Below are 230,686 nucleotides of genomic sequence, written 5' to 3'. Positions count from 1 at the left end.
AATTTACATTGTTCACTTGCCCGGAGAAATTCCGGAAAACAACGGGTTAGATCCTCGGCTTCGATATTGGTAAATTCCAATGAACTAAACCCGGGCGTGTCGGCCACAAGGCCGTTACCTACTTTTATTAATTCAACATGCCTAGTCGTATGCCGGCCCCTTCCCAAATGAGCGGAAATATCATTCGTTTTCAACTCTAAATCGGGCCGCAAAACATTTAACAAAGAGGACTTTCCTACCCCCGATTGACCAGCAAAGACAGAAATTTTATTTTCAAGATGCGGATTCAAACGATCTATCCCCGCTTCTGTTTCGGATGAGGTTAGAATCACTTCATATCCGGCGCCGTTATAATGCTCGGCATATGTTGAAATCTTTTGCTGCTCGTCATCATTAGTAAGATCCATTTTTGTAATACAAATCAGCGGTTTGATATGGTTAAATTCAACCAACACAAGAAAGCGATCCAGCAATCCCGGACTGAAGTCCGGTTCTACCGCTGAAAAAACCAAAATAGCTTGGTCTACATTGGCAATCGGCGGCCGCTGCAATTCATTCTTTCGCTCTTTCACTTCCAAAATGTAGCCTTCCTGGTTATTCTCAGCTTGAAAAACAACTTCATCGCCAACAAGAGGGGTGATTTTATTTTTTCGAAAAACCCCTCTGCCACGGCATTGAATGACATGATCCTGATGGAGTACATAGTAAAAGCCACTTAATGCTTTAATAATTTTTCCTTCAGGCATAGCACCCCTCCATGTGTACCATTATTTTTCCTAATAATTCCATCACTAATTTCCAGTTTAATCTATATCCGAATAGTTAATAACTTCTTCCATAAAGACCGTGTTGTCCTTCATGACCCTATAGCCGGCTTTTTTACCATACGGAATAGTTAACTCGATTTGAACCTTTTTGGTTGCATTGATGTTAAATGTTTCCGCTGGTTCTGTCATGTTTCGATTCATATCATCAATATAAATCTGTACCACTTGTTCCTTATCAGGATTTTCCGGATCAGGTTCAAAGGGAATAGTGATCTCTTTGACGACCTTTTTTGGAGGTTTCTCTCCTTTGGAGATGACAACCGTAACCTTATCGCCTTTTTTTAGCTCAGTTCCTTCTTTAGGTGATTGGGAGATGACCATTCCTGCTGGTACTTTCTCATCATATTGTTCCTGTGATGCATCCAGAGTTAGCCCAACTAATGAACAGTAGTCCTGGGCACCTTTTAAACTATACTGGGTTAAATCTTTTAAGACAATAATTTCCGGACCTAAGCTAACTTCAAATTCTAAGACGGTATCTTCCGGAACCACTTGTTCCCCTTCCGGCGGATTTTGGCTGAGTATCGTCCCCGGGGCACTATCATCGTGCTTTTCAATTTTCTTTATATCTTTAAATTTATCATCTAATAAACGAACGACATCATCATAGTTTCTGCCAACATAGTTGGATAATTCCAGTTTTTTCTTCCCGGAACTAATATAAAGCGTGACTTTTGCTTTTTCCTTAACCGTTTCTCCTGCTTCGGGGTCCGTTTTGATAACGAGACCTTCTTCTACTTCTTCACTTGTGATCTTGATTTTTTTATCAATACCTAATCCACTTTGCTTTAATTTGGAAACGGCATCGTCCAGTTCCATTCCGCTAACATTAGGAACTTTAACCTCCTTAGCAGAAAGTATTCCTGGCAAAAATAAAGCAGATAATAATCCTATGACACATAAAAAAAGAAAAATAGAAACGAGAACTAGCGGCCATTTTTTTCTTTTTTTATTTTTTTTCTCTTTCTTTTTCTCTTTCTTAGTTTTTTCGGTCGGTTTTTCAGCTGTGTTTTCAGTGCTATGAACCAAGGTTTCTTCCAGATTTTTTAATGGTTTGTCATTGGTTATTACCGGAATGGCTTTCGTGGCTTCATCATCGACAGGAATAGCAAACTTGGCTTCATTCATCCGTTCGGGATCTAGAGCAGTCTGCAAGTCCTCCTCCATTTCGTCAACGCTGTTATAGCGATGAAATGGGTCTTTCGCAGTTGCCTTTAAGACGATATTTTCGACACTTTGCGGAATACTTGGATTCCAGCGCCGCACCGACGGAGTCTCTGATTGCAGATGCTTTAAGGCGATGGATACAGCTGATTCACCCGAAAACGGCAGTCTGCCAGTTAATAATTCAAACATCACGATCCCAAGTGAATAAATATCCGACTTTCGATTCGCCATGCCGCCTCTTGCCTGCTCAGGTGATAAATAATGAACCGAGCCTAAGACTGAATTTGTTTGCGTTATCGCTGTTGCGCTCAGAGCGGTAGCAATCCCAAAATCAGTCACTTTCACATTTCCTTCATGGTCTATTAAAATATTATGTGGTTTAATATCACGATGAATAATATGATTATGGTGAGCATGTGAAATGGCAGATGTCAGCTGTTTCATGATCTCGATTGCTTTTTCCACTCTTAATGGAGAATTTTGCTGTATGTATTGTTTAAGAGTCTGCCCATCAACGTATTCCATCACAATATAATAAAGATCATTTTCTTCGCCTACATCATAAATATTAACAATATTCGGATGCGCAAGACTTGTAGCTGCTTGTGCTTCCCGGCGAAATCTCCTGATAAATTCTTCATCATTTGCAAAATCAAGCCTGAGCATTTTAACGGCTACATCACGATCAAGAATCATATCATGGGCCAGGTAGACATTTGCCATGCCTCCGCCGCCAATAATATTTAAAATTTTATAGCGCCCGCTTAATCTTTTTCCAATCATCATCCGGCATCACCCCTCACTGCCCTCAGAAAACTCCACAATTCCCAAGGTAATATTATCCTCTCCGCCGTTTTCATTGGCGAGTAAGATAAGTGTTTGGGCTTTCTCTTCAAGCGGTTCTTCATTTAAAAGGATTTTCACCATTTCATTTTCACTTACTTTGTTAGAGAGTCCGTCGGAACACAGCAGCAGGATATCTCCTTCTTCAAAAATAATCGTCTTAATATCCATTTCAACTTTTTTTTCAGTACCTAATGCCCTTAATAGGACATTTTTCCTTGGGTGATGTTCGGCATCCTCCTTGGAAATTTGCCCTGAACGGACAAGTTCATTGACAAGAGAATGATCCTCTGTAATTTGTTTAAATCCGGATTCATTTAAAATATAGCAGCGGCTATCTCCGATATTTGCTATGGTTGCAAACCGATCAGTGGTTATGGCGGCAACGATTGTTGTCCCCATACCATCACACTCTGAATTATTGGCAGCATGTTCTAAAAGAATATTGTTGACAGCGGTAATTTCCTCCTGCAACCACTTTTCAGCTGTATCTGCAGTCAAAATTTTCTCTGTTGTTTCCCATTCCTTTTTCAAATGGGAAACGCTCATTTCACTTGCGACATCGCCTGCCCGGTGACCGCCCATCCCATCGGCAACAATAGCAAGGAGACTGCCATCCTTATTGACAAAGATTCCACCGGCATCCTCGTTGTGCAGCCGTACCTTCCCTTTATCTGTTTTAAATACTGCTTTCATACCTTCACCTCGTCTCCTCTTTTCGCTCCTTTGCACGAAGCTGACCGCATGCTGCGTCAATGTCATGACCATGCTCCCGGCGAATCGTTACATTAATACCGCGATTTTTCAGTGTTTTTTCAAACGCAAAAATCTTTTCTCGCGGTGTTCGCACATAATCTCTTTCCGGCACATAGTTAACTGGTATCAGATTCACATGGCATTTTAAATCCTTTAATAAATCAGCCAATTCCTCGGCATGGTCGGTTGAATCGTTAACACCGCCGAAAAGACCGTATTCAAAGCTGACCCGGCGCCCCGTCTTATCGATATAATACCGTACTGCTTTCATTAAGTCATCAAGTTTATAAGCTTTATTAATCGGCATTAATCTCGTTCTTAATTCTGTATTTGGAGCATGTAAAGAAATAGCAAAGTTAATCTGCATGTTTTCATCAGCAAATTGATAGACTTTGGGAACGATGCCGCTCGTTGAGACAGTAATATGACGTGCACCAATATTAAGCCCTTTCTCATGATTGATGATTTTTAAAAAGGAAATCAAATTCTGATAATTATCAAACGGCTCACCAATTCCCATAACGACAACTGAACTTACCCGTTCCTCGGTTTCATCCAATGCTTTTTGCACCTTGACCACCTGGGCAACAATTTCCCCAGCCTCCAGATGCCGCTTTAAGCCGCCGAGAGTGGAAGCGCAAAAGGTACAGCCAATCCGGCAGCCAACCTGTGTCGTAACGCAGACGGAATTACCATAGTCATGCCGCATCAGAACTGTTTCAATTGAATAGCCGTCATGGAGTTCAAATAGAAATTTAATCGTTCCATCCGAAGAAGTTTGCTGCACGACAGTATTTAAGGTGGTAATTTGGAACTCACTTGCAAGCTTCTCTCTTAAGGCTTTTGATAAGTTGCTCATATCCTCGAAAGAAGTTACTCTTTTTTTATAAAGCCAATCAAACAGCTGCTCAGCCCGAAACGGTTTTTCACCGTTCTCCTGTAGCCATTTTTTCATATCATCGAGGTTTAATGAATAAATCGATCGCTTCTTGTCGTCACTAGTATTTGTCTCAGTTGTCTTAAGTTGTTCCAACTGTTACACCTCTTTTCTATCCTGTACGGTTGTTTTTTCCTTTGTTAAGGCAGCAATATAAAAACCATCAGAACCAAAATTCTGCGGAAATATTTGCAAGCCGGAGTCTTTCACCAATGGTTGGATTGCTTCGGGCATTCTCTGTTTCAACGAAGGGTCCAAGCGAAATTCCGGATGATTCCGTAAAAAAGTTTCGATTGTCCCGTTATTTTCCTGTTGGTCCACAGTACAGGTACTATACACAAGAATTCCGCCTATTTTAACTAATGGAGCTACTGAATCTAACAAATCCTGTTGAATGCGGCTTAACCGTTCAACATCTTGCTCCCGCTTCGTATACTTGATATCCGGCTTTCTTCTCATTACGCCCAGCCCGGAACAAGGAGCATCAAGCAGCACACGGTCAAACGATTCCTCGTCAAAATGTCTGCCCGCCATTCGCGAGTCTAATACACGGGGGTGAATATTTGTCAAACCTAAACGGTCGGCATTATCGTGAATTAATTTCACCTTATGTTCATGAAGATCAAGCGAAAACACTTGTCCCGTTTGCTTTAATTTTTCCGCGATATGGGTACTTTTTCCTCCAGGGGCAGCACAGGCATCTAAAACCTGTTCGTTTTCTTTGATGTCAAGCGCATAGGCAGTTAGCATCGAGCTCTCGTCTTGAATCGTAAACAGGCCGCTTTTAAATGCTTGAGATGCGGCCAAATTTCCTTTTATAGAGCGTATTGCCTCGGGAATAATCGGGCTTTTTTCAATTTGAAAACCTTCTTCTTCAAGGAGTCGGACGCATTCATCCCGGGAAATTCTCAGCAAGTTGACCCGCGCTGTTTGCAGCGGAGCTGTCAAGTTGGTCTCGCACATTTGTTTCGTTATTTCATAGCCAAATTGACCAACCCATCTTCTTACAAGCCATAATGGGTGACTCGTTTCGATTGCCAGCCGCTCCAATGAATCAGGTATCTTCTCCAAAGCTGGCAGGCCTTCCCGTTGTATCGTTCTTAAGACGCCGTTAACCAATCCGGCAATCCCTTTATGCCCCCGTTTCTTGGCAATTTCAACTGCTTCATGGATCGCGGCACGGTCGGGAATTTTATCAAGAAAAACCATTTGATAAAGCGTCAGCCGTAGAAGCTGCAACACCCAATTCTCGAGTCTCTTCGCCTGTTTTAAAAATGGCGCTAAAAAGAAATCTAAGGTCATTTTTCTTTGCAATGTCCCATAAATTAATTCTGTCAAGAGCCCTACATCTTTCTGGGGAAGCTGATGCTTGTTTATTTCATTGTTGAGGAGCAAATTGCTGTATGACTGATTCTTCTCAATCGCCATAAGGAGATCGAGTGCTGTTTCTCGGACATTCTTTTTTGCTTTTGCTGTCATATTATTCTCCTAATTTACTGCCTATAGTAATTTTATCCCCCGCTCCTCGTAAAAATTGTTCACATTTCATTTTTGTTTTTCCAGCGGGTTGCAATTCGGTAATTTTAATCGCTGTTTCGTTTCCACTGCTAACGATCATTCCATCTTTTTCGATTTTCACAATGACACCCGGCTGACTTCCTGTTACCCCGTTCACTTTTTGCGCCTTCCAAATTTTATATACTTGACCATTGAAAGTGGTAAAGGCAACTGGCCATGGGTTTAAACCGCGAATGTGATTGTAGATCTCCTCTCCTGTCTTGTTCCAGTCAATTTTTTCCTGTTCTCTCTTAATATTGGGAGCAAAGGTTGCATCCGCATCTTTTTGCGGAATGGCTGTAAGAAGTCCTGCCAATAGTTTGGGCAATGTCTCTGATAAAAGTTTAGCACCAGCAGCGCTTAATTTATCATGAAGTGTTCCAACATTATCCTCCTCGTCAATCGGAACTTCCACAGTCGTGAGGATATCCCCGGCATCCAATTTTTCAGCCATATACATAATCGTAATCCCGGTTTTTTGCTTTCCTTGCAATATGGCATAATGAATCGGAGCCCCGCCGCGCAGCTCAGGGAGCAGTGAGGCATGGACATTAATGCAGCCATATTTAGGGGCTTCCAATAATTCCTTTGGTAAGATTTGGCCAAAGGCAGCAGTCACAATTAAATCTGGCTTAAGTTCCAGGATCTTCTGCAGTTCATCCGGCTGCCGGATCTTTTCAGGCTGAAATATCGGAATTCCATGCTTCAACGCTTCTGCTTTTACCGGTGGCGGTGTTAAAACCCTTTTTCTTCCCACCGGCCGGTCTGGCTGGGTCACCACTCCAATCACATCATAGCCATCTTCAATGATTTGCTTTAATACCGGGACAGAGAAGTCAGGAGTACCCATAAAAACAATTCTCGTCATTCACATTCCGCTCCTTCCAGCTCATCTTCTTCTAAATATCGGGAAACTTTTGTGGTAAATAAGATCCCATCCAGGTGATCAATTTCATGTTGAATCGCCCTGGCAAGAAAATCTTCTGCCTCAAGGGTATATGGTCTGCCTTTACGATCAAACGCTTCGATTTTTACATAATTTGGTCTCGTTACTTCGCCATATAATCCGGGAAAGCTTAAGCAGCCTTCAGGTCCTGTTTGTTCCCCTTCTTGCTTAACGATGCGGGGATTAATCATTTCAATTGTTCCCGAATCATCATCAATATCAACGATAGCAATTCGCGCATCTAAACCAATTTGCGGGGCAGCAAGACCAACACCATCAAATTCAATCATCGTATCATACATATCATCCAGCACTTTTCCTAGTTTTTTGTCAAACTTGACAACTTCTTTACATTTCAGTTCCAGGATCGCTGCTGGGTAGTTTACAATTTTACGTACCGTCAAAATAGTTCCTCCGTCTAGATTGATCTCTATATATAAAATTAATTACTTATCATTCTCACCCAGATTACATTAAGATAAACGGGTTGACGTCTATCGATACCTGTAGTCCATTTCTGGCTTCTTTCTGGTATTGATCAAGAATTTTCTTTAGAACATTTGTTAGATTCGGTTCCCGTTTGTATTTTATCAGACATTGATAGCGATATCTATTATTAATCCTGGGTATCGGTGATGCCGCCGGCCCAAGAATGACGGCTTGATTGGAAACTTGCGATCTTAGATAATTAACAATTTTCTCCGTTTCTGCAACTGCCTTCATTAATTGTTCATGGGTAACGGTGACCAACACTAAATAATAGAATGGCGGATAATGATGGATTTTTCGCATCATCATTTCCCGTTGATAAAAATAATCATAATTCTGCATCCCTGCTAATTCGATGCTATAATGCTCCGGAGTATAGGTTTGAATTACGACTTCTCCAGGCAATTGATGTCTTCCTGCCCGCCCGCTGACCTGTGTCAATAATTGAAATGTTTTTTCAGAAGAACGAAAATCCGGTAAATGCAGCATTGTATCAGCGGACAAAACACCGACTAAGGTAATGTTAGGAAAATCGAGTCCTTTAGCAATCATTTGCGTGCCTAATAAAATATCGGCCTTGCCATCGCGAAAATCCTTTAATAATTTTTCGTGGGAGCCTTTTCTTCCGGTTGTATCAACGTCCATCCGGATGACCCTTGCTTCGGGAAGAATTTTTCCCAATTCCTCTTCAACCTTTTGCGTACCAGTGCCAAAATAGCGAATATATTCACTTGAACATTCCGGACACACATTCGGTATATTGCTTTCATAACCGCAATAATGGCATTTCATCCGGTTTCCGGCCCGATGATAGGTCAGCGAGATATCGCAATTTGGACAATTCACAACGTAACCGCAATCCCGGCACATGACAAATGACGAGTGCCCCCGCTTGTTTAATAATAGGACAGACTGTTGTTTTTTTTCCAGCCGGTCCTTAAGCTTTGAAAACAGCTTGCGCGAAAACATCGATCGGTTTTCGGCACGAAGTTCTTCACGCATATCAATAATTTCCACCGGGGGCAGCGGTTTATTGTTCATCCTATTTGACAGCGTTAACAGATGGTATACCTTTTTTTGCGCCCTGGCAAATGATTCCAATGAAGGAGTGGCACTTCCTAAGACTACGGGACAGCTATAGACTTTTGCCCTTTCTATCGCAACATCTCGGGCATGATAACGCGGCATATCTTCCTGTTTATAGCTCGTTTCATGCTCTTCATCGATAATGATGATGCCAATGTTTTCAAACGGGGCGAAAATGGCCGACCTGGCTCCAACAACAACCTTGACCTCTTTCCGCTGTATTTTGCGCCATTCATCATACTTTTCCCCAGCAGATAGTCCACTGTGCATGACCGCCACTAAATCTCCAAATCTTCCTTTGAAACGGTTCACCATTTGCGGTGTTAAGGAAATTTCCGGTACGAGGACGATAGCCTCTTTCCCTTTATCGATGACATCCTGAATCGCTTGTAAATATATTTCTGTTTTTCCGCTCCCGGTTACCCCGTAAAGTAAAAATACTTCATGCCGTTTGGCCTCAATTGCCTTTAAAATAGGAGAGATTGCAGCAGTTTGAGCCTTTGTTAATGGCAATGGAGCAGTATGCTCAAAAACTCGATTTTCAAATGGGTCGCGATATACTTCCATTTCATCCTCGGAAAGCAGCCCCTTCTCAACCAACGCCTTTACAGTAGAAGGAGAAGTTTGAACGATCGTCAGCAGCTGTTTTTGTTCGACTGGATCTTGGTGCTCGATAAAGTAATCTAACACCTGCCTTTGTTTTTCCGCATTGGCCGGCAGCCTCTCCATTTCTGCCTTAATTTCAGCAGGGGGAAACAACGGTCGAATAACCTTCACCTGCTTTTTCTTAACTCTTTCTTTTACCTCATAAACAACTTCAAGATGACCTTTGGCAGCCTCACGCTGTAAAAGGGGGACTAAGCCGCTTTTTAACACCTCTTCCCACTCAAGCTTTTTATTGTCAGCAAAAATCGCTTGCAGTGAACTTGGTAAAACAGCCACTTCCTTTCCAGGGGCCAGTCGTACCTTTTTTTCATATTTTGCTTTCAGGGCAGCAGGGAGCATTGCCTGGTAGGCAAAAATTTTAAAGCATAGTGAGGTTTCGGTTAACCATTCGCCCAGATGCAATAATTCCTTATTCAAAACCGGTTCCAGATCCATTGGTGCAATAATTTCCTTTAACTGCTTAAACTCCGATTTGTCCTTTATTTCCGTCACAAAGCCTTGAATTTTTCGCGGCCCAAAAGGAACTATCACTCTCATGCCTGGTTGCATCGTTTCCGTCCAATCTTCGGGAATCAGATAATCGAATGGCTTATCTGTTTGTTTTGCCGGAACATCAACGATGACACTAGCAATTTTCATGTTTATTCAGATCCTTCAACAAAACAGTTATTTCTTCGATAATTTTTTGGGCAACGGCCGTTTTTGACATAATGGGTAATTCGCTAACAGTGCCATCCCGTTTAAACAAGGTGACAATGTTTGTGTCGGTGCCGAAACCTGCCCCCTCTGCTTTTACATTGTTGGCAACAATCATGTCGGCATTTTTTTTCTTCAGTTTTGCTTGGGCATATTCAGCTAGGTTATTGGTTTCAGCAGCAAAGCCGACCAGGATTTGCTTTGTTTTCCTTTTTCCTAATTCAAGCAAGATATCCTTTGTTCTTTCAAGCTCGATCATGACATTACCCGTTTGCTTTTTCACTTTATGGTCATAGGAAACCCTGGGACGATAGTCAGCCACAGCAGCTGTTTTAATCACAATATCCGCCTCATCAAAGACGTTCAGAACGGCTTGATACATGTCTTCAGCACTTTCGACACTGACGACGTCAATCCCCGATGGTTTTGGCAGCTGGACCGGTCCGGACACTAAAATGACGTGAGCACCTTGTTTCTTGGCTTCTTCAGCGAGGGCATACCCCATTTTGCCGCTGGAATGATTGGAAATAAACCGGACCGGATCTATTTTTTCGCGTGTCGGTCCTGCTGTAATGAGCACCGTTTTTCCCTTTAAGGGCTCGGTATTGCTGCTGACAAAATATTGCTCCATTAATGCCACTATTTTCTCTGGTTCTTCCAGCCGGCCTTTTCCGACATATCCGCAAGCCAAATAGCCTTCCCCAGGTTCAATGAATTGGTAACCATACTCATCCAATCTGGCAAGATTCCTTTTTACCGCAGGATGTTCATACATATGAACATTCATTGCCGGGGCGATCCACACAGGTGCGGTAGAAGCGAGCACTGTCGTCGTAATCATATTATCAGCAATCCCGCCCGCCAATTTTGCGATCGTATTTGCTGTTGCCGGAGCGACCAGAATCAAATCGGCCCAGTCTGCCAAGTCTATATGAGCAATCACTTGCGGATTTTTTTCATCAAAGGTATCAGTATACACTTCATTACGGGATAATGCCTGAAAAGTCAGCGGAGTCACAAATTGTGCCGCAGCTTCACTTAAAATGACTTTTACACTTGCCCCGGCTTGGACAAGTTTGCTTGTTAACGCCGCTGCTTTGTAAACCGCTATCCCTCCAGTTACGCATAATAATATCTTTTTATTCATAACCATCTTTGGATTCCCCCAGATATCAACTTTATTATCTATTATGCTGGAATAGAAAAATTTTTTCACTATTTTCCTTCTTTAATCGACAAAAATCTCAATAATACAGAAAGCTATTTTAAACCTTTTTGTAAACAAAAAAGGCTGACATTTAAGGATTCCCCTTATCGTCAGGCCTTTGTTTCGGTCCTTTATTAGTTTCATTGCAATTATTGTTCGGCAGGTGTTTCCGCTTTTTTAGCAATCCGGTAAGTCAATATGCCGCTGTTTATTTCCTCCAGTGCCTTGCCCACATGTTTATAAGAAACATACTTGGGTAATCTTTCATTCTTTTCAAGCTGCATTTGGCGGGCACGCTTGGCAGCTACTGAAACCAGTGAATATTTTGAATCAATTTTCTCTAATAAAGAATCTATCGATGGATATAACATCTTAATCAACCTCCAGCAATTTTTTGTAGATATGTTCAACTCGTTCCCTGCGGCAATGCTCTGCTACAACAATCGATTTGATCCGTTCACAAGCAAGTGTAACCTCATCGTTGACAACAACATAATCGTACAATTCCATCATTTCGATTTCTTCTCGTGCCGTCAGCATCCGATTGTGAATGATATCTTCTGTCTCAGTCCCTCTTGTCACAATTCGCTTCTTTAATTCGGAAAGACTTGGGGGCATTAAAAAAATGAACAAGCCTTCGGGGAATTTTTCACGGACTTGGCGGGCACCCTTAACCTCAATTTCTAAGAAGACATCTTTTCCTTGATTCAATGTTTGCTGAACGTAATCAACAGGAGTCCCGTAGTAGTTCCCGACAAATTCGGCATATTCCAATAGTTTATCATTTTTAATTAAATTCTCAAATTCTTCTCTAGTTTTGAAAAAATAATCAACCCCATCCACTTCACCCTCACGAGGTTTGCGGGTAGTAACAGAAATTGAGTATTCAAAAGCGGTATCAGGCTGCGAAAAGATTTCCTTCCGCACCGTCCCTTTTCCCACACCAGATGGTCCAGAAAGTACTATGAGTAATCCTTTTTCCTGCATTTCATAAATCCTACCCTTCCTCGATAGTCTCATCACGGTCCAATAAGCGGTGGGCAACCGTTTCCGGCTGGACTGCGGATAAAATAACATGATCGCTGTCCATCACAATGACCGCACGAGTACGTCTGCCATATGTAGCATCAATCAATGTCCCACGGTCCCGAGCGTCCTGGACAATTCTTTTTATTGGCGCAGATTCAGGACCGACTATTGATATGATCCGATTGGCAGAAACGATATTCCCAAATCCAATATTAACTAATTTAATCCCCATGATTACCATCCAATCATCATTAATAATATTTTGGCCGCGTCAAACTTTTTGTAAACTACTACTATTCAATATTTTGAACTTGTTCCTTTAGTTTTTCGAGTAAACTCTTCATTTCGACTACCTTTTTAGCTATATTGGCATCATTAGCCTTCGACCCAATTGTGTTAGCCTCCCGATTCATTTCCTGCACAAGGAAATCGAGCTTCCGGCCAATGGGTTCATGAACATTCAGGGTTTGCTTAAATTGCCCGATATGACTTTTTAATCTGATGATTTCTTCATTAATATCGGCTTTTTCAGCAAAAATGGCTACCTCAGTTAAAATCCTTGACTCATCTATTTGTCCGCTAACATATTCCTGCACTCTTTTTAAAATCCGCTCTTTATAAGATTGGACAACGATCGGGGCATCCTGTTGCAGATCAGTCACAATTGTTTCTAATTGAACAATGATTGCCTCAAGATCCATTTTTAGTGTTTCTCCTTCAGCCACTCGCATTTGCTTCAGTTGGGCAATTGCCTCCCCGGCAGCACGAATCACTAATTCCGACAATTCATCGTTATCAACTTCATTTTCTTCTATATGTATTAGGTCCGAACGGTTTAATAAATCATGCAGAGTGATGGACCCCTCCATCCCATATTTGGTCTGGGCTTGTTTAATAAATTGGATATATTCATCAATCAACTTCCAGTCAACCTGAATTTTTCGGGAAATAATGCCTTCCCCTTCCAAGCCGATAAACACTTCAACCCTTCCACGATGAATATGCCGATTTACGATTTTTTTAATTTTGTCTTCAATTTTTAACAGTTGCCTTGGCATCCGAATATTCATTTCACAAAAACGGTGGTTCACTGATTTAATCTCCACATTTACGGAAAAGGAATCAGATGCTGCCTTCCCTCTTCCAAAACCCGTCATACTGTTTACCATATTCACGCACATCCATTCATTGAAAAGGATATTCAGAAGAAAAATCCAAAAGGTAATAGAATGGATTCTATTACCTTTTGGATTATAACATACTTTATTTTGTTTTTCTTAATAAAAATGAACCCGCTAATAAAAAAGTTGGAATCGAGGATAAGCCAAGAATTAACAACCAATCGTCTGCCTCAATCGGCAGTGTATGAAATACCGGCTGCAACGGTGGATAATAAATGACCACCAACATTAAAACCAGAGAGGAGATGACGGCCCAAACCAGATATTGATTGCCAAATGGATTCCGTGACAAAATGGAAATTTCGCTGCGGCAATCAAAAACATGGATCAGTTGGGCCATAACAAGTGTGGCGAAAGCAACCGTTTGAGCGTATTCCAATTGCTCCGGATCATCGTGGTAAACAACCATAAATGCTATTAAAGTGACGATTCCAATCAAAAATCCCCGCGAAACCACTTTCCAGCCGAGTCCACGTGAAAAGACACCTTCATTAGGGCTTCTGGGAGCCCGCTTCATCACGTTCTCTTCCGGTTTATCGAGTCCAAGTGCCATCGCCGGCAGCCCATCTGTAACAAGATTGACCCAAAGAATTTGAATCGGCACCAATGGCAGCGGCAAGGCTAAGATCATCGCAAATAACATCACCATTATTTCACCAACATTGGAAGCAAGCAAATATCGGACAAACTTACGGATATTTTCGTAAATGTTTCTGCCTTCTTTAATCGCCGCTTTAATGGTGGCAAAATTATCATCCATTAATACGAGTGAGGAAGCCTCTTTGGCCACATCCGTGCCGGTGATCCCCATAGCAACACCAATATCAGCTGCTTTAATTGCCGGAGCATCATTCACCCCGTCCCCCGTCATCGCCACGATATGACCGCGATTTTGCAGAGCCTTAACAATTTTTAATTTATGCTCGGGTGATACCCGCGCAAACACAGATACATCTTCAACAACTGCTTCCAATTCTTCAACGGTCATTTGAGATAAGCCGTTTCCATCTAGCACTTTGCTTTTTTCTGTTAATATTCCCAGTTGAGCGGCAATTGCTTTAGCGGTAATGACATGGTCACCGGTAATCATAACCGTTTTAATGCCTGCCTCTTTACATTCTCTTACAGCATCTTTTACTTCTGGGCGAGGCGGGTCGATCATTCCTTGGATTCCGATTAAAGTGAGCGCCTTTTCCGCTTCTTGTTCACTTAAAATAATCGTATTAGCGGGAATGGATTTAAACGCTATGGCAATCGTTCTAAGAGCATTAGATGCGAGATGATTAATTGCATCCTGAACTTTGCCTTGCTTCTCCTGATTTAAAAATTGCGATCTCCCCTCCCAAAGAATCGATTCACAATTTCCCAAGATGACATCCGGAGCACCCTTTGTAATAATGAAGTTACGTCCTTGCCTGTCCTTTACATGAACGCTCATCATCTTTCGGGAAGAATCGAACGGGAACTCCTTGATAATGGTGAACTCCTCCAATAGTTTTGGTCGGGTAAAACCAGCTTTCATCGCACTGACCAGTAATGCTCCTTCAGTCGGGTCACCATCAAGATGAAATTGTTCCTCCTCTTGGTAGATATCAGAATGATTACACAGCATTCCAAAAATTAGCATTTGTTGTAATGCTTTTTCCTCTTTAGGATTGACTTTTTGTTTATTACGATAAAAATTTCCGATCGGCTGATACCCAATCCCATCAACCGTCCAAGTATTTCCACCACTCCATAAATGGGTAACGGTCATTTTATTTTGGGTCATCGTTCCTGTCTTATCAGAACAAATGACCGATGCACAACCTAATGTTTCAACCGCCGGTAGTTTACGAACGATCGCTTTTTGTCGGATCATTTTTTGGACGCCAAGCGAAAGTGCTACCGTGACAATCGCTGGCAGTCCTTCAGGTATAGCTGCCACTGCCAACGATACACCAGCTAAAAACATCGTATAAATATCGTGGCCGCGCAGCACTCCGATGACAACAACAAGAATAGTGAGAAATAAGGCGACCGCTATTAAAATCTTGCCTAATTGTTCCAACCGGCGTTGCAGCGGGGTCTCCTGTGACTCTGCCTCTTGCAGAAGACCGGCAATTTGTCCCATCGCCGATTTCATTCCCGTTGCCATGACAACACCGATACCGCTTCCTCTTGTCACCATCGTACCCATGAAGGCGATATTTTCCATATCACCAATACCGAGATTCGGATTCGCTAAACAATCGGTATGTTTTGCTACCGGCACGGATTCACCTGTCAATGCTGATTCTTCAATTTCCAAACTATTCGCTTCAATGATGCGGACATCGGCACCAATCCGATCCCCACTGGCAAATTTCAAGATGTCACCAATGACAATTTCTTTCGAAGGCACTTTAATCCAATGCCCATCCCTGAGCACAGATACCTGTGGTGCCGATAATTCTTTCAACGCCTGAAGCGATTTTTCCGCCCGCCTTTCCTGATAAAAGCCGAGAATGCCGTTTAAAATCACGATCGCAATAATGGCAATCGCATCGATATATTCCCCCAGCAGGCCGGAAATTAAAGTTGCCGCAAGCAAAACCAAGACCATAAAATCTTTAAATTGGCTGAAGAATAGCAGTAAAGCAGATTGTTTTTCCCCTTCCGCCAACTCATTAAATCCGTAACGTTCAATCCTCATCTTGACTTCTTCTTCTGTTAATCCTGTTGAAAAGTCGGTTTCTAAGACTTTTTCTACTTGTTTGATCTCCATCTCATGGAACTTCATCCGACCATCTCACTTCCCCCTTGTATCGACTCTAGGATAATCCCTTGCTTGCCATCCTTATCCCTATAGACTGACCTCTAAAGACAGCTTATTCAGGGTCGTCCAAAAAAATGCTATATCTTAAGCATGGCGGAGTAAAATAAGACAGATTTTAAAAAAGTAGGATATAATGATGTCATGAAAGCTAATAGAAAAGGATGTTTTTGATGTCATTCGATGGTTTATTTACAAAAGCAATGGTTGAGGAGCTTTCCCGGCTGCTTAAGGGCGGCCGAATAAGCAAGATTCATCAGCCCTATAAAAATGAAGTAATCATTACAATCCGTGCCGGCGGAGTGAACCATAAATTATTGCTCTCGGCCCATCCCAGCTATGCAAGAGCACAGTTAACGACAGAAGTCTATGCAAATCCCAGTGAACCGCCGATGTTCTGCATGCTATTAAGAAAGCATATTGAAGGTCATATTTTAGAAAATTTGTATCAGATTGATAATGATCGAATTATCATTTTTGAAATAAAAGGCCGTAACGAAATTGGGGATATCACTTGCAAGCAGCTCATTATCGAAATAATGGGAAGACACTCCAATATTGTATTAGTAGATAAGGTGCGAAATCTCATTTTAGACAGTATTAAACATATCTCTTTTGCAGTAAACAGCCATCGGGCGATTTTACCAGGTCAGCCCTATATCTGCCCGCCGGCACAGGATAAACAAAATCCCTTTTTCGCAAGTGAGGAAGATGTCGTCAGAAAGCTAGATTTTAATGCTGGGAAACTGGATAAGCAGTTAGTCGAACACTTCGCTGGCATTTCTCCACTGTTTGCCAAAGAGGTACTAGTTTCAGCCGGACTGGCAAATCATACGACGGTACCGGCCGCTTTTACTCGGTTAATTGCTAGGATAGAAGAAGATAAACTTTCCCCGGCAATCATGACCACTTCTGACAAAGAAATCTTTTATTTGTTTCCGCTTGAACATGTAAAAGGAGAAGTAAAACTATTTTCTTCATTAAGTGAAATGCTTGACCGCTTCTATTTTGGTAAAGCCGAACGAGACCGGGTCAAGCAGCAAGGCCATGATATTGAAAGACTCATGATGAATGAGAAGGAAAAAAACGAAAAGAAAATTGAAAAGCTTGAGGCCACATTAAAAGAAGCCGAGGAAGCTGAGCAATTTCAACGTTATGGAGAGCTTTTGACGGCCAATCTGTATGCCGTCAAAAAAGGCATGAAAGAAATCGAGGTTCTCGATTATTATGATGAATCAGGCCGTACTGTTATCATTCCGCTTGACCCTCGAAAAACGCCGGCTGAAAATGCCCAAAAATATTTTTCAAAATACCAGAAGGCAAAAAATGCTATTTCTATCGTTAGTGAACAAATTGCACATGCCAAAGAAGAAGTGCTGTATTTTGACAGTTTACTGCAACAGGTCTCATCGGCTTCGCCTAAGGATTTACAAGAGATTCGCGAGGAGTTGATTGAAGGTGGTTATCTCCGCGAACGGCATAAACGCAACAATAGAAATAAGCAACCTACCAAGCCAGTACTTGATCAATTTCAATCATCTGATCATACCGATATCCTTGTTGGGAAAAATAATAAACAAAATGATTATTTAACGCACAAGCTGGCAGCAAGAGATGAAATCTGGCTGCATACGAAGGATATTCCTGGTTCACATGTGGTGATTCGCAGCAAACAGCCTTCTGATCAAACTATAAAAGAAGCAGCGATGCTGGCTGCTTATTTTAGCAAGGCGAGAAATTCCAGCTCCGTTCCAGTCGATTATACAAAGGTCAGACATGTGAAGAAACCGAATGGGGCGAAACCGGGGTTTGTTATTTATGAGCAGCAGCAGACCGTTTATGTCACCCCGGATGAAGAATTAGTTCTGAAATTAAAGAAAAGCCCCTAATTTTTTTGGGGCTTTTTCCTTATTCATAGTGTTTACTCCACTCTTCCGGATCCTTGCTCCAGGACATAAGGCTTTCTTGATCATTGTCACTAATATAGCCTTTTTCTATGGCAACTTGAACCAAGGTAGAGAAATCAGTTAGCGATTGGCTGGCTATGTTTTCTTGGGCAAAGGCTTGTTTTCCTTTTTCCAGTTCATAGGTGAAAATTGAAACCGCTCCAAGGACTTCACAGCCTGCTTCCCTTAAAGCTTGAACAGCGGTAATGACACTGCCGCCGGTGGAAATTAAATCTTCGACAACGACAACTTTCTGACCAGGTACGACCTTTCCTTCAATTTGATTACCTTTCCCATGACCTTTGGCTTTTGAACGAACATAGCACATCGGCAGATTCATCAGTTCACTTACCCATGCGGCATGAGGAATCCCTGCCGTAGCAGTGCCAGCAATCATTTCTACGTCTGAATACCGTTCCTCGATTAGTGTTTTTAAACCTTTAGCAATCTCTCTTCTCACTTCAGGATATGATAATGTTAGGCGGTTATCACAGTAAATTGGCGAGCGGAGCCCTGATGTCCAGGTAAATGGTTCATTTGGTTTTAACGTTACAGCTTGAATATTTAATAAACTGTCAGCAATTTTCTGTTTCATTGTTTAACACCCTTCCATACTTCCATCCACTGTTTAAAGCTAGCAAGCGGATCTGCCGCTCTCGTAATTGAACGACCGACGACAATCGCACTAACCCCGGATTCCCTGGCAAACTCTGGTGTCGCTATTCGCTTTTGATCCTGAACTTGATCTGTTTGCATGCGGATTCCTGGGCAAACGGTTAAAAAGGAGGGTCCCAAATTTTGGCGAATTAGTCCTGCCTCCAAAGCGGAACAAACAACGCCATCCAAACCGGCTGCTTTTGTCAGTGAAGCATAATGTAAAACGGATTCAGTTAAAGAAACAGGGATCAGCTGTTCCTGATTCATCTGCTGTTGTGATGTACTAGTTAACTGGGTTACCGCAATGCATCGCGGTCGCTTTTCTCCTGCTGCTGTCCCCGCCTCCAAGCCTTCGAGCGCGGCCTCCATCATTTCCTTCCCCCCTGAAGCATGAACATTAACTACATCACATTGCAGGCGGGCCAGTCCTTTCATGGCACTTTTTACCGTATTCGGAATATCATGCAGCTTAAGATCAAGAAAAATCCGATGGCCTGCTTCTTTTAACAGTCTCACAATCGCTGGGCCTTCCTGGTAAAATAACTCCATTCCTACTTTGACAAACAGCTCTTGTCCCTTAAATGGCTGTAAAAACTGCTCTACTTCCTTTCCATCTGGAAAATCAAGCGCGATGATTAGCGAATTGTCCATCCCTTTGCCAGCTCCTTCCGATACATTCTTTGATGTGTTCATAGCCTAATCGCTCTAAGACATCCGGTAAATCATCAATAATCGCTGGGCAGACCAATGGGTCAACAAGATTGGCGGTACCAACCGCTACGGCACTGGCACCAGCATATAAGAATTCAATTACATCTTCTGCCGATTGAACACCTCCCATACCGATGATCGGAAGCGAGACCGCTTGACTGACTTCATAAATCATGCGGATGGCAATCGGCTTAATCGCCGGACCGGATAGTCCACCGGTAAGATTGGCTAAAATCGGCTTACCTGTCTTTATATCCAGCCGCATCCCAACAAGTGTATTAATCATCGTAATCCCGTCAGCACCACCAGCTTCAACCGCCTGCGCCATTTCCACGATATTGCTGACGTTAGGGGAAAGCTTTACATATACCGGAACAGCGGATACCTCTTTCACTTTACGGGTCAATTGTTTGGCCACCTCAGGAATTGTTCCAAAGGCGATTCCGCCGGTTTTGACATTCGGACAGGAGATATTTAATTCAAGCGCCTTAACATTGGCGGCTTGGGAAATTTTCCTAGCCACCGCAACATAATCCTCTTCCACGGAACCAGCAACATTGGCGATAATTGGGACATCGAATTGTGACAGCCACGGCAATTCCTCTGCTATTACTTTTTCTAACCCCGGATTTTGTAATCCGATAGCATTAAGCATTCCTGCCGCTGTTTCGGCAACTCTTGGTGTTGGATTTCCAAACCGCGGTTCCAAGGTGGTGGCCTTGATCATGATCGCCCCAAGCTTACTTAAATCGTAAAACTGACTAAACTCGCGGCCAAACCCAAAGCAGCCTGATGCCGGCATGATTGGATTTTTCAACCGCAGCCCTGGCAACTCAACATTCAAGCGATTCATAATACGACCTCCCCGGCGCGAAATACGGGTCCATCACTACAAACCTTTTTATAGGAGGTATCCGCCGCGTCTCCGCTTTGGCAGACACAAGCAAAACAAGCACCGACACCACAGGCCATTCGTTCCTCCAATGACAAAAAGACTCTTTTGTCGGGAAAACCTTGTTCAATTGCCCTTAACATTGGCGTTGGCCCGCATGTGTACAAACAGTCAAAGCTCACCTCTTTAATAACATCGGTCACGAAGCCTTTTCTTCCGTACGTACCGTCGGCCGTGGTAATGAACGTCAAACCATTTTTCGAGAACTCTTTTTCATAAAATACCGCTGACTTTGTTTGAAAGCCAAGAATGTGGATCACATTCACCCCTTTGGCAACCAATTGCTTAGAAAGTTCGTACAAAGGCGGAACACCGATGCCGCCGCCAACGAGCAGCGCCGTTTCACCAACACTTACTTCTTCAATTGGAAAACCATTTCCCAATGGACCAAGGATATCAAGTTCCATTCCCGGTTCCAATTGTACCATTAAGGAGGTGCCACGTCCCTCCTTGCGGTAAATCAATGTCATTTGCTCCGTTTGCTGATTGTAAGCTGATATGCTGATTGGTCTGCGCAACAGCGGGTCAATTCCATTGGTAACGCGAACATGGACAAATTGTCCCGGTGCCCTTATGTCATCAACTAATGTTGCTTTCACCCTTAACTCATAAATATTGGCGGCGATTTCCTTCTGGCTAAGAATTTTGCATAACTCTTTTCTAATCAAGAAAAAACTGCCTCCTTTTTGTCTGCTTTCAGCGCTTCCGTTAGAAAATTCATCGATTCAATCACCTTCAGGATCGCCTCGGCGGTATCTAACGAGGTTAAGCATGGGACACCATTTTCCACGGCTTCCCGGCGGATTCTAAACCCGTCCCGTTCCGGCTGCTTTCCTTTTGTTAATGTATTGATGATAAAATGAGCTTCTCCATTATGAATAACATCTATCAAGGTCTTTCCCTCAGAACCAATTTTTTCAACACTCTTTACCGGAAGACCTGCTGCTTGCAAAAATGCTGCTGTGCCTTTTGTCGCCATTAGACGATAACCGTTGGCGGAGAATCTGGCAGCCAGCTTTAAAGCTTCTTCCTTATCCTTATCGGCAATCGTAAACAAAACCGTCCCGTGCTTTTGGATATTCATGCCGGAGGCGACTAAGCCCTTATAAAGGGCCTTCTCAAGTATCAAATCTTTGCCCATTACTTCACCAGTTGACTTCATTTCCGGTCCCAGAGTAATATCGACACTTTTCAGCTTGGCAAACGAGAACACTGGAACCTTCACATAAACTCCTGGTTTTTCGTCAACAAGTCCTTTTTTGTAGCCTTGCTTTTCAATTGGTACGCCAAGAATGGCTTTGGTGGCAATTTTCGCCATCGGCACATTCGTTATTTTACTTAAAAAAGGTACCGTTCGGCTTGAACGAGGATTGACCTCCAATACAAAAATTCGTCCCTCTGATAAAACGTATTGAATATTTAACAGTCCCACAATGTTTAACCCTTTTGCCAGTTTTTCAGTGTAGTCAACCAGCGTTTGTTTCGTCTTATCAGACAGAGTTTGCGGCGGGTAAACAGCGATGGAATCACCCGAATGGACTCCTGCCCGCTCGATATGCTCCATAATTCCCGGGATCAAGACATTTGTTCCGTCACAAATGGCATCCACTTCAATTTCCTTACCAATTAAATAATGGTCAATTAACACTGGATGCTCGGGGTTAATTTTTACGGCATTTTCCATATATTGTAGCAGTTCTTCTTCATGGTAAACAATTTCCATCGCCCGGCCGCCGAGTACATATGAAGGCCGAACAAGGACCGGATAGCCAATCTCTTGAGCGATTACCAGTGCTTCTTCCACCGATAAGGCCGTTCTCCCATTTGGCTGGGGAATGTTTAATTCCTCCAGTGCCTGTTCAAATTTATCCCGATTCTCGGCCCGGTCTAAATCTTCCAGACTTGTTCCGAGAATTTTCACGCCATGCTCCGCCAATTTCGCAGCAAGATTAATTGCCGTTTGGCCGCCGAATTGAACGACGACACCTAGCGGTTGTTCTAAATCGATAATGTGCATCACATCTTCGATTGTTAGCGGTTCGAAATAAAGCTTGTCAGAAATACTGAAGTCTGTCGAAACGGTTTCCGGGTTATTATTAATAATGATCGCTTCATAGCCCGCTTCTTTAATGGCTTTAACGGAATGAACCGTGGCATAGTCAAACTCGATGCCCTGGCCAATACGGATTGGTCCTGAGCCAAGGACAATGACACTTTCCTTGCTGGTCACAATCGATTCATTTTCTTCTTCATAAGTTCCGTAGTAATAAGGCGTTTCCGACTCAAATTCAGCAGCGCATGTATCAACCATTTTGTAAACGGGGACAATTCCAGTTTGCTTCCGAAATTGGTAGATTTCTGATTCTGAACTTGCCCATAGTTGTGCAATTTTTTTATCGGTAAACCCTTTTCGCTTGGCAGCGGTCAGGATTTCAGGATCGAATGGATTTTTCGCAAGCTGTTTTTCTAGCGCAATAATCCCCTGCATCTTATTTAAATAAAATTTATCAATTTTACTCCATTGATGAATCGTTTCAATTGTGATTCCCCGTTTTAAGGCCTCGGCAAGATAAAAGAGGCGTTCATCACCTGCTTTTCTGATCCGCTTCTCAAGCAGCTCGTCATCAATCGCCTCGGCTTCATTTAATTCGAAATGATAGACACCCGCTTCAAGCGAACGGATCGCTTTTAACAGCGACTCTTCAAACGTCCGGCCGATTGCCATCACTTCGCCGGTTGCCTTCATTTGCGTCCCAAGCGAGCGGTTCCCCGATTCGAATTTGTCAAACGGCCACCTTGGAATCTTCGTTACGACATAGTCGAGAGCCGGTTCAAAACTGGCATATGTCTTTCCGGTAACAGGATTAAGCATCTCATCAAGAGTCAGACCGATAGCGATTTTCGCAGCCAGCTTGGCAATCGGATATCCTGTAGCCTTTGAAGCCAAGGCAGAAGAACGGCTTACCCGGGGATTCACTTCAATAATGTAGTAGTTGAAGCTGTATGGATCCAGTGCCAATTGGACATTACAACCGCCTTCGATACCTAATGCGTGGATGATTTTAAGGGAAACATTCCTTAATAACTGGTACTCCCGATCGCTTAATGTTTGACTGGGAGCAACAACAATGGAGTCGCCGGTATGTACACCGACCGGGTCAATATTTTCCATATTACAAACAACAATGGCATTATCATTGGAGTCGCGCATTACTTCATATTCAATTTCCTTATATCCGGCGATACTTTTTTCAAGCAAGCATTGATGGACAGGACTGCTTTTCAACCCGCTTGTGACAATTTCTTCAAGCTCCTTATCATTGGCGCAAATCCCTCCTCCCGTGCCGCCAAGTGTATAGGCTGGACGAACGATAACCGGGTAGCCAATGGCTGCAACGAATGCTTTTGCTTCTGTTAAATCATGAACGATGGCGCTGTCGGGAACCGGTTCCTGTAAATCATTCATTAGGCTGCGAAACAGTTCACGATCCTCGGCTTGTTGAATTGCCGTCAGTTTCGTTCCGAGGATTTCCACACCGCATTCTTCAAGGATCCCGGAATTTGCCAAGTCAACCGTTAAATTAAGGCCAGTTTGTCCCCCAAGTGTTCCTAAAATGGCATCCGGTCTTTCTTTGCGAATGATGCTGCTGACAAACTCAAGCGTTAACGGCTCAATATAGACGGCATCGGCAATCTCGGTATCGGTCATGATAGTCGCTGGATTAGAGTTTACGAGAATCACCCGATAGCCTTCTTCTTTAAGGGCTAAGCAGGCTTGGGTGCCGGCATAGTCAAATTCCGCCGCCTGACCTATAACAATCGGCCCCGAACCGATTACCAGGATGGAGTTTAGATCTGTGCGTTTAGGCATGGCTTACAACCTCCCGTTTATTTACGTCCATCAGTTCAAGAAACTGGTCGAATAAATTGTTCGCATCTTCCGGCCCAGGGGATGCCTCGGGATGATACTGAACGGTAAAAGCCGGATAGTCCAGATGCCTTAACCCCTCAACCGTACCGTCATTCAAGGCAATATGGGTGACAACTAATCTAGTATTGTGAATGGATTCCAAATCTACGGTGTAGCCATGGTTTTGTGAGGTAATCGTTATTTTGCCTGTATTCAAATCCTTTACAGGATGATTGGAACCGCGATGGCCAAATTTCATTTTAACCGTTTCGGCCCCGCAAGCGAGGGCAAATAACTGATGGCCCAGACAAATTCCGAAAAGCGGCACCCTTCCTAATACACCTTTCAGCATATCTACTGCTTCTGGAACATCTTTCGGATTACCTGGTCCATTAGACAGCATCAGTCCATCTGGACGTAACTGGAGAATTTCATCAGCCGATGTATAATAAGGAACGACTACAATGTCACAGCCGCGTTTATTTAATTCCCTCAAGATGCCATGCTTCATACCAAAATCAACGAGGACCACTCTTTTCCCGCGGCCCGGACTTGGATAGGCATTCTTCGTCGACACTTGTCTTACTTGGTCAATTGGCAGGTTTATCGTGCGCAATGTTTCGATCACTTCCTGAGGATCTTTTTCGATACTGCAGATAGCCCCCTTTAAGGTTCCATATTGACGAATAATTCTGGTTAGTTTGCGTGTGTCAATTCCGGCAATCCCGGGGATTTTTTTCATTTCAAAATATTCACCGACAGTAAATTCACTTCGCCAGTTTGACGGGAAATCAGCTGCTTCTTTGACAATAAAACCCTTTACGGCTGGATGAATCGTTTCAAAATCATCACGGTTAATCCCGTAGTTTCCGATTAACGGATAAGTAAGCGTGACTATTTGGCCGCAATAAGAAGGATCCGAGAGTATTTCCTGGTAGCCAGTCATTCCGGTGTTAAAGACGACTTCGCCAATGGTTTCATTGCTACTGCCAAATCCCTCACCAATAAAAATCGTCCCATCTTCTAAAATTAATTGTCTTTTCATACGGTTACACAACCTTTTTTCCAAACTATTTGGCCTGCTGCAATCGTCATTACTGGCCAGCCGCTGCATTTCCAACCGGCAAATGGAGTGTTTTTCCCCTTGGACAAAAACTCTGCCGGATTAATGACCTGTTCCTCGTTTAAATCAATTAAGACCAAATCTGCCGCTTCCCCGACCTCGATTTTTCCATAGGGGAGCCCAAAGCTTTGGGCTGGTTTAGCTGTTAACAGGGCAATTAATTGTTCAAGCGTTAAAATATTTTTCTTGACTAAATGGCTATACAACAGCGGGAATGCCGTCTCTAAGCCGACAATGCCAAATGGAGCCAGTTCCATGCCGGTATTTTTTTCTTCAACCGTATGCGGCGCATGGTCGGTCGCAATGAAATCGATCGTGCCATCCAATAACCCTTCGATTAAGGCTGCGCGGTCAGCTGCTGAACGCAAAGGCGGATTCATTTTGTAGTTTGGATCAAGACCCGGGATATCGTCTTCCGCTAATAATAAATGGTGCGGTGTCACTTCTGCTGTCACACGAATCCCCGCCCGTCTCGCATCTCTGACAACACGAACCGATTCCTTTGTGCTGATATGACAAACATGATAATGACAACCCGCGGCCTCCGCCAGTAAAACATCCCTGGCAATTTGCACTGATTCACAAACGGAAGGAATACCGTTAAGTCCATGCTTTTTTGAAAAATTGCCTTCATGGACACAGCCGTTATGAATCAGTGTATTTTCTTCGCAATGGGCCACAATTGCCATATTTTCCTTGGCTGCCAGCTGCATCGCTTGCAGCATCATGTCTGCCGACTGAACGCCTACGCCATCATCCGTAAAAGCGAAAGCACCGGCCTGCTTTAAGGCATGAAAATCAGTTAATTCTTTTCCAAGCTGCCTTGTTGTAATTGCGGCATATGGCAGGACACGAACTTTGCCGACTTCTTTTACCCTTTCTACAAGCCAGGCCATTTGTTCTTTAGTGTCGGGTACTGGGCGAGTATTCGGCATCGCCGCTACGGTTGTAAAACCGCCTCGGGCTGCCGCCAGTGTTCCAGTCGCTATCGTTTCCTTCTTCTCCCCGCCGGGTTCGCGCAAATGAACATGAAGGTCAATGAATCCAGGGGCCACAATGAGACCTACCGCATCGACTTTACGATCAACGGCCACCTGTAAATTCGCTTCTATTTTGGAAATTGTTCCATCTTCTATTAAAATATCAGACTCTTTCCATTCACCGTCAGACGCTGCGTAACAAGCGTTTTTGATAAGCAGTTTCATTATGGAACCCTCCTTTAAGACTTTCAAGTGACCTTTTGATAACGGCCATTCTGACATATACACCATTTTGCATTTGCTTAAATATTCTCGACCTGCTACATTCGACTAGGCTATCAGCAATTTCTACATTTCGATTGACCGGTGCTGGATGCATAATAATACTGCCTGACTTCATCCGTTTCTCCCGTTCAATCGTCAGTCCATAATGTTGGTGATAGTCGCTTGCACTAAAATTACCCTTTAGCGAGTGCCGTTCATGCTGAACCCGAAGAAGCATCACGACATCGGAATCCTCAATCACTTCATCGATTGGTTGATATTGTGCTAAATTAAAACTTGCATCATACCATTCCCGCGGGCCGGAGAAACATACTTCAGCCCCAAGTCTAGTCAGCACATCAGCATTCGAGCGGGCCACCCTGCTATGACGGATATCTCCGACAATGGCAATCTTCAATCCGGCAAATCGGCCAAATTCCTGATAAATCGTCATCAAGTCAAGCAGTGATTGGGTTGGATGGTGGCCGCAGCCATCTCCCCCATTGATGATCGGAATATCGACTTTTCCAACTAATTCATCAAAATAGCGGTCTTGCCCATGGCGGATAACAACTGCATGAACACCGATTGCTTCCAACGTTTTAACGGTATCATACAATGTTTCCCCTTTTTGAACACTGGAGGTTGCCACTTCAAATGGAATAACCTCTAATCCTAATTTTCGTTCCGCGACTTCAAAGCTGCTTTTGGTCCGTGTACTTGCTTCAAAGAAAAGATTTGCAGCAAAGGTTGCTTGTTCCGGTCTCCACTCCATCCCCTCGGCAAATCTTTTGGCATCTGCTAGAATTTGATAAATTTCCTCTACCTTTAACTCATTAGTGGTTAATAAATGATTTAGCATCTGACATCCCCCCGGTTTTTTGTTTTTTCTAAAAAAAACCCTGATCGATTGATCAGGGTGTAAAACCTTTTTTGAAAAAATCCGGATAAAGAACTCTCTTTATCGGAATTACACCCTTAAAAGCCTCACTGGACTTTATTTAAAAGGTTCATGATTATGCAGTTTGTTTATTATTTTCAGCTGTACGTTCTTCAAACAAATCATCATTGACCACCGGTCGGCCCGGAAGAATGAGGTTTAAAATGACTCCAAAAATCGCGGCCAACGCCATTCCTTGAATTTGAATATCTTTAAACGGCAGCTTTAAGATAGCTCCGCCCACACCGATAATAAGTATGACTGAGGCAATCACCAGGTTTCGTTTGTCTTCAAAATCAATTTTATTATCGACCAGCATTCTTAAACCTGAGGACGCAATGATTCCAAACAGAAGGATTGATACACCGCCCATTACCGGTGTTGGAATACTATGAATGAGCGCAGTAATTTTTCCGATAAAGCCAAACAGAATCGCAAAAATCGCAGCGCCTGCCAGTACGTAAACACTATAAACACGGGTAATCACCAGAACGCCAATATTTTCACCATAGGTTGTTTTTGGTGGTCCGCCAATCAAAGCCGAGATAATTGAGCCTGTTCCGTCACCAAGAATCGAGCGATGCAGCCCCGGTTCTTTTATGTAGTTACGGCCGACAATATCACTTAGAATAAGCTGGTGACCAATATGTTCCGAAATTGTGACAATCGCTACTGGAACCATGAGCCAAAAGATGTCCCAGGTGAAATTTACTTTGTAGCTGACAAACGGAATAATAAACTGCGGCATTTCAAACCAGTGTGCTTTTAGAACCGGTGCAAAATCGACTACACCGACAATTAAGGCGTACACATAGCCAACGACAATCCCCGCCAGGATCGGGATAATGCTCAGCATTTTTTTGGCAAAAATCGAAAAGATTATCGTTGCAGCCAAGGTTACCAAGGCAACCGAGAAGTGAAGCATGCTATAATGTTGCGCAGCATTTTGGGTAGCCATATTGACAGCTGTTCCCGATACCGACAAACCAATAACGATAATAATCGGTCCGACAACAATTGGCGGCAGTAAATTCATAATCCAACGGTATCCGGCTTTCTTGATAATCAAAGCTACGGTACCATAGACAAGGCCAACAAGGAAGGTCCCAATCATTGCTGCCCCCGGACCCATCGTATCATTCATTAATTTAATCGGGACAATATAGGCAAAGGAAGAACCTAGATAGGCCGGAACTTGAAATTTAGTAATCAGCAGGAAGGCTAAAGTTCCAAGACCGCTGGATATAAGCGCGATTGCCGGATCTAGTCCGACCAAATAGGGAACAAGAATGGTTGCTCCAAACATGGCGAACAAATGCTGAATACTTAGTGTAAACCATTGACCTGCTTTTGGTTTATCTTTTACGTCTAAAATTGGCTTGTTACTCATTTTGATCTCCCCTGTTATGATAAGGTATATTTATTTTCTTCACTTTTATAGTAAAAAACCCTCTTCGTCCAAAAAGGTCTAAAGAGGGTATGGAGCACCAATCGAATGTATTAGCGCTTCTCCCTTTGTCAGACTCACAGGACTGCATTTAAAAGGGTCATTATTTATTTATCATGGATACTTACTTGATCAACATTGTCGACTTCATTCAGTTCAACAACAATCTTCTCACTGCTGGATGTCGGAATATTTTTACCAACATAATCAGCCCTGATTGGAAGCTCACGATGACCACGATCTACCAAAACAGCCAGTTGGATTGCCGACGGCCTGCCGATATCGATCAGCGCATCCATCCCTGCCCTGACCGTTCTTCCCGTGTACAAAACATCATCTACGAGAATCACTTTTTTATTACTGATTTCAAACGGGATATCGGACCCTTTGACAAGCGGTTCATGATTATCCGTTTTGATAGTTAAATCATCGCGGTAAAGGGTTATATCCAGTTCTCCGACAGGAATTGGATTTCCTTCAATTTCTTCAATTTTGGCAGCAAGCCGCTTGGCCAAATAAATTCCTCTTGTTCTTACTCCGACCAATACACAATCGGTGATTCCCTTATTTTTCTCAATAATCTGATGGGCGATCCGGGTCATGGCCCTACCTATTGCCTGTTCATCAAGCACAATTGCTTTTTCGCTCAAACTGTATCACCTTCTTCTTTTAACATCACAAAAATACCTCCCACCGTTACAGGTGAGAGGTAAACATGCAGAGGTTGCAAAAACAGAACAGATGTCCGATAACCGTTTCCTTCTCAGCCTCACGGGACTGATTTTAAAGGCTTATTAAACTATAGAAATCTTACTTTAAATTAGACAGAATGTCAATTATTTTTTTCTAAGCAAACGAAGAAGATGTTCCATATCTTCTGGAAGCGGTGCTTCAAATTCAAGATATTCTTTTGTTCTCGGATGAATAAAACCAAGTACATCGGCATGAAGTGCCTGTCCATTAATAGCTAACGTTTTCTTTGGACCATATTTGGGATCTCCGGCAAGCGGGTAACCAATATATTTCATGTGAACTCGAATTTGGTGCGTTCTTCCTGTTTCCAGCACGCACTCAACAAAAGTATATTGGCTAAACCGCTCGAGTACCTGAAAGTGGGTAACCGCATGTTTTCCTTGGTCGACTACGGCCATGCTTTGCCTGTCCTTGCTATCTCTTCCCAAAGGGGCATCAATCGTGCCATAATCATGAGGAATGATCCCATGCACAATCGCTTTATATTTTCGGGTAACCGTTTTTTCGACTAACTGGTTAACAAGGCTTTCATGGGCCATATCGTTCTTTGCAACCATTAATAATCCCGATGTATCCTTATCGATGCGATGAACGATACCCGGTCTTAAGACTCCATTGATCCCGGACAAATCGTTACAATGAGCCATTAGACCGTTGACCAAAGTTCCTGTCATATGTCCCGGAGCAGGATGGACGACCATCCCTCTTGGTTTGTTGACCACCAAGACATCCTTATCTTCAAAATAAATGTCCAAATCCATTTGTTCGGGGATAACATCAAGTTCCTCCGGATCAGGAATAGAAATTTCAATTTGATCATCCAAACTGCATTTATAGTTTGTCTTCACGGGTCTTTCGTTCACGAGCACATGTCCATCTTTAATCCATTGCTGTACCTGTGTTCTTGACCAATCAGCATCTAAACCCGCGATGACCTTATCAATTCGCTCCCCATGCTGTTCGTCAAGGACGATGTGTTCCATTTTCTCCATATGTTTTCTCCTTTGAGTCTCTTTCGTCAAGCAGCATTTGGATCATTAGTAAGCCAACACCAATGACTAATGCAGAATCAGCAATATTAAATACAGGAAAATTATAGCCAAAAATATAGGTATGAATGAAATCAACAACTTCCTTACGAATGATCCGGTCGATAAAGTTTCCGATCGCCCCGCCTAACATTAAAGCAAGCGCTGTTCCCAACAATCGTCTTCCCTTTGCAGCTTTATGCAGATAATACATAATAGCGATGATGACCACAACGGTTATCACATAAAACAGCCACATCTGCCCTTGTAGAATGCCCCATGCAGCCCCACGATTGCGATGAGAGGTAATGTATAAAAAGTTATGAATGATTGGAATACTTTCTCCTAAATACATATTGTGCTCGACTAGCCATTTCGTTAATTGATCTAAAAGGATCACAAAAATTGCAATTAAATAATAATACACGAAGAAATACCCCCACATCCCAAAAGCTAAAGCACCTCTTATGAAGACGCTTGTGCTTTCCTAGTTTCTTCTGCATTTTAGCATATTTAACGGCAAATCGACAATGTAACGTTACAAGTCTAAGGTTGAGATCGTTTTTTTATAATAGCGATTAACTATTTCGGAGTCATTCACTGATTTAACAGTAGGAATAATTTGCAATAAATTTTCTGGGAGCCATTCGCCCGTCCTTTCGCATTTACCATATTGGCCTTGTTCAAATTTACAAATGGCAGCGTTAACATCTCTCAGTTCTGATTCTAAAAGATTTGTCAACCAGTCCCTATTCTGTCTGCTCATTAATGACTGTTCAAGTTCAATTTTCGTTTGACGGAGTTCCAAAAACAATTTTTCCTGTATCGCATTCATATGTGTTTTACCTCCGTTTCATCATTTGTTTTATTTTCTCCGGGAAACTACCGCAGAAACTGCAAAACAATTGACATCACGGACAACATTTAACGGACAAGGAAAAAATTTAAAGAGGCTGCTTCCGATTGTTTTGGAGCAGCCTCTCTCAGTCTGTTTAAACGAGATGTGAATAATTTTCTTTTACGACTTTTGCACAACGCGGGCATAAGGTTGGCAGGTCATGATCATGACCAATTTCAGGGGTAACGACCCAGCAGCGTTCGCAAGTTTCCCCCTCAGCCTTTGTGACAACAATCGCTGCTGTTTCCAATTTTAGCGCATGCTCAGGCGCTGCCTCGTAGAAACCAGCAACTTCAAAACCTGATACAATGAATAATTGATTTAGACTTTCATCAATCGATTCTAACAGATCCTTGGTTTTCTCATTGACGTATAACGTAACTTTAGCCGTTAATGATTTTCCAATCACCTTCTGATTACGCGCCTCTTCCAATGCTTTTAAGACATCATCACGGAGCTTCATAAAGGCGGTCCACTTTTCCTCCAAAGCCTGAGCACCAGGAAGCTCCTGATATTCCGGCATGTCAGTTAATTGAACACTTTCTTCATCAACTCCAGGAATATATTGCCACACCTCGTCGGCCGTATGAGACAGGATTGGTGAAACCAATTTTGTTAGTGCCAATAATGATTCATATAATACCGTCTGAATCGCCCGACGTGCATGGTTATCTTGTGCTTCGATATATAATACATCTTTGGCAAAGTCTAAATAGAAGGCACTTAAATCAAGGGTACAGAAATTATTTACCGCATGATAAATACCGGAATAATCGTAATTCTCATAAGCATTACGAACCAATTTAATCAACTTATTTAATTTAACCAGAATAAATTGGTCTACCTCGCGAAGTTTTTCGTAAGGAAGTTTATCCTTTGCCGGATCAAAATCAGCCAGGTTTCCTAATAAGAAACGGAAGGTATTGCGGATTTTGCGGTAAACCTCCGCTACCTGTTTTAGAATCGCGTCAGACACGCGGACATCAGCTTGGTAATCAACAGATGCCACCCACAGACGTAAAATATCTGCTCCTAGTTGATTCATAACCTTGGCAGGAACGACAACATTTCCTAATGATTTACTCATTTTTCGTCCTTCACCGTCCAAGGCAAAACCATGGCTTAATACCCCTTTATATGGTGCCTTTCCGGTAACCGCAACGGCAGTTGATAACGATGAATTAAACCAGCCGCGGTATTGGTCAGAGCCTTCCAGGTAAAGGTCGGCAGGACGGACTAAATCATCTCTTTCAAGCAAAACGGCTTGGTGTGATGAGCCAGAGTCAAACCAAACATCCATGATATCTGTTTCTTTCGTGAATTTTCCATTTGGGCTTCCCGGATGAGTGAAGCCTTCCGGCAGCAGGTCCTTTGCTTCCCGTTCAAACCAGACATTCGACCCGTATTGACGGAAAAGATTAGAAATATGATTAATCGTTTCATCGGTAATAATTTCTTGCCCATTTTCAGCATAAAACACTGGAATAGGCACTCCCCAGACACGCTGTCTGGAAATACACCAGTCTCCGCGATCACGGACCATATTGAAAAGGCGTGTTTCTCCCCAAGCTGGAACCCATTTTGTCTCTTTCACAGCCTCAAGTAATTGTTCGCGGAAATCTTTAATCGAAGCAAACCATTGAGCCGTTGCCCGGAAAATAACCGGTTTTTTCGTCCGCCAGTCATGCGGATAGGAATGGGTGATAAAACTCAGTTTTAGTAATGCTCCTTTTTCCTCCAGCTTTTGACCAATCGCTTTATTGGCATCTTCGATAAACAACCCTTCAAAACCCGGCGCTTCCCTCGTCATACAGCCTTTATCATCAACAGGACAGAGGACATCCAGACCGTATTTTTGACCTATAATAAAGTCGTCCTCCCCGTGTCCCGGTGCTGTATGGACACAGCCGGTACCAGCGTCTGTTGTAACATGTTCGCCTAACATCACTAAGGAATCACGATCATATAATGGGTGGCTGGCCACAATGTACTCTAAATCAGTTCCTTTAAGCTTCTGGACGATTTGCGGTGCTTCCCAACCGATTTCCTTTGCCGCTGATTCAAGCAGGCTTTCAGCCACTAAATATTTATGACCATTAACGGCGGCGACTACATAAGTTAAATCTGGATGGACGGAAATCCCCAAGTTTGCCGGGATAGTCCATGGTGTGGTTGTCCAGATAACGATTTCCGTATCGTGATCAAGAACGCCTTTGCCATCTTTCACCTTAAAGGCAACGTAAATCGATGGTGACCGTTTATCTTTATATTCAATTTCTGCTTCAGCAAGAGCTGACTCACTGGATGGGGACCAATATACAGGCTTTAGACCTTTATAAATATAGCCCTTTTTCGCCATTTCCCCGAAAACCTTTATTTGCTGGGCTTCATATTCCGGTTTTAAGGTGATGTATGGGTTTTCCCAATCTCCTCTGACCCCCAGACGCTTAAACTGTGTCCGTTGGTTATTAATTTGTTCATAAGCATATTCCATACAAAGTTTACGGAAATCAGCAACAGACATTTCTTTTCTTTTCACGCCTTTATTCGTTAATGCCTGTTCGATTGGCAATCCGTGCGTATCCCAGCCTGGTACATATGGCGCATGGTAACCGGTCATTGATTTATGGCGGACAATAATATCCTTTAAAATTTTATTCAAGGCATGCCCCATATGGATATCCCCATTTGCATATGGTGGTCCATCATGAAGCACAAACATGGGCCGGCCTTTTGTCCGTTCCTGTACCTTTTGATAAATGTTCATTTCTTCCCATTTCGCCTGGATTTCCGGTTCACGTTTGGGGAGATTGCCGCGCATCGGAAACTCCGTTTTCGGCATTAACAACGTATCTTTGTAGTCCATCTTTCTTCCTCCAATACTTGCTATTAAAATAGAATGGTCACTTTTTCAGAAAAGTATAAGTAATTACAACGATAAAAAAAACCCTCTCATCCCTATAGAGGGACGAGAAGGTTATTTCCCGCGGTACCACCCTGATAGACAGAACAGCTATTGTTCCACCCGCTTTTCTTATTTGTAACGTAAATAACACGCCAGTGTCTACTAGCCTTTTTTAAAGATGTTCAACACGGAACTCAAGGGTGATTTTCCAATATTCTGCTCTACCAGGCTTCCACCATCCCTGGTTCGCTAATAAAAGCATCCTGAAAATTGTACTGTCCCTATCATCGTCAGCCATTCTATTCGTAATAATCTGTTAAGAAATTATATGCTACAATTACATCATTCGTCAAGCCAGTGAATCTTCTTCTTCCTGAAGATTCAACTCTGATGCATCTACTTCATATTCCAATAAATGATCCCAATCATCGGTATTCAGCATGTCTAGCTGTGCTTCAATCAGCATTTTAAAACGGGTTCGAAATACTTTTGATTGTTTCTTCAAATCTTCAATTTCAAGCGCAATTTTTCTCGCCTTTGAAAGCGATTCATTGATAATGCGGTCGGCATTTTTTTCGGCTTCCTTCACAATAAGTTTTGCTTCCTTTTGAGCATTCCGCCTTACTTCTTCACCGGCCTCTTGGGCAATTACGATCGATTTATTTAGGGTTTCTTCAATATTTAAAAAATGGCTCAAGCGCTCATTCATGTCGGCTAAGCGTTCTTCCAGTTCCTTCTTTTCCCTGAGAACCATTTCATAATCTTTAATCACCTGGTCCAAAAATTCATTTACTTCGTCCTCGTCGTATCCTCTGAATCCTTTATTAAATTCTTTATTATGAATATCTAACGGCGTTAACGGCATGCTGCCACCTCCAACAAATCTCTGTATGTATTAGGAATTATTCGACAAGGTTTTTAAAAATCCTTCAACAAATAAATTATTTTTGCTTTCCTATAAGCATTCGCCATTTTTCTTTTTTTGTTTTTCCATCAATACGAAGAATTTTCGACCTTCCATAACCGCGAACGGAAATCAAGTCGCCTTCCCCACATGAAAATGAAGGATTTTCAATCATTGTCCAATTTACTTTGGCCACCCCATGTTGAATGAAAAGCTGCGATTTTTGTCTTGATAGATGAAAAACACTAGAAATAACAGTATCCAGGCGCAGGGAAGATACTGTTATTTCGCTTTCATCCCATATTTCCTTTAAATCGAGTGCTTGATCTAACGGTTTTTCAACAAGTTTTACACCTGCACGGCCAATGGTTTCAACATGGTTTATAATAAAACTGGCTGCTTCCGTTGCAGCTAAAAATTGAACCCGTTCATCTGCAATCAGAATATCACCAAACTTTCCGCGTTTCAGACCTAGGGACATTAGCGTTCCTAAAACCTGACGGTGTTCAATTGTCACAAATTTTTTTGGATATTCAATTTCAAATAGGCTGATTTGAAAATCTTCTTCATTGGGTGTGAGATAATCTGGATACAGTAATGCCCGTTTTCTTTCCCCATTATCGATACCGCCAAAGAAGGAATACTTCACATCACCTGATTCACCAATAATTGATTTTAAAATATGCTGCTCCCGCGGATCGAGAAAATCGGTCAGTTTGGACGCATATTGCTGCTCGACATTCTCCTTCCAATCGGTTACCTGATCAATAAATTCCCTTTCTTCTGGACGAAAATGTTGATAAATGCTCATAAGTGTATACACAACCCGGACGAAAATTAGTTATCCAATCATTTGATAGACGCTGACTAAGCCTCTTTGGGCAAAGTTTAACACAAGAAACGCCACAATTGGAGATATATCAATCATCCCAATTGGCGGAATTATTTTTCTAAACGGTTCCAGATACGGCTCACAAATCCTCGCTAAAAACCTGCCGACAGATGTATCGCGCGCATTAGGAAACCATGACATTAAGATATAAATAATTAATGCCCATGAATAGATCTGAATTAGCTGCTGCAATAGACTTATCACAAAATACATTCCCATTACCACCTCATTTTATGAATATCTTGTTCTGGAAAAAGATCAGTGATATTTCCCGACACCTCAACATTATCCGGCGTGCATAAGAAAATATTTGTCCCAATCTTCTGCATATCTCCTCCAAGGGTATAAACAACACCACTTAGAAAATCAATAATTTGCCGTCCTTGTTCGCGGTCAATCCGCTGTAAATTAACGACTACAGCGCGGTGATTCTTTAAATGGTCGGCAATTTCTGTTGCTTCAGCATATGTTCCAGGCTCCGCCAGAATAACTTTAGAAGCCTTTTGCCCATTTGATTGCTTTGGGATACTTTGAAGACTAACTACATTTTGCGTTTTTCCACCAGGCTTTGAGGTTTTTTTTGGTTCTGTTCGTTCTTCAAAACTTTCGCTGTCCTCATATTCATCATCTAAAAAGAAAAATGTTTTTAATTTAGATTTTATCGTCATCTTTTTCTCCCCTAATCATCTTCACCAACAAGTGCCGTGCCGATCCTGACCATCGTGGCTCCTTCTTCAATGGCGATTGAATAATCATTAGACATTCCCATGGAAAGTTCTGTACAGGGGGCAAAATCCAAATGTAATGCTTGAACCTGTTTGCGAAGCTTGCTTAACTTACGAAAACAATCCCGTATGATCTGTTCATCATTCGTCAATGGTGCCATCGTCATTAAGCCTTCAACACGAATATTCTCAAATGGACGAAGTGATTCAATAAAGGAAATCACCTCTTCAAGAGGCAGACCGTGTTTTGATTCCTCCCCGGAGACATTGACTTGGACAAGGCATTTTATCTTTCGTTGTGCCCGTTTATTAATCTCCTTTGCCAATGACAGGCGATCCAACGAATGAATATATTCGACTTTATCGATAATGTTTTTTACCTTTCGCGATTGTAACGTACCAATATAGTGCCAAACAGGCTTGTCCCCTAGAACCTCCCACTTACTTATGAGACCTTCATCACGATTTTCACCGAAATCAGTAAGCCCGGCATCTAATGCCTCTTTTGCTCTTTCAACCGTTACATATTTTGTAACGGCAATGATCCGAATCTCTTCAGGTTTACGATTTACTCTTTGACAGGCCTGATCAATTTGCTGCTTAATACGTTCAAGTTTTTCTGTTACTTTCATGAATGAAATCAGATCTCCTTCCAACCAATGAAACTTAACATTCTGCCTGTTTTCCCTTGATCACGGCGATGCGAAAAAAACAACTCCGAATCACAGCTGGTACATAGATTGGTCACCATAATTTGCTGGGCAGGAATCCCAGCCTTCAGCAGGATTTGCCGATTTAATGCACGCAAATCTAAAGAATATTGTCCATCATTAATTAAATTATATGGTTTTCCATCGACATCTTCTAGTATATTTTCTACTAAATTAACGACACGATTATCGACAATGTAACATTTTTCGCAAATGGAGGGACCAATTGTCACATGAATATCGCCGGGCTTAATGCCATCTTTATTCCATGCTTCAACCATTTGTCTGGCTATTTGGGCAACGGTGCCTTTCCAGCCGGCATGAAGAACCCCAATCATCCCAAAGTCAGGGGCAATAAAGTAAATCGGAACACAGTCAGCATAGCACAGCGTCAACAAGATTCCCGTTTCATTTGTATAAAAACCATCCGTTCCTTTAATCGAGTGGTCATAGAAGTCCGCGCCTTTTCCACAATCCGCTTTTGTAACTTTTTTGACCACAATATCATGGATTTGTTCGGCCCCGACCCAACGGTTTAACGGGAAGTCCAGTTCTTTTGCAACGATTAAGCGATTAGCACAAACATCAGTTACTTGATCGCCAACATGAAAACCCAGGTTTAGCGAAGCGAACTCTCCATGACTGACACCGCCGGTTTTGGTTGTAAAACCGGCAACGAGTCCGGGAAACTGCTGCATCCAAGGTTCAATTGTTAAATAGGATTGATTATCTCTAACAAAAGGTTCCATTTAAAGTACCCTCTTATGTTTTTCTATAGTTTACCATGAAAAGAAGATTCGTGCACACTATCCCTCATCGGTTGATTTTTCTTCAGCACCTTTAAATCTGACTAAAATGACATCCTGGCCAATTTTAATGATATTGTTCCAAGGAATCACGACTTCATCCTCTTTTCCGAAAAAGCCGAGCATCCTGCCATTCCCGGAAATGACAACTGCTTCAATTTTTCCTGTTGAAAGATTAATCTCAATATCGCCTATATTGCCAAGCCTCTTTCCATCCGATACATTGACAACATCCTTTATTTGAAATTCTGAAATTTTAACCATCTACATCACTCCCCAATCCGATACTTTCAATAAAATATATGATTGGCTTCAGGAATATAGCATAGAAAAAAAGCTGCCCAAATGGCAGCTTTAGCTTTGAATGTTTTTATTCATTTGTCTGATGGCTGCTTTTTCCAAGCGGGAAACTTGTGCTTGCGAAATCCCGATTTCATCAGCCACTTCCATTTGTGTTTTCCCTTGAAAGAATCGTTTTCGCAATATTAATTTTTCACGTTCATTTAATCTTCGCATGCCTTCTTTTAAAGCAATCTCTTCAATCCAATGAATGTCTTTGTTGCGCTCATCACTTAATTGATCCATTACATAAATAGGGTCGCCGCCATCATTATAAATTGGCTCGAAAAGAGAAACCGGATCTTGAATCGCATCTAAGGCAAAGACGATTTCTTCATGCGGCACTTCTAAAACTTTAGCAATCTCCTCTGCGGTTGGTTCTCTTGATGTTTCACTCATTAATCGTTCCCTTACTTGGAGGGCCTTATAGGCGATATCCCGTAAACTGCGAGAAACGCGAATGGGGTTATTATCTCGTAAGTAGCGCCGTATTTCCCCAATTATCATCGGCACAGCATAAGTAGAAAACTTTACATTTTGGCCTAAATCGAAATTATCAATCGATTTCATCAGTCCAATACAGCCAACCTGAAATAGATCATCAACAAATTCTCCTCGGTTATTAAACCTTTGAATTACGCTTAAGACAAGGCGCAGATTACCGTTGACAAGCTTTTCACGGGCAGATAAATCACCCTCTTGCATTTGCTTGAAGAGTATTCTCATTTCTTCGTTTTTTAACACTGGAAGTTTTGATGTGTCTACACCGCAAATTTCAACTTTATTTCGAGTCAATTCTGTTCCCTCCTCACAGGAGCTGCTGTACAAAAACAGTATCTCCGCAGGGAAAAAAAATATGCACCTGTCCAACCAGGTGAACAGGTGCATGATCGACCAAAATTAGTGTTAAATCATGAAATCATAAGGTATTTTTTGTGGGAAAAATTTTCTTTTCTTTGTCTAGCCTCACACCATTTTATTAAATTCCTTGCGCAGCCTTTTTATAATTCTTTTTTCAAGCCGGGAAATATACGATTGGGAAATCCCGAGCATATCGGCTACATCTTTCTGCGTTTTTTCTTCACCATTTGTCAGCCCGAAGCGAAGCTCCATAATTTGCTTTTCCCTATCGGTAAGTTGATGCAAAGCCTTCGATAGCAGCTTACGGTCTACATTTGCTTCAAGGTCCTTAGTAATAATGTCATCATCCGTGCCCAAGACATCGGATAATAATAACTCATTTCCATCCCAATCAATGTTTAATGGTTCATCAAAGGAAACTTCCGAGCGTATTTTGTTGTTCCTTCGCAAATACATCAGAATCTCATTTTCAATGCATCGCGAAGCATATGTAGCCAGTTTGATTTTCTTCTCGGGATTAAACGTATTCACTGCCTTTATCAAACCAATGGTTCCAATGCTGATTAGATCCTCTATATTAATGCCAGTATTTTCAAATTTGCGGGCAATATAGACCACCAGTCGCAGATTGCGTTCAATCAGAATCGATCTGGCTGCTTTATCACCATCAGGAAGTTTTTTTAACAACAATTCCTCTTCATCTTTACTTAAAGGAGGAGGCAATGCTTCACTTCCACCGATGTAAAAGACTTCATCTGTTTTCAGACCCAATTTCATTAAAATTTTATACCAATAGTAGGATAGGCGAAATTTCCACTTTATCATTTCTACTCCCCCTTCTAAAATTTGTTTTTCCGAGTATAGTATATTAACCCACTTTCTCACTTTCCCTACGCTGCTTGAGTCCCGTCAGCATTTTGGGATGAACGATACATTGGAACGTGTCATCGCCAGAAAGCTGCTGCAGCGTAAATGTTACCAGCCCTTTGGCAGATACCATCTCACCATTATGTTCAATCAAGATGTTATCAGGTCTAATTGCCGCAACCAGCTGATGCTCTTGTCCAACCACACTGTAAGGCACAATTCGCAAACGGTCCTGCCATTCATCAGGTAATGGATCACTGCCCATCAAGATAGAGTCTGGTTCAACTGCCAATTTTCGGATCGGTCCCGGTAATGTTTCCAATTGATGTTTAATCGAGACAAACATCACGGGTAGTCTTGACAATGGGTCATAGAGCTGATTCCCACTATCAACAAGCCCATTAAAAGTAAACGTTTCATTTTCAATCTTTAGGTGGACAACAACGATTTGTTCATAGTGAATTTTCGTCATTTCCATGCTTTCAATATTTTTTCTTGAAAAATGCCAGGCTACCGGAAAGCCAATAAGCACAAACAGCCAGCTAATTGGATCGCCGAATCCCTTCACACTGGAGAGCAGTACCTGCTCCGTAAGTTCGGCATCATATTGCAGAAAATAATGCACGCCGATTAATGATCCGCCAATTAAAAACGTTGAAACATACAATGTCATTAACGCTTTGATAAAGAAAGAAAAACGTTTATAACCAAAAGTGAGGAGCACCATGATCAACGAACATAACAATTTAGCAATCGGATGACTTGAATAGACATTTAATGGGGTAAATGATAATAAAATGATTAATGACCCTGTAAAACCCCCCAGTGCAACTCTCCATAATCTGATTTTTCTCTTCAAAAAAATAGCAGTTAAAAAAAGAAGAAGACTATCAAAGAAAAAATTTAGCAGCCAGATAATATCTAAATAAACGACCAAGCAGCTTCCTCCCTAAACTCACTCTATAACCGACTATTATCTGTTACGCAAAAGTATAACCTACTTTCAGGCTGGAAGTGTGTCACTTTCTGTAAACAAAAAAACAGAAATTTTCACTATTCAAAACGTATTTTGTCAAACGAAAAGCGGAAGTACTGTTAAACGGACTCCAGAAATATGTCCCGCACACGTCAAAAAGGCATGATCCGTTTTTGGACCATGCCTTTTAATTTCTATTCTTATCCTTATCTTCTACGATTTCGATTGCGTAAGAAGGTTGGAATATCCAATGTATCTTCCTGAAAAGTGCTATTATTAGCATTATTGCGGACTGGCTCTTGCGGTGCTTCTTCCCGCTTCTGTTCACGCTTAACATTACCGGCTGCTGCCTTATTCGTTTGTACAAAAGTTGGCCGTGTTGCTTTAGGCTGGATGACTTCTTCATTAAATCCGGTCGCAATCACTGTTACGATGATTTCATCCTTTAGGTCTTCATTGATGACCGAACCAAAAATCATATTTACTTCTTGGTCTGAGGCGGAAGCAACAATATCAGCAGCTTCCTGAACTTCGTACAGGCTTAAATTAGCGCCTCCTGAAATATTCATCAATACTCCTTGCGCTCCATCAATGGAGGTTTCAAGTAATGGTGAACTAATCGCTTTCTTAGCTGCCTCGGTTGCCCGGTTTTCGCCTGATGCCATCCCAATACCCATCAAGGCCGAGCCTTTATTTGACATAATTGTTTTAACATCAGCAAAGTCTAGGTTGATTAAACCAGGAACCGCGATTAGATCCGAAATACCTTGTACCCCTTGGCGCAGAACGTTATCAGCTTCACGGAAGGCTTCAAGCATCGGCGTGCTCTTATCAACAATCTCCAAAAGGCGGTCATTAGGAATAACGATTAAAGTATCAACCGCTTGTTTCATTGCACCAATACCACCAGAAGCTTGGTTCGCCCTTTTCTTGCCTTCAAATGTGAATGGACGAGTCACAACGCCAACTGTTAAGGCACCAAGTTCACGCGCAATTTGCGCAATAACCGGGGCCGCACCTGTCCCCGTGCCGCCGCCCATACCTGCGGTTACAAAAACCATATCGGCTCCACGTAAAGCCTCTTCAATTTGTTCCTTGCTTTCCTCGGCAGCTTTCTTGCCAACCTCAGGATTGGCCCCGGCACCAAGACCACGTGTGATTTTCGCCCCAATTTGCATCCTGACTTCCGCTTTCGACAAATTTAATGCCTGGGCATCGGTATTCACGGCAATAAATTCAACACCCTGAACACCATGTTCAATCATTCGATTTACCGCATTATTGCCGCCGCCGCCCACTCCAATTACTTTTATTGTTGCAAGAGAATCTAAATTCGTATCAAATTCCAACATGAAAAATCCTCCTAATTCGTCGATATTCCTTTTCCGCCCATCTTATTCGAAAAAGTAACCAAGGAATTTTTTTACTTTTGATGACATTTTTTCTTCTGGATGTTTTTCTGCTTTTACTTTAGGTTGTTGTTTTGGCAATTTTTTTTCGGTTGATTCAGAAACGCTAGCTTGGGAACTGACTGTTCCTCCTGGCAATCTAGCATTCTTGTAGGCATATTTAATCAAACCAACCGCGGTTGTATACTGAGGTTCTCTTACACCAATATAATCCGGTCTGGCAATGCGGACAGGATTTTTAAACATATCCTGAGCAAGCTCCAATACCCCTTGCATGTTGGCTGTTCCGCCTGTTAAAACGAAGCCGCCCGGTAAATCATTTACCCCTAAACGTTTTAACTCTTTGGCAACCAACTCAAAAATCTCTTCCATTCTTGCTTCTATTATTTCTGAAACATAAAGCTGATTGAATTGTTGATGCTGATCGCTTCCAATAATCGGGACACTAAAAAACTCATCCTCCGAAGCATAATCATAGAAGGCATGTCCATATTTTACCTTTATATTTTCTGCATCCTCGGTAGAAGTATGTAAAACCTTTGAAAGATCATTCGTAATCAAGTCTCCCCCTACTGGGATCACACTTGTCGCTTTTAAAAATCCTTCTTCAAAAACGGCAATCGTTGTTGACCCACCACCGATATCGATCAGGGCGACACCAAGATTTTTTTCATCCCTCGACAACGCATAATCTCCGGCAGCAAGCGGCTGAAGAATAATGTCCGAAAAATTTAATCCAGCGCGTTCAACACAGCGAATGATGTTGGCAAGAATAGAATGGGAGCCGGTAACGAGTGTGCCATCCATTTCCAAACGAACACCAATCATTCCGCGTGGATCATGAATTTCATCTTTTCCATCCAAGATGAACTGTCTTTGGATAACCCCCATATTGACTCTTTCTGGTGGTATGGAACCCGCATAAGCGGCTTCGATTACACGCGTAACATCTTCATTGGTGATTTCCCGGTTTTGCCCGGAAACAGCCACAATTCCATGACAAGGCTGCAAGCTTATACTATGACCGGGAATTCCGACGACCACTTCGTTAATCTCTAAGCCTACCATTCTTTCCGCCTGCTCAATCGCCCGCTTAATCGAATGAACGGTATCGTCCATATCGACAATCGAACCTTTACGCAAGCCCTCTGATTCAACATTTCCAACACCAATAATATTTAAAGAGCCTTTTCCCGAGTCATTGACCATTTCACCAATGATTACTTTTACACTGGATGTACCGATGTCAAGACTAACGTATATTTCATTGCTGTTCATTCTTTGGCACCTCCTTAAGATCTCCTTTCAGTCGAACAACAATAGCTTTTAATTAAATGATAAGTTCATAAGTATATCTTATAAAATTATTCGTCACAACTGAATGATTCCCTTTAAAAATTTTCAACTTTTTTCTAACTTTTCTTTGGTCGTTGACCATTTTGTCAATAATATTCGCCTAATTACGGCAATATTTTGAAACAGTCTGACACCAAATGCAAATACTGCCGCTAAATACAAGTCTACACCAAGATGAACACCGAGAAAAGCTAAACTTGCAGCTAGTATTATATTAAAAAAGAAACCCGAGACAAATACTTTTTCATCATAAATATTTTGTAAATAGGCTCTGATTCCGCCAAATAATGTGTCAAATGCCGCTAAGACAGCTATCGACAAATAATTGGAATATTCTACAGGAATGCGTATTTCTGTTAGCAAACCTAGAATTATGCCGACAATTAATCCAACAAATGGAAGCCACATTAGGAAACGCCCCCTTCTTTCACCGGTTCCAAATAGTGGACCCGAATCGGCTGTTCAAAAGCCGGAACAATAATATTGGAAGTGGGTTTACTGATCAAAAGCCGTAAGTTTTCGATAAAAAATTCATCCCCGGCTTTTGAAACTTTCATCCGATTGTAAAGCGTCTCAGCTTTATTCTGATCATCAACAACTGCCTTAACTTCAAGCGGCAGCTTTTTAATTGCGTGTCCATCGATTTTCGTTTCTCCATTAATGTCTCTTATCACTGTCGTATTAACAACTCTTTGCCCATCAATGGAGATATACTTGGCCTCATACATATTTAATTCATTTAATAATCTCTGTAATAGTTCAGGGGAAACAACATTTGAAATCGGTTCCCCCACCTTAATACCTTCCAATACGGGCTCAATAGTGATGATAATTCCCGGTCCGGTCATCTCTTTTAAGCCTGCTTCACTTTTTAATTCTTCCAATGTATCCCGTAAAGCCTGTTCTTTGCTTTGCTTTCGTTTGGATTCATAAGCTGCCAGTTTTTCTTCGTTTAAACGCATTTCCGTCAACAAATTACTTTGGAGTTCTTTTTCTGTTAATAACGCTTCTCGAAGCTGCCAAATATCTCGTGTATCACGTTCAACCGGTTTTTTTACAGTTTGGAATTGGACGGCAATCATAAAACCAATAACAGTGGCAATGAATGTAAAACTAATCTTCCCCTTTTTCTTGTCCACATTTGTCACCTAACCTTCATTGAATAAGAAACAGAGCGCACTAACAGATACCCGTTTGATCGTCTAATATGTGGACAAAGGATTAACTGCCAATGATCGGTCCAAATGTAATGTTATTAGCCTTCTCCAGTTTAAAAACAATATTATCATTTACCAGTTGGTCCTTCACGCCGCCCGTTAAGTTTAAGGAAGAGGACAAAATATCCGGATCGCCGATAGCCGTAATCACAAATGGGGCAGGATGCGGAACACCATCAACTGTAATAACCGGCCCATTACAGACGATATAAGAATGACTTGTCAGCCTCTGTCCATTAATTCCCACCGCCGCTGCTCCCGATATGTATAGTTCATTGATCACTTTAAATACATGATGTTCATGCACCAAATAGTTGTTAACATTCCCTTCCTTTGGATCATAGGCTCCATCAGCCAGAGTAACTTTTATCCCATTTCCTTTTACCTTTACTTTTCCAATGTATAACCGGTATTTTTCAGCATCCTCAGCCAAGTTTGCAAAAACTTTCGCCTCTTTGGCAAACTCCTTTTCATATTTTTGAACTTTCGCTTGCTTTTGGTTTAACTCTTTTTGCAGCTTGCGATTTGTCTTTTCTTGTTCAATTAATTGATTTCGAAGTGCCAAAGTTTGCTTATATTGCCGGTCAGTCATTTTTGGTTTTGTATTTTGCAATTGGGTCAGATGGTAGGAAAAAGCAATGATAAACCCAAGAACCAGGCTTACAAGGGACAAAATAACATGATTGCCCTTTACCTTTATCCTATTCACCTTTTTTTTCCTCCATTTCGGTATCAAACGACTTGAAGTATGAACCTACTTCCAAGTCAATAATTCCTTTTTTATTCATATCCAATTGACTGATAATGGAAGGGTAATGAGCCATTTTTTGTGAAAAGCTTCTTAACGTGGCGCTTACCTCGAAACCATCATTCATGTATAAGGAAATATGGTAAGGGTCTGTTTTTGTAGGAGTATAATGGATTTCGGAAATAGAATTGACAATTTCCTTAGGAAGAGTTTCCAAACTTTTTATCATTTCATTTAGGGCAGCACCTTCATTAAAATCGAAAAGAATCGGAGAATTGGTCGGAATAATTTCCGTTTTTTTGTCTTTAAGGACCTTACCGTTTTCCATGACAGGAAAATAATATTGTTCTTGTTTCAAGTAAGCAGTTCTCTTATATTCCTCTACCGTAATAATAATGGTGTTTGGCCAATGAATCGTAATTTCTGTTTTTTTAATTTCGGACAACTTCGCCAGTTTTTCAGCAATAACCTGCTGTTTAACATTCCAAATATTCGTTCTATTTGATAAGCTGCTGTTTTGAATGATCTCCTTATCGGAATATACTTCATTCCCTTTGACAAGAATTGATTTAACGCGGCTCAAAGGTGATTGTGTGTAGGCGATGATCACAATCATGACAAAAAACAATAGTAATAGGATCACGAGCCGTCTATTCGCCTTACGCCGCCTTTGTTCCTTTAGTTTGGGTATTCGGTCTTCAAGTGCAACGATTTTACCTTTGTCCATTTATATTCCTCCACCCTAAAAGTGGTTGCACATTTTCTTGTAAAAAAGCTTGTCCAAAATGATAAATAAAGCTGTTCTAAAAAGAGAAAACAACGGCACGATAGATCATGCCGCCAGCTATTTTTTCAGAATACGACCATTAATAATATCAGTTATTATAACACAAAATTGGTAATCCGCGGGACTATTTCTTTTACTTTCTCCCTATTATTTCGACCTCAGTTTCCATTTTTATTTGATATCTACTGTATATCGTATCTTTAACATATTGAATCAGCGCTAGAACATCATCCGCGGTAGCATTACCGGCATTAACGATAAAATTACCGTGCATCTCAGAAATTTCTGCTCCGCCGATTCTGTACCCTTTTAACCCAGCCTCCTCAATTAACTTTCCTGCATAATTTGGCAGCGGATTACGAAAAATACTTCCGGCACATGGATAGTTCCATGGCTGGGTAACTTTCCGATAATCTTTATTTTTTTGCATAATGGAAACAATTTCCTTTCGCTCGCCAGCTGAAAGTTGAAACACAGCTTCAACCACAATACCAGGACGTTTCTTCTGCAGGATAGACGTTCTGTAGGAGAACTCCATTTCTTCATTGCTAAGCCATTCCATTGAGCCATCATTGAATAAAATGTGAGCTTTTGTTAGGACTTTACTAATATCCGATCCATGCGCACCTGCATTCATATAAACAGCCCCGCCTACCGATCCAGGAATACCGCTGGCAAATTCTAATCCCGACAGTCCCTTCCGACTAATTAACGTGGATAAACTGACAAGCGAGTGACCCCCGCCAACCGTAATTTCAGTGTCGTTTATCTCTAAATGGTCCAAACCGTGACCAAGTTTAATGACCACCCCTTCTATCCCTTTATCGGAAACTAAAAGATTAGAGCCCCGGCCAATGGCGCGCCATTTTAGATGATATTTTTTAATAACATTCATTACTTTTTTTAGTTCATCAATCGAAGCTGGTTCAATAAACAAGTCTGCCGGGCCACCAATTTTTATCGTGGTATGGCTGGCTAGTAGTTCATTTTCTTTTACTTTTCCAATATTTAAAGCCTGTAACTCAGCGATAATTTCGTTCATATATATCACCCTAACTTTCCATCCATTCGTATAATTTAATTTATGCAAGAAATGAAATTGGGCTACTTTTTATTTTCTTTTATCAGTTGTTCCATCACTTTATATAACCTTGAGGCAGCATCAGGAACACCCATTTTTTTAGACTTTTGCTTCATTTCCTCAATTGTTTGTTGATTTAGTAATATCTTCTCAATATGTCCAACCAGTGTATTACTGGTTAACTCTTTTTCCAGCAATAATTGCGCTGCTCCATGATCACTGAGGGAGCGGGCATTTTTCTCCTGATGGTTATTCGTTACATATGGACTGGGAATTAAGATGCTGGGAATTCCAAGTGAAGTTATTTCGGCAAGTGTTGTGGCCCCGGCCCGGGAGACAACTAAATCCATGCCCGCGAGCACCTCAGGCATATTATGAATAAATGGCTTAATTACGACATTATTCGGATTGCCCACAAGCTCAGCTTCCTTTTTAACATCCTCATAGTGGACGTCACCGGTTACATAAAGTACCTGGTACGCTTTATTCGCAAATTCTGGCAGCGCCTTGACAACTGCCTCATTAATCGGCCTGGCACCGCGGCTGCCGCCAAAAATTAACACTGCTGGTTTTGTTATACTTAATCCGGCAGATAACCGTCCTTTCATTCCATCTTTTCCTGTAACTTCAGAAGCACGGGGATTTCCGGTGAAAACCGTTTTTTCGCTTGGAAAAAACTCCTTTGCCTCCTCAAAGCAAATCGCAATCTTATTTACATAACGGCTTAAGAACTTATTTGTAAGACCGGGAACACTGTTTTGCTCATGGATAACCGTCGGAATTCGCCGCTTGGCTGCAGCATATACTACAGGTCCGCAAACATAACCGCCGGTTCCGATCACAATGTCCGGATTAAAATCCTTCAGCATTTTTTTACTGTCTTGAACTCCTTTTAAAAATCGAAAGACTGTCTTAACATTCTCAAAGGAGAGCTTTCGTTTGAAACCGGTAATATGAATTGACTTAAACGGAATATTCTCACGTGGTACAAGCTTACTTTCCAGTCCATTCTGCGTACCTATATATAGAAACTCTACATTTTTATTTACCTTTTGAATTTCCCTGATTAATGCGAGTGCAGGATAAATATGTCCACCAGTTCCCCCACCGCTGACAACGATCTTCATTTCCTCACCTCAAAAACTATATGGCGCATTACACCACTATTCTAAACACATTCTACTATAAAAAGAATTGAAAAAAAGCCTATGAAAAAATAATGTTACTCATTTTTAATGAAAAACATCTAAATGTCCCTTTTTTCATAAAGAAAACTCGCCGATTGGCGAGCCTTAAAGGGCGAAGACAGAGGCGTAGTTGCACTTATGCCTAATAGGAAAGTTTTTATACTTTCCTATCGGCTAAAAAGAACCCTGCCAATAACAGGGTATTCTTCAATATCTGGAATAACGGCTAATATTCAAGAGAACGCCGATGGCCATTAACATTAATGTCAACGATGACCCTCCATAGCTTAAAAATGGCAGGGTAATCCCGGTAACCGGCATCAGGCCGGTAACAACACCAATGTTTATCATCACTTGAATGGCAACCATGGCAATAATCCCCACCGCAAGAAAGCTGCCATATAAATCAGGAGCACCTAAGGCGATGCGAATCCCCCGCCATAAAAGCAGGGCAAATAACAGGATGATAAACGATCCCCCGATGAAGCCTAATTCTTCAGAAAGAATCGCAAAGATAAAATCCGTTTGTGGTTCCGGCAAATAAAAAAACTTTTGCCTGCTCTCGCCGAGACCTAGACCAAACAAACCACCCGGACCAATCGCATAAAGTGATTGAATAATTTGAAAGCCGCTGTCCTGCGGGTCTGACCACGGATCGAGAAACGAGGTAATTCGTTTGATCCGATAAGGAGCCGACACAATGAGAGCAACAAAACCGGCCACTCCCAATAATCCCAAAAATGCGAAGTGGCTAATCCTGGCACCAGCAATAAAAATCATCACTACACATGTTCCGATCATGACCGTGCCGGTACCCAAATCCGGTTGCAGCATAATCATGGCGAATGCAAGAAAAGCAATTCCCAGAGAAGGTACGAGGCCGTTCTTAAACGAGGTAATCTGCTTTTGCCGTTCAGACAGAAATTTGGCAAGAAAAGCAATCATCGCCAGCTTCATGAATTCTGAAGGCTGAATCGAAAAAGCACCGACCCCAATCCAACTTCGCGAGCCATTTCGCACATTGCCAATTCCGGGAATAAGCACCAAAATCAACAACACGAAACAAACAATTAAAATCGCCTTTGCCCATGTTCGCCATGTCCAGTAGTTAATATTCATGATAAAAAACATCGCCAGTACACCAATAACAGCAAAAAGGGTCTGCCTTTTGGCAAAGAAAAAGGAGTCATGAAACTTATATTCGGCCCAAATTGCGCTTGCGCTGTACACCATAATAAGACCTATGGCCAGCAGTGTAAAGGTTACAAGTATTAAAATAAAGTCGGGAGCTGTTCTCTTTGTCGGCACACTATACACCTCTACTAACAAGTTTATCAGGCTAGCGCACCACCATTGTGAACAGAAAGTGGGCCAAGCCCTTACTTAAGCTTATGCACCGCTTCAATAAAAATGTCTCCCCGGACTTCAAAAGTTTTATATTGATCCCAGCTGGCGCAGGCAGGAGATAACAAAATGACATCACCTGGCTCCGAGTAGGCGAACGCCACAGGTACTGCCTTATCAACATTATCGACACGCTCTATTTTTTTTATTCCGGCCAATTTCCCAACCCGTTCCAGCTTAGGGGCAGTCTGCCCAAAGGTTATCAGTACTTTAACATCTTGCAAATAAGGGATCAGGTCATCAAATTCATTACCGCGGTCAAGACCCCCTGCAAGCAGGATCACCGGAGTGTCAAAAGCGGTAAGAGCATTGATGGTAGCAATCATATTCGTTGCCTTTGAGTCATTATAAAATTTTCTACCTGCTCGTTCGGCGACAAATTGCAGGCGGTGTTTCACCCCTGTAAATGACTTAAGCACTTGTGAAATGGCACTATTCTCTACACCTGAAAGTTTTGCAGCAGCGACAGCACATAAAATATTTTCAATATTTGTTGCTACCTTTTCAACCGCGACCACTTTTTCTCCGCGAAACCAGACCCATCCTTCACGTATATAGGCACCATTGTCGACAATCTTCTTTGTCGAAAAAGGAATAATTTGTGCTTTTGATTGACGGGCAATTTCGATCGTTTCATTTTGGTCCGCATTGACAATTAAATATTCATCTTCTGTCTGATTTTTAGTAATATTTGCTTTTGCCTTTATATAAGCTTCTTTGCTTCCGTGATAATCAAGGTGGGCATCATAAATATTTGTGATCACGGCGATTTTCGGATTAAAGGCAGCAACCCCCATCAATTGGAAGGATGATAATTCAATGACAATGGTATTTTCCCTTGTTGCTTCTTCGGCAACACCAGAAGCAACTGTGCCGATATTACCGGCAATTAATGGCTTTTTATTTCCGGCTTTCAACATCTCAAAAATTAACGTTGTCGTTGTTGTTTTTCCATTTGTGCCGGTTATTCCGATAAACGGCGCTTCGGATATTTGAAAGCTGAGCTCCACTTCCGTAATCACCGGAATCCCCTTATCCAAAGCGGTTTGGATCATTGGGTTTTCATAGGGAATTCCAGGATTTTTAACAATCAGCTCAAACCCTTCGTCGAGCAGCTCGACTGGGTGTTCTCCGCAAATCACCTTAATGCCTTGCTCCAGCAGCCCTTGAGCCTCGGGATTTTCCGAAAAAGGCTTTTTATCATTTACCGTAACAAAAGCGCCAAGCCTATGTAATAAAGCGGCAGCTGTTACGCCGCTTTTTGCTAAACCTAATACGAGAATTTTTTTATGATGATACGTCTTAATCTGCTTCAATTACAACCACACCTCGATATAGATTCCTAAAATAGCAAGGATTAATCCAACTGACCAAAAAGTAACCACAACTCTCCATTCCGACCAGCCGACAAGTTCATAATGATGATGCAACGGGCTCATTCGGAAAATACGCTTGCCAGTCATTTTAAACGAGGCAACTTGGAGAATAACGGACAGTGTTTCAATGACAAACACACCGCCAATAATAATGAGTAACAGTTCGAGCTTCGTTAAAATGGCAATCCCTGCAATTGCCCCTCCGAGCGCAAGCGATCCGGTATCGCCCATAAACACCTTTGCCGGATGTGCATTGAAAACCAAAAAACCAAGGACAGCACCAACAACAGCAACAGAAAAAATCGCAATATCCATTTGGAGCTGACTCCAGGCGAGGACGGCAAATGCCCCAAAAGCAATCGCCGCGGTGCCTGACACCAAACCATCAAGTCCATCGGTTAAATTAACAGCGTTGGAAAAGCCAACTAACCAAAAAACGATGAAAAAGACGAAAAACCAGCCTAAATCAATACTTGAATCAGTAAAAGGAATGCTGATTTCCGTTGAAAACCCTTTTTGGATATAAACTAGATAAAAGATGACCGAAATAATAATTTGTCCTAAAAGTTTTTGCTTTGAGGTCAACCCTAAGTTACGCTTCATCACGACCTTGATAAAATCATCCAAAAATCCTAATAATCCAAATCCGAGCGTTACGAATAGCAGCAAATATGTTTTTACGGTTGGTTCCGAAAACTTTCCAGTCATCACAATCGTTGTGATCACAATCGAAAATAAGATCATGATTCCACCCATTGTAGGCGTACCTGATTTTTTTTGATGCGATTTTGGTCCTTCTTCACGAATGCTTTGTCCAAATTTTAATCTTCGAAGGAAGGGAATAAAAATCGGAGAAAGCAATACCGTAATGAGAAAAGCCATGATGATCGTGAAAATAATAACTTGCTCCAGCATTTTATCCCCTCCTTTCCGAATTTTGGGCTTGAACTTTGGCAATTTTATTTAACATTACAGCAATATCATATGTCTTATTATTTTTATTAAGAAGTTTTTTGTTGATAAATTTAAAGTTTGTTCGTTCCATTTTATTATCTATTTCCCCGTTTAAATTCTCTATATAGCGTAAAAGTATTTTTCTGGTTGCTTCAGCCAAATCCGTGGTAAAAAATACTGGGAATTGATTTGGCGTATAGCGGGGCAAGCTCTTCCCCTGCTCCCAGAGGGCGGCAACAGCCCCATTTTCAATTGCCAATGACAATTCATTTGGCTGATTATTAAGCGGTATCGGTATAAATAAACCCTTTGGCTGGAGAATATTTGCCTGATCACTAACCGTCTGAAACAAAATATTCGTTTCAACCCCATGTTTCTCAGGAAATAAATCCATTAAATCGAGAAGTGCCAAATACATTTTCTTATCTCTCCTCTATTGCTCCCCTGGCAACAAGCCGATCATCAAAGTCATGAACCTCATTGCCAATAATCTGATATGTTTCATGTCCTTTCCCGGCTATTAACACGACATCTCCCGTTTCAGCCTGCTTCACTGCATAGTTGATGGCTTCCTTTCGATCAGGGATGACTAAATAATCCTCGCCTTGTACCCCTGCTTCCATTTCCTTTAAAATGGCCATCGGGTCTTCACTTCTGGGATTATCAGAAGTGAAGATTGGATTGGTTGCATACCTGCAAGCTATTTGCGCCATTAATGGACGTTTCGTTCGGTCCCTGTCGCCGCCGCAGCCAACAACAACAAATACTTTTTTCTTGGCAAAATGCTCTATTGTTTTTAACACATTCTCAAGGCTGTCAGGTGTGTGGGCATAATCGACGATCACGGTAAAATCCTGGCCGGCCTTCACAAGTTCGAATCGTCCTGCAACACCATTGACTTTTTCAATCGAAGCAATCGCCTCAAGGACAGGTATTCCGGAAACAAGTGCAGCGGAGATAGCTGCCAAAACATTGTAGACACTAAATTTCCCCAGCAGCTGCAGATGTACAGGGTATTTATCCTTTCCGACGAGTAAATCAAAGCCTGTTCCTGTTGTCGTCATTTCGATATTAACAGCCTGAATATCGGCCGGATGATCAATTCCATATGTATATACATGGGCAGCGGTGGATTTTTTAAACAGCTCTGAAGCCGGGTCATCGGCATTTAAAATGGCAAATTTGGGCTTTTTTAAGTTAAACGAATTTCCTAGCTGGGAAAATAACAAGCTTTTGGCCCGTTTGTATTCTTCCATCGTTTTATGATAATCAAGGTGGTCTTGGGTTAAATTGGTAAAAACAGCAACATCATAATCACAGCGATGTACCCTCCCCAAATCCAAGGCATGGGAAGACACCTCCATAACTGCCATCTCGACACCTTCTTCGACCATTTGCCGGAAGGTTTTTTGCAGCGTCAGACTCTCAGGAGTAGTATTTTTTGTCTCAATTGTTTTATCTGCTATTTTTGTATACATCGTACCAATAAGCCCTGTTTTTTGCCCATGATCGGCAAATATTTTTTCAATTAAATGGCTTGTGGTCGTTTTTCCATTCGTTCCAGTAATTCCGATTAAATGCAGCTGTTGCGTCGGCTGACCGTAAAAGACATCTGCCAGAACCGCGATGGCGCGGAGAGTATCTTTTACAGTAATTACCGGTACAGCAAGCTCAAGCGGCCTTTCCGCAAGTACAGCGACTGCACCGCTTTTTACAGCTGATTCGGCAAAATGATGCCCATCAACGGTATAACCTTTAATACAAACAAATAAGCTTCCCTTTTGTACCTTTCGATGATCGTTTTCAATCGATGTTATTTCCGGATTCTCTTCTGTGAAGGGAACTAAAGGATGTAAATGGGTAAGCAGCTGTTGCAATTTCATTTTTCCTCAAATCCTCTCATGACCTACATTTTGTCAAAAGATTTCAATTTATAACTTCTGACGAAAGTTTCACCTTATTTTACATGAAAAAATCTTTTTTTGCTATTTTGTTTATTGGTGAGTATATAAAAAAAGGAGGGCCTAAATTGTGCCGCCTCCCCCCTTCACCATTTCATTCCTCCGCTTTGCCAAAGTAGAGGCGAATTTTTGCTCCTTGCTTTACTTTTGTCCCCGGCTCTGGAGACTGCCTAACCACAATATCACCCTCGCCACTTGCATCTATTCTTAAATTAACGAGCTGCTGCTGAAGTTCATTCTTCTTTAGTCCAACAAAGTCAGGCAGTTCTATCAAAGGAGTGTTCGGATACTTTATTTCTTTATTAATTTGGCCTTTCCTTGGCTTCACACCCATTGCGTTCAAACTATCCTTCATGATATTACCGACAATTGGTGCACTAATTGTGCCCCCGAACGCTCTTACCCCTTTAGGATTATCAACGGCCACATAGACAACGATTTGTGGATCATCAGCCGGGGCAAAGCCAATAAATGAGACAATAAAGTTATTTTCCAGATATCTTCCGCCTTGTGCCTTTTGCGCTGTACCAGTTTTTCCACCGACCCGATAGGATTCTACAAAGGCGTTACCGCCCGTTCCTTGAGCAACTACACTTTCGAGGGCATGGCGGATTTCCTTGGAAGTTTTTTCAGAGATAACCTTCCTTTTTGCAACCGGAGTATTTCGCATAACGATTTCCCCAGTCACAGGATCAATTAACTCCTTTGCAATAAACGGCTTATATAATGTGCCGCCATTGACGGCTGCGGCAACCGCCGCCACCTGCTGAATCGGCGTTACCGAAACACCCTGTCCAAATGCAGTCGTCGCCAGTTCTACCGGTCCAACCCGATCCATATTAAATAGTATTCCTGTTCCTTCTCCTTGTAAATCAATTCCTGTTTTTTGACCAAAGCCAAAATCTTTAATATATTTAAACAATTTTTCCTTGCCTAATCTTTCTCCTAACTCAACAAACCCCGGGTTACAGGAATTTTCGACAACCTCTAAAAAGCTTTGATCTCCATGGCCGCCTCTTTTCCAGCATTTTAACCTCGCTCCTGCTACTTGAACGGAACCGGAATCATGAAAATGTTCTTTTTCCAGGTTAACTTTGCCCTCCTCCAATGCGGCGGCAAGGGTAATTATTTTAAATGTGGAACCAGGTTCGTAGGTCATCCACACCGGAAGATTGCGGTTATAGACTTCCTGCGGAACACTCTGAAATTTCGCAGGATCAAAAGTTGGCCGGCTTGACATCGCTAATATTTCACCATTATTGGGGTTCATGGCAATGGCAATAATGCCATCTGGATTATAGGTCGCTTCCGCAATATCCAGCTCTCTTTCAATAATTTTTTGAATTTTAGAATCGATGGTCAGCTTTAGATCAAGCCCGTTTGTCGGACGGTCATAATCATCGGCCATATCATTCATTCGTTCCCCTTTTGCATTGGCATAAAATTTAACCGAGCCACGTTTGCCGCTTAACTCTTTATCATAATATTTCTCCAAACCCATTAATCCCTGGTTGTCCACTCCGGCGAACCCAAGAACATGGGAAAGATAGCTGCCATTGGGATAATGGCGCTTTGAGTCTTCGCCGATATAAACACCGTCAAGACTAAGGGCCCTAATCTGTTTAGCCTTTTGATGGGAAATTTTTCTCCCTTCCTTAATCCGAACAATTCTTTCCTGTTGGGTAATCTCTCGGTAAGCCTTCTCTTTGGACATGTTTAGCACCTCGGCTAGCTTTTCAGCTGTGGAAGCCGGATCTTTGATCTGCCTAGGGACAACCCAGACGGTTGGGGCACTAATATTGGTTGCCAATGGGACCCCGTTGCGGTCAATGATTCGTCCACGCTCAGGTTCAAAAGGAATATTTCGGCTCCACGAGTCTTTTGCCCGGTCAGTCAGCATATTGCCAAGATAAAATTGTACATAACCTAAGCGAACATCGATAACTAAAAAAATAAGAACCCCAACAATCAATGCAATTAACAGACGTTTACGGACAGTTACATTGGAAACACGCATATTTTGAACGATCCTCCTTTACAGTATCGTTCATTTATATGCTTGTACTTTTTCCTATAGACCGGAATCAAGAATGACAGCAAAAAAATCCCGCATGTTTCAGCGGGATTTCCATCAATCCTGAATAACTCCATCTTTATTTTCATCTGAGGAATTTGCTTTATTTTTGACAGACTTATTGTCTGCTTGCCACTCTTCTTCAGGAGTCTTTAGGGTAACAATTAAGAAATCCCCTTGATGAACAAGTGCTTTTGGTTTAATATTTTGGGCGGTTACATACCCCTTACCCTTTGTGCTTAGTTTTAAGCCCGTTAATTGGGCTACCTTCATTACATCTCTTAATGACCAATTCGTCATATCCGGGACAGTCAAAGCACCATTTGTTCGAAGGATAACCTTCTCCCCTTCTAAAACAGTGGTTCCCGGCTTTGGAAGCTGACCGGTTACATCCTCACCCTTTCCAAGTACTTCCACTTGATAACCTTCTTCTTTTAAGGTTTTTACCGTTTCTGCTACCGATTTCCCATCAAAATCGGACAGCTTTTTAAAGACTGGCTTTTCAATATTGGATGGCTGAATGTTAAAATATTGCAGGCTATTTTGCATCACCGGATTAAAAATAGCGGAAACCGGAATCGCCCCTTGACCTGCTTCTATGCCCGTTAACCTTGGTTGTTGAACAGCCACATAAACAATTAATTTGGGATCTTCTTTTGGTGCCATTCCTAAAAATGAAAAAATATAATTGTTAGCACCGGATAAATAGCGGCCATTAGGGCCCGGAATATTGGCTGTTCCCGTTTTCCCGGCTACGCTGTAACCGTCGAGTTTATAACGTCCCCCTGTTCCTTTCGGAGAAGTGACAACCGTTTCCAGATAATCCCGAACTGTTTTGGCAGTTTCCGCAGAGATCGGAGTTGAAACAACTTCCGGGGTGGTTTCTTCAACTGTTTTTCGCGTTCTAGGGTCAACAATTTTTTTGACAATATGTGGCTTTACCATTTTTCCATCATTGGCAATCGCGGTTGCTGCCTGTATTTGCTGAATCGCGGTAATCGCCGTCCCTTGCCCATAGGCAGTCGTAATTTTCTCAATTGGATAGGTAAATTGAATTTTCCCAGATGTTTCATCAGGAAGTTCAATACCAGTAGGTTTATCAAAACCAAATTTTGATAGATACTCCCGAAGCCGGTCAAAGCCTAGTTTTTCTTTGGCAATTTTGGCAAATGCGACATTGGAAGACCGCTGGACACCTTCCAAAAAGGTAATGGGTCCCCAGCCTATATAGTTGTGATCATGGATAGGTCGATCCTTACTGGTAACCCGATAGGAACCGGACTGATAGGTTTCATTTGGATTAAATACTTTTTCCTGAACAGCTGCAGCAAGCGTAAAAATTTTCATCGTTGAGCCTGGTTCATAAGATGTTTCAATCGCCTCATTATGCCAGCTTTGATTAATGCCATCCTTTGTTTTTGGATCGAATGTTGGCCGCTGTCCCATCGCTAATATGTCTCCGGTTTTCGGATCGGCCACAATCGCGATAATTTTTTGCGGTTGATATTTGTTAACAACCTTATCCATAGCATCTTCTAAAAATGTCTGTATTTTTTTATCAATCGTTAGATAAATATCTTTTCCGTTTTGTGGCGGAGTTATGGTTTCTTTTTTATCCGGCAGCAGGTACCCCCAGACGTCGCTTTCATAATTCATTTTGCCGTTCTTCCCGGCCAATACCTTATCATATGATTTCTCAATTCCCATTTGGCCAATGGTTTTATAAGTTTTATCTTTTTGTTGAACCTGATCAACATAACCAACCACATGGGAAGCAAACACCCCATTGGGATAGTAGCGTTGCGAATCGCGTTGAAAAATGATTCCTGGCAAATGCAGTTTCTCAATCTTTGTCTTTGTTTCAAAGCTGATATCTTTTCCCGCTTTACCAAATTCAACCTGGAATTGGTTTCTCTTAATCCCATTTGTTAAGATGCGATAAATCTTTGTTTCATTCATCTTGATAACCTTCGCCAATTCTTTGGCTGTTTTTTCCGGATCTTTGACATGTCTTGGCTTTTTCGAATCTGTCGTCATCTTTTTACTTAAGATCGCTACTAATTTATAGGATGAGGTATCTTCAGCCACAATTTCTCCATTGCGGTCAAGGATTTCTCCTCTTGACGCCTGCAAGATTTCACTGTGGCTGTATTTTTGTTGTGCTTTTGCCGCAAGAGGCTGTCCTGCTGCTTCCCCGGTGATTTGAATAGAAAAATATCTGCAAAGTACTACAAAAAAGAGCAGACCGAATATTACAAACAATATCGCTGCTCCAACATTAATATATGGTTGCTTTTTGTTCATTTTTCCGGCACTACCTTGACGTTGTTATTGTTTATTTCAAGACCCATCTTTTTAGCCTCTTTATAAATTCGTTCATATTTACTTAAATTTTTTACTTGAACCTGCAAATCGCCATTAAGTTTTTCCTGTTCATTAATCTTTGCTTCAACTTTTTGGATATCTTGGTTAATCTGATAAATTTGTGTTTGATTGGAGATAATGTGCACAGCCCCAAAACAAACTAATCCGGCAAAGGCGACACCAATAATTTTTTCCCCTGGTGTCAGCCAAGACTTTCTAATTTTTATTTGTCTTTGTTCTTGAACTGTTTGTTCCACCCGTTGCTGTTGAATTTCCCTGGCAAGATTACTCACATATTTCCCCTCCAGATTATTCTTTATAATTTTTCGGCAATCCGCAGCTTTGCCGATCTCGCTCGATTATTTCGTTCCAGCTCTTCCTCGGACGGGAGGATTGGTTTTCTTGTGATTAATTTCAAAATAGGCTTGTATTCATCAGGAATAACAGGAAGGCCTGGAGGCAAATCCGGAGTAGTGCTTGCATGTTTAAAAGCCGCTTTACAAATTTTATCCTCTAGAGAATGAAAAGTAATCACACAAATTCTTCCATTTGGTTTTAAAAGTTCAATGGCTTGATGAAGAGATTGTTCAAATACGGCCAATTCATCATTCACTGCTATTCTCACCGCTTGAAAAATCCGTTTTGCCGGGTGACCGCCTTTCCTTCTGGCAGGCGCAGGAATGGCTTCTTTAATCAATTCGACCAGTTCTCCGGTCGATTCAATCGGTTTTTTCTCTCTAGCTGCTTCAATCCTTCTGGCAATTTGTTTAGAGAATTTTTCCTCACCATAGCGAAAAAAAATGCGAACCAAGTCTTCATATGCCCAATCATTAATAACATCATAAGCTGAAAAGTGTGCGTCTTTGTCCATCCTCATATCTAAGGGCGCATCATGATGGTAACTAAAGCCTCTTTCCGGTGTATCTAATTGCGGTGACGAAACACCGAGGTCATAAAGAATACCATCTACTTTTAAAACTCCTCGGCTTTCGAGTTCTTCCTGCAAATGAATAAAATTGCTCTTAATAATTTCAAATGGATTCCCAACATTCATCAGTTTTTTTCTGGCATGTTCAATTGCGGTTTCATCTTGATCAAAAGCATACAGCTTTCCACCCGCCGTAAGCTTTGAAAGAATCGAGGAGCTATGTCCGGCTCCACCTAATGTACAGTCGACATAAATCCCGTCTGCTTTAATATTAAGTCCATTTACAGCTTCTTCAAGTAACACAGTTGTATGATCGAACATCTTTTGTACCACCTTTTCCAATCAAATCTGTCAGAAAATATATTTCCATAACCTACCCATTAAATATCAAAGCCAATCATATTTTCTGCAATTTCCGCAAAAGACTCTTCAGACTGTGAAAAATAGTCTTCCCAAATCTGTTTGCTCCAAATTTCGATTCGATTGGAAACACCTAAAATCACACATTCCTTGTCCAATTTCGCATATTGCAAAAGTGGTGCAGGGATATTAATTCTTCCCTGTTTATCAAGTTCGCTCTCAGTTGCCCCTGAGAAGAAAAAACGAGTAAAGGCGCGGGCATCTTTTTTCGTAAGAGGTAAAGCTTTTAGCTTTTCTTCAATCAGCTTCCACTCTGATATCGGGTAACCAAACAAACATTGGTCCAAACCTCTCGTGATAATAAACATTTCACCAAGATCATCACGGAATTTGGAGGGCACTATCAGTCTGCCTTTATTATCAATGTTATGATGGTATTCACCCATAAACATACCCACTACCCCCACTTTCTAATAAAAATGTACCACATTCCCCCACTTTCCACCACCCATTTTTTTAACTATTCGCCTTGTATATAAAAAAATCCTCTTTAAAATAATATTTTTTTGAATCTTTGACGGGGACGAGTGTCTTTAAAAAAATAAAAAACCCCACATCAATTGTGGAGTTTTGGCTATAATTTAATGACCTTGTGACTGCCGTCAAAGGTATAGGTTAAGTTCATTAAATCTCTAATAAAAGTTAATCCATATTGATTTAAGTAGGCAAAGATATTCCATACTCTTTCCTGCGGATGTCCGTTCGGTCGCAAGGCTAAGTCAACACGGGAGAATTTTTTCAATATGACATCATGTTTTAATTTAACCGCTTCCTCAAGTTTTGTTTGCATGAAGGTCATTTCCTTAAGTAAAAAAGCTTCATTCTTCTTTAATAGCGGCAGCAGTCCCCGGTTTACTTCAACTGTTTTCGCCTCAATTTCCTTGTACTGCTTTACTAATTGATCCCTTGCAGCCGAAAATAACCCATCAATCTCTTTATCAACAATGGATTCGAGAAATTTGTTTCTGGCATCATCTGTGCCCGACTGAAGCACTGCAGATAGGCTTAAATTTAATTCCGCTAAATCTGTTTCCACCGATCGATCCAAGAAAGTGATATTTAATCTAGGTACAATGGGCGGCATCTTGATTTGAAAATGTTCAAAAACCTGTTTTAATTCTGCCCAATATGATATTTCTCCAGGTCCCCCAATGAAGGCAATGGTTGGAAATAACCACTCCTGCATTAACGGTCTCGTTACCACATTATTACTTAAAACGGAAGGATTACTGCTTGCCAGTTCCACTAAATCCTGTTTTGAAAAAGAAATCGCACCATTTTTCCCCACGAAACGATCGTTATCATGATTATATTCGAGCAATATCCGTTCCTGATGTTTAGTGTCATAATAAAATAGGTTTGCGGCGTGTTCACTGGAATCGATCGTAATCGGAAACCCTTGTTTTTCAATTTCCTGTTGCTGTTTTAATAATGAAGAGGTAATCGCTTCACGATGTTCAATTTGCCTGACGAGAAATTCTTTTTGCAGTTGACGAAAATCCGGATTTCCGGAATCAACGATTAAGAGTCCATCATCCTTAAACAATTCCATGATAATATTGGCAAAGAAGTCAACAAACGTAGTCGATCTATTAAGCTGCTCGATGGCAAATTCTAATAACATATTGGTATAATCTGTTTCCCCGAACATTTCGATCACTTTTTCTACCCAGGAGAGACAAACTTCCTTATCCAACTGAATATCGGACACCATTTTCTTTTGCCAAACTTTTTCCGGATAGGTCCATTTATCGATTTTCTCATTGACCGGTATATAAACGTGATTTACTTCTTGAAAATCATGATCCTCACCAGCAATCCAAAAAACGGGAATAACAGGAACACCCAGTTCTTTTTCCTTTTGTTCTGCCAATTTGATAATGGAAATAATTTTATGTATCGAATAAAGTGGCCCTGTCAAAATTCCCGCCTGTTGTCCGCCTATCACAACGACGCTATTTTGTTGTTTAAGCTTGTCAAGAGAGTTGGTAACAGCCTTTGAAGATGGGTAAGGCTTCATAAACTGTTCAATATGTTGAGCCACCTCGTTCCGCGGAAACGGGCGGTCACTTAATTCAGATAATCTGTTTAGACTTTCATTTGCATCATTATACGAATAATGAAAAAACGGCATAACGCTCGTTGATTGTTGCAAATAATTCGAAGCAAACCGGTTGGTTGCAGGTAAAGAGAGATTCAGGATCTCCATTCATGTACTTCCTTTCTGGTCAACAAATTCATTCTCCATAGAAGTATACCATTTAGCCGCGATTTTAAAAAAAACTTTGCTTCGTTTTTTAGGACGAAAAAGTAAAGAAGAGCGCACGTTCCATTAATCCATAAAGTGTTAATCCAACATACAAAATAAAGAAAAAGAGAAAAGTAAACCTCCAGAACCCCTTCATTACCTTGGTGAAATCAATTTCACCTTTCACCTTCCAGTGGACTACCACAAAAGCCATAGCAGTCACAATCATGACCAAGATGATAAGGACAAAAAATGAATGACCCCAAATCGTTTTAAGTAAAAAATGAACCGAGATGATAAAGAATATGGTTGTTAAATCAAGCGCTTTATGTACAGAATGGCGGGTATTCTTAGAGAATAATTTATAAATGATAAAAATGACAATAAACCCTAAAATCGGGATGAAAAATAGTAATGTAAGAATGGTTGAGAGGATACCAGTCAAGCTACTATCCCTCCCTTATTCGTTTCCTTACCTTTAATGAGTAAATATAGGCTTTGGCACAGTGGAGCTTCTTTTTTCTGTTTTTTGGCTTCCGCTAAAATATAACCTAAAATCGCGTCGATTTCCGTCACTCTATTAGCCTCAATATCTTTTAACATGGAGGACCGGTTGTCAGCCGTTTTCCGACAAATATCCAGTACTTGTTGGAAATATTCCGATTCGTTTTTCAGCGCTAAAATCAACGTTATTTCCTTGAATAGTTTTTCTGCCACCTGATAATAATAGAAATTATCAATAAGTGCGCCGTTATTTACCTCCAGAATGGCGGTTAAGGGGTTTATCACGGCATTAACAATTAGTTTCTTTACTAGCATCTGATTATACTGCTCCTGATATACAAAGGGAAAGTCTTTGGGAGCGGCAGCAATAAACTGCCTTAACGGCTGCAAATCACCTCTAAAAACAGCAACATTGGTAACCCCCATTCCATTATGGCTCACCGTATTGAAATTTTCTCTGGTCGCCCCATGTTCAACGGAACCGACAAATAGATTACCGTTCAAGATTGTCTCGATCTGTTGTAAATGGGCCATTCCATTTTGCAAAAATAAAAGATTTTTTGGTAAAGCTGACCATTGATTTATTTTTGCTAAAATCCCGGCAAGCTGATACTGCTTGACAGTGATAATCGATAAATCCTCTCTGGCTTGCCACTCTCCAAAAGGTAATGCGTTAACAAGATATTCCTTCCTGCCAGCCCCTTTTTTCACTAAAATACCATGTGTATTTATTTCTTTCGCCTGCGCTTTTGTTCTCGTATAAACAGTGACATCAAATTTTCTACTTAAATAGGCAGCAAATAATAAACCAATAGATCCTGCTCCAACCACGCCAACCTTCATTTGGATCCCTCTTTTAATAGCTTGTTATAAACGTATTTTACCAAAATATATCAGTATGTTGAATGGTTCAGGAAAAAATCCCTTGCCAAATTCACTTGACAAGGGATTTCTATTTTCTTTTCGTCTACTTGCGATCCTTCAAAGCCAAGCGCTTGCTTAGCTCCTACACCAATACGATTAAAGTATCTCCTTCATTGACAAAATCACCAATATTCACCTTTAACTCTTTCACTACTCCCTCCGTGCTGCTTTCAATTGGAATTTCCATTTTCATTGATTCCAACATTAACACCTCTTGGCCCGGAAGGACATCATCGCCTGTCTTGACAAAAACCTTCAATACTGTGCCAGCCATTGACGCTGTGATTTCTTTCATTATCTTCCACTCCCCTAGTTCACGAATTTTTTCGTTAAATGAAAACTCGCCGACTGACAAGTCCATATGGACGAAGACAGAGGCGGAGTTGAATTTATGCGACATAGGAGTATAAAATTTGGAAAAATTTTATACTCTCCTATTAGCTAAAAAACTTGTAGTATACTGCCCATTAAGAAAGTCATTATTTGAAAGTACCGCTAGGAATAACGGGGCATTTGTTTTAATCCCTTCTATTTTCAACTTGTGAAAAAAGCCTTCCGCTGCTGCTAATGCTTGTTTTCTTGTCTCACCATAAAAAATACATTTTGCAATCATTGGATCATAAAATGGCGTAACCGTTCCACCTTCCTGGTAACCGAAATCAATCCGGATGCCAGGTCCCTCTTCCCACTTAAAAGTAGTCATTTTACCGGGCGAAGGGAAGAAACGAACCGGATCTTCTGCATAGAGTCGAAATTCTATCGCATGGCCCGCTGAAAAAATCTCCGGCTGTAATAATGGTAAACATTCTCCTCTTGCAGCGAGAATTTGCCATTTAACCAAATCCAGCCCAGTAATCATTTCTGTGACAGGATGCTCTACTTGCAATCTCGTATTCATTTCAAGAAAATAGAAGTTTTCTTGTTCATCTACAATAAATTCAATCGTACCAGCATTTGAGTACTTTACAGCTTGTGCTGCTTTTACTGCTGTATCATACATTCTCCGGCGGACAGAGTCAGAAAGAAATGGGGACGGCGACTCCTCAATGACCTTTTGATGTCTTCTTTGAATAGAACAGTCTCTTTCAAACAGGTGAACAATATTTCCCTGCTGATCACCAAATATCTGAACTTCTATGTGTCTGGCATTAGCGATATATTTTTCGATAAATACCTCATCCGAGCCGAAATAAGTCAGGGCTCTAGATTTCGTTGACGCATATGAATTCTTAAGTGCCTGCTCATTTTCACAAAGAACCATACCGATGCCGCCGCCTCCCCCGCTTGCCTTTAGCATAATCGGATAACCAATGGTTTCGGCTAAGTTTATTGCCTCCTCCATTGATTTTAATCCCTCACCGCTGCCAGGCACTACTGGAACTCCGGCCTGTTCCATCGTTTTTCTGGAAATAATTTTATCACCCATTAATTCAATTGTTGCAGGACTTGGGCCAATAAAAATAAGTCCTGCCTCAATCACTTGTCTTGCAAATGCTGCGTTTTCCGATAAAAAGCCGTAACCCGGATGAATGGCGTCCGCTCCTTCAGCGATGGCAGCTTGCAATATTTTATCAGCTTGTAGATAGGATTTGTTAACTGGCGGTTCACCAATACATACTGCCTTAGTGGCTGCCTTTACGAAGGGCATATCTTTATCGGCTTCAGAGTATACAGCAACCGTTTCTATTCCCATCGCTTGACAAGTCTTGATAATTCGAAGGGCAATTTCTCCCCGATTGGCTATTAGAATTTTCTGCATTCTTTTTCCCCTTTCTTTTCCCCGTTGCTCTTCAGATAATAAATTTCTACACACTCACAATAATTTCCTGCATTTTTTTGAAAACGTTTCCGATGTTCCTAGAGGAAATTTCTGTGCTATTGTTATATAATTAAATTACTCCATTTTGAATAATGTGAACATGATTCACTTCATGGTATTCAACAGAAAGTAAAGATATTCAAACAATACGCGAGGTTACAGGAGGGGTAATATGGGGACAAATGTGGAAAAATTAAAAATTAACTTTAAAACACTGGAAGAATTTAAAAAATTTAAAGAATATGGAATTCAGGAACTTTCAATGCTGGAAGATCTTGAAGCAAATATGATTGACAACGATAATGAATCCCCCTTTTACGGAATCTACTTTGGTGACAAGCTTGTCGCCCGCATGAGTTTATATCAAATCGATGCAAAATTTGATCGTTATTTTTATCCACCACAAAATTATCTGGAATTATGGAAACTTGAGGTCTTACCTGATTATCAGGGAAAAGGTTTCGGCAAACAGCTGGTTGAGTTTGCTAAAAGCTTTGGAATGCCAATCAAGACAAATCCACGAATGCAATCACGAGGTTTCTGGGAAAAGATGGGGTTTGCCAGTGTTGATTATGAAATGGAGCGGGACCGTGGGGAAAATCCGCTTGTCTGGTACCCTGAGGGTGTGGAGGCGCAACATCATTAGAAAAGCGCAAGCGTCTTCGGAACAAGCACAGCTTGTTCCTGCGAAGCTTATTCTCTCAGTAGCTTTCCTTAGTGATCAGCCCCGACAAGCAAATGTTCTTCTACCCTAAAAGTTCGTATTTTGACTTTTTGGGTAGAAGGTTATTTGACCTCGAGGGGCTAGACGCTCCTCGAAAAGCTAACGCTTTCCTTCGTGCGATGTCTATTCTGCCGTAGCATTCCTTGTGGAGCTGGACATAACTAAAAGCGGACTTTTCGTCCGCTTTTGACTATTTTTCGATTCTTTCAAGATTACCGTTTTTGTCCATTTGGAATTTTACCTTCTGTTGCCTGTCATCTTCCTGAAGAACAACCATTTTTCTCGCTCTTTCCATAATTTCTATTAAGGAACGGTAATCCTCTTCAATCGCCTTGAGATTTTTTGTTAGTCTTTCATTTTCAGCAGCCAAATAGTAAGTTTTCTCTTCCAAGTCTTTTATTTTCGCAACAAAATCTTCTCGTTCTCCTGCAACGATCGCTTGTGATTCTGCTTTCCGATGTAATTCTTCTAGGAAATCCATTACCTCCTGAAAGGTTATTGCCGCCTTATTTTGTTCTTCGATTACTGTTGTTAATTCTGGCTTTACCTTTTCATTTTCTGGGCCGGCTTCAGTTTCATTTGCAAAAACTGGCTGTTTCAATCGTTTTCGTTGTTTTTTAGCAAGATCAATAGCTGATTTATATTGCTTTCTCACATAAGAATTCCAGCGAAAGCCACAAGCCGCCGCAGTTCGGGTTAGCTGCTTTCCTACTTCTTCAAAAGCCTGCAGCTGGGTGCCGCCTTCACGGATATGCCTTAAGACAACTTCTGCGAGTAACAAATCCTCGTCTTGGGACCACGCATCTTGTCGGGTTTGAGACATAAGGAATATCCCTCCTAGTAGTGTTTTTATCATACATATGCTCCTACTAGAAAAGATAGACTTAAGGAAAAGTCATGTTTTCAATCTTTATGTACTTTTTTTTCCATAAATGTTTTAACATATTGGTGATGAGCTTCGCTCTCCCACAATACGGCACATCGATTGATCTCTTGCATCATTCTTTCATGCAGTTTAGATTCTTGCCACTTTTCAATCCAGATTTTCTTATACGCTTCTAATACAGCTTGCTCTTTCGCTAACATTTTTTCTAAATAAAATTCACAAGCTTCAACTGAATCCCCATCGTATAGATAATGGATAAATCCCGCTTCATATAAATACTCTGCCGTATTTAGTTCTGCATCTATTAACAGTTTCATAGCAATTGCGGCCGGTAATTTTTCGGCTAAGATGGAACCTCCACCCCAGCCGGTCGTTATCGCTTGTTTCCCTTGGACAAACCCTGCCTTGATTCCTTTCTTTGCCAAGCGAAAGTCACAGGCGGCTGCCAGTTCACAGCCTCCACCAATGGCTGTTCCATTTATTAAAGCAATTGTTGGCTTAGGTAAAGTCAACAATGAATAGAGAATATTACCCATTTTTAAAAGCATTGGCAGCGCTTCCTCTTTAGTATGAAGTGAATGAAAAATGGATAAATCTCCTCCAGAACAAAAGGCCTGTTCCCCGGCACCCGTAATCACTAGCGCCTTAATGTCAGGCCGCACTGCTTCGCTAATTGCTTGAGCCAGCCCGTCCATGACGTCATAATTAATCGCATTACGTTTTTCACTTCTGGTGATTGTAAATAATAAATATCCCTTGTCCTTTTTTTCAATTGTGTAAGCCAATTCTCCTCATCCATCCCTTCCAGAATCGTAGATTTTTTATGGAAAAAGTTGTTTTTCTTACAACAAAAGCACAAGGACAAAAGTTCCTTGTGCTTTGCAAACGAAGTTGTTATTAATCATTAACTACTTCTTTTCCTTTGTATGTTCCACAAGCTTTGCAAACGCGGTGAGCAAGTTTCATTTCACCGCAGTTTGGGCATTCTACCATACCAGGAACATTCAATTTAAAATGAGTGCGACGTTTTCTTTTTGCCGTTTTAGAAGTTCTTCTAAAAGGTACAGCCATTTCCAACACCTCCTTAAAGAGTATAAAGAAAGCATAAAGAAACAGGGTTATGTTTCTTTACTTTTTTCCTTGATTGTTATTATCAAAAAACTTAGCAAGTCCAGCTAGTCTTGGGTCAATTTTAGTTGATTCCGCGTCCTCTGAAATAACCTCCCAATCCTTTCCGGATTGTGGTGCGGCTTCCTCAGTCTCCACGTCGTCACAAAAGACTTGCATCGGTATTTCAAGTAAAAGAATTTCTCTGATGATTGGTTTTAAATCAATCACTTCTCCTTTTACTTGATGAACTTCCTCTTCAGTTCGATCAAACGAGTCTTGAAAAAGGAAGGTTTCAGTTGTTTCGACATTGATCGGGAACTTAACATCCACTAATGTACGAGAACAAGGAAGGATTAAATATCCGTCAATTTTAAAATGAAAGGTAACTTTCGTCGAATCCATATCACCATGTCCACTGATATGGATTGGCGATACTTCACGAATCGTTGGATCATCCTGCTTAAGATCATCAAACTGAATCGTTTCATCGAACAAAAATTCCTTATTACGATATTTCTGTAATTGACTGACTGTCCATTTCACTTGAATCACCCCAAGGCAACAAAGGTAATTATAGCCTTCGATAAAATTTTTGTCAATATTATTTCTTTACAGAACAAAAAGCGCAGACGCCTTAATAAGATAACTATAGTCTATCCATCTTGCTTGTTTACAAACGCTTCCAGTCGTTCTCCGTTCCCATTAAAAATTTGTTATAATGATTATTATTTTATAAAGGAGCGAAACTATTTGAAATCTGTTGGTTTGATTGTTGAATATAATCCTTTTCATAATGGTCACGCCTTTCATTTGCAGGCATCCAAGGAAGCGGCAAATGCAGATGTTGTCATCGCGGTAATGAGCGGAAATTTCCTCCAGCGTGGTGAACCCGCTCTTGTTTCTAAGTGGTATCGAACCCGGATGGCGTTACTTAACGGAGTCGATCTTGTTTTTGAATTGCCATACAGTTTCGCCGTTCAAAAGGCTGAAACATTTGCAAATGGCGCCATTTCAATCTTGGAGGCGGCTGGCTGTGAATCTTTATGTTTCGGCAGTGAAAATGGTGATATCGCTGCCTTTTTGCGAACAGTTACTTTTCTAGATGAAAAACAGCAGCCTTTTAATGAAAAAATCAAACATTTTATCAAAACAGGTGTCAGCTACCCAAAGGCTACGGCCCTTTCCTACCAGGAGCTGGCTGACTCAGAAAACTTTTTGGATTTGGCGAAACCAAATAATATTCTCGGTTTCCAGTATATACAGGCAATCAACCGGCAAAAAAGCAAGCTACGGCCATTGACAATTTCCAGAAAAAATGCAGATTATCACGATGAGCATTTTGCCTCCGAAACGATTGCTAGCGCAACCAGTATCCGAAAGGCTATATTCGCGGAGGAATCAAAATCGGCGAATATCAAGCAATATGTACCGGAACCAACTTACCAAATATTGCAGGAGTATAAACATCATTACGGAGGCTTTCATCGCTGGGAAAATTATTGGGAGCTTCTCCAATATCAGCTTATCACATCCTCACCCGGAGAACTTAAAGAAATATACGAAATGGAAGAAGGGTTGGAAAACAGATTGACGAAAGCGGCAATTGAATCCAGCAGCTTTCAAGAATACATGGAAGCAGTCAAAACAAAACGGTATACGTGGACAAGACTGCAAAGATTAGCTGTTCATATTTTAACAAATGCAAAAAAAGAAGAATTGAAACGCAACTCTGAAAAAGCGGCTTATGTAAGACTGTTAGGAATGACTGCTGCAGGAAAGGAATATTTAAACAAAATGAAAAAACAATTTTCCTTACCACTGGTTACGAAACTATCAACCTATAATGGAACGGAGATTCAGCAAGATATTAAAGCGGCACGTGTCTATGCGATGGTTTATCCAAGTAGGCAAAGAAATAAAATGCTGCAGCAGGAATTTAAGCAGCCACCGATTTTCATCCAAAAATAAGATGGTGAGGAGACACCATCTTATTTTTTGGGAGAGAGTTTCTCTAAGTAATCAACTGCCTGATCAAAAGTATCAATTGGGATAATTTTCATTTTGGTTTTAATATCGCGGGCCGTTTTCACAGCTATCCGATAGTTGGAGTCCTTTGAACCTTTTTCATTGGGAGCAAAAAAGAGCTCCGCTCCGGCTTTATCGGCAGCAACAATTTTTTGCTCAATCCCGCCAATCGGACCGACAGTTCCATCGATATCAATGGTACCAGTTCCAGCTATATTGTACCCTTTTGTTAAGTCTTCTTTGGTCAACTGATTGTATATTTCCAATGAAAACATCAGGCCTGCAGATGGCCCGCCAATATCATCTGTCTTCACTTTCACTTTTGGCTCAACAATGATTTGTTTGTCATCGACTAATGCAATCCCAATTCCCGCCCTTTTCGGATCCTCTTTAAAAGTCTTTAGGGTTAAGGAAACGGTCTTCACGGTTTTTTTCCGTGAATAGGTGATTTTCACCTGATCGCCGGCATGCTTCGCTTCAAGATACTTAATAAACTGAGCCGACGAAGAAAAGCGCTGCCCGTCTATTTTAAAGATGCGGTCACCTGTTTTGAGAACTCCGTCAGCAGGCATTCCCGGATATACTTGAATAACATAAATTCCTTTATATTTGTAATGAACCGGCAAACCGGCTTTGCGATAGGCAACATCAATGGCATTCAGCTTTGAAGCGGCCATTAGTTGAAGCTGCCGGACATTATATTCTTCCTCTGTTTCTTGTTTGTCCAGTATCGTGTCAATCGGGTAAATTTCTTCGTATTTTCTCAGTTTCGCTTCCAGATACGAGTATATATTTGCCCTGCCCATTCGAACAGTGGTCAGCATAAAGTTTCCCTGTTCCTTATAGCCATTTTCAACTGTAATAATAGGAGCCAGCTCCTTTGCCATGCCCGGTTTTGAAACGTAATAAGGTAAAGAAAAATACATACCGCCAATTAAAACTAGGACAAGGACCAAAAAAGAAGTAATCGATATTTTTTTTCGCAAACTAAGTTCTTCCCTTCCACTGTTCGATGATCGCTTTGATTTGAGTAAGCAGTTTTTTCGTTTCTTCCTCCCCAAGTTTAATAATTTCTTCGATATTCGTAAACGCCCTTGAACTAAATTCCTCAACAGGCGGCCGGATCATGATATTAGCAGTACTTTCCTGGTTATTGATAATTTCGGTTTGCATAATGTCAATACTTTGCATGATTACATCATATATAGAAGTAATTTCTGCATTTTGCTTTACTCTCGAAACATCAACGGCAATCACAATGTCGGCTCCCATTTCTTTGGCAACGGATATCGGAACACGATCGGTCACCCCGCCGTCAACCAGAAGTCTGCCCTGATATTTTTCCGGAACAAAAATCCCCGGAATCGAGATGCTGGCTCTTACCGCTTCTGCAGCAGGGCCCTCGGTAAACACAACTTTTTCCCCTGTGATTAAATCAGTGGCAACAACCGCAATCGGGATTGAAAGTTCCTCAATATTTTTTCCATGGGTAAAAAACCTAATCAGTTCTTTGACCTTCTTGCCTGTAATAAAACCCATTTTGGGAACAGTGAAATCTAAGAAATACTTTCTCTTAAAGGCAGTGGAAAATTTATATAACCGATCAAGGTCGATTCCTGCCCCGTAAAAACAAGCGACAAGGGCCCCCATACTGCTTCCAGCAATTAAATGTATCGGTATTCCTGCATCACTTAATACCTTTATAACGCCTAAATGAGCAAATCCACGAGCACCGCCGGAACCAAGCGCTAAACCTATTTTCGGCTCCACATGAGCAACCTCCTAACGCATCCTTATCCAATATACTGCTATATTTAGGAAATCTTGTTCAATCTTATGGTCTAAAATAATCTTCTATGAGTATATTTCTTTTATATGGGGGACAGGCATTTTTGTCTGAAATATCCTCTATTTTACCATTCCGTTGATTTAAAATTCTAGTTACACACCTCATTATAATGGGGGAGGGATTAGCTTGCTTCGTTCAAAAATGAAAACCGCAATTTTAGCGATATCGGTTACGATTCTGGCAGCATCGCTGATTTTTTACCCGCAGGAGTCGCTGGAAGCCTCTAAACGAGGACTCAATATGTGGTGGAAAATTGTCTTTCCTTCCCTTCTGCCGTTTTTTATTGTTTCAGAATTACTCATTGGTTTTGGCGTCGTCAAATTTATCGGTGTCTTACTAGAGCCATTAATGAGGCCTTTTTTTCGCGTCCCCGGTGTAGGAGGATTCGTTTGGGCGATGGGCCTCGCTTCCGGTTTTCCCGCCGGAGCAAAATTCACGGCGAGATTACGTGATGAAGGCGTAATTTCACAAATAGAGGCAGAGAGGCTTGTTTCGTTTACCAATTCTTCTAATCCACTGTTTATTTTCGGAGCAGTTGCTGTCGGTTTTTTTAAAAATCCGCAATTGGGATTCATTCTTGCTGTGGCCCATTATTTAGGAAATATATGTGTCGGATTGTTGATGCGGTTTCATGGAAAGGAAACATCAAGCAAGCAAAAAAGGCAGGGAGAGAAAACCAGCATTAAAGCCGCTCTTACGGCTCTCCATCAAACAAGAATGAAAGATAATCGACCAATCGGCAAACTACTTGGTGATGCCGTTAACACCTCAATTCAGACATTGCTAATGGTTGGGGGCTTTATTATCTTGTTTTCGGTTATTAATAAAATTCTATACCTTCTGCACATTACTGAAATGTTAGGAAATGTAGTGTCTATCATTTTTGCCAATTTCTCTTTTCCTGAAAAGATAAGCATTCCCTTTATTTCAGGCCTATTTGAAATTACATTAGGCAGTCAATTAATTAGCGATGTTAAAGGCGCAACACTTTTGCAGCAAGCCATGATTACAAGTTTAATCCTTGGTTTTAGTGGTTTAAGCATCCATGCCCAAGTCGCAAGCATCCTTGCACAGACAGATATCCGCTTTAAACCATTCTTTATTGCAAGAATTTTGCAGGGAATCTTCGCCAGCTTGTTTACCCTTTTGTTATGGAAACCAATTTATATTCGCCTGAGCAAAAATGAACAACCGGTAAATGCCGCCCCCGCAGATATTTTTTTAGACGGGTCCTGGGTACATCAAGCATTTCAAAAAATGACCGAAATCGGACCTTTGGTCACAATCTTTACGCTTACTCTTTATGTATGGATTTTATTCATTCGCTTAAAAAAACAAACCAATTAAAGAAAAGAGCCCGTGGACAACTGCCCATGAGCTCTTTTCACACGGTTCCGGCAAATTTTTTTCTCATTTCTTGTTCAACAATAGGCGGGACTAATGCTGAAATGTCTCCATTGTATTGGGCTACTTCTTTGACAATACTGGAACTTAGGAACGAATATTGATTGTTGGTCATCATAAAAAAAGTCTCAACATGGTCATTCAAATATCGATTCATTGATGTTATTTGCATTTCATATTCAAAATCGGAAACGGCCCGTAAGCCTCTCAAAATCGCCGTTGCCTTTACACTTTTGGCGTAATCGACCAAGAGTCCGGAAAATTGATCTACCGATACATTAGGAATCTCCTTAGTTACTTCTTTAATAAGGTTTATTCTTTCCTCTACGGTAAACAATGGATGTTTGGATGAGTTATTTAACACCACAACATATACTTTTTCGAATACCTTTGCGCCCCTGCGAATAATATCTAAATGACCGTATGTAATTGGGTCAAAACTACCAGGACAAACAGCAATGCTCGCCAAATGATTTCCTCCTTACTCCCCGCTTATTTTGAATAAATCGTCACAGCAATTATCCCATATTGCTCATGTTTTATTTGTGCCAATGAACCGACTGTATGAGGTAATTTTATATCAAAGCTATGCTCACATATGACTATTCCATTATCATTGATAATATTGTGTTTGTCCATATTTTCCATTAAAGAAACAAGCTGTTGTTTTTTATAAGGCGGATCTAAAAAAATATAATCAAACTTCATGTTTCTTTTTATCAATGCCTTTAGAGCACGGTCGGCATCCGTTCGATAAACCTCTGTGGCGTTTTCAAATCCACATGTTTTGATATTGTCATAGATGATATGGATGGCTTTTGCATCCCTGTCAATAAAAATGACTTTCTCCAGCCCTCTGCTAAGCGCCTCAATCCCTAACCCGCCGCTGCCGGCAAAAAGATCCAGGCCGCTGCCGCCTTCAAAATAAGGGCCAATCATATTAAAAATCGCTTCTTTGACCTTATCAGTTGTTGGTCTTGTTGAATTCCCCGGAACTGCCTTAAGAGGTCTGCCTTTACAAAGACCGGAAACTACTCTCATGAATACCACCACGTTTTTTTACAATATTGCCTTTCTTTAACATCCTACCATAAATCAATAAATGGAACCAAACTGATAAAAATGAGGTCTTATTTTTTGCAGAGAAAATATCGAAAAGACGTATAAGCTTTTAGGTTATGGAGATACTGATAGTAACAACATCAATTCGAGGATGTTGTTGCCAACCGCGGAGAAGACTTACGTTTCCCCATAAGTTCTTCCTCCGGTTTCTCCTCTCCCTTTGCCTTCTATCCGAAAAAGGATATAGAAGGACCCTGTAGATGTCTACAGGGTTTTTTTAATTTATAAAAAGATGAGGATTCACCTCACCTTTAAATTCCCATTTTATAATCATATTCTTTTGCTTTATCAGGGATGGCATTCTCATATTCCACTTTTAAAAAAGGTTTATAAGACGGCTCAACCTTTTTGACAAAAGAGAATGAGTTCAGCTTTTCCATTATTTCAGCAATATCGTCCTGATTACAATATAATACAACATATTTAAGCTTCTTTGAGACATAATGGACATTGCCAAAACGTCTAAGCATTTTAGCATGCTTTAAAGAATAAAGCCAAACCACCAATCCTTGTCTTTGTATAAACATACCAGTTTCCCCTTCAAATCACCATCATTTTTCATTAGTCTAGCACATTGGAATATTCTATTTCAATTAACATTTTATCTAAACAAAAGAAATCGGCTTAGCGCCGACTCTTCTCTACTGATTAACTTAGCTGCAGCTGCATCCGCCGCTGCCACAGCCGCTGCCTTGACCAGTATCAAAAAATGGGTTGCCAGTTGGGACCATAATTTGCTGAGAAACGGCCCCGCCTATTGCTTTGCTGATTTCGTCCAGCAAAGCTTGGAGATCATTTTCTGCCAATTTAAACTCGGCAACATTTGGGTCTAAGTCCATTTCCCGTTTATATTGACGAATTTCGCGCATTACCCTTTTATAATCTGGATGGTATTGGCCAAATCGTTGTACTTCTTCATAAAGCTCCTTTAGGCTGACAAAGCGCTGAATCTTCTTCTGGGTTTCTTGATCATTTTGCATTTTAGCTAAACAGATTTTGTATTGTTCGACAAGATCAGACTCGAGAACCATTTGGGCTAGGTTTTCAGCAAATTCTAATAATTGCACTCTTTCTAACGTTGCAAGCACTATTGTCCACCTCCAACCTCATTTTAACATGAAAAATGGGAGAATGCGAGTGCCCGATTATTAACGGATCGTGACCACAAACTCTTTTTCCAGACCATATGAAATATTGTTTAAATTGACAACTCCAAGTTTTACTCGATGACTTCCCTGTTTTAACCCTCTAATGATAAAGATGGGAGAATCGACCTCGGAATGCCGTTTTCCATCTATCCAAACAACGATTTTCCCAACTTTTTGGTGACGATCTTCCGACTGCCGAAAAGTAATACCAGTCACAATACACTCAACGAAAACATTATTCCCGTTAATTTTGTGCTGCGCAAATATGGTTGGAAAGGAATTTTCCCGCATCTTTAGATGATAGCCTTCGACCATTTCTATGTCCCGATTCATTATTGGTTTCATGCTTATAACTTTTACGGATCCTTTGACGTTTTCTGTTTCATGTTGAAAAGCTGCAATAAATCCAATTAACATAATAAGTAATCTTATCTTCAAGTTTATCACCCCTTATGGATGTATTGTTCGCCTCCCTTTCCAATTTTAGTCTATGGGCAAATAAAAAAGGCCACATTACCGAAAATGCGCCCTTTCTCTAATTTTGATTTTTCATTGCTTGAAACATCGAATACATCATCGAAGCCATTTGTACCCCGTTAGTAAACTTCTCCACCTGATGCGGAATGGTTTTTTTATAATAATGTAATGAGGAAATTTCCAGAGCTTGCAGATCGTAAGGATTTCTCGATAGTTTACGGTACCATTGCGGTTGTTCTCGAACAAATTGTTTTAAATCATTTTGTTGGTTGATATACTCGTAAATCTCTCTTCTCATATGTTTACGTACCTTCCTGTTCCTTTCTACTTCATTAAACTAATCCTGCCGGAATGAAAATGGATTCTTTGGTGCTTCAGGCGGTTTTACTGGTGTCCCTCCGCCAGCGGTTCCTTGAAATTGAGCAAGCAATCCTTGGACTGCTCCGACAGCCTGGCTCAGGTTGTTTAGATGGGACTGCATTTGATTGGCATCCATTTTCTTAATAGCCTCGAGAATATTGGTCATAAAGTCGCCTTTAGACTCAGAATTTTTTTTCGACTCATTTTCTGTCTCCGCTCCTAGCGTTTCCCAGCGGCCATCATCTTCCCCTAATAGATACCAATCTTCATATAATTCCTGCCACGTTGCTTTACCTTTCCTTACCTCTTGAATAATATGGGGATTATTTTTGACAAACTCTTTAAATTTAAGGACGGATGGGTGTAATTTTTTTTGCGTCATTATTCTCACCTCTGCCGTATTCGTACCTACGATACAATATGAAAAAAAGTCAGAAAGGTGAAAATCTTATATATACAAATATTTATTATTTTTCTGCTAAGTGGTAAGATGTGAAAAGAAAAAGTAATGAAAGAGGTAAATGTATGAAAGACGAATTGCGTCAGCTGCTTGAATCATGTATCGAAAGTGGCAGTGAAACCGAGCTTAATACGATTAAATTCTTGTTGGAGGCTGTTAAACAAAAGATTGAACAGCCAAATAGCAATTATCTAAGGAATTTACTTCAGATGGATATTAAAATTGATAACCAATCATGCGAAGTTACCATTCCTCTCCGTCCAGTATATAATAACAGTTTACAAATACTTCATGGGGGTGTGACAGCCACCCTGCTTGATAGTGCCATGGGTATATTAGCTAATTCTTTATTGCCTGACGGGTTCGAAGCGGTTACTAATCAATTAAATATCCACTATATTGCTCCGGGCTTCGGCGATCACCTTCGCTGCCGGGCTGAAGTCATTCACCAGGGAAAACAAACTTTAGTCATCGCCGGCGAAGCATATCGGAGTGACGGAAAACAAATTGCCTATGCAACCGGCACCTTTTTTATGATTCCACCAAAGAAAAACAGGTAACATCTTAAGAGACCTCCTAACAAAGGAAGTCTCTTATTACTGCTCTTGTTTTTGGATAAAGTTTTGCGTATAGTATTGCTGAAAAACTCCTACTCCTAGATGGGTATAATCTTCATTTAATAGGGATTCCCGATGACTTTTACTGTTTAGCCATCCTTCCACTGCAGCAGGGCCGTCCGTATAGTTTGCCGCGATGTTTTCCCCGGCAGACCGATACACAACCTTTGCATTTTTAAGCCGATCACTAAGACTGCCAAGCTTTTTAGAATTATGGGAGAAATCGTTGTTCTCGGCCATATCCTTACTATGTTCATAAGCAGCCGCTGCGGCGTTTTCATCCCAAATTAACGGTGTTAATTGATATCTAATCCTTAAAATATTCGTGATATCAAAAATTTCCTGTTCCGTTCCTCGTTCAATTAAGCTCCACTTATTTAAACTTGGAGGTTCAGCTTCAATCAATTGACCGCTGTAAACCAACTCATAAGGCCGCTGTTTAATCATTGTTTCAGCATCCAGATAGCGAATACTTGAAAGTACCCCGGTAAATTTATCAATGTATAATTGGACATAAATGTTTCCGAGCTGAACCATCGGACGAAGATTCAAGTCTGTATCATTTAGTTCAAAACGATAAGTGCTCCCTTTCATTGTGATATTAATATTCGTATCAATATATTGCGTGTTAAAGATTTCTTCAACTGGCTGGCCGATTTCAAATGGTGACACATCCAAGTCTTCCCCGAGCACGAATAAGGTTACAACACGATTATTTTCTATGCCTACCTGTAGATAACGTTGATTCTCACGATTGTAAATATACCATTGATAGCCATACATCGTTTCATCTATTCGCTGCGGCATACCTAATTCTTTTTTTACATATGAAACATTTTTGCCCATTAATAAGGACAGGCCTTCTTTTGGTCTCTCATTGGCCGCTTTTTTATTTTGTTTATAATCAGGTTTTTGTGGCAAAGATGAAGGCATTTCCAACGTATGGTCTTCTTTAATTAATACTTTATCTTCCGTTTTTTCATTACTGCTAATGTAAAAACCAACAATCAAGAATACTGTCGAAAGAATTAAAATTCTAAATAAGGCTTTCAGAGGCGATCATCCCCTCTATACTTCTTAATCTATTATATTGTATAGATAAGATAATTATATCATTTCTAGTACTGATAGCTATAGCGATATCCTTGAAATTAGAAAACAGGTACAGAGCTGTACCTGTTGCCCATAGACCAATTTTACATTTGTGGCGGAGACGCCTGCGAGTTTTGCTCGGAAATCTGTGTAAGCGCTGCTTTTGCCTGATCATCGGTTAACTCACGAATGGCAAAATCTCCTAGTGAAACGATTCCAATTAATTTTCCATTCTCGACAACAGGAAGCCGGCGTATTTGATGATCAGCCATTAATCGGGCTGCCTCTCTTGTTGATGCCTCCGGTGAAATCGTAATCAATTGATCACTCATAACCTTCTCAACTTTTGATGATGGTGGGTTCTTTTCGGCGACACCTCTTATGACAATATCACGATCAGTAATCATTCCGACTAATTTTTCGTTATCAACAATTGGAATGGCACCAACATTTAATTCTTTCATTTTCACTGCCACTTCGTATACATTATCTAATAGAGTGCAGCACTCCACCTCATCTGTCATGATATCACGGATTTTCTCCAACTAAATCATCCCTTTTTAATAATATTTTCACGCTTTTAGCATTTCCAAACAAGATTGAATTATTCGTAAAAGGATTTCATTGCAAGTTAAGGTATTTTCATCTATTATTAAATTGATATAATTTTGCTACATAACCAAAACTTAGGGTATTAGCATTGTTAATGGGAGGGATTTTTTTATGAAATTTGAAAATACCGGTATTGAAAAATTCAAAGCTGATTTAAACCGTTTAGATGAAGTAATGCAAGAACACGGTTTAGTTCGTGCCGGTCAATGGGATTACGAGCGGGTTACATACGATCGAAAATTTGAAATGAGGGAAGGAACTTACTATCTTCGTATTCAAGGCTATGCACTTGATGGCGATGTCGACACGTTCAAAGCCACCATCCAACTCATGACTCCAATATTGGGGAAACATTATTATCCACACGGGGTTGAATATGGTGACGATGAAAACTACCCTGCTTCTCTTGTAAGCCAGTGTAAAAAAATTATTGAAGAAGTTAAAGCTGAAGTAGAAAAATTTACACTTTAAAGACAAAGACGCATGGTTTTCCATGCGTCTTTTAGCATTCAAATTTAAAACCCTAGTATCGCTTTTATAACAGAAGTCGTTTCTCCGCCATGATAAAAGACGTATAACAAAAGATAAACGGCAACTCCGGTTATAGCTGTAAAGAACCAAACAATGCTGGTAACTGGGCCGAGCTTACGGTGAAAAGACAGTTTATTTTTGTAGCCAGTATATAATGAAATAATTCCTAATACTGCGCCGATCGTTGCTAAACTAATATGAAAAATCAAAAAGATCGTGTAGTAAATTTTTATCTCATCCGGTCCGCCAAACGAAGTATTCCCAATAAAAATAGTCCGTGATGCATAAATAAGAAAGAAAATAAGGGCAAAAACAGCGGCCAAAAACATAGTTTTTCTATGCGATTCTAGTTTTCTCTGTTTTATTTGCCACCATCCCAAGGCAACTGTAAGACCGCTTAAAACAATAAATAACGTACTAATCGTTGGTAAAATCGGCAAAGAATTCATATTTTGTCCTCTCTTTTCATATTTTCTAAAATTATTGTAATGTAGTTCCCGAACTTTTTCAAATGATTCAAAGAAAAGCGCAAGCGCCTTGGTCATCGCTGTACAAACTCCTCGAAAAAGCTAACGCTTTTCCTTCGTGCGATGTTGATTCTGACGAAGCGTCCCTTGTGGAGGGGCTTCGACTGAGATAAAGGAAACACGATGCTCCTGCGCCAAGGGAGATTCGAGGAAGCAATGTTCAGCTCGTCGCAAAGCTACATGATGTTTTTTCATAGAAGCTGCTTTGTTGACTTATCGTAGGGAGAAGACCGGAAGTTTGCTAGGCGATAGGCGCTGGAGCTGGACAATTCTAAAAGTCGAATGATATAAATTCTGAATGCTGCGTAAAAAAACTCCCTGAATGTCGGGAGTTTATCTGACAGGAGTTGGATCCAATATTTGCTTGACTTCCTTTTCCGATTCTTCCTGATCTTTTCGATACCATTCGAAAAATACTTGAGCCAAAACGACAGCATAAATAATCTCCTGAATCATCTTCATCACAACGCCGCCTAGACGCTGATCGTCAAGAACGTTCATTGAACTGAACAATTCCGGACCGCTTAGATTCAAATTTGCAAACGCATCCGATCCGACACAAAGACTCATTACCTTCGCCCAAATCTCCGGATCCGAATAAGTAGCATAAAGCGGTGTATTGGCAAAAATAATCATTGCGCAAGCCGGCGTCATTAACATACCGTTAGCAAATAAAAACGCCACCTTTTTGATGCCGCTTAATGGACGGTAATCGGATATTGGACTTAATAAAGACCACCACATACACACCGCAGCGACAAATAATAGAATGGAGTAACTTCCATGATAAAAACGATTCTGCATCACGAGATCAAAGACGGCGGGAATGTGATAAAAGGAAAACAAACCGTTAAATACAATGATCGCAATTACCGGTTTTGTTAAAACGGTAAAAACGGCCTTTACCACTCTCATTTTCAAAAGACTTTCCCATAGCCAAGGCGGGATCGCTTTTATAAATAATGGTGGGAGCAGTAGTACAAAGATGACCATCGTAATCCCATGAACATAAAACATTAAATGTCCCATTAGGTCTAATGGAGATCCCTTGATTGCGTATAGAATGATAATCGTTAATGAAAACAGCACAGCCTGTTTTATAGTGAGTGGTTCACTTTTTTCAAACTTTCCACGAAACTTGGTCGTTGTTAGAAAAAATAAAGCCGTCAGTATAACCAATATAACTAAAAAATATGGACTCCACAGGGCTTTAAATCCAAAAATATTTAGCGGCACTCTCATTTCACCTCGATTCATTGTAAGTTAAAAAGAAAATCGGCAAATAGCCGATTCTCTCATTATCTCTCAATACCGTAACGCCCACTATATTTAGAAGGTCGATTTACCACCATATAATAGTCATAAACGCCAATACTATGATTAATCCCATAAACAGACCAGTAAACAAAAACATACTCGGTGCTTCATGCCCTTTATGGCTCATATGCATGAAGTAATAAAGCTGAAAGACAACCTGAACAGCAGCCAAAAGAACAATAAACGGGATCGTAAACCATGAAGTAAATCCTTTAATAGCCACTGCAGCAAAGGCAAGTAATGTTAAGAAAATCATCAGAGTAAAGGAAACAATTTGATAACGCATTTCCTCCGCGTTTGTCTTGCGGCGATATTCAAGGTCAACTCTTGAACGATTTGAGCTTAATGGCTGATTTGTCATGTTATCCCACCATCCCCATTAAATATACTACCGTAAAGATAAATACCCAAACAACGTCGATAAAGTGCCAATAAAGACTGGCAACATAAAATTTCGGCGCGTTGTAGAGGTTTAAACCACGCTTGTAGTTCCGGATCATTAAAGCGAGAATCCAGCCGAGACCAAAGGTGACGTGCGCACCGTGAAAACCAACAAGTGAATAAAAAGCTGAACCGAAAGCACTGCTTGTAAATTTATGGCCTTCATGCACATACATGTTAAACTCATAAACCTCTAAGCCTAAGAACCCTAGCCCCAATAACACCGTTACACCAAGCCAAAGCATCATTTTCTTAAAGGCAAAATTTTTCATATGATACATTGCATATACACTTGTTAAAGAGCTTGTTAATAGCAGCATCGTGGCGACAAGCGTTAACGGTAATTCAAATAAATCCTTTGCTAAAGGTTGACTCGTATCCGGCACCTTATCTTTTAATGCAAGATAGGTAGCGAATAAAGAGGAGAATAGAACTGTCTCTCCCCCCAGAAATAACCAAAAACCTAAAAATTTGTTTTTCGCCTCAAGGGTGGCCCTTTCAGGCGCAGCAGGCCATGTTTCATACGTTAATTTTTCTTCAGCTTGCATTATGCCTTAGCCCCCTTTTCATCTTGAGTTAATTCCTCTTTATGAATATGGTACCCATGATCGTCCTTGAATGAACGCACTAACATCGATCCAAAAGTTACAGCTAAACCGAAAATTAACAGCGGGATTGCCCAAGGCTTATCATTGACATGGTACATTGCACCGAATGCGGCAATAAATAGCCCTAAGGTAATCATAAATGGGATGAATGAAGAATTTGGCATATGAATGTCACCAATTGGTTCAGCCGGTGTCATGCCTTTTTTCCCTTCCATTTTTTCTAACCAATAAGCATCCAAGCCGCGTACAAGTGGGAGCTGTTTAAAGTTGTAATATGGCGGCGGTGAAGCAATAGCCCATTCAAGAGTTCTTCCATCTCCCCAGGGATCGTTGCCTACCTTAACATTCTTCACTTGGGTCACGACAATATTGATTAAAAGGATCATCACTCCAGCTGACATAAAGGCTGCCCCGACAGAACTGATCAGGTTCCCAGCGTCTAATCCTTGACCAGGCAAGAAAGTGAAGACACGGCGCGGCATTCCCCATAAACCCAAGAAATGCTGGATAAAGAATGTTAAATGGAAACCAATGAAGAACAGCCAGAACGTAATTTTTCCTAATGTTTCATTTAACATCGTACCGAACATTTTTGGCCACCAGTAATGAGTGCCGGCAAGAAGGGCCAAGACAACCCCACCAACGATTACATAGTGGAAGTGAGCCACAACAAAATAGGTATCATGATATTGATAATCGGCAGCAGCTGTTGCAACCATGACCCCGGTTACCCCTCCCATGACAAAGGAAGGAATAAAGGCAAACGCATAATACATTGGAGTTGTAAACTTCACGCTTCCGCCCCACATTGTAAACAGCCAGTTAAAAATTTTAATACCTGTAGGAACTCCTATTGCCATCGTGGCAACAGCGAAAATTGCGTTTGCGACAGGCCCTAAACCAGTTGTAAACATGTGATGTGCCCATACCATGAAGCCTAAGAAGCCAATTAGCACTGTTGCAAAGACCATGGATGAATATCCAAACAGCCGTTTTCTTGAAAAAGTCGAAAAGATTTCGGAGAAAATACCAAAAGCTGGAAGTATTAAAATATATACTTCAGGGTGTCCGAACACCCAGAATAAATGCTCCCAAATAATCGTATTCCCACCCATGGTGACATCAAAGAAATTAGCGCCAAACAAACGGTCAAACATCATTAATGTCAGTCCAACCGTTAACGGAGGGAAAGCAAAGAGAATCATTGCGGAAGCTACAAACGTTGTCCAAGTAAATAACGGCATCCGCATATATGTCATTCCAGGTGCCCGCATGTTGATGATCGTGACAAGGAAGTTGATTCCCCCAATTAATGTTCCAAGACCAGCGATCTGCAGCCCTAAAACATAAAAGTCAATTCCGTGTCCTTTTGAGTGAAGAGACAATGATGCATATGAAGTCCACCCAGCATCAGGTGCACCGCCTAAAAACCAAGACAGGTTTAAGAACAGACCTCCGAAAAAGAATAACCAAAAACCTAATGCATTTACAAATGGAAATGCAACATCGCGTGCCCCAATTTGCAATGGCATTACCGCGTTCATAAAAGCAAATAACAGCGGCATCGCAGCCAAGAAAATCATCGTCGTTCCGTGCATGGTGATAATTTCATTAAAGGCTCCGGCACTGACAAAATCATTATTTGGAACCGCCAGCTGGATACGGATTAATACTGCTTCAATCCCACCCATTATGAAAAATAATCCACCTGCGATGAGATAAAGATGGGCAATCTTTTTATGGTCTACCGTTGTTAAGTAATCCCATAAAACTGCCCCAAACCCCTTTTTTTGAGCAATGGTACTCACAATTTAACCTCCCTTTCTATCCAATTCCCCTTTAATCCTGAACCTTAAGCCCCATTAAATATTCTGCTAACGCATCGAGTTGTTCATCCGTCATAGCCGGATACTTATTGGTCATTTCGTTACCTGGTTTATAGGTTTCAGGATTTTTAATCCAATTCTTTAATTCTTCTTTATTATGGTCTAAAATACCTGCAATCCTGGATCTCTCACCAAAATTTGTTAAATTTGGTGCAAGTCGCGCAGCTTCAGGTTTATCTTCAGGTGTAACAGCATGACAGCCAATACAGCTCTTATTGAAAATTTCTTGCCCTTGGGCAGCCAAATCTGTTTGTGCTTTTTCAGGTTGTTTCACAGCCTGCATATCCTTGACCCAAGTATCAAAGTCGGCACGGCTCATCGCTTTTACTTTGAAATCCATTAAAGCATGTGATGGTCCGCAAAGCTCGGCGCATTTGCCGTAGAACAAATTCCCTGCTTCATTCGCCCGCTTGTCGTCAAACACTAACCAGAACCTATTGATATTATCAGTGTTTGTGTCCAGTTTGCCGCCTACAGCAGGAATCCAAAAAGAGTGTTTAACATCCAACGACTTCAAATTAAAATACACTTTCTCATTTGTTGGAACCACAAGGTCTTGACTGGTAACAATTTTTTCATTCGGATATTCAAAATCCCACCAGTATAGATGCGAACGAACATTAATAACAAGTGCCTTTGAATTTTTCTTATCCATTTCTTTCACATCAGCGAGCTTAAAGGTAGCCGCAACTGTTGGAACAGCTAAAATTAATAGTAAAAGAATTGGAATAACTGTCCAAATAATTTCTAATGTATGACTTCCTTCCACTTGTTTAGGAATTCTGTCATCTTTTCTTCTAAAACGAAAAAAGACAATTGTAAAAATGATCAATACAACGATAATTACCCCAACCATGATCCATGTACTTAACTTCATTAGATCATATTGGATGTCTGCTACTTCACCGGCAGGCCGCAACGAAGAAAGATATGGTCGACCACATCCGGAAAGTACGAGCGCTAAAATCGCGAATAATGAAATTAGACGCCATTTTGCAAACCTTTTCATAACCCATCAAACCCCTCTTTCGCTCATAAATTCTTTATAAATGCTTGATCAAAGAAGTATGCTGCCTCTCTTTCCCTATTAATACCCCTTGCAGTTTCTTAGATTTTTCTAAAAAACTGCTTAATATAATATGAAGAATGTACCTTCTCCATATTCACGAAAGGCGCTTAAGCAAAACTAAATTAATGTAACAAGAACCATCGCTACAAAAATAATAGTTAAATATTGCAATGAGTAAACAAACATTAGTTTTGCCCACTTTATGTCATCTTTGATCTTATATCCAAAAATCCCTAAAACGAGCCAGCCTAAATTTAACAAGGTGGCCAGAATTAGAAATGGGATTCCCAACTTAACGAAAAAAAATGGAAGCGGCAATAATAGCGCCACCCAAAATAAAATGTGTAATTTCGTTGTTTTAAACCCTTTCACAACCGGGAGCATCGGTATTCCGGCAGCTCGGTACTCTTCTACCCGTCTCATCGCAAGCGCATAAAAATGCGGCGGCTGCCAAGCAAACATTAAGATAAATAAGGCCCACGCCATAATATCAAGATTGGGATCGACAGCTGCCCAACCAATCAGCGGCGGGACTGCTCCTGAAATGCTTCCGATGATTGTATTAGAAACTAATTGCCGTTTCGACCACAGGGTATAAAGGAAAACATAGCTAAAAACCCCAAGCAGTCCAATTACTGTTGCAGTTACGGAAGTAAATAATAATGACAGCGTTCCCAGTCCGATAAATAAAATACCAAGTCCCAATACTTTAACTGCGGCCACTTTACCCGTTACAGTTGGTCTTGATTTTGTTCTTTCCATTAAATGATCAATATCGCGATCCACATAATTATTAATAACACAGGAGCCTGCAATGATGAGTGAGGAGCCCGCTACGGTAAAAAGAACAAGATCCAAGTTTTCTAAAAAGCTTTGCCCGGTAAAATGAAGCGCCAGCCATAGACCTGTAAAGGTGGTAATAAGGTTAGAATTCACAATTCCAATTTTTATCAATGCCATAAAATCTTTCCAGGCAGATGTTTTATATGTGTCTGCAGAAATACTTGCTGCTCCATTCGGGGTGGCAGCCTTTGAGTTAGACATCCATTTCTCCTCCTCATGTTAATAACAATATTCTCATTTCACTGGCAACCAATACCTTTAATCATCCTACTGTCTGTGTATGTATTTTTAAAAAATAAGGTCATAATTTTAACACTTTCTCTGTATATTAAATCACATTTTTTGATATTTTTGTGAACTTTTTTTGAATAATTTTTGTCTAATTTGTGAACGAAATGATTTCTGTTATAAAAATAGTGAATTTTTACTCTTTTAAACCTAATTTACACTAAATGTAAACTTAGAAGAAGAATATGGCAATTTATGAGCAGCTTCTTTTGAGCTTTAAAAAATAATTATTCTAATTAAGCATCCTACTTATATTTCTAACAAACTCCTAGCAAAGTTGCAACTATTTTCACTATAATAATAGTTAAAATAGAAAATTATTTATTTATTATCCTTTTTTTTAAAAATTATAAAAAAGGGCGATTGAAATTCTGTTCTTTTCCCGAGGAATTCGTTATGATGAATAGGAGTTTTCTGATGCTTTCTGAATTATTATACTTTCAACATTAACTAAATACAAATTTTTGAATTATTGGTAAGAAGGTGAATTTTTTGCAGCGATCTTTAAAATGGTTGGCGGTTACTACCACAATAGTGATGATCTTTATTTTAATTGGTGGAGCATTAGTTACAAAAACTGGTTCCGGAATGGGCTGCGGCCGTTCTTGGCCTTTATGCAATGGTAGGTTTATACCCACTGATATCAACTCTGAATTAGTGATTGAACTGGCTCACCGCCTCGTATCCGGGGCAGGCGGGTTCATGGTTTTAATTCTATCGATATGGTCTTGGAAAGCCATCGGACATATAAGAGAAACGAAGTTTTTATCGTTTCTTTCAGTTTTTTTCTTAGTGTTGCAAGGATTAATTGGCGCTGCCGCTGTTGTTTGGGGGCAATCCGACTTTGTCCTTGCGCTCCACTTCGGCATATCGCTTATCTCTTTTGCTGCCGTGTTTTTGTTAACACTGCTCATTTTTGAGATTGATAAAAAGTTTGATGCCGAAAATGTGATGATTGACAAGAGAATGAAGTTTCATATTATTGCCATTTCCATTTACAGTTATCTAGTCATTTATACTGGGGCACTTGTCCGTCATACAAAATCTAGCTTAGTTTGCCGCGACTGGCCGTTATGCCTAAATGATAGCCCCGGCCTTCCTGACAATATGTATCAATGGGTGCAGATGGGACATCGGACAGCTGCAGCAATACTTTTTCTCTGGATTGCCTATGTTACTTATCTAGCAATCCGCTATTATAAAGACCAAAAGGTTATATATTGGGGCTGGATTATTGCATTTACCCTTGTCTCACTGCAAGTTATTGCAGGGGCATTGATTATTTTCTCAAGGCTGAATTTGTATATAGCTTTATTACATGCCCTATTTATTACTTTTCTTTTTGGTATTCTCAGTTATTTTCTTCTCCTCTTTTCAAGAGCAAAAAGATACTAAAAAAGGCTGCCGAGTTATCCCCGGCAGCCTTCTTTCTATTCCCTTACCAGTTCAATCATTAAATCTCCGGTTTGAATCGCATCACCGCTAGATACATAAATATCTTTTACCACACCGGAAAATGGTGCTTGCACCGTCGTTTCCATTTTCATTGCCTCTGTGATCATTAAGTGGTCACCACGCTCAACCTTTTCACCTTTTTCCACAACCACCTTAATGACGGTACCAGGCATAGAAGCAGAAATATGAGTTTCATTTTTCGGATCACCTTTTAGGCGGGAGACAACCGTAGCTTTAATACTTTCGTCTTTGATGATAACCTCACGCGGCTGGCCGTTCAATTCAAAATAAACGACCCTGGTTCCGTCTGCCTGTGGTTGCCCAATGGAAACAAGTTTCACAATTAATGTTTTCCCGGTTTCAATTTCCACTTCAATTTCCTCACCCAATCTCATCCCATAAAGGAATGTTGGGGTATCCAGAACAGACACATTTCCAAACTGTTCGACCGTTTTTATATATTCCAGGAAAACCTTTGGATACAGAGCATAGGAGATTACTTCAAAGTCGGTTACCTGCCGGTTCAATTCATGATATAGTTCTTCCTTTAGTTTTTCAAAATCCACCGGTTCAAGCAATTCTCCAGGCCGAACTTCCAGCGGCTTCTTCCCTTTAAGAATAACCTTTTGCAGTTCTTCAGGAAATCCACCATATGGCTGACCAAGGTATCCTTCAAATAATTCTACAACGGAATCAGGAAAATCTAGTGAAGTACCTTTTTCCAGCACATCCTGCTCTGATAACTGATTCTGAACCATAAATAGTGCCATATCACCAACCACCTTCGAGGAAGGTGTTACCTTGACAATATCGCCAAACATTTGGTTTACGCGGGAATACATTTCTTTCACGTCATCCCACTGCTCCCCTAAACCAACCGCCTTAGCCTGTTGCTGCAGATTGCTGTACTGTCCTCCCGGCATCTCATGCTGATATACTTCCGAATGAGGCGCCACCATACCGCTTTCAAAATCGGAGTAATATTTCCTAATATCCTCCCAATAATATGACAGTTTTTCAAGCGCATCGATGTTTACAACAGGTTTTCGCTCACTGCCTTCCAGGGCATAATATAAAGAATTGGCACTCGGCTGGGATGTTAGTCCTGCCATCGTACTTAAAGCTGTATCAACAATATCCACGCCACCGTCAATGGCACGGGCATAAGTGAAGATTCCGTTACCACTCGTATCATGTGTATGAAGGTGAATGGGAATGTCGACAGTAGCTTTTAATTCAGATATCAGCCGATAAGCTGCTTCTGGCTTCAATAAGCCAGCCATATCTTTGATTCCCAAAATATGTGCACCTTGATTTTCAAGCTCTTTCGCAAGATTTTTATAGTATTCCAAGTTATATTTCGGCCTTGATGGATCTAAAATATCGCCTGTATAACAAATCGCAGCCTCGGCAATCTTGCCAGTCTGCCTGACAGCATCAATCGCTGTTTCCATTCCTTTTACCCAGTTTAAGCTGTCGAAGATTCGAAAAACGTCAATGCCCGCTGAGGCAGAGTGATTAACAAATTCTCTGATGACATTATCCGGATAGTTTTTATAACCAACCGCATTCGCACCACGGAACAACATTTGAAACAAAACATTAGGGATTTTTTCCCTTAATGTTAATAATCTTTCCCATGGATCTTCTTTCAAAAAGCGATAGGCAACATCAAATGTAGCCCCGCCCCACATTTCAAAAGAAAATAAATCCGGTAACAATTTCGCGGTAGGTTCGGCAATATGGGTGATATCCGTCGTTCTCATTCTTGTTGCCAGCAATGATTGGTGTGCATCGCGGAAAGTAGTATCTGTTAACAACACCTGTTTTTGCTGTTTCACCCAGTCAACGAGTCCTGTGGCACCATGCTTATCGAGAATTTGTTTGGTTCCTTCTTTTGTTGGATAATCATATGGTAATTTCGGCATTCTTGGTTTTTCGAAAACCGGCCGCTTCTTTTTTTCGATTCCTGGAAAGCCATTAATGGTTACGTTTCCGATATAATTCAGCATTTTTGTTCCGCGGTCTTTGCGGACAGGAAATTTAAATAATTCCGGAGTCGAATCAATAAATGAAGTATCATACTCCCCTTTTAAGAACTTTTCATGCTTAACAACGTTCTCTAAAAATGGAATATTCGTTTTTATTCCCCTGATTCGAAACTCTTGCAAATTACGGACCATTTTGGCTGCTGCATGCTCAAACGTTAACGCCCAGGTTGACAGCTTTACCAATAACGAGTCGTAATAGGGCGTAATTACGGCTCCTTGGAACCCATTTCCAGCATCAAGACGGACACCAAACCCGCCCCCGGAACGATAGGCCATGATTTTCCCGGTATCAGGCATAAATTGGTTTAGTGGATCTTCTGTAGTCACCCTCGATTGGATTGCATAGCCATTTAACTGAATTTTTTCCTGGGCTGGAATGCCAATAATTGCTCCGTGTAAATCATGGCCCTCAGCAACGAAAATTTGGGTTTGCACGATATCAATGCCGGTTACCATTTCAGTAACAGTATGCTCTACCTGGATACGGGGATTAACTTCGATAAAATAGAAATCATTTCCAGATACAAGAAATTCAACTGTCCCAGCATTCACATATCCCACGTTCTTCATCAGCTTAACCGCAGCATCACAAATTTGCTTTCTTAGTCCATCTGAAAGAGAAACACTTGGGGCAACTTCAACGACCTTTTGATGCCGTCGCTGTACTGAACAGTCCCGTTCATAAAGATGAACAATGTTCCCTTGTCTATCACCGATGATTTGAACTTCTATATGTTTTGGCTTCTCAATTAATTTTTCCACATAAACTTCATCATTGCCAAATGCTGCTTTGGCTTCCGATTTTGCCCGTGCAAATGCTTCTTCCACTTCATCGCGGTTTCTGACGATGCGCATGCCTCTTCCGCCGCCGCCAAGTGCTGCTTTAATAATGATGGGAAAGCCATATGAATCTGTAAATTCCAACACGTCTTGAAGGGTTTGGACCGGACCGTCACTTCCGGGAATGACCGGAATGCCGGCTTGTACTGCCTGATGTCTTGCTTTTACCTTATCACCAAACATATCCAAGTGCTTCGTTTCAGGTCCAATGAATATGATCCCTTCCTCAACGCAGCGCTTGGCAAAATGAATGTTTTCAGATAAAAAACCATAACCCGGATGAATCGCATCAGCTCCACATTTTTTGGCGATGGCGATGATCCCGTCAATATCTAAATAGGCATCAATTGGTTTTTTTCCTTCGCCGACGATATATGCTTCATCCGCCTTATAGCGATGATATGAACCGGAATCTTCTTTGGAATATATCGCAACAGTTCGAATATTCAGTTCAGTACAGGCGCGAAAAACCCTGATTGCTATTTCACCCCTGTTAGCAACTAATACTTTATTAATTTTTCTAGTCACCTTTAAAACACCTCTTTTTATATGTAATACCGCACAGGACCTTTACAAAGGTCCTGGTGGTTAATCAAATATAATAAACTTTCCCATCTCGCTGCTGTAAGCCTTTATTAGCTTGTCCCTGTTGGTTTTTGTATTTTTTTTCAAACTTTACAAACATAGAAACATTCACAAGTATTCCTGAAGCTGCTGCTAGCATAAACAATGAAGAACCTCCATAACTTACAAAAGGAAGTGTTACACCAGTGAGCGGGATTAGTCCTGATACACCGGCAAGATTGATAAACGATTGAATGCCAATCATACTGGAGATTCCGATCGCCAGCAGGCTGCCAAACGGATCCTTACATTGGAGCCCGATATAAATTCCTCTTAAGACGATGTATGAAAGTAATAGAATCACAAAGCCGACTCCCCAGATTCCCAGCTCCTCAGCAATGACAGCCATAATAAAGTCTGTGTGCGACTCTGGCAGATAGCCGAGCTTTTGAATACTTTTTCCCAGCCCTAGTCCATTAATGCCACCGGAACCAATGGCAATATAAGAGTTTGCCAGGTGGAACCCGGCACCTTGGACATATTCTTCGGCGAATGGGTTGCTCAACACAGCAAAACGACTGGCACGCTTCTCAGAAAAAATATGGTCCCTTAAAACATAGGCAAGCGGTAAAATGACAATCAGCATCATGATGACGAGCTTTGTGATATTTTTGAAATTCATCCCTGAGCAAAGAATGATCGTAGCGGCAATTGCAGCAATAATACTGGCGGTTCCATAGTCAGGCTGCAGAATAATCAAGAAGCAGATAATCAATAAATAGGCGAGCGGTGGAAGGACACCTGTATTAAATTGATTGATGTATGTCTGCTTTTTGGCATAGACAGCCGACAAATAGATAATCATACCCAACTTAACAAACTCAGACGGTTGAATTTTAAATGAACCGAATTTATACCAGCTTACGGCACCACCGGCTTCATAGCCAAACACAAACAAACCTAACAAAGTCACAATGGAGGCTGCCACAATAACAACTAAAACGTTTGTGAATTTCATAATCTTATATGGAATAGCAGCAGTCACAATAAAGATAAGGAAAAACCCCATCAGCCACAGTTTTTGTTTTTGATAGAAATAGTCGGGCGGATAGTCATATCTTTGAACCGCCCAAGCCATACTGGAGCTGTAGATCATGACTAAACCAAACGCACATAATAAAAAAATGGCGATGATTAAAGAATAATCATATGATTTCAATATTTTTTTACCCATATAAGACGTCCTCATTTTCAATATTGATTTACCATTCTATTATAATAGAAAAAGAACGCTGTGGCTTGGTTAATAATTGATTTGTTACAACATTTTAATATAGACTATCCTGTAGAGTAAAGTAAAAAATAAAAAAACTCAAACAACTCCTCGACAATTGTTTGAGTTTTCCTATTTATTTTTTTAAAAATGCATCGTGCAGCGCAGATAATTCCTTTTCTAATGTATCGATAATCGCTTTACCATCCTTACTTTCTATTAAGCCTAATCGAACAGCAAAGTCTATTTCTCGAGACAAGCCAAACATTTGTGTATCCAATACCTCTTCATAAAGAGGGCATTGAGGCATCGTGAGATTGTCCATTTGCACTTTGATAAGCTTTAAAATTTTCTCAGCGTCAGCCTGCAGCAAGGCATAGGCTTTTTCTTGGTGATTCACGATCATTTCAGACGCCAACATTGATCCCCCCATTTCAGAGCGATTATTCAACTTATCTATAAATTTTACCGTCTACAAGCGAAAATTGCAAGAAATTATGAGGCTACCCGAGCGAAAACAGTTCAGGATTTTGAATTTGTTTGAAAAAAAGCTATACTTATAATGGTTATCTAATAGGGGGGATACATATGGCAGATATTTTGATGATTTCCGGAAAGGTAAAATATACCATTACGCTTGATCCAAGCACCTGGATTTTTGACGATCGCCGGATTGATTTAACTACTTATTTCACAAAGGGAGAAGAAGAAAAGGATACGTTAGCAGAATATACAAAAGCGGTTTCGAAACATTGGGATCGTGAAATTATGGAAGGTGCCGTCTTTCCGCCGACATTAAAGACAGAAAAGAAATTTGAAAAGGAAAAGGTCCTAACCGGAACCTTTGGCATGCTTTTCAAACCATTTCTGGAAAATGCCGAACCCGAAGAAACTGCCACTGCATTAGTGATCATGACAGACGATGGGGAAACGGAACTTCCAATAGAAGAAGCATATGAAGTTATTTTGAAATTTTCCGATAACGGTAAACCATTGACTTCCACTGGACCTGTACATGTTTATTACGGGGACGGTTCCAATCAAAAGAACCCGATAAAAAATGTTCGCGGTTTTCTTGTGAAATAAGGTTGCCTAATAATTGACCGAAAATGCTAAATACTCGAAACGGGTGCGTTTAGCGCCCGTTTCTTTTTTTGAATCAAAGTAAATCTGCTGCTAATCTGGCTAAACCTGACCGTTCGCCTTTGATTAACTTTACATGCCCCGCAATCAACTGGTCCTTGAATTTTTCAACTACATAGGTTAAGCCATTGTTGTAGGCATCAAGATATGGGTGATCAATCTGTTCGGGGTCGCCCATTAAGACAATCTTACTCCCCTCGCCAACCCTGGTGATAATTGTTTTTACCTCATGCTTTGTCAGATTTTGCGCTTCATCAATAATGATAAATTGCTTAGGCAGGCTTCTGCCGCGGATATACGTTAACGCTTCGACTTCAATTGATCCCATCCCCGCCAAAATCGCATCAAGCTCGCCTGGCTTTTTCGTATTAAAAAGATATTCCAAGTTATCATAGATGGGCTGCATCCAAGGTCTCAGCTTCTCCTGTTTCTCACCGGGTAAAAATCCTAAATCCTTACCAACCGGGACGATCGGTCTCGCCACTAATAATTTTTTATACTCGTGAAAATCCTCTGTTTGCATTAACCCGGCAGCAAGGGCAAGTAAGGTCTTCCCTGTTCCTGCCTTGCCAATTAAAGTAACAAGCGGGATCTCTTTACGCAGTAACAATTCGATTGCCATTGTTTGCTGGGCATTTCGCGGGTGAATTCCCCATATATGTTCTTGATTAAGCGCTAGTTTTCTTACCTTTTTGTTCCTATGGTCAACGATACCGATGGCTGATGCTGAACTGCCCATCACATCCTTCATGATTAAAAATTGATGAGGGTAAAAGGAATGACTGGCAATTTCCGATAATGGCATTTCCCCTGTTTCGTAAAATTTTTTTAATTTTTCGAGGGAAATAAATATGATCAGATATCCAGTGTAGATTTGCTCAAAATCAACAACCCGGTCATTTAAAAAATCTTCCGCTGTAAGTCCCAGTGCATCCGCTTTAACCCTTACAAGCGCATCCTTGCTCACCAGGATGACAGGCTTTCCATTTGGCTTTTTTTGCTCCTCCAAAGATAAATTTCTCGCAACCGCGAGAATCCGGTTATCATTTGTTTTTTCCACAAAAATATCTTGTAGATCATGAAACGAACGGTGATTAAGTTCAATTCTAACGGTGCCGCCATTTTCAAGCGGAATTTTTTCATGAAGCTTACCAGCGGTCCTAAGACCATCAATTAGTCTTGATACATGCCTGGCATTCCTCCCTATTTCATCCATGTATCTTTTCTTTGAGTCCACTTCCTCCAGGACTACTGCTGGGATGACAACCTCATTATCTTCAAAGGAAAAAATGGAATACGGATCTTGTAATAATACATTTGTATCTAAGACGTATATTTTACTCAAAGCGCCGCCTCCTGCTTTACATGGTGTAGGCTTGTTACCAGCTACAAATCGATCCTTGATTAATAGGACATTGATAAAAATATATGTTTATCGGAATAAAGATAGAAGGTATTCCGCACATTAAATGTGAGCGGGGAATAATTAAATGAACTTGATCGATTGATTACAGATGTTGGAGGTTGGTGCTAAGGTGAAAAAATGGATAATAGCTATGATTGGCTGTTTTTTCCTTTCAGGATGTAATAACGATCGACATCAACAGATTGCGGAAACTGAGCACCCATCATTAGTGAATGTTAAAAACAGTTATATAGAAAGTGTTGACCGTAAATCTGGCCAGGAAATTTCCAAAAGGTTAGTGGAACTGGCGACAAGTATTCCTAATGTAAATGATGCAACAGCCGTCGTCCTGGGAAGGTATGCAATTGTAGGTATTGATGTAAATGCAAAAATTGACCGTTCACAAGTAGGTTCGATAAAATACTCTGTCGCTGAAAGCTTAAGGAAAGATCCCTACGGTGCCAACGCCATCGTTGTTGCTGATGCCGATACTACCGAGCGATTGAAAGAAATCCAAACGGATATAAAAAACGGGCGTCCAATCCGCGGTATAATGGAAGAGCTTGCGGATGTTGCCGGTCGCCTGATGCCGGAAATACCCGGTGACTTAATTACGCCAAATCCAAAAAAAGCAACGGACAAACCTGACAAAAAACTTCCTGCCAATGAAGAAAATAAGTTGGAAAAAGAACAAGAAAGACAATCAAATTACTATAAGTAATTAGAAAAGCAGAAGCGCCTCGGTCAGCCCCGACAAGCAAATGTTCTTCTACCCTAAAAGTCCGCTTTTTGACTTTTTGGGGAGAAGGTTATTTGACCTCGAGGGGCTAGACAATAAAAAGCTTAGTTTGTGTACTAAGCTTTTTTCATTGCTTCCATGACTTGCCGATCTAACCGTTCTGCGGCTTTTTTATCATACGTTTTATCATATTGGACTTCCGAAATAATTTTGGAGCCATAAAACATGACATCTCTTACTTCGTTTATGGAAACTTCCACTAGGGCAAGTTTTAACGGAACATCCGGCAGCCTGTCAACTTTAATGGCTGCAACTCCTTGAATCGAATATACTGATTCATTTGCGATCAAATTAATAACGACTTGATTGTTTCTGGATATATTTTCTAAAATTTTCGAACGATTATCTACCGCAAAATAAATAATGCAGTCATTTTTTGCTAATACCCAGGATATGGCACGAACATTAGGTCCCCCTGTTTCGTGATCAATCGTTGCTAATGTTACGAATTTTTCTTTTTGTAATTCATCAAACAAAGGCTTGATCAGCCTTGGCTCTACTTGGTTAACCATTTGAAATTACTCCCTTTTCCTGTTCTTCTTTCTGTTTAAAACAGTTATACTCATATTACTACTATGGCGTTTTTTCAGCAACTTAAACAAATGAAGTTACCATTGCCCGTGTTCCCATGATATATTATAGATATTCCTTTAAGCAAATTTTTCAAAGAGGTGCCGCTAATGCGAGTAAAATGCGTAATTTGTGATAAAATCGAAACAATTGATGACGAATCGCTGATGGCGAAACGGCTTCGTAACCGACCCATACATACATATATGTGTAAAGATTGTCATGACCGGATCAGCGAGAAAACGAATGCCAGACTGGAAACAGGAAATTTCCGTTTTTACCGTTCCCGGCCTGATAAAGATGAATGGTGAATAGAAATGCGGAAGCGCGCTGGAGCTAGACAATTCTCAAAGTTGGACAAGATAAATTCTTATTATGCAAAAACCCCAAGCTCCCACTGCAGGAGCTTGAGGTTTTTTATTCCTCAATTGGGTAGTTCGCATATTTCTCGGGCTCATGATTAATTTGGTTCAGCATAATTTCAATTAACTCCCGGGGAAACCGCGTTTTTTTACTTTCGTTTTCCAGTTCGTATGTGATAAAGTACATCACATCATCTTTCGTTACTTCAATATGGCTGACTTTATATTCCGATGCTAATATCTCATCAAAGTGACTCTTTGTTTCCTGGGCAGCAGTATCGTCCGGACGAGCATCACAAACCACTTTAATGGTTAGCCAATTATACAAAACATCCTGTACTGATCTCATTTCCCATTTCCTCCGTTACTTTGCCTCAGTCTGTTGTTTTTCCGATTGGTGACGGCGAATCCGGTAAATAATTAATATCACCGCTGCCACTAACAAACCTTCCGCAATTGGCAAGGCATAGGAGAAAAATAACAACACCAAACAGCCAACGACCAGGCAAGTGTAGATAATGATATTTTTTAAGATCGGTAATTTTTTGGCAAACCCTAAGCGATAGACGATAACCGATAAAATGACAATAAAGAAGTATTGTAACAATACCCCCGTTTCAATATCACTTTTTGTTACAGGTGAATTACCGGCAACAAGCTCGATGAAAAATCTCAGGCTTGGAGAGAAGGACTTTAATTCATCCACAGCGTGCAACCCCTTAATTAATTAGCTCATTTCAGCATATTTTTTCTTTCTGGCCAATTTTTCACGTTCACTTTTGTCCAAAATTTTCTTTCTTAAACGAATGGATTTTGGTGTTACTTCACAATACTCATCATCATTTAAATACTCCAATGATTCCTCAAGTGTCATAATCCTTGGCTTTTTAATGACAGCCGTTTGATCTTTGGTGGCAGAGCGGACGTTAGTGGCATGCTTCACCTTGGTAATATTAACACTAATATCGTTTTCCCTCGTGTTCTCACCTACAATCATCCCTTCATAGATTTCCGTTCCTGGTTCAACAAAAATGGTACCACGGTCTTCAACCTGCATTATACCATAAGTGGAGGCTTTTCCGGTTTCCATTGAAACAAGCACGCCATTGCGTCTGCCGCCGACTTGGCCGGATAACATCGGCTGATAGCTGTCAAAGGTATGATTAATAATTCCGTAGCCGCGGGTGAGTGTTAAAAATTCAGTCGTGTATCCAATTAAACCTCTTGCCGGGACATTAAAGATTAACCTAACTTGGCCATTACCGTTATTCACCATGTCCAATAGTTCCCCTTTCCGGGCACCAATCGATTCCATGACAGCTCCGGTATGCTCCTCCGGAACGTCAATTTGGACTCTTTCGACAGGCTCACAGCGGACACCATCAATTTCCTTAACAATTACCTCTGGTTTTGAGACTTGCAATTCAAAGCCTTCACGACGCATATTTTCAATTAAAATAGATAGATGCAGTTCCCCACGTCCAGAAACAATCCAGGCATCAGGTGAATCCGTATTTTCAACGCGCAAACTTACATCTGTGTGTAACTGTTCTTGCAGTCGCTCTTCAATTTTTCTCGCCGTCACAAATTTTCCTTCACGGCCGGCAAAGGGACTATTATTTACGGCAAAAGTCATTTGCAATGTTGGTTCATCAATTCTCAAAATTGGCAATGCTTCTTGATGTTCAAACGGGCAGACGGTTTCGCCGACATTAATATCCTCCATCCCAGAAACAGCCACCAAATCTCCAGCTTTTGCTTCCTGTACTTCTTGGCGCTTTAACCCAAAGAATCCAAGTATCTTTGTCACTCTGAATGGTTTAACGGATCCATCCAATTTCATTAAAGCTACCTGCTGGCCAACATGCATGGTTCCGCGGAAAACCCGGCCAATGCCGATTCTGCCGACATACTCATTATAATCAAGTAGAGCCACTTGGAATTGCAACGGTTCATCGCTATTATCCACCGGTGCCGGGATATGCTCAATGATAGCCTCATACAATACCTGCATGTTTTCATCTTGTTTATCCGGATTAAGGCTGGCCGTTCCATTAATGGCAGATGCGTAGATAACCGGGAACTCCAATTGTTCTTCTGTCGCATCAAGTTCAATAAATAAATCGATAACCTCATCGATTACTTCAGCAGGACGGGCAAATTCACGGTCGATTTTATTTACGACGACAATTGGAGTTAGATTTTGCTCCAATGCCTTTTTAAGAACAAACCGGGTCTGTGGCATACAGCCTTCATAGGCATCCACCACCAATAAAACACCATCGACCATTTTCATAATCCTCTCAACCTCGCCGCCAAAATCGGCGTGTCCAGGTGTGTCAAGGATATTAATCCGTGTATTTTTATATTGAATTGCGGTATTTTTTGCTAGAATGGTAATCCCGCGTTCTCTTTCCAAATCATTCGAATCCATTGCACGTTCTTCTACATGTTCATTCGATCGAAATATCCCTGATTGTCTTAACAATTGATCGACTAAAGTTGTTTTTCCATGGTCAACGTGAGCAATAATCGCTATATTCCGAATATCTTCTCTAATTTTCAACGATGTTCCACTCCTATTTATAAAAAACTTGTCAGTTAGCTTAGTTTCATGCACAACTGAAACATTATACCACATAATAGTGGAAAATAAAAAAATTTTTATGTAAAATAAAAAGCAAAAAGCAAAATAAGGAGTAAACATAAAATGAAGCGTGTAAAATGGCCATTACTATTTTATGCAATTCTTGCAGCGGCCAGCATTATCGGGATTGGGATTGCGATTGCAGAAAAAAGTCTTATCGGAGTCATCAGCTGTATTGTAGCAGTTATTTTTATTATGGGAATGGGCTTTAAAACCAAAAAAAGGATGCGGGAAAATGGGGAATTGGAAAAAGAAGCCTAAAATTCAAGGCTTCTTTTTACCAATTCCCTTTTTTTAAATATTTTTCTAAAATCACTTGATGCAATCCCGGTTTAGCTGCAAAAAGAGAATTCCTTGAAATAAAATCCAATTTTTCTCCCTTTAAATTTGTGACCACTCCTCCGAGTTCTTCTACCAGTACTGCTCCCGCTGCAACATCCCAAGGCGATAACCGCATCGAGAGATAGGCATCCACTCTACCAGTCGCAACATAAACCAACTCAAGGGCTGCTGAACCATAAGACCTTGTTCCCCGTGCATCCCTTACGAGCGGAATTAATAGCTGATGATTAATCCGATGATTCTCCATCACCCACGTGGCATTTAGAGCAATAATCGATTCCTTCACCGCTCGTTCCTTTAAAGGCTGAAGAGGCTGATCATTTAAATAGGCACCATTTCCGCGAACCGCATGATATAATTCATCGTGGACAACATCGTAGATGATTCCTACCTTCCCAATACCGTGTTCATATATTCCAATTGAGATGGCAAAGTTCCGTTGCTGATGGATAAAATTCATTGTCCCATCGATCGGATCAATTAGCCAAACAATTCCATCCAATTGTTCGATCCTGTCAGCAAATCCTTCTTCGCCCATTATTTTATGTTCAGGATATCTCTCTCTTATTTTGCTGATGAAAAATTGCTCTATTTGTTGGTCGATATCTGTTACCAAATCATTAGGATTTGATTTTGTCCGAATCGTTAAAGTCCGTTTAAAAGAGGCACGAATGATCTCGCCAGCTTCGATTACCCATTGCTTTGCGCTAGTATAAACTTCTTCCCAATTCATAAATGATCCTCCAATGAAAATTTTCCTGACTTTTTCCATCTATGTAATTTGAGGCCCTGCAAATAATACATACTTATAGCTTAATCAAAAATAAAGCTGACAGCAAATTTTTTCTCGTTTTTTTTCACACGAAACAGGCGGCCCAAGCGTCAATAATAAACGAACTCCCCCTCATTTAATGGAGTTCGTTTATATCATCAAAATGATCTCCCGCTTCATTCTATTTTGCTGCTCCTTAGCTGAATAATACTTTTAAATAATAACTCAAAAAGCTTTTAAGCGAACTAATTCCAGCCTGATTTTTTCGAGCTTTTGTTTACACAATTTAATTTTCTTTTCATCCTTTTCCTCGATTGCTTCAAATAATGTAGCTAATTCATAATCCATTTCTAATCTTAACACCGCAGTTCGTTCTCTTTCACTAACTTTTTTCAAAGAAGTGTTCATCAGTTGCTTCACATTTCTCCTCCCCTTCCCAACTTTACTGGCCTTTTATATGATTATTTACTGTATAATATGAGCCATTTTGAATTGTGGGAACAAATATGTGCATTAACCTAGAAAAGCAATTCATTTCGTCTATATTTTTTCGTATGCTACAATTATTGACATATACCTGAACGGGAGGTTGACGAAATGGAATTTTCAGGATTTACGAGAGAGGATTTTGATGTTTTTTTAGTAGAAGGCCTTGAGCCGCGGATGGACGCTTTAAAAGAGCGAATTCGTCCAAAGTTAGAATCTTTAGGTCAATATTTTGCACCAACCATCTCAGTGCTAACAGGGGAAGAAATGTTTGTGCATGTTGCTAAGCACACCAGACGAACGATTAATCCCCCAAAAGATACTTGGGTAGCGTTTGCCAATAATCGCCGCGGCTATAAAATGCTCCCACATTTCCAAATCGGACTTTGGAAAACACATTTATTTATTTGGTTCGCCGTCATTTATGAAGCACCGCAAAAAAGTGAGATTGCCGAAAAACTGCTTAAAAGGGCTGAGCAAATTTATCGCGAAATTCCCAAAGATTTTGTCTGGTCAGTCGATCATACAAAACCCGAAGTGATCAAGCATCAGCAATTATCAAATGATGACTTAATTAAGATGTTGGGGAGGCTGCAATCAGTAAAGAAGGCAGAACTGCTATCCGGCTATACAATTGACCGAGAGGAAACGATTAAGCTTGGCTCGCAACCATTAATTCAACAAATTGATGAGGTTTTTCAAAAAATTGCCCCACTATACAAAATGGCGATCAGCTAATAGACGGAAAAAGGCTGTCTAAAAAGCTTTCGTGTCAGGTACCACAGCAATAATTTATGCAATACCAGCGGTGACTGACAGCATTTAGACAGCCATTTCTATTTCTTATGAATGCATCGCAATTGTATCTCCTGATTGAGCTTCTTTTGCCTTTTTGATCGTCCGATACGACGAATAGCCGCTGATTTCCTCAAATTCCCCGCAAATTTTCTTTTCCTCTGCTTTACTGGGAACTATTTCTTTAAAACGGCGATAGGCCTTCATGATTGTGTCGCGTTCAATCCCCGATTCGTAGGCCTTTTCAATTGCTTCAAAAAATTTAATAACATCGACAATTTCCGCTGTTGACCAGCTGTAATCAATTGGATATTGATATTCCATATATGCCACCTGCTAATTTTGGTTTACTATGACGGTTATTTTCCCCATTTTGTACGAATTTGTTCCGCCTCGGAAATGATTCTGTTAAATAATTCGGCTACCGTTGGGACATCTTTAATCAATCCCATTACCTGCCCTGCCCAAGCAAAGCCTTCATTCACCTTTCCGTTATATATGTACTGTTTATTCGCTTCTCCGCTGATCAACTCTTTTAGTTCTTCATAACCGCCATTGTTTTTTTCAATTTCTAATATTTTTTCAGTCCAACTGTTGGCAATCGCTCTTGCCGGAGCACCGAGAGTTCGTTTGATCACAACCGTATCGGATTCCCCTCCTTCAATTAATGCCTGTTTATATACCTCATTTGCGTGCACACATTCCTTTGTTGCAATAAATCTTGTCCCCATTTCAATTCCTTCAGCACCTAAACTAAGTGCTGCCATAAGTCCGCGGCCATCACCAATTCCTCCTGATGCAATAACAGGAATTGAAACAGCATCTACCACTTGAGGAATTAAGACAATAGTTCCTATATCATCGCGCCCTAAGTGTCCGCCTCCTTCCTGACCAACTACCATAACGGCATCAGCACCAAGTTCTTCAGCTTTTATTGCCTGTCTTCTGGCTGCCACCAAGACCAGTTTTTTTATAGCTGTTCCTTCTAATTGGTCAAAAATAGGAGCCGGATTTCCTCCGGTCATCGAAACTACCGGGACCTCCTCCTCAATGACAACTTGTAAAAACTCTCTAAACGGTCTGCCATGCTGTCCAATCGCAAAATTTACACCAAACGGGTTCCTTGTCAGTTTTCTGACCTTCTTGATTTCCTCTCTCAGCAATTCTGGGCTTCCCAACGACATCGCTGTAATCTGTCCCAACCCGCCAGCATTCGAAACAGCTGCAGCTAAATCCGAATAAGCTAAATAGGCCAATCCCCCTTGTATAATAGGATACCGAATACCTAAAATTTCTGTAACCCTAGTGTTCCAGTTCATGTCAATCCCCCTTAATTTCAATAACTATTATTTCGGGATGAATGGTTATTTTTCCTGTTAGTAAGGAAAACTAATTTGAGACTTTCCAAGTTTGAGCATCATTTTATAGTGGAATTTTCTCTTAAAATGATCTATGCATTATCAAAGAATAATGCTATAATTTCACTTGTTTTTTACCAAAAAAATAATGTAAAAATTAAGAGGTGTGGTGTAAAATTGTCTCAAAATCAAACACCGTTATTTAGCGGTTTGCTGGAGCATGCAAAAAAGAATCCAGTTCAATTTCATATCCCCGGACACAAAAAAGGTGCTGGAATGGATCCGGAGTTTCGCTCGTTTATCGGTGACAATGCGCTATCGATCGACTTGATAAATATTGGGCCGCTCGACGACTTGCATCATCCGAAGGGCATGATCATGCGTGCCCAGGATTTAGCAGCCCAAGCCTTTGGAGCGGACCATACCTTTTTTTCCGTACAAGGTACGAGCGGTGCGATTATGACCATGGTGATGTCTGTATGCGGCCCAGGTGAGAAAATAATCGTCCCAAGAAATGTTCATAAATCAGTCATGTCGGCGGTCGTTTTTTCCGGGGCCATTCCCGTTTTCATTCACCCGGAAATTGACAAAAATTTAGGAATTTCCCATGGGATTACGACCGAATCGGTTGAAAAAGCGTTGGAACAACACCCTGATGCCAAGGCTGTATTAGTAATCAATCCTACATATTTTGGGATTTCAGCCGATTTGAAAAAAATTGTGGATATTGCCCATTCCTACCATGTTCCAGTTCTTGTTGATGAAGCACATGGTATCCATATACATTTTCATGAAGATCTTCCATTATCAGCGATGCAGGCAGGGGCCGATATGGCCGCAACAAGTGTCCATAAGCTCGGTGGTTCGATGACCCAAAGTTCTGTTTTAAATGTTAAAGAAGGACTAGTGTCAGTTAAACATGTGCAATCCGTCCTCAGTATGCTGACAACAACATCGACATCTTATTTATTGCTGGCTTCGCTTGATGTAGCCCGAAAACAATTAGCGACAAAAGGAAAAGAACTGATTGATCGAACCATCGACTTGGCAAACTCGATCCGCAAAAGAATTAACGAAATTGATCACCTTTATTGTGTGGGTGAAGAAATATTAGGTTCAAAAGCTGCCTATGATTATGACCCGACGAAGCTGATTATTTCGGTGAAAGACCTGGGATTATCAGGCTATGAGGTTGAGAAATGGCTCAGAGAAAATCATAATATTGAGGTTGAACTGTCTGACTTATACAATATCCTTTGTATCATTACATTTGGTGATACTGAATATGAAGGGGATCTTTTAGTTAAGGCCTTAGCAGACTTGTCGAAACAAGTTGGACAACGTGCAGAAAAAATCAAGCCGGCAGAAGTTCTGCTTCCAGAAATCCCTGTGCTGGCACTGACACCCCGGGATGCCTTTTATGCAGAAACTGAAGTGATTCCCTTTGATGAATCAGAAGGAAGAATTATTGCCGAATTCGTAATGGTTTATCCCCCAGGAATACCAATCTTTATCCCTGGTGAAATTATTACAAAGGAAAACCTCCATTATATTAAGAAGAATCTCGAGGCCGGTCTTCCGGTCCAAGGACCAGAAGATGACGAGTTAAAAACAATTCATGTTATTAAAGAATATAAAGCCATTCAATAACCGTTTTACCAGCAAAAAAAAGAACAGGATTCCTAATGGGGATCCTGTTTTTATTGAATACTGACTAAATTTATTACGCTTCTTCTTCTGTATGATGGTCACAACAACAATTGCATTTTGAATAAAGAACGGTTACCTTTTCATCTTCAAAATGATCGATAGTTGAATTACAAATTTGACAGACTAGCGTACCCATCAGTCCCGATCTCCTTTTCATATGAAAATAATCCCACTACATGAAAGCGTTTAAACATCCTTTAAAAACATAATAATATATCACATTTTATTTATCAAGCCTAATTTGTATGTCACATTTAAAAAATAAATTAAAAAAGACCTTAATAGCCTTTTTTAGTCATAATCATATTTCAATTTTTTTACTATGAGTTGTACGTTATTTTATTCAATGCTAGAATAAAAATGAATAAACTATCTGCTGGAGAGGGGATTGATGATGACTGTTAATGCCTATATAAAACTTGTGCCTTCATCTGCAAAACAAACCATTACAATTGAAGAAGTAAAGGAATTATTCCATTACTATAAAAATATTACTTCAAAAACCGGAACCCAACTGGATTGGCAATACGAGGATGCGGCTTTTCCTTACGAAATCAAAGAAACGGAGGAAGGAAAAGGAAAGTGGTTTTATTTATATTCTGATCACGAAAGATACAATGTTATTCTCCTCGGGATTGATAAGGAAACCGTTCGCAATGAAGAGGGGGAAGAAAGAGAACAAATGTACATACAGGTTGGCCTTCCAGACCAAGCAACACATGGAGACAAAGGCAAGGCCAATGAATTTTGTAAATTTCTTGCTAAAAAGCTGCAAGGAGAACTTCATTTATTTAACAAGAGGATCATGTACTTTTATCCAAGAAAATAATCTTATAAGCTCCGAATAGGGGCTTTTTTTAATGGATAAATAATGCCATTGTATAATGGATAGAGGAATAGACAACCAAACTAAAGGTTGTGATAAAAAATGTTTTTCTTAGCGATTGTGTAACCTTATTGCCAATAATAAATGCCAAATAAAAAAAGACAAAAAACATCATCACTTTATATATCAATTGATCATGCTGCGACAGCCATTCAATAAATGTATAGCCGCTCCAAATCATAAATTGCAGCAGTATTACCACATAAATCCTCAACTTCATCACCACTTAAAAAACATATTATTTTGATATATATGTTTGACTTGTGTCTTATTTTCCACTTTAGTGTTTTTATTAAGAGAGAAAATAATTCCTGTCTAAAAGAAAAATTTATTCTATTTATGGACAAAAAAAAGTCCTTTCCACTTTATTTGTGAAAAGGACTTTCATTTACTTATTTAAGAATGTGAATCGGTGTTCCCAGTGCTACTTCTGCGGCTTCCATGGTAATTTCACCTAAAGTAGGATGAGCATGGATAGTCAAAGCAAGATCCTCAGCAGTCATTCCTGCCTCAATTGCCAGTCCAAGCTCGGCTATCATATCAGATGCATTGGCACCTGCAATTTGTGCCCCGATTACAAGCCCATCCTCTTTACGCGTAATTAACCTTAAAAAACCATCAGAGCTAGCAAGTGATAACGCACGGCCATTTGCTGCAAACGGAAATTTTGCTGCCGTTACATCAATTCCCTCTTCTTTGGCCTGCTGTTCAGTATAGCCAACAGATGCCAGTTCTGGATCAGAGAATACGACAGCTGGAATACCTAAATAATCAATCTCAGAAGGAAGACCAGAAATGGCCTCAGCAGCAATTTTGGCTTCATATGATGCTTTATGTGCAAGCTGCGGGCCGGGAACAATATCACCAATCGCATAAATATTACTTACGTTGGTCCGGCATTGTTTGTCAATTTCAACAAGTCCGCGCTCATTCACTTTTACACCCGCCTGTTCAAGTCCCATTTCATCTGTATTCGGACGGCGGCCAACCATAACAAAGACATAATCTGCTTCTACTTTCTTTTCTTCACCTTTGGCTTCGTATGTTACGACAACACCATTTTCGGTTTCTTCGACCCCTTTAGCGAACGCTTTCGTAACAATCTCGGCACCCTTTTTCTTCAAGCTGCGCTTAACCAGGGATGCCATTTGCTTATCGAATACACCCATGCCTAAGATTTCTTCAGCACCTTCTAAAATCGTAACCTGAGTACCAAAGTTAGCATATGCACCACCAAGTTCCACGCCAATCACGCCGCCGCCGATGACGACCAGCTTTTTCGGAATCTCTGGTAAATTGAGTGCACCAGTTGAATCCAGAACACGTTTTGAATACTTAAAGGTAGGAAGTTCAATCGGCCGTGACCCGGTAGCAATAATGGCATTTTTAAATGAATAAGTTTGAGCCGAATCACCGTTAATGACCCGTAATGAATGGCTGTCAACAAAATACGCTTCCCCACGAACAATGTTTACTTTATTTCCTTTTAAAAGACCTTCAACACCGCCGGTTAATTTTTTGACAACACTAGCTTTAAATTGCTGAACCTTTGAAAAATCCACTGTTACATTTTCCGCTGAAATTCCAAATGCATCCGAGTGTTTTGCCGTTTCATAACGGTGGCCAGCCGCAATGATGGCTTTAGAAGGGATACAGCCAACATTTAGACAAACACCGCCCACGTATTCTCTTTCAACAACGGTCACTTTCTGTCCGAGCTGTGCCGCACGGATGGCGGCAACATATCCCCCAGGTCCCGCACCGATGACTATAGTATCTGTTTCAATTGGGAAATCTCCAACTACCATTTTATTATGCCTCCATTAGTAATAGTTCTGGGTCGTTTAATAAGCGCTTAATATGATTCAAAGCATTTTGCGCTGTCGCTCCATCAATCATCCGGTGGTCAAAGCTTAAGCTGACCGCCAACACAGGAGCTGCGACGATTTCACCATCTCTGACAATTGGCTTTTCGGCGATACGACCGATTCCCAAAATCGCAACTTCCGGATGATTAATAACCGGAGTAAACCATTGACCGCCAGCCGAACCAATGTTACTGATGGTACATGAACCGCCTTTCATTTCATCCAGAGCCAGCTTACCGTTGCGGGCTTTGTCGGCCAATTCATTAATTTCTTGGGAAATTGTAAATACTGACTTGCGGTCGGCGTCTTTCACAACCGGTACTAATAAGCCTCTTTCTGTGTCTGCGGCAATACCTATATTATAGTAGTGCTTATGAACAATTTCACCTGCAGCATCATCGATAGAGGTGTTAAGTACTGGGTACTCGCGCAAAGCACTAGTTAAAGCTTTTACGACATATGGCAGGAATGTCAGCTTAATGCCTTTTTGTGCTGCCACTTCTTTAAATTTCTTCCGATGAGCAACCAGTTTTGTGACATCGACTTCATCCATCAATGTGACATGAGGCGCAGTATGCTTTGAATTTACCATTGCTTTGGCAATTGCCTTACGGATACCGCTTAATTTCTCACGTGTTTCTGGATATTGTCCTTGCGGAATGGCGGAAGCTGGTGCGGCTTCAACAGCATCGACGACAGCTTCTTGAACAGCAGATGCAGCTGGTTGAACCGCTTGAGCACCACCGTTTAGAAATGCATCAATGTCATTTTTCATAATTCGGCCGTTATTACCGGTTCCTGCCACTAAGTGGATATCTACACCTTTTTCACGGGCATATTTTCTTACGGATGGCATGGCAATAACACGGCGGTTTGGATCTACTTCAACTTGCTGTACTGCAGCTTGTGGAGCATTTTCAGATTTAGTTTCAGGTGTTGGCGCCACTTCAGGTGTTGCTGGCTCTTCTGGCTTTGCCTCTTCCTCACCCTGGTCCCCTTTAAATTGAAGATCCTCATATCCAGGTGCATCAAAGGTAACAAGTACCTGCCCTACCGTGGCGACCGTTCCTTCTTCCACTAAAACTTCTAGTACGGTTCCTTCAACTGGAGATGGAATTTCAACAACCGATTTATCATTTTGGATTTCACAAAGAACATCATCTTCATTTACTTTATCGCCTGGCTTAATAAACCATTTCACAATTTCGCCTTCATGCAGTCCTTCACCGATATCAGGCATTTTAAATTGAAATGACACAGTGTTTCATCCTCCTAGTTTTATCAAATATTTTGAGGTCATTTTTTAGTAGCAATAGGGAAATAGAACAGCTGTCCATTTCCCTGTTTCATTAAAATGTTAGTACTTTTTTTGCTGTTTCCATTACGTCTTTGTAATTTGGCAGCCATACTGATTCTGCTTGTGAGAACGGATAGACTGTATCTGGTGCCGTAACACGTAATACCGGTGCTTCCAAGCTTAAAATAGCCCGCTCATTAATTTCCGCTACCACATTTGCCGCAACACCTGCTTGTTTTTGAGCTTCCTGAACGACGATGGCTCGGCCTGTTTTTTCAACAGAAGCGATGATCGTTTCAACATCCAGCGGACTAATCGTTCTTAAATCAACGACTTCAACAGAATATCCTTCTTTTTCCAGTTCAGTTGCCGCTTTAAGTGACTCATGCACCATTGCACCATAAGTGATAATCGACAAATCTGAACCTTCACGTTTAACATCCGCTTTCCCAAGTGGAATTGTATACTCCTCTTCCGGGACCTCTTCACGGAATGCCCGGTATAACTTTAAATGTTCAAGGAAAATTACCGGATCATTATCGCGGATAGCTGAAAGTAATAGTCCTTTGGCATCATAAGGAGTCGAAGGAACAACCACTTTTAGTCCAGGTGTTTGGGCCATTAATCCTTCTAAGCTGTCTGAATGCAATTCGGGAGTATGAACACCGCCGCCAAATGGGGAACGGACAGTGATCGGCATATGGTAATGGCCGCCCGAACGGTAACGCATCCGCGACATTTGACCAGCAATGGAATCCATCGCTTCAAAGACGAAACCAAAGAATTGGATTTCTGGAATTGGACGGAATCCTTGCAGTGCAAGTCCAATTGACAAACCGCCAATACCGGACTCGGCAAGTGGGGTATCGAATACACGCTCCTCACCAAATTCCTTTTGAAGCCCCTCAGTTGCCCGGAATACTCCGCCATTAACGCCAACATCTTCGCCAAACACTAAAGTATTCGGATCATTTTTCAGTTCAGTGCGCAATGCATCTGTAATTGCTTGAATCATTGTCATTTGAGCCATGGCTTACTTCGACTCCTTTGCTTGATAAATTTCATATTGTTCTTTTAGGTTATAAGGCATTTCTTCAAACATGATCGAAATTAAATCGGTCACCTTTTGTTTTGGAGCAGCATCCGCTTTTTTGATGGCCTCCTTAATTTCTTCCTTAGCCTGTTCAATTACTTCGTTTTCCTTCGCCTCACTCCATAAACCTTTGTTTTCAAGGAATTTACGGAATCGGACAAGCGGGTCTTTCTTTTCCCATTCGTTATCCAGTTCAGCAGTACGATAACGAGTAGGGTCATCACCTGACATCGTATGTGGACCGTAACGGTAGGTCAGGGTTTCAATTAAACTTGGACCTTCACCATTAATCGCACGTTCGCGAGCTTCATGAGTAGCAGCATAAACAGCCAATGGATCCATTCCATCAACTTGAATTCCCGGGATTCCAGCTGCCACCGCTTTTTGTGCCAATGTTTTGGCAGCTGATTGTTTTGCAACAGGAGTCGAAATCGCAAAACGATTATTTTGGACAACAAAAATGGCTGGCGCCTTAAAAGCACCTGCAAAGTTCATTCCTTCATAGAAGTCCCCTTGCGAAGTACCACCGTCACCGGTATACGTAATTGCGACAGACTTTTTACCGTTCTTTTTCATTCCTAAAGCAACACCTGCGGCTTGTACATACTGGGCCCCGATTATGATTTGTGGAGACAAAACATTAACACCATCGGGAATTTGGTTTCCTTGGAAATGTCCACGGGAAAATAGGAATGCTTGATATAATGGCAGTCCATGCCAAATTAATTGTGGCACATCACGGTACCCCGGTAAAATAAAGTCTTCTTTTTCAAGTGCAAACTGAGAGGCCAATTGTGAAGCTTCCTGTCCGGCAGTTGGTGCATAGAAACCTAATCTTCCTTGCCGATTCAAAGAAATTGATCTTTGATCAAGAATACGGGTATACACCATCCGACGCATTAATTCTTGAAGCTGTTCATCCGTTAAAGCCGGCATTGCTGCTTTATTTACAATTTCCCCATCCTCATTAAGAATCTGCAATGTTGGAAATTGTTCTTCAACTATTTCCAACGCCTTTCTTGCATCCGTTTTTGAAGCCATCTTGTTCACATCTTCCTTTCTATTTCAATTTAATAATTGATGAAATCCACCTTAATAGGATGCCCAAAAAATATCTGTAAGCATGTAATAATGCATTCATTTGAGCTCCTTTTAAAATTCACTGCATTTTCGAAAATTAACTATAGTTAACCTTTCACAAAAAATACAAGTTAAAACACAAGAATCATTTTCTTCCAGCGGATTGTTCTGTATTATTTTTTATACCTAAAAAAATAATACAACTATCGATCTCAATATCGAGTTTACAATATTCATTTATCATCGTCAAACACTTAGCATTATAATTTTTCACTACGTTTATCTTATTAAATAAAAATAGTTCTTTTAATTACTGTTTCATTTTTTGAATGAAAACTGTTATATAAAAACGTATTAATTTCTCCCATTGTTATAATATAGAAAAATCGGCTCATGATGAGCCGATTTTTTAAGCTAATTATTTATTTGTCGCTAAGCCTGCTTTTTTGTAAAAACTAAGCTTTTTCTTGTTGTATTGTTCTGTAAGTTGATTGAATTCTTCATTGGTAGCCGAGATTGTCTTATAAATTTTGTTCAGTTTATTGACTTGTCCCTCAAGCTCCTGCAGGGGAAGGTTCTTATTTTTAAACATTTCGTATAACTTTTTATCGTTTTTTAAGGCATCATTATATTCAAGACTCAGTTTTTCGTGGGCCTTATACCGTTTTGACATAATATCAGCTAACTCACTCGTAATTTTTCTTAAATCTGGGTCTTCTAATTTTCCGATAAGCGGTTTAATTTTTTTAAATTCCTGCTCTGATTCCTCTATGCTTTTAGTTTCTTTATCCATCAGTTTTTTCCTCTGGTTGACGGAAGCAATGGCTTCATTGGAAAGTTTAACAATCTGATCATACTGTTTCAATCCTAGGCGAATGATTTGATTATAAAGATTTTTTTCCTTTTTTTCTAATGTGACAAGTGGTTTTTGCTGCTGTTCAAATACCTTTTCCTTTGTAACGGTCTTCTCTAAGACATGATATATTTCCTCGACGGTTGTATTTTTCTTGGCACAGCCTGATAACATGACAAAAATTGCAATAACCGTTATAATAAAGTGACTTTTTCTGATAGTTTGCACTTTAATCCCTCCTAATCACTTTTTTACTATAGCGATGTCCGGTTTTTTTACAATGGCCGTGTTAAGCAACCTGCTGATTTAAAAATCAACAATAACATTGCCATCCCAAAATATTAAAAGAGAATTTATAAAATTGTTTAGTAGACTAATTCATAATAAATGGAATTACAGGAGTGAACGTCATGATAACAATGGATAATATTATTCGAGATGGCCATCCAACACTTCGGAAAACAGCTGAGGAGGTTGTAATGCCACCGTCTGACGAAGATAAACAAATACTAACTGAGCTTTTGGAATTTCTCATTAATAGCCAAAATCCAGAAGTTGCAGAAAAATATGGTCTCCGCCCGGGAATTGGGCTGGCAGCACCACAAATCAATGTATCCAAACGAATGATTGCTGTTCATATCGTCGGTGATAAAGGTGAGCTTTATAGCTATGCCCTCTTTAATCCCAAAATTATCAGCCACTCTGTTGAAAGAGCCTATTTAAAATCGGGGGAGGGCTGTCTCTCCGTAGATGAATCCATTCCAGGCTATGTTCCTCGGTACGCAAGAATAACTGTAAAAGGATTCGATGTAGACGGAAAAGAAATAAAACTTCGCCTAAAAGGACTGCCAGCCGTTTGCTTTCAGCATGAGATTGACCATTTAAACGGGATCATGTTTTATGATCATATCGATAAAAACAACCCATTAAAGCCAATCGAAGGCGCAATTGAGATTGACAGCTAGACAATTTAAAAAGAGACTGTCCCAACCGGTGTCAGGTTCCATTAAATTTTATGGGGTCTGACACCCTCTCTTTTTAGACAGCCTTACACCTTCTTTAAATAAGTTTCAATTCCTTTAAACCGTTCCAAATGCCATCTTCGGACACATCACTTGTAACAAAATCAGCAAGTTCCTTCGCCTGTGGAACCCCATTGCCCATAGCAACGCCAATTCCGACTGTTTTCAGCATTTCCAAATCATTAAGTCCGTCTCCAAAAGCATACACATCTTGTAAAGCAAACCCCAGTTCCTTTATCAATTTTTTTATTCCTTCTGCCTTTGAGCCGCCTTTGGGCAGTACATCAACTGCCAATGGGTGCCAACGAATGAAATGAAAGTGATCGTACTTCGTTAAATATTGCTGCTCGTCACCTTCTTGGCAAAAAAGCAGTGTTTGATAAATTTTTCGCTTTGAATAAAATTGATCATCTTTATTTGGATGAGGAAAACCCAGCGTAGCCAAACTTTCTTGAATAAAACGATGCTTGCTGATACTCGCCTTCATGGTTTTCTCATTCATGAACACAAGCGGGTGGTTATTATTCTTGGTATCGGATAATAATTCTTCTAATCCCCCTTCCGATAAAGGATTTTCATAAATAACCTGGTTTTCAAAAACTACGTATTGGCCATTAAAACTTACAAACGAGTCTATCTCCAATTCCTCACGCAAATGTTCAAACATAAACGGAGCTCTTCCAGTTGCAATCGCCACAAAAATACCGTTCTCTTTTAATTTCTGGATTGCTTTCTTTGTACTATTAGGAAGGCTTTTTTGTTGATCGAGCAATGTTCCATCTATATCGAAAAAAACAATTTTCTTCATACAGGTCCCCTTCAATCTTGATCCAGTATCTATTTTTTCCCTTAAACCCTAAACTACATTTACCAAATTGTCAATTGGCCCTACGTTAAATTCCATGATTAACCATGAAAAAATCCGCTAATTCCTCATATACTATCTAATAAAAAAGCACGGTACACACTTCTTTCCACAAGGAATAAAAAACGTCCATTTATTTCTGTTAAAAATTTTCAACATTTTTATGATTGCTCGCTTTACTTTGGACAAGGATGGTTTAAAATAAAAGTAAGGAGATGACCCACTATGTTAAAGAAGCTAAGAAAGAAGCTCTTGAAACAGTGGAAAGATTTATTACGAAAAAAATCAATTGCCTAAAAAATTTTGAGCCCTTCAAGTTGCGAAGGGCTCCTTCCTTATTGTAAATTGATATTCAGTGATTCTTTTCAGATCGTTTTCTGCTCAGTTTGAGGAATTCAAAGAAAATAAATGAAAAAGATGAAAATGTTTTATATAATAGAAAAAGTTATATGATTAAGGAGCGGGATTGCCATGATTTTTAAAGTTTATTACCAAGAATCAATTAATGAGGTACCAGTTCGAGAAAAAACAAAAACCTTTTTCATTGAGGCTGAATCTGTAAGAGATGTTTACGCTAAAATTGGAGACCGCGGTTATAACATCGAATATATACAAGAAGTGAAGGGAGCTTATTTACAGTATGAACAACAAAACGAAGACTTTAAAGTATTGGAGATTTGATAATATATGAAATTTGTAAAGAATGATCAAGCTGCTGTTTTTGCCTTGGGAGGGTTAGGTGAAATTGGCAAGAACACGTATGGAGTACAATTCCAGGATGAAATTATTTTAATCGATGCTGGAATCAAATTCCCCGAAGATGAATTATTAGGTATCGATTACGTAATTCCTGACTATACTTATTTAATCAAGAACGAAGATAAAATAAAAGGCCTATTCGTAACCCATGGGCACGAAGATCATATTGGGGGCATTCCTTATTTACTACGGGAAATAAATATCCCTATTTATGGCGGCAAGCTTGCTCTTGGATTAATAAAAAACAAATTGGAAGAGCATGGTTTGTTACGTAACACGAAATTGATCGAAATTAAAGAAGACGATGTTATAAAGTTCCGCAAAACTTCTGTTACCTTTTTCCGAACCACTCACAGTATCCCTGATTCTTATGGGATTGTTGTAAAAACGCCACCGGGACAAATTGTTCACACTGGCGATTTTAAATTTGATTTTACCCCGGTTGGGGAACCAGCAAATCTGACAAAAATGGCTGAAATCGGAAAAGACGGTGTCCTTTGTTTACTATCAGATAGTACGAATAGCGAAATTCCTGATTTTACCATGTCTGAGCGTCGTGTTGGAGAAAGTATTCAGGATATTTTCCGTAAGGTAACTGGACGAATTATTTTTGCAACTTTTGCCTCAAATATTCATCGCCTTCAACAAGTCACGGAAGCAGCCATTACAAATGGCCGGAAGATTGCCGTATTTGGACGAAGCATGGAAGCGTCAATAAATATCGGGCTTGATTTGGGCTATATAAGAGCACCGAAAGATACCTTTATCGATGCAACGCAAATTAATCGCCTACCCGCCGAAAAGGTTACCATTCTATGTACAGGAAGTCAGGGTGAACCGATGGCGGCTCTATCAAGAATTGCCAATGGAACCCACCGCCAAATCCAAATCATCCCTGGTGATACAGTTGTCTTTTCATCATCACCTATACCGGGAAATACCATTAGCGTCAGCAGAACGATTAATATGCTGTATCGAGCAGGTGCAGATGTTATTCATGGCAAATTAAGTAATATTCATACATCCGGTCATGGCGGACAGGAAGAGCAGAAACTGATGCTGCGTTTACTCAAACCAAAGTTTTTCATGCCAATCCATGGGGAATACCGGATGCAAAAGATGCATGCTAAATTGGCAGTCGACTGTGGTGTCGAAGAAGAAAATTGCTTTATTATGGATAATGGCGAAGTTTTAGCTCTTTCCGATTCAACCGCACAAGTAGCCGGAAAAATTCCATCCGGGTCTGTTTACATCGATGGAAGCGGAATCGGAGATATCGGGAATATTGTCCTTCGCGACCGCAGAATTCTTTCTGAAGAAGGTTTAGTTGTTGTTGTTGTAAGTATCAACATGAAAGAATTCAAAATCGCCTCCGGGCCGGACCTCATTTCCCGCGGATTTGTCTATATGCGCGAATCCGGTGATTTAATCAATGACGCACAAACTTTGATTACCAAACACTTAAATAAAATAATGGAACGAAAAACAAGCCAATGGTCGGAAATCAAAAACGAAATTACCGATACATTAGCCCCTTTCCTCTATGAAAAAACAAAACGGAGACCGATGATTTTGCCAATTATCATGGAAGTTTAAAATAGTACAAGCGTGAGCGCCTCGCACTAAAGGTCTGTTCCTTTTAACCTGAAGAGACAGCGCTAAAAATTACTATTAAAAAGAGAAGCGTGACCACGCTTCTCTTTATTATTCCATAACTTTTTTCTCAAAGCGATCAATGTCAGTATCCGTCCCAATGACAATTAGGACATCATTGACTTGAATCATTTCAGAGGCCTGTGGTGAAACAATAATATCTCCGCCTCTTTTAATGGCCACAATGTTTAACCCATATTTCTTGCGAATGTCCATATCCATAATGGTATGGCCGCCAAGTTTTGCGTTTGCCACGATCTCAACAATGCTATGTTCTTCTGACAGCTCGAGATAATCGACAATATTGCTTGAGATCATATTATGGGCAATCCTTCGGCCCATATCTCTCTCCGGGTGGACAACGTAGTCGGCACCGATTTTTCTTAATACCTTTTCATGGTAATCATTTTGGGCCTTTGCGGTAACAAAAGGCACTCCCAACTCTTTAAGGATTAATGTTGTTAAAATGCTTGATTGGATATCATCACCAATGGCGACAATGACATGATCAAAATTGCGGATCCCCAAGCTTTTCAATACTGCTTCATCGGTTGTATCGCCAACCACAGCATGGGAGGCAATCATCGAAAACTCATTTACCCGTTCTTCATTAATATCAATTGCCAATACTTCCATCCCTTCATCCGTTAAAGTACGGCAAATACTTCCTCCAAATCGTCCGAGACCAATCACTGCAAAACTCTTTTTCACAAGAACTCCCCCAACCGTTTCTATCCTTCATAATGTTATCATTTTAGCACCTTTTTACCGAAAACCAAAGGAATTAACGATCAACCTTTAGGTCTATTCTTGCGTTTTTTGTATACAAATACGACTGCAATAATCAGCAGAAATAGCAGCGCAAGAATTGGCAGATTGCCAAAAATAAAAACCATAGCGAAGTTACAGTTTTGGAGAAATCCCATATTTATAAGCAAAAAAACTGCTCGTTTAATAAAAACGAACAGTTTAAGAACTTTGTGCTTATTCTGCTTTTTCCATTTCAGCTAAAACCCGGTTTACTCGTTTTTCCAGCATCTTCATACCGCTGCCACCTGCTTGGAAGTGACGGAGCAGGCCATCTTTGTCAAATACATAATAAGCAGGAACGTACTGATTTTCAAAGGCATCTGTTAATTTATGTTCACTATCAACAAAAATTGGCTGGGTGATCCCGTGTTCTTCGGCAGCTTTCTTAATCTCTTCAATATTTAGATCATTTTCTGATCTAGGCATATGGACAGCCACGACATTCAATTTATCCTTATATTGATCGCGAAATTGATTGACCTGCGGCATTGCTTCTTTACATAAATGACAGCTGATCGACCAAAAATGAATAAGGGTTGGTTTTTCACCGACCAGTTCCTCCCTTGTCACTTGGCCATTCAACCATTCAGCAGCCCCGGTTAGTTCCGGCATTGGCTCACGTAACTTCATAGTTAGCCCCCCTTATGCTAGAATAGACCTAACACAATCCAGTTAGGTCTATCCGGTTAGTAACAAAATTAAACTTTTAAGGTAGCCTGTCCAGGTTTCCAGTTAGCCGGGCAAAGACCACCGGTTTGCAATGCTTGGAGCACACGCAAGGTTTCATCTACACTGCGTCCGATATTATTATCATGAACAACAGCATACTTTAATTCACCTTCAGGATCGATAATGAACAACCCGCGAAGTGCAACACCCTCTTCTTCAATTAAGATGCCGTAATCCCGTGTCACTTGTTGATTATGGTCAGCTGCTAATGGATAATTTAATTGACCAATCCCATTATCTTTCCGATCGGTATTAATCCAGGCAAGGTGGGTATGAATTGTATCAGTTGAAACGCCGATAACAACTGCGTCAAGATCATCAAATTCTTCAAAACGATCTGACATTGCGATAATTTCCGTTGGGCATACAAAGGTGAAATCCATTGGATAGAAGAACAGTACTGTCCATTTGTCATTCTTCATATTTTCTTCGAGACTAACTTTTCCAAATTCTTTGTTGGGCATGACCGCTTCCATTTCAAAGCGAGGAGCTTGTTTACCTACCATACGTTCCGGCATTTTAAATCCCTCCAAATATATTTTAATAGGCAACGGAATTTTACCAAATTTCGCTTTATTCACGATCATTTTAGCATAATGAACCAAACCATCAAAACAATAACATTTTCAAACCCGTTTAATTGCCCTTATATGTTAAATAGTCGGTCATCATTCGTACAGCCACCCCGATTGCTTCCTCTTTTGGGTTTAGTTTGGCATTATGCAAGCCGAATGGGGTATCGACACCAAGCCAAAACATAAAGCCGGGAATTTCTTTTAACATGTAGCCAAAATCCTCCCCAGTCATGGCCTCTCTGCATTCAACCAAGGTAATATGGGGATCCTGCCTTATAAAGTCGATAAAATCTTTGGTCAATTCTTCATGATTATAGACCTGATAATACATGGATCCATAGTCGATTTTCGCCCCACACTCAAAGCCTGCCTCAATTCCTCTGACTATTGCTTCAATTCGCTGTTTGACTTTCCCCATTGTTTCCGGTGACAAAGTGCGAATTGTGCCCTCAAGCCTTGCCTTTTCCGCGATACTATTTTGTACGGTTCCCCCGGTAATTTTTCCAATTGTAATCACTGCGCTATCTAACGGATTTATATTTCGGGAAACGATCGTCTGCAACTGTGTGACAAGGTTACAGGCGGCAATCACCATATCATTTGTTTGATGGGGAAATGCGGCATGCCCCCCCCTGCCTTGGAGGTCGATAAACAATTCTGATGTATTTGCAAATAATAAGCCTTCTTTAACAGCTATTGTCCCCACCGGATACTCCGGAGCGATATGCAAGGCAAAGATCATATCTGGCATCCATTCCTGCATTTCTTTCGAATGCAGCATCGGCTCGGCACCACCCGGTCCCTCCTCTGCCGGTTGAAAAACAAACAAAAGATCATCGGCAATCGGATTATGGACAAAATGCGTAAGCAATCCTAAAGCAATCGTCATGTGGAAATCATGCCCACAAGCATGCATATTTTCTGGATGTATCGAGGAAAACGGCAGCCCAGTTTCTTCTGGTATCGGCAATCCATCAATATCGGTCCTGTAGCCAACCATTTTACTCGGATTCCTACCGGGGACCTTTACCAGTAAACCGGTCTTCCATTTTTTTATTAGAAGACGTTGTTGCGGTAAGGATTGGATGTATTTTAATAAATAAGCCTGCGTTTTAAATTCCTGAAATCCCAGCTCAGGTATTCGGTGAAGCTCTCGGCGAATTTGAATGAATGGATTCATAATTTCTCTCCTTTAAAAAGAAGCGTGGAATATTCCACGCTTTAAAGTAAAGTGATTTTATAACTGACGAAGTTCCTGCATGATTTCGGTTTTGGATTTTGTTTTTTCGTCAATGTCTTTTATTTTTCTTGCTGGTATTCCGGCAACTACCGTATATGGTTCAACATCCTGGGTAACCACGGCACCAGCAGCGACAACTGCCCCTTTACCCACGGTTACACCTTCAAGCACCACAGCATTGGCACCGATCATGACTTCATCCTCAATGACTACCGGCTTAGCCGACGGTGGTTCAATAACTCCGGCTAACACTGTTCCGGCACCAATATGACATTTCTTTCCAACGGTTGCTCTACCGCCAAGAACAACACCCATGTCAATCATTGTATTTTCGCCAATGACAGCCCCAATATTGATAACTGCTCCCATCATGATGACAGCATTATCACCAATTTCAACTTGGTCGCGGATAATGACCCCCGGCTCAATACGGGCATTAATATGCTTAGTATCTAATAATGGAATCGCAGAATTGCGGCGGTCGCTCTCAATGACATAATCTTCAATTTTGGCTTTATTGGCGTCAATTACGGCTTCAATTTCAGACCATTCACCAAATACAATTCCAGTGGGTCCATTAATAAAGGTTTTTGCATTGCTGCCAAAATCAATTCCTGCTAAATCCCCTTTAAGATAGACTTTAACCGGTGTCGATTTTTTACTATTTTGGATAAAAGAAATAATTTCATGTGCATCCATACTGCTCTGTCCCCCTATTCCGTACTAAAAAATACTTTAACAAACAAAAGCTGTGAAAACAAGAAAAAATCATCCTAGTGATGGTTAGATTCCCTAATATGTTCTTTGACAACATCGACAAACGCTTGAACCTGTTTTAATTGAAAGGCAGATTCGTATCCTAACAACCATGTATCCCTGGCAACAGGATTGTTATTTTCATCAACAAGGGGAATTTTAAAGATACTTGATCCAGCCTTCGTTAAAGTGATCGAAGGTAAAATGGCATACCCTATCCCATTAAAGGCCATTTGTTTGCACGTTTCGATTTGATCGACGACAACCGTTCTTTTCGGTGATGTTTTAAAATTTCGCAGCCACCAATCCTGGATTTCCTGGTAATAATTCGAATCACTTTTAAATTGAATAAAGGGACGGTCTGTTTCCAATACTTGTTCAGGCCTGGTAATTTCCCGATCAACCAAATATAGTGGATCGTTAAAAAGATGGATTTTGGCGCCCTTCCAATCCGGCGTTCCTCTGATAATGCCGATATGTACTTGGTCATCGTACAAACATCTTAATATTTCGCTGCTCCATCCCGTAATCAGTGATATTTTAACCTGGGGAAATTTATCGACATACTTTTTTAGCACTTCCGGCAGCCAGTTCTGTCCAACGATCGAAGCTACGGCAATTCTCAGGGTGCCGGATACACCTTCTTGAAGGGAGTAAATCGTTTCGCGTACCTTTTCTTCCTTTTTCAGTACGTCGTTGACAAAATCAATCACTAATTCACCAGCAGGAGTCAATGATAACCCCTTTTGTGAGCGAATAAATAACTTTGTCCCCCATTCCTTTTCAATTGATTGCAGCCGCTGTGACAAGGCCGGCTGTGACACAAATAACCGGTCAGACGCCTTGCGCATATTCATCTCTTGCGCCAAAACCGCCAGTAATTGAAATTCCGATAATGAGGACATTGATTCCACACCCCTTTGCAAAAGTTTAGTAAACTATACGGAACGGTCGCCATTTTTCGGTATAAACAAGATAAATAACATACTGATGACCGCAAAAATCAGAACAACATCATAAACGGTATGTAACGAATGCGTCAGCCCTTCCTGTAAGATTGCGCGAACAGAACTGGATAATTTCCCACGTTCCTCCACTTTCAACAGCTTATTTGCATCATTAACTGTTAATGAAACGTTTCGTTCATGGAAAAAATTCATCATCCGATTATTCAGGATTCCACCTAAAAGAGCTGCCCCAATGGTATTTCCCAGATTTCGCATAAACATATTTGCCGCTGTTGCAATTCCCCGCTGTTCCCAGCCGACAGTGCTCTGAATCGAAACGATAAATGCTGTTGACGTTAACCCCATGCCACAACCGATTAAAAAAGAGCCAATTGCAGCCCATAGCGGACCTGAAGATGGCAACATTGTTACAAACATGATACCGCCAAAAATTAGAAATAAACCGCCAATGATGGAAGTCTTTCGGTAGCCTATGTTTAAGAGCAGCCGTCCCGAAAGCGTTGAGGCAATCGGCCAGCCAATCGACATCGTTGTTAAAGTAAACCCAGCAATAATAGGGGTTTGTTCCATCACGCCTTGAACAAATGTCGGCAGAAAACTGGAAATCCCAATTAGCATAATCCCCGTTGTCAGCGACACGATATTAGCAATAAAAATGGATCTCTCTTTCCAGATTGAAAATGGCATCACGGGTTCTGCAGCCTGCTTTTCCCGAAAAATAAAACCAAGCATGGAGACAGCTGCAACAGTAAATAAACTTAAAGCCTGCCAAGATCCCCATGTCCAACGGCTCCCGCCTTCCACCAACAAAAACATGATAGAAGATATCGTGATCGTTAATAAGACAGCCCCGCTATAATCAATTTCATGCTTTTTCCGATGAATATTTTCATGGAGAAACAGCCATAATCCGACCAACGATAGAATTCCAAGCGGAATATTGATCCAAAAAACATACTTCCAACTGACATACTGAACCAACAGCCCGCCAATTGCCGGACCGGTAATCGCTGAAATGCCCCAAACACTGGAAAGATATCCTTGAACCTTTGCCCTTTCCTCGGGCGTATATATATCGCCAACTATCGTAGTGGCGATTGGGGTAACGGCACCGGCGCCCAATCCTTGAATCAAACGAAAAATAATTAACATCTGCATCGAACTGGCGAAACCACAAAGGATGGAACCGATTAAAAATAAAATGATCCCTACAGTAAGAATAGGTTTGCGCCCAAATAGATCAGATAATTTGCCATAAATCAAGACAGTAACAGAATTCATTAATAAGTAGGCTGAAAACACCCAGCTATATAAAGTAAATCCACCTAAATCGGCAACAATTGCCGGCATAGCCGTTGAGACAATGGTTGCTTCAATCGCCCCCATAAACATTGCCAGCATTACAGCAGCTAATACCAGAGGTTTTTTGGTCATTTTTTTATTTTGCATCGATTGATCTCGAGACGCTTCCATGATAACACCTCCAAATTCCCGCCAAAAATTACGGCTCCCTTACATTGGGAGCCTAATATTTTTCGTACAATTTAAATCTTTTCACCATTTTATTTAATTGATTCAATACTGTACTCCTAGGCAAAATTCCCTCGAAGTAACCATCTTCTGTCTCTACACAGAGAAATGGGTGATTCACAAGTAAATCAAGACATGTTTTTAATGGAGCAGAAATTTTAATCCTTGGGATAGATTTTTTCATAACCTCTTCTACCCGTTTTTTCTCCAGTTGTTCAAATTCGATTCTCTCTAATCCGAGGATGGAATCCATAATGATCGGTGTACTGATTAACCCATGAAGCTTATAATGTGGATCTAGCACAGGAATTGCGGTATATCCGCTTTTCGTTAATACCAAAAGCGCGTGTTCAAGATTATTGCCAATTTGTACATGGGCCACCCGTTCAGATGGAATCATTAATTCTTTAATCGTTAATTCTAAAAATTCTCCGCTGGGAAGACTAATCATCGTCGAAAACTCCTCAACATTTGATTTCACAGCCTTATTCTATCATAGTTAGCGGATGTCTGTGAAAAGATTACTCTAAAAACGATAAAAAAGGAACCTCAGGAGGCTCCTATTGAATTAAGTCAAAAATTTCAATTGTAATCATATCGATATTATCAAATTGATAACGTTTGGGCTTATCCTTTTCATGGTAGACTTCTAGTTCAAATGTCTCTGTTTTAGGATGAAACGTTACCTGGCACTTTCTTTCGCCGTTCACCTCAAAATAACGCTGTGCTGGTTCCCCATTAATAGACTGTTCTTGCAGATTTTTTAATCTTGTCAATATACCTTGAAGCTGTGACATAACTTCGACTCCTTTCAAACACAAACAAACTTTCTATTTGTTATGTTCTGCATTCGACATGATTCTATCCTGATGGATTTATTTTCATCACATGCCAATATTAAAAGAATAAAATAACACCTTGAATTTGTCCAAACAAAATTAAGTAAAACAGATATTTTTTTCCTAAAATCAACAAAAAAAGATCCCCAAATATTTGAAGACCTAAAAAAATGTAAGCGCAATGAACAAAATGATAAATAAAAGTAACGCAAAAAAAATCCCATATGCTAAAAAGATTGGATTTTTTATATACACATTTTTTTGAACATGATCCGCTATTGGTGAATCAAAATCACCTTCTGCCACTTTATGCTGTCTGCCAACAACCAATGTATAGATGAGTGAATAAGCGAGTATTCCAACAATCAGAATCGCTATGGTGATTTCAAATAGATTCATGAGCAGCTCCTTCTCCTTCACAATATTTATGTTTACAGTTCCACTCCATGAATCATTCTATACAGGTGTATTCTTACAATAATTGATCATGTTCAAATAGATAGTGGTAGGAAATATCAATAAACAAGTATTCGGTTCCGCTCATCGGGAAAGAGAAAGTGCGAATCGTTTCACCTGTTTCAATATCACAATATAAGTCAGACAAAATTCCCTTACGATCATTTCGCATCTTGATAATATTTTCCAAAAAGTAAGGGCGCCAGCTCCAGTTTTTATTGATATATTCTTCCTGCATATACCAGCCATTCTTACCTTTGAAAAAATTAGCCGATTTTTGGAAGCCATCCTCGTCACAAATATACATGCGAAAAGCAGCCTCATCCATTTCTTTAACAATTGCTTGAAAAAGACCTTCATGACCCAATTTTTTATTTTTTGTCACAATTTCCTGAACCTTTGCTTGAAAAAATTCAGCTGTAAAAAAGACAGCCTCCAGTTTTCTTTTCTCATACGTAATAAAATCATGGAATTTTTCTTTAAGACGGCCGCTTAACAAATCTCGTGCTACAAAATGGGCATCCGGGGGATGCAAATAAAAACCCTGATAATATTGCCCGCCATTTTTCCAGGCAAACTGTAGTTGATAGCTCATTTCGATATATTCAAATAATAAGGTTGCGCCAATTTTTCTGGCCAGGAGTGAAATCGTAAACAAGACATCATTAAAGTTCATCCCAGAGGCCTTAGATTTTAATAACTGCAAATTGATTTTCAAGATATCTGGCTCAATTTGCGCAATCCGTTCAAAATGACCGGCTCTTTCGATACCGGAAAGTGCTACTTTCAAGCCGTATGTTCGATAATATTGCAGCAGGTGATCAAATTGATCGAAATCCCCTTCATAATTGCGATCAGAAATATCAAGCACAATCCGCTTTAACTGAAATCCTTTTTTTTCAAAGGCCAATAGCTCCTCTAGAAACGGTTCGCCATTCTCATACATTAAAATTTGTGGATTACGATTTAAAAATATGCTGATATTCTCGTCGAGCTCCAGTGCTTTTTCAAGGGCCTTATGAACGATCAACAAATCCACTTCAAATTTATATTCATCAGGAACCTGATCGTCGTGAAAAAAAGGTCCCAGGCTGATAATATCATCTTCGGATTGATATCTTCCCAATACTTCATAAGCAATGATAAGCTGCTCATCGGCACTAAAAATCGGCTGGAAATAAGGAAAAACATTCTCCAAATTTGAAACAATTTCCAAAGCATCCATTATAGTACCTCCCCAAAAAAGATCTTTTTCATTATACCATACGCATTCGTAATCGTTCTCGTTCTTAACCAAAAAGCGCCGCAAAGGAGGCTATTTCTATCATCAGTCACATATACATATAGAAAACTTTTTAGTTGAAAAATTTTCCGTAATTAAAGACAATACAAATAGGTTGTATTAAAGTGCGAATAATAAACAGGCTGGTAGACAAAATGTCAAAAAAAACAACGCGGAGAACATTTTTAAAACGAACATTTGGTTTTATATTAACGATGTTCGGCTTAAGTTCAGGAGGATATTTATATGCAAACAAAATCGAACCTTCACTGCTTGACATCGAAGAGATAAAGATGACCCATCCTCTGATCCCCAAAAGCTTTGATGGGGTAAAAATTGTTCAATTCAGTGATACACATCTCGGCTTTCAATATACTCTTGAGCAATTAAACTCACTGGTAAACAAAATTAGCATGCTAGAGCCGGATTTGATTTGTTTTACCGGCGATTTAATGGACGAACCTAATAAATTTACTGACATAAATAAACTCGTACCCATTTTAAAAAAACTGCATGCTCCAATGGGCAAATTCTGTATTTTCGGTAATCATGATCACGGCGGCTATGGGTCCGATCTCTATCGAAATATTATGGAGGCAGCCGAGTTTACTGTCCTACTAAATCAAGCAGCACCTATTAAGCAAAAGGATGGGAGCAGAATTTATGTACTGGGAATTGACGATGCCATGCTGGGCAAACCTGATTTACCACAAGCGTTAAAAGATGTTCCCCATCATCATTTTAACCTGTTGTTATCTCATGCTCCCGATCTGGCCGATCAAGCGCTTCGATATCCGGTGCACTGGCAAATAAGTGGACACAGCCATGGCGGTCAAGTAAAAATTCCCTTTTACGGTGCTCTAATCACCCCGCCATTTGGCCAGAAATATCCCGAAGGACTATACAGAGTAGGGAATGAGAACGAGCTGACTTTATATGTTAATCGGGGAATAGGAACGACAAGACTCCCCTTTCGTTTTCTAGCCAAACCGGAATTAACAGTTTATACCATGAAATCAAAGGAAGCATAATTTTTATGCTTCCTTTCTGCTAATTTTTTGTTAAAAATTGTTTTTCCAGTTCAAAAGCAGGGATTGGCCTGGAATAAAAAAATCCTTGGATTTTATGACATTCTTCCTTTAAAAGAAAGTCCACTTGCCGCTTATTTTCAACACCTTCGGCAATGACTTCAAGGCCTAAACTTTTCCCCAGGTGAATAATGGTCGAGGTAATCGCAGCATTTTTCTTATCATCCATAATATCCCTAATAAATGATTGATCAATCTTTAAGCCGTCGATCGGAAACTGTTTAATATAATTGAGCGATGAGTATCCTGTTCCAAAATCATCAATAGAAATCGAAAGTCCCAACTGCTTCAATTTCTTTAATATAGGAATCGTTTCTTTCGTATCATTCATGACTCCTTCGGTAATTTCAATTTCGATCGAAGATGCCTTAATGTTGTACTGTTCGATCATAAATTGAATGAAAGGAACCAAATTGGGATGTTGGAATTGCTTGGGTGAAATATTAATGGCGACCCGATAATCACTATAACCCTTATCAGTCCAGTACTTAATTTGCTGACAGACTGTTTCAATAACCCAATAGCCAATGGAAAGAATCAGACCGGTATCTTCTGCCAGCGGGATAAATACCCCAGGTGAGATAAAACCAAATTCAGTATCTTTCCATCTTAAAAGTGCCTCAAAACTTTTGGCTTTACCGGATTTCATATCAATTTGCGGTTGATAATATACCATCAGTTCATTTTTTTCAATCGCCCTGCGCAGGTGTGTCTCCAAAGTAACAACATTGGTGAAAGCTGAATTCATGTCAGTCCGGTAAAATTGATAATGGGCTTTCCCTCTCTCCTTCACCCGAAAAAGAGCCTCATCGGCATTTTTGATCAACATCTCGGCGTCCTTGCCGTCATTGGGATACATGCTAATGCCGACACTAGGTGAAATGAAATATTCTTGTGAGTTAAAGTAGAGCGACTTCGAAAATGCAGCAAACAATTTGGCGACAAACTTGCTTACTTCCTGGCGGTTAGTATTTAGTAAGAGAATACTAAATTCATCGCCCCCAAGCCGATAAATGGTGCAGCGATCATTTTGGAATTGTGACATTCTCTCAGCAACCCGCTTTAATATTTCATCACCAGCCAAATGCCCAAGGGTATCGTTTAAATATTTAAAGCGATCCAAATCAATTGAGAGCAGCGCAAATTCTTTTGTTCGCTTAGCAGCACGATAAATATTTTCATTCAAGTCTTCAAGCAACGCTCTTCGGTTATATAATCCTGTTAATTGATCATGGAAAGCCATAAATTTTATCAGTTCGATATTTTTTTCCTGCTCTGATAAATCCTTCAAAATAACATAAAGACCTGTTATTTCATGATAAACAATAATAGGTACAGTCTTCATTTGGACAGTGAGCAGCTGACCATTACAGTGACTAAATTTACAGTCAAAAGACTCCAGAGCATAACCGGAGCAGGTTCTTTCTAATAATTCCTTGAAATTCTCAATATCACGGTCATTGATAAAATCATAAATAGACCTGTTGATGATACTTTCCTCAATATATCCTGTTAATGATGCGGCAGCCGGATTTGCCTCAAGAATTTTTCCTTCAGGACTTATGATAAAAATAGCATCCAAATTATGGTCTACAATCGAACGATATCTTTGTTCGTTTTCAACAATTCTTTTTTTCTCCATCGTCCATTCTGTAACATCTCTTGTAATACCGACAATATAACAAATACGGTTCTGATCGTTATAAATTGGGGTTAGGATCGTTTCCCCATAATAATAGCCGCCGCCCTCAAGGTCAAAATGATCGTCAAAGATCATAATATCCTTTGTCTGTAATAATTTTTCATATTTTCGATGGAGGAAACCGGCAATCTCATCCGGAAGAACTTCTTGAAAGGTCTTTCCGATACATTCGATGGATAGTCTGGCCTGCCTCATTCCTGACTCATTAATAAACAAATAGCGAAATTTGGGACCATCTTCAACCTTCATCACATACACCATATCTTTGATATGTTGAAAGATGATATCAAATATAATTTTTTGGATTTTTGTATCAACCATATCTATCTCTAATTCATTTGTTAAATGGTTAAATTGGCTCATTTCATCAACCTCGGGTTATATCGTTCTGACATAATTCTATTTTACATTGAAAATGAAGCTTGAAAAGTAGTTTGGCTAAAATATTGATTATTTTACGAAAACTTTTGCAGTTGATTCCGATATACAGAACGAATGAAACAAATGATTATAAAAATTCATACGGAATAGGCAATCCATATTTCTATTTTCACGAAAAAAAGGTATAATATACTTGTTTGATATAATAGAAAGGAGAACAAACTTTGAATCCCGATCAGAAACACCCTCTGAAAAGTGATAATCTAACCATCGAAAACCTCGCCCAAGCTGTCTTTATTGTTAATCGTCATGCTAAAACTGCCATTAATCCCAAATATCTGTACAAACTGAAACAGGAATCATTAAAGAAATTAATCGATGAAGGGAAAGCCAAAAAGCTGGGGCTTCATTTTTCCGAAAATCCCAAAAATAGTCAACAGCAATCTGATTGCCTGGTCCAGTGTGGCAGGTACTTATTCCACATCCCTCCAACCAAAACAGACTTTATCAACCTCCCCCACTTAGGAAAGCTCGATGGACGGGTAAGGAATCCAAAGGCTGTGATGTCGCTTAATACAGCGAAAGCAATCTTACAATCCTATACCGGAATCATGGATCAAGAGAATTCACCAAATCTCCCGCGAAAAAATCATCGAACATACCAAAAACCTGTGTTTAAAAAACTGGGTGAAAGATATTAATTCAATATTTTAGCAGCCAGGACAATTTCCTGGCTTAAATAATGGAAGGATGGACAAATTGGAACATTTAATTAATCAACGGGTCAAAGCGATCGAAATTTCTGGTATCAGGAAATTTTCTAATATGGTTGCCAATATCGATGATCTCGTTTCCTTTACTATTGGACAGCCGGATTTTCCAACACCTGAGCATATAAAAAATGCCGGGATTGAAGCAATAAATACTGATTTTACTTCCTATACGCATAATGCGGGGACCATCGAATTAAGAACAGCAGCCAGTCAATTCGCTGCTGCAAAATATGGATTGCACTATCAGCCTGAATCAGAAGTGATTGTCACGATAGGGGCCAGTGAAGCGATCGATATTGCTTTTCGAACGATTTTGACGGAAGGCTCTGAGGTGATATTGCCAGGGCCGATCTATCCTGGCTATGAACCGGTTATTCGCATGATGGGTGCGATTCCAGTACATGTTGATACCCGGGACAATCATTTTCGCTTTACAATCGAGCTGATAAAACCATATATTACGGAAAAAACCCGCTGCATCGTATTACCTTATCCGTCAAATCCCACCGGTGTCAGTTTGACCGAGGAAGAACTAAAGGAAATCGCCGCCTATCTCAAGGACAGAGACATCTTTATATTGGCGGATGAAATTTACAGTGAACTCACATATGACTATCAACATAAGTCGATTGGCTGCTTTTTAAAAGAAAAAACGATTGTGATAAACGGGCTGTCAAAGTCTCATTCGATGACCGGCTGGCGGATTGGATTTTTATTCGCGCCGGAGAATATCGCCAAGCATATTCTTAAAGTCCATCAATACAATGTATCATGTGCAAATTCAATTGCCCAAAAGGCTGCATTTGAAGCGTTGACTGCAGGTTTTGATGATGCCCAACTAATGAGGAATGAATATCAGGCAAGAAGAGATTACGTATATCAGCGATTACAATCGATGAAACTCGAGACGGTCAAACCGGAGGGGGCTTTCTACTTTTTTGTAAAAATCCCTGGATCGCTTTGTTTAAACAGCTTCGATTTTGCCCTTGATCTCGTGAAGAAAACAAAGGTTGCCGTCGTTCCGGGAAGTGCCTTTTCAGAGTTTGGCGAGGGCTATTTCCGCTTATCTTTTGCCTGCTCGATGGAAACATTAGAGCCCGGGTTAAACCGATTGGAACAGTACCTGCAAATCCGGCAATAGGAATAAAGAACCCCGCTCAGGAGCGATTATCTTGAGCGGGGTGTCTTTGTAAGACAGCTTTATTGTCCTTTATATTTTCCATTATTTTTTGCTGCCTTTACCTTCTTCGCTTTATCTTTATGGATTTTGTTCGTATCGGCTGAACCCATTTCGTGCGCAAACTCTTCGTTTAGCACTGCTGAATCAAAGCCTTTTTTATTTTTTTGCTGCGGGTCATTCTTTTTTGTCCTTTTGGCCATTATCCAACCTCCTTGTCATCCATCTAAAATTAGTGTCAGATGGAAGGAGGGATTTTATGTCTGCCAGATAAGGCCAATCATTTTTGTTCACTTTTCCAATACTTATACAGTGCTTGGGTGCCGCTATTTTCTTCGCCACTTTCTACTAATTGATCGTACAACGATTTTGCCAAAGCAAGTCCAGGTACTTCCATATTCATTTGCTCGGCTTCGTTTAGGGCAATTTTCATGTCTTTAATAAAATGCTTAATGTAAAATCCCGGTGCAAAATCGCCATTTAACATTCTTGGGGCCAGGTTTGATAATGACCAGCTCCCGGCTGCCCCGGTTGAAATGCTTTTGAGGACTGTTTCCGGGTTTAATCCTGCTTTTTCGGCGTAAATGATCGCTTCACAGACACCAATCATATTGGAAGCAATCGCAATTTGATTGCACATTTTGGTATGCTGCCCGGCTCCTGCCTTTCCTTGATAGACAATATTTGTTCCTAAAAGCTCGAGGAATGGGTGGACTGCCTCAAACGACTCATAATCGCCGCCGACCATGATCGATAACTTTGCTTCCCTTGCCCCTACATCGCCTCCGGAAACTGGTGCATCGATCGCATGAATCCCCATTTTCTTAGCCTCTTGGTAAATTTTAATTGCCAATGAAGGGGCTGAAGTAGTCATATCAATCAAATAGCTTCCGGAAACTCCATTCGAAATTAATCCATTTTTCCCGAGATATATTTCTTCTACATCCGCGGGATAACCTACCATCGTAAAAATGACTGAAGCCCGCTCTGCTACATCCTTGGGTGTGTCCACCCATAATGCTCCTTTTTCTATTAGATCTTGTGCTTTTGCTTTCGTTCTGGAATAAACGATCAATGGATACCCTGCATTGATTAAATGGGATGCCATACTTTTTCCCATTACGCCTGTTCCAATGAAACCGATCGTGACATTTTCTGTTTTAAGCATTTATATTCCCCTCACAACATATGTTTTTCTAAAGTTCTGACGAAAAATTAGTTAAATAGGCCCGTGCCAAAACTTCCTTATTATTAAAGACTTCTATGGACACCGCATGATTCTGTTCTATCATGTTTTGCAGCTCTTGGATATGCAAATCCTCTTTCAACGGAATCGGATCCATAAAAATATATTTTTCACGTTTGTCCTTTACGTCCAAATATTCCCCATTTAGAACCAGGTCCTCGCCATAAACGATTTCCCGTTTGCCAATCGCGGCCGCTAACCTGTCATCATGAATCAATACCTTGACCTTGTATAATTGCTGATCTTGAATAATCTCATTATTGATCCGAAAGCGAAACTGGAGTTCATTATTTTTGGTCAGGAGGGCATCCGCATATCGGCTTACAATCGATTCATCGGAAATGAAAGCACCGCAGCCGCTTAACAGACTGGTGCCTATTATAACTATCAGCAGGACAAATACCTTATGAATATTTTTTTGCATAAAAAAACACTCCTTTATACTTTTACAATAACCAAATCAATTTGGTCATAAACGTAAATGGAGATCTCCTGCTGTCATTCATCATATGATGTTAAATAGCTTTGACCATACCACCATCTACCAATATTGCACTACCTGTTATATAGGTATTCGCCTCTGATAGAAGAAAGGCTGCAACATTGGCAAACTCTTCCGGGGTTCCATATCTTTTTAAAGGAATCTGAGCTTTCATATGTTTTTCAATTGTTTCAATATCAAGCCCTTGCTTGTCTGCATTAACTTGATCTAAATGTTTAACCCGGTCTGTTGCGATTCTTCCGGGAGCGATTGTATTAATCAGAATATCATATGGTGCTAATTCGGAAGCTAAGGTCTTCGAAAGTCCAATGATTCCTGTTCGAAAAGTATTTGATAAAATCAATCCTGGAATAGGCTCTTTTATGGAAGAGGAAGCAATGTTGAGAATCTTTCCTCCCTGTTTTTTTAAGTATGGTAATGCTTCACGAATGGTTCGTACATAGGAAAGCAAATTGAGTTCGAAGGATGCCTGCCACGCTTCATCGGTTAATTCTTCAAAGGCACCAGCCGGGGGACCTCCAGCATTATTTACAAGCAGATCGATTGTGCCGAAGGTTTCAACAGCAAATGCTACGAGCTGTTTAATATCTGAAGGAATCGTAATATCAGTTTTTTGGTAGGCTGCTTTACCGGTTCCGATTGCTTCAAGCCTGTTACACTTTTCTTTTAACTTTTCCTCTTCCCGGCCGGAAATGACGACATTTGCTCCTTCTCTAACCAGCCGTTCAGCAATTGCAAATCCCAGTCCCTGGCTTGAGGCTAAGACGACTGCAGTTTTTCCGCTTAAATTTAACTCCACACTTATCACTCCTTGTCTCATATCTACTTAGATTATACAGGATTCATCCGGAGAATTCCTCGAAAGTGATTAAAAAAAATAAACAGATCGACCTGTTATAAGTCGATCTGTTCAACCGTGATTTTATACCTGAAGCAGCAATTCCATATTAAAGGGCATTACTCTACCAAGCCTTCTTTTCTTAATGTTTCTTCTAAACTGGCGATTGCTGTTTCAGCATCACTGCCTTCAGCGGAAATTTTGATATCGGCTCCCTTTGGAATGCCCAGAGACATAACACCCATGATTGATTTTAGATTAACCTTTTTACCTTTATATTCCAACATGATCTCTGAATTAAATTTACTTGATGTTTGTACCAATAATGTTGCAGGCCTTGCATGAATCCCTGTATCGGCAATTACTTTGAACTGTTTTTCGACCATCATAAATCAAACTCCTTTTCATAAATAGTAAGATAACCATTTCTCATATTTTGCCTTTGAAAATATATTTTAATCCTTAACGAAGGATAGGATAGCACTTTTTATTAAGACTAGACAACCAATAAACATTTAGCAGCGAGTAATGAACCAATGTCTATCCCATTTTTGTATTGTACCTTATTTTTAATACTAATACTTCTACGAAAATAAAATTTTCAAAAAAACGCCACAATATCATTTTTTCCAAAGAGAAAACGATCCTTTGAACATTGTGCCGGCTGCTACTCAATCTTTTCATCTATTGGGGTGACAGCGTCTTTCAAAGCTTCTTCCACCGCTAATGTATAATCATTTTCCGTCGTTTCGGACCATCTTAATTTATCTGCCATATAGGCAATAACTTGATCTTTCCATCTTTTTGCTGTTTGAATATCAAACAAGACCGCACCTGTACGACGGTTTAAAAAGTCAATCGGAGTAGCAATCATTTCATGCTCCAGTCCGTAAACAAGTTTTGCAAATAACTCCAAGGGAAGCCCGTATTTTTCAGCATCCGCTTTATTTATCTCTAAAAGGCCGTAAACCGTATCAATATTAGATCCGTAGATTTTTACCAATTTTTCAGCCTCTTGTTTTGTCAGTCCAATTTTCATACCTTTATTGATATGGGCAGCTACAAAAGACGGGAAATTTTTTGATCCACCTACATCCCCGCCGGAAATAGGCAGATTTCTTGTTTGACATGGAGAAAGTTCTCTGCCTTCTTCCGAGTGAAACTTCGTGGCAAGCCGATCGACGACCGTTTCGGCCATTTTTCGATATCCGGTTAGTTTTCCGCCGGCAATGGTAATAAGACCTGAATTAGATTCCCAAATTTCATCTTTTCGTGAGATTTCCGAAGCATGTTTACCCTCTTCATATATTAACGGGCGGACTCCGGCCCAACTGGATTCAATATCTGCTTCCTTTATGTGCACGTCAGGGAACATATAGTTGATCGCTTTAATAATATAGCTTCGATCACTTACCGTCACTTTCGGATTTACGGCATCTTCATTATAAAAGGTATCAGTTGTTCCCACATATGTCTTTCCGTCTCTCGGAATCGCAAACACCATCCGGCCATCAGGGGTATCAAAGTAAATAGCTTGCTTTAATGGAAAACGAGATTGATCAATTACAAGATGAACACCTTTTGACAGCTGCAACTTCTTCCCTTTTTTGGAGTGATCCATTTCTCGAAGATGATCTACCCACGGCCCGGCAGCATTGACAATCTTCTTTGCATACACTTCAAATGTTTCACCGGATAGCTGATCTTCCACAAGCGCTCCGACAACTTTCCCTTTATCATAAATCAAGTTTATGACCTTCGTATAATTGCAAGCGATTGTCCCTTTTTCAACAGCAGCCTTCATCACTTCGATTGTCAACCGGGCATCATCTGTCCGGTACTCAACGTAATAACCGCCGCCTTTTAAACCATTCTTTTTAACTAAGGGCTCTTTATTTAAAGTTTCTTCGGCCGACAGCATCGTACGCCGTTCTGATTTTTTTACTCCTGCCAAGAAGTCATACAGCCTTAAACCAATTGAAGTGGTGAACTTGCCAAAGGTACCGCCTTGGTGCATCGGGAGGAGCATCCATTCAGGAGTCGTAACGTGGGGGCCGTTTTCATAAACAATCGCCCGCTCTCTGCCGACTTCTGCCACCATTTTAACCTCAAATTGTTTTAAATAGCGGAGTCCGCCGTGAACCAATTTCGTTGAGCGGCTTGATGTTCCTGCGGCAAAATCCTGCATTTCAACGACAGCCATTTCCAGTCCTCTTGTTTGTCCATCAAGAGCAATACCGGCCCCAGTAATACCACCGCCGATGACAAGGACATCATATTCTTTTTCTTTTAATTTATTTTTAATCTCTTGACGATTTAAATTTGAAAAGTTCATTGTCCTTCCTCCTCGAGAAGTCAATCTTACAATATTAAACTTCCCTTATCCTTTTGATTAAATAGTTCTCGATAAAGAAAATTGAAATAGTTTATAGTAGGCCAAAAAGAAAAGAGACCGCAATGAACATTACCCAAAAAATGAATAATGCATTTGCGGTCTCTCCAATTTCTCTACCGTTCGCTATTAACTTAATAACAGCATATCATAAATTTATTTAATTGAAAATAACTAAAATTGCTTAAAAACTTTTTTATGTTAAATACTATAATTATCTTATTAAACATCCGTTATCCTGCAAAGAAGGCAGCCGTCCCTACCTCGAAAAAATCAGCAAATCTTGATTACTTTTCAAATAATTTCCAAAGTTCTCGATTTGATGTTGTAATGGCCGTGGCTCCGGCTTGGATTGCCTTATTTACATCTTCAGCAGTTCGTATTAACCCTCCTGCTAAAATGGGAGTTTTCACTCGCTCTTTCACTTCTGTTATGAGCGAGGGAATTGCTCCGGGAAGGACTTCAATATAATCCGGCTGCGTTTTATCAACTAATTTATAACTTTTTTCAAGTGCAGTGCTGTCAATTAAAAATATCCTTTGAACAGCACGTACCCCTTTTTGTTTCGCCTTTTGAATGACAGCTGCTTTCGTTGAAATCAAAGCAAAGGGCTTATATTCTTGGCACAAGTACTCAGTTCCATATTCGTCACTTTTAATACCATGAATTAAATCAACATGGTAAATCATTTTCTTTCCTTTTTCCTTAGCCATTTGATTAATATTCTTTATTTGAGAAATGTGCATATCTAAAAAAACGCCGATTTCATATGTACTTTGTAAAAAATGTTCAAATTCCTTCATATTCGTCGAAGCTGGTAAAATACTTTGTCTCATAAAATCACCTGGCTTAAATTGTTATATTTCATTTGGTTCAATTGCATCACACCTTCCGGAGCTAGCTCCTCGGCTCTTTTAAATATTGAAATAAAACATCGCCACCCCGCTGCCCAATTCCACGGAAATGTTTAAAATCTTCCCTTTTCACAAGAACACGGCGAAAGTCCATAAAGTCTTCATTTTTAACATAATATTCAGATAGTTCCCCAGTCTTTAAGCGATTTAAAATATCATTCACAAAGTCTTCGTTCATGATTACCACCACCTTTGCTCCTTCATTTTATCTTAATTTCCTATCAATGAAAAATGATTCAAAAAGATTTTGTACTTGATAACGTTTTCTTTTATTTTATAAGTTTTCCAACATATAATCAGTAATATCTAGAATAATTAACGAATTTGTCAAATAAAATTCTTTACGAATACTTAAAAATGGTGCAAACTGTTATTTAAATAAGATATATGGTAGAAAAAGGAGAGAGACAGAATGAAAAAAGCAGAGGTTGGTAATATTATCGAATTTCGTGGCGGTCTGCAGGGCGTTGTTGAAAAGGTAAATGAAAACTCAGTAATTGTTGACTTAACATATATGGATAATTACCGTGATTTAGAACTGGATCAGCGAACAGTTGTAAATCATAAAAATTATAAGGTCATAAAAGAAAGCGCTTATTAAAATCCAGTTAAAAAGGCAGATAACAGTCTGCCTTTCTTTATTGGTTTTTACTTTCCCTTACCCGTTTCTTCAGCAAGCTGCTTTAATGATTTCACCTTCCCATGGGGATTTTGATCCTGTTTTCTTACAGTCCATTGCCGTTCTTGTTGACTTTTAGATTGACTCATCGTCTCACTCCTTTCCCCACTATTTTTTCCTGTTTGGCTGTTCTTATGAAAAGAATTGGTTATAATGATTGATGTCATATCCTTTTTAAAAATAATTTGGTAAAATACTTGTTATTGTATTAGGTAGGGAGTTAGCCATGATTAAAAAACTGTTATTTGACCTTCGACTTATTTTTGGACTCATTATTGCTCATATCCTTATTTATTTCTCATTCCATGATAAAGTGATTTTTTGGTATATTTTTACCGGATCCATTCTTGTATTAATCACTTATTCGATGTTTCAAGGTGATGTTGACGACGAGTCGTCGTTTCTAAAATATTTTGTTTTCGGGTTGTTTTCCGGATTGGTTTTATATGGGGTGATCTGGCTGGGATATCAATTAGTCAGCCTTTTTCCCCTTCATATTGATAGGAAAATACAGACGCTGTATAAATGGTATGGACCATCTTATTTTTGGCAATACCTTGCCCTAATTTTGGTTGCTGCGCCAGGGGAAGAACTATTTTGGCGCGGCTTCATCCAAAAACGGTTGATGCTCTATTTAAAACCTGCTGCCAGTATCCTTTTAGGGGCATGTTTATATGCATCCGTCAATATTTATTCTGGCTCATTTTTATTAATTATCACCTCGCTCATTTCAGGGATTGCTTGGGGCAGTCTGTATTTTTGGAAAAAAAGCATGCCGTTGGTTATTGTTTCTCACATTGTTTTTGATATCTTGATCTTTATCATTTTCCCTTTCTAAAAAAACAGCTGTACAAACAGCTGTTTTTTATTTTTTAAAAATTGGTTCAAACGGTTTTATCCACAATAAGATAAAAATGGACATACAAATATAGCCAAATAACGGGTACAAATGGGAAAGGAGTGTCCCATAATTAACCAGACTAATCAGGTAGGAAACAGCAAAAATAGCTGTAACTGACATCATCGTAGGGATTTCAATATATTGTTTTAATTGACGATCAAGACCAAAAATGTTCCCGATGACCGAAGTAAAAATCTCCCCATATATAACTAGAATAAAAATCCAATAAAAAAATGGGGCCAGGTTCTTCATAATAATCGCCATTGGAATCTCATACAACTCCAAATTTGGAAGCATAATTAAGGTAAAATGACTGGCAATTAAAATAACTGTTAAGCCCAAACCGCCAAGAATTCCTCCCCATTTAATCGTCCAATCATCCTTGACCTCTGTTGCCACCGGAACTAACACAGCTTGTGCCAATCCAAGATTTAAGGCGGTATAGGAAAAAGGAGCGATGACACTTTTCCAACCATCTGCTGCATGCGGGATGAATAAAAATTGCTCAATAAAATTCGGCATGCGAACTGATAAAAACATTAAAATCAGGCTGAAACTGATCATAATCGGGACAACAAATGTGTTTACCGCAAATAGTCCTTTCGTACCGATAAGCATGACAACATAGGACAGAAAAATCGTTATGAATACACCGACGTTTTTCGGCAAACCCAGCTGTTCTTCAAATACTGCACCAGCACCGGCCAGCATTACCGCACTAACACCCAGGAGCATAAAAAGCATCGAAAAATTGATGATTCTGCTTGGCCATTTTCCGAACAGATGCTCATTAAATTCCTGGTAAGATTTTGCTTCAATTTGCGCCGCCATACGCATCAGTTTTGAACCAATCATGATAAATAAGTAACCGCTCATTAATATACTAATAAAGCCAAAGAATCCAAATCGCGAAAAAAATTCCACAATTTCTTTTCCTGTGGCAAAACCTGCTCCAACAACAGTTCCAATATAAACTGCCGCTATTTGAAAGGCTTGACTCCAGTTTCTATTAGCCTTCACACCATCTCCCCCTTAACATCAAATATATGAATAAAGGGACAAACAATGACGGACATTTTTCCTTTTTTGTTAACATTTTCTTAAGACAAATAACTTGAAAGTCAAAAAAGGTCAGAGTATACTAAAGTCGTAAGGTCAAATATAGTCAAAGTCAAAATAACGAGGAGGTTATTTTATATGCTTTGTCAAAAATGCAAACAAAATCAAGCAAATGTACAATTAACTATTAATGTAAATGGACAACAAAAAAATATGAAACTTTGTCATGAATGTTATGTAAAAGAACGTCAAGCATTAGGAGCAGGTTTTGGCATGAAAATGAATCCATTTGAAGGCTTTCCATTCGAAAATATTTTTAACTTTGCTCCACTAAGCCAAGATATGAATAGTCAATTTATTCCAGAAACAGACACGAGAGCGCCGCAACATGGCGGTGGTTTTATCGATCACTTTGGTCAAAACTTGACGCAAATGGCTAAAGCGGGTCTAATCGACCCGGTCATTGGCCGAGATGAAGAAGTAAAACGGGTGATTGAAATCTTAAATCGCCGAAATAAAAATAATCCGGTCTTAATCGGTGAACCCGGTGTCGGGAAAACCGCGATTGCCGAAGGCCTTGCCTTAAAAATTGCTGAAGGTAACGTTCCGGTCAAGCTGCAAAATAAAGAAATTTATTTACTCGATGTTGCTTCACTTGTTGCCAATACCGGCATCCGTGGACAATTTGAAGAACGGATGAAGCAGCTGATTTCGGAGTTAAAAGAACGAAAAAATATTATTCTGTTCATTGATGAAATTCACTTGCTCGTAGGTGCCGGTTCAGCCGAGGGTTCAATGGATGCCGGAAATATCTTAAAACCGGCTCTTGCTCGCGGCGAGCTGCAAGTAGTCGGCGCAACAACATTAAAGGAATACCGTCAGATTGAAAAGGATGCTGCATTAGAGCGCCGCTTCCAACCGATCCAAGTCCAAGAACCAAGCATCGAAGCAGCAATTGAGATTTTAAAAGGGATCCAGAAAAAATATGAGGATTATCATGAAGTCAGCTACACAGATGAAGCAATCCGAGCCTGTGTCATGCTATCACAACGCTATATTCAAGACCGATACTTACCGGATAAGGCAATCGATCTATTGGATGAAGCCGGCTCTAAATTAAATTTAACATCTGATTATCATAGTAAAGACCAAATTGAAGGACGCTTAAAAGAGATTGCTAAAGAAAAAGAAGCAGCCCTCAAACAAGAAAACTATGAAAAAGCAGCAAAACTTCGTGATGAAGAAGCAAAATTAGAAAAAGCATTAAATCATGATTTCAGTTCTGAAAGACCTGTTGTCACAGTTTCCCATATTCAAGAAATCGTTGAAGAAAAAACCGGTATTCCGGTTGGCAAACTACAACAGGATGAACAGCTTAAAATGAAACAGCTGGAAGACAATCTCAACAAAAAGGTTATTGGCCAGGAAAAAGCGGTCCAAAAAATAGCCAAGGCAATCCGCCGCAGCCGTGCCGGTTTAAAGGCGAAAAACCGTCCAATCGGATCCTTCCTCTTTGTCGGTCCTACAGGGGTTGGTAAAACCGAGTTAACCAAAACGCTGGCGGAAGAACTATTTGGCACAAAGGATTCGATGATTCGCCTCGATATGAGCGAATACATGGAAAAACACAGCGTATCCAAATTAATCGGTTCCCCTCCAGGTTATGTAGGCCATGAAGAAGCAGGACAATTGACTGAAAAGGTGCGCCGAAATCCTTATAGCATCATTTTGTTGGATGAAATTGAAAAGGCACATCCGGATGTACAGCATATGTTTCTGCAAATTCTCGAGGACGGCCGCCTCACCGACAGTCAGGGACGAGTCGTAAGCTTTAAGGATACTGTTATTATTATGACAAGTAACGCCGGCAGCTCGTTTAAACCGATTCATGTTGGCTTTGGCGTCAGCGAGGCTGTAGAGGAAGCAAGTATTCTTGATTCATTAGGCGGATTCTTTAAGCCGGAATTTTTAAACCGCTTCGATAGTATCATTGAATTTAACGCACTTGATAAGGAGCATATCTTGCAAATTGTTGACCTGATGATCAACGAATTAATGGAAACATTAGCTGAGCAAAATATCGAATTCACGATTACCGCCGAAGCAAAAGAAAAATTAGCAGAACTTGGCTACCATCCTGCATTTGGTGCTCGTCCGCTCCGTCGGGTTATTCAGGAACAGCTTGAAGATAAAATTGCAGACTTTATCTTAGACCAACCTGACATCAAGCAGCTGGCCGCGATTGTGGAAAATGGGGAATTAAAAGTCACTGCCAAAGCTGCAGTTGTTCAATAAAAACGAAGCGAAGCCATAAAGATCATGGCTTCGCTTTTTCTTTATAGATTTTTATCATCTACAGAATTTAGATAATCTTCAATTACCCCAACCACAGACTCGATGCAGCCATCTTCAAATGGTGAAATCAAATTTGCAGCCTCTACCAGTTTGGTAAATGACATACTGCCGCCAAGCTTGCAAAGCTTCAAATAATCGGCCCAAGCTTCTTCCATATTTTCTCTGGAACGTTTCCAGAATTGGAAGGCGCAAATTTGCGCAAGGGTATAATCAATATAGTAAAATGGTGAGTTATAAATATGACCTTGGCGTTGCCAGAAGCCGCCATTTTCTAAATACTCAAAGCCATCATAATCTTTATGCGGCAAATATTTATTTTCAATCTCTTTCCATGCCTGCTTACGCTCTTGCGGTGAGCTTTGAGGATGTTCATACACCCAATGCTGGAACTCATCAACTGACACACCGTATGGCAGGAATAGCAATGCTTCACTTAAGTGTGAAAACTTATACTTTTCCGTATCCTCTTTAAAGAATAGATCCATCCAAGGCCAAGTAAAAAATTCCATACTCATCGAATGAATTTCACATGCTTCATACGTAGGCCAATAATATTCAGGAATTTCAAACTGGCGGCTTGAATACACTTGGAAGGCATGGCCTGCTTCATGTGTCAAGACATCAATATCCCCTGACGTTCCGTTAAAATTAGAAAAGATAAATGGCGCCTTATATTTTTCAATGTAGGTACAATAACCGCCGCTTGCCTTGCCTTTCTTGGCGAGAAGATCCATTAAGTTGTTTTCCCGCATAAAAGCAAAAAATTCGCCGGTTTCCTTTGAAAGCTCCTGATACATCTTCTGGCCGTTCTCAATGATCCATTCAGGACTTCCTTTCGGCACGGCATTCCCCGTTAAGTAATTTAAATTTTCGTCATAATATTTTAATGTATCCAAGCCTAAACGTTCCTGCTGCCTCTTCTTCAGCTTTGTGGCGATGGGAACAATATAATCCTTTACCTGCTGGCGGAAATTCGCCACCATTTCAGCATTGTAATCTGTCCGCATCATGCGATGGTAGGCAAGTTCAACAAAGTTTTTGTAACCAAGTGTCTGGGCAATTTCCGTTCTTACCTTGACAAGTTCGTCGTAAATCCGATCAAGTTCAGCCTCATGTTCGGCAAAAAAGCCGAATTTAGCTTCACTAGCCCGCTTGCGCATTTCCCGATCCTTTGATTCGATAAACGGGTCAATTTGAGCAAGTGTACGTTCCTCACCTTCAAACTCAATCTTGGCTGAAGCAATCAGTTTTGTGTACTCGGTTACAAGGCGGTTCTCTTTTTGCAGCTGCGGAACAATTTCAGGCTTAAAGGTTTTCAGCTGACTTTCTGCCAGGGCAAAAAGCTGAGTTCCCCATTTGGCTTCTAATTCAGGGCGAAACTTAGAATCAACCAATGCTTGATAGTACTTGGTTACTAAACCTTCTACCTCTGGGCCAATCTCATCCATATAATCCTGCTCTGCCTTGTAAAACTCATCATTTGTGTCTATGGAATGACGAATGCTGCAAAGGGTAAACATCGTTTCAAGATTATTTCTAATCTGATTAATTTCATTCATGGCGTTGCTTTGTTCTTCAACAGAAGGGGCGTTTTCAAAACGTGCTAATGCTGCATTAAATTTAGCTTTCACTTCCTCCAAGTCAGGACGTACATATGTAAAATTTTCAAAGCTCATGAATTTAGCCTCCTTTTAAATTTTTTTAATTTTCGAATCTATCTTATTATACTATCCAAAACGGATCCTTACAAAAAAAATACGACCGGACGGCCGTATTAAAATTTCCCTGCGGATAATCCTAATTTTTTCAACAATTCAATTGCAGCTGTCTTCTCTTCTTCAGTTAAACTGGACATCAACTTGTCAATTTGTTCTGCATGTTCTGGAAAAATATCCTGGATCAGTTTTTTCCCGTCATCGGAAATATGAGCATAGATGACTCTTCGATCTTTTGGACAAGCGATTCTATTCAATAGTCCCTTATGTTCAAGTTTATCGACGACATAAGTAATACTTCCGCTGGCAAGCAAAATTTTTGCGCCAATTTGCTGCAGCGGCTGATCCCCTTTATGATAGAGAAGTTCCAAAACGGCGAATTCAGTGGGATTTAACCCAGCCGCTTGAATCACTTTATTTACATGCTCATTGATCGCTTTATAGGCTCTGGAAAGGACAATAAATAGCTTTAAAGATGTTGCTGTTGATTCATTTTCCATCGTAACGCATCCTTTAAAATTTTTGAAAAGTCGTATTGAAATGAAACAAGTTTTAAATATCTCGATTTCAAAATTATTATAAAAAATTTTCGCAGGACTGTCAATTTACCATATAAGGATGCCTGATCAGGACAGTTATTTTGTGTAGCGACTGGTCCACAGGGGTTTCGGTTTTTTTATTTTCAAAGGCGAAATAAATATTTTTCAAATTAATAGTATAGTAGTAAGATATAGTAAAAGAAAATTCAGATAAGTGAGTTGAAAAGGAGACTATTATGAGCCAACAAGCGGTTTTACCCCGCCAGAAAACACCAAATACATCTGAAGCAACTATATTTAAAATACTTTTTGTGATCGGGCTGTGCCATCTACTCAATGATGCGATTCAAGCTGTCGTTCCGGCGATGTTTCCAATCTTGGAAAAATCGATGGGGCTGTCCTTCACACAGTTAGGGATTATTGCTTTCTCGTTAAATATGGTCTCTTCGGTAATGCAGCCGTTAGTCGGCTATTTTACTGACAAAAAGCCAATGCCCTTCGCCTTGCCAGTCGGTCTTAGCTTTACATTGGTAGGGGTATTAGGGATCGGCTTAGCTCCGAATTTTGCATTGATCGTCCTATCTGTTTTGTTGATTGGTCTCGGTTCTGCAGTGTTTCATCCTGAAGGATCAAGGGTTGCCTACATGGCGGCGGGAACCCGGCGGGGACTGGCCCAATCGATTTATCAGGTGGGCGGAAACACGGGACAGGCTTTGGCACCTTTGATTACCGCCCTTATTTTGGTTCCGCTAGGACAAATTGGGGCATCGTGGTTTACGATTGTGGCAGCACTGGCAGTCATTTTATTAATTTATATTGCCAAATGGTATAGTGAAAGATTGGCGGTATTCCCTGCCCGCAAACAGAGAAACAGTTCAAGCAATAGTCAGCAGGAGCGGTTATCATCGGATGTTAAAAAAGCATTGGGATTCATTTTGCTGTTAATCTTTGCCCGATCCTGGTATATCTCCGGGATGACAAACTTCTATGCCTTCTACGCCATAAAGGAGTATGCCCTGACGATTAAACAATCGCAAATTTTCTTATTTGCCTTTTTAGTATCAGGTGCGTTGGGAACATTTCTTGGTGGCCCATTGGCCGACCGATTCGGTAAGAAAACGGTCATTTCATTCTCAATGCTGGGGACACTGCCGTTATCCATTTTACTGCCATATGTTCCACCGCTGGTAGCATTCATCATCCTCATGCTTACTGGATTTATTTTAATGACCAGTTTTTCAGTAACGGTTGTTTATGCTCAAGAACTAGTACCAGGGAAAATCGGAACGATGTCTGGTCTGACTGTCGGGCTGGCGTTCGGAATGGGGGCAATTGGTTCGGTTGGATTAGGTTATCTTGCCGATTTAATAAGCTTACAAACGATGATCACCTGGCTGGGAATGCTGCCAATATTAGGTTTAACGGCCTTCCTTCTACCTTCTGATCGCAAGGTGGCAGAATTTAATAGAAAATCATCATAAGTTGAAGGGCACTGCCCTTCCTTTTTTCATCTTTGAAAAACTTTCGAAAAATTTTAATAATTAATCGCTCAATTACCGTACACCATTTCATATAATAAAGATACACCATAAAAAATAAGGAGGACCATAAATGAAAACTCCAAATTACCATGACTTTTATCAAATGGCCTTAATTCCAATAGGTAAAAGAGACAAGACAGCACTAATTGAATCTGACGCTGCAAAACCAGAATCGCCCATCACCCATTGGCTTATTGCCGTTGAAGGGGTACAGCTCCCGCAGGCAAAAATATATTTTCACTGGAAGGTTACGATTTATCCAGCTACCAGTGATGCCGACTTCAATTGGCAAACACCTTTTTACAGCTCAGAAAATATGGAAGAGATCGACAACGCGATTGTACTTGCCTCTTTATTTATCGTTTCAGCCAAAAAAGGCAACTTGACTGAAGCTGCATTATTAGAGAAAATCAGCTAATCCCTGCCTCCAATCCCCTCGCTGCTTGACCTTTCTTTTTCCCATTCCTTGTGAAAATAAGTACATATAGTATTAACCAAAAAGTGTTGTTTGCTATTTTCACAAACAACACTTTCCGTTACATATTCTACTAGAATAAGCCTGTTATTTCACCATTACTATTGATATCAATTCTTTCCGCAGCCGGCACTTTCGGCAATCCAGGCATTGTCATCATCGTACCGGTGATAGCCACAATAAAACCGGCTCCGGCAGATACTTTCAAATTTCGGACGGTAATATGGAAGCCCTGTGGTCTGCATAGTAATTCTTTATTATCCGAGAAAGAATACTGAGTTTTGGCAACACAAATCGGTAATTTTCCAAAGCCCATTTCAGTTAATACTTTTAGTTCTTTTTTTGCTTCGTTAGTAAAATCGACCCCGTCAGCGCCATAAATTTTCGAAGCAATCTTTGTTAGTTTTTCGGCAATCGAATCTTCATCATCATAGACAAATTGGAAATGATTCGCTTCATCGACAATCTGTTTTACCTTTGTTGCTAATTCCAAGCCGCCTTTACCGCCTTTAGCCCAAACATCTGCCAGAATCGCTTCAACCCCAACAGCTGCACAAGCCCGCTTCACTGCTTCAATTTCTTCCTCTGTGTCTGTCGGGAATTTATTAATGGCTACAACTAATGGCAGGCCATAATGTTCTTGAATATTTTCAATATGCTTCAATAAGTTAGGCATACCTTTGACAACTGCTTCTACGTTTTCTTTGCTTAATTCTGTCTTATTTACTCCGCCGTGAAGTTTCAATGCACGAATCGTCGCCACTAAAACGACTGCATCTGGTTGGATACCTGCTATTCTGCACTTAATGTCAATGAATTTTTCAGCGCCCAAGTCTGCACCAAAACCAGCTTCTGTTACAACATAATCAGCATATTTTAACGCCAATTTTGTGGCAATTACACTGTTACAGCCGTGGGCAATATTGGCGAATGGGCCACCATGAATAATCGCCGGTGTTTTAGCCAATGTTTGAACCAGGTTAGGGCGAATCGCATCTTTCAATAATACAGTCATTGCTCCTTCAGCCTTCAAGTCTCCAGCCGTTATGGCTCTTCCATCATAGGAATAGCCGATCACAATTCGTCTGATTCTGTCTTTCAAATCATCCAAATCACTAGATAAACAAAGGATTGCCATAATTTCTGATGCTACAGTGATATCATAACCGTCTTCTCTGGGCACACCATTTGTTTTGCCATTTAAACCATTGACAATGTAACGCAGCTGCCGGTCATTCATATCAACAACACGTTTCCAGGTAATCCGACGATTATCAATTCCTAACTCATTGCCGTGGAAAATATGGTTATCAATCATCGCAGCTAGCAAGTTATTGGCAGCACCAATGGCATGAAAATCACCGGTGAAGTGTAAATTGATATCTTCCATTGGGACTACTTGGGAATAGCCGCCGCCGGCTGCTCCACCTTTTACACCAAATACCGGTCCCAGTGATGGTTCGCGCAGGGCAACGACCACTTTTTCTCCTTGTTCATGCAATGCGTCAGCTAAACCAACCGATGTTGTTGTTTTCCCTTCTCCGGCTGCCGTTGGGGTTATTGCCGTTACCAGGATCAATTTCCCGTTTGGCTGGTCTTTCATGCGCTCCAATTCATTGATATCTAATTTTGCTTTATACCTCCCATATAAATCGATAGATTGTTCATCGATTCCTATGCTTTTGGCGATATCAGTAATCGGCAGCATCTTATTTTGGTTAGCAATTTCAATATCCGATAAAAATGCCATCTTCATTCTCCTTTATTTGTGCTACTTCCATTATAGCGAATTTTCAATTTGTTGATAAATATAATCTGCAAGTTCCGTACCTTTTACTAAAAGAGCTTTACCATTTTCAGCGTATTCATTTCTGAATCTATCATCTTTAACGCCGCCGATATTAATCAGAACATTTAACCAGCTGCCATAAAGACCTGCTTTCATTGTAAGGGCGGCTACACCTAAATCGCTGGCAGCGTTTGTATTGGATTTACCAACAGCTTTTGAAGTTAATTCAAGCCCTTCAAGAATTAATTCCATTGTATGGAAAGGAACTTTGGTTGCATATTTTAAGGCATCTTGCATTGCTGCTTTTCTTTTTTCTTTATCCTGTTCTGTTTCTTTAGGTAAAGCAAATACGGCAGATACTTTATTAAACGCTTCAGTGTCAGCATCAATGGCAGCCAGCAGCTTATCATTAAGCTCTTTCAACTCTACTAATAATGCTTTCATTTCTTCGTCATATTCGGCATATTTCTTTTTCCCAATGGTTAATTCGCATACCATTCTTGTTAAGGCAGCTCCCACGCTGCCAGCAAGAGCGGAAGCAGAGCCGCCTCCTGGAGCAGGTTCATCAGAACCAAGTTTCGCAACAAAGTCAGTAATTGTTAAATCTACTAATTTATCCATAACAATTCTCCTAATCTATTAAAAATATTAATGTGTTTGACCGGCGTTAGCAGTTTCGGCAACTGCTTCATTTTTAACCAAAGTAGCTTCTCTACGTGATTTTAGTCCAGAACGGATCATTTGAATGGCTGTATAGATAACTACTACGAAAATGACCTTCTTCAATAAATCAATTGGCATATTTTTAACCAGTAAGGCCGCAATAGCCACCCCAATTGGTCCGCAAATGAGATAAGCTAATGATGCTTTACGGTGATATTGGCCTTCTTTAACATATTTTGCACCGGAGATGGTTTGCATGAACGCTGTTGCTCCTGTCATCAGCGGGTATGCAGTTAATGGAGATAAGCCTAATACGAAAGACATTGCCATAATTGGTGCATACTGACCGATTCCGAGACAAGCCGCTACACCTACAACAAAACACCAAACAAATCCGATAATTAATTTAACTCCGCGTAATCCGATCGCTACTCCGTTCATGGTGAATAGGTTAATAAAGCCGGCAAACATAAGAAATGCAACGATAAATAGAGCGATGCCCATTCCCCATTGGATTTTGATTTCAGGTAATTTTGACACGATTGCCGCACCAAAGTAAGCCCCCAGCATTGTGGCACCAATTAAAACAACGAGCGTTAAGTAGTCTACTTTTACAATGCTGATAAAAACAAATGCTTCCAAAAAAACAGATGCGGTTGTTCCTACATTCAAAGTACCAGGAATTTTTTTATCCGGCATCATTTTTCCAAGCTTAAACGTTGCGGTTGATGTTGCAAAGCTGCCGATTCCGAGTGTATCGAAAAAGTTAAAAATAGCCCCTAAAATCCCAAATGTATAGAATTTGCCTCTTGACTCATTTTCAAGGGTGCCCTCTTTTTTCGCTTTTGCATAATCTTTCATGAAGATAACTAAGTAATTAAGGAATAATAACACCAACACACCTAAAAGCACTTTAATGAACATAAATAGTTCCCCTTCCCAATTTATTAGGAAAATTCCTCAAAAAGGGGCATCTTGTAGAATGGCTTCTGATCAAAATGCCCCGGCTGAAATCATTACAATGTTGCAGGTTGAAGGTGATATTCAATAATTTGTTCAGCATCAAAGCCAATTAATCCCATGTTTTCTTCTAATACTTTCACTAATTTCACATAGTCTTTGCCATCAAATTCATAACCGAATGCTCTTGCAGCTTCTTCGACATAAACTTGTTTAACTGGTCCCACAATTTCTGTACCAATTACTTTTGTGTCGCGTTCTTCGGCTTTTTTAGCTACATAGTCACGTAACATAACAAGTGGTGTTTCCGTGCAGTTAAATACATTCATGGAAACAGCAGTGCCAGGTTTACCTTCATCTTTAAAGCCGACGCTCTTTATTGATAACCATCCGTGCTCTTCACTCTTCACTAATTTAGCAATTTCTTTGGCAATGCTGACATCTTCAGATTCTACGAACACGTTGTATGCTACTAAGCCTTCATAGTCAGCAGTAACGGTACAAGCACCCATTTTTGCATCTAATTCGCCATTAACAGATAAATCGGGTTTTCTTGTTTCATAATCTGGATGGTTTTTATCTTCCAAAATTGCTTTTAACCCTTCGTATTGACCACGGCGGATATTGGTATTTGATTTTTTGTATTCCGTGCGCGCATTTAATCCGGAGAAGTATACCGGAACCTTATAATGATCGAATAAAGATTGTCCTAATTTTTCAGCCAATGCGATCGTTTCTTCGATTGTGACATTTTCCAATGGGAAAATTGGGAATGTATCCAGTGCCCCAATACGTGGGTGATCACCTTTTTGAACTTCCATATTTACATGTTTAAAAACTTTTTCGGCCATTTTTAACATGGATTCCTCGACATGGTCCGTATCAACGATATAGGTTAAAACGGTTCTGTTGAAATTATGCTCTGGTTCAACCCCGACGATCTTAACCGATTCAACCTGTCTTACCGCATTGACAACTTCGTTAACAACATCAAGCTTTTGACCTTCACTAAAGTTTGGAACAGCTAATAAAAGTTTCTTGCCCATAATGTAACTTCCTCCTTAAGGTTTATTGCTTACACCTTGAGTCTAATTTGTAAGCGTCAACAAAACGTCTAAATGCAGCTATAGACAACTTAAATTGGGGAGATATTCAGTGACAATTTTGTGGCAGCAAGAAACTTGCAGGTTTTATTCCTTTTATACTGGAAATAATTTTGTATGGATATGAATTTCATCACTATAAGGAGCAAAACCTCTAAATAGTAAAAGACTGCCTGAGGCAGCCTTTTAGTCTTATAAAAATTTAGTAAAATCCAACTATTTCATTCTCTCTTCTAAGTAATCTTCGCACTTTTTGTCTAACGGTAGAAATAAAATATAAAGAACCAGTAATAATCAAAAAGTCATCATTAGTCATTTGATCCAAAAGCTCTGAGATGGCTCTTTCCCAGTTGTTGATGACTGCTATTTTTCTATGACAGTGCCGGGCTATTTCCACTGCACTTAAGGCAGAGTCATATTCAAATGAAGTAATCGTGATCTCTGCCTGCTTGATGTCTTCCAGTAAACGAATCATTCCTGAAACATCTTTAGTATGAATGGCGGAAAATAGAATAAAAAGTTTACTTTCTGCCGACCTATTTAATAACATTCCTTGTAAGTTGTCATGCAATCTTTCCATTCCCGGTACATTATGGGCTCCATCCACGATGACTAAAGGTCTCTCAGAAAGTATTTCCATTCTCCCTGGAATAAAGGCATTATTCAAACTTTCAGCGACTATTTTCGGTTCTACAGACAATTGACATTTTTCCATGTATAATAGATACATTTGGAGAGCCGTCCCGGCATTTTCGACTTGATGTGAACCTATCATGGAAGTACTCAAAATCGGAAATGAATGTCCGGCGTTGTTAAAGGAAAAATATTCATTAGTCAATTGTTTGGACATGATATAATCTACATAATACTCTTTATTGTAGCGGTAAATTTTCGCTCCAGTACTACGGACCTTTTTTTCAATGACATGTAATGCATTTTCTGGGAGATTGCCCGTGACTACCGTACCATTCTGCTTAATAATTCCCGCTTTTTGCTCGGCAATTTGTTCGATGGTCTGTCCCAAAATCTGCATGTGATCCAATCCAATCGTCGTAATTCCGGATACAAGCGGATGTCCAACATTTGTACTGTCCAATAACCCTCCAAGTCCTACCTCAATTACAGCAACGTCCACTTTTTTCTCGTGAAAATAATAGAACATCATTGCCGTAACAAGTTCAAACTCTGTCAGTCCAAATAAATCTTCAGTTTTATCCATTTTATCGACAATAGGCCGAAGCACATTTATTAAATAAACAATGTCTTCATCGGGAATGTGACGACCATTTATACAAATTCTTTCGTTAAACCTTTCGATATACGGGGAAGTATAGGTTCCAACTTTGAAGCCGCTGTTCATAAAAAGTTCCTTTAAATAGGTGACAGTCGATCCCTTGCCATTCGTACCGGCGATATGAACGAACTTTACATCATCTTGAGGGTTTCCTAATTGATCTAATAAATACCGAATTCTAAAGAGACCCGGCCGGGAACCAAATTGTTCCCGGGAGCGAATGTAATTCATCGCTTCGTTAAATTTTTCCTCCATGTTCTTTCCTCGATTCAAATTTAATATAATTCATAAGCAGCATGTATAAAAGACCTACATCAATTGGGAATAAAATAACGTTTTTTATGATTCTTGGCACAGCGAATAAAGGACTGCCATACATGATATTGAGCCAAATTGGTGTCATTATTAAACTAACAACGATCGCCTCTAGTAAAACGGCTGCGGCTACTCTTAATAAAGTGATGTTTTTTTTATGCAGAACTAACCCGTAAATACCCCCCATCACTAAGGCATTTAACGTGAAGCCTGGGAAAAAGAACCCATTTGGTCTTAATAGGAAGCCAATCACATCGGCAATTGATGCCGCAATGCCCGCATTGATCGGTCCATATAAATAAGCTAATAAGGCGATAGGTAAAAAGGCAAAACCAATTTCCATAGTAGGCCCCAACGAAAGCGTCATTTGGTTTAATACTAAATTTAGGGCAACTAATAATCCCATTGTTGTCAGTTTCTTCGTCGATATTTTGCTATAAGTTGTGGATATTTGTCTCTCTACACGCATAATAATGTTCCCTTCTTCTTTTTGTGAAATTTATTTAGTTTGCTCGTTTACTGATAGCTTGGTGAAAGAATTTTTCTTCAGTTGAGCTTACACGCTGTTCTTCATCATTTTTTTGGTAATAAGCAAGTGAATATAATCCACCTACAAGAATTGCTCCCCCTGCTGCATTACCCAACCATACCGGGATGACATTGAACAAGAAATCAATCCATGTTAATTTTCCAAGGAAAATGGCAGCCGGAATAACGAAAAAATTAGCGACAACGTGCTGAAAACCAATTAAAACAAAGATCATGACAGGAAACCAAATGGCTAAGATTTTTCCGGCAAAATCTTTGGCGCCTAAGGATAGCCATACACTGATCCCTACAAGCCAGTTACAGCCTATACCAGAGATAAACGCCTGAATAAAACTAGCATCAACTTTTGCCTGTGCCGTCATAACGGTTTTTTCAGTAAAAACACCTTCTGTTAAACCAATTACATGCCCGAATAAATAAGCAACAAAAATGGCGCCTAAGAGGTTAAAGAAAGTGACCAACAGCCAATTTATTGCCAAGTTTACAAATGAAACTTTCCTGGCAAACCAAGCAGTACCAACTACCATCATATTACCGGTTATTAGTTCACCTCCCCCGAGTAAAATAAGAATAAGGCCAATTGGGAATACACTTGCTCCAATTAAATGCGGCAAACTCCCCCATTCATGCGGCATATTTCCAGCAACCCTTATATACGCCAAGTAACCAAGTGCAATAAAAGCACCGCCTAAAAAGGCTAAAATCATAATTTTTTTATATGACATTTGCGACTTTTCAATTCCTTTTTTTACAGTAACATTCAAAATCTCATCCGGACTACAACCGTTCATCCTGAAATCCTCGCTTTCTATTGTCCTATCGCAATTCAACGACTTTATTGTAGTTGATATTCTCTAGATTTGGACATTGCTAATTTGGTTGCCTTTAGTACCTGGCTGGCTAACATGGTAGTAGTTACATCCCCCACTCCTCCAGGTACTGGTGTAATATAACTGGCTTTTTCAATGACTTCATCGAAAAGTACATCACCATGCACTTTACCGGATTCATCGACTGATATGCCGACATCGACGACAACCGCTCCATTCTTAATATGGTTTTTCGTTATTAAACCTCTTTTGCCAGTTGCGGAAATGACTATATCTGCTTCCCGGGTGATTTCTTCAAGATTTTTCGTATAAATATGAGCTATCGTTACGGTCGCTCCATGATTAAGCAGCATGATGGATAATGGTTTTCCAACAACTGCACTATGACCGACAATGACAACATGAGCCCCCTGAAGGACTATTCGATAATAGGATAAAAGTTCCATCACTGCCAAAGGTGTACAGGCAAGTAAGCCATTCATTTTGCCATTCATAATTTTTCCCACATTAAATGGCGCAGTTCCTTCAATGTCCTTCTCGGGAACTATCAGATTATGATCTGTTAAATGGCTTGGAAGCGGACGAAATAAAAGAATACCATGGATGTTATCATCCTCATTTTTTTTCTTCATAAAATTTAAAAATACTTTATCTGTAATTTCTTCCGGAAAAATTGATTCATGATGGCGAATTCCTAGGTAATCAAATTTCTTTTTAATCGAATTTTCATATGTTCTTGCGTCTCCCTTCCCACCTACTCTAATAATCTCTACATTGGGAACAATCCCTTTGCTTCTCAAATAATTCATCTCGTCCTGTAGATACTCCATTTTATATTTGGCTACTTTTTTCCCCACCATTAAAACAGTCATTGCTTCACCCTCATTCTTTAATAAACTTTTATTTACTTCCAGTTTAAGACGTTGCCATCCATAGAACGTCAAAAGGATGCCAAGAAAAAAAATAAGCCTTAAATCCGTTGATTTAAGGCTTGATGCATCCCTGCTTCTAGCTAACCAAAGAGGGCTGCTCCATTAATTTTCTTTTTTTCTCTTCACATGTTGCACAATCAAAGTCAGATAAATATTTTTCGAAGGTATTAAATAGCCCTTTATCCGTTTCCATTGCATTTACAATTGATTTCTTCAGTTCAAGAAGACTGATTAATTCTTGCGGATTCCGCAGTATTTGTGCATGTTCCTCTGCTTTCATTAAATAAGATAAAGCGTTTTGATAATCTTTTTCCATTAAAAGTAATAAACACATATATATTTCAGCAATTGGCTGACTTAAATTATAAGCTAGCTTATTGTAAATACTTAATGCGCTTTGCAAGTGCTCTTTCGCTTGCGAGTAATCCTTCAAATAATAACACGCTACACCGGCATTTGTTTTAAATAAGGAGAGGCTAATCCATAAATTTTTTTCATCGCAAATAGAAATTGCTCTCTCAAAATAATGGAGAGCTCCTGCATAATCTCCATGTTCCATGCGAATAACACCGATATTACGATAACAAGCAGCTATATTCAAGCGATATTTCTCATATGTTTCGATATCCTGTGTATGAATCGAGATACTTTCACGGAAATATTCTTCTGCTTGTTTGAAATTCCTCTTTAAAAACTCATACATCCCCCAATATCGGAGCCAAATCCCATTTTTATATTTTTCTGTAGAGTTTTGTTGCATTATCGGTTCTGCCTGCGCCAATACCTGTCCCAGTACTTTCGTATCACAAGTTTGAATGGCATAAATAATTTTTTGTTCATAACCTTTTAACACAAAATCATATTGCTTTAATTTGGCAGCCAATTTAATAACCTGCTCGATCTCGATTAAACCTCTCTCATAGTAGCCTCTGCGAATATTAAATCGACCATTTAAAAACAACACATTCATTTCAAAGATTGGAATTTCCTCATTTAAAGGAAAGTCGTCCTTAACCTTTTCGAGCAGAGCCATTAAACTCGTTAAGTTTTGCTCGATATGTTCTTCCCCAATATACAACTTACTAAAAGACTCATTATCGAAATTTATTGTTGGAAAACGTTCATGAATAAAATTAAGAAACGTACTCAAGCTTTTTATTCTATATCTTAATAATTCAATATCATTGCAAGCCCTTTCAAAATGATAAATAAGTTTATGATATATATTATTGTCACTCAAATTATTCTTTAAATTACATTCAAGCAATTTTCCAATGCGGTTATGCAATATCCTTTTTTTACCAGTGGGAATTTGCATATATTGAAACTCCCGTAATTTTTGATGGACAAATGAATAACAAATATCCCGCTGATACGTTATTTCCTTTAAAAATCCTTTCTCAACCAATCCTTCGGCGACTTCAATAATTTCCAATTCATCTAAATCGATAAACTCCTTTAAAACAGAAATAGAAACCTCATCATAGAAGAGTGAAGCAATTTCTACTAATTTTTTTTCAATCTCATTTAAGTCAATGAACCTAAACTTCAGTACATCCTGCATTCGCGGTGTCAGCCCATCATTAGACTGATGATTCATGATGGCATGGATATATTCAGTTAAGAAAAAGGCATTTCCTTCCGTTTCATGATATATTTCTTCCAACAAATTACGGGTAATTTTTTCTTGTGGCAATGCCCGATCTATAAATCTTTTTACTTCATCTTCATTAAAAGCGTTAAGTTCGATCATTTTCACTTTTGCATAATGATTGATATAAACAAGGAATTTTTCCAGTTCAGAATTCATTTCATTTCTTGTTGTTAAAAAGAATAAACAATTATTCATTTCATCATTTACCAGCAAACTATCCAATAGACGCATACTCCTTGCATCCATCCAATGAATATCTTCAAAGACCAGTATTAACTTTTTTCGACTCGAGACAACTTTCAGTACTTCAACAATCACGTCTTCAATTTCAAACAATTTATGTGCTTCACTGTCATGCGTTGGTCTATTAAGCAATTCTTTCTTATAACTTTCAAATTCGGGAGCAAAAGTTCCAAGTACGTCCAATAAAGAAAGTGGTAATGTCATTTTTTCTGCTTTAACCACTTTTAAAATATTGACTAAAATGGTTTTCCATGGCCGCAAAACATAATTTTCTTCAAATTTATAACAGTTGGCTTCCACGATATTCACAGTTTTATTTGTTATTTCTGTTACAAAATACTCTTTTAAGCGTGTTTTCCCGACACCCATGGCACTACGAATCAAAATGGAATGATAAGGTTCATTTTTAATAAAACTATCGTAGATATTTTTTAATAGTCTTTTTTCTTGGTCTCGGCCAATAAAGAATTTTTGGGAGATTTTAACTTTTTCTCTTTCATTCATTAAATCAAGGATTTCATTGTAAACTTTTTGAGTTTCATCGTTGGGGGCAATATCTAATTCACGGAGTAGTAAATCTGACAAGTCATTATAAATAACAATCGCATTCGAGTATTTTTGCTGTTCTTTATAACAATTCATCAATTCAATATAACCACTTTCATCATATTCGTCTAACTCGATAATCTTCCGGCAAATATTTTCTAGTTGAAAGTAATTTTTATTTTGTTTATGTTCAGTTAACTGATTCCATAGTCGCTCGCTATAAATAAAATTACATTCATCCCTAACCTTATACATCCACCGTTCAAACTCAACAGCATCTTTTACGGTCATCCCCTGTAAAAATTCACCTTTAAATACTTCGACATTGTGATCATTCTGAATAAACTCATCATAATCCGATTCAATTATTACATCGGGATTCAAACATACGGCAGAAAGTCCATTATAAGAAAATACCTCTATATCTTTAAACAGCTTCTTCAAAGTATACAAGGCGTTTCTTAAATTCTTTTTAGCAATTTTATCTTCCATATCAGCCCATAGTAAATTGGCCAACTGGTCTCTTGAAGCATATTTATTAACAACCAAATAATAAAAAAGCGCTTCCGCTTTTCCATAGGGAAAAATTATTCTTTTATTATCGACAGTTGTCCTATAGTTACCAAAAAAATGAACGATGATTTTCTCCATTATTTTATTTACTCCTCTCTACTTGATTTGAAATTCAGAGTAATAAAAATGTTGCTGGAAAAAACACTACTTATCAAGACATAGATAGGCCAAATTAATTTTAACATATGGCAATTTCAATCATTGAATGGGTATTTGAACTATTTATGAAAATTTAAACAAAGCACACCTAAAATAAAGAACTCGTCATTTTGACGAGTTCTTTGATAAGCAAATGAGTAGATAAAAACTAGCATTATGCCAACCGGAACACGATTCCATGTCCACCCTTGGGATATTCCCATTTAATGTTCTGGTATGGACAGCCGATCCGACAGCTGCCGCATTCGTGGCAGCCTTCATAGCCGACCTGCATCCGCGTACCTTCCCATTTATAAACTTCAGCAGGACAAAAGATGGTACAAATTTTATCTGGGCATTTAGTCATGCAAATGTCATGATCAAGTACAGTTAAATGAGACTTCGTATCACACTTGAATCGTAGAAGATACTGTTTTTCTTCAATATTCTTCGTTGACATTTATTTCACCGCCTTCCACGCGCGATAAAGATCTTGTATTACCCTTAAAGTTCCTCTTTCCGCTGTCACACTCTTAATAATTTCCTTTTGTTTATCGCGTTTTGGTGTCCCGTCAACCGTGAAGAATTTGCTGGCAGCCCGATTCATCATTGGTAAGTACTCTTTAAAATATTGCGGGTACTTTTCAAACGTATGAGCGGCATCCTTATATTTCTCTAAATCTTTAATAATAAAACTATTATATAGTGCTTCTCGATAACTGTTTAAACTGGTCTCACTAAAGTCTCCACGTTTTTTCGCTTCGATTACCGCCTCAGCGGCTAATAGTCCGGAATGCATTGCCATGTTCGAACCTTCACGATGGATCGCATTTACCAGTTGTGCCGCATCTCCGACGACGACCACACCATTTCCGGCCACTTTCGGAACAGAGCGCAATCCACCTTCCGGAATTAAGTGGGCTAGGTACTCAGCCGATTCTCCGCCTGCAACCAATGGCTTTACCATCGGATGATTTTTCAAATAGTCCAGCAATTCATAAGGTTTTAGCTTTGCTTTAATCATACTTGATAGCGTTGTTCCCACACCGATATTGAGACTTTCTTTATTGGTATAAAGAAAAGCGGTTCCCAGGTTCCCTTTTGTGGAGTCACCGAATATTTCGATCGTACACCCTTGATTATCTTCCAAGTTAAAGCGATCATTGATTTTGTCCTTTGGCAGATTGATCACTTCCATGACCGTCAGGGCTACTTCATCCGGGCGAAATTCTTTATGAAACCCTAATTGCTTGGATAACAGAGAGTTTACGCCATCAGCGAGAACGACAACATCAGCAAACACCTCACCATCTGGCCGGTCCGTGCGTACGCCGACAACCTTGCCGTTTTCAACCAGACATTCTGTGACAACCGTTTCATTTATGAGCAGCGCACCCGCCTCTACAGCCTTTTGAGCAAACCATTGATCAAATTTCGCCCGTAAAACAGTAAAATTATTATATGGCTCTACAGCCCACTCAAGTCCTTTATACCCAAACGAAATGACTGATTCTTTATCCATCATCCAGAAACGTTGTTCAATCACCGGTCTTTCCAGCGGCGCTTCTTTCCAAAATTCCGGTATCAGGTCTTCCAATTGCTGGCGGTATAATACCCCGCCCATTACGTTTTTAGCCCCTGGGTATTCTCCTCTTTCAATGAGCAAGACATTTAAGCCATTCCGTGCACAGGTAAGTGCACATGCTGTACCGGCCGGTCCTGCGCCAACAACGATTACATCAAATTTTTCAGGCATAGCTTACTTCACCGCCTTTTTCCGTCCTCAAGCTTTTAAATTGTGCAATTAATTGAGGAACAATCTCCATCGCATCTCCAACAATTCCATATGTGGCAACATCAAAAATCGGTGCATTAGGATCCTTATTAATTGCGATAATCAATTCAGAGTTTTTCATCCCGACAACGTGCTGAATCGCTCCCGATACACCAATCGCAAAATAGATTTTAGGTGTTACGGTTTCCCCGGTTTGACCAATTTGCTGTTCATGCGGCAGCCATCCGGCCTCAACAACATCGCGTGTACCGCCAACACTGGCCCCAATGGTTTCCGCCAATTCATGAATGAGCTGAAAGTTTTGCAAATCGCCCATTCCTTTTCCACCGCAAACAATGACATGGGCATCCGCTAAATTCGTCTTTTTTGTTACGTCATTCACAATTTGTAGTACTTTTGTCCGCATTTCTTCTTCTTTCAGTGAGATTTTCTCTTCAATGACTTGACCGGATCTTTCATAATCGGGCGCTAATGCTTTCATCACTTTCGGTCTGACAGTCGCCATTTGTGGGCGGTGCTTTTTGCATAGAATGGTGGCCATGATATTTCCGCCAAATGCTGGTCTGCTGGCCTCAAGCAGCCGTTTTTCGACATCGGCATCGAGCATTGTCGTATCGGCTGTTAAACCGGTGCTTAAATCGGTGGCAACAGCACTTGCCAAGTCCTTCCCATTTGGCGTTGCCCCATAAAGAATGATTTCCGGCTTGTAGGTTTGCGCAAGGTAAATGACACCTTTCATATACGATTCAGTCCGATAATGTTTTAATACCGGATGATCGATAACATATACTTGATCAGCCCCATAAGCTATTGTCTGGTTAGCCAATGATTTGATCCCGTCTCCAAGCAAAAAGCCGGCTAAGGGAACATCTAATTTATCGGCAAGCTTTCTGCCGGCACCAAGCAATTCAAATGAGACCCCTTCAATCTTACCATCATTTTGTTCGATGAATACCCAGACTCCACGGTAATCGTCTAAATTCACGTATACTCCTCCTAAAAAACATGGCTTTTTCTAAACTAACCTTTTACCTTGATGACGTTAACGTAAATAAGTCTTTTTTCTCCATCAAGATTTCCATTAACTGACTTACTTGTTCAGATACAGATCCTTCCAGTTTTTTGCCGCCTTCAGGACGTGGAGGTGTAAACATTTTACCTACAATGGTTGGTGAGCCTTTCAGTCCAAGCTGAGTGCGGTCGACATTTTCCAAGTCATTAACCGACCAGATAATCGGTTCGTACCTTGCTGCTTTTATCATATTCGGCATGGGGGAATATTCAATATCATTTATTTCCTTTTCAACGGTTAACAGGCAGGGCATCTCAGACTGTATGAGTTCATAACCACTGGTTAATTTTCTTTTAATTAAAACCGTTTTTTCCTCTTGATTAACTTCTGTTACTTCAATAACGCTTGTAATCGGTGGAATATCCATGCGCCGCGCAATGCCCGGTCCAACTTGTCCTGTATCACCATCAATAGCATGCTTACCGCAAATGACCAGATCAATTGGCAGATCCATATTAATCCGTTCCAGCGCTTTCGATAAGGCATAACTTGTTGCGAGAGTATCGGCACCTGCAAAGGCACGGTCGGTTAATAACACCCCGCGGTCAGCCCCAATCTCAATACTTTTCTTAATGACGGCAGTTGCCTGTGGCGGTCCCATTGACAGTACCGTAATCGTACCACCGGTTTTCCTCTTAATTTTTACTGCCTCTTGAACGGCATGAGCATCGTAAGGATTCAAGATGGCTGGAGCACTGCGGCGGTCAAGTGTGTTTGTTTTAGGATTAATTTTGATGATTTTTGTATCCGGTACTTGTTTGACACATACGACGATGTGCATAAACTTCCCTCCCTCTAAGAGATAAATAGGTGTAAGCGTTTGCTTAATTAGGTTTAAAAAAGCTTTTATTAACGATATATGAGTCGCTATAAAAGCATATACCACTGGAAAGAGATTTCTTTTTATTTCATCCGGGAAAAGGCATTACCTCCTTATAAACAATGTCAGCCGTTTTAATGTTGTAAGCAAAAATTGCTTCGTAATATGCTAAAATTCTCCTATTTTAAATATAGAAAATATCAAGATATAAACAATGATAAAAATCACAATAATATAAAAAATTATCGATAAAATTTTAGAAGAGTAGTAATTTCGATATATTATGTATTTTGAGGTCAACTAAAGGGGAAATTTGCTATGCAATTGACAAGGCCTTCATAATGGGTAATGACTAAGAATCTATTACGAAGGCCTGACTACTGCATAGATCTCGCGGATAAATTGTATGCGTTCGTTCAATACATCTTTCTGAAAAACATTAATGGTACATTCAATCATACTAGTGCTTTTGGCCAAATCATAATGGATTTTTTAATCGCAAATTTTACTTCTTCATCTGGTTCTGCAGCTTGTCCCATCATCCTATGATATTTATTGATTAATTCATCCAGTTCTTGGCTGTATTTGATCGTTTCGTCACTGGTAAATCCAAAGGTATTGGCACTTTTAATCATTAGTTCTCTTTTCACCTTTATCTCTTCGATCATTTCTGCTTGACTATTACTATATCTATACAATTTAATCCCTACCTCTTTTTTTCCTTTTGTATTCGCAAAAAATTAGATTACTTGAAGAATTATGACAGATTTTTTCTAAAAGTAAATAGCTTCGCAAAAGCAGACAAAACATTCTATTTCTTTCGTTTTTCGACAAATTCTTTAAGCTATTTTATGTTTTTTTCGACATTAACTATCAAAAAAAGAGATGCCCTCAGCACCTCTTCCTTAGAACCCGTACAAGACACTATTGTTTTTCTAAAGGTTAATTTTTAACGTCCGCTTTTTTCGTTAGTTGGATCTAGTGGGAATTTAATATGAAAAATACTGCCCTTTCCTTCTTCACTTTCGATTACTATTGTTCCATTATGTTCTTCAATAATTTTATAGCTCACCATTAAACCAAGTCCTGTTCCCTTTTCTTTCGTTGTATAGAACGGTTGACCAAGTTTACTAAGTTTTTCCTTAGCGATTCCGCTCCCCTCATCCTTGATCGAAATATAGATTTGATTATTTTCAATTCTTTTAACGGTAATCGAGATGGTTCCGCCATTCGGCATAACTTCAATTGCATTTTTAATTAAATTGATAAACACTTTTTTCAATTGGTTGGGCTCGCAGAAAGCCAGTATCGGCCCTTCTTCATATGTAATATCAATCTGTACGTTATGAAGGACGGCATGGGCGTATAGTAAACCAACTGTCTCCTGCATAATTTGATTGATATCTTTTTCTTGAAATTTAATTGACTGAGGCTTGGCTAACAGCAAAAATTCATTAATAATCGATTCAATACGCTCGAGTTCCGTGGTTATTACTTGATAATACATCTCATGATTTGCCTTAATACTGCCTTCAAGCAATTGGATAAAGCCTTTTAAAGCAGTCATTGGATTCTTTATTTCATGGGCTATTCCTGCCGCAAGTTCACCGATTACATTCAAGGTTTCTGATTTTAGGAGTTGTTCCTGCATCTCGATTTTGTCGGTAATTTCCTTAAAAACAGTAAAATTTAACCCGTCTGTTATGTTAATGGTTGAATTGCACTCAATATATCTATTATTTCCATCCTTACCTTCGATCACAAACGTTGAGGTGTAAAAGTGATCCTTCAGCGTTTTTTCGATATGATAGATAATCTCCTGTATTAAATGTTCTTGTTTTATAAAGGGTTCATAGACAAATTTCCCAATTAACTGGTTTTTCGAAAGACAAAAAAGTTTCTCCCCAGCAAGATTTATGTCGACAATTCTCCCCTGATGATCCCATAGAATAAGGCCATCCATTGAATATTCAAAGACTCGTTTGTATCTTTGTTGATCCCCTTTCAAATACCATTTTTTATTCCGCTTCGTATCGACACCTTGAAGTATTGTATGCTCATGAGCATCACATCTTTTCACCCATTTCCACCCCACTTTATCCATGTCAAGCAATAATATTACGTATATTCTACATATAGCGAGAAAATTCCTTTTCGTTGCTGGCATTTTTTCACAAGCGCATTTTTCTTATTTTTCATGTATAAACAAAAACGCAAAGCAATAATCAGCTTTGCGTTTCAATAAGGTTTACAGTAATGGGTTTTCGTGTTTTGCTTTAAGGCGCTGCCATCTTTTCTCAACTTCTTGCTCGAATTCCTCTAATAATTGCTTGTTTTCTTCTTTTAGAAGGTGTTTCGTTTTACCCATATATTTTAGCCATTCCGTGAGAGGAATTCGTTTATTTTTGTCTTCCGGATTGTAGGTAATTGTCGTTACACCTTGCTCTATTTCATACAGCGGGAAGAAACAAGAATTAACAGCAGCTTCAACAATTTTTGTCCCATAACGATCATCAGATTTCCAGTTTAATGGACATGTTATCAAGATTTTTCCATACACCGTTCCAACATTTTGCGCATACCATTGTGCTTTAGCACCTTTTTTAACTAAATCCTGCGGAAATGCTTCGGAACCGGTAAATACATATGGTATATTGGTTGCTGCCATAATTTGGGCTGTGTCTTTATGATGGAAAGCTTTACCGCGCTGGGCTTTGCCAACGCCTGAAGTGCTTGTCATATGGCCAATCGGTGTGGAATAAGACATTTGCGACCCGGTATTCATATAGCCTTCATTATCATATTCCAGCATGATCAATTTATGTCCACGCAGCGCTGTTCCAATCGCTGATCCCATCCCAATGTCCATACCGCCGTCTCCGGTTACCATCACAAAGGTAGCGTCATCGGAGACCTGAATTTCTCCGCGGCGTTTTAGTTCCATAAATGCTTCAACCGTACCGGATAATGTGGCCGCACCATTTTGGAACAAATTATGCATCATCGTTTGCTTGTGGGATGTATTGGGATACCCTGTTGTTGTTACATAGGCACAGCCTGTTTGGAACAATGTGACGATATCGCCTTCGATTCCTTTAAAGAATAATTCAAGGCCGGCAAAGATACCACAGCCTGGGCATGCGCCGTGCCCGGAAGCAATCCGTTTTGGCTTCCCGGTTAAAGCACGAAGCGGCGGAATTTTAACCTTTAATTTATTGGTTGCTTCATCCATTTTAACTTCAATTAACCCTGATTTATAGACATCACCATACTGTGGTTCAATTACAGGCTTAAGTGCTTTTTCCGGATCACCGGGAACATGGCCAAAATAATCGAATGGTTTTTCGGCATAACCTTTTTCCATTGCGTCAATCGCCATATCAAAGAAAGCCTTGGCATCAGTTTCGTAAAAGTCTTTGCCACCCAAACCAAAGACACGGCTTAACACGATTGTTTTATTATGATAATCTTCCTGAAGTGCAGATTTCACCTCATGGGTTAAATTTGCCCCTTGCGCACCGTAAGAGTCGGCACGTTCCCCAACAAGCAATGCTTTAACATTCTTTAGGGCTTCACGGATTTCCTTTGCCGGGAATGGACGAATCATATTTGGACTGATAACGCCAGCCTTAATCCCTTTGGCACGGAGCTGATCAACAACATCCTTAGCTGACTCAGCCGCAGAGTTTAATAAGAATAAGGCCACTTCGGCATCTTCCATTTTATACAAGTCTAATACGTTATATTCTCTGCCGGAAAGCTTGGCATATTCGGCAGCAACTTCTTCAAAAACCTCTTTCGCATTGTAAATCGCTTCTGATTGCTGGAAGTGATTGTTAATAATATCATCGCCGAGCATATGAGCACCGATCGTAACTGGTTTTTTCAGATCTCTGATAAAATTGTAACCCTCAATTTGCGGTTCGCCAACAAACTCTTGAACGACGCGGCGGTCCTTGAAGTATTCAACACGGCGTTTTTGGTGTGATGTCCAGAACCCGTCATAAGCCACGATGACTGGAAGGCGGACTTTGGAATGTTCTGCCACTTTAAGCGCCATGATATTCATATCATATACGGCCTGCGGCGTTCTTGCAGTTAAAATCACCCACCCGGTATTTAAGCCATAATAAAGGTCTGAGTGGTCGCCCCTGATATCAAGCGGACCGCTGACTGCACGAGTTACAAGGTTTAATACCATTGGGAAACGGGTACCAGACTGAACAGGCAGCTGTTCAATCATGTATAAGAAACCATTTGCGCTTGTCGCATTAATAACACGTGCACCAGTTGCGGCAGCACCGTAGCAAATCCCTGCTGATCCATGCTCGCCATCGGCCGGAATCAGCTTAATATCATGTTCGCCTCGCGCTTTCATTTGATCCAAGTATTGTGCCACTTCAGTTGAAGGAGTGATTGGGAAATATCCCATGATATGATAATTAATTTGGGCTGCCGCCATCGCTGCCATTTCATTCCCTGATTCAAAGGTTGAAATCTGTTCAGCTGCCCCTTTTGTCGTTAATTGATCTTCCAAAATTGCCATTAGTAACTCCCCCCTGCTACATATGGAAAGTTTTGCTTAACTCGATGTTCATCCGCATAACCGAGTATTTCACGCAGATCACTAAGCGCATCGGTTGGGCATGCTTCGACACATTTTAAGCAGCCTTTACAGTATTGATAATCAATTCCTTTAAGAAACATTTGTTTTCGGCCTTTCTTGTCCTCGCCCTCTTCCCAAACAAAGCAAAAATCCGGGCAGACATTGTCACAGGCAGCACAGTTAATACATTTTTCTTGTTTAAATTCCGGCATAAAGCCTTGCCGTGATCCGCTTAAATCTTTTAAAATACTGTTAGCCTGCGCCGTAATCACACCGCCAAGCTCCTGGGTCTCATAACCAAGCAACGGCTTAGGACGAGAAAAGGCTTTTCCCACGGCTCCTTCAGGAACAGAGTAAGTTTTAAATTGAACTTCATGATAACCACGGTCAAATGTGCGAATATTTGGTTCCACTAAATGTGGGTATTTTTTTGTGAAGGTTTTTCGAATTACATCTCTCATTGACTCAGGATCGAGAAAATCACAAATCCGATAAAGCGCTCCAAGCATTGCCGTATTAACTTTCGTTTTTTCCTCAACGGCAATCCCTAAAGCATCAACGATTGCTAAAGTGCCATATTCGAGACGCAAATCTTTTCTTACTTCGTCAAAATCTCTTGTCGTATTAACGAGAACAATCCCATCGGCATTCAAGCCGCTGACCACATCAACGGTGCGGTATAAAGCTTCATGAAAAACACCAACAATATGAGGCTGTTCAATTGGGCTGTGATCACGAATTTCAACATCCGGATCACAAAAACGGATAAAACTTTTTACCGGAGAGCCTTTTTTCTCCGAGCCATATGATGAGAAATTGGATCCCTTTAAACCTAGACTTAATACCCCTGCCTCTGCAAGCATCTTTCCGGCCAAATTTGCCCCAAGCCCACCGATAGACTCTAGGCGAATTTCAAAAAATCCAAGCTCATTTTTTTTCGGCAAAATTGACATAATCACATCTCCCCCACTTTCGTTCAAAAAACTTCTAAAAAAAGTTTGAAATTTGTTCAAATATTATTCTAAGACATTTTATTTTATAAATCTGTGACAAAAATCAAACACTTATGAGATTTTTTTAAAACACTTTGTTTAATCCTTTGAAAAAGCTTTGTTTTATTGATTTTATACGCTTACAATTATTATGGAACAGAAAAATCATTGTATTATAACAGATTGATTTACACTATAACAGATGTGTTTTTGTCTTTTCTCATCAAAATGAGCTATAATCTAAATGGTTTGAATCATGACAAAGGAGCTTTTCTATGAATGTGATCTGTGCAACCTTAAATGCCAAGTATATCCATACGAATCTTGCCATTCGCTACTTAAAAGCCTACGCAGCCCCACAATTTGACATCCACCTCAAAGAATACACGATTAAAGATCCGGTTTTGAACATTGTTTCTGATCTCTATCAGCAAAATCCTGATGTGATCGGCTTCAGCTGCTATATTTGGAACATCGAAGAAACATTAAAAGTCGTTAATATGCTAAAAAAAATTAACCCCTCCATTTCTATTGTCCTGGGGGGACCGGAAGTGACCTATGATACTGTATGGTGGATGGAAACGAATGCCGATGTCGACTTTATTGTCATTGGTGAAGGGGAACAGACCTTTAAACGCCTGCTGATGGAAATCGCAACAACGCAAGAATTCGATCAGGTTCCGGGGATTGCCTATCGTAAAGCGGGACAAATTACTGTTACTTCACCTGGACAGAAACTTGACTTAAAGGAGCTTCCATCTCCTTACCGTTTTCCAGAAGATCTTCCGCATTTAGCAAAACGGGTTACATATATTGAAACAAGCCGCGGCTGCCCGTTTACCTGTCAGTTTTGTCTCTCGTCAATCGAAGTGGGCGTCCGCTATTTTGATAGGGAAAAAATCAAGAACGATATTCGCTACCTGATGGCTAACGGGGCAAGAACGATTAAGTTTGTTGACCGTACCTTTAATATTAGCAGAAGCTATGCAATGGAAATGTTCCGCTTTCTCATTGATGAACATCTACCCGGCACAGTTTTTCAATTTGAAATTACAGCCGATATTATGCGGCCGGAAGTGATTGAATTTCTTAATCAGGAGGCGCCGGAGGGATTGTTCCGTTTTGAAATTGGGGTACAATCCACAAATGATTACACAAATGAACTTGTTAAACGCAAGCAAAATTACGAAAAACTAAAACGAACCGTCACCATGGTGAAAGAAGGGAAAAAAATTGACCAGCACCTTGATTTAATTGCCGGACTGCCGGAAGAAGACTATTCATCTTTTCGGAAAACGTTTAACGATGTGTTTGAAATGCGCCCGGAAGAGTTACAATTGGGGTTTCTTAAAATGCTGCGGGGGACTGGTCTTAGGATTAATGCTGCTGAACATCAGTATGTATTTATGGATCATTCACCTTACGAAATTTTAAGTAATAAAGTCCTTTCCTTTGATGATATTGTGCGGATTAAACAAGTTGAAGATGTGCTGGAGAAATATTGGAATGACCACAGAATGGATACGACCATTGAATACATAGTTTCAAATGTTTTTTTGACACCATTTGACTTTTTTCAGGAATTTGGTTCCTATTGGGATCAACAAGGCTGGTCGAGAATTGGCCATCAGCTGGAGGACTTATACCGGCGGCTTCATTCTTTCCTTGAAATGAAGGGAATTGAGCAATTAGAGATTGTTGAGGGATTAATGAAGTACGATTATTTAAGAAATCACAAATACAAACCAAGAAAACCATGGTGGACCCCAACATTTAATAAGGATGACAGGGCAGCTATATATAAACAGATTGCTCAATCTCCGGAGAAATTGGGGCAAAACTTCACAAATCTTCGGCTGGAAGAAAAAGAGCTATATAAGCACACAATGCTGGAGAAAATATCATTTGATTTAGAGAAATTTTTATCCACCGGTGAAATTGCTAAACAGCCTTCATGTTTGTTAGCTTACTTTGACCCCGCAAAGGAACGGACAGACATTTTCTCGTCAATAAACATACTATAGGCCGGAGAATTACTCCGGCTTATTTTCTCTGAACCTTTTTTCCTTTTTAGTCCGCCTCTTATTTTCCGCTAGAGGTTTATTATTCACATCACCGTATTCTATCGAAAATTCTTCAATCGGTATACGTGGCGGAGCTTTTCGACGTCCCTTCATTGTCACTTCTCCCCTTTTTCCCCTGCTTAGAATTGCGATTTTGAAACCGAATCGCGTTATTATTGTCGGTAAATTCAGCCGAAAATTCACTTTCTTGAATATTTTTCCGAGGGGTTTTTGTGTATTTTTCTACTGCATTAAACTCTGCCTTTCGCTTAGCCATTGAAGCTGCTCCCCTTTCTTAATGAAATTACATTTATATTGTAGGATAAAATCCAGTTTATATGCGTTGGCTAATTTTTCATTCATAAAAAAGAAGTACTGGAGAAAAATAACCGAAAAAGAGGTGACGTAGGTGAAAAAGAAGAAAGAGACTCAGCTTGAGATACCATTAAGTATCGACGAAACATTGCCACATCAAATTAACGCCCCGAGTTTCAAAGGAACAGGCATCAAAATGGAGGCTCCCTTTGTCAATCAACATGGAGTAATCATTGGTGACAGCCACTATTCGTCGGCCAATTCGCCACTTGAAAATTGGACAGTTGAGACGGATCCGGCGATTATGTCAGGGGACGAATGGGTTCATCCCACAAATGATATCGGCTGGAATACAACCGAAAATCATGAATTATTAGAAAGCAAACGAAAGCCTCAGGCTGTTCCGTTTATGCACCCGACAATAGATGTCAGTAAGGGGACGGACTAAATATCCAACTTCGAAAAACATTTCCATTAATGAAAAGGGCACAACCAATCAATAATATGTATACAGAGATAACCATTCTCTGAATGAAAAGGAGTTGAACGAAGATGGCTAATAGCAGCAATAAATTATTGGTACCAGGCATTGAACAATACTTGGACCAGATTAAATATGAAATAGCCCAAGAATTTGGGGTTCAATTAGGTTCCGATACGGTTTCCAGAGCCAATGGTTCGGTAGGCGGAGAAATTACGAAACGATTAGTACAGCAAGCCCAATCCCAGCTGTCAGGACAACACAACCGCTAAACACAAATAAACATGGAAAAAGTCCGGTTACTGCCGGACTTATTTTTCTGTTGCCGATGGCTTTTGTTTTTTGAATGAACTTGTTTGCCATGATGTTTTGAACGATCATTTGGCTTCGTTTTATTTTTTGGATGATTGGGCTGCTTTACACTGGGGTGCTTTGGATTGCTTTGGCGATGCTCCTTTTGCTTCTTCTTGTTTTTATGCTGAACTGGCTGTTTCGAGTTATTTTTTGAATGCTGTTGTTTTTTTCCGTTACTTTTCGCTGGCTCCCACTGTTTTACTTTACTTTTTGGGTGATTTTTTCTTTGTTTATCTTTTTTTGCAGGGGAATTTTTGTTCTTCTTACTTTTTTGATTGGAATATTTTTTTGATTGTCCGCTCTGTGCCACCTTTTGCTGTTTTTGTATAGGACTGTTGAATCGCGTTTTGTCGGCCTTTTTTAATTGTCCTGGCGGCAGCTTCTTTTCAGCCTTATTGTTTAACACAATTTTGCCTTTATGATCACCGTTTGCATCCATAGCTTGTTTCTTGATTGGTCCTGGCCGCTGGGTTTCCTGGAAATCGCGCTGAATCTTCCCTCCATTTTTTCGATTATTTCGTTGCTCATTTGATTTTGCCTTATCCTTTTCATTACGATAATTAGCCTGGTATTTCCCAGCTGTTACCCCTAGCTCGTGAGCTTTTTTTAGTTCTTTTTTTGTACAAGAGAGAACAGTCAGTTCCAGGTGCTGAGAATAAATGGCATCTTTAATCTCAGAAATATTTTTTTGAAGCTTTTTTTCCGCCTCTTCCTCCATTTTTTCAATCCGAACAGTTGAGAAAATGACATGTTTATGGTTCTCCAATAAACCCTTTTTTTGCATGTTTATTAACAGAACTTTTGTTACTTCAGCAGCACTATGCTTCTTCCAATTTTTTAGCTGGGCAACCACCTTTTTCCCTTCCGGATTAAAGCCCTTTAGTTCAATAACTTGCATTTTTACGTTTACGCCAAGCTCAATGCTGGGATTTACGTCAATGGACAAATAAGCATATGCTTTGTCAGCTTGAAACATGGGTAATAAAGATCCTAAAATGATAATAAGGGCAATGGCTGCAAGCCACATTGGCTTCAGTTTGACAAATTGATTCAAACGCTTTAAAAACGGATTTTTATCAGTATTTGCGATTGGATAAAAATAAATTTCCTCGCCAAGGGTATAGGTTTGCTCCAGCTTCCTGGCCCGCAAAAACTCTCCTTCGGGGGTCAAAAGGATTAGAAAAGCATCGTCTATGTGCATGACAATTCCTTTTTTCAAGTTTCCAACACCCCCTTTAAATAATCCTTCATATAGATAAAATCACCGGATAAAATTAGTGCAATCGCAATGATGTATTTACGATTCCGTTCAATTGTTTTACGGCTTACACTAACCTTTTTTTCTAATTGCTTAATCGGCAGACGCTTTTTTTCGAGCAATAACCATTTTAATTCTTGGTCTTCCACTAATGTTTTTGCTACTAAAATGGCATTTTTTCTAGCATCGGCATGCTTCGGGGAATTCTCCAATAAATCACTGAGATTAAGGTCAAAATCCACCAATAAGCCTTGAAACCGGATAATCTCTTCTTTTCTTAATTGCTCATCATTCTTTTTATGATAATCCTCCAGAGATAGCTCATTTACAATTACATCTCCGGGAGAATCCTCCTCGTTGGGGTGGTTCATTAAGTCCATACTTAAATGTTGGTTCTTTGTTTGTTTACGAATATAGTCGATTATTCTTCTTTTAATGATAACTTCGGCAAAACTTAACAGGGAACTTCCCCGTTCCGGCGAGTATTTTTCAATCGCCTCATGAAATGCAATAAGCCCTATGCTAAATTCATCATCGGTCTCATATATATATCGTTTACACACAGAAGAAACAGTCTTAGCGATAAATGGTTTATATGCATCGATCAGCTCGTTAAGAAGAGAAGAGTTTCCTTGTTGAATTAAGGCTACAGTTTCTTCTAAAGTCAGCTTTTTTTTCTTGGCCATAAACAATAAACCTAGCATATGCTCACCTCTATTCGACCAATTATATCATACGTTTCGGTCATTTTGCGGAGGTAAGCTAGCTGCTTGTCACTAAACGGTACGTTTGCTTGTTTCATTTCTGGGGGGTTGCAAGCAAAAAATTTTTTTCATATAAAAAGGCAGGGACATTCCCCGCCTTAATCATGTTGATCCATTGGATTATACAGTTTAATATTAGGATTCTTATCTTGAAACCATCTAAGTGCGAAATCATTTTCAAATAAAAATACATAATGATCATAACGATCTTTTACTAATAAGCTTCTGGAGCTTGACAGATTTTCATCAACCACGTCGTTTTCAATCCAACGGGCAATTTTCGACCCCAAGCGTTCCATTAGAACCTCGGCATTGTATTCATTTTTCATCCGGTGCTCAAATACTTCAAATTGCAACTGGCCAACAGCACCTAATAAATATTCGTCTGTCTTGACTGTTTTATACAGCTGGATTGCTCCTTCCTGAACGAGCTGCTCAATCCCTTTGTAAAACGATTTTTGTTTCATAACATTTTTGGCTGAGACTCTTACAAATAGTTCCGGCGTAAACTGTGGTAATTTTTCAAACTGAAAATCGTTTTTTCCAGTTGTCAGGGTATCACCAATCTGATAGGTTCCGGTATCATATAAGCCAATGATATCTCCACTGACTGCTTCTTCTATAGTGCTGCGTTCTTCCGCCATAAAAGCCGTTGATTGCGACAACTTTAGCTGCTTCCCTAGGCGGGGAATATTAACGGTCATCCCCCGTTCAAATTTGCCGGAACAAATGCGGACAAAAGCGATTCGGTCACGGTGTGCTGGATTCATGTTGGCCTGAATTTTAAACACAAAGCCGGAAAACTCGTCTGAAAGCGGGTCAATTTCTCCAATAGAGGAATTTCTAGCTTTCGGTGAAGGGGCGAAGCGCAAATAAGTCTCTAGAAATGTTTGGACTCCAAAAGCCGTTAAGGCGCTGCCAAAGAAAACAGGAGTCAACGTCCCATTTGCCACCCGTTCTTCGGAAAATTCATTTCCTGCTTCATTTAAAAGCATAATTTCTTCAAGGGTTTGATCATAAAGACCAGTTGATTTCAGCTTATGCTCTCCCTCTATTTCACCCGCTTCATTTAACGGAATAAAGCGTTCTTCCTCGCTGCCCCGGAACTGTTCAACCCGATGATAATAGCGGTCATAAATTCCCAGAAACTCTTTGCCCATACCGATCGGCCAATTCATTGGATATGATTCAATTCCCAGGACTTCTTCTAATTCAGCCAAGAGTTCGAGCGGCGGTTTTCCTTGACGATCCAGCTTGTTGATAAAAGTAAAAATGGGAATTCCGCGCATCCGGCAAACTTTAAATAATTTTATTGTCTGTTCCTCAATCCCTTTGGCCGAATCGATAATCATCACGGCACTATCAACAGCCATTAGCGTTCGGTACGTGTCTTCACTGAAGTCTTGGTGTCCGGGAGTATCAAGGATATTCACTTGAAATCCATTATATTTAAACTGCATCACGCTGGATGTGACGGAAATTCCTCTTTGCTTTTCAATTTCCATCCAGTCACTCGTAGCAAATTTGCCCGTCTTTTTAGCCTTTACTGTTCCGGCATCGCGAATAGCACCACCAAAAAGCAGCAGCTTTTCTGTCAGTGTCGTTTTACCGGCATCCGGGTGAGAAATAATTGCAAACGTCCGGCGCGATAATACTTCTTTTATAAAATCGTTTTCCATTTATGGTTTCCTCTCTTTAAACAGCAATAAATTTTTTCCATAATTTTTATCTTATCTCGCAAATGGTAACTTTGCAATATCTCATTGAATGTTCAGGATTCTTTCTTTTATCCTTATACAGAAAAGAATATAATAGTAGTATATGGAACTAAACTGAAATTTCTCGGAGGAATTTGATGGATATTGATAAACTTGACCAAGCAACGCTAAATTTATTACAAAAGGCATTTGAAATTGTCCTTGAACAAAATAAGGTGCCTTATAAAAAAATTGGGATTGTCGAAGAGGCCGATCAATTCGCTTTTTTGTATGAGGCAAAAAATGGCAAGGTTCATGTTTTTAAATGGAAGAAGGCCGCATGTGTTGATGTAAGCATTGGTGTTTTGGCACAAAGTGTGCTAGCGCCGATCATCCCGCATTTACGGATGCTCTCCTAAAAATTCGTCACCTATCTTGAAAAAGATAGGTGTTTTTGTTCTCATCTTCCAGTGATTACCATGCCTATTTTTCTGGAAATTGTTTTATAATAGGAGAAGACTTTGAGATGGAGGATGATCCTATTGAATCGAAGCAAAATAGTAATCTCCAAGTTTATTCCGCTTTTTGTCGCGTTTATCATAGTAGTTTCAGGAACCATTTGGGCGATTCAATCAACAAATCATGAGATTTCCATTCCATTCTCCTCTGTTGAAAAAGTAATTCAAGAGCAGCAAGGGAAAAAAGTAATTCTTACAGAACATGAAGATGGCAGTCTTGAAATAGATACTGGGAAGTCACAATATGTCTCCCATATTCCCCCAAATAGCCAAATGGTAAATAAATTAGTAGAAAAATATAATATTGATTACTCTTACACAACAAGCAGCCGTTATGGAAAATGGGCATTGGCTGGTGTCCTTGTTCTTCTCGCCGGTGCCGGCTTTGTCTTACAAAAAAGAAAGGGCAGCGTTGGCCTCAATACAATGAAAAATAGTGTTGCAAAAGCAAGCCCGCTGCCAGCCATCAGCTTAAAGGATGTTGGCGGCCTCGGTGAAGAAATGAAGGAAGAAATATTACAGACACTTTCAACTTTAAAAGAGCCGGAACAGGCAATGAAATTAGGGATCAAGCCCCCGAAAGGAATTCTTTTATATGGCCCTCCGGGAACTGGAAAAACATTGCTGGCTCAAGCCATTGCTCATGAACTAAATGCAGCCTTCTTTTCGGCCAGCGGTTCCGCGTTTAATGAACTTTTTGTCGGAGTGGGTGCGAGCCGTGTTCGGTCTTTGTTCCAAGCCGCAAGGAAGCAAACACCAGCAGTTATTTTTATCGATGAGGTCGATGCTCTTGCTGGAAAGAGAAAAGCTCATGGCGGTGAAGAAGCAGAAAAGACGTTAACCGAGCTATTAGTTCAGCTTGATGGCGGTCATTCCAATGACGGGATTCTGTTTATTGCGGCTACAAACCGAAAAGATATGCTCGATGAGGCATTTCTGCGCCCCGGAAGAATTGATTTTAGCTTTCAAGTACCGCTGCCTGATACAAAGGGAAGACGGGAAATTATTGAAATCCATACAAAAGGAAAATCTTTGGCTCCCGCGGTTTATGCCTCTTTAAATGAATTAGCCGAAAGCACCTCAGGTTTCTCCGGAGCTGAACTGCATTCATTGTTTGAAACAGCGAGCCGAAGAGCTTTGCGAAATGGGCATGATACCATTGAAAAGGAAGATCTCGATTATGCCTTAGACAGGACCATCCTCGGCAGTGCCTCACGAACCTTGCAGGATTATGAAACAAAACATCGTGTTGCCATTCATGAAGCAGGTCATGCACTTGTAGCCTCGATCACAAAACCAGGCTCTGTTCGGAAAGCAACGATCATTCCTCGGGGTGAGGCACTTGGCTATGTGGCACCAATTCCAAACGAACTTCATTTGTCCACGACAAGTGACCTGCTTGATCGTGTCGCGATGATTTTAGCCGGCGGTGTTGCCGAGAGAATCCACTTGGGTGAACATAGCATTGGTGTCAGCGGCGATGTGCAGCAGGCTAAACAGATCATTGAGCAAATGGTTGATACGGGCATGCTGCAAGACGGTTTTACCTTAACGTTTAATAGCAAGGACAAAGAGACAAAAATGCAAGAATTGTTTGCCGAAGGCTTGAAAAAAGCAGAAAATCTGATCAAAACCTATCATGTCCAGTATCAACAATTAGTCGATGCATTATTTAAAAAAGAAACATTAGAGGGTTCCGAAGTAGAAAGCATTGTTTTAAATATGAACAAAACAAGGCCCGCTTGATTAGCCAAGCGGGCCCCGTTTTGTTCGCTTAATAGTAGCAAGCTGCGCCTACAATAATTAAGAGGATAAATAATACGACGATTAATGTAAAACCGCCGTAGCCTCCCCAGCCAAAGCCACCACCATAACCAAATCCACCACAACCGCCAAATCCACCATAACCAAACATGTCATTTCCTCCTTTTATATTTTAATAGAAAAAGCCACCAACAAAAGCTGTACCTACAATGATTAGTAAAATGAACAATACAACAATTAAGGCAAAACCGGCTCCGTATCCACCTGCTGCAGTCATTTCCATTACCTCCTTTATTAAAGTCTATATATCCTATTCAGGAAAGAAAAAAAGTGCAATAGACACTTATCCCAATTATCCCGATTCTCAAATTAAATCAGCCGATCGTTGCACAAAATTATTTGTTCATTTTGGTTCGATAATTGGCAGGGGCCGATCGACTAATTTGGGGGACAATGGTTCAAGAGCACAAAAACAGCTTAAATCGACAATGATACATTCTTGCGTTTTGATTAGTGAATACACTTCATCACAAAATTCCATTGGACAGCCATCGATATCTACAGGTTCAAGCAATGAAAGGACTGCGCAGCAATGATTTATGTCAAGTTTCTCCAATCTAAATACTGGTGTAATGAAACAGTTCCCGGTTACTGATCTCCCGAAAGCTTCAAAGCGACATTCCTGATTGGAAATGATAAACGGTATCGTATCATATCCGATTGATTCACAAACAAAGCGAAAACCTTTCAATGACAGTTTTTCCTGCTCCTCCAACAATTGCTGCAAATCGTGACAAAAGCAACTCTCGGTATGCTTATTCATGTCTTTTCCCCCTTCCCCATTGCTCCGCACATTACCTTATTTTAGAGTATTCGATTCACATTAGATGGTATAGGCACCTTACATATATTTCATTTCTTTCATCAATAAACATCCTTCTTTTCAATATGAACATGCGACGATCACAAATAAAAAACCCAACTTTCTTGTTGGGGCTTTACAGGATTAATTTTTCGCCTATTAAGTTCGTTTTCTTATTCGATAATTCCCATGCGGATCGCTTTGACAGCCACTTCTGTGCGATTTTGCGCTTTTAATCTTTTCATGATATTTGAGATATAGTCTCTAACGGTGTATTCACTTAAATAAAGCCTCGAGGCGGCTTCTTGAGTGGAGGCGCCTTCCGCTAACAGTTTAATGATTTCAATTTCCCTCGGTGTTAGATTAATAGCTTCCTCGAATTTATCCTGTTTTTTTATCCGCGCATCAATAAATCTTAGTAATAACTCCCCTGAGCTTTGGCCAAATTTCATCAATGCCGGGAAAAGGCTTGTATCTACCGTAAAATATTTGCCCGGTCCTTGGTCTAACACAATTCCGCCAATAATTTTCCCTTCTTCTGGAACATAGACTGGGACAATGATTAAAGAAGTTAGTTCAAACTTTTTAACATATTGTTCAGGAAACTCGTGTTTGGCATCCGGAATATAAATCGGCTGGAAATTTTTCATTTCATGCCCTTGGGATTTTAATTTCACAATACTTTCATTAAGGACGGGAATATTGGTAATTTTTTCAGCAATCGCTTGAATTTCGTCATTATTTAAATGATGGCCAAATAAACCAACCCCGACACTTTCCTCATTTGCAAATTTAAACAGAGCACACCGATCAAATGGCAAAAAATAACCGAATCCGAAACAAATATTTTCAACAGATTCCTGAAAGTTTTGCGAGCGAATAATCCATTCATTGAAAAGGATAACGGCATCTTTCCAGGCGCTTTTCATCTCCAGCCCTGTTTGAAACAACATGACCTCACTAATTTTCGAAAATAAATAATGGACCGAAGGATGTAATTTTGAGGAATATTTAATCCTTCTTTTCAACACCCTATGCACTGAATTTTCTAATAAGTTCAGATGAAAAATGAGTGATTCCGGCTCTGGCGACCGCTTAAAAACAGCAAACCATCTTGACTGAATTTCCTTCAACAATTCATGAATATCAGCTTTACCTTTGTGAAAAGTATCTAAAAAGTTCACGAGAAAGTCACTGGCAAATTCAAATACAGCAATGGTTTTCTTTTTCGTATTATTGAGCGATTGAAGGGTTAACTCCCATTCGTGTAAAAGATCCCCTTGATAGTCACTAAGCAGGGAAACGGCATCATTTAGCAAATGGTTTAAATGGGCATTCAGTGACTTAGACATATGATGATTCCCTCCTTTTCACTGGTAGTCATTTCATGGAAATCTTAATTCGCCAATATCCCGCAAAATTCCTGCTCTCTTCACAAATTATCGTTCATCTTGCACGAGTTCTCCTAAAATTTCCCTATTTTAAAGATAATTTCACTACAAATGTAGGGGTTAACCTATTTTCTGATTTATCATAAAATTATGACGAATAGTTCGTGATTTGCCAAAATGGCTACCGCTATTCAAAATTATCAAGAAATGGAGGACAAAGGATGACAGCAGAATCAGTGATCATCGGAGGACAGACAGTCAAGAAAAAACTCATCATTGCTTTGCTTGGAGGGTTTTTATTTTTAGGGGCGCTCTTGGGAACTTTCGGGCTTACCGGAATGGCCGCAGGTCTACCATTAGTAGGCGGCTTCACCGTCAGCTTTGATAAGATGGAAGGCAAAGGTTTTAAAATGTATGGCAGTGTTGCCGAAAGTGCCACGGCTGAAAAAAATCCTGTTGCTGTTAATGAAATTGACAAAGCAACGATTACCAATTTAAAAATCACCAAAAAAATCCCGTTTCTTGGCATTAATGCGGTTATTTCCGCTAGTCAACCGGTTGAGATCACCGGACTTCAACAAAAGGCAACGCTAATAAATGGTAATGCTTCATTTTCAGAGATGACTATGAAAGAAAAATACGTTGGGGACCGTGATCTAAGTAATCCTGCCACCCTTGCTGGAGCCGCCGCTGAACATTTTTCTCAAACCGCCGATACTATTACACTCACTAATGGCGTGCTGGAAACAGTCTATCTTTTCCAAAAAACCGTTAGTCTTAACGGAATGAAGGTTTCCTTTGAACCGGCCAAATAATTTCGGCATCAAGTATATCATATAAGGATGATTTGTATGAACTCAACCCCTTCAAAACGCGAAAAGTTTAAAAATTGGCGAGCAAGGCGCCCTTTCTGGGGGGCGACCTTGTCCATTTTAGCTGGGATTGTCATTTTATCGGTACCGGTACAGCTTTATGAAATTGCTGCGGTACCCGGAAGTATGGTCGTGGTTGGCCTGCTATTAGGAGGACTGCCGTTACTAATGGGCATTCTAGCCCTTATTTTCCCAAAGTTATCGACTTTGCTTGGGATTATTACAATATTTTCCGCTGTTTTATCGATTTTAGGAGCATTAGGCGGTTTCCTTGTTGGGACCCTACTAGGAATTGTCGGGGGAGCAATGCAGATTGCCTGGAAACCGGTCATCGCGAGCGCTGATTCTGGAGAACATCCGGAGCAAAAACCGGAAGCCGAGAAGGAAGTTGCCTCAGGAAAAGAATTATCTTTAGAATAATCATTGGCACTAGTTGTAATTGTAACAATAATACTTGAAAGAGCATAGTACGCAGAAACGGTGGTAGCTTTGAAACAGAAAAAAAATCCTATTAAATTCGTTATTATTATCATTTTTGCCTTTAGTTGGCTAGTCATTCCGCCCAAAAATAGTTTAGCTGTTAATTCGGTTGTGATTGGGTTCATTATTGAAGCAAGTCGAATGGAAGGTACCATCCAGGGGCTTGAATTAGTTACTGGAGAAACAATAAACGAAACAGACCGTCCAATGTTGGAAATGAATTTCGTCAATCTGAAAGCTGAAGGGTTAAAAATAAAAAAACTGGTTCAAATCGGAGGAAGTACGCTCACAACCAATATAGGTTCGGAAGGTAATGTTCAATTTAAAAGTTTAAAAGTAAAAGTGACCAACGCTACTTTCGACAATGACACATACAAGCCCGAAAATGGCAATATTGGTCTTAAAAATGTGAAACTGCTGGCACATTCGATTACAACCGGTGAGGCAGCACTGCCGCAATTTCAGTTAACATTTAATCAAGGCGGGAATGTTGAACTGGAACCAAAAAGCGAACAAGAGCTTAAAGAGATGGAGGCATTGTTAAAAAATTTGCTTAAACCAAATGAAAACGGTAAAGATCCTGATTCTCAAACTGGAAATGGTGCCAACAAGCCAGTGGTTCAGGATAATGCTTCTCAGAGTGAACAGCCATAAGGAAAAAGCGATGTGCATTAACATCGCTTTTTTTATGCCCACATGCTATTAAAATTGGATGAGCTATACGCTTTTTAATTGCCCGAGTTTTTCACAAATCGCTAAGGCCATGTCTGTAACTGCTTCTGGAAGAACGGTTTCCAGCTTGGTATTGATGGCATTTCCCATTTTACCAATTGCATTTACTTCAAGATAGCCGGTCAATCTCGTTCGATTCAGATGAATTGCCTTAGCTTCAAAATAGCCTTGACCGAAGTATTTTTCACTCTTGCCCTTTAATGCAAAACTCACCCTTGTTGGTTCAATCCACTCTTTAATATCAATCAATAAACTGATTTTCTTTCTGATCAAACCAAGATCACTTTTAAATTCCCAGGTGGACTGTTGCTCGTTTAGTTTTTCATGATGGATGTAGTTGGGAACAAGGGGCGCCCAATTGTCCATATCCTTGACGAAATCCCAAATCACTTCGATTGGTAAGTCGACTTCAACTTGATGTTTCCCGCTCGGCATAATTTACCTCTTTCCTTTTCAAAGATAAAAGACCTTCCAATAAGTGAAGGTCTTTTTAACATATATATGATTGTTCCCGTAGTTTTAGAAGGAAAATCTTTACTTCGTTATTACCGCTTCCATTAAATACGACTGAATCCGTTCAGCAGCTTCAGAGAGACGTTCTGGCGGCTGTACCAAAGCAATTCGAACATAGCCTTCCCCCAACTTGCCAAAGGCATCACCCGGAACTACAGCCACCCCCGCCCGGTCAATCAGCTCAAAGGCAAATCTGCGCGAACTAAAGCCAGCAGGTATTTTCGCCCAAACGAACATAGTTGCGGGAGATTTTGCGACATGCCAACCGCTTTTTTCCAAACCAGCAATTAAGGCATCCCGCCGTCTTTCATACTCGCTTACCTGAGATTTAAAGAAGCTGAAATCAGATGTCAGCGCCTTTACTGCAGCTGCTTGTATTGGGTAGAAAATCCCATAATCAATATGTGATTTAAACGAAGCTAAAGCTGCCACCGCCTGCTCGTTGCCGCTAACATAAGCAATACGACAGCCTGCCATGTTAAAGGTTTTAGACAAAGAGTTAAATTCGATACCGACTTCCTTCGCACCAGGTACCGACAAAAAACTAATCTGCGGGTTATGGTCAAAAATTAATTCAGAATAGGCAAAATCATGAACGACTAAAATATTATGTAGCTTTGCAAATTCCACTACCTCTTCAAAAAACTCACGATTGGCAAGGGCAGTTACCGGATTTCCGGGATAGCTGATGATCATCATCTTGGTTTTCTGTAATACTTCCAAGGGGATTTCATCAAGTTTTGGCAAAAAGTTATTTTCCTCCAATAATCGCATTGGATAAACCTGGCCCCCGGCAATCGTAACACTTGCTTCATAAATCGGGTAGCCAGGGTCTGGAACTAACACATAATCCCCTGGATTAATAATGGCCATTGCTAAATGGGCCAGACCGTCTTGGGAGCCCATTAACTGAAGGATTTCTTTTGACGGATCTAGATCAACGTTATACCGTTGCTTATAAAAATAGCTTACTGCCTCATAAAATTCGGGTATACCTCTTAATGTATAACCATATTTGCTTGGATCCTTTGCATATTCGGATAACGTTTCAACCACAAATTCCGGTGGTTGAAAATCAGGACTGCCGACACTTAAATCAATAACATCCAGACCATTATGAATAGCTGCCAGTTTACGGTCGACAATTTCTTGAAAAATACTTGAAGACAATTTTTGAATCTTTTTTGCTACATCGATTTTCATCATCTTTTCCCCGCATTCGAAAAATATTTACCAAATGGTTCCTAATAATAATATTTTATATTTTACCATATTTCTGATTATATCACTCACTAAACTATAAGTATTGCACCAAATTTACCATTGATTATTTTAAAGTGATAAATTAAGATAGGTAAATAGGTTTGAAAATTCAGATAAGTCAGCTGTGTTTATGGGGGTAGCTTAGGTTGAGACTGTTCCAATACGTTTTATTTTTCCTTGGTCTTACTTTTTTTGGTTTAGGCAACGCCATTGCTGTGAACGTAAAATATCTCGGACTCCATCCTTGGGAGGTTCTAAATGTTGCGCTGTATCAACATTTTGGGCTATCAATTGGCACCTGGGGAGTAATTTGCGGCCTCGTCCTGATTATCATTTCATTGTTTGTAGACCGCCGTTACATTAATATTGGGACATTTTTAAATGCTGTATCCATCGGCCCGATCATGGATTTTTTTCTTTGGTTGGATATCTTACCAAAGTCGACAAATACCTGGATTGATTACCTCATCCTATTAGCCGGAATTATTATTACCGGAATTGGCGGAGGTATGTACGTTGCCGCTGGTATAGGAGCGGGGCCGCGGGATGGTTTTATGCTATCCCTCTCGGATAGAACCCGATTATCAGTCAGCCAAGCACGAGTCATCGTTGAAAGCCTCGTGCTTGTTCTCGGATTTTTATTAGGGGGTCCGGTCTTTATTGTGACTTTCGTTTATACTTTTATTCAAAGTCCTGTCTTTCAACAAGCATTAAAGTTTTTTAAGAAAATTGTCGAATTAGTGAAAAAGAAGAAAAACAAAGCACAAGAAAGTATTGTATTATAATATTGCAAAGCCCGGACTGCTAATGAAAAGTTCGGGCTTTTTAATTGGTTGAAATCCAAATAAAAAGTCCAAGAGACCCTATCCAGCTGGATAGGGTCTCTTATTAACCAATGGCAAATGTTTACCTGCAACTAAGAAATTTTCTTTAATTCATCCGTTAACTGAAGGAATAATTCTTTATTTCCTTCTTGAAGTGTTCGGTCGATTTCCTTTAGGATCTTCTCCTTTTGGAACTGGACAAGAACATGGTTCAAAAACATTTCGGCAAATTCAGAATCGGTATAATCATTTGGCTGTTGGGGTGAATTAAGTAATTTCTTTTCCATGGAAATCAACTCCTTAAGCTTTTTTTTATTATACTAATGGTTTTTTAAAAATTCAAACATTTTGTTCAAAAAAAATTAATAATTTTTTTAGAAAAACATCTTGATTTTTAAAAATTGTTCATTTTGGTCATGTTTATGTGTAAGAATTAAATTTTTGGGAATATTAATTTCATCATTTTAGAGATTGAACTAGGAGTGAAGCGATGAATGGAACAAAATGTTGTATCCGGTTATAAACCGGTAAATAACATAGATGTTTATTATGAATTTTATCCTAATCAAGCATCCGAACAGACGATTGTTCTGCTGCATGGTTTTCTTTCATCGACATTTACATTCCGACATATGATCCCTTTACTAAAAAAGGAATTCCAAGTTTTGTCGGTTGACCTTCCCCCATTTGGAAAAAGCGCAAAATGCAGCCGATATAAATATTCCTACCAAAATATTGCCCAAACCGTTATTAAGCTGACTGAGTCATTCGGATTGCAAAAAATGATCTTAATCGGGCATTCCATGGGCGGTCAAATCGTCCTCAATATCTTACACTTGAAACAAGAAATTGCCGAAAAAGCGATCCTGCTCTGCAGTTCCGCTTATTTAAAGCGCTCAAAAATGCCGCTTATCCTTTCAAGCTATCTCCCGTATTTCCATCGCTTCGTGAAATATTGGTTTGCCAGAACCGGAGTAGAAAAAAATCTTCAAGCATCATTATATAATCACTCCATTATTAATGAGGAAATGATCAACGGCTACTTGGAGCCATTTTTACAAGATGAAATATTCGTGGCGCTAACGCGAATGATCCGCGACCGCGAAGGGGATCTCCCGGCAAAAATATTGAAACAAATCAAAACACCTTGTTTATTAATTTGGGGCGACCATGACAAGTCAGTCCCGTTGAAAATTGGCGAAAAACTGAGCAAGGATTTAACCAATTCAAAATTAATTGTATTAGAAAAAACCGGGCACGCCCTCCCAGAAGAACGGCCAATCGAGGTATATCATTATATAAAAGGATTTTTAGCAAACAATCAGACTGGCTAAGTATTAAAATGGCTGTCCCAAAAATGATCGGGACAGCCTCCTTTATTTAAACCAGCCCTTTTCTTTAAAATGGGTAATGGCTTCAATGCGATTTTTAACTTCAAGCTTATCAAGAATGATAGAAATATAGTTGCGAACCGTGCCGGTCTTAATTTTCAGTTCTTCGGCTATTTCCTTCGTATTTTTTCCATCGGCAATCAGTTCAAGTACTTCCTTTTCACGGTCCGTCAATGGATTTTCTTCACCGTATACATCATCCATCAACTCCGGTGCATAAATACGCCGGCCAGCCATGACACTTCGGATTGCTTTAGCCAATTCATCACTTGGGCTGTCCTTTAACAAATAACCGCTGACCCCAGCCTTTAAAGCCCGTTGGAAGTAGCCCGAGCGGGCGAAGGTCGTCAAAATAATCAGCTTACAGCTGAGTCCTTTCAGCTCTTCGGCTGCTTCAAGTCCACTTTTTCCAGGCATTTCAATATCCATGATACAAACATCCGGATTTAGCGCTTTAACCAGGGCTACTGCCTCTTCTCCATTTGTAGCCTGGCCGACAACCTCCATATCGTCTTCCAAATTAAGCAGTGAGCCAAAAGCTCCCAGCAGCATTTGCTGATCCTCAGCAATAACAATTCTAATCATTTTCTCCCTCCTCCTCACCCGGTTTTACATCATTAGGAACTTTAATAATTAAAGTCGTTCCTTTGGTGGTTTGCAGTTCAAGACTGCCATTAATGAACTCTAACCGTTCACGCATTCCGATAAGTCCATTGCCTTCTTCCACTTTTCCGTCTTTTTTGGAAAAACTCCCATTATCGCTGACCCTCATCACAACTTCCTTCCAGGACTGCTCAAAAGTAATCACACAATGATCCGCCCCGCTATGTTTAACGACGTTATTGACGGCTTCTTTTAAACACATACTTAAAATATTCTCGGTTAAAAGCGATATATTTTTAGGAGCAGATTCATCTTCAACCGCCAAGCTTATTTGCGCAGCTTTCATCATTTGTTTAACTCGCTGCAGTTCATCCTTCAAGCGAATTCCCCGCATCGAAGATACCATTTTTCTTACCTCACTTAAGGCAGTTCGTGCCGTTTGCTGGACATCCTTCAATTCATATTTCGCCTGATCCGGATCTTTCGTGATTAATTTTCTAGCTAAATCCGCCTTTAACCCAATTAGTGAAAGCTTTTGGCCTAAAGTATCATGAAGGTCGCGGGCAATTCGCTGCCGTTCCTCCAGTTTCACCAGTTCCGCGATCCGCTTATTGGCATCTTCGAGCTTCTCTTCCAGCTGCCCGCGCTCCTTGCGGTTATAAATGCTGAAAGGAAGCAGAATGACACTTATCCAAATAATAATAATAAAGGGCAATTGCTGCAAAAATAATTTTTCATGCATGACAATCCCATAGTTTATGGATACCGAGGTAGACAGGAGATGAATAAAATAAAGGGTAAAAAAAGCAACCCGCTCTTTAATATTTCCAAGAAAATAAGCTAGAAAAAAAGCAAAGTAAACATAACTGAAAAGGTTTGTCGCTGTGATGGAAATGGCAATTAAGATCAAGGTCCATAAATATACGGGCCAGCCTCTGGAGATAAAAGCAATCCGATAGATGATGAAAAAGGTTAAAGTCAGCAAAATTCCCAGGATGATATGGACGGTTGATGGTGCCTGAAAAATAAAGTAAAACGGTAAAATGCAAAGCACCGTCCATAAATACGGAGCAATTCCATTGCTTTTCTGAAAGGTAATATACTTTTTAAACTTTGGCACCGCTTCTTTGATCACACTAATCCCCTTCATCTTTTGTCGGTACAATCCTAGCACAAGCTTCCATGTTATTTTATTTTACTGAAAAACACTGCATCTTTAAAGCCGATAAACCTTTTTTGCTGTTCATCCCAAAGGTGGAATTTCAATGAATTTATGCTGGTTTTCAAGGTGATCGTCGGTACAGTTTGCAATGGTGGTGTCTGATTATGCGCTTCTTCTAGTTTATAATTGGGCACCCTGGGACTCAAATGATGGACGTGATGGTAACCGATATTGCCAGTTAACCATTGCAGCAGCTTAGGCAATTTATAAAAGGAACTGCCTTCCACAGCAGCTCTTACATATTCCCATTCTTGATCTCCTTCAAAATAAGAATCTTCAAACGTATGCTGAATGTAAAACAGCCAAATGCCGGCAGAACCTGAGATTAAAAAAATCGGACCTTCTACTAAAAGAAACGGTTTCCAGCCAATCGCCCAACACATACTGCTGATAATGATGACAATGGCCATATTAATAAGATACGTATTCCAGCGCTCCTTCGACCGTGCTCCCTTCCGATTAAAGCGGTTTTTAAGCAAAAACACATAAATCGGACCAAGTACAAACATCACCAATGGATTACGGTACAAGCGATATTGCCATTTTTTCAAAGGGGAAGCTTGCAAATATTCCTCCACCGTAAGCATCCAAATGTCACCGGTTCCCCGTTTATCTAAATTGCTGCTTGTAGCATGATGGACAGAGTGGTCATGCTGCCATTGACTAAAAGGAAAGAATGTGAGGATCCCTGTTAATGTTCCAAGTATTTTATTGGCAGTACGATTTTTAAAAAATGAATAGTGACAGCAATCATGAAAAATGATAAAGGTCCGCACGAGAAACCCTGCTGCGACAACAGCCAATGAAAAAGTGAGTAGATACGAAATGGAGAGACTTTTGTAACTCAAAAACCATAAAACAAAAAAGGGCACAATTGTATTAAGGATCTGCCAGACGCTCGCCAGTATATTTGACTTCTCATAAGGAGCCATTTGCTTCCTTAATAATTTTTGTTTTTCATTCATCTTTAACAATTTTCCTTCCTCTATTTGATAACTCACATTATAAAAAAAAGAAAGCAAAATTTGCAGACATACTTGTCATGTCCCAACTATGACAAATATCATAGTTGTAAGAAACCATCTCAAGCAGCTTACTTTATTAGCTGGAGAATCAAATTCAGAATTTCCCCGACTTGAAAATAGAAAATAAAAGCCAGAGAAACATTCCTGTGGCAATCACAAAACCGATTTCTACCACCGGTATTTTGTTTAGTAATATTGGGGTTTGTCCTGACAATGAGGTCCCGATAATGACCCCGGCCATAATAATACTAAAAGACAGTAACGTGATACTAAAAGAAATCCGGTTACTAATGATGTTCAGTCTTTGAATAAATTGATTCAGTTCTGGAGTTGTCAGTTCAATTTTTACTCTACCTTTTTTCATTATAGCGGATATTTCATTAATGGTTTTCGGCCATTCGAGGATCATTTCTCCATACTCATTGATTCGTCTCCAGACTTTGTCGATAATCGTTTTAGGCCGATATCGTTCCATTATTAACCGCTTCCCAAACGGTTCGGCAATTTTGATAATACTTAAATCAGGATCTAGCTTTTCGACCACACCCTCCATCGTTAACAGGGTTTTACCTAATATCGTTAAGTCTGTCGGCAATTTAATTTTATATTGAAAAGCAACTGAAAATAAATCTGTTATCGTCTGACCAATTTTCATATTCTTAAAAGATAGATCGCTATATTTTTCTCGTAAAAGGTCAACATCCATTCTTAATTGCTCGTAATTGACATCATCAGGCACCACCCCCATGGATGATATTGCCTGAAGGACTTCATCGGTATTTTGTCTCATCAACGCAATAACAAATGAGGCGACATGGTCCCGCATTTCCGGACTTAATCGGCCGACAATGCCAAAATCCAAAAAGGCAATGGCTCCATTTGGTAATACTAATAAATTTCCGGGATGCGGGTCACCGTGGAAAAAGCCATCAATTAATATTTGTTGAAGGATGGTATTGACCACTGTTTCTCCTAAGACCTTGCTGTCGTAACCTAGTTTTTGAAGCTTTTCCTCCTCATTTAGGGTAATTCCGTCGATAAATTCCATAGTTAAAACTTTCGCTGAGGTATAATCCCAGAAAACCTTGGGAATGACCACTTTTGGATTGTCTTTGAACTTGGCAGCTATTTTTTCAGTATTGCGTGCTTCCATTTCAAAGTCCAATTCCCGCCTAATCGACATGGCCAACTCGTCAACAATGTCACGAACTTGATATCTTCTTGCCCATTCTAAACGAGAATCAGCCAGCCTGGCCAATTCCTTTAAAATTTCCAAATCCGTTTCAATCAAGTGTTTCAGCTTCGGGCGTTGAACCTTAACTGCGACTTGTTCCCCTGCGGGTAGCACGGCATAATGAACCTGCCCAATCGATGCTGCGGCAATGGGGGTTTCCTGAAATTCCCTGAATGAATTCTCCAAGGAATCAGCTAACTCTTCTTCAATAATTTTTTTTACTTCAGAAAAAGGAAATGCGGAGACCTTATCCTGCAGCTTTACCAGTTCTTGAATAATGTCTAAGGGAATAATATCTGGTCTTGTACTGGCAATTTGGCCAATTTTAATAAAGGTTGGCCCAAGTTCTTCTAAAAACATTCTAATCCGTTCACCTGTCGAGAGTACCTCGATTGTCTCGCTTCCTTGGAGAAACAGCCTTTTCGGTACGGATAAAAGGTCCAGAAGCCCCAATTCCTTCATTAAATAACCGAAGCCATGACGGGTAAAGGCATTTACAATTTCACGTAACCGGCCTAAATGGCGAATTCGTTTCTTTATCATATTGACCACACTTTATCATGTTATTTATACAAACCATCTCATTCTTTTCAACGGTTTTCAAGCCGGTTCTACATTTTTCCCAAAATGTTCAATATTTTCGCTTAATGATTCAGAAACCCTTGTCCAAGTTATCTACACCTAATAGTTTTTATAATTTTCTTAACAACCAAGAAAATGAAAAAACCAGATATTTTAGCTAATCTGGTTTTTCATTCACTTATTTTTTGGCTGCAAGCCAGGCTGCCACGGCATTAGCGTCGGCATCTGAAAGATTTTGCTTAGGCATTTGTCCTTTTCCATTGTGAATGATTTTAACAATATCATTTTTTGATAATTTTGAGCCAATTTTGTCCAAGTCAGGGGCATATCCGCTTTTTAGATCATTCCCATGACAAGCAGCACAGGTCCCTTGAAATACTTTCTCTCCATCTGCAGCCGTATTTGTTGCCGAATCATTCTGTTCCGTTTTATTGGTGGTGGTGTCATTATTTTTAGTCGTGTCTTTATCTGTCCCCCCTCCACAAGCGGTCAGAGAAACAAATAATATCATACAAATTGCACCATATAACAGTTTTTTCATCCATTTCACCTCCGTTAAAATTTAGATTTTGTAACTTATTCCTGCAATATACATTTCGAAGGTAGATTAAGAAATGAAAAAAACCAAACATAACGTAAACTCGTTATCTTTGGTCAAGAGTTTTGTATCTAGCTCCCCAAGGAACGCTTCGGCAGCATAGACATCGCACGAAGGAAAAGCGGCAGCTTTTTCGAGGTGCACCTAGCGCCTGCGCTTTTCTTGCTTATTCATATCTTAGTGATTCAATCGGATCAAGTTTAGCCGCTTTGTTTGCCGGTAAAATGCCAAAGACGACTCCGATCACCATCGAAAACAGGACGCCGCCGACAACGACTTCCCAGGATATTAAGGACGGCCAGCCGGCGAAGAGACTTACCACTTCTGATACTCCCCAGCCAAGCAATATCCCAATCATCCCGCCAATAAGAGTAAGTGTCATTGATTCGATAAGGAATTGAGTTAGCACCTGACCTCTCGTCGCACCAAGTGCCATGCGGATACCAATCTCCCGCGTGCGTTCTGTTACCGACACGAGCATGATGTTCATGACACCAATTCCGCCTACAAATAGAGAAATACCGGCAATACTGCCGATGATCAAGGTCATAATTCTAGTCACCTGACCAATTCCTTGAGCAATTTCCTCCATATTAATAACCTGATACGATTTTTCCGTATTATGCATTTTATTCAAAAGATTAGCGGCCTTCTTTCCAGCAGTTTGCAGCTGTTCCGCAGATGCCGCCTGAAGAGTGACTTGAGTATAATCACTGCTGCCATAGATAATTTTCCATGTTTGAAACGGCAGATAAATCTCCATCGAGCCAAAAGCAAGGAGACCAGTCGGCTTTTCTAAAACACCAATGATCTCAATCGGCTGATTAGCGACCAAAATGATTTTTCCAACAGCATTTTTCCCTTTAAACAGTTCTTCTTGTAATTTATTGCTAATCAGACCAACTCGGCTGCCTCCAAGAAAATCAGCTGCCGAAAAACTTCTTCCTTTTGCTACATTCAATTCATTTATTTGCAAATAGGCCTTGTTAATCCCTGTCGAAGAAATATCTACTGATTTTTCCTTGAACTTTGCTGCAGACATTTTGGTACTGGAGGCCACGACCCTTTTCACTTCTGGAATTTGTTCCAAAGCACGAATATCTTCCTGTTTAAATGGGGCCTCCAAAAATATATTCGGATTGGCACGCATTTCTTCATCAGATGGCTGGTAGAACATTTCCATTGTATTACCTGATCCGGTAATTTGAGTCTTTAGCATCGCTTCCCCGCCCTGTCCAATCGCGACAACGATAATGACGGCACCGACACCAATGATAATCCCTAACATTGTTAAAATACTGCGCATTTTATGAGCTTTTAGGGAACTCAATGCCATCATAAGATTTTCAAAAAAACTCATATGGTCTACCTCCCATCTGCCGCTGAAGCGGACTGAAGCCTTCCGTCTCTTACCATAATCGTCCGATTTGCATATTCTGCTACTTCAGGTTCATGGGTAACAACAACGATCGTAACACCCTCACTGTTCAATTCCTGAAATTGCTCCATAATCGATATGCTTGTTTTTGTATCTAGTGCTCCTGTAGGCTCATCCGCCAAAATAAGCTTTGGTTTATTGACGATTGCTCTGGCAATCGCGACACGCTGTTTTTGCCCGCCGGATAAAGCATTTGGCAGGTGATCCATTCGATCTCGCAAGCCCATTTTGGTTAACGCCTCTTCGGCCCTTTCTTGCCTTTCAGCTTTGCTCACTCCGGCGTAGATCATCGGAAGTTCGACATTTTTTAATGCGGTCAGCCGCGGCAGCAGATGAAATTGTTGAAAAACAAAACCAATCGATTGATTTCGAACCCTTGCCAGCTCATTTTCGCTATAGCCGGATACATTTTCACCGCCTAAATAATATTCGCCCGAGCTGGGTTTGTCCAAGCAGCCGATAATATTCATTAATGTTGACTTACCTGAACCAGAGGGGCCCATAATGGCGACAAATTCGCCCTCGGCAATCGTGAGACTAATATCATTTAATACGCGGATTTGTTCTTTTCCAAGGGCAAAGGATCTGGTGATGGATTCAAGCTGAATCATTTTACCGTCACTTCCATCCCATCCTTTAATTTTTTCGAACCGCTCAAAATCACAAGGTCATCCTTGGATACCCCGCTAAGAATTTCGATTTTATTTCCCGAGATAATCCCTGTCTTGACCGTTTGCTTTTGGGCTTTGCCATCCTTAATCAGAAAAACAAACGGCTGATCGCCATCATCCTGAACGGCATCACTAGGAAGAACAAACGCGGATTTTTTCTCTGTTTCAATTTCCATAATAAGTTGGAATCCTGGCTTTAACCCGCTAACGTCACCATCAATTTTCACTTTAACCGGGTATTGGACGGCTTGACTGCCTCCTTGCGTACTTGCTTGATCCTTCTCTGGCAAAATAGAGATTTCAGTAATTTTTCCTTGCCACTTTTTATCAGGGACGGCATCTGAACGCAAGGAAACGTTTTGACCTTTTTGAACTTTTAATGTATCGTACTCTGACAAGAGCCCAGTGACAGTCATTCCCTCCAGTTTTCCAATATGTATGATTGGTTGAGCGGCACTACCTTGGCTGGAATTTGGCTCCGTTTTTTCTGCTGTTAACACGATACCATCCATCGTACTTTTCAGTTCCAAATCATTTTGCTTTTTATTAAGTAAATCCTGCTGAATCTCTGCTTGCTTCAAATCTAGTTCAGCCAGCTTCTTATCCATATCTAATTGATCATATTCTGGCTTTAACTGTTTTTTAGCTTCCTTTTTACCAACTTGTTTACTCAATGTTTCTTCTTTATCGTTTAATTGGTCAATTTGTTTTTCAATCCGGTCTATTTTTAAATAAGCTGATTCTATCGATATTTTATTTTGTTCCCTTTCGAGTTCAAGCTGTGGGTTCTCCAGCTCTGCCAAAACTGTTCCCTTCTTTACTTTCTGTCCCTCTTTAATTAGCAGTTTCTTTATTTCTCCTTTATCAGGTGAAGGATAAATCACTTGCTCTTCCTCCAGCTTTACGGTTCCGGGAATCATTAGCAGCGAAGAAATTTCCTCCTGCTTAAGCTTGACTGTTTTAACGGCGGGCCCATCGGCAAAAACCTGCCGATAGACACTAATTGCAATCATAATAATAATGACACTGACAACACTGATGCCAATCCAAAGTTTCTTTTTCATTATAGTTTCGGCGCTCCTTGGAGAGCAGTTCCGACTAAGGCGAACCCAATGCCAACCAAGAAGAAAATGATCGCAATAGTCCAAGCCAGCCCTTTGGAAAGCCCTGCTGTTTTATGAAGCCCGATTGCCGTTAAAATGGTCGACCAAATCGAAAACACTTCTATAGACCCAAGTACACCGGCTTTTTCAGAATTCAATAAACCTGCCAAACTGGTAATATATATTTCCGGATTTCCGCCAACGGCATACCTGATGGCCGTATTTAAGATAACCCCAACAGCACCGATTATCATGATATAGGTGTTCATCGAAAATAGCTGTTTAAATGAGACCGAAGAACTGCCAAATTTGGAAATAAGCAACTGAATGACACTGCTGACTAAAATCGTGATGACCGGCGTTAATACTCCTGTTACCACAACGGTTATTTTCGTAACTCCCAATGCTATTTCCGCCTGTTCTTTCGTAAGTCCTTGGTCGATTAACATTTGCACATCCATGGTTGCCGCCATAAAAAACATTCCCACTGCATAAAGAATGCTAACAATGGTAAGTGGCAGCCATTTTTTAGGATTCTCTCTAATTCTTTCAAACTGAATCCCAGGGCTGGTAAACATACCAAATAACGAAGGGCTTTCTTTCTTTTTTTGTATCTCTTTTTGTATTTCCATTTAACAACACCCCTAATTCCATTTATGTAAATCGTTACAACATGATTATACGATAAAAATACCTAATAGTTTCATTTTTTTAATAAATGTTTGATGTCTGACCTTGAATATAGAAAAATAAACTTGACCGAAATCAAGTTTATTTGCTCTGCCGCTCTAAATTTAATAGTCGTTCCTTCATATTCAGGCCGCCGCGAAAACCTGTCAGTTTTCCATCCTTTCCAATAACACGATGACATGGAACGGTCATTAATACTGGATTCGCGCCAATGGCTGCACCAACTGCCCGAACTGCAGAGGGCTTATTGATCAGGTTGGCGATATCGGAATATGATTTCGTTTCTCCATAGGGAATTTCACATAGTGCATTCCAGACAGCCTGTTGAAACTTGGTTCCATGGTAATCACTTTTAATCGTAAAGTCCTTTCGCTTTCCCTCAAGATATTCACTAAGTTCACGCGCATATGGTTGCAATCTATCGCTATCCTCTATAAGTGTACTATTGGGGATATGCTTTTTTATCCACTCTGCTAATTCTTCAAATGGTTTGTTCGGAGAACCGACATAGCAGAGGCCTTTTGGCGTTGCCGCCAGATATAGATTCCAATCTTTATAGTTCATAATTGACCAATAAATGAGAGTTTTCTCTTGTGATTTCATAACATCCTCCATTTAATTTTTTCTTATTTCCATTATACTATTTTATATGAGCAGTTTAAGATATTTCTACACATGCTGGAATGGTGATGAAATGGTTCACGATTATCAAATAATTTACGAGAAATTATATCGATACTACGGCCCACAAGGCTGGTGGCCGGCAAAGACTGCCTTTGAAATGATGATTGGGGCGATTTTGGTCCAAAACACAAGTTGGCGTAATGTGGAGAAAGCACTGAGTAATTTAAAGCCGTTCTTATCTCCTGCTAAAATTGAAAAACTATCATTTGATGAACTTGCTGAACTAATTAGACCGAGCGGTTTTTTCAAAATGAAAGCACAGCGGATAAAAGCATTTATGGAATGGTTGAAGGCCTATGAATATGATCTCAGTCAGATAAAAATGAAAGATTGTAATGAACTGCGTGATGAACTTTTAGCTGTTAAAGGGATTGGTTCGGAAACAGCCGATGTAATCCTGCTCTATGCATTTGACCAACCTGTATTTGTGGCAGATGCCTATGCCAGACGGATATTTTTTCGTCTTGGTATTAATCTGCCAAAATCATATGACTCGTTCAGATTAGAGGTTGAACGGGCATTACCAAGGGATTTGGCGATGTTTAACGAATTTCATGCTTTACTCGTTGAACATGCGAAAGAGCATTGCAAAAAAGCCCCTATTTGTGATGGATGCCCATTAGCGAGTATTTGTGATCGGAGATTGGGGTAAAACCAGCGTTATCCCTTCGCTCACAACAGCGCTCCAGCTAGTGATGATGAACAAGTTTATGTCCTGGTCAACAGCTGGTATACAAGTAAAAAGTTAGTCGAAGCCTGTCTTCAAAAAGGTTTTCAGCTGATTAGCAGTTTGCAGAGAAAATGATTGTAAAATAAACCGTCGACCTTGGCATCCAAGATAGAAGGGGCAGGCAAGCTTTCTTTGTTTAAAAGGTCAACAAACATATCAATGTGTTTGGTAGTCATATTCACTGCCGGGTGCAAAAACTTTTGAACCTGTTTCGACTGAGCGACTTGAGAAAAGGCAACTCCGATGGCTTTTCCTAGTATACTTTTCTTTAAATTAAAGTAAATATCTGTAATTTCAATGCAACTTAAAGGTCTTTTTTCCTCTAACCATCCACCTGCCAAAAAGTTATCATTTTTCACAAATTCAGCTTGTTTAGGTGGTGTAAGCACTGGAGGGCGATAGTAAAGTCCCTTTTCTAATAGAATATCTTTTGTCTTGTTGCATAGCTCGACTGCAGATGCGTTGCACCCTGTAAAATATTCACGTATATCATATCGGGTGCTTGTTGTGATAGCTCCGGCGTATCCATGACAACCATGGATAGACATAATGTTCAAATAATTCAAACATAATACATCTGAAAACAGACGTGGAGCGTTTGGTGTCCAGTCCTTTTCAGAAAATCCTACAGGAATGGGAAAACCTTCACCTGTTAAGAACTCCTTAATTTTGTCTAAATGTTTGAGACTAAGGGAAATAGCGTATTCAAAAGCACCCCTAATATCTCTATCCTCCAGATGTTCCATCATGTGATTGTGAATACAAAGGCTTGCGGTTTCATTTAGGTATTGCGACCATAGAGCTGAGATTTCAGCTGAAGTTAGTTTTGCATTATGTACAGAATCCATTTAAAGCACCTCCCTATGTTTTTAGGTTTCCTTATACTGTTCATATTATTCTTGTTGAATCAACCATTTTACAATTGATTCCTCTAAGTGTTCCTTGCGTATCACCGCCTTCATTTGTCACTACACAAATTCAAAGTAGAAAAAATACTTTGGAAAAATCGAGTTTTTGGAGGTTCGAGGGTAGGAACCGCTGAGAAATAAATACTCTTCTTTTGAGATAACAAAACATTTTTACCGATCCCATATACTTTTAAAAAGTTGGGTAAACACAGATATAGAGATTAATAGTCTTTCAGCCTTGCCAAAACTAAAATTATGTCCGGCGCCATTTCAAATGGCGCCGGACAACATACTAAACAGTTGCATTAAGACTAACATTTAAATAGAATGAACTAGAATGTCATTTTAAAAACGTTTTAAAATGATATTCACTTTAAGGTCAGCTAATGAATATTGCAGCTATTGAAGCAGCAAGAGCCGGGGTCCACGGACGGGGGTTTGCAGTTGTCGCAGATGAAGTTCGTAAATTAGCTAATAACTCCAATGAGGCCATAGAAGGAGTAAATTCTAATATAAAAAATATTACAAACGAAGTATCTAAGGTTACCCAAATTACGGAAATCTTACAAAAAATAGTTGAAGAAACCCAAGTAAAAATTGATAAAACTATGGAGGAATTTAAAACTATTAAATAATAATAACGAACTTCGTTTTGCAATGAAAGAGGTTGAATTGTGAATATTTCAGCCCAAATGATTCAAGCCAATAGAATTTTTGAAAGCTGCCAATCCTATGGCAGCTTTCAAATGTTCAAAATGTTTTTAGTTTCCTAAACCCACCCAGATAGCCGGGCAATAGTAGCTGTCAGGAACGTGATGCCAATGGCAATCACTGTTGGAATCGCAAATGACATAAACGTCCACTTCTTACTTTTGGTTTCTTTATAAATATTTAATAGGGTAGTTCCGCACGGATAGTGTAATAACGAAAACAACATCATATTTAACGCCGTTAACCAGGTCTAACCGTGATCAATAAACACTTGTTTTAACTTGTCCAAATCTTCAATTTCCAGCATTGCTCCTTGAGATAAATAAACCATACGATAAATGGGGGAGGAATTGCCGTCAGATACGGTGGTACATTTAAAATCGTAAGATTTTGTACCATATCAAGTATCTGAAACTTCCACCCTGCCCCTCCTTACTCTATTTTTTTGGTCATTTAAGCTTTCACTAAAAATATGGTAATATATAGTTAATGAAAGGTGGTGAAAACAATGTCTACGATTACTGCAAAACTACAAAATTGTCATTCTTTGTTGAAGGCTTTTTGAATAACATGGGGGCTAATCTTCATAAGATTGGACAAACATCCCTCCGCAGCCACAGCAAGGGTCATATACATATCCTTTAAAAGGCTGAATCAATAAGAAAAGTACACTTATTACGGTAAAAGATATTAAAATTAGATACTAAAACGTCAAAAACGATAAAACGACCTTAGCGCCCTATGGAGTAAAGAGCTAAAGCCGCTTAGGATAGGATCATTTTTATGATAAAAATTCATTGACCAAATATTAACCATTTCCTGTTGCTCAGCGGGAAGACAATGTGAACAATTTGGGATTAATTTTGCTGTGATTTGCGGAATAGCAGTAGCATGATCGATTGCCTTTTTTATGGACGAATAAACCACTTCTTGCTCACCAATTAATAGTAATGTTTCCGCCTTTAAACTTGCAAGTTCTTCTTTAGTAAAGACTTTTGGCACTACACGAAGATGAATTTTTCCATATTTATAGCCTAACAAAAATTGCTCATATAATATTTCATTGGGACTATTTTGCTTTGCAAACATCCAGTTATATAAATTCCGTATTGCAATTGAATTTTTAAACCATAATGCCGGAAATAATTTAAACGGGAATTTCCAATTTAATGTTGCGAAACTCATAACCGGTGCAAGTAATACTAATTTTTTGACACGTTCGGAATTTAAACTGAGTTGACAGCTAAAATATATGTAGTAACCTTAGTTGAAGTTTTTATAAAGATTACCCATTTCTATTGCTCCAACAGCTGCTTCGTAGCCTTTATTTCCTGCTTTTGTCCCTGCACGTTCGATAGCTTGTTCGATTGACTCAGTGGTTAGGACACCAAACATAATCGGGATTCCAGTTTGCATCCCTATATTTGCTACACCTTTGGCTACTTCACTGCTTACATATTCAAAATGCGGCGTAGCTCCTCTTATGACTGTTCCTAGTGTAATAATTGCATCAAAGCCACCTTGGTCTGCTAATTTTTTTGCTGCAAGAGGAATTTCAAAAGCTCCTGGTACCCACACGACTGTCACATCGTCCTCATTGACCCCATGTCTCTTAAGGGCATCTTCTGCTCCAGCCAGTAATTTGCTCGTAATAAACTCATTGAATCGCGAAACCACAATCCCAATTTTCAGACCTGTACCAATTAAGTTTCCTTCCAATACTTTTTTCATCATTATATTCCACTCCTTTAAAAAGTTAATAAATGTCCAAGTTTTTCTTGTTTTGTTTTTAAATATTGTTCATTTTCTTTTTTGGGTGGCATTTGCAGAGGAACACGTTCGACTACCTCTAAACCGTACCCGGCAAGACCTGTTATTTTTCGCGGGTTATTGGTTAATAAACGCATCTTTTTCACTCCAAGATTTCGTAAGATTTGAGCACCAACTCCATAATCACGTAAATCGGCTTTGAAACCTAGTTTATGGTTCGCTTCAACCGTGTCGTAACCTTCTTCTTGAAGTTTATACGCTTTTAATTTATTGATGAGACCAATCCCTCTTCCTTCTTGTCTCATATACAGAAGGATGCCTTTCCCTTCCTTATTAATTTGAGAAAGAGCTGCATGAAGCTGGGGGCCACAATCACAACGATTAGAGCCAAACACATCCCCCGTTAAGCATTCTGAATGTACTCTTAAAAGGATAGGCTCTTCTGCACGAATCTCCCCTTTTACAAGGGCAACATGCTCTTTGCCATCACTTTTACTCGTAAACCCGATAGCTCTAAAGTCCCCGTATTCAGTAGGAAGACTGATTTCCACTTCCCTATCTATTAATGTGTCATGCTCAAGTCGATACTCAATTAAATCTTTGATTGTAATCATTTTTAAATCAAACTTTCTCGCAACCTCTATTAAGTCGTCCACTCGCGCCATTGTTCCATCATCATTCATGACCTCACAAATCACAGCTACTGCTTTTGATTCTGCTAATCTAGCTAAATCGATGGCAGCTTCTGTATGACCAGCACGCCGTAACACTCCGCCTTCCTTCGACACAAGCGGAAAAATATGCCCAGGTCGTCTGAAATCACTTGGAAGAGCGTCTTCATCAAGTAATTTTTGAACGGTCAATGCTCTCTCAAATGCACTAATACCTGTGGTCGTTTCAATATGATCAATACTAACAGTAAAGGCTGTCTCGTGACTTTCTGTGTTGACTTCGACCATTGGCTTTAGTTCAAGTCTGTCTGCAAATGACTCAGAAATGGGAACACAAATAAGTCCTCTGCCCTCTTTAGCCATAAAGTTAATCATGTCTGGCGTCGCAAACTCACCCAGCCCCACAAAATCTCCCTCGTTTTCACGATCCTCATCATCACAAACAATAATCACCTTTCCTGCCTTTAAATCTTCTAATGCATCCTCTATTTTATGGAATATCATGCTATTACTCCTTCCGATTTACATAAATCCATTTTCTTTGAGAAAATCAACTGAAATACGATCTTTATGATTGTGCGGGTTTTTCCTTTCAAAAAAGGAATGTAGATACTTGCCGATCATATCAAATTCGATATTAACCTTGTCCCCAACCTTTTTCATACCAAGGACACTTTCCTTTGCCGTATGAGGGATGATCGACACGGTCAATTGATTATCGGATGTCCCAAATATAGTTAAGGAAGTGCCATCAAGTGCAATAGAACCTTTATACAGAGCAAGATGATTGAATTCATTAGGATATTGAATGTCAATATATATCGCATTTTCTTTTCGTTCTCTTTTAACAATTTGTCCAACCGTGTCAACATGGCCCGTAACAAAGTGACCTCCAAAACGTCCATTGGAACTCATGGCCCTTTCTAGATTAACGAGTGAGCCTTGCTGCAGGTGAGCTAGAGAAGTGCTGTGAAAGGTTTCGGGCATCACATCCAAAAAAAATGAAGCATGGGTAAACTCCGTTACGGTCAAGCAGACACCATTTACTGAGATACTATCTCCAAGCTTTATATCTTCTAAGACCTTCTTTGCCTTAATATTTAGGACGAGTGTGCTCCCTTGGGACTTTATCCCTTGAATGGTTCCTAATTCTTCAATGATTCCGGTAAACATTCTTCGCTTTCCTCCCCTTTAAGAGGTTTTGCCGTTATTTTTATATCTGGTCCCAGCTGTTTAATCTCTGTAAAGCGTAGTTGTTTTCCTAACTTCACAAGTTCAGGACCAATTCCTCCAACAAAAGAAAAAGCATCTCTGCCGCCAATAATTTTTGGAGCAACATAGGTAATGATTTGTTGAAAAGCATTTTCCTCGATGAATGAAGCATGAATTTCCGACCCGCCTTCTACAAGTACGGATATAATCTGCTGCTCCCCTAATGTCTTCAGTACTTCCTTCAAAGAAAGAGTGGAGCTTTCTTGAGAAATAATGGTTACATCAAGCCTTTCAAGTTCTTTTTTCTTTTCTAAATCAATCTGGTTTCCTGTAAAAATGATGGTTCTCGCAGAGCGATCTTGGACGACATTTGCAGACACTGGAATTTTTAATTTCGTGTCCAATACAATTCGAATGGGATTAATTCCACCTTGGGGTCTTCTGGTGGTTAAGAGAGGGTTATCCTGTAAGATGGTGTTGATTCCTACTAGTATTCCATCATGCTCATGACGAAGATGATGGACATCTTGTCGTGACTCAGGAGAGGTAATCCACTTACTGTCTCCTGATTTCGCTGCTATTTTACCGTCTAATGAAATGCCTGCTTTAATTGTTATGAATGGAGTGTTTGTTTGAATAAAATGAAAAAACTTTTCATTGAGCTGGATCGCTTCTTCTTGGCATAATCCCACCTCAACCTCGATACCCGCTTTTGTTAGCTTCTCAACGCCTTTGCCTGCGACAAGAGGATTTGGATCTAGAGTTGCTACAAAGACCTTACGAATGCCTGTATTGATAATGAGGTCAGCACATGGAGGTGTTTTCCCTTGGTGGCTACATGGTTCAAGTGTAACATACATAATGGCCCCCTCAGCAGAACTTCCAGCTTCATGGATAGCGTGAACTTCTGCATGGGGAGTGCCGGATTTCAAATGTGCACCAGTTCCCACCAATTGACCATTCTTCACTAACACTGCCCCTACACTCGGGTTAGGACTTGTTTGACCTAAAGTGGCGCGTGCAAGTGAAAGAGCAAGGTTCATATATTCATGATCATTCATTTCAAAAAAAATGTTCCCCTTTCATAATAAATCTCTCCAAACAAACAAATCTCCCTTACCTATTTCGGCAAGGGAGAAAAAAGCGCATAAAAAATAAACGTCAAAAAATAGCATTTTTGTACAATTTGCTTTTCCTTCTCCCATCCAGACTTTTACTGTCGGCTTTGGAATTTCACCAAATCCACCGTTTTCATATGATCTATGAATCCGGGTCACGGACTAAGAGGCATGCCTCATCACCGCCGGTTGGGAATTGCACCCGACCCCGAAGGAAATCCTATTGAATTGAATAAATAATAACAAAACCAAACTAATTATACAAGAGTAAAGCTTTGTTTACTCGTCATTTTTCTAATTTTACCCGTCAAAATTGGAACTTTACCCGTCGATTTTGGTCCTTTACCCGTCCATTTTCAAAATTTACCCGTCAACTCTTTTCACTCGGACTTGCTCACGATAAGTAAATTTCTCCTTACTATATTTTCCCGAATTAGTTTCTCTACTTTTCTGTAAGAGATATTAGCAAAATCTATGGAAATAAAAGACGGTAGAAACCGCTTTATATCAACGATTCTACCGTCTTGATGACCTGTGAGGGGTTCGAACCCCCGACCTCAACCCTGTCAAGGTTGCGCTCTCCCAGCTGAGCTAACAGATCTCTTATTAAGTACATTTCTAATTATATTTAATTTCCGTACAATGTCAATATGTTTTTATCCATTTTGCCAAGTAGAATTATAATCGTTCCATTTTTTAAACAGAAAATAAGAGATCTGAAAGCCTTAAGTATCAACCTATAACTGCTAAATCGGGATCTTGGTTACCTTTTGAATATCATTTAAAATATGTTGAAATTCTTGTTCGAAAACTTCTGCCGGCAGCGGTCTTCTAAAGTAAAAGCCTTGAATATTGTCGCAATTATGCTTACGCAAGTATTGAACTTGGTCAAACGTTTCGACACCTTCAGCGGTAACCGTTAAATTTAAATTATGAGCCATATTGATAATCGTAGCGACAATAGCCTCGTTGTTTCGGTCATTTGGTATTCCCTTCATAAACGACTTATCAATTTTTACCGTATCAATCGGCAGTTGCCGCAAATAATTCAATGAACTATAACCAGTGCCAAAATCATCAACGCTAATATGAACACCCAGCTTTTGCAACTCCGATAAAATTTCAATTGAGCGTTCTAAATTCATCGACATACTTTCGGTAATTTCAAACTCTAACAATTCCGGTTGAATCCCCGTCTCATTCATAATTCTTTGAATATTGCTAATCAGGTTTGACTGCATAAACTGCCCGATTGATAAATTAACAGAAACAGGTATTGGCGGTAAGCCCAGACGCTGCCACTGAACACATTGTTGACAAGCTTGGCGGAGAACATATTCCCCAATCTGCAGAATTAGACCCGTTTCTTCAGCTAACGGAATAAAATGAATCGGTGTAATCAGGCCTTTTTTCGGATGCTCCCATCTTACTAATGCCTCAACCCCTGATATCATTTCTCGCTCTACGTCAATTTTGGGCTGATAATAGACGACAAACTCATTTCTTTCTAAAGCCTTCCGCAAATCATTCTCAAGCACAATTGGGTTGGCCATGTTGTCATCTTCATAAGTTGAGTAAATGCCATAATTATTCTTACCTTGCTTTTTAATTCGGTACATCGCCCGGTCAGCATGTCTGATTAAACTTTCAACATCTGTACCATCTTGAGGGAAGAAAGAAATTCCAATACTTGCCGAGATGTGAAGTTTGCAGCCCTGAATAATAACGGGTGCCGCTAATGCTTTCATGATCTTTTTAGCAATGTCAATCGCTTCTTCCTGCCCACTGATATTTGCCAATAAAACAGAAAACTCATCCCCGCCGATTCGGGAAACTACATCTTTCTCAGACAAGCATGATATTAACAGTTTGCCAATATGCTGCAATAAAAAGTCTCCTGCCGCATGACCAAATGTGTCATTAACCATTTTGAAACGGTCGAGGTCGAGAAACATAACCCCAACCATTTTGTTTTGTTTATTTGCCTGTTCCAATGCCTCCTGGATACTATTTTTATATAATCGGAAATTTGGCAGTCCCGTTAAATAATCATAATAGGCCGATTTTTGTAAAGATTCATAGGCAGCAACCCGGTCAAAGGCAAGTGCAATCTGATTTGTGAAGACTGATAATTTCTCGATCACATTCGGGGAAAAATAATCCTGTTGTTGACTGGCAATATTTAATGTTCCCAGGACTTTATTTTTTGCAATAATCGGAAGAATTAATAACGAACGCAGTCCATCATAATAAAGTAACTGTTCATAATAGGACATGTTGTTTGCATGAAGACGATTTCGAACAATAACTTCCCTTTTATGAATTGCAGCATTGATCGTCTTATCGCCCATTTTCAATTCCAAAGAAGATAAATTCTCATTTTGCTCAAGTCCAAATACTTCCAACCTTTCATTATTATTAATCAGCGTAAAAGAAATTTGGTCGGCTTTTATATAATTTTTAATACTGATTAATGTTCGTTTCATAACCTCAATACTTTGGATATCATCCTCCAATACGGAGTTTGATATACTTGCCAGAACCTCAAGGATTTCCACCTTTTCCGACAGGTTCCTGGTTGCTTTTTCAATCTCATTCACTAAAATTTTTTCGTGATCATTAATCGTCTGGGCCATTTTATTAAATTCTGTGGATAATTCTTGTATTTCAACAATTTCGTGTTTAGCCCATACCTCAACATTACGCTCACCAGCTGTTAATTTTTTTGTTGCTACTATTAATTTTTGAATTGGCGCAGTCAATTTACTCGATATCAAAAAAGAAATAATCAGCGACAAAAGGGAATAAACAACCGCAGTAAAAAATGTATCGCGCAACAACCTGTCTTGTTGTTCTTCAAGAGCTTTCGTTTTTAAACCAATCTCCACTTCCCCAACATGCTCTTGAAAATATTCAAGTGGTACTTTCGTAATCATAAGATGCTGTTTATCAATGCTTGTTTCACCCTTTTGATTAATCGTGGTACCTTCCTTATCGCGAACAATGACATAAGCAATATTTGGCCGTGATTGTAGTGAATAGGTCAGCGGACTAATTTTCGAATATTCGCCTCTGAGCATATACAAGCCAATAGCCGCATTTAACGTATTTGCGGAGGTAATCCCTTCGTTTTTCAAACTATTTTCCAGTTGTGAGGACTCACGATGAAGATAGAGACCGCTAAGGGTAAGCACCCCGGTAAGAACAATGGTATTGATCGCAAACCAAATACGAAAACTTAATTTATTGATGAATTTCATGATTTCCTACCTCCTTAAGGAGGTTCTGCCACTCTTGATAGTGAGCGGCCTGCCGTGCTTGTCCATATTTTTTCGTTATGTTATTCCATTCATCAGCCGTCTGTTTTAGTGCTTCAGCAGCTGTTTTCTTATGAATCAGGGCCAAGTAAATGTTTTGATCGAGTGCCTGCATATAGTCCCATCCGCCTGGAATCATTAAATCCGCATTAGGATTGTTTAAACTGGATTTGACGGTTTCTAAGAAGTTCTGATTCATTTCTTCAGTTGGAAAAGCTCCTTTGCCAGCGATTGAAAAATGGCTGTAACGAAATGGATCATTTATCGTATCCTTTGATAAAAATGCTTTCTTGCTTATTTCTTTTGATGTAATATAACTAATAATTTTCCATGCCTTATCAGGATTGGCAGATTGTTTGGAAATCCCTAACACACGGCCAATCCAGACCCCGCCTCGAGGATTGTTAGGGGCGGCTGCGGGAACGAGCGTCCAGCCAACCTTATTTTGGACTTTCGAGCCCCAATTTTTTTTATCGTAAGAGAAGCGTGAGGTATCACTCCATTGAACCACCATCGCCAACTTTCCATGAAGAAACGCTGTATTTAAATCAATCCAGTCATACATGGAATTTGGTGGTGTCGCTCCACTGTCATTCAAATTAATTAAATCCTGTAATGCCTTCATTCCCAATTCACTTTGAATTTGGGGATGCATTTTAGAATCAAAATATTTTCCACCCATAGATAAATAGCGCTCAGCAAACCAAATATATCGTTTTGCGTCACCTCCAAAAATGGCCGTGCCAAACAAATCGATTTTACCGTCCCCATCAATATCCCTGGTCAGGAATTTGGCAATTTGATCATATTCCTTCCAGGTTTTAGGCGGAGTTAAATCTTTACCATAGGTTTTTTTATATTCATCGTTATATTTTTCAAACACATCTTTGCGGTAAAACAACAGATGTGTATCTCCGTCATAAACCATACCATAGTCATGACCGCCAAATTTCATATAGAGATTGCGATAAACCGGTAAGATGTCTTCGATTCCTTCCGTCTGTTGTATGTATGTATCCAATGGCAAAAGCATATTTCGTTCAACATACTCGGGTAATTTGGCCGGAAATAACATATAAATATCATACGTTTTATCACTGGCAAACAAAAAATCTTCGAGGTTATCATTTAATCTATCTGGGTAATGGTATTCCAAACGCACACCGAATTTTTTTTCAATATTTTTTTCCTCCATTTTAAATAAGGCTAAAGCTTGCTCAGAATCAGCAATAATGGAAATGGAAGGCAATGCAGGTTGCACATCTTTTTCATTACCGGTTGATTTAGAGGAACTACATCCAGTAATGATCAACATTATGAAAAGAAGTAACAAAAGTCGTCCGGGTTTCATCGCTAAAACCTCCATTCTATTATAGGTATATTGTACCATTTTGTATTTTTTTAAATTTACAATATAGTCATTTGTTGAAGAAATGACACAAAATTTAGTTTTTAAGATCCTATCCTCTTTACAGAAATTCGTAAATCAATTTCAAATTTGGATGTTCGATAACCTGGCTGCAGCAGTTGTTGCCAGGTCTCAGATAGTTATTTCTAATAATTGAAAAATTTGTTATAATATCAAGAAACATTTTACAATTTTGTTTGCCTTTTTCTTTCCAGGATTTCCAGCAATGTATAAAAATCTATTCTATTGGAGGTATTTCAATGAAATTTGGTGTTGTTATTTTCCCATCCAAATCTCTTCAAGACTTTGCTAATTCTTATCGTAAACGGTATGACCCGCATTATGCCTTGATTCCCCCGCATCTCACCTTAATGAGTGCTTTTGAAGCGACTGAAGAGGATGCAGCACAATTTGCCGAAAAATTGCAGCAAACCGCCCGCAATAATCACCCATTTATATTAAAAACTTCAAAAATTAGCTCTTTTTATCCTGTAAATAATGTTATATATTTAAAAGTAGAACCGGTTGACGAACTGATGAATTTGCATGCGGAAATAAATAAACAATGGGCCGAACAAAAAAACGAATATGCCTTTGTTCCCCATATTACTATCGGTCAAAAGCTCTCAAATGATGAGCATTCGGATGTATTTGGAGCGTTGCGTATGACCAAATTTAACCATGAAGAAATGGTTGACCGCTTTCATCTTCTCTATCAATTAGAAAATGGTTCGTGGACCGTTTATGAAACATTTCGCCTTGGAAAGGAATAGATTCAAGTGACAGTTAAAGTAGTCGAAACTCAGAAAGAACTTGAAGATGCCCTTAAAGTAAGAAAAATTGTCTTTGTTGAGGAACAGCTTGTACCAATTGAAGAGGAACTTGATCAATACGATGATGAAGCGGTTCATTTTGTGATGTATCATGATGAGACACCAATCGGTGCGGGAAGATTTCGCCTTGTCGATCAAGTTGGTAAGGTGGAAAGAATTTGCGTGTTAAAAGAAGACCGTAAACACGGTGCTGGAAAAGCAATTATGAATTGTATTGAGGCGTATGCCATGGACAATGGAATTGAGAAGTTAAAATTAAATGCGCAGACTCATGCTATCTCATTTTATGAGGGATTGGGCTATGAAGTCATATCCGACGAATTTATGGATGCGGGAATTCCTCATAAAACCATGATGAAAAAACTATAACACCCTTCGTTTACGCAGCAAGCTTTTTTACAAAGATCCAAAAGGCCTATTTCCAACAGGGAAATGGCCTTTTTGCTTATTTTTTATTCAGCATATTGGAAATCGTATCAAAATTAAGCTTACTGCCGTCGTTGATGATCGTTTTAACAATCTGGTCTTCCAGTTCTCTGCTGACAGGTTTGTTAGCAAGCCGAGAAACCCTCTTGATTACACTTCGGACTGTTTTTTCATCCTTAAAATTTGCATGCTGCAAAGAATTTGCTAATTCAAAAACATCTTTCATATTTACGCCGGTTTTCTTTTCTATGTTTTTAAAGAAACCATTATCCATGTTCGAAAATCACACTCCTTCATAAACTACTTTATTTTATGAAGGAAGTGAAAATTGGTGAATCACCAACAAAGAAAGGGCAGCCCTTTTTGGACAACCCTTCCCCGATTAATCGTTCAGAATTCATTAATACCAGCTTGCGCCGACAATAATTAATAGAATAAACAATACAACGATTAACACGAAACTGCCGCCGTATCCAAAACCACCGCCATAACCGAAACCGCAGCCGCCGTATCCAAACATAGAATAGTCACCTCACTTTAGTAATCTCATTTATAACATATGAAATCACTAAATAATGTGTATAGGCACGGGCAAGCTTCTCAAACGATAGAATAAAAAATGAGCATTTATCCTTTAGGCTTAAACAGAAGGGCACCAAGAAAGCCGAAGACAATGGCAGCTGAAATACCTGAACTGGTTACTTGGAACATTCCCGTTAAGACTCCAATGATTCCGTGTTTATTGGCATCCTGGAGCGCTCCGTGAACGAGTGAATTGCCAAAGCTTGTAATCGGGATGGTTGCACCTGCTCCGGCAAAATCCATTAACGGCTCATACAAACCGAATCCGTCCAGTACTGCTCCAACTACCACCAGCAAGCTTAACGTATGCCCTGGAGTTAATTTAGCGACATCAAATAACAGCTGACCTATGACACAAATGAGACCTCCAACAATAAATGCCCAAAAAAACATTGCAAACAAGCGATTCACCCCTTAATGATTCATTTCAATCGCTACAGCGTGAGCGATACATGGTATTGATTCATTCTGTTGAAAGCTAAGCGGCGATAATAAGGCACCTGTTGCCACAACCAAAATTCGCTTATATGTGCCTTTTTTCAGCTCTTTAAGTAAGTGCCCATAAAGAACGGTTGCTGAACAGGCGGCACCGCTTGCTCCAGCTTGTACTGGCTGATCTTCTTTATAAATCAGCAGACCGCAATCCTGGAATTGTCTTCGCTCCAGCTTGAGACCGCTTTTGTTAATCAATTCAAAGGCTGTATCATGACCAATTCTGCCAAGGTCGCCGGTGATAATCAAATCATAATGGGAAGGGTCCAATTGCAAATCACGGAAATGAGCCATAATTGTATCGGCTGCTGCAGGAGCCATTGCCCCACCCATATTAAATGGGTCGGTTAATCCCATATCAACTACTTTACCGATCGTTGCTGAGATCGTTACCGGAACGTTCTTCTCCGGCTCATTTGCCTGAACGAGAGCCATTCCGGATCCAGTTACCGTCCATTGGGCGGTCGGCGGCTTCTGTCCGCCATATTCCGTCGGGTAACGGAACTGTCGTTCAGCAGCAGCATTATGACTGGCGGCACCCGTCAAGACATATTTTGCCCCTTGGTAATTCACGACGAAGGATGCTAAGGCTAAGCCTTCCATTGAAGTCGAACAAGCACCAAATAAGCCAAAGTATGGTATCTGTAAGGTTCTTGCTGCAAAATTTGTTGGGGTAATTTGATTAATCAAATCCCCGGCAAATAAAAATTGGACTTGTTCTTTTTCTAAATTGGCCTTTTTTAAGGTAATTTTCGCTGCCTCTTCAATTAATACCCGATGTGCCTTTTCATAGGAGTCCTGCCCAATCCAAAGGTCTTCAAACAAAAGATCAAAATCATTTGCCAGTTTTCCGTTCGCTTCAAATGGACCTCCGGTTACCCCCGTTGCCGTAATCATTGGACGTTTGTCAAAGACCCATGTTTGATGCCCCTTTAACAATTACAATCCCCCCCAGATTTTCAGTATCGTCTTTATCAGAGCGACAACAAATGCTGAGAAAACCCCAAAAAGAATGACGGAGCCGGCAAGCTTAAACATATTTCCACCAACACCGAGAACAAAACCTTCCGTTCGATGCTCTATGCATGCCGAAATCACAGCATTGCCAAATCCGGTTACGGGTACAGCACTGCCTGCACCAGCAAACTGGCCAATCCGGTCATATACCCCAAAGCCGGTTAATAGCATCGAGAAGAATACCATTGTCGCAACGGTCGGATTCCCAACGCTCTGCTCGGTAAAATTAAAAAAATATATGTAAAAATAACTTACTGCCTGTCCGACAACGCAAAACAATCCGCCGACAATGAAGGCCTTTAGACAATTTTTTAACACTGGTCTTTTCAGTTCATGTTTTTGTTGTAATTGTTGGTAATTCTGCTGTTGTGGCGTCATTTTCTTTTGCTTGCTTGCCATCTTTTTCTTCCTTTCTTACTTCGTATTATCCGTCATATCGACAATATCCTGAAGGCGCTTTTCTGCTCTCTTTTCAGAAAATTTCTTTGCTTTTATTTTTTCCTCCAATCTGACTGCCTCAAGAAAAATTTTATAGTCACTGGAAACGGTAAATGTTTCATTTGGGTATTTCCTTTTCAGCATCTCGGTGACATTCTTTTCGATTTGTTTCATCCGGAAACGCTGTAAATGTTTAACCTTGTACACTACAAGGATATTTTTTTTACCTTTAACCACTGCTACATCATAAAGCTCAGGCAAAGAACTAACATCATCTTTAATATTTTCTCCTAAGCTTCGTTCCTGATTATCGGTAATGACGGGGCCGGGATTGGTTGTTTTTATTAATGCCAGCTGACTGTTCTTTACCTCGTTGTTTTGATTACAGGAGGTAAGCAGGAATATACAAGATACTACTAGCAAATTACGGATCATGAGCATAACAATTTCTTCCCCTCTTCGACAAATTCAGCTATCGCTACCATATAGTTTTTTCGAGATTGTTTAAAATTATGACTAACGATTATGGAAAATATAAAAACTGCCAGAGAGATCCTGACAGTTTTTCCGCTTATTTAGATGTTTTTTTTCCACAGCCACAGCCTTGTTTCCTCAGTGAGTTTGCTGATTGACGAATCTTGGCAGTCTTTACGCCTGTCTGTTTCCTTTTCATTACCCTTCTCTCCTTTTTTGACAGTTCCTTTTCTCTTGTTAGATTATGAAAAATCGCTGGTGATGGATAAGGCATCCTCCTTAATTCTCCATAAAATATTGAAGAATTGTTTCTAAAATAGAAGCCATGGCCGCTACGGCCAGAATCACAAAAATTGGCCAGGAGTATCCCGGAAATAGAAAATATGAGCCAACAACGATAACTGCCGTCCAGATCCCAGTACACCAGTAGCAGCTAAGTAGTTCCCCAAAAAAACGTTTTGGCCCCGAAAGCTTAGGAATATAATAAATTTCCCTTTCTCCGGCCGCATTTTCCTCCTCCACTTCATCGAAAAAGGGATGGCGGATAAACTCTGTAATCTTATCAAATACCAGCAACCTTGTTAGTCTAAAACTGGCCAAAGATAAAATCATTAACTGAAAAAACGATACGTTTTCCATTAAAGATATCCTTCCTTTCACCAAAGAGACATGCTGCTCCACTAAAAAAATCGGCCAAGCTATGCGGAAAACTCGAACTCTGCCCACACCACCGTTAGGAAAACCGCCTAATTTTGCTAAATAAGGCAATTGTCCGTAACCCAAAGTGCGGTCATGAAATATGTTAGTAATGTAAGATATATTACGGATTAAGGAGGAAAAATAAATGGGTTGTGGAAAATCTCACCACGAATTTAGCAGTGGAAACTGTGTTTGCCAAGTAGTCCGGGCAATTAATGATCTCCAACAAGCCGTTGCTGCTGAAGAATGTCAGCCATGTACCAGCTGTTTTAACGAGCCGCTGGGTTCGCTTGTATCGCCTACTTCAACCACTGTAGATACACGGGTGTTTGTATTAAAAACAGCAGACGGAACGCCGTTTAATGCATTCTTTTTTGAAAACAACAATCCTACATGCGTATCAATCTACTTCCGCGTAGAAGATGTTTTTGATAACTGCTGTGCCACACTTCGGGTGTTAGCACCTGGAAAAACTGACGCTCACGGGAACTTTCACCCAGTAAATCTCGTTTCTACTTCCGGTAAAGGGGAAAGCGGCTGCTGCATTAATCTTGGAGCAGTATGTGATGTAACAGCCTTCCAAGCTACAAACGACTGTGTGACCGTAGACTTAAACTGCTTCTGCGCCATCCAATGCATCGCTGATGTCGACTTGGGAATTTGTCACTAATGAAATGGCCAGCCGGGAAATCCGCTGGCCATTTCATTTTATTTTTTTAACCCAATCATGATGATATTTTTGAGTTGATCAAGGGGGATCGTTTTTGTCGATTTATTGTGAAATTGTATCGTTATCTCGTTGTCGACAAAACCAGCAAGATATCCTTGGTAATTTTCAGTTGTGGTGTAAAATACACATGGAATTGGTGGGAGCACTTTCGGGATATTGAGTAAGTAATCAATCCTTTCTTTTACATCCATTTCATTAAATGGCTTTACCCTTTTTAAATGGGAAACAACTTTTTCGTTTGGCAGAGAACCGTCCGGAACCTGATTCTGTTTCTGATCCGTTTGTTCAATCTCTATTGGTATTGGCTCGCGGAAGATCCCTGTTTTTAACTCTTTGCTTTCTTTCCCCTGAACTGCCGCTTCCCCCTCGACAAACTCTTCTATTTCCCGCTTACTTGTATATATCTCCTGATTGTTTGGACTAAACGGTGTTCTGGTAAAAGTCTGATTGATATAAAGTAATGGGCCTTTTGTTCTCTTTTTTGCCATCTGCATCACCTCCAATTGCGTCTGCCTACACTCTATATGTATGCAAATTGCCTAATCACGTTAATGGATATATGCCACAAAAAGCAAAAGGGGACAGCTCTTTACCATTATAAAATATGGTATCCGGAATCGACATGAATATTTTCCCCGGTAATTCCGCGGGACATGTCACTAAACAGAAATACGGCGGTATCACCGACCTCTTCAGGGGTTGTTGTTCTTCTAAGCGGGGCATTTTCTTCAATTTCTTTTAAAATAGTATTGAATTCACCAATTACCTTGGCAGATAAAGTTCTAATCGGTCCGGCAGAGATAGAGTTCACACGAATCCCATCTTTGCCAAGATCAGCTGCCAAATAGCGGACACTGGCATCAAGTGACGCTTTCGCCACACCCATTACATTATAATTCTTAATAGCACGTTCACCGCCAAGATAAGTCAAGGTTACGATGCTGCCCCCCTCTGTCATTAACCCCCTTGCTTCTTTAGCAACTGCTGTCAATGAATAGGAACTGATATTATGAGCAAGCAGGAAACCATCTCTGGTCGTATTCAGATACTCGCCTTTCAGTTCTTCTGTTTTGGCAAAGGCAATGCAATGGGCGACACCGTGGATCGTTCCAACTGCTTCTTTAATTTGAGCGAAACAAGTTGTGATGTCTTCATCACTCGTTACATCACATGGGAGAACAAGGGTTCCTTCAGCCCCCAAAGAATCAGCTAACTCACGGACGCTCGACTCCAGCCGCTCGCCAGCATATGTAAAAACAAGACGGGCTCCAGCATTGTGCAAAGAGCGGGCAATCCCCCAAGCAATGCTGCGTTTATTGGCTACTCCCATGACAACGAATGTTTTTCCAGCTAAAGAAAAGTTCATAGTGAAAAATCCTCCTAGGTTATCAACTGATATTAGTACTTGGTACTAATTCTACACCAATTATTAAAAAATGAAAAGTGCAGGGTTTAGAAGCTGTCTTGTTTTGCAAAAGATCGAGCAGGAACAATGGCTTTAATAAAAGCTTCTGGAAGATTCGCTAAATTCCAATTCTCGCTTCAGTTCATCAACATATTCTTTTGAACCGGTAACAATTAAGCGGTCATACAGCTGCAACTCGGTATCGCCATGCGGTACAAGCGAATCCTTGCCGCGAAAGATTCGGACAATGATCACATCTCCGGTAAATGGAAATCTTCGTAATGACATTCCGTCAAATTGTTTATTCTTCATCACAATTTCATAAAGTCCGGTTTCTTGGTTTGTTAGTATATTCATCACATTGGGCGACTCAATTAGAGCCCTGAGCAATACTTTTGTAGACATAAACGAGGAAAACACCTCAACATGATGTTCACGTAATGACTGATCCAATTCAGGGCTTTCAATTCGAACAATCACTCGCGGGACTCCTTTTTCCTTTGCTGAAATAGCAAGCTTCGCGTTGAGTTCTTCATCACCAGTTGAAATGACAACGATCTCTGCCTGAAAGACCTCCGTGTTTTCAAGCGAATCCAAAGAATAATCCGGGATTTCCTCGATTTCAAACAGAGAACTTGAAGTTGGCATTTCTACCTTCTCCATTTTTTGGTGATAGAGAATCGGTTCATACAAGCCCGATTTTAATTCTCTCGATACAGGTAGTGTAACCTGATTTGCACCTAAAAAGGCAACTGGTATTTTTTTCTTTGCCAGCACCTCTTTTGGAAATAGCTTTTTAAAAACGATCGGCGTGAAGATGGAGGAAATCACTGCCACCAGAATCAATGTTCCTTTCATTTGTTCCGTGATAGCTCCTATCCGTTCGCCAATAGTCGCCGCCGCTATTACTAACGACAATGTCGATGTTAATAAAAAGGCAGAGGAAATGACTGTTTTTGTATCATACCAAATTTTTAAGAAATATACTGGAATTAGCTTAGAAAGTAATAAACTGATAAGTAAAAGCGGAATTAACTGCAACAATTTTTTTTCACTAAATAAGGACCAAATATCAAGTTCCACTCCTACCATTACGAAAAAAATTGGTATTAAAAAGCCATAGCCAAATGAATCGAGTTTATGGACAAGCTCTTGATTGGGTGATAACAGGGAAACAAGAACACCGGCCAAGAAGGCACCTAAAATATTTTCTGCCCCAACCGATTCGGACAATCCCACTAAAACAATGATTAAGGTAAACACCGCCCGTGTACCAATTTGCACAGTACCGGTTGACAGCGTCTCGATGAAGGTTCGGTTTTTAAAGCGTTTACCGACAAAATACAGCACAATCCCCGCTGCAAACAAAATTAACAAAAGCCATGTGTTTTCATGCTTTGGTTCATTTAACGAAACGAAAACAGTTAATAAAATCATTGTCACCAGATCGGCAATCACCGCAACCAGGAGAATAATCTGCCCGATAACTGTCTTCATTAAGTGTGCTTCTTTTAAGGTCGGCACCACCACACCCAATGAGATCGTCGAAATAATTAATGTCATTAAGAAGGCATTATCAATAAAGCCTGCCAAGACAAACAAATAGGATAAGCCAAGGGATAATACAAATATCCCGGAAAAGATAATCGAAGAAACAGCAAATGAATTCGGTTCTGTTTTACCATTTGGCAGAACATCTCGTTTTTTTCTGCCTGCGAAGGCCGAAAAATCAATTTCGAGACCGCTTAAAAACATCAGAAATATTAAGCCGAGTGTTGATAAAGTAGAAAGCCAGATATCCTCATGGACAATATTGATGCCGCTTTTACCAATAATTAAACCCATGATAATTTCCGCTACAACAACGGGAATGAAATTTAATTTCAAGCGATGTAAAATAATTGGTGTTAAAAAAGCCATTGTGACGACAATAAGCAATGAAATGATGGAAACTTGCTGTTCCATAGATCCTCCTCCTTCAGAATGATAAAAAGAGTATGATGAGAAAAAAGGTGGTTATGACATGAAAATTGATATTATCGGCGATATTCACGGCTGTTTTCAGGAATTCAAAGAACTTACCCATCGCCTTGGTTACGAATGGGAACAAGGCATCCCTCTTCATCCGAACAATAGAATGTTAGGCTTTGTAGGTGATTTAACGGACCGCGGACCGGAATCCCTACAAGTAATCGACGTGGTTTGGCAGCTTGTTATGGAACAGAAAAGGGGCATATATACACCGGGAAATCACTGCAATAAGCTCTATCGTTTTTTCCTTGGCAACAAGGTGCAGATTACCCATGGATTGGAAACAACAGTCGCAGAATATGACTCATTAACTAAACAGGAGCAGCAGTCCATTCGTAAACAATTTATCCAATTGTATGAAAACGCCCCGCTTTATGCAATCCTTGATCAGCAAAAGCTGGTTATTGCACACGCCGGAATTAAACAGGAGTATATCGGAAAACATCATGCCAGGGTTAAGCAGTTTGTCCTGTATGGAGACATTACCGGAGAAAAACATCCTGACGGCTCACCAGTCAGAAGGGATTGGGCGAAAAACTATCAGGGAAAAGCTGTTATTGTCTATGGGCATACCCCGGTGAATGAACCAAGGGTAATCAACAACACGTATAATATTGATACTGGTGCCGTTTTTGGCGGTAAATTGACGGCTTTAAGATATCCGGAAATGGAACTAATTTCTGTTTCTTCTACTATGCCATACATTGCAGAAAAATTTAAACAATTTGATTGAAAAAATAGAGGCTGACTAGATTTCTTCAGCCTCTAAACACCCCGTCATATCAGAAGGAAGCGGAGCCGAGAAGGTCATTCTCTCCCGTCTGAAGGGATGTGTAAATGTGATTTTTTTACAATGAAGTGCCTGTCTTTTGATTCCAGCGGAAACCGGGCCGCCATATAAATCATCGCCAATGAGCGGATGCCCGAGATAAGCCAAGTGCACTCGAATCTGATGGGTGCGGCCGGTCTCAAGCTTTAGTTCAACACGGGTAAAAGAACGATATCTCCTGATTACCTGGTAATGGGTACAGGCATATTGCCCATCTTCACGAACTTCCCGTTCAATAATGCTCTCTTCTTTTCGGCCAATCGGTGCGATAATCGTTCCGCTGTCACTAACAAACAAACCGTTAGCAATGGCCTCATACGCCCTTTTCAGCTGTCCTTTTCGCTGCATTAAACTAAATAAATGATGAACATGACGATGCTTTGCCACTAAGACTATTCCTGATGTATTGCGGTCTAGCCGTGTAACGATATGTGGAGCAGCGCGAAGGCCTTGTTGTTCATAATAACCAACGATGGCATTTGCCAGGCTTCCTGTGGGATGCTCCCTTGAAGGGATCGTATTCATTTCTGGCCGTTTATTCACGATCAGGAGAAATTCATCCTCGTATAAAATGTCAAGCGGCAGATCCTCTCCTTTCGCCCCTTCACTTGGAGCTTCAGGGGGAAAAATGACGGTTAATTCGTCACCTTTTTGGAGCTTGTATCTGACATTTACCGTTTCCCCATTAACAAGGATACTGCCGCCTTTAAATTTAATATCAGTCAGAGCCGTCCGGGAAATTTCTTCATTTTTTAAGAATTCTTTGATCAAGAGGCCCGCGCCGTTTTCTTCCATTACCCACTTTAGTTGAAACTGTGATGTCATTCTATTGCCTCCTAAGCAGCCTTAATCAGAAATAAAGGAATCATGCACCCTTTTCCAGAACGGGAACGGGCGGAAGCGGGCAAAGCGAATTTTTTCTTCCGGGACTCTAAATTGAATTGATTTCACGTCTTTATGCAACAGCGTCAAATGGTCAATCGTTACTTGGAAATCGGAGCGGTTGACGGGTTTGAGCATGCATGTATGATGCGCCGGTAAAATCAGCGGCGAGCCCACTGTTCTAAATACCCTATTATTAATCGAGGCCATTTCAGCGACTTGAATTGCGGCAATCGACGGATGAATAATGGCTCCTCCAAGTGCTTTATTATAGGCTGTACTGCCGGAAGGTGTAGACACACAAAGTCCGTCACCCCGGAACCTTTCAAAATGCTGACCGCGGATTTCAACATCCATAACAAGCGTACTATCGATACTTTTTACAGTGGATTCATTTAAGGCCAAATACCTCGCTTCTTTGCCGGCATGAGAGTAGCGGATAATGACCTCAAGCAGAGGATATTCAACCACTTGAAAAGGCGTTTTTGCAATCGCAATAACGAGTTTTTCGATTTCGTCAGGGGTCCAATCGGCATAGAAACCAAGATGACCCGTATGAATCCCAACGAAAGCTGTTTTACTTAACCGGCTGCTGTAGCGGTGAAAGGCATACAACAGCGTACCATCACCGCCAATCGAAATAACGATATCCGGTTGGTCCTCATCGTATGTAAGATCAAAGTCAAGTAAATATGTCCTTATTTTGTGCATCAATGTATTAGATTTTTGATCCCCTTTTGACGTAATTGCAAATTTCATTGTCAGATTCTCCTCATATGAAAAAACTTTCAACTAGCTTTTCTCTTGTTGTTGCATTTCTTTCTTTCTGGTAAAAAAGGCCTGAGCTTCTTTAATTTCTCCGCGGATTAACGACATTTCCTCATCAAGACGGAAAGCTGCCTCGGCCGCACGCTGAAGCCGCATTTGAATATCGGTAGGAAAATCACCTTTATACTTATAGTTAAGTGAATGTTCAATCGTTGCCCAGAAATTCATCGCCAGCGTTCTAATTTGAATTTCACAAAGAATTTTCTTTTCTCCACGAATAGTTTGGACAGGATACTGTATAACCACATGATAAGAGCGATAACCGCTTGTTTTTTTATGAGAAATATAATCCCTTTCTTCGATAATTTCAAAATCATTGCGATTTCTTAATAAATTCACAACAAGATAGATATCTTCAACAAACTGACACATAATTCGAAGCCCGGCAATATCCTGCATTTCCTCTTCTAATTTATCCAGTGAGATTCCTTTTTGATTTGCCTTATCAAGAATGCTGGCAATTGGTTTAACTCTTCCCGTTACAAATTCAATTGGTGAATGATCCGAGTCGAGCTCAAATTGCCCTCTCATTCCCCTAAATTTTACTTTCAGTTCATCCACTGCTTGTTTATAAGGGGCTAAAAATTGTTCCCAATGCTCCATTGAATCCACCTCGATGTCTATCATTTAAAGATTTCTTCTACTTTTTTCACCATTTCTTTCCCAGCATGACTAATACCTTTCATATTAGAAACTTCTAATTGAAGCATTGTTTCGGTTATACTGGCATGTAGGACAGGTACTCTTTGTCATCCTCTTCCCTCCAACATTGAACATGTTTATTTTAGCATAATTCCACCAATTCCCCCAAGATTTGCAGCCAGGCAAGGGGGAAAACTTTTGTGAAAGGAATGGATCAATCGTGACGCAAAATCTTGAAATTGAATTTAAAAATATGTTAACAAAACAAGAATATGAAAAATTGCTACAAACATTCCAAGTTGATAAAGGGCAGATTTTCTCCCAGGAAAATCATTACTTTGATACCCCGGAGTTTGCCTTAAAAAACATGGGCTCAGCATTGCGAATCCGCCAAAAAAATAATCAGTTTGAAATGACATTAAAACAGCCAGCGCCAATTGGTCTTCTTGAAACCAATCAAACGTTAACAAAAGAGGAAGCTTCAAAAGCAATCCAATTTGGGCTGCTGCCCTTGGGAGATATTAAGAAAATGATTGAAGAGATGGGAATAGCTTTTTCACAATTACATTACTTTGGCTCAACTATAACGAAACGCGTCGAACTGAAGTATGAAATTGGGCTGCTCGTTCTTGACCACAGCTTTTATCTGGGTAAAGAAGATTACGAACTGGAATATGAGGTGGAAGACCATTCAAAAGGGGAAGAGATGTTTCAAAAAATCCTCCAGGAATTTAAAATTCCGAAACGCAAATCGGAAAACAAAATCCACCGCTTTTATCAGGAAAAGCTGGCTCAAAACAAATAAATCATACTTTTTTCTTTTCTAAACGATCGCTTTTTACTCATTAATATCTTGATTATAGGCCTTTCTAGGCAATTAATTTGTGATATGAAAAAGGCATTGCTACAATAAAACTTAGAACGAATCAAAAAGGAGTTGTCAACGTGTTCAAAGATAATCCAACACCATTCGAGAGTCTAGGCGAAAAAAATCTTCATCGACTAGTAGATACTTTTTATGGTCTTGTTGCACAACATCCTGATCTCGCTCCGATATTTCCAAAGGATTTATCCGAAACCGCAAGGAAGCAGAAGCAGTTTTTAACACAGTATTTAGGCGGGCCCCCTTTATATACAGAAGAACACGGTCATCCAATGCTGCGCGCAAGACATATGCCGCACCCTGTAACACCAACAAGGGCAAAGGCCTGGCTGTCTTGCATGAATCAAGCGATGGACAAAGTTGGAATAACAGGAACTCTTCGGGATGATCTTTATTCCCGCCTTTATTTTACTGCCCAACATATGATTAACACCCCAGATGCGGGTGAGGAAAATGATGGTGACACTCGTGAATAACACATGGTATCCTGACTCGAAGAAGAATTGTTACAGCCACGATAAAAAGCCGATCGAAGTATACATGTTTATTGACCCGCTCTGTCCGGAGTGCTGGGGGTTAGAGCCGATTATTAAAAAGCTGCGAATTGAATATGGACGTTACTTTTCCATTAAGCATGTTCTTAGTGGACGATTGGCAACTTTAAACCTAAGCAGCAAAAAGAATTATGAACATATGGCCAGGGTATGGGAAAAAACGGCAAGCAGGTCGGGAATGTCTTGTGATGGCAGTCTATGGCATGAAAACCCAATTGATGCCCCATATAATGTTTCCCTTGCTATTAAGGCGGCTGAACTTCAGGGCAGACGCGTTGGTATAAAATTTCTGCGTAAGCTGCAGGAAGTTTTATTTTTAGAGAAACAAAACATTTCGGATATAAAAGTACTTGAGGAATGTGCCAAAAGTGTCGGATTGGATGTAAAAGAATTCATACATGATATGCATTCGGAAAGTGCCGCGAAGGCTTTCCAATGTGACTTACAAATAACAACCGAAATGGATGTTACTGAAATACCCACACTCGTGTTTTTTAATGAGAATGTTGAGGACGAAGGAATTAAGATTACCGGTTCCTACCCTTATGAAGTATACGTTCAGATCCTAGAGGAAATGCTTTTAGAAAAACCAGAAAAAGATTTACCACCGCCTTTGGAAACATTTTTAAAGATTTTTAAATTTGTTGCTTCAAAGGAGATTGCTATTGTTTATAATCTACCGATTACCCAAATTGAAAGAGAAATGAAAAAACTGCTGCTTAAACAAGTAGTGGAACAAATCCCTGCAAAATATGGTACGTTTTGGCGCTATATTGAAGATTAATCAAATGTCGGTTACAAAACTGACATTTTTTTTAGGTAAAAAAAATACCTTGCAGTTGTTATCCTGCAAGGCATTTTTTTATAAATACGAACAAAGGGGATGGGAGAAATTTTTCACGGTCAAACAAAGGGGTATATGTTTGTTGGTGATCAACTTCACATGTTTACTATAACACGATGACAAGCTTAGAACAATAAGTATGTGCCATGTTTCACATAATTGTCAAAAAGTCATAATTTCACGAGATGGACAATAGACATGATAATAAACAGTTATAAAATCATTTAAAAGGTGGCATTTCAGCCTTGAAGAAGGTACCTTATGTTATCATGATTCTATTTTTTGTTATTGCCTTTTTTCTTCACCTGCTGGCTCTGTTGAAAGTTTTCTCTTTGGTTATCAGTGTCCCCCTGTTATTTCTATCGATATTCATATTAATCATGTCCCTGAACAACAGTAAACGATTTAGGGGGTTTTAACGAAGGGGCCGGGATAATAGCTCACACCCGGCCCTTTGGTTTATTTCTCTGTTAATAACTGTTCCAGCTCAGCAAGTTTTTCTTCAAACACCTGAAGGGCATCTTGGATTGGAGCTGCACTGGTCATATCGACTCCGGCTTTCTTCAAGACTTCAATCGGATAATCGGAGCTTCCGGCACTTAAGAAATTGATATACCGTTTCACCGCCGATTCGCCTTCTTCTAAAATTTGCTTGCTTAAGGCTGTCGCCGCGCTAAATCCAGTAGCATATTGGTAGACATAATAATTGTAATAAAAATGCGGAATTCTCGCCCATTCAAGTCCGATTTCCTCATCAATCACAATCTCGTCCCCAAAATACTTTTTATTTAAATCATAGTAGATTTCTGTTAAAGCATCGGCTGTTAACGCTTCGTTATTCTGTGCTTTTTGATGAATTAAATGCTCAAATTCAGCAAACATTGTTTGGCGGAAGACAGTGCCACGGAAACCTTCTAAATAATGGTTTAACAGATAAATCCGCTTTCCGTCATCCTCCATCGTTTTTAATAAAAAATCATTAAGCAATGCCTCGTTACATGTAGAAGCGACTTCAGCAACGAAGATCGAATAATTTCCATACGGATATGGCTGCGATTTCCTTGTATAGTAGCTATGAACTGAGTGGCCGAATTCATGAGCTAAGGTGAACAAATTATTGACGTTATCCTGCCAGTTCAACAAAATATATGGATTGGTTCCATATGCACCTGAAGAATAGGCACCGCTTCGCTTCCCTTTATTTTCATGGACATCGACCCAGCGGTTTTCAAACCCCTCTTTCAGCACCTTGGCATAATCCTCGCCTAACGGCGCCAAACCTTTAAGAACAATATCCTTTGCCTCGTCATACGTAATCTCCATTTTTACATCTTTTACTAACGGTGTATATAAATCGTACATATGAAGCTCGTTTATTCCTAATACTTTTTTACGCAGCTTTACATAGCGATGCAATAAAGAGAGATTTTTATTCACCGTATTGACTAGGTTATCATAGACACTTTCGGGAATATTATTGGCCGAAAGCGCTGCATGTCTTGCTGACTGATATTTTCTTACGCGGGCATTGAAATTATTCTTTTTCACATTGCCGCTTAATGTACTGGCAAATGTGTTTTTGAAATCACCATACGTCTTGTAAACCGCTTTAAACGCATCATGCCTTACCCGGCGGTCGCTGCTTTCCAGAAAGCGTATATAGCGGCCGTGGGTGACTTCTACTTCTTCACCGTTCTCATCTTTAATGGAAGGGAATTGTAGATCGGCATTATTCAATGTCCCAAATGTATTGCTTGAGGCATCCATCACTTCTCCTGCTTCAGCTAATAGCGCTTCCTGCTCGGCACTTAGCACATGAGGCCGCTGCAGATTAATTTCCTCAATGGCATGCTCATATAGTTTTAACTCCTGTTTTTCATTCAAAAAGCCTTTTAATTTGTCCTCGTCAATCGAAAGAATCTCCGGAACAATAAAGGCCAGCGCACTGCCAACCTGGGAATAGAGATTTTTCATCCGATCATCCAATCCTTGATAAAAGGAGTTAGTCGTATCCTGATCATATCGCATATGTGAATATGTATATAGCTTGCCGATTCTTTCAAGCAATTGATCCTCAACCTGAAGGGCTTTGTAAAGTGTATCGGCACTTTCAGCTAATTTGCCCTCAAAGTCTTTAATTGACGGAATGAGACCCTTTACTGCTTGGTATTCTTTCTCCCATTCCTCGTCGCTTGCAAAAATGTCCTCCAATCTCCATGTCTCTTCAACAGGAAGTTCATTTCTTGACGGCAGTGATTTTACATTAGATTCATTGGCCATCGTTCATCCTCCATTCAAAAATAATTCGGAATTCGAAATGTATTCCAATTACATATATTCTGTTTTTTACGTCTTTTTTCCTCTTTTTATTGGAAGAAAAAATGATTCATCCTTTCATATTATGCCCATTGCTTCATTTTCATTTATTGTTTTGTGAAAATGTCATCACTTTTTGATAAAAGGCTGACCTCAACTCTTCCTTCTCGCGATTTGACCTAGGAATGATTATTGTGTGCAGCAGCTGGAAGCTGTCAATATCTTGTTGCAGTAAAATCCCGAATCGTTCCAGGACATAAAGATATTCCTTCACCGGTACCATATAATCTACCGAATCAAGCTGAGGCAAATGACGAATCATGATATTCTTCCTCGCAATTCTTCTATTTAGTTTTCCTCTTATTTCGTTAAGCTTCAAGAGATCTCCGGGCTTTTTTTCTTTTAGAACATCAAGAAGTATATAAGTTTGCCAAACGATTGCTGAGGTTTGAATGAAGAGTGAATGCGGGACAGGGAGGCCAATCTCTGCAGGTAATAAAAACAGATTCATATTTTGGGAATAGATTTCTCGTAAAAAATGATTTGTATTTGCCCTTGGATGTAAGCTCCATTGCATTTTAAATTTTTCCAACTCTCTTTCCCAGCCCGGTAACCACAGTTTCTTAAATGCAGTCGGGGGATTCAGCAGGGAAGATAAGGTTAGTTTCTCAATGGGATAAATCGAGTGTTGGACAAAGGCCTGCTTTACAGAGTAGGGAATAATCGAATCCGCGAGGTGAAAAAGCCGCTCATCAGGACAATAGGAAGGAAGATAAAACTTTCCAGTCTTGGCAGTCCGTAAAAATAAATAGTGAAAATTCGATAAAGAAAGGACATTCCTCTTTTTAAAATGAAGATGCTGATGTGAGAGGATCCAAAGCGGTTCATAGCCATTATCGCGATATGTTCTGGTTCGTTTGATAAAAATGCGTTCGGGTATTGGGGAGCATTGAAATTCTAAGGCATACCTTTGTCCTTGAAACTTGAACATGATGTCAGGCCGCTGGGCAATTTCACGATCATAATACTCTAAAATTGCCGGGATATTCTGTGAAACTAACCAGCGATATAGCTGCAGTTTGCCCTTTAGATGGTTTTCGGTTTCCCCCTCAGAAAATTCCAGGCAACTTCCCCCGCGTTTATGAGCAAAGTGAAAAATTCGCTGTTCGCCTAATTTTAGGATAACAGCCTCACCACAAACCGGACAGATAAACTCCTCTTGATTTCGGAATGCCAATAATGTTTCCTTCTTGTATTCATTTCCAAGGCAAATAATTTTACCCGTTTTGGTACGTGCGGTTAACAAATACAACTTCCTCCTTTCTGTTTAAGCAATTCGACAAAAGTCAACAAAATCCCTGCCATTGAAAAAAACCCATCAAAATAATTGACAGGTTTTTAGAGAAGCGGTGAAAGCAGCCGTGCAGTTGATTCCAGCAAACGAAAGCCTATATGTCGCTGCTCGAAGGTTTTTAAATCTATTTGTTTTGAGTATTTTAGGTCATTTATATATTCTTGAACAAGCTTTTCCGTACTTTTGGTTCGAAATAAAAAGGCATTGACCTCAAAATTTAAATGGAAGCTCCGCATATCCATATTAGAAGTTCCAATTGATGCCAGCTCATTATCAACAATCACGATTTTACTATGCATAAAGCCGCGCTCGTATTCATAAATTTTCACCCCAGCCTCTAGCATCTCCGGGAAATACGATCGTGAGGCATGAAAAACAATTCGTTTATCCGGACGGTTTGGCACAAGGAGCCTGACATCAATTCCACTTAATGCTGCCACTTTTAAAGCGGAGAAAATATCCTCATCAGGAATAAAATAAGGAGAAGCAATCCAAACCGATTCCTTCGCGGAAGCAATCATCGAGAAAAAGATGTTCTTTATGACACTCCATTCATTATCGGGTCCTCCGGCAATCAATTGAACCCCACCATGACTTTCATGATCGATTTGCGGTGATAAATATTCAGCCGTTAAAAAACTGTGATTCGTCATATAATACCAATCTTGGAGAAAAATAAGCTGCAAGCTTCTAACGGCCTCTCCTCTCAGCATTAGATGTGTATCCCGCCAAAAACCAATTTCTTTATCTCTCCCTAAATATTCGTCGCCGATATTTAATCCGCCGACAAAACCGACCGTACCGTCGATAACAATAATCTTCCGATGGTTACGAAAATTAAATTTATTATTTAAAAATGGCAATCGAACAGGACCAAAGGGAACCGTCTCAACACCGGCATTTTTTAGTTCATTTATGTAGGCCTTTGAAAGCTGCCAGGAACCAACCGCATCAAACATAAAACGCACTTTGACCCCTTGGCTGGCTTTTTCAATTAAAATATTTTTTATTTCCTGACCGATATGATCATGACGGACGATATAATATTCAAGATGGATATGATGTCTCGCCCTTTTCAATTGTTGGATAATATGCTGAAACGTTTCTTCACCATTTGTTAATACCTTTGTAGCCGTGTCGAAGGAAATTGGACTATTTCCCAGCTTCTGGGCTAGAGTAAATAACTGCCCATGATGTTCCCCCATTAAAGCTCTTTTCTCTTCACTTCTCGGGTCTTCTTCCCCTTCCACAGTCAGAAAGGCCTGTTTATCAAGAAAATATTTTTTGCGAAACATTTTTTCTTTACGGTAATTCCGACCAAAAAGGAGATAAAAAATAAATCCAACAAGGGGAAAACTGCCAAGCACGACGAGCCAAGTAATCGTTTGGGATGGGTGCCGGTTTTCTAAAAAGATGACAAAACCAATAAAAATCACCGACAACGAGATTAAGACGCTTAGAAATCCTAAAATTCCACTCTCCAACCGGTCCCGAAAGAAAAACAATAGTATGGATAGTGCTACCAAAAAAAGGATTACCCTTACTGTGTTTTTCATGCCCTCACCTACCAAAAAACTGTATATTTATAAAATATTTAAAATACCGATTTCAAACACTGAAATCGGCACTTTCATTAACTAAAATATTTACGTAACTCAGCAAAAACATTGTCAGCAATTATTTCTTTCCCATATTCTTGAATTCGATGAATCGTAAGCTGAGTTTCATACCCATATTCCAAAAGGACGCTTAAAATATCGTCGATTTCTTCTTCCTCAAATTGATCCTCCGGAAAATCGACATATAGATAGTAGTTGCCTTCAAAATGGAACAGCTTCGTCACCAAACTGTCTAAGCCTGGCCGCGAGCTTAAGCTTATTAGATCCTCAAAGTCTCTAAAGGCAATGATGAATTCCAACGTATCATCCATCGCAAAGTCATCTTCAGAATAACCGGGACTAAAATGCTGCTCCAATAATTCTTCAATTTTATCATCTGCAGGAAAGTCTTTCATTTTGCCATTTGGAATAGGCAGTTCAAACTTTTGACCATCCTTTGAAAGCTGAGCCTTTGTTACAAGTATTTCCAACCCTTTATCAAGCGCTTGAACTTGAATCCACAGTGGTCCTTCAACAGAGAACTCCTCTTCCTCATGTACTTCATCCATCATTTCCCAAAAGAGTTCTTCGCTTCGTTCGCGATTATACCAAATTTCCTCGCGGTCAAAACCTCTTTCTTCTATATCAACATAGGAAATATAAAATTTTACCGTATATTCATTGATCCGTTCAATTTCCATCTTTACCTCTCCCCCTCCATCATCCAAATTGAAGGGACAAAACCCCCAGGCAGATAATGCTTATTAGTATATACTCCCGCAAAGAGGGTTATTCCAATAGGGGCATTCCCCTTCGAAAAAATTAATACCCCTGTACTTTCATTTTATGACAAAATCGCTTTTAAGGGAAATAAAAAATCAAAATAGATAAAAACGATTAATTAGCCTATTTGCTGCCCTTTCTGAAGAAATATCAATTATAGATATTCTATACATTTTAGCAAAAAAAAAGAGAAACTACAAACTAAAAACAGCCTTCTTTTATAAAGAAGGCTTGATGAATTAATTTACCATCCGTTGTGCTTCACGTAATTGATATGTCCTAACCTTTCTAGGCAGGAACCGGCGAATTTCATCTTCATTGTATCCAACCTGCAGGCGCTTTTCATCGATAATAATCGGACGTCTTAATAGGCCAGGGTTTTCTTTAATCAATTTAAATAAATCTTGGAGCGGCATCGAATCCAAATTAATGTTTAATTTTTGGAATGTTTTTGATCTGGTTGAAATAATCTCATCGGTCCCATCCTCCGTCATGCGGAGAATCTCTTTAATTTCTTCCATTGATAAAGGTTCGGAGAAAATATTTCTTTCTTTGTATGGAATTTCATGCTCTTCCAGCCAAGATTTTGCTTTTCGACACGATGTACAACTAGGTGAAGTGTATAATGTTACCATATCGTCTTCACACTCCTCTTTTATTTACAATCCATTATAAGCAATAAGTTAATTAAAATCATTTTAAATAAGTAATTTATATTATTTATTATACACCACTGTTTCAGAAAAGGGTATCTTTTTTTCAAAAAATATTCACAAACTAGCAGATGAATGAGGTTCAATCATTACATTATATTTAACGAATATTTAACGCAAAAGTTTCACTTTTTTTCTAACTTTATCGTAAAAATTTTTATGTTTATTGACCAATCTTTCTATAATGTTCGTTTCTTAATCAACATTTTTTGAGGGTCCTTGTTAGGCCTTCCATTTGAAAACTTCTTTTTACCTCATTGTTAAATACAATTAAACACGGCTGCAAACCTATTCTCAATTAAAATCCCAAAATGAAAACGCCTTCAATCTGTTTAAAACTAAAAAACTTTTCTCTTTCAATAAAGAGCAAGTTCTTTTAAAATAAGAGTATGGACTTAGTCAATAAATTGTAGAGCAACTGACGAGAATAAATGGAGGGACTGCAATGGCTGCTTATATAACTGATTTAATAGTGGTCGCCTTATTAATTATCGGAATTACTGCATTTATGGGTGACATCACAAATGGGCTGGGGAATAGACTATTTGGCGGTAAACACCGCAGTGAATATGTTGATCAAAACGCCCGCTTCCAAACCGGCTGGAAAGCGGTTGGCGGAAAGAAAAAATAAGCTAAAGGACAAAATCCAAACGATTTTGTCCTTTTTCTTTTTCCTATTCACTTTTTTTCATAACCTTTCTAACAGGTCTTACCCTTGGCTCAAACCCAGTTTTGACCCATGGTGTTCGTTGATATGTTGACTGAAAGCGATTTTTTAAACCATTAGCCAACAAGCTAAAGGAGCTGGTGATGATTAATAACAATATCAATGGTATGTATAAAATATAAGTTGTATCGCTGTAAATATTTCCCCGGGCAGCACCTACTAACCCGGAGATTTCTTTCGTAATGGATAGATAAATTTGTGAATCGCGTCTGTAAATGGTGCCACCAATAAAGATGTTCATTAAGGCAAGCTGTCCCATCAGCGCAATTACCTGGACAATTTCTAAGATAAACATCACCAAGAGAGATTCCTTTAGCTGCGGAAAAATATGCCTCCACACAAGGCGATGGCGATTTGCCCCTAAAAGCCGGGCAGCTTCAATGAAAGTTGATGTTGAGATTTCTTTCGACTTTTTTCGAACCGAAGATACAATACTTGGGATACTAACGATGGATGCAACGATAATAAAGTAGAAAACTAGAACATTAGGATCGGCATTTTCAGCAAAAGTGATTGGGCCAAGAAAGAAATACAAGATAAGAAAGAGCGGTACATAACTCCAGGCGTTTTCAAATGCTTCAAGCAATTGCGGTGTTTTCTTCCAAGTCCCGACATATAAACCAATAAGCGATCCTGTTGTCATTTTGATAAGCGTCACAGCGAACGAGATAAAAAGTGTGTAGCGTATTCCGTATAGAATCATCGACAATATGTCATATCCCGAACGGTCTGTCCCCAGCAGGAACTCCTTTGACGTAAAAGGTGGAAGCGGCGGTGCCAAGATTGTTCCATTTTCATAGCTTGTTCTTAGTGTCTCCGTCAGCGTATGCGGGGCCATTGAGGGTCCAAATATCGCAAGAAAAATAAGAATAGCTGTCAATAATATACCTGTATATAATGAATAATTAATAGAAAATAATCTATTCATAAATAAATCCTCGTTTAAAAATATAAAGTACTAATCTAATAGAAAAATAAACGATTAACGAAATCAACAGCATAGAAAAAAGACCGATAGTAATGGGTTGAAACTGATTGCTTTGAAATATAAATTTCGTTATTCCAGGGACGTTTAGCAGATATTCAATAATGAAGAGGTTACCAATTGCCAAGGAAACCACTTTTGTTAGATCCGCAATAATAAACGGTTCAA

General features: G+C 39.9%; 239 protein-coding genes, 1 tRNA gene, 2 pseudogenes, 1 riboswitch and 1 other annotated feature (2 of these 244 only partly in view). Of the genes and pseudogenes, 46 read left to right on the top strand and 196 right to left on the bottom strand.

Annotated elements, in window-relative coordinates; genetic code table 11:
* The 14 genes from rsgA to JK635_RS10375 all read right to left on the bottom strand — a co-directional run.
* A protein-coding gene (gene rsgA / locus JK635_RS10440) for a ribosome small subunit-dependent GTPase A (RefSeq protein ID WP_202653889.1) crosses the window boundary here: on the bottom strand, nt 1-746 show its 5' portion. The gene continues 136 nt to the left of window position 1, outside the view; the window shows 746 of its 882 coding nt (coding positions 1-746); the start codon lies at nt 744-746; the stop codon falls past the left edge of the window.
* A gap of 57 nt (nt 747-803) precedes the next feature.
* The gene (gene pknB, locus JK635_RS10435) at nt 804-2,780 is read right to left on the bottom strand and encodes a Stk1 family PASTA domain-containing Ser/Thr kinase (protein WP_202653888.1); all 1,977 of its coding nucleotides are present in this window, start codon (nt 2,778-2,780) and stop codon (nt 804-806) included.
* 6 nt (nt 2,781-2,786) lie between these two features.
* Nucleotides 2,787-3,533, bottom strand: a complete 747-nt coding sequence (locus JK635_RS10430) for a Stp1/IreP family PP2C-type Ser/Thr phosphatase (RefSeq protein WP_202653887.1) — start codon at nt 3,531-3,533, stop codon at nt 2,787-2,789.
* A 4-nt stretch (nt 3,534-3,537) separates the two neighbouring features.
* Nucleotides 3,538-4,626 carry a dual-specificity RNA methyltransferase RlmN gene (gene rlmN, locus JK635_RS10425; RefSeq protein WP_202653886.1) on the bottom strand — a complete coding sequence of 363 codons (1,089 nt, stop codon included), beginning with the start codon at nt 4,624-4,626 and terminating at the stop codon, nt 3,538-3,540.
* 3 nt (nt 4,627-4,629) lie between these two features.
* Complete coding sequence (rsmB, locus tag JK635_RS10420) at nt 4,630-6,009, bottom strand: 16S rRNA (cytosine(967)-C(5))-methyltransferase RsmB (RefSeq protein WP_202653885.1); 1,380 nt, start codon at nt 6,007-6,009, stop codon at nt 4,630-4,632.
* A 1-nt stretch (nt 6,010) separates the two neighbouring features.
* Entirely contained in the window at nt 6,011-6,955 is a 945-nt protein-coding gene (fmt, locus tag JK635_RS10415; protein WP_202653884.1) for a methionyl-tRNA formyltransferase, read from the bottom strand.
* The gene (gene def, locus JK635_RS10410) at nt 6,952-7,437 is read right to left on the bottom strand and encodes a peptide deformylase (protein ID WP_202653883.1); all 486 of its coding nucleotides are present in this window, start codon (nt 7,435-7,437) and stop codon (nt 6,952-6,954) included. Before def (JK635_RS10410) ends, fmt begins: the two co-directional genes overlap by 4 nt.
* Before the next feature lie 64 nt (nt 7,438-7,501).
* A complete protein-coding gene (gene priA, locus JK635_RS10405) occupies nt 7,502-9,913 on the bottom strand; it encodes a primosomal protein N' (protein WP_202653882.1) in 2,412 nt (803 codons plus the stop codon).
* Nucleotides 9,900-11,123, bottom strand: a complete 1,224-nt coding sequence (coaBC, locus tag JK635_RS10400) for a bifunctional phosphopantothenoylcysteine decarboxylase/phosphopantothenate--cysteine ligase CoaBC (protein WP_202653881.1) — start codon at nt 11,121-11,123, stop codon at nt 9,900-9,902. Before coaBC ends, priA begins: the two co-directional genes overlap by 14 nt.
* 203 nt (nt 11,124-11,326) lie before the next feature.
* Nucleotides 11,327-11,548, bottom strand: a complete 222-nt coding sequence (gene rpoZ, locus JK635_RS10395; RefSeq protein ID WP_202653880.1) for a DNA-directed RNA polymerase subunit omega — start codon at nt 11,546-11,548, stop codon at nt 11,327-11,329.
* Between the two features lies 1 nt (nt 11,549).
* Entirely contained in the window at nt 11,550-12,164 is a 615-nt protein-coding gene (gmk, locus tag JK635_RS10390; RefSeq protein ID WP_202653879.1) for a guanylate kinase, read from the bottom strand.
* A gap of 10 nt (nt 12,165-12,174) precedes the next feature.
* Nucleotides 12,175-12,438 carry an extracellular matrix/biofilm regulator RemA gene (remA, locus tag JK635_RS10385; RefSeq protein WP_202653878.1) on the bottom strand — a complete coding sequence of 88 codons (264 nt, stop codon included), beginning with the start codon at nt 12,436-12,438 and terminating at the stop codon, nt 12,175-12,177.
* A 61-nt stretch (nt 12,439-12,499) separates the two neighbouring features.
* Nucleotides 12,500-13,375 carry a YicC/YloC family endoribonuclease gene (locus JK635_RS10380; RefSeq protein ID WP_202653877.1) on the bottom strand — a complete coding sequence of 292 codons (876 nt, stop codon included), beginning with the start codon at nt 13,373-13,375 and terminating at the stop codon, nt 12,500-12,502.
* Between the two features lie 94 nt (nt 13,376-13,469).
* A complete protein-coding gene (locus JK635_RS10375; protein WP_202653876.1) occupies nt 13,470-16,148 on the bottom strand; it encodes a calcium-translocating P-type ATPase, SERCA-type in 2,679 nt (892 codons plus the stop codon).
* A 206-nt stretch (nt 16,149-16,354) separates the two neighbouring features.
* Here JK635_RS10375 and JK635_RS10370 point away from each other — a divergent pair, with 206 nt between their 5' ends.
* A complete protein-coding gene (locus JK635_RS10370) occupies nt 16,355-18,070 on the top strand; it encodes an Rqc2 family fibronectin-binding protein (protein WP_202653875.1) in 1,716 nt (571 codons plus the stop codon).
* A 19-nt stretch (nt 18,071-18,089) separates the two neighbouring features.
* Here JK635_RS10370 and pyrE read toward each other — a convergent pair whose 3' ends face one another.
* From pyrE to JK635_RS10135, 47 genes are all read right to left on the bottom strand, one after another.
* Entirely contained in the window at nt 18,090-18,722 is a 633-nt protein-coding gene (gene pyrE, locus JK635_RS10365; RefSeq protein WP_202653874.1) for an orotate phosphoribosyltransferase, read from the bottom strand.
* The gene (pyrF, locus tag JK635_RS10360; RefSeq protein WP_202653873.1) at nt 18,719-19,435 is read right to left on the bottom strand and encodes an orotidine-5'-phosphate decarboxylase; all 717 of its coding nucleotides are present in this window, start codon (nt 19,433-19,435) and stop codon (nt 18,719-18,721) included. The genes pyrE and pyrF overlap by 4 nt, the downstream gene beginning before the upstream one ends.
* The gene (locus JK635_RS10355) at nt 19,407-20,348 is read right to left on the bottom strand and encodes a dihydroorotate dehydrogenase (RefSeq protein WP_202653872.1); all 942 of its coding nucleotides are present in this window, start codon (nt 20,346-20,348) and stop codon (nt 19,407-19,409) included. The genes pyrF and JK635_RS10355 overlap by 29 nt, the downstream gene beginning before the upstream one ends.
* Nucleotides 20,345-21,115: a dihydroorotate dehydrogenase electron transfer subunit gene (locus JK635_RS10350; RefSeq protein ID WP_202653871.1), complete on the bottom strand. Its 771-nt coding sequence runs from the start codon at nt 21,113-21,115 to the stop codon at nt 20,345-20,347. The genes JK635_RS10355 and JK635_RS10350 overlap by 4 nt, the downstream gene beginning before the upstream one ends.
* A complete protein-coding gene (gene carB, locus JK635_RS10345) occupies nt 21,112-24,318 on the bottom strand; it encodes a carbamoyl-phosphate synthase large subunit (protein ID WP_202653870.1) in 3,207 nt (1,068 codons plus the stop codon). Before carB ends, JK635_RS10350 begins: the two co-directional genes overlap by 4 nt.
* Entirely contained in the window at nt 24,311-25,402 is a 1,092-nt protein-coding gene (locus JK635_RS10340) for a carbamoyl phosphate synthase small subunit (RefSeq protein ID WP_202653869.1), read from the bottom strand. The genes carB and JK635_RS10340 overlap by 8 nt, the downstream gene beginning before the upstream one ends.
* The gene (pyrC, locus tag JK635_RS10335) at nt 25,399-26,685 is read right to left on the bottom strand and encodes a dihydroorotase (RefSeq protein WP_202653868.1); all 1,287 of its coding nucleotides are present in this window, start codon (nt 26,683-26,685) and stop codon (nt 25,399-25,401) included. Before pyrC ends, JK635_RS10340 begins: the two co-directional genes overlap by 4 nt.
* On the bottom strand, nt 26,645-27,586 hold the full coding sequence (locus JK635_RS10330) for an aspartate carbamoyltransferase catalytic subunit (protein WP_202653867.1): 942 nt from the start codon (nt 27,584-27,586) through the stop codon (nt 26,645-26,647). Before JK635_RS10330 ends, pyrC begins: the two co-directional genes overlap by 41 nt.
* A 154-nt stretch (nt 27,587-27,740) precedes the next feature.
* Nucleotides 27,741-29,054, bottom strand: coding sequence for a solute carrier family 23 protein (locus JK635_RS10325; RefSeq protein ID WP_202653866.1), 1,314 nt, complete (start codon nt 29,052-29,054; stop codon nt 27,741-27,743).
* A gap of 164 nt (nt 29,055-29,218) precedes the next feature.
* Complete coding sequence (gene pyrR / locus JK635_RS10320) at nt 29,219-29,761, bottom strand: bifunctional pyr operon transcriptional regulator/uracil phosphoribosyltransferase PyrR (protein ID WP_202653865.1); 543 nt, start codon at nt 29,759-29,761, stop codon at nt 29,219-29,221.
* 186 nt (nt 29,762-29,947) lie between these two features.
* Nucleotides 29,948-30,856 (bottom strand): RluA family pseudouridine synthase, encoded by a 909-nt coding sequence (locus JK635_RS10315; protein WP_202653864.1) that lies wholly within the window; start codon nt 30,854-30,856, stop codon nt 29,948-29,950.
* Complete coding sequence (gene lspA / locus JK635_RS10310; RefSeq protein WP_202653863.1) at nt 30,828-31,319, bottom strand: signal peptidase II; 492 nt, start codon at nt 31,317-31,319, stop codon at nt 30,828-30,830. Before lspA ends, JK635_RS10315 begins: the two co-directional genes overlap by 29 nt.
* Nucleotides 31,320-31,430: 111 nt before the next feature.
* Nucleotides 31,431-31,727 (bottom strand): hypothetical protein, encoded by a 297-nt coding sequence (locus JK635_RS10305; RefSeq protein ID WP_202653862.1) that lies wholly within the window; start codon nt 31,725-31,727, stop codon nt 31,431-31,433.
* Between the two features lie 157 nt (nt 31,728-31,884).
* On the bottom strand, nt 31,885-34,656 hold the full coding sequence (gene ileS / locus JK635_RS10300; protein WP_202653861.1) for an isoleucine--tRNA ligase: 2,772 nt from the start codon (nt 34,654-34,656) through the stop codon (nt 31,885-31,887).
* 95 nt (nt 34,657-34,751) lie between these two features.
* Nucleotides 34,752-34,992: a binding site (T-box leader), on the bottom strand.
* Between the two features lie 52 nt (nt 34,993-35,044).
* A complete protein-coding gene (locus JK635_RS10295; protein WP_202653860.1) occupies nt 35,045-35,560 on the bottom strand; it encodes a DivIVA domain-containing protein in 516 nt (171 codons plus the stop codon).
* A gap of 76 nt (nt 35,561-35,636) precedes the next feature.
* A complete protein-coding gene (locus JK635_RS10290) occupies nt 35,637-36,410 on the bottom strand; it encodes a YlmH family RNA-binding protein (RefSeq protein ID WP_202653859.1) in 774 nt (257 codons plus the stop codon).
* A 30-nt stretch (nt 36,411-36,440) separates the two neighbouring features.
* Entirely contained in the window at nt 36,441-36,704 is a 264-nt protein-coding gene (locus JK635_RS10285; protein WP_202653858.1) for a YggT family protein, read from the bottom strand.
* Between the two features lie 5 nt (nt 36,705-36,709).
* Complete coding sequence (locus tag JK635_RS10280) at nt 36,710-37,159, bottom strand: cell division protein SepF (protein WP_202653857.1); 450 nt, start codon at nt 37,157-37,159, stop codon at nt 36,710-36,712.
* Nucleotides 37,160-37,170: 11 nt separating this feature from the next.
* The gene (locus tag JK635_RS10275; protein ID WP_202653856.1) at nt 37,171-37,848 is read right to left on the bottom strand and encodes a YggS family pyridoxal phosphate-dependent enzyme; all 678 of its coding nucleotides are present in this window, start codon (nt 37,846-37,848) and stop codon (nt 37,171-37,173) included.
* Between the two features lie 8 nt (nt 37,849-37,856).
* On the bottom strand, nt 37,857-38,675 hold the full coding sequence (gene pgeF, locus JK635_RS10270) for a peptidoglycan editing factor PgeF (RefSeq protein ID WP_202653855.1): 819 nt from the start codon (nt 38,673-38,675) through the stop codon (nt 37,857-37,859).
* Nucleotides 38,676-38,732: 57 nt separating this feature from the next.
* Nucleotides 38,733-38,996 (bottom strand): YlmC/YmxH family sporulation protein, encoded by a 264-nt coding sequence (locus tag JK635_RS10265; RefSeq protein ID WP_202653854.1) that lies wholly within the window; start codon nt 38,994-38,996, stop codon nt 38,733-38,735.
* A 90-nt stretch (nt 38,997-39,086) separates the two neighbouring features.
* Nucleotides 39,087-39,899: an RNA polymerase sporulation sigma factor SigG gene (gene sigG / locus JK635_RS10260; protein WP_374049138.1), complete on the bottom strand. Its 813-nt coding sequence runs from the start codon at nt 39,897-39,899 to the stop codon at nt 39,087-39,089.
* A gap of 138 nt (nt 39,900-40,037) precedes the next feature.
* Nucleotides 40,038-40,757: an RNA polymerase sporulation sigma factor SigE gene (gene sigE / locus JK635_RS10255; protein ID WP_202653852.1), complete on the bottom strand. Its 720-nt coding sequence runs from the start codon at nt 40,755-40,757 to the stop codon at nt 40,038-40,040.
* 43 nt (nt 40,758-40,800) lie between these two features.
* Nucleotides 40,801-41,736, bottom strand: coding sequence for a sigma-E processing peptidase SpoIIGA (gene spoIIGA, locus JK635_RS10250; protein WP_202653851.1), 936 nt, complete (start codon nt 41,734-41,736; stop codon nt 40,801-40,803).
* A gap of 245 nt (nt 41,737-41,981) precedes the next feature.
* Nucleotides 41,982-43,127, bottom strand: coding sequence for a cell division protein FtsZ (gene ftsZ, locus JK635_RS10245; RefSeq protein ID WP_202653850.1), 1,146 nt, complete (start codon nt 43,125-43,127; stop codon nt 41,982-41,984).
* Between the two features lie 42 nt (nt 43,128-43,169).
* Nucleotides 43,170-44,462, bottom strand: coding sequence for a cell division protein FtsA (ftsA, locus tag JK635_RS10240; RefSeq protein WP_202653849.1), 1,293 nt, complete (start codon nt 44,460-44,462; stop codon nt 43,170-43,172).
* Nucleotides 44,463-44,585: 123 nt separating this feature from the next.
* On the bottom strand, nt 44,586-44,948 hold the full coding sequence (locus tag JK635_RS10235) for a small basic family protein (protein WP_202653848.1): 363 nt from the start codon (nt 44,946-44,948) through the stop codon (nt 44,586-44,588).
* On the bottom strand, nt 44,948-45,679 hold the full coding sequence (locus JK635_RS10230) for a DUF881 domain-containing protein (protein WP_202653847.1): 732 nt from the start codon (nt 45,677-45,679) through the stop codon (nt 44,948-44,950). The genes JK635_RS10235 and JK635_RS10230 overlap by 1 nt, the downstream gene beginning before the upstream one ends.
* 82 nt (nt 45,680-45,761) lie before the next feature.
* The gene (locus tag JK635_RS10225) at nt 45,762-46,466 is read right to left on the bottom strand and encodes a DUF881 domain-containing protein (RefSeq protein WP_202653846.1); all 705 of its coding nucleotides are present in this window, start codon (nt 46,464-46,466) and stop codon (nt 45,762-45,764) included.
* The gene (locus JK635_RS10220; RefSeq protein WP_202653845.1) at nt 46,459-47,232 is read right to left on the bottom strand and encodes a cell division protein FtsQ/DivIB; all 774 of its coding nucleotides are present in this window, start codon (nt 47,230-47,232) and stop codon (nt 46,459-46,461) included. Before JK635_RS10220 ends, JK635_RS10225 begins: the two co-directional genes overlap by 8 nt.
* Nucleotides 47,233-47,425: 193 nt before the next feature.
* A complete protein-coding gene (murB, locus tag JK635_RS10215; RefSeq protein WP_202653844.1) occupies nt 47,426-48,334 on the bottom strand; it encodes a UDP-N-acetylmuramate dehydrogenase in 909 nt (302 codons plus the stop codon).
* Nucleotides 48,335-48,396: 62 nt separating this feature from the next.
* Nucleotides 48,397-49,500, bottom strand: coding sequence for an undecaprenyldiphospho-muramoylpentapeptide beta-N-acetylglucosaminyltransferase (murG, locus tag JK635_RS10210; protein WP_202653843.1), 1,104 nt, complete (start codon nt 49,498-49,500; stop codon nt 48,397-48,399).
* Nucleotides 49,501-49,767: 267 nt separating this feature from the next.
* Complete coding sequence (gene spoVE / locus JK635_RS10205; protein WP_202653842.1) at nt 49,768-50,868, bottom strand: stage V sporulation protein E; 1,101 nt, start codon at nt 50,866-50,868, stop codon at nt 49,768-49,770.
* Between the two features lie 71 nt (nt 50,869-50,939).
* On the bottom strand, nt 50,940-52,280 hold the full coding sequence (murD, locus tag JK635_RS10200; RefSeq protein ID WP_202653841.1) for a UDP-N-acetylmuramoyl-L-alanine--D-glutamate ligase: 1,341 nt from the start codon (nt 52,278-52,280) through the stop codon (nt 50,940-50,942).
* Nucleotides 52,281-53,255 carry a phospho-N-acetylmuramoyl-pentapeptide-transferase gene (mraY, locus tag JK635_RS10195; RefSeq protein WP_202653840.1) on the bottom strand — a complete coding sequence of 325 codons (975 nt, stop codon included), beginning with the start codon at nt 53,253-53,255 and terminating at the stop codon, nt 52,281-52,283. It lies immediately after the preceding gene.
* A gap of 1 nt (nt 53,256) precedes the next feature.
* Entirely contained in the window at nt 53,257-53,712 is a 456-nt protein-coding gene (locus JK635_RS10190; RefSeq protein WP_202653839.1) for a hypothetical protein, read from the bottom strand.
* Nucleotides 53,713-53,716: 4 nt separating this feature from the next.
* Complete coding sequence (locus JK635_RS10185; RefSeq protein ID WP_202653838.1) at nt 53,717-55,177, bottom strand: UDP-N-acetylmuramoyl-L-alanyl-D-glutamate--2,6-diaminopimelate ligase; 1,461 nt, start codon at nt 55,175-55,177, stop codon at nt 53,717-53,719.
* A gap of 172 nt (nt 55,178-55,349) precedes the next feature.
* Entirely contained in the window at nt 55,350-57,272 is a 1,923-nt protein-coding gene (locus JK635_RS10180; protein ID WP_202653837.1) for a stage V sporulation protein D, read from the bottom strand.
* A 114-nt stretch (nt 57,273-57,386) separates the two neighbouring features.
* The gene (locus tag JK635_RS10175) at nt 57,387-59,633 is read right to left on the bottom strand and encodes a penicillin-binding protein (protein WP_202653836.1); all 2,247 of its coding nucleotides are present in this window, start codon (nt 59,631-59,633) and stop codon (nt 57,387-57,389) included.
* Complete coding sequence (gene ftsL / locus JK635_RS10170) at nt 59,630-59,986, bottom strand: cell division protein FtsL (protein ID WP_202653835.1); 357 nt, start codon at nt 59,984-59,986, stop codon at nt 59,630-59,632. The genes JK635_RS10175 and ftsL overlap by 4 nt, the downstream gene beginning before the upstream one ends.
* A gap of 23 nt (nt 59,987-60,009) precedes the next feature.
* Nucleotides 60,010-60,942 (bottom strand): 16S rRNA (cytosine(1402)-N(4))-methyltransferase RsmH, encoded by a 933-nt coding sequence (gene rsmH / locus JK635_RS10165; RefSeq protein WP_202653834.1) that lies wholly within the window; start codon nt 60,940-60,942, stop codon nt 60,010-60,012.
* Nucleotides 60,943-61,001: 59 nt separating this feature from the next.
* The gene (gene mraZ, locus JK635_RS10160; protein WP_202653833.1) at nt 61,002-61,433 is read right to left on the bottom strand and encodes a division/cell wall cluster transcriptional repressor MraZ; all 432 of its coding nucleotides are present in this window, start codon (nt 61,431-61,433) and stop codon (nt 61,002-61,004) included.
* 182 nt (nt 61,434-61,615) lie between these two features.
* Nucleotides 61,616-63,250 (bottom strand): bacillithiol biosynthesis cysteine-adding enzyme BshC, encoded by a 1,635-nt coding sequence (gene bshC / locus JK635_RS10155; protein WP_202653832.1) that lies wholly within the window; start codon nt 63,248-63,250, stop codon nt 61,616-61,618.
* Between the two features lie 88 nt (nt 63,251-63,338).
* On the bottom strand, nt 63,339-63,734 hold the full coding sequence (locus JK635_RS10150) for a DUF3397 domain-containing protein (RefSeq protein WP_202653831.1): 396 nt from the start codon (nt 63,732-63,734) through the stop codon (nt 63,339-63,341).
* On the bottom strand, nt 63,731-64,636 hold the full coding sequence (locus JK635_RS10145) for a 2-dehydropantoate 2-reductase (protein ID WP_202653830.1): 906 nt from the start codon (nt 64,634-64,636) through the stop codon (nt 63,731-63,733). The genes JK635_RS10150 and JK635_RS10145 overlap by 4 nt, the downstream gene beginning before the upstream one ends.
* 163 nt (nt 64,637-64,799) lie before the next feature.
* Complete coding sequence (locus JK635_RS10140) at nt 64,800-65,012, bottom strand: acetyl-CoA carboxylase biotin carboxyl carrier protein subunit (protein ID WP_202653829.1); 213 nt, start codon at nt 65,010-65,012, stop codon at nt 64,800-64,802.
* Between the two features lie 129 nt (nt 65,013-65,141).
* On the bottom strand, nt 65,142-66,476 hold the full coding sequence (locus JK635_RS10135) for an acetyl-CoA carboxylase biotin carboxylase subunit (protein WP_202653828.1): 1,335 nt from the start codon (nt 66,474-66,476) through the stop codon (nt 65,142-65,144).
* A gap of 232 nt (nt 66,477-66,708) precedes the next feature.
* Here JK635_RS10135 and JK635_RS10130 point away from each other — a divergent pair, with 232 nt between their 5' ends.
* On the top strand, nt 66,709-67,182 hold the full coding sequence (locus JK635_RS10130; protein WP_202653827.1) for an N-acetyltransferase: 474 nt from the start codon (nt 66,709-66,711) through the stop codon (nt 67,180-67,182).
* Between the two features lie 268 nt (nt 67,183-67,450).
* On the opposite strand, the gene JK635_RS10125 is transcribed toward JK635_RS10130, so the two are convergent.
* From JK635_RS10125 to JK635_RS10110, 4 genes are all read right to left on the bottom strand, one after another.
* Nucleotides 67,451-68,083: an RsfA family transcriptional regulator gene (locus JK635_RS10125; RefSeq protein ID WP_202653826.1), complete on the bottom strand. Its 633-nt coding sequence runs from the start codon at nt 68,081-68,083 to the stop codon at nt 67,451-67,453.
* Between the two features lie 80 nt (nt 68,084-68,163).
* Nucleotides 68,164-68,931, bottom strand: a complete 768-nt coding sequence (locus JK635_RS10120; protein WP_202653825.1) for an enoyl-CoA hydratase/isomerase family protein — start codon at nt 68,929-68,931, stop codon at nt 68,164-68,166.
* 112 nt (nt 68,932-69,043) lie between these two features.
* Nucleotides 69,044-69,217 (bottom strand): 50S ribosomal protein L32, encoded by a 174-nt coding sequence (gene rpmF / locus JK635_RS10115; RefSeq protein WP_042456138.1) that lies wholly within the window; start codon nt 69,215-69,217, stop codon nt 69,044-69,046.
* Nucleotides 69,218-69,274: 57 nt separating this feature from the next.
* The gene (locus tag JK635_RS10110) at nt 69,275-69,799 is read right to left on the bottom strand and encodes a YceD family protein (RefSeq protein WP_202653824.1); all 525 of its coding nucleotides are present in this window, start codon (nt 69,797-69,799) and stop codon (nt 69,275-69,277) included.
* A 207-nt stretch (nt 69,800-70,006) separates the two neighbouring features.
* On the opposite strand from JK635_RS10110, the gene JK635_RS10105 reads away from it, so the two are divergent.
* Nucleotides 70,007-71,224, top strand: coding sequence for a nucleotidyltransferase (locus JK635_RS10105; RefSeq protein WP_202653823.1), 1,218 nt, complete (start codon nt 70,007-70,009; stop codon nt 71,222-71,224).
* A gap of 20 nt (nt 71,225-71,244) precedes the next feature.
* Here JK635_RS10105 and JK635_RS10100 read toward each other — a convergent pair whose 3' ends face one another.
* Both JK635_RS10100 and JK635_RS10095 read right to left on the bottom strand, forming a co-directional pair.
* The gene (locus JK635_RS10100) at nt 71,245-72,267 is read right to left on the bottom strand and encodes a SepM family pheromone-processing serine protease (RefSeq protein ID WP_306792933.1); all 1,023 of its coding nucleotides are present in this window, start codon (nt 72,265-72,267) and stop codon (nt 71,245-71,247) included.
* Nucleotide 72,268: 1 nt separating this feature from the next.
* The gene (locus JK635_RS10095) at nt 72,269-73,051 is read right to left on the bottom strand and encodes a patatin-like phospholipase family protein (RefSeq protein ID WP_202653822.1); all 783 of its coding nucleotides are present in this window, start codon (nt 73,049-73,051) and stop codon (nt 72,269-72,271) included.
* 205 nt (nt 73,052-73,256) lie between these two features.
* Between JK635_RS10095 and ylbJ the strand changes: the two genes are divergently transcribed.
* Nucleotides 73,257-74,477, top strand: coding sequence for a dipicolinic acid transporter SpoVV (ylbJ, locus tag JK635_RS10090; protein ID WP_306792932.1), 1,221 nt, complete (start codon nt 73,257-73,259; stop codon nt 74,475-74,477).
* Between the two features lie 37 nt (nt 74,478-74,514).
* On the opposite strand, the gene coaD is transcribed toward ylbJ, so the two are convergent.
* The 7 genes from coaD to JK635_RS10055 form a co-directional block, all read right to left on the bottom strand.
* The gene (gene coaD / locus JK635_RS10085; RefSeq protein WP_202653821.1) at nt 74,515-75,003 is read right to left on the bottom strand and encodes a pantetheine-phosphate adenylyltransferase; all 489 of its coding nucleotides are present in this window, start codon (nt 75,001-75,003) and stop codon (nt 74,515-74,517) included.
* Nucleotides 75,004-75,026: 23 nt separating this feature from the next.
* Complete coding sequence (gene rsmD / locus JK635_RS10080) at nt 75,027-75,575, bottom strand: 16S rRNA (guanine(966)-N(2))-methyltransferase RsmD (RefSeq protein WP_202653820.1); 549 nt, start codon at nt 75,573-75,575, stop codon at nt 75,027-75,029.
* Nucleotides 75,576-75,907: 332 nt separating this feature from the next.
* Nucleotides 75,908-76,183 carry a YlbG family protein gene (locus JK635_RS10075; RefSeq protein ID WP_202653819.1) on the bottom strand — a complete coding sequence of 92 codons (276 nt, stop codon included), beginning with the start codon at nt 76,181-76,183 and terminating at the stop codon, nt 75,908-75,910.
* Nucleotides 76,184-76,309: 126 nt separating this feature from the next.
* Nucleotides 76,310-76,744, bottom strand: coding sequence for a YlbF/YmcA family competence regulator (locus JK635_RS10070; protein WP_202653818.1), 435 nt, complete (start codon nt 76,742-76,744; stop codon nt 76,310-76,312).
* A 60-nt stretch (nt 76,745-76,804) separates the two neighbouring features.
* Nucleotides 76,805-77,242 carry a hypothetical protein gene (locus JK635_RS10065; RefSeq protein WP_202653817.1) on the bottom strand — a complete coding sequence of 146 codons (438 nt, stop codon included), beginning with the start codon at nt 77,240-77,242 and terminating at the stop codon, nt 76,805-76,807.
* 97 nt (nt 77,243-77,339) lie between these two features.
* Nucleotides 77,340-77,579: a YlbE-like family protein gene (locus JK635_RS10060; RefSeq protein WP_202653816.1), complete on the bottom strand. Its 240-nt coding sequence runs from the start codon at nt 77,577-77,579 to the stop codon at nt 77,340-77,342.
* A gap of 39 nt (nt 77,580-77,618) precedes the next feature.
* Nucleotides 77,619-78,023, bottom strand: a complete 405-nt coding sequence (locus JK635_RS10055) for a YlbD family protein (RefSeq protein WP_202653815.1) — start codon at nt 78,021-78,023, stop codon at nt 77,619-77,621.
* A 143-nt stretch (nt 78,024-78,166) separates the two neighbouring features.
* On the opposite strand from JK635_RS10055, the gene JK635_RS10050 reads away from it, so the two are divergent.
* Nucleotides 78,167-78,661, top strand: coding sequence for a PaaI family thioesterase (locus JK635_RS10050; protein ID WP_202653814.1), 495 nt, complete (start codon nt 78,167-78,169; stop codon nt 78,659-78,661).
* 36 nt (nt 78,662-78,697) lie between these two features.
* Here JK635_RS10050 and JK635_RS10045 read toward each other — a convergent pair whose 3' ends face one another.
* Nucleotides 78,698-79,729: a CAP domain-containing protein gene (locus JK635_RS10045; protein WP_235888011.1), complete on the bottom strand. Its 1,032-nt coding sequence runs from the start codon at nt 79,727-79,729 to the stop codon at nt 78,698-78,700.
* A gap of 185 nt (nt 79,730-79,914) precedes the next feature.
* The gene (locus tag JK635_RS10040) at nt 79,915-80,355 is read right to left on the bottom strand and encodes a CBS domain-containing protein (protein WP_202653813.1); all 441 of its coding nucleotides are present in this window, start codon (nt 80,353-80,355) and stop codon (nt 79,915-79,917) included.
* 178 nt (nt 80,356-80,533) lie between these two features.
* Here JK635_RS10040 and JK635_RS10035 point away from each other — a divergent pair, with 178 nt between their 5' ends.
* Nucleotides 80,534-80,893, top strand: coding sequence for a YugN family protein (locus JK635_RS10035; RefSeq protein ID WP_202653812.1), 360 nt, complete (start codon nt 80,534-80,536; stop codon nt 80,891-80,893).
* 44 nt (nt 80,894-80,937) lie between these two features.
* Here the strand turns inward: JK635_RS10035 and JK635_RS10030 are convergent, their stop codons facing one another.
* From JK635_RS10030 to cyoE, 7 genes are all read right to left on the bottom strand, one after another.
* Nucleotides 80,938-81,402, bottom strand: coding sequence for a DUF420 domain-containing protein (locus tag JK635_RS10030; protein WP_202654321.1), 465 nt, complete (start codon nt 81,400-81,402; stop codon nt 80,938-80,940).
* Nucleotides 81,403-81,813: 411 nt separating this feature from the next.
* A complete protein-coding gene (gene ctaG, locus JK635_RS10025; protein ID WP_202653811.1) occupies nt 81,814-82,722 on the bottom strand; it encodes a cytochrome c oxidase assembly factor CtaG in 909 nt (302 codons plus the stop codon).
* Nucleotides 82,723-82,822: 100 nt separating this feature from the next.
* Complete coding sequence (ctaF, locus tag JK635_RS10020) at nt 82,823-83,158, bottom strand: cytochrome c oxidase subunit IVB (RefSeq protein ID WP_202653810.1); 336 nt, start codon at nt 83,156-83,158, stop codon at nt 82,823-82,825.
* A gap of 1 nt (nt 83,159) precedes the next feature.
* Nucleotides 83,160-83,786, bottom strand: a complete 627-nt coding sequence (locus JK635_RS10015) for a cytochrome (ubi)quinol oxidase subunit III (RefSeq protein WP_202653809.1) — start codon at nt 83,784-83,786, stop codon at nt 83,160-83,162.
* A complete protein-coding gene (gene ctaD / locus JK635_RS10010) occupies nt 83,786-85,654 on the bottom strand; it encodes a cytochrome c oxidase subunit I (protein WP_202653808.1) in 1,869 nt (622 codons plus the stop codon). The genes JK635_RS10015 and ctaD overlap by 1 nt, the downstream gene beginning before the upstream one ends.
* Before the next feature lie 31 nt (nt 85,655-85,685).
* Nucleotides 85,686-86,741, bottom strand: coding sequence for a cytochrome c oxidase subunit II (gene coxB / locus JK635_RS10005; protein ID WP_202653807.1), 1,056 nt, complete (start codon nt 86,739-86,741; stop codon nt 85,686-85,688).
* Nucleotides 86,742-86,918: 177 nt separating this feature from the next.
* A complete protein-coding gene (cyoE, locus tag JK635_RS10000; protein ID WP_202653806.1) occupies nt 86,919-87,845 on the bottom strand; it encodes a heme o synthase in 927 nt (308 codons plus the stop codon).
* Nucleotides 87,846-88,424: 579 nt separating this feature from the next.
* Between cyoE and JK635_RS09995 the strand changes: the two genes are divergently transcribed.
* Nucleotides 88,425-89,327: a COX15/CtaA family protein gene (locus tag JK635_RS09995; protein WP_202653805.1), complete on the top strand. Its 903-nt coding sequence runs from the start codon at nt 88,425-88,427 to the stop codon at nt 89,325-89,327.
* Nucleotides 89,328-89,362: 35 nt separating this feature from the next.
* Here the strand turns inward: JK635_RS09995 and pyc are convergent, their stop codons facing one another.
* The 3 genes from pyc to JK635_RS09980 form a co-directional block, all read right to left on the bottom strand.
* Nucleotides 89,363-92,806: a pyruvate carboxylase gene (gene pyc, locus JK635_RS09990; RefSeq protein ID WP_202653804.1), complete on the bottom strand. Its 3,444-nt coding sequence runs from the start codon at nt 92,804-92,806 to the stop codon at nt 89,363-89,365.
* A 64-nt stretch (nt 92,807-92,870) separates the two neighbouring features.
* Nucleotides 92,871-94,076 (bottom strand): FtsW/RodA/SpoVE family cell cycle protein, encoded by a 1,206-nt coding sequence (locus JK635_RS09985; protein ID WP_202653803.1) that lies wholly within the window; start codon nt 94,074-94,076, stop codon nt 92,871-92,873.
* 175 nt (nt 94,077-94,251) lie between these two features.
* A complete protein-coding gene (locus tag JK635_RS09980) occupies nt 94,252-94,533 on the bottom strand; it encodes an Fpa/YlaN family protein (protein WP_202654320.1) in 282 nt (93 codons plus the stop codon).
* A 170-nt stretch (nt 94,534-94,703) separates the two neighbouring features.
* Between JK635_RS09980 and JK635_RS09975 the strand changes: the two genes are divergently transcribed.
* Entirely contained in the window at nt 94,704-95,201 is a 498-nt protein-coding gene (locus JK635_RS09975) for a molybdopterin-binding protein (RefSeq protein WP_202653802.1), read from the top strand.
* 73 nt (nt 95,202-95,274) lie between these two features.
* On the opposite strand, the gene JK635_RS09970 is transcribed toward JK635_RS09975, so the two are convergent.
* A complete protein-coding gene (locus tag JK635_RS09970) occupies nt 95,275-96,603 on the bottom strand; it encodes a PhoH family protein (protein ID WP_202653801.1) in 1,329 nt (442 codons plus the stop codon).
* 190 nt (nt 96,604-96,793) lie between these two features.
* Here JK635_RS09970 and JK635_RS09965 point away from each other — a divergent pair, with 190 nt between their 5' ends.
* Nucleotides 96,794-97,384, top strand: a complete 591-nt coding sequence (locus JK635_RS09965; RefSeq protein WP_438803828.1) for a YhcN/YlaJ family sporulation lipoprotein — start codon at nt 96,794-96,796, stop codon at nt 97,382-97,384.
* A 134-nt stretch (nt 97,385-97,518) separates the two neighbouring features.
* Here the strand turns inward: JK635_RS09965 and JK635_RS09960 are convergent, their stop codons facing one another.
* Complete coding sequence (locus JK635_RS09960; protein WP_202653800.1) at nt 97,519-97,974, bottom strand: pyridoxamine 5'-phosphate oxidase family protein; 456 nt, start codon at nt 97,972-97,974, stop codon at nt 97,519-97,521.
* Nucleotides 97,975-98,142: 168 nt separating this feature from the next.
* On the opposite strand from JK635_RS09960, the gene JK635_RS09955 reads away from it, so the two are divergent.
* Entirely contained in the window at nt 98,143-98,343 is a 201-nt protein-coding gene (locus JK635_RS09955; RefSeq protein ID WP_202653799.1) for a YlaI family protein, read from the top strand.
* Between the two features lie 106 nt (nt 98,344-98,449).
* Here JK635_RS09955 and JK635_RS09950 read toward each other — a convergent pair whose 3' ends face one another.
* From JK635_RS09950 to typA, 3 genes are read right to left on the bottom strand one after another with little or no spacing between them, the layout of a single operon-like run.
* Nucleotides 98,450-98,743 carry a hypothetical protein gene (locus JK635_RS09950; protein WP_202653798.1) on the bottom strand — a complete coding sequence of 98 codons (294 nt, stop codon included), beginning with the start codon at nt 98,741-98,743 and terminating at the stop codon, nt 98,450-98,452.
* A gap of 15 nt (nt 98,744-98,758) precedes the next feature.
* Complete coding sequence (locus JK635_RS09945) at nt 98,759-99,070, bottom strand: YlaH-like family protein (protein ID WP_202654318.1); 312 nt, start codon at nt 99,068-99,070, stop codon at nt 98,759-98,761.
* 51 nt (nt 99,071-99,121) lie between these two features.
* Complete coding sequence (gene typA / locus JK635_RS09940; protein WP_202653797.1) at nt 99,122-100,960, bottom strand: translational GTPase TypA; 1,839 nt, start codon at nt 100,958-100,960, stop codon at nt 99,122-99,124.
* A 144-nt stretch (nt 100,961-101,104) separates the two neighbouring features.
* Here typA and JK635_RS09935 point away from each other — a divergent pair, with 144 nt between their 5' ends.
* Complete coding sequence (locus JK635_RS09935; RefSeq protein ID WP_202653796.1) at nt 101,105-101,302, top strand: YlaF family protein; 198 nt, start codon at nt 101,105-101,107, stop codon at nt 101,300-101,302.
* A 16-nt stretch (nt 101,303-101,318) separates the two neighbouring features.
* On the opposite strand, the gene JK635_RS09930 is transcribed toward JK635_RS09935, so the two are convergent.
* Both JK635_RS09930 and JK635_RS09925 read right to left on the bottom strand, forming a co-directional pair.
* Complete coding sequence (locus JK635_RS09930; protein WP_202653795.1) at nt 101,319-102,116, bottom strand: inositol monophosphatase family protein; 798 nt, start codon at nt 102,114-102,116, stop codon at nt 101,319-101,321.
* A 264-nt stretch (nt 102,117-102,380) separates the two neighbouring features.
* The gene (locus tag JK635_RS09925; protein ID WP_202653794.1) at nt 102,381-102,575 is read right to left on the bottom strand and encodes a YkzI domain-containing protein; all 195 of its coding nucleotides are present in this window, start codon (nt 102,573-102,575) and stop codon (nt 102,381-102,383) included.
* 177 nt (nt 102,576-102,752) lie between these two features.
* Here JK635_RS09925 and JK635_RS09920 point away from each other — a divergent pair, with 177 nt between their 5' ends.
* Entirely contained in the window at nt 102,753-103,379 is a 627-nt protein-coding gene (locus tag JK635_RS09920; RefSeq protein ID WP_202653793.1) for a YktB family protein, read from the top strand.
* A 105-nt stretch (nt 103,380-103,484) separates the two neighbouring features.
* On the opposite strand, the gene JK635_RS09915 is transcribed toward JK635_RS09920, so the two are convergent.
* Both JK635_RS09915 and JK635_RS09910 read right to left on the bottom strand, forming a co-directional pair.
* Nucleotides 103,485-103,760: a UPF0223 family protein gene (locus JK635_RS09915; RefSeq protein WP_202653792.1), complete on the bottom strand. Its 276-nt coding sequence runs from the start codon at nt 103,758-103,760 to the stop codon at nt 103,485-103,487.
* A 35-nt stretch (nt 103,761-103,795) separates the two neighbouring features.
* On the bottom strand, nt 103,796-104,755 hold the full coding sequence (locus tag JK635_RS09910; RefSeq protein WP_202653791.1) for an NAD(P)H-dependent flavin oxidoreductase: 960 nt from the start codon (nt 104,753-104,755) through the stop codon (nt 103,796-103,798).
* A gap of 216 nt (nt 104,756-104,971) precedes the next feature.
* Here JK635_RS09910 and JK635_RS09905 point away from each other — a divergent pair, with 216 nt between their 5' ends.
* Nucleotides 104,972-106,444 (top strand): aminotransferase class I/II-fold pyridoxal phosphate-dependent enzyme, encoded by a 1,473-nt coding sequence (locus JK635_RS09905; protein WP_202653790.1) that lies wholly within the window; start codon nt 104,972-104,974, stop codon nt 106,442-106,444.
* A 73-nt stretch (nt 106,445-106,517) separates the two neighbouring features.
* Here JK635_RS09905 and JK635_RS09900 read toward each other — a convergent pair whose 3' ends face one another.
* Nucleotides 106,518-106,640, bottom strand: a complete 123-nt coding sequence (locus JK635_RS09900) for a GapA-binding peptide SR1P (protein WP_202653789.1) — start codon at nt 106,638-106,640, stop codon at nt 106,518-106,520.
* Between the two features lie 258 nt (nt 106,641-106,898).
* Between JK635_RS09900 and JK635_RS09895 the strand changes: the two genes are divergently transcribed.
* Nucleotides 106,899-107,333 carry a DUF1885 family protein gene (locus JK635_RS09895; protein ID WP_202654317.1) on the top strand — a complete coding sequence of 145 codons (435 nt, stop codon included), beginning with the start codon at nt 106,899-106,901 and terminating at the stop codon, nt 107,331-107,333.
* 28 nt (nt 107,334-107,361) lie between these two features.
* Here the strand turns inward: JK635_RS09895 and JK635_RS09890 are convergent, their stop codons facing one another.
* From JK635_RS09890 to JK635_RS09865, 6 genes are all read right to left on the bottom strand, one after another.
* Nucleotides 107,362-107,610, bottom strand: coding sequence for a hypothetical protein (locus JK635_RS09890; RefSeq protein ID WP_306792931.1), 249 nt, complete (start codon nt 107,608-107,610; stop codon nt 107,362-107,364).
* Nucleotides 107,611-107,782: 172 nt separating this feature from the next.
* Entirely contained in the window at nt 107,783-109,198 is a 1,416-nt protein-coding gene (lpdA, locus tag JK635_RS09885; protein ID WP_202653787.1) for a dihydrolipoyl dehydrogenase, read from the bottom strand.
* A gap of 4 nt (nt 109,199-109,202) precedes the next feature.
* On the bottom strand, nt 109,203-110,516 hold the full coding sequence (locus tag JK635_RS09880) for a dihydrolipoamide acetyltransferase family protein (protein ID WP_202653786.1): 1,314 nt from the start codon (nt 110,514-110,516) through the stop codon (nt 109,203-109,205).
* Between the two features lie 91 nt (nt 110,517-110,607).
* Nucleotides 110,608-111,585: an alpha-ketoacid dehydrogenase subunit beta gene (locus JK635_RS09875; RefSeq protein ID WP_202653785.1), complete on the bottom strand. Its 978-nt coding sequence runs from the start codon at nt 111,583-111,585 to the stop codon at nt 110,608-110,610.
* A gap of 3 nt (nt 111,586-111,588) precedes the next feature.
* The gene (gene pdhA / locus JK635_RS09870; protein ID WP_202653784.1) at nt 111,589-112,689 is read right to left on the bottom strand and encodes a pyruvate dehydrogenase (acetyl-transferring) E1 component subunit alpha; all 1,101 of its coding nucleotides are present in this window, start codon (nt 112,687-112,689) and stop codon (nt 111,589-111,591) included.
* A 457-nt stretch (nt 112,690-113,146) separates the two neighbouring features.
* Nucleotides 113,147-113,809, bottom strand: coding sequence for a YkyA family protein (locus JK635_RS09865; protein ID WP_368857082.1), 663 nt, complete (start codon nt 113,807-113,809; stop codon nt 113,147-113,149).
* A 182-nt stretch (nt 113,810-113,991) separates the two neighbouring features.
* Between JK635_RS09865 and def (JK635_RS09860) the strand changes: the two genes are divergently transcribed.
* Nucleotides 113,992-114,546 carry a peptide deformylase gene (def, locus tag JK635_RS09860; RefSeq protein WP_202653783.1) on the top strand — a complete coding sequence of 185 codons (555 nt, stop codon included), beginning with the start codon at nt 113,992-113,994 and terminating at the stop codon, nt 114,544-114,546.
* A 94-nt stretch (nt 114,547-114,640) separates the two neighbouring features.
* On the opposite strand, the gene JK635_RS09855 is transcribed toward def (JK635_RS09860), so the two are convergent.
* Nucleotides 114,641-115,411: a Cof-type HAD-IIB family hydrolase gene (locus tag JK635_RS09855; RefSeq protein WP_202653782.1), complete on the bottom strand. Its 771-nt coding sequence runs from the start codon at nt 115,409-115,411 to the stop codon at nt 114,641-114,643.
* 528 nt (nt 115,412-115,939) lie between these two features.
* Here JK635_RS09855 and JK635_RS09850 point away from each other — a divergent pair.
* Both JK635_RS09850 and rnjA read left to right on the top strand, forming a co-directional pair.
* Nucleotides 115,940-116,149, top strand: coding sequence for a DNA-dependent RNA polymerase subunit epsilon (locus JK635_RS09850; RefSeq protein ID WP_202653781.1), 210 nt, complete (start codon nt 115,940-115,942; stop codon nt 116,147-116,149).
* 6 nt (nt 116,150-116,155) lie between these two features.
* On the top strand, nt 116,156-117,823 hold the full coding sequence (rnjA, locus tag JK635_RS09845; protein ID WP_202653780.1) for a ribonuclease J1: 1,668 nt from the start codon (nt 116,156-116,158) through the stop codon (nt 117,821-117,823).
* A 108-nt stretch (nt 117,824-117,931) separates the two neighbouring features.
* On the opposite strand, the gene JK635_RS09840 is transcribed toward rnjA, so the two are convergent.
* The 11 genes from JK635_RS09840 to JK635_RS09790 form a co-directional block, all read right to left on the bottom strand.
* Complete coding sequence (locus JK635_RS09840) at nt 117,932-118,591, bottom strand: potassium channel family protein (RefSeq protein WP_202653779.1); 660 nt, start codon at nt 118,589-118,591, stop codon at nt 117,932-117,934.
* A 273-nt stretch (nt 118,592-118,864) separates the two neighbouring features.
* Nucleotides 118,865-119,320 carry a TlpA family protein disulfide reductase gene (locus JK635_RS09835; RefSeq protein ID WP_202653778.1) on the bottom strand — a complete coding sequence of 152 codons (456 nt, stop codon included), beginning with the start codon at nt 119,318-119,320 and terminating at the stop codon, nt 118,865-118,867.
* A 68-nt stretch (nt 119,321-119,388) separates the two neighbouring features.
* On the bottom strand, nt 119,389-119,937 hold the full coding sequence (locus JK635_RS09830) for a peroxiredoxin (protein WP_202653777.1): 549 nt from the start codon (nt 119,935-119,937) through the stop codon (nt 119,389-119,391).
* A gap of 118 nt (nt 119,938-120,055) precedes the next feature.
* Complete coding sequence (locus JK635_RS09825; RefSeq protein WP_202653776.1) at nt 120,056-121,174, bottom strand: N-acetyldiaminopimelate deacetylase; 1,119 nt, start codon at nt 121,172-121,174, stop codon at nt 120,056-120,058.
* Between the two features lie 57 nt (nt 121,175-121,231).
* On the bottom strand, nt 121,232-121,933 hold the full coding sequence (dapD, locus tag JK635_RS09820) for a 2,3,4,5-tetrahydropyridine-2,6-dicarboxylate N-acetyltransferase (RefSeq protein WP_202653775.1): 702 nt from the start codon (nt 121,931-121,933) through the stop codon (nt 121,232-121,234).
* Between the two features lie 74 nt (nt 121,934-122,007).
* Entirely contained in the window at nt 122,008-122,895 is an 888-nt protein-coding gene (gene ccpC, locus JK635_RS09815; RefSeq protein ID WP_202653774.1) for a transcriptional regulator CcpC, read from the bottom strand.
* A gap of 33 nt (nt 122,896-122,928) precedes the next feature.
* Nucleotides 122,929-124,431: an MDR family MFS transporter gene (locus JK635_RS09810; RefSeq protein ID WP_202653773.1), complete on the bottom strand. Its 1,503-nt coding sequence runs from the start codon at nt 124,429-124,431 to the stop codon at nt 122,929-122,931.
* A 52-nt stretch (nt 124,432-124,483) separates the two neighbouring features.
* Nucleotides 124,484-124,939, bottom strand: a complete 456-nt coding sequence (cbpB, locus tag JK635_RS09805; RefSeq protein WP_202653772.1) for a cyclic-di-AMP-binding protein CbpB — start codon at nt 124,937-124,939, stop codon at nt 124,484-124,486.
* A gap of 109 nt (nt 124,940-125,048) precedes the next feature.
* The gene (locus JK635_RS09800) at nt 125,049-125,285 is read right to left on the bottom strand and encodes a YkuJ family protein (RefSeq protein ID WP_202653771.1); all 237 of its coding nucleotides are present in this window, start codon (nt 125,283-125,285) and stop codon (nt 125,049-125,051) included.
* Nucleotides 125,286-125,489: 204 nt separating this feature from the next.
* Complete coding sequence (locus JK635_RS09795) at nt 125,490-125,726, bottom strand: hypothetical protein (RefSeq protein ID WP_202653770.1); 237 nt, start codon at nt 125,724-125,726, stop codon at nt 125,490-125,492.
* Between the two features lie 73 nt (nt 125,727-125,799).
* A complete protein-coding gene (locus tag JK635_RS09790) occupies nt 125,800-127,008 on the bottom strand; it encodes an EAL domain-containing protein (protein ID WP_202653769.1) in 1,209 nt (402 codons plus the stop codon).
* 212 nt (nt 127,009-127,220) lie between these two features.
* Between JK635_RS09790 and JK635_RS09785 the strand changes: the two genes are divergently transcribed.
* Entirely contained in the window at nt 127,221-128,096 is an 876-nt protein-coding gene (locus JK635_RS09785; protein WP_202653768.1) for a metallophosphoesterase, read from the top strand.
* 19 nt (nt 128,097-128,115) lie between these two features.
* On the opposite strand, the gene JK635_RS09780 is transcribed toward JK635_RS09785, so the two are convergent.
* On the bottom strand, nt 128,116-130,218 hold the full coding sequence (locus tag JK635_RS09780; RefSeq protein WP_202653767.1) for a sensor domain-containing protein: 2,103 nt from the start codon (nt 130,216-130,218) through the stop codon (nt 128,116-128,118).
* Nucleotides 130,219-130,460: 242 nt separating this feature from the next.
* Here JK635_RS09780 and JK635_RS09775 point away from each other — a divergent pair, with 242 nt between their 5' ends.
* Nucleotides 130,461-130,937: a YkyB family protein gene (locus JK635_RS09775; protein ID WP_202653766.1), complete on the top strand. Its 477-nt coding sequence runs from the start codon at nt 130,461-130,463 to the stop codon at nt 130,935-130,937.
* A 58-nt stretch (nt 130,938-130,995) separates the two neighbouring features.
* A complete protein-coding gene (locus JK635_RS09770; RefSeq protein WP_202653765.1) occupies nt 130,996-132,150 on the top strand; it encodes an aminotransferase A in 1,155 nt (384 codons plus the stop codon).
* A gap of 59 nt (nt 132,151-132,209) precedes the next feature.
* Here the strand turns inward: JK635_RS09770 and JK635_RS09765 are convergent, their stop codons facing one another.
* From JK635_RS09765 to ykzS, 8 genes are all read right to left on the bottom strand, one after another.
* Nucleotides 132,210-132,389, bottom strand: a complete 180-nt coding sequence (locus JK635_RS09765) for a hypothetical protein (RefSeq protein WP_202653764.1) — start codon at nt 132,387-132,389, stop codon at nt 132,210-132,212.
* A 77-nt stretch (nt 132,390-132,466) separates the two neighbouring features.
* Nucleotides 132,467-133,354: an NAD(P)-dependent oxidoreductase gene (locus JK635_RS09760; protein ID WP_202653763.1), complete on the bottom strand. Its 888-nt coding sequence runs from the start codon at nt 133,352-133,354 to the stop codon at nt 132,467-132,469.
* A 28-nt stretch (nt 133,355-133,382) separates the two neighbouring features.
* Nucleotides 133,383-133,856, bottom strand: coding sequence for a hypothetical protein (locus JK635_RS09755; RefSeq protein WP_202653762.1), 474 nt, complete (start codon nt 133,854-133,856; stop codon nt 133,383-133,385).
* Between the two features lie 91 nt (nt 133,857-133,947).
* Nucleotides 133,948-134,733 (bottom strand): SDR family oxidoreductase, encoded by a 786-nt coding sequence (locus JK635_RS09750; RefSeq protein WP_202653761.1) that lies wholly within the window; start codon nt 134,731-134,733, stop codon nt 133,948-133,950.
* Between the two features lie 158 nt (nt 134,734-134,891).
* Nucleotides 134,892-135,158, bottom strand: coding sequence for a phosphocarrier protein HPr (locus tag JK635_RS09745; RefSeq protein ID WP_202654315.1), 267 nt, complete (start codon nt 135,156-135,158; stop codon nt 134,892-134,894).
* A gap of 281 nt (nt 135,159-135,439) precedes the next feature.
* Entirely contained in the window at nt 135,440-137,107 is a 1,668-nt protein-coding gene (locus tag JK635_RS09740; RefSeq protein WP_202653760.1) for a glycerol-3-phosphate dehydrogenase/oxidase, read from the bottom strand.
* A gap of 344 nt (nt 137,108-137,451) precedes the next feature.
* Nucleotides 137,452-138,000 (bottom strand): glycerol-3-phosphate responsive antiterminator, encoded by a 549-nt coding sequence (locus JK635_RS09735; RefSeq protein WP_202653759.1) that lies wholly within the window; start codon nt 137,998-138,000, stop codon nt 137,452-137,454.
* A 61-nt stretch (nt 138,001-138,061) separates the two neighbouring features.
* On the bottom strand, nt 138,062-138,256 hold the full coding sequence (ykzS, locus tag JK635_RS09730) for a protein YkzS (protein WP_202653758.1): 195 nt from the start codon (nt 138,254-138,256) through the stop codon (nt 138,062-138,064).
* 234 nt (nt 138,257-138,490) lie between these two features.
* Here ykzS and JK635_RS09725 point away from each other — a divergent pair, with 234 nt between their 5' ends.
* Nucleotides 138,491-138,679: a YkvS family protein gene (locus JK635_RS09725; RefSeq protein WP_202653757.1), complete on the top strand. Its 189-nt coding sequence runs from the start codon at nt 138,491-138,493 to the stop codon at nt 138,677-138,679.
* Between the two features lie 47 nt (nt 138,680-138,726).
* Here the strand turns inward: JK635_RS09725 and JK635_RS24235 are convergent, their stop codons facing one another.
* The gene (locus JK635_RS24235) at nt 138,727-138,846 is read right to left on the bottom strand and encodes a DUF6254 family protein (RefSeq protein ID WP_235888009.1); all 120 of its coding nucleotides are present in this window, start codon (nt 138,844-138,846) and stop codon (nt 138,727-138,729) included.
* Nucleotides 138,847-138,983: 137 nt separating this feature from the next.
* Between JK635_RS24235 and JK635_RS09720 the strand changes: the two genes are divergently transcribed.
* On the top strand, nt 138,984-139,595 hold the full coding sequence (locus tag JK635_RS09720; RefSeq protein WP_235888008.1) for a CPBP family intramembrane glutamic endopeptidase: 612 nt from the start codon (nt 138,984-138,986) through the stop codon (nt 139,593-139,595).
* Between the two features lie 27 nt (nt 139,596-139,622).
* On the opposite strand, the gene JK635_RS09715 is transcribed toward JK635_RS09720, so the two are convergent.
* Nucleotides 139,623-140,678 carry a YkvI family membrane protein gene (locus tag JK635_RS09715; protein WP_202653756.1) on the bottom strand — a complete coding sequence of 352 codons (1,056 nt, stop codon included), beginning with the start codon at nt 140,676-140,678 and terminating at the stop codon, nt 139,623-139,625.
* 177 nt (nt 140,679-140,855) lie between these two features.
* Between JK635_RS09715 and JK635_RS09710 the strand changes: the two genes are divergently transcribed.
* Nucleotides 140,856-143,012 (top strand): ATP-dependent Clp protease ATP-binding subunit, encoded by a 2,157-nt coding sequence (locus JK635_RS09710; RefSeq protein WP_202653755.1) that lies wholly within the window; start codon nt 140,856-140,858, stop codon nt 143,010-143,012.
* A gap of 41 nt (nt 143,013-143,053) precedes the next feature.
* Here JK635_RS09710 and JK635_RS09705 read toward each other — a convergent pair whose 3' ends face one another.
* Nucleotides 143,054-144,748 carry a M3 family oligoendopeptidase gene (locus tag JK635_RS09705; protein WP_202653754.1) on the bottom strand — a complete coding sequence of 565 codons (1,695 nt, stop codon included), beginning with the start codon at nt 144,746-144,748 and terminating at the stop codon, nt 143,054-143,056.
* Nucleotides 144,749-144,846: 98 nt separating this feature from the next.
* The gene (locus JK635_RS09700; RefSeq protein ID WP_202653753.1) at nt 144,847-145,287 is read right to left on the bottom strand and encodes a MarR family winged helix-turn-helix transcriptional regulator; all 441 of its coding nucleotides are present in this window, start codon (nt 145,285-145,287) and stop codon (nt 144,847-144,849) included.
* 275 nt (nt 145,288-145,562) lie between these two features.
* Here JK635_RS09700 and JK635_RS09695 point away from each other — a divergent pair, with 275 nt between their 5' ends.
* Together JK635_RS09695 and JK635_RS09690 are read left to right on the top strand one after the other, a co-directional pair.
* Nucleotides 145,563-146,807 (top strand): MFS transporter, encoded by a 1,245-nt coding sequence (locus JK635_RS09695; RefSeq protein ID WP_202653752.1) that lies wholly within the window; start codon nt 145,563-145,565, stop codon nt 146,805-146,807.
* A 130-nt stretch (nt 146,808-146,937) separates the two neighbouring features.
* On the top strand, nt 146,938-147,285 hold the full coding sequence (locus JK635_RS09690) for a hypothetical protein (protein WP_202653751.1): 348 nt from the start codon (nt 146,938-146,940) through the stop codon (nt 147,283-147,285).
* Between the two features lie 130 nt (nt 147,286-147,415).
* Here the strand turns inward: JK635_RS09690 and JK635_RS09685 are convergent, their stop codons facing one another.
* The 17 genes from JK635_RS09685 to JK635_RS09605 all read right to left on the bottom strand — a co-directional run bounded on the left by JK635_RS09685 (nt 147,416) and on the right by JK635_RS09605 (nt 168,177).
* Nucleotides 147,416-149,092, bottom strand: coding sequence for a formate--tetrahydrofolate ligase (locus JK635_RS09685; RefSeq protein ID WP_202653750.1), 1,677 nt, complete (start codon nt 149,090-149,092; stop codon nt 147,416-147,418).
* 30 nt (nt 149,093-149,122) lie between these two features.
* Nucleotides 149,123-149,752, bottom strand: coding sequence for a cyclodeaminase/cyclohydrolase family protein (locus JK635_RS09680; RefSeq protein ID WP_202653749.1), 630 nt, complete (start codon nt 149,750-149,752; stop codon nt 149,123-149,125).
* A 27-nt stretch (nt 149,753-149,779) separates the two neighbouring features.
* Nucleotides 149,780-150,718, bottom strand: a complete 939-nt coding sequence (locus tag JK635_RS09675; protein ID WP_202653748.1) for a sulfite exporter TauE/SafE family protein — start codon at nt 150,716-150,718, stop codon at nt 149,780-149,782.
* 92 nt (nt 150,719-150,810) lie between these two features.
* Nucleotides 150,811-151,800 carry a hypothetical protein gene (locus tag JK635_RS09670; RefSeq protein ID WP_202653747.1) on the bottom strand — a complete coding sequence of 330 codons (990 nt, stop codon included), beginning with the start codon at nt 151,798-151,800 and terminating at the stop codon, nt 150,811-150,813.
* Nucleotides 151,801-152,059: 259 nt separating this feature from the next.
* A complete protein-coding gene (locus tag JK635_RS09665; RefSeq protein WP_202653746.1) occupies nt 152,060-153,406 on the bottom strand; it encodes a bifunctional folylpolyglutamate synthase/dihydrofolate synthase in 1,347 nt (448 codons plus the stop codon).
* On the bottom strand, nt 153,390-153,935 hold the full coding sequence (locus JK635_RS09660) for a folate family ECF transporter S component (RefSeq protein WP_202653745.1): 546 nt from the start codon (nt 153,933-153,935) through the stop codon (nt 153,390-153,392). Before JK635_RS09660 ends, JK635_RS09665 begins: the two co-directional genes overlap by 17 nt.
* Nucleotides 153,936-153,969: 34 nt before the next feature.
* Nucleotides 153,970-154,806, bottom strand: a complete 837-nt coding sequence (locus JK635_RS09655; RefSeq protein WP_202653744.1) for a formate/nitrite transporter family protein — start codon at nt 154,804-154,806, stop codon at nt 153,970-153,972.
* A 44-nt stretch (nt 154,807-154,850) separates the two neighbouring features.
* Nucleotides 154,851-155,717, bottom strand: coding sequence for a bifunctional 5,10-methylenetetrahydrofolate dehydrogenase/5,10-methenyltetrahydrofolate cyclohydrolase (locus JK635_RS09650; protein WP_202653743.1), 867 nt, complete (start codon nt 155,715-155,717; stop codon nt 154,851-154,853).
* Nucleotides 155,718-155,853: 136 nt separating this feature from the next.
* Nucleotides 155,854-158,871: an AAA family ATPase gene (locus JK635_RS09645; protein WP_202653742.1), complete on the bottom strand. Its 3,018-nt coding sequence runs from the start codon at nt 158,869-158,871 to the stop codon at nt 155,854-155,856.
* A gap of 235 nt (nt 158,872-159,106) precedes the next feature.
* Nucleotides 159,107-159,391, bottom strand: a complete 285-nt coding sequence (locus tag JK635_RS09640; RefSeq protein WP_202653741.1) for a ferredoxin family protein — start codon at nt 159,389-159,391, stop codon at nt 159,107-159,109.
* Nucleotides 159,392-160,687 (bottom strand): FAD-dependent oxidoreductase, encoded by a 1,296-nt coding sequence (locus JK635_RS09635; protein WP_202653740.1) that lies wholly within the window; start codon nt 160,685-160,687, stop codon nt 159,392-159,394.
* Nucleotides 160,680-161,711, bottom strand: a complete 1,032-nt coding sequence (locus JK635_RS09630) for an electron transfer flavoprotein subunit alpha/FixB family protein (protein WP_202653739.1) — start codon at nt 161,709-161,711, stop codon at nt 160,680-160,682. Before JK635_RS09630 ends, JK635_RS09635 begins: the two co-directional genes overlap by 8 nt.
* 43 nt (nt 161,712-161,754) lie before the next feature.
* A complete protein-coding gene (locus JK635_RS09625; protein ID WP_202653738.1) occupies nt 161,755-162,579 on the bottom strand; it encodes an electron transfer flavoprotein subunit beta/FixA family protein in 825 nt (274 codons plus the stop codon).
* A gap of 494 nt (nt 162,580-163,073) precedes the next feature.
* Entirely contained in the window at nt 163,074-163,316 is a 243-nt protein-coding gene (locus tag JK635_RS09620) for an aspartyl-phosphate phosphatase Spo0E family protein (protein ID WP_202653737.1), read from the bottom strand.
* A 251-nt stretch (nt 163,317-163,567) separates the two neighbouring features.
* Nucleotides 163,568-164,698: an ATP-binding protein gene (locus tag JK635_RS09615; protein WP_308078918.1), complete on the bottom strand. Its 1,131-nt coding sequence runs from the start codon at nt 164,696-164,698 to the stop codon at nt 163,568-163,570.
* A 168-nt stretch (nt 164,699-164,866) separates the two neighbouring features.
* Nucleotides 164,867-167,164, bottom strand: a complete 2,298-nt coding sequence (locus JK635_RS09610; protein WP_202653735.1) for a transketolase C-terminal domain-containing protein — start codon at nt 167,162-167,164, stop codon at nt 164,867-164,869.
* Nucleotides 167,164-168,177 carry a 2-oxoacid:acceptor oxidoreductase family protein gene (locus JK635_RS09605; RefSeq protein WP_202653734.1) on the bottom strand — a complete coding sequence of 338 codons (1,014 nt, stop codon included), beginning with the start codon at nt 168,175-168,177 and terminating at the stop codon, nt 167,164-167,166. Before JK635_RS09605 ends, JK635_RS09610 begins: the two co-directional genes overlap by 1 nt.
* Before the next feature lie 314 nt (nt 168,178-168,491).
* Here JK635_RS09605 and JK635_RS09600 point away from each other — a divergent pair, with 314 nt between their 5' ends.
* Nucleotides 168,492-170,240, top strand: coding sequence for a B12-binding domain-containing radical SAM protein (locus tag JK635_RS09600; protein ID WP_202653733.1), 1,749 nt, complete (start codon nt 168,492-168,494; stop codon nt 170,238-170,240).
* Nucleotides 170,241-170,352: 112 nt separating this feature from the next.
* Here the strand turns inward: JK635_RS09600 and ykzP are convergent, their stop codons facing one another.
* The gene (gene ykzP / locus JK635_RS09595) at nt 170,353-170,556 is read right to left on the bottom strand and encodes a protein YkzP (protein ID WP_202653732.1); all 204 of its coding nucleotides are present in this window, start codon (nt 170,554-170,556) and stop codon (nt 170,353-170,355) included.
* Between the two features lie 132 nt (nt 170,557-170,688).
* On the opposite strand from ykzP, the gene JK635_RS09590 reads away from it, so the two are divergent.
* Both JK635_RS09590 and JK635_RS09585 read left to right on the top strand, forming a co-directional pair.
* On the top strand, nt 170,689-171,042 hold the full coding sequence (locus JK635_RS09590; protein WP_202653731.1) for a DUF3905 domain-containing protein: 354 nt from the start codon (nt 170,689-170,691) through the stop codon (nt 171,040-171,042).
* 104 nt (nt 171,043-171,146) lie between these two features.
* Nucleotides 171,147-171,347 carry an alpha/beta-type small acid-soluble spore protein gene (locus JK635_RS09585; protein WP_202653730.1) on the top strand — a complete coding sequence of 67 codons (201 nt, stop codon included), beginning with the start codon at nt 171,147-171,149 and terminating at the stop codon, nt 171,345-171,347.
* Here JK635_RS09585 and JK635_RS09580 read toward each other — a convergent pair.
* The 3 genes from JK635_RS09580 to JK635_RS09570 form a co-directional block, all read right to left on the bottom strand.
* On the bottom strand, nt 171,344-172,648 hold the full coding sequence (locus JK635_RS09580; protein WP_202653729.1) for an anti-sigma factor domain-containing protein: 1,305 nt from the start codon (nt 172,646-172,648) through the stop codon (nt 171,344-171,346). The genes JK635_RS09585 and JK635_RS09580 overlap by 4 nt on opposite strands.
* A complete protein-coding gene (sigI, locus tag JK635_RS09575; protein ID WP_202653728.1) occupies nt 172,645-173,391 on the bottom strand; it encodes an RNA polymerase sigma factor SigI in 747 nt (248 codons plus the stop codon). The genes JK635_RS09580 and sigI overlap by 4 nt, the downstream gene beginning before the upstream one ends.
* A 158-nt stretch (nt 173,392-173,549) precedes the next feature.
* Nucleotides 173,550-175,130 (bottom strand): peptide chain release factor 3, encoded by a 1,581-nt coding sequence (locus JK635_RS09570; RefSeq protein WP_202653727.1) that lies wholly within the window; start codon nt 175,128-175,130, stop codon nt 173,550-173,552.
* Nucleotides 175,131-175,306: 176 nt separating this feature from the next.
* Between JK635_RS09570 and JK635_RS09565 the strand changes: the two genes are divergently transcribed.
* Together JK635_RS09565 and JK635_RS09560 are read left to right on the top strand one after the other, a co-directional pair.
* Nucleotides 175,307-175,567 (top strand): hypothetical protein, encoded by a 261-nt coding sequence (locus tag JK635_RS09565; RefSeq protein ID WP_202653726.1) that lies wholly within the window; start codon nt 175,307-175,309, stop codon nt 175,565-175,567.
* A 123-nt stretch (nt 175,568-175,690) separates the two neighbouring features.
* Entirely contained in the window at nt 175,691-177,412 is a 1,722-nt protein-coding gene (locus JK635_RS09560; protein ID WP_438803827.1) for an AAA family ATPase, read from the top strand.
* Between the two features lie 28 nt (nt 177,413-177,440).
* Here the strand turns inward: JK635_RS09560 and JK635_RS09555 are convergent, their stop codons facing one another.
* The 4 genes from JK635_RS09555 to JK635_RS09540 form a co-directional block, all read right to left on the bottom strand.
* Nucleotides 177,441-177,581, bottom strand: coding sequence for a YjcZ family sporulation protein (locus JK635_RS09555; protein ID WP_202653725.1), 141 nt, complete (start codon nt 177,579-177,581; stop codon nt 177,441-177,443).
* Nucleotides 177,582-177,602: 21 nt separating this feature from the next.
* Nucleotides 177,603-177,707 carry a YjcZ family sporulation protein gene (locus tag JK635_RS09550; RefSeq protein WP_202653724.1) on the bottom strand — a complete coding sequence of 35 codons (105 nt, stop codon included), beginning with the start codon at nt 177,705-177,707 and terminating at the stop codon, nt 177,603-177,605.
* Nucleotides 177,708-177,833: 126 nt separating this feature from the next.
* The gene (locus tag JK635_RS09545) at nt 177,834-178,253 is read right to left on the bottom strand and encodes a CotY/CotZ family spore coat protein (protein ID WP_202653723.1); all 420 of its coding nucleotides are present in this window, start codon (nt 178,251-178,253) and stop codon (nt 177,834-177,836) included.
* Nucleotides 178,254-178,465: 212 nt separating this feature from the next.
* The gene (locus JK635_RS09540; RefSeq protein WP_202653722.1) at nt 178,466-179,644 is read right to left on the bottom strand and encodes a response regulator transcription factor; all 1,179 of its coding nucleotides are present in this window, start codon (nt 179,642-179,644) and stop codon (nt 178,466-178,468) included.
* 260 nt (nt 179,645-179,904) lie between these two features.
* On the opposite strand from JK635_RS09540, the gene JK635_RS09535 reads away from it, so the two are divergent.
* The 3 genes from JK635_RS09535 to JK635_RS09525 all read left to right on the top strand — a co-directional run bounded on the left by JK635_RS09535 (nt 179,905) and on the right by JK635_RS09525 (nt 181,689).
* Entirely contained in the window at nt 179,905-180,498 is a 594-nt protein-coding gene (locus JK635_RS09535; protein WP_202653721.1) for a DUF6230 family protein, read from the top strand.
* A 27-nt stretch (nt 180,499-180,525) separates the two neighbouring features.
* Nucleotides 180,526-180,975 (top strand): DUF6114 domain-containing protein, encoded by a 450-nt coding sequence (locus tag JK635_RS09530; RefSeq protein WP_306792930.1) that lies wholly within the window; start codon nt 180,526-180,528, stop codon nt 180,973-180,975.
* Nucleotides 180,976-181,044: 69 nt separating this feature from the next.
* Nucleotides 181,045-181,689, top strand: coding sequence for a hypothetical protein (locus tag JK635_RS09525; protein WP_202653719.1), 645 nt, complete (start codon nt 181,045-181,047; stop codon nt 181,687-181,689).
* Nucleotides 181,690-181,752: 63 nt separating this feature from the next.
* Here JK635_RS09525 and JK635_RS09520 read toward each other — a convergent pair whose 3' ends face one another.
* Nucleotides 181,753-182,202 (bottom strand): SRPBCC family protein, encoded by a 450-nt coding sequence (locus JK635_RS09520; RefSeq protein WP_202653718.1) that lies wholly within the window; start codon nt 182,200-182,202, stop codon nt 181,753-181,755.
* 99 nt (nt 182,203-182,301) lie between these two features.
* Nucleotides 182,302-183,486, bottom strand: a complete 1,185-nt coding sequence (locus JK635_RS09515) for an LL-diaminopimelate aminotransferase (protein ID WP_306792929.1) — start codon at nt 183,484-183,486, stop codon at nt 182,302-182,304.
* 203 nt (nt 183,487-183,689) lie between these two features.
* On the opposite strand from JK635_RS09515, the gene JK635_RS09510 reads away from it, so the two are divergent.
* Nucleotides 183,690-184,328: a YczE/YyaS/YitT family protein gene (locus tag JK635_RS09510; RefSeq protein ID WP_202653717.1), complete on the top strand. Its 639-nt coding sequence runs from the start codon at nt 183,690-183,692 to the stop codon at nt 184,326-184,328.
* Nucleotides 184,329-184,459: 131 nt separating this feature from the next.
* Here JK635_RS09510 and JK635_RS09505 read toward each other — a convergent pair whose 3' ends face one another.
* Nucleotides 184,460-184,654, bottom strand: coding sequence for an IDEAL domain-containing protein (locus tag JK635_RS09505; RefSeq protein WP_202653716.1), 195 nt, complete (start codon nt 184,652-184,654; stop codon nt 184,460-184,462).
* A 207-nt stretch (nt 184,655-184,861) separates the two neighbouring features.
* Between JK635_RS09505 and JK635_RS09500 the strand changes: the two genes are divergently transcribed.
* A complete protein-coding gene (locus JK635_RS09500; protein ID WP_202653715.1) occupies nt 184,862-185,701 on the top strand; it encodes an alpha/beta fold hydrolase in 840 nt (279 codons plus the stop codon).
* A 42-nt stretch (nt 185,702-185,743) separates the two neighbouring features.
* Here the strand turns inward: JK635_RS09500 and JK635_RS09495 are convergent, their stop codons facing one another.
* The 10 genes from JK635_RS09495 to JK635_RS09450 form a co-directional block, all read right to left on the bottom strand.
* Nucleotides 185,744-186,343: a response regulator transcription factor gene (locus JK635_RS09495; protein ID WP_202653714.1), complete on the bottom strand. Its 600-nt coding sequence runs from the start codon at nt 186,341-186,343 to the stop codon at nt 185,744-185,746.
* Entirely contained in the window at nt 186,336-187,496 is a 1,161-nt protein-coding gene (locus JK635_RS09490; RefSeq protein ID WP_368857081.1) for a sensor histidine kinase, read from the bottom strand. The genes JK635_RS09495 and JK635_RS09490 overlap by 8 nt, the downstream gene beginning before the upstream one ends.
* 50 nt (nt 187,497-187,546) lie before the next feature.
* Nucleotides 187,547-188,548 carry a Delta(5) desaturase DesA gene (gene desA / locus JK635_RS09485; RefSeq protein WP_202654311.1) on the bottom strand — a complete coding sequence of 334 codons (1,002 nt, stop codon included), beginning with the start codon at nt 188,546-188,548 and terminating at the stop codon, nt 187,547-187,549.
* A 154-nt stretch (nt 188,549-188,702) separates the two neighbouring features.
* Nucleotides 188,703-190,385: an AarF/UbiB family protein gene (locus JK635_RS09480; protein WP_202653712.1), complete on the bottom strand. Its 1,683-nt coding sequence runs from the start codon at nt 190,383-190,385 to the stop codon at nt 188,703-188,705.
* A 217-nt stretch (nt 190,386-190,602) separates the two neighbouring features.
* Entirely contained in the window at nt 190,603-190,965 is a 363-nt protein-coding gene (gene cccB, locus JK635_RS09475; protein WP_202653711.1) for a cytochrome c551, read from the bottom strand.
* A 223-nt stretch (nt 190,966-191,188) separates the two neighbouring features.
* Nucleotides 191,189-192,382, bottom strand: coding sequence for an ABC transporter permease (locus tag JK635_RS09470; protein ID WP_202653710.1), 1,194 nt, complete (start codon nt 192,380-192,382; stop codon nt 191,189-191,191).
* Between the two features lie 5 nt (nt 192,383-192,387).
* On the bottom strand, nt 192,388-193,071 hold the full coding sequence (locus JK635_RS09465; protein WP_202653709.1) for an ABC transporter ATP-binding protein: 684 nt from the start codon (nt 193,069-193,071) through the stop codon (nt 192,388-192,390).
* Entirely contained in the window at nt 193,068-194,195 is a 1,128-nt protein-coding gene (locus tag JK635_RS09460; protein WP_202653708.1) for an efflux RND transporter periplasmic adaptor subunit, read from the bottom strand. The genes JK635_RS09465 and JK635_RS09460 overlap by 4 nt, the downstream gene beginning before the upstream one ends.
* Nucleotides 194,195-194,866 (bottom strand): YknW family membrane protein, encoded by a 672-nt coding sequence (gene yknW / locus JK635_RS09455; protein WP_202653707.1) that lies wholly within the window; start codon nt 194,864-194,866, stop codon nt 194,195-194,197. Before yknW ends, JK635_RS09460 begins: the two co-directional genes overlap by 1 nt.
* Nucleotides 194,867-195,005: 139 nt before the next feature.
* Nucleotides 195,006-195,527, bottom strand: coding sequence for a methylated-DNA--[protein]-cysteine S-methyltransferase (locus tag JK635_RS09450; RefSeq protein ID WP_202653706.1), 522 nt, complete (start codon nt 195,525-195,527; stop codon nt 195,006-195,008).
* A gap of 91 nt (nt 195,528-195,618) precedes the next feature.
* Between JK635_RS09450 and JK635_RS09445 the strand changes: the two genes are divergently transcribed.
* The gene (locus tag JK635_RS09445; RefSeq protein ID WP_202653705.1) at nt 195,619-196,260 is read left to right on the top strand and encodes an endonuclease III domain-containing protein; all 642 of its coding nucleotides are present in this window, start codon (nt 195,619-195,621) and stop codon (nt 196,258-196,260) included.
* 122 nt (nt 196,261-196,382) lie between these two features.
* Here JK635_RS09445 and JK635_RS09440 read toward each other — a convergent pair whose 3' ends face one another.
* Complete coding sequence (locus JK635_RS09440; protein WP_202653704.1) at nt 196,383-197,186, bottom strand: DUF3231 family protein; 804 nt, start codon at nt 197,184-197,186, stop codon at nt 196,383-196,385.
* Between the two features lie 455 nt (nt 197,187-197,641).
* Here JK635_RS09440 and JK635_RS09435 point away from each other — a divergent pair.
* Nucleotides 197,642-197,881, top strand: a pseudogene (locus tag JK635_RS09435) (methyl-accepting chemotaxis protein); the annotation flags it as partial.
* 134 nt (nt 197,882-198,015) lie between these two features.
* Here the strand turns inward: JK635_RS09435 and JK635_RS09430 are convergent.
* The 10 genes and pseudogenes from JK635_RS09430 to JK635_RS09385 form a co-directional block, all read right to left on the bottom strand.
* A pseudogene (locus tag JK635_RS09430) lies at nt 198,016-198,300 on the bottom strand (ferrous iron transporter B); the annotation flags it as partial.
* A 234-nt stretch (nt 198,301-198,534) separates the two neighbouring features.
* Nucleotides 198,535-198,633 (bottom strand): N-6 DNA methylase, encoded by a 99-nt coding sequence (locus JK635_RS09425; protein ID WP_438803831.1) that lies wholly within the window; start codon nt 198,631-198,633, stop codon nt 198,535-198,537.
* Between the two features lie 35 nt (nt 198,634-198,668).
* A complete protein-coding gene (locus JK635_RS09420; protein WP_202653702.1) occupies nt 198,669-199,046 on the bottom strand; it encodes an alpha/beta fold hydrolase in 378 nt (125 codons plus the stop codon).
* Between the two features lie 174 nt (nt 199,047-199,220).
* Nucleotides 199,221-199,688, bottom strand: coding sequence for a 6,7-dimethyl-8-ribityllumazine synthase (ribH, locus tag JK635_RS09415; RefSeq protein ID WP_202654309.1), 468 nt, complete (start codon nt 199,686-199,688; stop codon nt 199,221-199,223).
* 17 nt (nt 199,689-199,705) lie between these two features.
* The gene (locus JK635_RS09410) at nt 199,706-200,899 is read right to left on the bottom strand and encodes a bifunctional 3,4-dihydroxy-2-butanone-4-phosphate synthase/GTP cyclohydrolase II (RefSeq protein ID WP_202654308.1); all 1,194 of its coding nucleotides are present in this window, start codon (nt 200,897-200,899) and stop codon (nt 199,706-199,708) included.
* Nucleotides 200,900-200,920: 21 nt separating this feature from the next.
* Nucleotides 200,921-201,571, bottom strand: a complete 651-nt coding sequence (ribE, locus tag JK635_RS09405) for a riboflavin synthase (RefSeq protein ID WP_202653701.1) — start codon at nt 201,569-201,571, stop codon at nt 200,921-200,923.
* Nucleotides 201,544-202,671: a bifunctional diaminohydroxyphosphoribosylaminopyrimidine deaminase/5-amino-6-(5-phosphoribosylamino)uracil reductase RibD gene (gene ribD, locus JK635_RS09400; RefSeq protein WP_202653700.1), complete on the bottom strand. Its 1,128-nt coding sequence runs from the start codon at nt 202,669-202,671 to the stop codon at nt 201,544-201,546. The genes ribE and ribD overlap by 28 nt, the downstream gene beginning before the upstream one ends.
* Nucleotides 202,672-202,799: 128 nt before the next feature.
* A riboswitch (FMN riboswitch) is annotated at nt 202,800-202,948 on the bottom strand.
* Nucleotides 202,949-203,256: 308 nt separating this feature from the next.
* A tRNA-Val gene (locus JK635_RS09395) sits at nt 203,257-203,329 on the bottom strand.
* Nucleotides 203,330-203,474: 145 nt separating this feature from the next.
* Nucleotides 203,475-205,988, bottom strand: coding sequence for an EAL domain-containing protein (locus JK635_RS09390; protein ID WP_202653699.1), 2,514 nt, complete (start codon nt 205,986-205,988; stop codon nt 203,475-203,477).
* A complete protein-coding gene (locus tag JK635_RS09385) occupies nt 205,972-207,396 on the bottom strand; it encodes an ABC transporter substrate-binding protein (RefSeq protein ID WP_202653698.1) in 1,425 nt (474 codons plus the stop codon). Before JK635_RS09385 ends, JK635_RS09390 begins: the two co-directional genes overlap by 17 nt.
* A gap of 317 nt (nt 207,397-207,713) precedes the next feature.
* On the opposite strand from JK635_RS09385, the gene JK635_RS09380 reads away from it, so the two are divergent.
* Nucleotides 207,714-208,226 carry a YjcG family protein gene (locus JK635_RS09380; RefSeq protein ID WP_202653697.1) on the top strand — a complete coding sequence of 171 codons (513 nt, stop codon included), beginning with the start codon at nt 207,714-207,716 and terminating at the stop codon, nt 208,224-208,226.
* A gap of 6 nt (nt 208,227-208,232) precedes the next feature.
* A complete protein-coding gene (locus tag JK635_RS09375) occupies nt 208,233-208,655 on the top strand; it encodes a GNAT family N-acetyltransferase (protein WP_202653696.1) in 423 nt (140 codons plus the stop codon).
* Nucleotides 208,656-208,731: 76 nt separating this feature from the next.
* On the opposite strand, the gene spoVIF is transcribed toward JK635_RS09375, so the two are convergent.
* The 7 genes from spoVIF to JK635_RS09340 form a co-directional block, all read right to left on the bottom strand.
* The gene (gene spoVIF / locus JK635_RS09370; RefSeq protein WP_202653695.1) at nt 208,732-208,986 is read right to left on the bottom strand and encodes a sporulation-specific transcription regulator SpoVIF; all 255 of its coding nucleotides are present in this window, start codon (nt 208,984-208,986) and stop codon (nt 208,732-208,734) included.
* A gap of 126 nt (nt 208,987-209,112) precedes the next feature.
* Nucleotides 209,113-209,232, bottom strand: coding sequence for a YjcZ family sporulation protein (locus tag JK635_RS09365; protein WP_202653694.1), 120 nt, complete (start codon nt 209,230-209,232; stop codon nt 209,113-209,115).
* A gap of 107 nt (nt 209,233-209,339) precedes the next feature.
* Complete coding sequence (gene spoVAE / locus JK635_RS09360) at nt 209,340-209,696, bottom strand: stage V sporulation protein AE (protein WP_202653693.1); 357 nt, start codon at nt 209,694-209,696, stop codon at nt 209,340-209,342.
* A gap of 12 nt (nt 209,697-209,708) precedes the next feature.
* Nucleotides 209,709-210,725, bottom strand: a complete 1,017-nt coding sequence (gene spoVAD, locus JK635_RS09355) for a stage V sporulation protein AD (RefSeq protein WP_202653692.1) — start codon at nt 210,723-210,725, stop codon at nt 209,709-209,711.
* Nucleotides 210,726-211,202, bottom strand: a complete 477-nt coding sequence (gene spoVAC, locus JK635_RS09350) for a stage V sporulation protein AC (RefSeq protein WP_202653691.1) — start codon at nt 211,200-211,202, stop codon at nt 210,726-210,728. It abuts the gene before it with no gap.
* A gap of 15 nt (nt 211,203-211,217) precedes the next feature.
* Complete coding sequence (locus JK635_RS09345; protein WP_235888005.1) at nt 211,218-211,682, bottom strand: YhcN/YlaJ family sporulation lipoprotein; 465 nt, start codon at nt 211,680-211,682, stop codon at nt 211,218-211,220.
* A gap of 312 nt (nt 211,683-211,994) precedes the next feature.
* On the bottom strand, nt 211,995-212,354 hold the full coding sequence (locus JK635_RS09340; RefSeq protein WP_202653690.1) for a DUF1360 domain-containing protein: 360 nt from the start codon (nt 212,352-212,354) through the stop codon (nt 211,995-211,997).
* 205 nt (nt 212,355-212,559) lie between these two features.
* Between JK635_RS09340 and JK635_RS09335 the strand changes: the two genes are divergently transcribed.
* Nucleotides 212,560-213,084 carry a CotY/CotZ family spore coat protein gene (locus JK635_RS09335; protein WP_202653689.1) on the top strand — a complete coding sequence of 175 codons (525 nt, stop codon included), beginning with the start codon at nt 212,560-212,562 and terminating at the stop codon, nt 213,082-213,084.
* A 38-nt stretch (nt 213,085-213,122) separates the two neighbouring features.
* Here the strand turns inward: JK635_RS09335 and JK635_RS09330 are convergent, their stop codons facing one another.
* From JK635_RS09330 to JK635_RS09320, 3 genes are all read right to left on the bottom strand, one after another.
* Nucleotides 213,123-213,632, bottom strand: coding sequence for a CotO family spore coat protein (locus JK635_RS09330; protein ID WP_202653688.1), 510 nt, complete (start codon nt 213,630-213,632; stop codon nt 213,123-213,125).
* 107 nt (nt 213,633-213,739) lie between these two features.
* Nucleotides 213,740-214,510 (bottom strand): enoyl-ACP reductase FabI, encoded by a 771-nt coding sequence (gene fabI, locus JK635_RS09325; RefSeq protein ID WP_202653687.1) that lies wholly within the window; start codon nt 214,508-214,510, stop codon nt 213,740-213,742.
* Nucleotides 214,511-214,642: 132 nt separating this feature from the next.
* Nucleotides 214,643-216,514 carry a monovalent cation:proton antiporter family protein gene (locus JK635_RS09320; protein ID WP_202653686.1) on the bottom strand — a complete coding sequence of 624 codons (1,872 nt, stop codon included), beginning with the start codon at nt 216,512-216,514 and terminating at the stop codon, nt 214,643-214,645.
* Between the two features lie 58 nt (nt 216,515-216,572).
* On the opposite strand from JK635_RS09320, the gene prpE reads away from it, so the two are divergent.
* Entirely contained in the window at nt 216,573-217,313 is a 741-nt protein-coding gene (prpE, locus tag JK635_RS09315) for a bis(5'-nucleosyl)-tetraphosphatase PrpE (protein WP_202653685.1), read from the top strand.
* Nucleotides 217,314-217,328: 15 nt separating this feature from the next.
* On the opposite strand, the gene JK635_RS09310 is transcribed toward prpE, so the two are convergent.
* From JK635_RS09310 to yjbM, 3 genes are read right to left on the bottom strand one after another with little or no spacing between them, the layout of a single operon-like run.
* The gene (locus tag JK635_RS09310) at nt 217,329-218,234 is read right to left on the bottom strand and encodes an RluA family pseudouridine synthase (protein WP_202653684.1); all 906 of its coding nucleotides are present in this window, start codon (nt 218,232-218,234) and stop codon (nt 217,329-217,331) included.
* A 21-nt stretch (nt 218,235-218,255) separates the two neighbouring features.
* On the bottom strand, nt 218,256-219,050 hold the full coding sequence (locus JK635_RS09305; protein ID WP_202653683.1) for an NAD kinase: 795 nt from the start codon (nt 219,048-219,050) through the stop codon (nt 218,256-218,258).
* A 33-nt stretch (nt 219,051-219,083) separates the two neighbouring features.
* Nucleotides 219,084-219,722, bottom strand: coding sequence for a GTP diphosphokinase (gene yjbM / locus JK635_RS09300; RefSeq protein WP_235888046.1), 639 nt, complete (start codon nt 219,720-219,722; stop codon nt 219,084-219,086).
* Between the two features lie 259 nt (nt 219,723-219,981).
* Between yjbM and JK635_RS09295 the strand changes: the two genes are divergently transcribed.
* The 4 genes from JK635_RS09295 to JK635_RS28365 all read left to right on the top strand — a co-directional run bounded on the left by JK635_RS09295 (nt 219,982) and on the right by JK635_RS28365 (nt 222,461).
* The gene (locus JK635_RS09295) at nt 219,982-220,566 is read left to right on the top strand and encodes a CYTH domain-containing protein (protein WP_202653682.1); all 585 of its coding nucleotides are present in this window, start codon (nt 219,982-219,984) and stop codon (nt 220,564-220,566) included.
* 140 nt (nt 220,567-220,706) lie between these two features.
* Nucleotides 220,707-221,120: a globin domain-containing protein gene (locus JK635_RS09290; protein WP_202653681.1), complete on the top strand. Its 414-nt coding sequence runs from the start codon at nt 220,707-220,709 to the stop codon at nt 221,118-221,120.
* A complete protein-coding gene (locus tag JK635_RS09285; RefSeq protein ID WP_438803826.1) occupies nt 221,098-221,982 on the top strand; it encodes a ClpXP adapter SpxH family protein in 885 nt (294 codons plus the stop codon). Before JK635_RS09290 ends, JK635_RS09285 begins: the two co-directional genes overlap by 23 nt.
* A 329-nt stretch (nt 221,983-222,311) precedes the next feature.
* A complete protein-coding gene (locus tag JK635_RS28365; protein ID WP_498043864.1) occupies nt 222,312-222,461 on the top strand; it encodes a hypothetical protein in 150 nt (49 codons plus the stop codon).
* Nucleotides 222,462-222,501: 40 nt separating this feature from the next.
* Here JK635_RS28365 and pepF read toward each other — a convergent pair whose 3' ends face one another.
* The 5 genes from pepF to spxA all read right to left on the bottom strand — a co-directional run bounded on the left by pepF (nt 222,502) and on the right by spxA (nt 228,728).
* The gene (gene pepF, locus JK635_RS09280; RefSeq protein ID WP_202653680.1) at nt 222,502-224,322 is read right to left on the bottom strand and encodes an oligoendopeptidase F; all 1,821 of its coding nucleotides are present in this window, start codon (nt 224,320-224,322) and stop codon (nt 222,502-222,504) included.
* Between the two features lie 139 nt (nt 224,323-224,461).
* A complete protein-coding gene (locus JK635_RS09275) occupies nt 224,462-225,664 on the bottom strand; it encodes a competence protein CoiA (RefSeq protein ID WP_202653679.1) in 1,203 nt (400 codons plus the stop codon).
* Nucleotides 225,665-225,756: 92 nt separating this feature from the next.
* The gene (cls, locus tag JK635_RS09270; protein ID WP_202653678.1) at nt 225,757-227,268 is read right to left on the bottom strand and encodes a cardiolipin synthase; all 1,512 of its coding nucleotides are present in this window, start codon (nt 227,266-227,268) and stop codon (nt 225,757-225,759) included.
* A gap of 77 nt (nt 227,269-227,345) precedes the next feature.
* On the bottom strand, nt 227,346-228,011 hold the full coding sequence (gene mecA / locus JK635_RS09265) for an adaptor protein MecA (RefSeq protein WP_202653677.1): 666 nt from the start codon (nt 228,009-228,011) through the stop codon (nt 227,346-227,348).
* A gap of 321 nt (nt 228,012-228,332) precedes the next feature.
* Nucleotides 228,333-228,728, bottom strand: a complete 396-nt coding sequence (gene spxA / locus JK635_RS09260) for a transcriptional regulator SpxA (RefSeq protein WP_202653676.1) — start codon at nt 228,726-228,728, stop codon at nt 228,333-228,335.
* 523 nt (nt 228,729-229,251) lie between these two features.
* Here spxA and JK635_RS09255 point away from each other — a divergent pair.
* Nucleotides 229,252-229,437 carry a hypothetical protein gene (locus JK635_RS09255; RefSeq protein ID WP_202653675.1) on the top strand — a complete coding sequence of 62 codons (186 nt, stop codon included), beginning with the start codon at nt 229,252-229,254 and terminating at the stop codon, nt 229,435-229,437.
* A gap of 43 nt (nt 229,438-229,480) precedes the next feature.
* Here JK635_RS09255 and JK635_RS09250 read toward each other — a convergent pair whose 3' ends face one another.
* Together JK635_RS09250 and JK635_RS09245 are read right to left on the bottom strand one after the other, a co-directional pair.
* Nucleotides 229,481-230,461, bottom strand: coding sequence for an ABC transporter permease (locus tag JK635_RS09250; protein WP_202653674.1), 981 nt, complete (start codon nt 230,459-230,461; stop codon nt 229,481-229,483).
* A protein-coding gene (locus tag JK635_RS09245; RefSeq protein ID WP_202653673.1) for an ABC transporter permease subunit crosses the window boundary here: on the bottom strand, nt 230,454-230,686 show its final stretch. 628 nt of this gene lie beyond the right edge of the window; the window shows 233 of its 861 coding nt (coding positions 629-861); its start codon lies beyond the right edge, outside the window; it ends in the stop codon at nt 230,454-230,456. Before JK635_RS09245 ends, JK635_RS09250 begins: the two co-directional genes overlap by 8 nt.

Origin of the sequence: Neobacillus paridis (assembly GCF_016765675.1) — a bacterium.
In the GTDB taxonomy this organism is placed as follows: domain Bacteria; phylum Bacillota; class Bacilli; order Bacillales; family Cytobacillaceae; genus Neobacillus; species Neobacillus paridis.
This window is presented reverse-complemented; position numbering and strand designations above follow the sequence as displayed.

Coding starts and splice junctions, on each gene's coding strand:
- pknB (WP_202653888.1), bottom strand. CDS start 2,780: ATGATGATTGGAAAAAGATTAAGCGGGCGCTATAAAATTTTAAATATT.
- JK635_RS10430 (WP_202653887.1), bottom strand. CDS start 3,533: ATGAAAGCAGTATTTAAAACAGATAAAGGGAAGGTACGGCTGCACAAC.
- rsmB (WP_202653885.1), bottom strand. CDS start 6,009: ATGACAGCAAAAGCAAAAAAGAATGTCCGAGAAACAGCACTCGATCTC.
- fmt (WP_202653884.1), bottom strand. CDS start 6,955: ATGACGAGAATTGTTTTTATGGGTACTCCTGACTTCTCTGTCCCGGTA.
- priA (WP_202653882.1), bottom strand. CDS start 9,913: ATGAAAATTGCTAGTGTCATCGTTGATGTTCCGGCAAAACAAACAGAT.
- coaBC (WP_202653881.1), bottom strand. CDS start 11,123: ATGGTTATGAATAAAAAGATATTATTATGCGTAACTGGAGGGATAGCG.
- rpoZ (WP_202653880.1), bottom strand. CDS start 11,548: ATGTTATATCCATCGATAGATTCTTTATTAGAGAAAATTGATTCAAAA.
- gmk (WP_202653879.1), bottom strand. CDS start 12,164: ATGCAGGAAAAAGGATTACTCATAGTACTTTCTGGACCATCTGGTGTG.
- remA (WP_202653878.1), bottom strand. CDS start 12,438: ATGGGGATTAAATTAGTTAATATTGGATTTGGGAATATCGTTTCTGCC.
- JK635_RS10380 (WP_202653877.1), bottom strand. CDS start 13,375: ATGGTAAACAGTATGACGGGTTTTGGAAGAGGGAAGGCAGCATCTGAT.
- JK635_RS10375 (WP_202653876.1), bottom strand. CDS start 16,148: ATGAAGTTCCATGAGATGGAGATCAAACAAGTAGAAAAAGTCTTAGAA.
- JK635_RS10370 (WP_202653875.1), top strand. CDS start 16,355: ATGTCATTCGATGGTTTATTTACAAAAGCAATGGTTGAGGAGCTTTCC.
- pyrE (WP_202653874.1), bottom strand. CDS start 18,722: ATGAAACAGAAAATTGCTGACAGTTTATTAAATATTCAAGCTGTAACG.
- pyrF (WP_202653873.1), bottom strand. CDS start 19,435: ATGGACAATTCGCTAATCATCGCGCTTGATTTTCCAGATGGAAAGGAA.
- JK635_RS10355 (WP_202653872.1), bottom strand. CDS start 20,348: ATGAATCGCTTGAATGTTGAGTTGCCAGGGCTGCGGTTGAAAAATCCA.
- carB (WP_202653870.1), bottom strand. CDS start 24,318: ATGCCTAAACGCACAGATCTAAACTCCATCCTGGTAATCGGTTCGGGG.
- JK635_RS10340 (WP_202653869.1), bottom strand. CDS start 25,402: ATGAAAAGACAATTAATTTTAGAAGATGGGACGATTTTTATTGGTGAG.
- pyrC (WP_202653868.1), bottom strand. CDS start 26,685: ATGAAACTGCTTATCAAAAACGCTTGTTACGCAGCGTCTGACGGTGAA.
- JK635_RS10330 (WP_202653867.1), bottom strand. CDS start 27,586: ATGCTAAATCATTTATTAACCACTAATGAGTTAAAGGTAGAGGAAATT.
- JK635_RS10325 (WP_202653866.1), bottom strand. CDS start 29,054: ATGAGTAACAAGCCAATTTTAGACGTAAAAGATAAACCAAAAGCAGGT.
- JK635_RS10315 (WP_202653864.1), bottom strand. CDS start 30,856: ATGGAGAAAATGGAACACATCGTCCTTGACGAACAGCATGGGGAGCGA.
- JK635_RS10305 (WP_202653862.1), bottom strand. CDS start 31,727: ATGAATGCGATACAGGAAAAATTGTTTTTGGAACTCCGTCAAACGAAA.
- ileS (WP_202653861.1), bottom strand. CDS start 34,656: ATGGACTACAAAGATACGTTGTTAATGCCGAAAACGGAGTTTCCGATG.
- JK635_RS10295 (WP_202653860.1), bottom strand. CDS start 35,560: ATGCCGTTAACGCCGTTAGATATTCATAATAAAGAATTTAATAAAGGA.
- JK635_RS10290 (WP_202653859.1), bottom strand. CDS start 36,410: ATGAGCATTTATCAACATTTTCGTCCAGAAGAAAGGGAATTTATTGAT.
- JK635_RS10285 (WP_202653858.1), bottom strand. CDS start 36,704: ATGTATTTTGTGATAAGTCTATTGCAGCAGCTAATTCAGATCTATTCA.
- JK635_RS10280 (WP_202653857.1), bottom strand. CDS start 37,159: ATGACGATAAAATCTAAATTAAAAACATTTTTCTTTTTAGATGATGAA.
- JK635_RS10275 (WP_202653856.1), bottom strand. CDS start 37,848: ATGAAAGTAACAGAAAAACTTGAACGTATTAAGCAGCAAATTGATCAG.
- pgeF (WP_202653855.1), bottom strand. CDS start 38,675: ATGGAACCTTTTGTTAGAGATAATCAATCCTATTTAACAATTGAACCT.
- JK635_RS10265 (WP_202653854.1), bottom strand. CDS start 38,996: ATGGTTAAAATTTCAGAATTTCAAATAAAGGATGTTGTCAATGTATCG.
- sigE (WP_202653852.1), bottom strand. CDS start 40,757: ATGATAAAGTGGAAATTTCGCCTATCCTACTATTGGTATAAAATTTTA.
- ftsZ (WP_202653850.1), bottom strand. CDS start 43,127: ATGTTGGAATTTGATACGAATTTAGATTCTCTTGCAACAATAAAAGTA.
- ftsA (WP_202653849.1), bottom strand. CDS start 44,462: ATGAACAGCAATGAAATATACGTTAGTCTTGACATCGGTACATCCAGT.
- JK635_RS10235 (WP_202653848.1), bottom strand. CDS start 44,948: ATGTGGCTTCCATTTGTTGGATTAATTGTCGGCATAATTCTAGGTTTG.
- JK635_RS10220 (WP_202653845.1), bottom strand. CDS start 47,232: ATGGACAAAGGTAAAATCGTTGCACTTGAAGACCGAATACCCAAACTA.
- murB (WP_202653844.1), bottom strand. CDS start 48,334: ATGAACGAAATTATCGCTGAGTTACAGGCTTTAAATATTGGAAAAGTA.
- murG (WP_202653843.1), bottom strand. CDS start 49,500: ATGAAGATCGTTGTCAGCGGTGGGGGAACTGGTGGACATATTTATCCT.
- mraY (WP_202653840.1), bottom strand. CDS start 53,255: ATGCTGGAGCAAGTTATTATTTTCACGATCATCATGGCTTTTCTCATT.
- JK635_RS10190 (WP_202653839.1), bottom strand. CDS start 53,712: ATGTATTTGGCACTTCTCGATTTAATGGATTTATTTCCTGAGAAACAT.
- JK635_RS10185 (WP_202653838.1), bottom strand. CDS start 55,177: ATGAAATTGCAACAGCTGCTTACCCATTTACATCCTTTAGTTCCCTTC.
- JK635_RS10180 (WP_202653837.1), bottom strand. CDS start 57,272: ATGCGTGTTTCCAATGTAACTGTCCGTAAACGTCTGTTAATTGCATTG.
- JK635_RS10175 (WP_202653836.1), bottom strand. CDS start 59,633: ATGAACAAAAAGCAACCATATATTAATGTTGGAGCAGCGATATTGTTT.
- rsmH (WP_202653834.1), bottom strand. CDS start 60,942: ATGTTCGATCATACAACTGTGTTACTTGAAGAAGCTGTAAATGGACTT.
- mraZ (WP_202653833.1), bottom strand. CDS start 61,433: ATGTTTATGGGTGAATACCATCATAACATTGATAATAAAGGCAGACTG.
- bshC (WP_202653832.1), bottom strand. CDS start 63,250: ATGGAGATCCTGAATCTCTCTTTACCTGCAACCAACCGGTTTGCTTCG.
- JK635_RS10145 (WP_202653830.1), bottom strand. CDS start 64,636: ATGAAGGTTGGCGTGGTTGGAGCAGGATCTATTGGTTTATTATTTGCT.
- JK635_RS10140 (WP_202653829.1), bottom strand. CDS start 65,012: ATGAAAGAAATCACAGCGTCAATGGCTGGCACAGTATTGAAGGTTTTT.
- JK635_RS10135 (WP_202653828.1), bottom strand. CDS start 66,476: ATGCAGAAAATTCTAATAGCCAATCGGGGAGAAATTGCCCTTCGAATT.
- JK635_RS10130 (WP_202653827.1), top strand. CDS start 66,709: ATGGGGACAAATGTGGAAAAATTAAAAATTAACTTTAAAACACTGGAA.
- JK635_RS10125 (WP_202653826.1), bottom strand. CDS start 68,083: ATGTCTCAAACCCGACAAGATGCGTGGTCCCAAGACGAGGATTTGTTA.
- rpmF (WP_042456138.1), bottom strand. CDS start 69,217: ATGGCTGTACCTTTTAGAAGAACTTCTAAAACGGCAAAAAGAAAACGT.
- rsmD (WP_202653820.1), bottom strand. CDS start 75,575: ATGAGAGTAGTTTCCGGTCTTTGTAAAGGCAGACCTCTTAAGGCAGTT.
- JK635_RS10075 (WP_202653819.1), bottom strand. CDS start 76,183: ATGTTTATACAAAGACAAGGATTGGTGGTTTGGCTTTATTCTTTAAAG.
- JK635_RS10060 (WP_202653816.1), bottom strand. CDS start 77,579: ATGAGAAGAGAGATTTACGAGTATATCAACCAACAAAATGATTTAAAA.
- JK635_RS10055 (WP_202653815.1), bottom strand. CDS start 78,023: ATGACGCAAAAAAAATTACACCCATCCGTCCTTAAATTTAAAGAGTTT.
- JK635_RS10050 (WP_202653814.1), top strand. CDS start 78,167: ATGAAAGACGAATTGCGTCAGCTGCTTGAATCATGTATCGAAAGTGGC.
- JK635_RS10035 (WP_202653812.1), top strand. CDS start 80,534: ATGAAATTTGAAAATACCGGTATTGAAAAATTCAAAGCTGATTTAAAC.
- JK635_RS10030 (WP_202654321.1), bottom strand. CDS start 81,402: ATGAATTCTTTGCCGATTTTACCAACGATTAGTACGTTATTTATTGTT.
- ctaG (WP_202653811.1), bottom strand. CDS start 82,722: ATGAGAGTGCCGCTAAATATTTTTGGATTTAAAGCCCTGTGGAGTCCA.
- ctaF (WP_202653810.1), bottom strand. CDS start 83,158: ATGACAAATCAGCCATTAAGCTCAAATCGTTCAAGAGTTGACCTTGAA.
- JK635_RS10015 (WP_202653809.1), bottom strand. CDS start 83,786: ATGCAAGCTGAAGAAAAATTAACGTATGAAACATGGCCTGCTGCGCCT.
- coxB (WP_202653807.1), bottom strand. CDS start 86,741: ATGAAAAGGTTTGCAAAATGGCGTCTAATTTCATTATTCGCGATTTTA.
- cyoE (WP_202653806.1), bottom strand. CDS start 87,845: ATGTCTAACTCAAAGGCTGCCACCCCGAATGGAGCAGCAAGTATTTCT.
- JK635_RS09985 (WP_202653803.1), bottom strand. CDS start 94,076: ATGGGTAAAAAAATATTGAAATCATATGATTATTCTTTAATCATCGCC.
- JK635_RS09975 (WP_202653802.1), top strand. CDS start 94,704: ATGGCAGATATTTTGATGATTTCCGGAAAGGTAAAATATACCATTACG.
- JK635_RS09960 (WP_202653800.1), bottom strand. CDS start 97,974: ATGGTTAACCAAGTAGAGCCAAGGCTGATCAAGCCTTTGTTTGATGAA.
- JK635_RS09955 (WP_202653799.1), top strand. CDS start 98,143: ATGCGAGTAAAATGCGTAATTTGTGATAAAATCGAAACAATTGATGAC.
- JK635_RS09950 (WP_202653798.1), bottom strand. CDS start 98,743: ATGAGATCAGTACAGGATGTTTTGTATAATTGGCTAACCATTAAAGTG.
- JK635_RS09935 (WP_202653796.1), top strand. CDS start 101,105: ATGAAGCGTGTAAAATGGCCATTACTATTTTATGCAATTCTTGCAGCG.
- JK635_RS09930 (WP_202653795.1), bottom strand. CDS start 102,116: ATGAATTGGGAAGAAGTTTATACTAGCGCAAAGCAATGGGTAATCGAA.
- JK635_RS09920 (WP_202653793.1), top strand. CDS start 102,753: ATGGAATTTTCAGGATTTACGAGAGAGGATTTTGATGTTTTTTTAGTA.
- JK635_RS09915 (WP_202653792.1), bottom strand. CDS start 103,760: ATGGAATATCAATATCCAATTGATTACAGCTGGTCAACAGCGGAAATT.
- JK635_RS09910 (WP_202653791.1), bottom strand. CDS start 104,755: ATGAACTGGAACACTAGGGTTACAGAAATTTTAGGTATTCGGTATCCT.
- JK635_RS09900 (WP_202653789.1), bottom strand. CDS start 106,640: ATGGGTACGCTAGTCTGTCAAATTTGTAATTCAACTATCGATCATTTT.
- JK635_RS09895 (WP_202654317.1), top strand. CDS start 106,899: ATGACTGTTAATGCCTATATAAAACTTGTGCCTTCATCTGCAAAACAA.
- JK635_RS09890 (WP_306792931.1), bottom strand. CDS start 107,610: ATGAAGTTGAGGATTTATGTGGTAATACTGCTGCAATTTATGATTTGG.
- lpdA (WP_202653787.1), bottom strand. CDS start 109,198: ATGGTAGTTGGAGATTTCCCAATTGAAACAGATACTATAGTCATCGGT.
- JK635_RS09875 (WP_202653785.1), bottom strand. CDS start 111,585: ATGGCTCAAATGACAATGATTCAAGCAATTACAGATGCATTGCGCACT.
- pdhA (WP_202653784.1), bottom strand. CDS start 112,689: ATGGCTTCAAAAACGGATGCAAGAAAGGCGTTGGAAATAGTTGAAGAA.
- def (WP_202653783.1), top strand. CDS start 113,992: ATGATAACAATGGATAATATTATTCGAGATGGCCATCCAACACTTCGG.
- JK635_RS09855 (WP_202653782.1), bottom strand. CDS start 115,411: ATGAAGAAAATTGTTTTTTTCGATATAGATGGAACATTGCTCGATCAA.
- JK635_RS09850 (WP_202653781.1), top strand. CDS start 115,940: ATGATTTTTAAAGTTTATTACCAAGAATCAATTAATGAGGTACCAGTT.
- rnjA (WP_202653780.1), top strand. CDS start 116,156: ATGAAATTTGTAAAGAATGATCAAGCTGCTGTTTTTGCCTTGGGAGGG.
- JK635_RS09835 (WP_202653778.1), bottom strand. CDS start 119,320: ATGAAGTTACGTGAGCCAATGCCGGAACTAACCGGGGCTGCTGAATGG.
- JK635_RS09830 (WP_202653777.1), bottom strand. CDS start 119,937: ATGCCGGAACGTATGGTAGGTAAACAAGCTCCTCGCTTTGAAATGGAA.
- JK635_RS09825 (WP_202653776.1), bottom strand. CDS start 121,174: ATGAATCCATTCATTCAAATTCGCCGAGAGCTTCACCGAATACCTGAG.
- dapD (WP_202653775.1), bottom strand. CDS start 121,933: ATGGATGCACATGAAATTATTTCTTTTATCCAAAATAGTAAAAAATCG.
- ccpC (WP_202653774.1), bottom strand. CDS start 122,895: ATGTCCTCATTATCGGAATTTCAATTACTGGCGGTTTTGGCGCAAGAG.
- JK635_RS09810 (WP_202653773.1), bottom strand. CDS start 124,431: ATGGAAGCGTCTCGAGATCAATCGATGCAAAATAAAAAAATGACCAAA.
- cbpB (WP_202653772.1), bottom strand. CDS start 124,939: ATGATTAGTCTTCCCAGCGGAGAATTTTTAGAATTAACGATTAAAGAA.
- JK635_RS09800 (WP_202653771.1), bottom strand. CDS start 125,285: ATGTCACAGCTTCAAGGTATATTGACAAGATTAAAAAATCTGCAAGAA.
- JK635_RS09795 (WP_202653770.1), bottom strand. CDS start 125,726: ATGAATCTATTTGAAATCACCATAGCGATTCTGATTGTTGGAATACTC.
- JK635_RS09790 (WP_202653769.1), bottom strand. CDS start 127,008: ATGGATGCTTTGGAAATTGTTTCAAATTTGGAGAATGTTTTTCCTTAT.
- JK635_RS09785 (WP_202653768.1), top strand. CDS start 127,221: ATGTCAAAAAAAACAACGCGGAGAACATTTTTAAAACGAACATTTGGT.
- JK635_RS09780 (WP_202653767.1), bottom strand. CDS start 130,218: ATGAGCCAATTTAACCATTTAACAAATGAATTAGAGATAGATATGGTT.
- JK635_RS09765 (WP_202653764.1), bottom strand. CDS start 132,389: ATGGCCAAAAGGACAAAAAAGAATGACCCGCAGCAAAAAAATAAAAAA.
- JK635_RS09760 (WP_202653763.1), bottom strand. CDS start 133,354: ATGCTTAAAACAGAAAATGTCACGATCGGTTTCATTGGAACAGGCGTA.
- JK635_RS09755 (WP_202653762.1), bottom strand. CDS start 133,856: ATGCAAAAAAATATTCATAAGGTATTTGTCCTGCTGATAGTTATAATA.
- JK635_RS09745 (WP_202654315.1), bottom strand. CDS start 135,158: ATGGTCGAAAAACAGTTCAAAGTAATTGCCGATACAGGGATTCATGCA.
- JK635_RS09740 (WP_202653760.1), bottom strand. CDS start 137,107: ATGAACTTTTCAAATTTAAATCGTCAAGAGATTAAAAATAAATTAAAA.
- JK635_RS09735 (WP_202653759.1), bottom strand. CDS start 138,000: ATGAGACAAAGTATTTTACCAGCTTCGACGAATATGAAGGAATTTGAA.
- ykzS (WP_202653758.1), bottom strand. CDS start 138,256: ATGAACGAAGACTTTGTGAATGATATTTTAAATCGCTTAAAGACTGGG.
- JK635_RS09725 (WP_202653757.1), top strand. CDS start 138,491: ATGAAAAAAGCAGAGGTTGGTAATATTATCGAATTTCGTGGCGGTCTG.
- JK635_RS24235 (WP_235888009.1), bottom strand. CDS start 138,846: ATGAGTCAATCTAAAAGTCAACAAGAACGGCAATGGACTGTAAGAAAA.
- JK635_RS09720 (WP_235888008.1), top strand. CDS start 138,984: ATGATTAAAAAACTGTTATTTGACCTTCGACTTATTTTTGGACTCATT.
- JK635_RS09710 (WP_202653755.1), top strand. CDS start 140,856: ATGCTTTGTCAAAAATGCAAACAAAATCAAGCAAATGTACAATTAACT.
- JK635_RS09705 (WP_202653754.1), bottom strand. CDS start 144,748: ATGAGCTTTGAAAATTTTACATATGTACGTCCTGACTTGGAGGAAGTG.
- JK635_RS09700 (WP_202653753.1), bottom strand. CDS start 145,287: ATGGAAAATGAATCAACAGCAACATCTTTAAAGCTATTTATTGTCCTT.
- JK635_RS09695 (WP_202653752.1), top strand. CDS start 145,563: ATGAGCCAACAAGCGGTTTTACCCCGCCAGAAAACACCAAATACATCT.
- JK635_RS09690 (WP_202653751.1), top strand. CDS start 146,938: ATGAAAACTCCAAATTACCATGACTTTTATCAAATGGCCTTAATTCCA.
- JK635_RS09685 (WP_202653750.1), bottom strand. CDS start 149,092: ATGGCATTTTTATCGGATATTGAAATTGCTAACCAAAATAAGATGCTG.
- JK635_RS09680 (WP_202653749.1), bottom strand. CDS start 149,752: ATGGATAAATTAGTAGATTTAACAATTACTGACTTTGTTGCGAAACTT.
- JK635_RS09675 (WP_202653748.1), bottom strand. CDS start 150,718: ATGTTCATTAAAGTGCTTTTAGGTGTGTTGGTGTTATTATTCCTTAAT.
- JK635_RS09670 (WP_202653747.1), bottom strand. CDS start 151,800: ATGGGCAAGAAACTTTTATTAGCTGTTCCAAACTTTAGTGAAGGTCAA.
- JK635_RS09665 (WP_202653746.1), bottom strand. CDS start 153,406: ATGGAGGAAAAATTTAACGAAGCGATGAATTACATTCGCTCCCGGGAA.
- JK635_RS09660 (WP_202653745.1), bottom strand. CDS start 153,935: ATGCGTGTAGAGAGACAAATATCCACAACTTATAGCAAAATATCGACG.
- JK635_RS09655 (WP_202653744.1), bottom strand. CDS start 154,806: ATGAACGGTTGTAGTCCGGATGAGATTTTGAATGTTACTGTAAAAAAA.
- JK635_RS09650 (WP_202653743.1), bottom strand. CDS start 155,717: ATGACTGTTTTAATGGTGGGGAAAAAAGTAGCCAAATATAAAATGGAG.
- JK635_RS09645 (WP_202653742.1), bottom strand. CDS start 158,871: ATGGAGAAAATCATCGTTCATTTTTTTGGTAACTATAGGACAACTGTC.
- JK635_RS09640 (WP_202653741.1), bottom strand. CDS start 159,391: ATGTCAACGAAGAATATTGAAGAAAAACAGTATCTTCTACGATTCAAG.
- JK635_RS09635 (WP_202653740.1), bottom strand. CDS start 160,687: ATGCCTGAAAAATTTGATGTAATCGTTGTTGGCGCAGGACCGGCCGGT.
- JK635_RS09625 (WP_202653738.1), bottom strand. CDS start 162,579: ATGCACATCGTCGTATGTGTCAAACAAGTACCGGATACAAAAATCATC.
- JK635_RS09610 (WP_202653735.1), bottom strand. CDS start 167,164: ATGGCAATTTTGGAAGATCAATTAACGACAAAAGGGGCAGCTGAACAG.
- JK635_RS09605 (WP_202653734.1), bottom strand. CDS start 168,177: ATGTCAATTTTGCCGAAAAAAAATGAGCTTGGATTTTTTGAAATTCGC.
- JK635_RS09600 (WP_202653733.1), top strand. CDS start 168,492: ATGAATGTGATCTGTGCAACCTTAAATGCCAAGTATATCCATACGAAT.
- ykzP (WP_202653732.1), bottom strand. CDS start 170,556: ATGGCTAAGCGAAAGGCAGAGTTTAATGCAGTAGAAAAATACACAAAA.
- JK635_RS09585 (WP_202653730.1), top strand. CDS start 171,147: ATGGCTAATAGCAGCAATAAATTATTGGTACCAGGCATTGAACAATAC.
- sigI (WP_202653728.1), bottom strand. CDS start 173,391: ATGCTAGGTTTATTGTTTATGGCCAAGAAAAAAAAGCTGACTTTAGAA.
- JK635_RS09570 (WP_202653727.1), bottom strand. CDS start 175,130: ATGGAAAACGATTTTATAAAAGAAGTATTATCGCGCCGGACGTTTGCA.
- JK635_RS09565 (WP_202653726.1), top strand. CDS start 175,307: ATGGATATTGATAAACTTGACCAAGCAACGCTAAATTTATTACAAAAG.
- JK635_RS09555 (WP_202653725.1), bottom strand. CDS start 177,581: ATGTTTGGTTATGGTGGATTTGGCGGTTGTGGTGGATTTGGTTATGGT.
- JK635_RS09550 (WP_202653724.1), bottom strand. CDS start 177,707: ATGACTGCAGCAGGTGGATACGGAGCCGGTTTTGCCTTAATTGTTGTA.
- JK635_RS09545 (WP_202653723.1), bottom strand. CDS start 178,253: ATGAATAAGCATACCGAGAGTTGCTTTTGTCACGATTTGCAGCAATTG.
- JK635_RS09540 (WP_202653722.1), bottom strand. CDS start 179,644: ATGTCTAAGTCACTGAATGCCCATTTAAACCATTTGCTAAATGATGCC.
- JK635_RS09535 (WP_202653721.1), top strand. CDS start 179,905: ATGACAGCAGAATCAGTGATCATCGGAGGACAGACAGTCAAGAAAAAA.
- JK635_RS09530 (WP_306792930.1), top strand. CDS start 180,526: ATGATTTGTATGAACTCAACCCCTTCAAAACGCGAAAAGTTTAAAAAT.
- JK635_RS09520 (WP_202653718.1), bottom strand. CDS start 182,202: ATGCCGAGCGGGAAACATCAAGTTGAAGTCGACTTACCAATCGAAGTG.
- JK635_RS09515 (WP_306792929.1), bottom strand. CDS start 183,486: ATGATGAAAATCGATGTAGCAAAAAAGATTCAAAAATTGTCTTCAAGT.
- JK635_RS09505 (WP_202653716.1), bottom strand. CDS start 184,654: ATGGAAAAGAAATTACTTAATTCACCCCAACAGCCAAATGATTATACC.
- JK635_RS09500 (WP_202653715.1), top strand. CDS start 184,862: ATGGAACAAAATGTTGTATCCGGTTATAAACCGGTAAATAACATAGAT.
- JK635_RS09495 (WP_202653714.1), bottom strand. CDS start 186,343: ATGATTAGAATTGTTATTGCTGAGGATCAGCAAATGCTGCTGGGAGCT.
- desA (WP_202654311.1), bottom strand. CDS start 188,548: ATGAATGAAAAACAAAAATTATTAAGGAAGCAAATGGCTCCTTATGAG.
- JK635_RS09480 (WP_202653712.1), bottom strand. CDS start 190,385: ATGATAAAGAAACGAATTCGCCATTTAGGCCGGTTACGTGAAATTGTA.
- cccB (WP_202653711.1), bottom strand. CDS start 190,965: ATGAAAAAACTGTTATATGGTGCAATTTGTATGATATTATTTGTTTCT.
- JK635_RS09470 (WP_202653710.1), bottom strand. CDS start 192,382: ATGAGTTTTTTTGAAAATCTTATGATGGCATTGAGTTCCCTAAAAGCT.
- JK635_RS09465 (WP_202653709.1), bottom strand. CDS start 193,071: ATGATTCAGCTTGAATCCATCACCAGATCCTTTGCCCTTGGAAAAGAA.
- JK635_RS09460 (WP_202653708.1), bottom strand. CDS start 194,195: ATGAAAAAGAAACTTTGGATTGGCATCAGTGTTGTCAGTGTCATTATT.
- yknW (WP_202653707.1), bottom strand. CDS start 194,866: ATGGAAATACAAAAAGAGATACAAAAAAAGAAAGAAAGCCCTTCGTTA.
- JK635_RS09450 (WP_202653706.1), bottom strand. CDS start 195,527: ATGAAATCACAAGAGAAAACTCTCATTTATTGGTCAATTATGAACTAT.
- JK635_RS09445 (WP_202653705.1), top strand. CDS start 195,619: ATGGTTCACGATTATCAAATAATTTACGAGAAATTATATCGATACTAC.
- JK635_RS09440 (WP_202653704.1), bottom strand. CDS start 197,186: ATGGATTCTGTACATAATGCAAAACTAACTTCAGCTGAAATCTCAGCT.
- JK635_RS09420 (WP_202653702.1), bottom strand. CDS start 199,046: ATGTTTGCAAAGCAAAATAGTCCCAATGAAATATTATATGAGCAATTT.
- ribH (WP_202654309.1), bottom strand. CDS start 199,688: ATGAAAAAAGTATTGGAAGGAAACTTAATTGGTACAGGTCTGAAAATT.
- ribE (WP_202653701.1), bottom strand. CDS start 201,571: ATGTTTACCGGAATCATTGAAGAATTAGGAACCATTCAAGGGATAAAG.
- ribD (WP_202653700.1), bottom strand. CDS start 202,671: ATGAATGATCATGAATATATGAACCTTGCTCTTTCACTTGCACGCGCC.
- JK635_RS09390 (WP_202653699.1), bottom strand. CDS start 205,988: ATGAAATTCATCAATAAATTAAGTTTTCGTATTTGGTTTGCGATCAAT.
- JK635_RS09385 (WP_202653698.1), bottom strand. CDS start 207,396: ATGAAACCCGGACGACTTTTGTTACTTCTTTTCATAATGTTGATCATT.
- JK635_RS09380 (WP_202653697.1), top strand. CDS start 207,714: ATGAAATTTGGTGTTGTTATTTTCCCATCCAAATCTCTTCAAGACTTT.
- spoVIF (WP_202653695.1), bottom strand. CDS start 208,986: ATGGATAATGGTTTCTTTAAAAACATAGAAAAGAAAACCGGCGTAAAT.
- JK635_RS09365 (WP_202653694.1), bottom strand. CDS start 209,232: ATGTTTGGATACGGCGGCTGCGGTTTCGGTTATGGCGGTGGTTTTGGA.
- spoVAC (WP_202653691.1), bottom strand. CDS start 211,202: ATGGCAAGCAAGCAAAAGAAAATGACGCCACAACAGCAGAATTACCAA.
- JK635_RS09345 (WP_235888005.1), bottom strand. CDS start 211,682: ATGCTCATGATCCGTAATTTGCTAGTAGTATCTTGTATATTCCTGCTT.
- JK635_RS09340 (WP_202653690.1), bottom strand. CDS start 212,354: ATGGAAAACGTATCGTTTTTTCAGTTAATGATTTTATCTTTGGCCAGT.
- JK635_RS09335 (WP_202653689.1), top strand. CDS start 212,560: ATGGGTTGTGGAAAATCTCACCACGAATTTAGCAGTGGAAACTGTGTT.
- JK635_RS09330 (WP_202653688.1), bottom strand. CDS start 213,632: ATGGCAAAAAAGAGAACAAAAGGCCCATTACTTTATATCAATCAGACT.
- fabI (WP_202653687.1), bottom strand. CDS start 214,510: ATGAACTTTTCTTTAGCTGGAAAAACATTCGTTGTCATGGGAGTAGCC.
- JK635_RS09320 (WP_202653686.1), bottom strand. CDS start 216,514: ATGGAACAGCAAGTTTCCATCATTTCATTGCTTATTGTCGTCACAATG.
- prpE (WP_202653685.1), top strand. CDS start 216,573: ATGAAAATTGATATTATCGGCGATATTCACGGCTGTTTTCAGGAATTC.
- JK635_RS09310 (WP_202653684.1), bottom strand. CDS start 218,234: ATGACATCACAGTTTCAACTAAAGTGGGTAATGGAAGAAAACGGCGCG.
- JK635_RS09305 (WP_202653683.1), bottom strand. CDS start 219,050: ATGAAATTTGCAATTACGTCAAAAGGGGATCAAAAATCTAATACATTG.
- yjbM (WP_235888046.1), bottom strand. CDS start 219,722: ATGGAGCATTGGGAACAATTTTTAGCCCCTTATAAACAAGCAGTGGAT.
- JK635_RS09285 (WP_438803826.1), top strand. CDS start 221,098: ATGATGGTGACACTCGTGAATAACACATGGTATCCTGACTCGAAGAAG.
- JK635_RS28365 (WP_498043864.1), top strand. CDS start 222,312: ATGATTCTATTTTTTGTTATTGCCTTTTTTCTTCACCTGCTGGCTCTG.
- pepF (WP_202653680.1), bottom strand. CDS start 224,322: ATGGCCAATGAATCTAATGTAAAATCACTGCCGTCAAGAAATGAACTT.
- cls (WP_202653678.1), bottom strand. CDS start 227,268: ATGAAAAACACAGTAAGGGTAATCCTTTTTTTGGTAGCACTATCCATA.
- mecA (WP_202653677.1), bottom strand. CDS start 228,011: ATGGAAATTGAACGGATCAATGAATATACGGTAAAATTTTATATTTCC.
- spxA (WP_202653676.1), bottom strand. CDS start 228,728: ATGGTAACATTATACACTTCACCTAGTTGTACATCGTGTCGAAAAGCA.
- JK635_RS09255 (WP_202653675.1), top strand. CDS start 229,252: ATGGCTGCTTATATAACTGATTTAATAGTGGTCGCCTTATTAATTATC.
- JK635_RS09250 (WP_202653674.1), bottom strand. CDS start 230,461: ATGAATAGATTATTTTCTATTAATTATTCATTATATACAGGTATATTA.